Annotated in this window: 220 protein-coding genes and 3 tRNA genes (1 of these 223 only partly in view); 75 read left to right on the forward strand and 148 right to left on the reverse strand. The window is 70.5% G+C overall.

Annotated elements, in window-relative coordinates:
- Positions 1 to 392: 392 nt before the first annotated feature.
- Positions 393 to 1,694 carry a CoA transferase gene (locus tag RWS82_RS12545; protein WP_314650654.1) on the forward strand — a complete coding sequence of 434 codons (1,302 nt, stop codon included), beginning with the start codon at positions 393 to 395 and terminating at the stop codon, positions 1,692 to 1,694.
- On the opposite strand, the gene RWS82_RS12550 is transcribed toward RWS82_RS12545, so the two are convergent.
- Genes RWS82_RS12550 through RWS82_RS12565 form a run of 4 tightly spaced genes read right to left on the reverse strand, consistent with a single transcriptional unit; the run spans position 1,643 to position 5,296 of the window.
- Complete coding sequence (locus tag RWS82_RS12550) at positions 1,643 to 2,506, reverse strand: DUF4184 family protein (RefSeq protein ID WP_314650656.1); 864 nt, start codon at positions 2,504 to 2,506, stop codon at positions 1,643 to 1,645. The two genes, RWS82_RS12545 and RWS82_RS12550, sit on opposite strands and share 52 nt — an antisense overlap.
- A gap of 30 nt (positions 2,507 to 2,536) precedes the next feature.
- Positions 2,537 to 3,838, reverse strand: a complete 1,302-nt coding sequence (gene tyrS / locus RWS82_RS12555) for a tyrosine--tRNA ligase (RefSeq protein WP_314650657.1) — start codon at positions 3,836 to 3,838, stop codon at positions 2,537 to 2,539.
- 28 nt (positions 3,839 to 3,866) lie between these two features.
- Positions 3,867 to 4,652, reverse strand: a complete 786-nt coding sequence (locus tag RWS82_RS12560) for a hypothetical protein (protein ID WP_314650659.1) — start codon at positions 4,650 to 4,652, stop codon at positions 3,867 to 3,869.
- The gene (locus RWS82_RS12565) at positions 4,649 to 5,296 is read right to left on the reverse strand and encodes a SatD family protein (RefSeq protein WP_314650661.1); all 648 of its coding nucleotides are present in this window, start codon (positions 5,294 to 5,296) and stop codon (positions 4,649 to 4,651) included. The genes RWS82_RS12560 and RWS82_RS12565 overlap by 4 nt, the downstream gene beginning before the upstream one ends.
- A gap of 59 nt (positions 5,297 to 5,355) precedes the next feature.
- Between RWS82_RS12565 and RWS82_RS12570 the strand changes: the two genes are divergently transcribed.
- The gene (locus tag RWS82_RS12570) at positions 5,356 to 5,946 is read left to right on the forward strand and encodes a DUF1349 domain-containing protein (RefSeq protein ID WP_314650663.1); all 591 of its coding nucleotides are present in this window, start codon (positions 5,356 to 5,358) and stop codon (positions 5,944 to 5,946) included.
- An 18-nt stretch (positions 5,947 to 5,964) separates the two neighbouring features.
- On the opposite strand, the gene argH is transcribed toward RWS82_RS12570, so the two are convergent.
- The 7 genes from argH to RWS82_RS12605 form a co-directional block, all read right to left on the reverse strand.
- Positions 5,965 to 7,395, reverse strand: a complete 1,431-nt coding sequence (argH, locus tag RWS82_RS12575; RefSeq protein ID WP_314650665.1) for an argininosuccinate lyase — start codon at positions 7,393 to 7,395, stop codon at positions 5,965 to 5,967.
- A complete protein-coding gene (gene argF / locus RWS82_RS12580; RefSeq protein ID WP_314650667.1) occupies positions 7,392 to 8,348 on the reverse strand; it encodes an ornithine carbamoyltransferase in 957 nt (318 codons plus the stop codon). The genes argH and argF overlap by 4 nt, the downstream gene beginning before the upstream one ends.
- Positions 8,345 to 9,550 (reverse strand): acetylornithine transaminase, encoded by a 1,206-nt coding sequence (locus tag RWS82_RS12585; protein ID WP_314650669.1) that lies wholly within the window; start codon positions 9,548 to 9,550, stop codon positions 8,345 to 8,347. Before RWS82_RS12585 ends, argF begins: the two co-directional genes overlap by 4 nt.
- Entirely contained in the window at positions 9,547 to 10,446 is a 900-nt protein-coding gene (gene argB / locus RWS82_RS12590) for an acetylglutamate kinase (protein WP_314650671.1), read from the reverse strand. The genes RWS82_RS12585 and argB overlap by 4 nt, the downstream gene beginning before the upstream one ends.
- A complete protein-coding gene (gene argJ, locus RWS82_RS12595; RefSeq protein ID WP_314650673.1) occupies positions 10,443 to 11,600 on the reverse strand; it encodes a bifunctional glutamate N-acetyltransferase/amino-acid acetyltransferase ArgJ in 1,158 nt (385 codons plus the stop codon). The genes argB and argJ overlap by 4 nt, the downstream gene beginning before the upstream one ends.
- Complete coding sequence (argC, locus tag RWS82_RS12600; protein WP_314650675.1) at positions 11,597 to 12,646, reverse strand: N-acetyl-gamma-glutamyl-phosphate reductase; 1,050 nt, start codon at positions 12,644 to 12,646, stop codon at positions 11,597 to 11,599. Before argC ends, argJ begins: the two co-directional genes overlap by 4 nt.
- A gap of 228 nt (positions 12,647 to 12,874) precedes the next feature.
- Entirely contained in the window at positions 12,875 to 13,849 is a 975-nt protein-coding gene (locus tag RWS82_RS12605; protein ID WP_314650677.1) for an NAD-dependent epimerase/dehydratase family protein, read from the reverse strand.
- 85 nt (positions 13,850 to 13,934) lie between these two features.
- On the opposite strand from RWS82_RS12605, the gene RWS82_RS12610 reads away from it, so the two are divergent.
- The gene (locus RWS82_RS12610; protein WP_314650679.1) at positions 13,935 to 15,077 is read left to right on the forward strand and encodes an AAA family ATPase; all 1,143 of its coding nucleotides are present in this window, start codon (positions 13,935 to 13,937) and stop codon (positions 15,075 to 15,077) included.
- A gap of 9 nt (positions 15,078 to 15,086) precedes the next feature.
- Here RWS82_RS12610 and RWS82_RS12615 read toward each other — a convergent pair whose 3' ends face one another.
- The 20 genes from RWS82_RS12615 to infC all read right to left on the reverse strand — a co-directional run bounded on the left by RWS82_RS12615 (position 15,087) and on the right by infC (position 30,451).
- On the reverse strand, positions 15,087 to 15,437 hold the full coding sequence (locus tag RWS82_RS12615) for a hypothetical protein (protein WP_314650681.1): 351 nt from the start codon (positions 15,435 to 15,437) through the stop codon (positions 15,087 to 15,089).
- Entirely contained in the window at positions 15,434 to 15,880 is a 447-nt protein-coding gene (locus RWS82_RS12620) for a hypothetical protein (protein WP_314650682.1), read from the reverse strand. Before RWS82_RS12620 ends, RWS82_RS12615 begins: the two co-directional genes overlap by 4 nt.
- A gap of 119 nt (positions 15,881 to 15,999) precedes the next feature.
- Complete coding sequence (locus tag RWS82_RS12625; protein ID WP_314650684.1) at positions 16,000 to 16,350, reverse strand: hypothetical protein; 351 nt, start codon at positions 16,348 to 16,350, stop codon at positions 16,000 to 16,002.
- Complete coding sequence (locus tag RWS82_RS12630; protein ID WP_314650686.1) at positions 16,343 to 16,873, reverse strand: hypothetical protein; 531 nt, start codon at positions 16,871 to 16,873, stop codon at positions 16,343 to 16,345. The genes RWS82_RS12625 and RWS82_RS12630 overlap by 8 nt, the downstream gene beginning before the upstream one ends.
- A 16-nt stretch (positions 16,874 to 16,889) precedes the next feature.
- Positions 16,890 to 17,057: a hypothetical protein gene (locus tag RWS82_RS12635; RefSeq protein ID WP_314650688.1), complete on the reverse strand. Its 168-nt coding sequence runs from the start codon at positions 17,055 to 17,057 to the stop codon at positions 16,890 to 16,892.
- Positions 17,058 to 17,066: 9 nt separating this feature from the next.
- Positions 17,067 to 17,336 (reverse strand): hypothetical protein, encoded by a 270-nt coding sequence (locus RWS82_RS12640; RefSeq protein WP_314650690.1) that lies wholly within the window; start codon positions 17,334 to 17,336, stop codon positions 17,067 to 17,069.
- 87 nt (positions 17,337 to 17,423) lie between these two features.
- Entirely contained in the window at positions 17,424 to 17,717 is a 294-nt protein-coding gene (locus tag RWS82_RS12645) for a WXG100 family type VII secretion target (protein ID WP_314650692.1), read from the reverse strand.
- Between the two features lie 202 nt (positions 17,718 to 17,919).
- The gene (gene pheT / locus RWS82_RS12650) at positions 17,920 to 20,424 is read right to left on the reverse strand and encodes a phenylalanine--tRNA ligase subunit beta (protein ID WP_314650694.1); all 2,505 of its coding nucleotides are present in this window, start codon (positions 20,422 to 20,424) and stop codon (positions 17,920 to 17,922) included.
- Positions 20,424 to 21,464 carry a phenylalanine--tRNA ligase subunit alpha gene (gene pheS / locus RWS82_RS12655; protein WP_314650695.1) on the reverse strand — a complete coding sequence of 347 codons (1,041 nt, stop codon included), beginning with the start codon at positions 21,462 to 21,464 and terminating at the stop codon, positions 20,424 to 20,426. The genes pheT and pheS overlap by 1 nt, the downstream gene beginning before the upstream one ends.
- A gap of 51 nt (positions 21,465 to 21,515) precedes the next feature.
- Positions 21,516 to 22,439 (reverse strand): amino acid ABC transporter permease, encoded by a 924-nt coding sequence (locus RWS82_RS12660; RefSeq protein ID WP_314650697.1) that lies wholly within the window; start codon positions 22,437 to 22,439, stop codon positions 21,516 to 21,518.
- Positions 22,436 to 23,092: an amino acid ABC transporter permease gene (locus RWS82_RS12665; protein WP_314650698.1), complete on the reverse strand. Its 657-nt coding sequence runs from the start codon at positions 23,090 to 23,092 to the stop codon at positions 22,436 to 22,438. Before RWS82_RS12665 ends, RWS82_RS12660 begins: the two co-directional genes overlap by 4 nt.
- Before the next feature lie 69 nt (positions 23,093 to 23,161).
- A complete protein-coding gene (locus tag RWS82_RS12670) occupies positions 23,162 to 24,070 on the reverse strand; it encodes a glutamate ABC transporter substrate-binding protein (protein ID WP_314650700.1) in 909 nt (302 codons plus the stop codon).
- A gap of 43 nt (positions 24,071 to 24,113) precedes the next feature.
- The gene (locus tag RWS82_RS12675) at positions 24,114 to 24,857 is read right to left on the reverse strand and encodes an amino acid ABC transporter ATP-binding protein (protein WP_314650702.1); all 744 of its coding nucleotides are present in this window, start codon (positions 24,855 to 24,857) and stop codon (positions 24,114 to 24,116) included.
- A gap of 227 nt (positions 24,858 to 25,084) precedes the next feature.
- Entirely contained in the window at positions 25,085 to 26,035 is a 951-nt protein-coding gene (locus RWS82_RS12680; RefSeq protein ID WP_314650704.1) for a TAXI family TRAP transporter solute-binding subunit, read from the reverse strand.
- A 14-nt stretch (positions 26,036 to 26,049) separates the two neighbouring features.
- Complete coding sequence (locus RWS82_RS12685; RefSeq protein ID WP_314650706.1) at positions 26,050 to 27,426, reverse strand: HAMP domain-containing sensor histidine kinase; 1,377 nt, start codon at positions 27,424 to 27,426, stop codon at positions 26,050 to 26,052.
- A 3-nt stretch (positions 27,427 to 27,429) separates the two neighbouring features.
- Positions 27,430 to 28,101, reverse strand: a complete 672-nt coding sequence (locus RWS82_RS12690) for a response regulator transcription factor (protein ID WP_314650708.1) — start codon at positions 28,099 to 28,101, stop codon at positions 27,430 to 27,432.
- A 98-nt stretch (positions 28,102 to 28,199) separates the two neighbouring features.
- Entirely contained in the window at positions 28,200 to 29,012 is an 813-nt protein-coding gene (locus tag RWS82_RS12695) for an RNA methyltransferase (RefSeq protein ID WP_314650709.1), read from the reverse strand.
- 104 nt (positions 29,013 to 29,116) lie between these two features.
- The gene (gene rplT, locus RWS82_RS12700; protein ID WP_045252681.1) at positions 29,117 to 29,503 is read right to left on the reverse strand and encodes a 50S ribosomal protein L20; all 387 of its coding nucleotides are present in this window, start codon (positions 29,501 to 29,503) and stop codon (positions 29,117 to 29,119) included.
- A 31-nt stretch (positions 29,504 to 29,534) separates the two neighbouring features.
- Complete coding sequence (gene rpmI, locus RWS82_RS12705; protein WP_247625340.1) at positions 29,535 to 29,729, reverse strand: 50S ribosomal protein L35; 195 nt, start codon at positions 29,727 to 29,729, stop codon at positions 29,535 to 29,537.
- 71 nt (positions 29,730 to 29,800) lie between these two features.
- Positions 29,801 to 30,451 (reverse strand): translation initiation factor IF-3, encoded by a 651-nt coding sequence (infC, locus tag RWS82_RS12710; protein WP_314651528.1) that lies wholly within the window; start codon positions 30,449 to 30,451, stop codon positions 29,801 to 29,803.
- Positions 30,452 to 30,680: 229 nt separating this feature from the next.
- On the opposite strand from infC, the gene RWS82_RS12715 reads away from it, so the two are divergent.
- Positions 30,681 to 31,079 (forward strand): DUF1844 domain-containing protein, encoded by a 399-nt coding sequence (locus RWS82_RS12715; protein WP_314650713.1) that lies wholly within the window; start codon positions 30,681 to 30,683, stop codon positions 31,077 to 31,079.
- A 146-nt stretch (positions 31,080 to 31,225) separates the two neighbouring features.
- On the opposite strand, the gene RWS82_RS12720 is transcribed toward RWS82_RS12715, so the two are convergent.
- The 6 genes from RWS82_RS12720 to RWS82_RS12745 form a co-directional block, all read right to left on the reverse strand.
- Positions 31,226 to 32,053 carry an SseB family protein gene (locus tag RWS82_RS12720; RefSeq protein ID WP_314650715.1) on the reverse strand — a complete coding sequence of 276 codons (828 nt, stop codon included), beginning with the start codon at positions 32,051 to 32,053 and terminating at the stop codon, positions 31,226 to 31,228.
- Complete coding sequence (priA, locus tag RWS82_RS12725) at positions 32,037 to 32,783, reverse strand: bifunctional 1-(5-phosphoribosyl)-5-((5-phosphoribosylamino)methylideneamino)imidazole-4-carboxamide isomerase/phosphoribosylanthranilate isomerase PriA (protein WP_314650717.1); 747 nt, start codon at positions 32,781 to 32,783, stop codon at positions 32,037 to 32,039. Before priA ends, RWS82_RS12720 begins: the two co-directional genes overlap by 17 nt.
- Positions 32,784 to 32,882: 99 nt before the next feature.
- The gene (gene hisH, locus RWS82_RS12730) at positions 32,883 to 33,518 is read right to left on the reverse strand and encodes an imidazole glycerol phosphate synthase subunit HisH (protein WP_314650719.1); all 636 of its coding nucleotides are present in this window, start codon (positions 33,516 to 33,518) and stop codon (positions 32,883 to 32,885) included.
- Positions 33,515 to 34,132 (reverse strand): imidazoleglycerol-phosphate dehydratase HisB, encoded by a 618-nt coding sequence (gene hisB / locus RWS82_RS12735; RefSeq protein ID WP_314650721.1) that lies wholly within the window; start codon positions 34,130 to 34,132, stop codon positions 33,515 to 33,517. The genes hisH and hisB overlap by 4 nt, the downstream gene beginning before the upstream one ends.
- Positions 34,129 to 35,214, reverse strand: a complete 1,086-nt coding sequence (locus tag RWS82_RS12740; protein ID WP_314650723.1) for a histidinol-phosphate transaminase — start codon at positions 35,212 to 35,214, stop codon at positions 34,129 to 34,131. The genes hisB and RWS82_RS12740 overlap by 4 nt, the downstream gene beginning before the upstream one ends.
- A 30-nt stretch (positions 35,215 to 35,244) precedes the next feature.
- Complete coding sequence (locus RWS82_RS12745; protein ID WP_314650725.1) at positions 35,245 to 35,607, reverse strand: LysM peptidoglycan-binding domain-containing protein; 363 nt, start codon at positions 35,605 to 35,607, stop codon at positions 35,245 to 35,247.
- A 307-nt stretch (positions 35,608 to 35,914) separates the two neighbouring features.
- On the opposite strand from RWS82_RS12745, the gene lexA reads away from it, so the two are divergent.
- Entirely contained in the window at positions 35,915 to 36,601 is a 687-nt protein-coding gene (gene lexA, locus RWS82_RS12750; RefSeq protein ID WP_314650727.1) for a transcriptional repressor LexA, read from the forward strand.
- 93 nt (positions 36,602 to 36,694) lie between these two features.
- Here lexA and metE read toward each other — a convergent pair whose 3' ends face one another.
- Together metE and RWS82_RS12760 are read right to left on the reverse strand one after the other, a co-directional pair.
- Positions 36,695 to 39,007 (reverse strand): 5-methyltetrahydropteroyltriglutamate--homocysteine S-methyltransferase, encoded by a 2,313-nt coding sequence (gene metE / locus RWS82_RS12755; protein WP_314650728.1) that lies wholly within the window; start codon positions 39,005 to 39,007, stop codon positions 36,695 to 36,697.
- Positions 39,008 to 39,028: 21 nt separating this feature from the next.
- Entirely contained in the window at positions 39,029 to 39,976 is a 948-nt protein-coding gene (locus tag RWS82_RS12760; protein WP_314650730.1) for a methylenetetrahydrofolate reductase, read from the reverse strand.
- A 205-nt stretch (positions 39,977 to 40,181) separates the two neighbouring features.
- On the opposite strand from RWS82_RS12760, the gene RWS82_RS12765 reads away from it, so the two are divergent.
- Positions 40,182 to 42,053: a prolyl oligopeptidase family serine peptidase gene (locus RWS82_RS12765; protein WP_314650732.1), complete on the forward strand. Its 1,872-nt coding sequence runs from the start codon at positions 40,182 to 40,184 to the stop codon at positions 42,051 to 42,053.
- 12 nt (positions 42,054 to 42,065) lie between these two features.
- Here the strand turns inward: RWS82_RS12765 and smpB are convergent, their stop codons facing one another.
- The 3 genes from smpB to ftsE all read right to left on the reverse strand — a co-directional run bounded on the left by smpB (position 42,066) and on the right by ftsE (position 44,695).
- Entirely contained in the window at positions 42,066 to 42,542 is a 477-nt protein-coding gene (smpB, locus tag RWS82_RS12770) for an SsrA-binding protein SmpB (protein ID WP_050722832.1), read from the reverse strand.
- Between the two features lie 90 nt (positions 42,543 to 42,632).
- Entirely contained in the window at positions 42,633 to 43,547 is a 915-nt protein-coding gene (gene ftsX / locus RWS82_RS12775; protein WP_314650736.1) for a permease-like cell division protein FtsX, read from the reverse strand.
- Positions 43,544 to 44,695, reverse strand: coding sequence for a cell division ATP-binding protein FtsE (ftsE, locus tag RWS82_RS12780; RefSeq protein ID WP_314650738.1), 1,152 nt, complete (start codon positions 44,693 to 44,695; stop codon positions 43,544 to 43,546). Before ftsE ends, ftsX begins: the two co-directional genes overlap by 4 nt.
- Positions 44,696 to 44,867: 172 nt before the next feature.
- Between ftsE and RWS82_RS12785 the strand changes: the two genes are divergently transcribed.
- Positions 44,868 to 45,740: a DUF2510 domain-containing protein gene (locus tag RWS82_RS12785; RefSeq protein ID WP_314650740.1), complete on the forward strand. Its 873-nt coding sequence runs from the start codon at positions 44,868 to 44,870 to the stop codon at positions 45,738 to 45,740.
- Positions 45,741 to 45,821: 81 nt separating this feature from the next.
- On the opposite strand, the gene prfB is transcribed toward RWS82_RS12785, so the two are convergent.
- Entirely contained in the window at positions 45,822 to 46,931 is a 1,110-nt protein-coding gene (prfB, locus tag RWS82_RS12790; protein WP_314650742.1) for a peptide chain release factor 2, read from the reverse strand.
- 97 nt (positions 46,932 to 47,028) lie between these two features.
- Here prfB and RWS82_RS12795 point away from each other — a divergent pair, with 97 nt between their 5' ends.
- The gene (locus RWS82_RS12795; RefSeq protein ID WP_314651530.1) at positions 47,029 to 48,270 is read left to right on the forward strand and encodes an MFS transporter; all 1,242 of its coding nucleotides are present in this window, start codon (positions 47,029 to 47,031) and stop codon (positions 48,268 to 48,270) included.
- Positions 48,271 to 48,297: 27 nt separating this feature from the next.
- The gene (locus RWS82_RS12800) at positions 48,298 to 49,287 is read left to right on the forward strand and encodes an NAD(P)-dependent oxidoreductase (RefSeq protein WP_314650744.1); all 990 of its coding nucleotides are present in this window, start codon (positions 48,298 to 48,300) and stop codon (positions 49,285 to 49,287) included.
- A gap of 19 nt (positions 49,288 to 49,306) precedes the next feature.
- On the opposite strand, the gene RWS82_RS12805 is transcribed toward RWS82_RS12800, so the two are convergent.
- The 8 genes from RWS82_RS12805 to RWS82_RS12840 all read right to left on the reverse strand — a co-directional run bounded on the left by RWS82_RS12805 (position 49,307) and on the right by RWS82_RS12840 (position 59,325).
- Positions 49,307 to 50,557, reverse strand: a complete 1,251-nt coding sequence (locus RWS82_RS12805) for a ribulose-bisphosphate carboxylase large subunit family protein (protein WP_314650746.1) — start codon at positions 50,555 to 50,557, stop codon at positions 49,307 to 49,309.
- Positions 50,554 to 52,251 (reverse strand): hypothetical protein, encoded by a 1,698-nt coding sequence (locus RWS82_RS12810; protein ID WP_314650748.1) that lies wholly within the window; start codon positions 52,249 to 52,251, stop codon positions 50,554 to 50,556. Before RWS82_RS12810 ends, RWS82_RS12805 begins: the two co-directional genes overlap by 4 nt.
- Before the next feature lie 39 nt (positions 52,252 to 52,290).
- On the reverse strand, positions 52,291 to 53,121 hold the full coding sequence (locus tag RWS82_RS12815) for a phosphogluconate dehydrogenase C-terminal domain-containing protein (protein WP_314650750.1): 831 nt from the start codon (positions 53,119 to 53,121) through the stop codon (positions 52,291 to 52,293).
- A gap of 9 nt (positions 53,122 to 53,130) precedes the next feature.
- Positions 53,131 to 54,465 carry a four-carbon acid sugar kinase family protein gene (locus tag RWS82_RS12820; protein WP_314650752.1) on the reverse strand — a complete coding sequence of 445 codons (1,335 nt, stop codon included), beginning with the start codon at positions 54,463 to 54,465 and terminating at the stop codon, positions 53,131 to 53,133.
- On the reverse strand, positions 54,462 to 55,508 hold the full coding sequence (locus tag RWS82_RS12825; protein WP_314650754.1) for an ABC transporter permease: 1,047 nt from the start codon (positions 55,506 to 55,508) through the stop codon (positions 54,462 to 54,464). Before RWS82_RS12825 ends, RWS82_RS12820 begins: the two co-directional genes overlap by 4 nt.
- A gap of 1 nt (position 55,509) precedes the next feature.
- The gene (locus tag RWS82_RS12830) at positions 55,510 to 57,081 is read right to left on the reverse strand and encodes a sugar ABC transporter ATP-binding protein (RefSeq protein ID WP_314650756.1); all 1,572 of its coding nucleotides are present in this window, start codon (positions 57,079 to 57,081) and stop codon (positions 55,510 to 55,512) included.
- Positions 57,078 to 58,181: an ABC transporter permease gene (locus tag RWS82_RS12835; RefSeq protein WP_314650758.1), complete on the reverse strand. Its 1,104-nt coding sequence runs from the start codon at positions 58,179 to 58,181 to the stop codon at positions 57,078 to 57,080. The genes RWS82_RS12830 and RWS82_RS12835 overlap by 4 nt, the downstream gene beginning before the upstream one ends.
- A gap of 70 nt (positions 58,182 to 58,251) precedes the next feature.
- Positions 58,252 to 59,325, reverse strand: coding sequence for a sugar ABC transporter substrate-binding protein (locus tag RWS82_RS12840; protein WP_314650759.1), 1,074 nt, complete (start codon positions 59,323 to 59,325; stop codon positions 58,252 to 58,254).
- Positions 59,326 to 59,469: 144 nt separating this feature from the next.
- Between RWS82_RS12840 and RWS82_RS12845 the strand changes: the two genes are divergently transcribed.
- The 3 genes from RWS82_RS12845 to RWS82_RS12855 all read left to right on the forward strand — a co-directional run bounded on the left by RWS82_RS12845 (position 59,470) and on the right by RWS82_RS12855 (position 61,609).
- Positions 59,470 to 60,189 (forward strand): FadR/GntR family transcriptional regulator, encoded by a 720-nt coding sequence (locus RWS82_RS12845; RefSeq protein ID WP_314650762.1) that lies wholly within the window; start codon positions 59,470 to 59,472, stop codon positions 60,187 to 60,189.
- Positions 60,186 to 60,926, forward strand: a complete 741-nt coding sequence (locus RWS82_RS12850) for an SDR family NAD(P)-dependent oxidoreductase (protein WP_314650764.1) — start codon at positions 60,186 to 60,188, stop codon at positions 60,924 to 60,926. The genes RWS82_RS12845 and RWS82_RS12850 overlap by 4 nt, the downstream gene beginning before the upstream one ends.
- A 107-nt stretch (positions 60,927 to 61,033) precedes the next feature.
- Entirely contained in the window at positions 61,034 to 61,609 is a 576-nt protein-coding gene (locus RWS82_RS12855; RefSeq protein ID WP_314650766.1) for a hypothetical protein, read from the forward strand.
- A gap of 28 nt (positions 61,610 to 61,637) precedes the next feature.
- Here RWS82_RS12855 and RWS82_RS12860 read toward each other — a convergent pair whose 3' ends face one another.
- The 7 genes from RWS82_RS12860 to RWS82_RS12890 form a co-directional block, all read right to left on the reverse strand.
- The gene (locus RWS82_RS12860; protein ID WP_314650768.1) at positions 61,638 to 62,021 is read right to left on the reverse strand and encodes a hypothetical protein; all 384 of its coding nucleotides are present in this window, start codon (positions 62,019 to 62,021) and stop codon (positions 61,638 to 61,640) included.
- Positions 62,022 to 62,089: 68 nt separating this feature from the next.
- A complete protein-coding gene (locus tag RWS82_RS12865; RefSeq protein ID WP_314650770.1) occupies positions 62,090 to 62,542 on the reverse strand; it encodes a TadE family protein in 453 nt (150 codons plus the stop codon).
- Complete coding sequence (locus tag RWS82_RS12870) at positions 62,511 to 62,912, reverse strand: TadE/TadG family type IV pilus assembly protein (RefSeq protein WP_314650772.1); 402 nt, start codon at positions 62,910 to 62,912, stop codon at positions 62,511 to 62,513. Before RWS82_RS12870 ends, RWS82_RS12865 begins: the two co-directional genes overlap by 32 nt.
- Complete coding sequence (locus RWS82_RS12875) at positions 62,909 to 63,100, reverse strand: hypothetical protein (RefSeq protein ID WP_314651533.1); 192 nt, start codon at positions 63,098 to 63,100, stop codon at positions 62,909 to 62,911. The genes RWS82_RS12870 and RWS82_RS12875 overlap by 4 nt, the downstream gene beginning before the upstream one ends.
- Positions 63,101 to 63,129: 29 nt before the next feature.
- On the reverse strand, positions 63,130 to 64,044 hold the full coding sequence (locus tag RWS82_RS12880) for a type II secretion system F family protein (RefSeq protein ID WP_314650773.1): 915 nt from the start codon (positions 64,042 to 64,044) through the stop codon (positions 63,130 to 63,132).
- Between the two features lie 20 nt (positions 64,045 to 64,064).
- Entirely contained in the window at positions 64,065 to 64,922 is an 858-nt protein-coding gene (locus RWS82_RS12885) for a type II secretion system F family protein (RefSeq protein ID WP_314650775.1), read from the reverse strand.
- The gene (locus tag RWS82_RS12890; RefSeq protein WP_400190095.1) at positions 64,919 to 66,058 is read right to left on the reverse strand and encodes a CpaF family protein; all 1,140 of its coding nucleotides are present in this window, start codon (positions 66,056 to 66,058) and stop codon (positions 64,919 to 64,921) included. Before RWS82_RS12890 ends, RWS82_RS12885 begins: the two co-directional genes overlap by 4 nt.
- Positions 66,059 to 66,202: 144 nt before the next feature.
- Here RWS82_RS12890 and RWS82_RS12895 point away from each other — a divergent pair.
- Together RWS82_RS12895 and RWS82_RS12900 are read left to right on the forward strand one after the other, a co-directional pair.
- Positions 66,203 to 66,284 (forward strand) — tRNA-Leu (locus RWS82_RS12895).
- Positions 66,285 to 66,348: 64 nt separating this feature from the next.
- The gene (locus RWS82_RS12900) at positions 66,349 to 67,119 is read left to right on the forward strand and encodes a VTT domain-containing protein (RefSeq protein ID WP_314650779.1); all 771 of its coding nucleotides are present in this window, start codon (positions 66,349 to 66,351) and stop codon (positions 67,117 to 67,119) included.
- A 70-nt stretch (positions 67,120 to 67,189) separates the two neighbouring features.
- Here the strand turns inward: RWS82_RS12900 and RWS82_RS12905 are convergent, their stop codons facing one another.
- Positions 67,190 to 68,167, reverse strand: coding sequence for a Ku protein (locus tag RWS82_RS12905; RefSeq protein ID WP_314650780.1), 978 nt, complete (start codon positions 68,165 to 68,167; stop codon positions 67,190 to 67,192).
- 58 nt (positions 68,168 to 68,225) lie between these two features.
- On the opposite strand from RWS82_RS12905, the gene ligD reads away from it, so the two are divergent.
- Positions 68,226 to 70,274, forward strand: a complete 2,049-nt coding sequence (gene ligD, locus RWS82_RS12910; protein ID WP_314650783.1) for a non-homologous end-joining DNA ligase — start codon at positions 68,226 to 68,228, stop codon at positions 70,272 to 70,274.
- A gap of 27 nt (positions 70,275 to 70,301) precedes the next feature.
- Here ligD and RWS82_RS12915 read toward each other — a convergent pair whose 3' ends face one another.
- The 4 genes from RWS82_RS12915 to murI all read right to left on the reverse strand — a co-directional run bounded on the left by RWS82_RS12915 (position 70,302) and on the right by murI (position 73,488).
- Entirely contained in the window at positions 70,302 to 71,222 is a 921-nt protein-coding gene (locus RWS82_RS12915) for a cation diffusion facilitator family transporter (RefSeq protein WP_314650785.1), read from the reverse strand.
- A gap of 74 nt (positions 71,223 to 71,296) precedes the next feature.
- Positions 71,297 to 71,890: an RdgB/HAM1 family non-canonical purine NTP pyrophosphatase gene (gene rdgB, locus RWS82_RS12920; RefSeq protein ID WP_314650787.1), complete on the reverse strand. Its 594-nt coding sequence runs from the start codon at positions 71,888 to 71,890 to the stop codon at positions 71,297 to 71,299.
- Between the two features lie 2 nt (positions 71,891 to 71,892).
- A complete protein-coding gene (gene rph / locus RWS82_RS12925; RefSeq protein WP_314650789.1) occupies positions 71,893 to 72,630 on the reverse strand; it encodes a ribonuclease PH in 738 nt (245 codons plus the stop codon).
- 21 nt (positions 72,631 to 72,651) lie between these two features.
- Positions 72,652 to 73,488 (reverse strand): glutamate racemase, encoded by an 837-nt coding sequence (murI, locus tag RWS82_RS12930; RefSeq protein WP_314650791.1) that lies wholly within the window; start codon positions 73,486 to 73,488, stop codon positions 72,652 to 72,654.
- A 62-nt stretch (positions 73,489 to 73,550) separates the two neighbouring features.
- Here murI and RWS82_RS12935 point away from each other — a divergent pair, with 62 nt between their 5' ends.
- Complete coding sequence (locus tag RWS82_RS12935) at positions 73,551 to 74,876, forward strand: nicotinate phosphoribosyltransferase (protein ID WP_314650792.1); 1,326 nt, start codon at positions 73,551 to 73,553, stop codon at positions 74,874 to 74,876.
- A gap of 7 nt (positions 74,877 to 74,883) precedes the next feature.
- Here RWS82_RS12935 and RWS82_RS12940 read toward each other — a convergent pair whose 3' ends face one another.
- Genes RWS82_RS12940 through RWS82_RS12950 form a run of 3 tightly spaced genes read right to left on the reverse strand, consistent with a single transcriptional unit; the run spans position 74,884 to position 77,980 of the window.
- Positions 74,884 to 75,150, reverse strand: a complete 267-nt coding sequence (locus RWS82_RS12940) for a DUF3039 domain-containing protein (RefSeq protein WP_314650794.1) — start codon at positions 75,148 to 75,150, stop codon at positions 74,884 to 74,886.
- Between the two features lie 41 nt (positions 75,151 to 75,191).
- Positions 75,192 to 76,745: a hypothetical protein gene (locus RWS82_RS12945; RefSeq protein ID WP_314650796.1), complete on the reverse strand. Its 1,554-nt coding sequence runs from the start codon at positions 76,743 to 76,745 to the stop codon at positions 75,192 to 75,194.
- A complete protein-coding gene (locus tag RWS82_RS12950) occupies positions 76,721 to 77,980 on the reverse strand; it encodes an ATP-binding cassette domain-containing protein (RefSeq protein ID WP_314650798.1) in 1,260 nt (419 codons plus the stop codon). Before RWS82_RS12950 ends, RWS82_RS12945 begins: the two co-directional genes overlap by 25 nt.
- A gap of 31 nt (positions 77,981 to 78,011) precedes the next feature.
- Here RWS82_RS12950 and RWS82_RS12955 point away from each other — a divergent pair, with 31 nt between their 5' ends.
- From RWS82_RS12955 to RWS82_RS12975, 5 genes are all read left to right on the forward strand, one after another.
- A complete protein-coding gene (locus RWS82_RS12955) occupies positions 78,012 to 78,914 on the forward strand; it encodes a hypothetical protein (protein WP_314650800.1) in 903 nt (300 codons plus the stop codon).
- Between the two features lie 196 nt (positions 78,915 to 79,110).
- On the forward strand, positions 79,111 to 79,803 hold the full coding sequence (locus RWS82_RS12960) for an NTP transferase domain-containing protein (protein WP_314650802.1): 693 nt from the start codon (positions 79,111 to 79,113) through the stop codon (positions 79,801 to 79,803).
- A 78-nt stretch (positions 79,804 to 79,881) separates the two neighbouring features.
- Positions 79,882 to 80,871, forward strand: coding sequence for a hypothetical protein (locus RWS82_RS12965; RefSeq protein ID WP_314650804.1), 990 nt, complete (start codon positions 79,882 to 79,884; stop codon positions 80,869 to 80,871).
- 87 nt (positions 80,872 to 80,958) lie between these two features.
- On the forward strand, positions 80,959 to 82,548 hold the full coding sequence (locus RWS82_RS12970) for an acyl-CoA carboxylase subunit beta (RefSeq protein WP_400190096.1): 1,590 nt from the start codon (positions 80,959 to 80,961) through the stop codon (positions 82,546 to 82,548).
- Positions 82,545 to 82,766 carry an acyl-CoA carboxylase subunit epsilon gene (locus tag RWS82_RS12975; RefSeq protein WP_314650807.1) on the forward strand — a complete coding sequence of 74 codons (222 nt, stop codon included), beginning with the start codon at positions 82,545 to 82,547 and terminating at the stop codon, positions 82,764 to 82,766. Before RWS82_RS12970 ends, RWS82_RS12975 begins: the two co-directional genes overlap by 4 nt.
- Before the next feature lie 296 nt (positions 82,767 to 83,062).
- Here RWS82_RS12975 and RWS82_RS12980 read toward each other — a convergent pair whose 3' ends face one another.
- Genes RWS82_RS12980 through RWS82_RS12995 form a run of 4 tightly spaced genes read right to left on the reverse strand, consistent with a single transcriptional unit; the run spans position 83,063 to position 87,237 of the window.
- Entirely contained in the window at positions 83,063 to 84,070 is a 1,008-nt protein-coding gene (locus RWS82_RS12980) for a hypothetical protein (RefSeq protein WP_314650809.1), read from the reverse strand.
- Complete coding sequence (locus tag RWS82_RS12985; RefSeq protein ID WP_314650810.1) at positions 84,067 to 85,308, reverse strand: ATP-binding protein; 1,242 nt, start codon at positions 85,306 to 85,308, stop codon at positions 84,067 to 84,069. The genes RWS82_RS12980 and RWS82_RS12985 overlap by 4 nt, the downstream gene beginning before the upstream one ends.
- On the reverse strand, positions 85,298 to 85,957 hold the full coding sequence (locus tag RWS82_RS12990; RefSeq protein WP_314650811.1) for a response regulator transcription factor: 660 nt from the start codon (positions 85,955 to 85,957) through the stop codon (positions 85,298 to 85,300). The genes RWS82_RS12985 and RWS82_RS12990 overlap by 11 nt, the downstream gene beginning before the upstream one ends.
- Before the next feature lie 41 nt (positions 85,958 to 85,998).
- Positions 85,999 to 87,237: a TRAM domain-containing protein gene (locus RWS82_RS12995; protein WP_314650812.1), complete on the reverse strand. Its 1,239-nt coding sequence runs from the start codon at positions 87,235 to 87,237 to the stop codon at positions 85,999 to 86,001.
- A gap of 22 nt (positions 87,238 to 87,259) precedes the next feature.
- Between RWS82_RS12995 and RWS82_RS13000 the strand changes: the two genes are divergently transcribed.
- Together RWS82_RS13000 and RWS82_RS13005 are read left to right on the forward strand one after the other, a co-directional pair.
- Complete coding sequence (locus RWS82_RS13000; RefSeq protein ID WP_314650814.1) at positions 87,260 to 87,916, forward strand: nucleoside triphosphate pyrophosphatase; 657 nt, start codon at positions 87,260 to 87,262, stop codon at positions 87,914 to 87,916.
- Between the two features lie 78 nt (positions 87,917 to 87,994).
- Positions 87,995 to 89,761 (forward strand): biotin carboxylase N-terminal domain-containing protein, encoded by a 1,767-nt coding sequence (locus RWS82_RS13005; RefSeq protein ID WP_314650816.1) that lies wholly within the window; start codon positions 87,995 to 87,997, stop codon positions 89,759 to 89,761.
- An 84-nt stretch (positions 89,762 to 89,845) separates the two neighbouring features.
- On the opposite strand, the gene RWS82_RS13010 is transcribed toward RWS82_RS13005, so the two are convergent.
- Complete coding sequence (locus RWS82_RS13010) at positions 89,846 to 91,294, reverse strand: NAD(P)H-quinone dehydrogenase (RefSeq protein ID WP_314650818.1); 1,449 nt, start codon at positions 91,292 to 91,294, stop codon at positions 89,846 to 89,848.
- Positions 91,295 to 91,343: 49 nt separating this feature from the next.
- Between RWS82_RS13010 and RWS82_RS13015 the strand changes: the two genes are divergently transcribed.
- The 3 genes from RWS82_RS13015 (at position 91,344) to RWS82_RS13025 (ending at position 94,169) form a co-directional block, all read left to right on the forward strand.
- Entirely contained in the window at positions 91,344 to 92,177 is an 834-nt protein-coding gene (locus RWS82_RS13015; RefSeq protein ID WP_314650820.1) for a purine-nucleoside phosphorylase, read from the forward strand.
- Positions 92,174 to 93,844 carry a phospho-sugar mutase gene (locus RWS82_RS13020; protein WP_314650821.1) on the forward strand — a complete coding sequence of 557 codons (1,671 nt, stop codon included), beginning with the start codon at positions 92,174 to 92,176 and terminating at the stop codon, positions 93,842 to 93,844. The genes RWS82_RS13015 and RWS82_RS13020 overlap by 4 nt, the downstream gene beginning before the upstream one ends.
- A 61-nt stretch (positions 93,845 to 93,905) precedes the next feature.
- Positions 93,906 to 94,169, forward strand: coding sequence for an HPr family phosphocarrier protein (locus RWS82_RS13025; RefSeq protein WP_314650823.1), 264 nt, complete (start codon positions 93,906 to 93,908; stop codon positions 94,167 to 94,169).
- 26 nt (positions 94,170 to 94,195) lie between these two features.
- On the opposite strand, the gene RWS82_RS13030 is transcribed toward RWS82_RS13025, so the two are convergent.
- Positions 94,196 to 96,115, reverse strand: coding sequence for a PRD domain-containing protein (locus RWS82_RS13030; RefSeq protein WP_314650825.1), 1,920 nt, complete (start codon positions 96,113 to 96,115; stop codon positions 94,196 to 94,198).
- Between the two features lie 166 nt (positions 96,116 to 96,281).
- Between RWS82_RS13030 and RWS82_RS13035 the strand changes: the two genes are divergently transcribed.
- The 8 genes from RWS82_RS13035 to RWS82_RS13070 all read left to right on the forward strand — a co-directional run bounded on the left by RWS82_RS13035 (position 96,282) and on the right by RWS82_RS13070 (position 104,026).
- Positions 96,282 to 96,596: a hypothetical protein gene (locus RWS82_RS13035; RefSeq protein WP_314650827.1), complete on the forward strand. Its 315-nt coding sequence runs from the start codon at positions 96,282 to 96,284 to the stop codon at positions 96,594 to 96,596.
- Entirely contained in the window at positions 96,593 to 96,874 is a 282-nt protein-coding gene (locus tag RWS82_RS13040) for an HPr family phosphocarrier protein (RefSeq protein ID WP_314650829.1), read from the forward strand. Before RWS82_RS13035 ends, RWS82_RS13040 begins: the two co-directional genes overlap by 4 nt.
- Positions 96,871 to 98,556 (forward strand): phosphoenolpyruvate--protein phosphotransferase, encoded by a 1,686-nt coding sequence (gene ptsP / locus RWS82_RS13045; RefSeq protein WP_314650831.1) that lies wholly within the window; start codon positions 96,871 to 96,873, stop codon positions 98,554 to 98,556. Before RWS82_RS13040 ends, ptsP begins: the two co-directional genes overlap by 4 nt.
- Positions 98,553 to 100,169 (forward strand): PTS mannitol transporter subunit IICB, encoded by a 1,617-nt coding sequence (locus RWS82_RS13050; protein ID WP_314650833.1) that lies wholly within the window; start codon positions 98,553 to 98,555, stop codon positions 100,167 to 100,169. Before ptsP ends, RWS82_RS13050 begins: the two co-directional genes overlap by 4 nt.
- Positions 100,170 to 100,245: 76 nt before the next feature.
- Positions 100,246 to 100,680, forward strand: a complete 435-nt coding sequence (locus tag RWS82_RS13055) for a PTS sugar transporter subunit IIA (RefSeq protein ID WP_314650835.1) — start codon at positions 100,246 to 100,248, stop codon at positions 100,678 to 100,680.
- Entirely contained in the window at positions 100,677 to 101,834 is a 1,158-nt protein-coding gene (locus RWS82_RS13060) for a mannitol-1-phosphate 5-dehydrogenase (protein WP_314650837.1), read from the forward strand. Before RWS82_RS13055 ends, RWS82_RS13060 begins: the two co-directional genes overlap by 4 nt.
- A 103-nt stretch (positions 101,835 to 101,937) precedes the next feature.
- On the forward strand, positions 101,938 to 103,230 hold the full coding sequence (locus RWS82_RS13065) for an NAD(P)/FAD-dependent oxidoreductase (RefSeq protein ID WP_314650839.1): 1,293 nt from the start codon (positions 101,938 to 101,940) through the stop codon (positions 103,228 to 103,230).
- A 46-nt stretch (positions 103,231 to 103,276) separates the two neighbouring features.
- Positions 103,277 to 104,026 (forward strand): alpha/beta hydrolase, encoded by a 750-nt coding sequence (locus tag RWS82_RS13070; RefSeq protein ID WP_314650841.1) that lies wholly within the window; start codon positions 103,277 to 103,279, stop codon positions 104,024 to 104,026.
- A gap of 12 nt (positions 104,027 to 104,038) precedes the next feature.
- On the opposite strand, the gene RWS82_RS13075 is transcribed toward RWS82_RS13070, so the two are convergent.
- From RWS82_RS13075 to RWS82_RS13115, 9 genes are all read right to left on the reverse strand, one after another.
- Complete coding sequence (locus tag RWS82_RS13075) at positions 104,039 to 105,082, reverse strand: polysaccharide deacetylase family protein (protein WP_314650843.1); 1,044 nt, start codon at positions 105,080 to 105,082, stop codon at positions 104,039 to 104,041.
- A gap of 70 nt (positions 105,083 to 105,152) precedes the next feature.
- Complete coding sequence (locus RWS82_RS13080) at positions 105,153 to 106,268, reverse strand: adenosine deaminase (RefSeq protein WP_314650846.1); 1,116 nt, start codon at positions 106,266 to 106,268, stop codon at positions 105,153 to 105,155.
- A 66-nt stretch (positions 106,269 to 106,334) separates the two neighbouring features.
- Entirely contained in the window at positions 106,335 to 107,627 is a 1,293-nt protein-coding gene (locus RWS82_RS13085) for a thymidine phosphorylase (RefSeq protein WP_314650848.1), read from the reverse strand.
- Entirely contained in the window at positions 107,624 to 108,022 is a 399-nt protein-coding gene (locus RWS82_RS13090) for a cytidine deaminase (protein ID WP_314096271.1), read from the reverse strand. Before RWS82_RS13090 ends, RWS82_RS13085 begins: the two co-directional genes overlap by 4 nt.
- Before the next feature lie 19 nt (positions 108,023 to 108,041).
- Positions 108,042 to 109,325, reverse strand: coding sequence for an ABC transporter permease (locus RWS82_RS13095; RefSeq protein ID WP_400190099.1), 1,284 nt, complete (start codon positions 109,323 to 109,325; stop codon positions 108,042 to 108,044).
- Positions 109,325 to 110,635: an ABC transporter permease gene (locus RWS82_RS13100; protein WP_314650852.1), complete on the reverse strand. Its 1,311-nt coding sequence runs from the start codon at positions 110,633 to 110,635 to the stop codon at positions 109,325 to 109,327. The genes RWS82_RS13095 and RWS82_RS13100 overlap by 1 nt, the downstream gene beginning before the upstream one ends.
- Positions 110,632 to 112,146, reverse strand: coding sequence for an ABC transporter ATP-binding protein (locus RWS82_RS13105; protein ID WP_314650854.1), 1,515 nt, complete (start codon positions 112,144 to 112,146; stop codon positions 110,632 to 110,634). The genes RWS82_RS13100 and RWS82_RS13105 overlap by 4 nt, the downstream gene beginning before the upstream one ends.
- 141 nt (positions 112,147 to 112,287) lie before the next feature.
- Positions 112,288 to 113,409 (reverse strand): BMP family ABC transporter substrate-binding protein, encoded by a 1,122-nt coding sequence (locus RWS82_RS13110; RefSeq protein WP_314650856.1) that lies wholly within the window; start codon positions 113,407 to 113,409, stop codon positions 112,288 to 112,290.
- A 149-nt stretch (positions 113,410 to 113,558) separates the two neighbouring features.
- Positions 113,559 to 114,674: a mannose-1-phosphate guanylyltransferase gene (locus RWS82_RS13115; protein WP_314650858.1), complete on the reverse strand. Its 1,116-nt coding sequence runs from the start codon at positions 114,672 to 114,674 to the stop codon at positions 113,559 to 113,561.
- A 185-nt stretch (positions 114,675 to 114,859) separates the two neighbouring features.
- Between RWS82_RS13115 and sdhC the strand changes: the two genes are divergently transcribed.
- The 6 genes from sdhC (at position 114,860) to RWS82_RS13145 (ending at position 120,468) form a co-directional block, all read left to right on the forward strand.
- Positions 114,860 to 115,294, forward strand: coding sequence for a succinate dehydrogenase, cytochrome b556 subunit (gene sdhC, locus RWS82_RS13120; protein WP_314650860.1), 435 nt, complete (start codon positions 114,860 to 114,862; stop codon positions 115,292 to 115,294).
- Entirely contained in the window at positions 115,294 to 115,737 is a 444-nt protein-coding gene (locus tag RWS82_RS13125) for a succinate dehydrogenase hydrophobic membrane anchor subunit (protein ID WP_314650862.1), read from the forward strand. The genes sdhC and RWS82_RS13125 overlap by 1 nt, the downstream gene beginning before the upstream one ends.
- Before the next feature lie 20 nt (positions 115,738 to 115,757).
- Positions 115,758 to 117,584, forward strand: a complete 1,827-nt coding sequence (sdhA, locus tag RWS82_RS13130) for a succinate dehydrogenase flavoprotein subunit (protein ID WP_314650864.1) — start codon at positions 115,758 to 115,760, stop codon at positions 117,582 to 117,584.
- 2 nt (positions 117,585 to 117,586) lie between these two features.
- Positions 117,587 to 118,354, forward strand: coding sequence for a succinate dehydrogenase iron-sulfur subunit (locus RWS82_RS13135; protein ID WP_314650866.1), 768 nt, complete (start codon positions 117,587 to 117,589; stop codon positions 118,352 to 118,354).
- 112 nt (positions 118,355 to 118,466) lie between these two features.
- Positions 118,467 to 119,618, forward strand: a complete 1,152-nt coding sequence (locus tag RWS82_RS13140; protein ID WP_314650868.1) for a YihY/virulence factor BrkB family protein — start codon at positions 118,467 to 118,469, stop codon at positions 119,616 to 119,618.
- Between the two features lie 10 nt (positions 119,619 to 119,628).
- Positions 119,629 to 120,468 carry an exodeoxyribonuclease III gene (locus RWS82_RS13145; RefSeq protein WP_314650869.1) on the forward strand — a complete coding sequence of 280 codons (840 nt, stop codon included), beginning with the start codon at positions 119,629 to 119,631 and terminating at the stop codon, positions 120,466 to 120,468.
- On the opposite strand, the gene RWS82_RS13150 is transcribed toward RWS82_RS13145, so the two are convergent.
- The 3 genes from RWS82_RS13150 to RWS82_RS13160 are packed head-to-tail and all read right to left on the reverse strand — an operon-like array spanning position 120,456 to position 122,436.
- A complete protein-coding gene (locus RWS82_RS13150) occupies positions 120,456 to 121,118 on the reverse strand; it encodes a DUF4166 domain-containing protein (RefSeq protein WP_314650871.1) in 663 nt (220 codons plus the stop codon). The two genes, RWS82_RS13145 and RWS82_RS13150, sit on opposite strands and share 13 nt — an antisense overlap.
- Positions 121,115 to 121,795 (reverse strand): DUF4166 domain-containing protein, encoded by a 681-nt coding sequence (locus RWS82_RS13155; protein WP_314650873.1) that lies wholly within the window; start codon positions 121,793 to 121,795, stop codon positions 121,115 to 121,117. The genes RWS82_RS13150 and RWS82_RS13155 overlap by 4 nt, the downstream gene beginning before the upstream one ends.
- Positions 121,792 to 122,436 (reverse strand): SRPBCC family protein, encoded by a 645-nt coding sequence (locus RWS82_RS13160; protein WP_314650876.1) that lies wholly within the window; start codon positions 122,434 to 122,436, stop codon positions 121,792 to 121,794. Before RWS82_RS13160 ends, RWS82_RS13155 begins: the two co-directional genes overlap by 4 nt.
- Positions 122,437 to 122,495: 59 nt before the next feature.
- Here RWS82_RS13160 and trpS point away from each other — a divergent pair, with 59 nt between their 5' ends.
- The gene (gene trpS / locus RWS82_RS13165; protein ID WP_314650878.1) at positions 122,496 to 123,500 is read left to right on the forward strand and encodes a tryptophan--tRNA ligase; all 1,005 of its coding nucleotides are present in this window, start codon (positions 122,496 to 122,498) and stop codon (positions 123,498 to 123,500) included.
- A gap of 25 nt (positions 123,501 to 123,525) precedes the next feature.
- Entirely contained in the window at positions 123,526 to 124,209 is a 684-nt protein-coding gene (locus RWS82_RS13170) for a DUF4190 domain-containing protein (RefSeq protein ID WP_314650880.1), read from the forward strand.
- A gap of 54 nt (positions 124,210 to 124,263) precedes the next feature.
- Here the strand turns inward: RWS82_RS13170 and pth are convergent, their stop codons facing one another.
- Both pth and RWS82_RS13180 read right to left on the reverse strand, forming a co-directional pair.
- A complete protein-coding gene (pth, locus tag RWS82_RS13175; RefSeq protein WP_314650881.1) occupies positions 124,264 to 124,845 on the reverse strand; it encodes an aminoacyl-tRNA hydrolase in 582 nt (193 codons plus the stop codon).
- A gap of 102 nt (positions 124,846 to 124,947) precedes the next feature.
- Positions 124,948 to 125,556, reverse strand: coding sequence for a 50S ribosomal protein L25/general stress protein Ctc (locus RWS82_RS13180; protein ID WP_314650883.1), 609 nt, complete (start codon positions 125,554 to 125,556; stop codon positions 124,948 to 124,950).
- Positions 125,557 to 125,779: 223 nt separating this feature from the next.
- Here RWS82_RS13180 and RWS82_RS13185 point away from each other — a divergent pair, with 223 nt between their 5' ends.
- Entirely contained in the window at positions 125,780 to 125,905 is a 126-nt protein-coding gene (locus tag RWS82_RS13185) for a hypothetical protein (protein WP_314650885.1), read from the forward strand.
- On the opposite strand, the gene RWS82_RS13190 is transcribed toward RWS82_RS13185, so the two are convergent.
- Positions 125,890 to 126,408, reverse strand: a complete 519-nt coding sequence (locus tag RWS82_RS13190) for a gluconokinase (RefSeq protein WP_314650887.1) — start codon at positions 126,406 to 126,408, stop codon at positions 125,890 to 125,892. The genes RWS82_RS13185 and RWS82_RS13190 overlap by 16 nt on opposite strands.
- Before the next feature lie 8 nt (positions 126,409 to 126,416).
- On the reverse strand, positions 126,417 to 127,475 hold the full coding sequence (locus RWS82_RS13195) for a D-2-hydroxyacid dehydrogenase (protein WP_314650888.1): 1,059 nt from the start codon (positions 127,473 to 127,475) through the stop codon (positions 126,417 to 126,419).
- Between the two features lie 152 nt (positions 127,476 to 127,627).
- Between RWS82_RS13195 and gndA the strand changes: the two genes are divergently transcribed.
- Positions 127,628 to 129,082, forward strand: a complete 1,455-nt coding sequence (gndA, locus tag RWS82_RS13200) for an NADP-dependent phosphogluconate dehydrogenase (RefSeq protein WP_314650890.1) — start codon at positions 127,628 to 127,630, stop codon at positions 129,080 to 129,082.
- Between the two features lie 60 nt (positions 129,083 to 129,142).
- Here gndA and RWS82_RS13205 read toward each other — a convergent pair whose 3' ends face one another.
- On the reverse strand, positions 129,143 to 129,868 hold the full coding sequence (locus RWS82_RS13205) for an ABC transporter ATP-binding protein (RefSeq protein WP_314650892.1): 726 nt from the start codon (positions 129,866 to 129,868) through the stop codon (positions 129,143 to 129,145).
- 79 nt (positions 129,869 to 129,947) lie between these two features.
- Complete coding sequence (locus RWS82_RS13210; protein WP_314650893.1) at positions 129,948 to 131,420, reverse strand: ABC transporter permease; 1,473 nt, start codon at positions 131,418 to 131,420, stop codon at positions 129,948 to 129,950.
- Positions 131,421 to 131,617: 197 nt separating this feature from the next.
- Between RWS82_RS13210 and RWS82_RS13215 the strand changes: the two genes are divergently transcribed.
- Entirely contained in the window at positions 131,618 to 132,346 is a 729-nt protein-coding gene (locus RWS82_RS13215; protein WP_314650895.1) for a response regulator transcription factor, read from the forward strand.
- A 47-nt stretch (positions 132,347 to 132,393) separates the two neighbouring features.
- Entirely contained in the window at positions 132,394 to 133,881 is a 1,488-nt protein-coding gene (locus RWS82_RS13220; RefSeq protein ID WP_314650896.1) for an ATP-binding protein, read from the forward strand.
- Between the two features lie 136 nt (positions 133,882 to 134,017).
- Here RWS82_RS13220 and RWS82_RS13225 read toward each other — a convergent pair whose 3' ends face one another.
- From RWS82_RS13225 to RWS82_RS13255, 7 genes are all read right to left on the reverse strand, one after another.
- The gene (locus tag RWS82_RS13225) at positions 134,018 to 134,839 is read right to left on the reverse strand and encodes a DUF559 domain-containing protein (RefSeq protein WP_314650898.1); all 822 of its coding nucleotides are present in this window, start codon (positions 134,837 to 134,839) and stop codon (positions 134,018 to 134,020) included.
- A 259-nt stretch (positions 134,840 to 135,098) separates the two neighbouring features.
- The gene (locus RWS82_RS13230; protein WP_314650900.1) at positions 135,099 to 136,673 is read right to left on the reverse strand and encodes an FAD-dependent oxidoreductase; all 1,575 of its coding nucleotides are present in this window, start codon (positions 136,671 to 136,673) and stop codon (positions 135,099 to 135,101) included.
- Positions 136,674 to 136,680: 7 nt separating this feature from the next.
- Positions 136,681 to 137,544, reverse strand: a complete 864-nt coding sequence (locus RWS82_RS13235; protein WP_314650902.1) for an FAD:protein FMN transferase — start codon at positions 137,542 to 137,544, stop codon at positions 136,681 to 136,683.
- Positions 137,545 to 137,554: 10 nt separating this feature from the next.
- Positions 137,555 to 138,022 (reverse strand): FMN-binding protein, encoded by a 468-nt coding sequence (locus RWS82_RS13240; protein ID WP_314650904.1) that lies wholly within the window; start codon positions 138,020 to 138,022, stop codon positions 137,555 to 137,557.
- 94 nt (positions 138,023 to 138,116) lie between these two features.
- Positions 138,117 to 139,151, reverse strand: a complete 1,035-nt coding sequence (locus RWS82_RS13245; protein WP_314650907.1) for a ribose-phosphate diphosphokinase — start codon at positions 139,149 to 139,151, stop codon at positions 138,117 to 138,119.
- Between the two features lie 7 nt (positions 139,152 to 139,158).
- Positions 139,159 to 140,589, reverse strand: a complete 1,431-nt coding sequence (gene glmU / locus RWS82_RS13250) for a bifunctional UDP-N-acetylglucosamine diphosphorylase/glucosamine-1-phosphate N-acetyltransferase GlmU (protein WP_314650908.1) — start codon at positions 140,587 to 140,589, stop codon at positions 139,159 to 139,161.
- A 1-nt stretch (position 140,590) separates the two neighbouring features.
- Positions 140,591 to 140,662: transfer RNA gene (locus RWS82_RS13255), tRNA-Gln, on the reverse strand.
- 81 nt (positions 140,663 to 140,743) lie between these two features.
- On the opposite strand from RWS82_RS13255, the gene RWS82_RS13260 reads away from it, so the two are divergent.
- From RWS82_RS13260 to RWS82_RS13270, 3 genes are read left to right on the forward strand one after another with little or no spacing between them, the layout of a single operon-like run.
- Positions 140,744 to 141,256, forward strand: coding sequence for a GNAT family N-acetyltransferase (locus tag RWS82_RS13260; protein ID WP_314650910.1), 513 nt, complete (start codon positions 140,744 to 140,746; stop codon positions 141,254 to 141,256).
- Between the two features lie 7 nt (positions 141,257 to 141,263).
- Positions 141,264 to 141,758, forward strand: coding sequence for a MarR family transcriptional regulator (locus RWS82_RS13265; protein ID WP_314650912.1), 495 nt, complete (start codon positions 141,264 to 141,266; stop codon positions 141,756 to 141,758).
- Between the two features lie 19 nt (positions 141,759 to 141,777).
- On the forward strand, positions 141,778 to 142,719 hold the full coding sequence (locus RWS82_RS13270; protein ID WP_314650913.1) for a pseudouridine synthase: 942 nt from the start codon (positions 141,778 to 141,780) through the stop codon (positions 142,717 to 142,719).
- A 6-nt stretch (positions 142,720 to 142,725) separates the two neighbouring features.
- Here the strand turns inward: RWS82_RS13270 and RWS82_RS13275 are convergent, their stop codons facing one another.
- From RWS82_RS13275 to rsmA, 13 genes are all read right to left on the reverse strand, one after another.
- Entirely contained in the window at positions 142,726 to 143,385 is a 660-nt protein-coding gene (locus RWS82_RS13275; protein ID WP_314650915.1) for an ABC transporter permease subunit, read from the reverse strand.
- Positions 143,385 to 144,428 carry a methionine ABC transporter ATP-binding protein gene (locus RWS82_RS13280; protein ID WP_314650917.1) on the reverse strand — a complete coding sequence of 348 codons (1,044 nt, stop codon included), beginning with the start codon at positions 144,426 to 144,428 and terminating at the stop codon, positions 143,385 to 143,387. The genes RWS82_RS13275 and RWS82_RS13280 overlap by 1 nt, the downstream gene beginning before the upstream one ends.
- A 103-nt stretch (positions 144,429 to 144,531) precedes the next feature.
- On the reverse strand, positions 144,532 to 145,440 hold the full coding sequence (locus RWS82_RS13285) for a MetQ/NlpA family ABC transporter substrate-binding protein (RefSeq protein ID WP_314650920.1): 909 nt from the start codon (positions 145,438 to 145,440) through the stop codon (positions 144,532 to 144,534).
- 163 nt (positions 145,441 to 145,603) lie between these two features.
- Positions 145,604 to 147,358, reverse strand: a complete 1,755-nt coding sequence (locus RWS82_RS13290) for a Na+/H+ antiporter (RefSeq protein ID WP_314650922.1) — start codon at positions 147,356 to 147,358, stop codon at positions 145,604 to 145,606.
- A gap of 152 nt (positions 147,359 to 147,510) precedes the next feature.
- The gene (locus RWS82_RS13295) at positions 147,511 to 149,373 is read right to left on the reverse strand and encodes an ABC-F family ATP-binding cassette domain-containing protein (protein WP_314650923.1); all 1,863 of its coding nucleotides are present in this window, start codon (positions 149,371 to 149,373) and stop codon (positions 147,511 to 147,513) included.
- A 76-nt stretch (positions 149,374 to 149,449) separates the two neighbouring features.
- Complete coding sequence (locus RWS82_RS13300) at positions 149,450 to 150,238, reverse strand: alpha/beta hydrolase family protein (protein ID WP_314650925.1); 789 nt, start codon at positions 150,236 to 150,238, stop codon at positions 149,450 to 149,452.
- A 234-nt stretch (positions 150,239 to 150,472) separates the two neighbouring features.
- On the reverse strand, positions 150,473 to 151,594 hold the full coding sequence (locus tag RWS82_RS13305) for a sugar-binding protein (RefSeq protein ID WP_314650926.1): 1,122 nt from the start codon (positions 151,592 to 151,594) through the stop codon (positions 150,473 to 150,475).
- Between the two features lie 58 nt (positions 151,595 to 151,652).
- On the reverse strand, positions 151,653 to 153,008 hold the full coding sequence (gene mmsB, locus RWS82_RS13310; RefSeq protein WP_314650928.1) for a multiple monosaccharide ABC transporter permease: 1,356 nt from the start codon (positions 153,006 to 153,008) through the stop codon (positions 151,653 to 151,655).
- Entirely contained in the window at positions 153,005 to 154,525 is a 1,521-nt protein-coding gene (gene mmsA, locus RWS82_RS13315) for a multiple monosaccharide ABC transporter ATP-binding protein (RefSeq protein WP_314651536.1), read from the reverse strand. The genes mmsB and mmsA overlap by 4 nt, the downstream gene beginning before the upstream one ends.
- A 154-nt stretch (positions 154,526 to 154,679) precedes the next feature.
- Positions 154,680 to 155,711: a LacI family DNA-binding transcriptional regulator gene (locus RWS82_RS13320; protein ID WP_314650930.1), complete on the reverse strand. Its 1,032-nt coding sequence runs from the start codon at positions 155,709 to 155,711 to the stop codon at positions 154,680 to 154,682.
- 137 nt (positions 155,712 to 155,848) lie between these two features.
- On the reverse strand, positions 155,849 to 156,766 hold the full coding sequence (locus tag RWS82_RS13325; protein ID WP_314650932.1) for a 4-(cytidine 5'-diphospho)-2-C-methyl-D-erythritol kinase: 918 nt from the start codon (positions 156,764 to 156,766) through the stop codon (positions 155,849 to 155,851).
- 21 nt (positions 156,767 to 156,787) lie between these two features.
- A complete protein-coding gene (locus RWS82_RS13330; RefSeq protein WP_314650933.1) occupies positions 156,788 to 157,855 on the reverse strand; it encodes an aldo/keto reductase in 1,068 nt (355 codons plus the stop codon).
- Between the two features lie 9 nt (positions 157,856 to 157,864).
- Positions 157,865 to 158,734: a 16S rRNA (adenine(1518)-N(6)/adenine(1519)-N(6))-dimethyltransferase RsmA gene (gene rsmA / locus RWS82_RS13335; RefSeq protein ID WP_314650935.1), complete on the reverse strand. Its 870-nt coding sequence runs from the start codon at positions 158,732 to 158,734 to the stop codon at positions 157,865 to 157,867.
- 36 nt (positions 158,735 to 158,770) lie between these two features.
- On the opposite strand from rsmA, the gene RWS82_RS13340 reads away from it, so the two are divergent.
- Positions 158,771 to 160,138: an MFS transporter gene (locus tag RWS82_RS13340; protein WP_314650938.1), complete on the forward strand. Its 1,368-nt coding sequence runs from the start codon at positions 158,771 to 158,773 to the stop codon at positions 160,136 to 160,138.
- Here RWS82_RS13340 and RWS82_RS13345 read toward each other — a convergent pair.
- From RWS82_RS13345 to rsmI, 3 genes are read right to left on the reverse strand one after another with little or no spacing between them, the layout of a single operon-like run.
- The gene (locus RWS82_RS13345) at positions 160,117 to 160,989 is read right to left on the reverse strand and encodes a TatD family hydrolase (RefSeq protein WP_314650940.1); all 873 of its coding nucleotides are present in this window, start codon (positions 160,987 to 160,989) and stop codon (positions 160,117 to 160,119) included. The genes RWS82_RS13340 and RWS82_RS13345 overlap by 22 nt on opposite strands.
- A gap of 17 nt (positions 160,990 to 161,006) precedes the next feature.
- Positions 161,007 to 162,584, reverse strand: a complete 1,578-nt coding sequence (metG, locus tag RWS82_RS13350) for a methionine--tRNA ligase (protein ID WP_314650942.1) — start codon at positions 162,582 to 162,584, stop codon at positions 161,007 to 161,009.
- 31 nt (positions 162,585 to 162,615) lie between these two features.
- The gene (rsmI, locus tag RWS82_RS13355) at positions 162,616 to 163,437 is read right to left on the reverse strand and encodes a 16S rRNA (cytidine(1402)-2'-O)-methyltransferase (RefSeq protein WP_314650944.1); all 822 of its coding nucleotides are present in this window, start codon (positions 163,435 to 163,437) and stop codon (positions 162,616 to 162,618) included.
- A gap of 23 nt (positions 163,438 to 163,460) precedes the next feature.
- Here rsmI and RWS82_RS13360 point away from each other — a divergent pair, with 23 nt between their 5' ends.
- Complete coding sequence (locus RWS82_RS13360) at positions 163,461 to 165,047, forward strand: phospholipid carrier-dependent glycosyltransferase (RefSeq protein WP_314650946.1); 1,587 nt, start codon at positions 163,461 to 163,463, stop codon at positions 165,045 to 165,047.
- 62 nt (positions 165,048 to 165,109) lie between these two features.
- Here the strand turns inward: RWS82_RS13360 and RWS82_RS13365 are convergent, their stop codons facing one another.
- The 5 genes from RWS82_RS13365 to RWS82_RS13385 form a co-directional block, all read right to left on the reverse strand.
- Positions 165,110 to 166,495 carry an amino acid permease gene (locus RWS82_RS13365; RefSeq protein ID WP_314650948.1) on the reverse strand — a complete coding sequence of 462 codons (1,386 nt, stop codon included), beginning with the start codon at positions 166,493 to 166,495 and terminating at the stop codon, positions 165,110 to 165,112.
- Between the two features lie 10 nt (positions 166,496 to 166,505).
- On the reverse strand, positions 166,506 to 168,326 hold the full coding sequence (locus RWS82_RS13370; RefSeq protein ID WP_314650950.1) for a DUF255 domain-containing protein: 1,821 nt from the start codon (positions 168,324 to 168,326) through the stop codon (positions 166,506 to 166,508).
- Between the two features lie 44 nt (positions 168,327 to 168,370).
- Positions 168,371 to 168,940, reverse strand: a complete 570-nt coding sequence (gene msuE, locus RWS82_RS13375; protein ID WP_314650952.1) for an FMN reductase — start codon at positions 168,938 to 168,940, stop codon at positions 168,371 to 168,373.
- 78 nt (positions 168,941 to 169,018) lie between these two features.
- A complete protein-coding gene (locus RWS82_RS13380; protein ID WP_314651540.1) occupies positions 169,019 to 169,834 on the reverse strand; it encodes an aldo/keto reductase in 816 nt (271 codons plus the stop codon).
- A gap of 40 nt (positions 169,835 to 169,874) precedes the next feature.
- Positions 169,875 to 171,029 (reverse strand): heparan-alpha-glucosaminide N-acetyltransferase domain-containing protein, encoded by a 1,155-nt coding sequence (locus tag RWS82_RS13385; protein WP_314650955.1) that lies wholly within the window; start codon positions 171,027 to 171,029, stop codon positions 169,875 to 169,877.
- 44 nt (positions 171,030 to 171,073) lie between these two features.
- Between RWS82_RS13385 and hrpA the strand changes: the two genes are divergently transcribed.
- From hrpA to RWS82_RS13405, 4 genes are read left to right on the forward strand one after another with little or no spacing between them, the layout of a single operon-like run.
- The gene (hrpA, locus tag RWS82_RS13390; RefSeq protein WP_314650959.1) at positions 171,074 to 174,988 is read left to right on the forward strand and encodes an ATP-dependent RNA helicase HrpA; all 3,915 of its coding nucleotides are present in this window, start codon (positions 171,074 to 171,076) and stop codon (positions 174,986 to 174,988) included.
- Between the two features lie 47 nt (positions 174,989 to 175,035).
- Positions 175,036 to 175,977, forward strand: a complete 942-nt coding sequence (locus tag RWS82_RS13395; protein WP_314650963.1) for an NADP-dependent oxidoreductase — start codon at positions 175,036 to 175,038, stop codon at positions 175,975 to 175,977.
- A 44-nt stretch (positions 175,978 to 176,021) separates the two neighbouring features.
- Positions 176,022 to 177,056, forward strand: coding sequence for a Gfo/Idh/MocA family oxidoreductase (locus RWS82_RS13400; protein ID WP_314650965.1), 1,035 nt, complete (start codon positions 176,022 to 176,024; stop codon positions 177,054 to 177,056).
- A 2-nt stretch (positions 177,057 to 177,058) separates the two neighbouring features.
- Complete coding sequence (locus RWS82_RS13405; RefSeq protein WP_314650968.1) at positions 177,059 to 178,012, forward strand: NYN domain-containing protein; 954 nt, start codon at positions 177,059 to 177,061, stop codon at positions 178,010 to 178,012.
- Here the strand turns inward: RWS82_RS13405 and RWS82_RS13410 are convergent.
- From RWS82_RS13410 to RWS82_RS13450, 9 genes are read right to left on the reverse strand one after another with little or no spacing between them, the layout of a single operon-like run.
- Entirely contained in the window at positions 177,993 to 179,282 is a 1,290-nt protein-coding gene (locus tag RWS82_RS13410) for an MFS transporter (protein ID WP_314650970.1), read from the reverse strand. The two genes, RWS82_RS13405 and RWS82_RS13410, sit on opposite strands and share 20 nt — an antisense overlap.
- On the reverse strand, positions 179,279 to 180,286 hold the full coding sequence (locus tag RWS82_RS13415; RefSeq protein ID WP_314650972.1) for a sugar phosphate isomerase/epimerase family protein: 1,008 nt from the start codon (positions 180,284 to 180,286) through the stop codon (positions 179,279 to 179,281). The genes RWS82_RS13410 and RWS82_RS13415 overlap by 4 nt, the downstream gene beginning before the upstream one ends.
- Complete coding sequence (locus RWS82_RS13420; RefSeq protein ID WP_314650974.1) at positions 180,283 to 181,260, reverse strand: sugar phosphate isomerase/epimerase; 978 nt, start codon at positions 181,258 to 181,260, stop codon at positions 180,283 to 180,285. Before RWS82_RS13420 ends, RWS82_RS13415 begins: the two co-directional genes overlap by 4 nt.
- 34 nt (positions 181,261 to 181,294) lie before the next feature.
- Complete coding sequence (locus RWS82_RS13425) at positions 181,295 to 182,239, reverse strand: sugar phosphate isomerase/epimerase (protein WP_314650977.1); 945 nt, start codon at positions 182,237 to 182,239, stop codon at positions 181,295 to 181,297.
- 31 nt (positions 182,240 to 182,270) lie between these two features.
- Positions 182,271 to 183,089 (reverse strand): carbohydrate ABC transporter permease, encoded by an 819-nt coding sequence (locus RWS82_RS13430; protein WP_314650979.1) that lies wholly within the window; start codon positions 183,087 to 183,089, stop codon positions 182,271 to 182,273.
- A gap of 5 nt (positions 183,090 to 183,094) precedes the next feature.
- Positions 183,095 to 184,063: a sugar ABC transporter permease gene (locus tag RWS82_RS13435; RefSeq protein WP_314650982.1), complete on the reverse strand. Its 969-nt coding sequence runs from the start codon at positions 184,061 to 184,063 to the stop codon at positions 183,095 to 183,097.
- 8 nt (positions 184,064 to 184,071) lie between these two features.
- Complete coding sequence (locus RWS82_RS13440) at positions 184,072 to 185,394, reverse strand: extracellular solute-binding protein (protein ID WP_314650985.1); 1,323 nt, start codon at positions 185,392 to 185,394, stop codon at positions 184,072 to 184,074.
- Between the two features lie 27 nt (positions 185,395 to 185,421).
- Positions 185,422 to 186,915, reverse strand: coding sequence for a GMC oxidoreductase (locus RWS82_RS13445; protein ID WP_314650987.1), 1,494 nt, complete (start codon positions 186,913 to 186,915; stop codon positions 185,422 to 185,424).
- Between the two features lie 52 nt (positions 186,916 to 186,967).
- The gene (locus tag RWS82_RS13450; protein WP_314650989.1) at positions 186,968 to 188,071 is read right to left on the reverse strand and encodes a Gfo/Idh/MocA family oxidoreductase; all 1,104 of its coding nucleotides are present in this window, start codon (positions 188,069 to 188,071) and stop codon (positions 186,968 to 186,970) included.
- A gap of 116 nt (positions 188,072 to 188,187) precedes the next feature.
- Between RWS82_RS13450 and RWS82_RS13455 the strand changes: the two genes are divergently transcribed.
- From RWS82_RS13455 to RWS82_RS13465, 3 genes are read left to right on the forward strand one after another with little or no spacing between them, the layout of a single operon-like run.
- Positions 188,188 to 189,387: an ROK family protein gene (locus RWS82_RS13455; RefSeq protein ID WP_314650991.1), complete on the forward strand. Its 1,200-nt coding sequence runs from the start codon at positions 188,188 to 188,190 to the stop codon at positions 189,385 to 189,387.
- A 55-nt stretch (positions 189,388 to 189,442) separates the two neighbouring features.
- Positions 189,443 to 190,072, forward strand: a complete 630-nt coding sequence (locus tag RWS82_RS13460; protein WP_314650993.1) for a DUF4166 domain-containing protein — start codon at positions 189,443 to 189,445, stop codon at positions 190,070 to 190,072.
- Positions 190,069 to 191,055, forward strand: a complete 987-nt coding sequence (locus tag RWS82_RS13465; protein ID WP_314650994.1) for a DUF1731 domain-containing protein — start codon at positions 190,069 to 190,071, stop codon at positions 191,053 to 191,055. The genes RWS82_RS13460 and RWS82_RS13465 overlap by 4 nt, the downstream gene beginning before the upstream one ends.
- 63 nt (positions 191,056 to 191,118) lie before the next feature.
- On the opposite strand, the gene RWS82_RS13470 is transcribed toward RWS82_RS13465, so the two are convergent.
- From RWS82_RS13470 to RWS82_RS13485, 4 genes are all read right to left on the reverse strand, one after another.
- Positions 191,119 to 192,111, reverse strand: a complete 993-nt coding sequence (locus RWS82_RS13470) for a DUF1731 domain-containing protein (protein ID WP_314650997.1) — start codon at positions 192,109 to 192,111, stop codon at positions 191,119 to 191,121.
- Entirely contained in the window at positions 192,111 to 192,509 is a 399-nt protein-coding gene (locus tag RWS82_RS13475) for a PLD nuclease N-terminal domain-containing protein (RefSeq protein ID WP_314651000.1), read from the reverse strand. The genes RWS82_RS13470 and RWS82_RS13475 overlap by 1 nt, the downstream gene beginning before the upstream one ends.
- 42 nt (positions 192,510 to 192,551) lie before the next feature.
- Positions 192,552 to 193,481: an aldo/keto reductase gene (locus tag RWS82_RS13480; protein WP_314651003.1), complete on the reverse strand. Its 930-nt coding sequence runs from the start codon at positions 193,479 to 193,481 to the stop codon at positions 192,552 to 192,554.
- Positions 193,482 to 193,551: 70 nt separating this feature from the next.
- Complete coding sequence (locus RWS82_RS13485) at positions 193,552 to 193,779, reverse strand: helix-turn-helix transcriptional regulator (protein WP_314651006.1); 228 nt, start codon at positions 193,777 to 193,779, stop codon at positions 193,552 to 193,554.
- A gap of 114 nt (positions 193,780 to 193,893) precedes the next feature.
- On the opposite strand from RWS82_RS13485, the gene RWS82_RS13490 reads away from it, so the two are divergent.
- The 3 genes from RWS82_RS13490 to RWS82_RS13500 are packed head-to-tail and all read left to right on the forward strand — an operon-like array spanning position 193,894 to position 195,271.
- Complete coding sequence (locus RWS82_RS13490; RefSeq protein WP_314651009.1) at positions 193,894 to 194,271, forward strand: XRE family transcriptional regulator; 378 nt, start codon at positions 193,894 to 193,896, stop codon at positions 194,269 to 194,271.
- Positions 194,272 to 194,279: 8 nt separating this feature from the next.
- The gene (locus RWS82_RS13495) at positions 194,280 to 194,660 is read left to right on the forward strand and encodes an ImmA/IrrE family metallo-endopeptidase (RefSeq protein ID WP_314651012.1); all 381 of its coding nucleotides are present in this window, start codon (positions 194,280 to 194,282) and stop codon (positions 194,658 to 194,660) included.
- An 8-nt stretch (positions 194,661 to 194,668) separates the two neighbouring features.
- On the forward strand, positions 194,669 to 195,271 hold the full coding sequence (locus RWS82_RS13500) for a GNAT family protein (RefSeq protein WP_314651016.1): 603 nt from the start codon (positions 194,669 to 194,671) through the stop codon (positions 195,269 to 195,271).
- A gap of 69 nt (positions 195,272 to 195,340) precedes the next feature.
- Here RWS82_RS13500 and RWS82_RS13505 read toward each other — a convergent pair whose 3' ends face one another.
- Entirely contained in the window at positions 195,341 to 195,544 is a 204-nt protein-coding gene (locus RWS82_RS13505) for a hypothetical protein (protein ID WP_314651019.1), read from the reverse strand.
- A 117-nt stretch (positions 195,545 to 195,661) separates the two neighbouring features.
- On the opposite strand from RWS82_RS13505, the gene RWS82_RS13510 reads away from it, so the two are divergent.
- Positions 195,662 to 196,273 carry an NAD(P)H-dependent oxidoreductase gene (locus RWS82_RS13510; RefSeq protein ID WP_314651021.1) on the forward strand — a complete coding sequence of 204 codons (612 nt, stop codon included), beginning with the start codon at positions 195,662 to 195,664 and terminating at the stop codon, positions 196,271 to 196,273.
- 35 nt (positions 196,274 to 196,308) lie between these two features.
- Here the strand turns inward: RWS82_RS13510 and RWS82_RS13515 are convergent, their stop codons facing one another.
- Genes RWS82_RS13515 through RWS82_RS13540 form a run of 6 tightly spaced genes read right to left on the reverse strand, consistent with a single transcriptional unit; the run spans position 196,309 to position 200,551 of the window.
- The gene (locus RWS82_RS13515) at positions 196,309 to 196,944 is read right to left on the reverse strand and encodes an HAD-IA family hydrolase (protein WP_314651028.1); all 636 of its coding nucleotides are present in this window, start codon (positions 196,942 to 196,944) and stop codon (positions 196,309 to 196,311) included.
- A 22-nt stretch (positions 196,945 to 196,966) separates the two neighbouring features.
- Positions 196,967 to 198,037: an SIS domain-containing protein gene (locus RWS82_RS13520; RefSeq protein WP_314651030.1), complete on the reverse strand. Its 1,071-nt coding sequence runs from the start codon at positions 198,035 to 198,037 to the stop codon at positions 196,967 to 196,969.
- Between the two features lie 10 nt (positions 198,038 to 198,047).
- The gene (locus RWS82_RS13525; protein WP_314651034.1) at positions 198,048 to 198,908 is read right to left on the reverse strand and encodes a PTS system mannose/fructose/sorbose family transporter subunit IID; all 861 of its coding nucleotides are present in this window, start codon (positions 198,906 to 198,908) and stop codon (positions 198,048 to 198,050) included.
- On the reverse strand, positions 198,898 to 199,668 hold the full coding sequence (locus tag RWS82_RS13530) for a PTS sugar transporter subunit IIC (RefSeq protein ID WP_314651037.1): 771 nt from the start codon (positions 199,666 to 199,668) through the stop codon (positions 198,898 to 198,900). Before RWS82_RS13530 ends, RWS82_RS13525 begins: the two co-directional genes overlap by 11 nt.
- On the reverse strand, positions 199,665 to 200,135 hold the full coding sequence (locus tag RWS82_RS13535; RefSeq protein ID WP_314651039.1) for a PTS sugar transporter subunit IIB: 471 nt from the start codon (positions 200,133 to 200,135) through the stop codon (positions 199,665 to 199,667). The genes RWS82_RS13530 and RWS82_RS13535 overlap by 4 nt, the downstream gene beginning before the upstream one ends.
- Entirely contained in the window at positions 200,135 to 200,551 is a 417-nt protein-coding gene (locus RWS82_RS13540) for a hypothetical protein (RefSeq protein WP_314651042.1), read from the reverse strand. Before RWS82_RS13540 ends, RWS82_RS13535 begins: the two co-directional genes overlap by 1 nt.
- Positions 200,552 to 200,676: 125 nt before the next feature.
- Between RWS82_RS13540 and RWS82_RS13545 the strand changes: the two genes are divergently transcribed.
- Positions 200,677 to 201,477, forward strand: a complete 801-nt coding sequence (locus RWS82_RS13545) for a GntR family transcriptional regulator (protein ID WP_314651044.1) — start codon at positions 200,677 to 200,679, stop codon at positions 201,475 to 201,477.
- 108 nt (positions 201,478 to 201,585) lie between these two features.
- On the opposite strand, the gene nrdF is transcribed toward RWS82_RS13545, so the two are convergent.
- Genes nrdF through nrdH form a run of 4 tightly spaced genes read right to left on the reverse strand, consistent with a single transcriptional unit; the run spans position 201,586 to position 205,466 of the window.
- On the reverse strand, positions 201,586 to 202,563 hold the full coding sequence (nrdF, locus tag RWS82_RS13550) for a class 1b ribonucleoside-diphosphate reductase subunit beta (RefSeq protein WP_314651047.1): 978 nt from the start codon (positions 202,561 to 202,563) through the stop codon (positions 201,586 to 201,588).
- 49 nt (positions 202,564 to 202,612) lie between these two features.
- Entirely contained in the window at positions 202,613 to 204,760 is a 2,148-nt protein-coding gene (gene nrdE / locus RWS82_RS13555) for a class 1b ribonucleoside-diphosphate reductase subunit alpha (RefSeq protein WP_314651049.1), read from the reverse strand.
- Positions 204,757 to 205,206, reverse strand: a complete 450-nt coding sequence (nrdI, locus tag RWS82_RS13560) for a class Ib ribonucleoside-diphosphate reductase assembly flavoprotein NrdI (protein WP_314651052.1) — start codon at positions 205,204 to 205,206, stop codon at positions 204,757 to 204,759. Before nrdI ends, nrdE begins: the two co-directional genes overlap by 4 nt.
- 26 nt (positions 205,207 to 205,232) lie before the next feature.
- Positions 205,233 to 205,466 (reverse strand): glutaredoxin-like protein NrdH, encoded by a 234-nt coding sequence (gene nrdH / locus RWS82_RS13565; RefSeq protein ID WP_017202656.1) that lies wholly within the window; start codon positions 205,464 to 205,466, stop codon positions 205,233 to 205,235.
- 391 nt (positions 205,467 to 205,857) lie between these two features.
- Between nrdH and RWS82_RS13570 the strand changes: the two genes are divergently transcribed.
- From RWS82_RS13570 to RWS82_RS13590, 5 genes are read left to right on the forward strand one after another with little or no spacing between them, the layout of a single operon-like run.
- Positions 205,858 to 207,066, forward strand: a complete 1,209-nt coding sequence (locus RWS82_RS13570) for an MFS transporter (protein WP_314651058.1) — start codon at positions 205,858 to 205,860, stop codon at positions 207,064 to 207,066.
- Complete coding sequence (locus RWS82_RS13575) at positions 207,063 to 207,977, forward strand: sugar kinase (protein WP_314651061.1); 915 nt, start codon at positions 207,063 to 207,065, stop codon at positions 207,975 to 207,977. Before RWS82_RS13570 ends, RWS82_RS13575 begins: the two co-directional genes overlap by 4 nt.
- A 43-nt stretch (positions 207,978 to 208,020) precedes the next feature.
- The gene (locus tag RWS82_RS13580; RefSeq protein WP_314651062.1) at positions 208,021 to 208,779 is read left to right on the forward strand and encodes an alpha/beta hydrolase; all 759 of its coding nucleotides are present in this window, start codon (positions 208,021 to 208,023) and stop codon (positions 208,777 to 208,779) included.
- On the forward strand, positions 208,776 to 209,936 hold the full coding sequence (locus tag RWS82_RS13585) for an acyl-CoA dehydrogenase family protein (RefSeq protein ID WP_314651065.1): 1,161 nt from the start codon (positions 208,776 to 208,778) through the stop codon (positions 209,934 to 209,936). The genes RWS82_RS13580 and RWS82_RS13585 overlap by 4 nt, the downstream gene beginning before the upstream one ends.
- Positions 209,937 to 209,977: 41 nt before the next feature.
- A complete protein-coding gene (locus tag RWS82_RS13590) occupies positions 209,978 to 210,442 on the forward strand; it encodes an Lrp/AsnC family transcriptional regulator (protein ID WP_314651067.1) in 465 nt (154 codons plus the stop codon).
- Positions 210,443 to 210,470: 28 nt separating this feature from the next.
- Here RWS82_RS13590 and RWS82_RS13595 read toward each other — a convergent pair whose 3' ends face one another.
- Positions 210,471 to 210,746: a metal-sensitive transcriptional regulator gene (locus RWS82_RS13595; protein WP_314651070.1), complete on the reverse strand. Its 276-nt coding sequence runs from the start codon at positions 210,744 to 210,746 to the stop codon at positions 210,471 to 210,473.
- 51 nt (positions 210,747 to 210,797) lie between these two features.
- On the opposite strand from RWS82_RS13595, the gene RWS82_RS13600 reads away from it, so the two are divergent.
- Together RWS82_RS13600 and RWS82_RS13605 are read left to right on the forward strand one after the other, a co-directional pair.
- Positions 210,798 to 212,075, forward strand: a complete 1,278-nt coding sequence (locus RWS82_RS13600) for a DUF445 domain-containing protein (RefSeq protein ID WP_314651072.1) — start codon at positions 210,798 to 210,800, stop codon at positions 212,073 to 212,075.
- Position 212,076: 1 nt separating this feature from the next.
- Positions 212,077 to 212,991 (forward strand): arginase family protein, encoded by a 915-nt coding sequence (locus RWS82_RS13605; RefSeq protein ID WP_314651075.1) that lies wholly within the window; start codon positions 212,077 to 212,079, stop codon positions 212,989 to 212,991.
- A 146-nt stretch (positions 212,992 to 213,137) separates the two neighbouring features.
- Here the strand turns inward: RWS82_RS13605 and RWS82_RS13610 are convergent.
- From RWS82_RS13610 to galU, 4 genes are all read right to left on the reverse strand, one after another.
- Positions 213,138 to 213,213, reverse strand: a tRNA-Ala gene (locus tag RWS82_RS13610).
- Between the two features lie 51 nt (positions 213,214 to 213,264).
- Positions 213,265 to 214,146, reverse strand: coding sequence for a hypothetical protein (locus RWS82_RS13615; RefSeq protein WP_314651078.1), 882 nt, complete (start codon positions 214,144 to 214,146; stop codon positions 213,265 to 213,267).
- 85 nt (positions 214,147 to 214,231) lie between these two features.
- Entirely contained in the window at positions 214,232 to 214,843 is a 612-nt protein-coding gene (locus tag RWS82_RS13620) for a GNAT family protein (RefSeq protein WP_314651081.1), read from the reverse strand.
- A gap of 47 nt (positions 214,844 to 214,890) precedes the next feature.
- Complete coding sequence (gene galU / locus RWS82_RS13625; protein ID WP_314651084.1) at positions 214,891 to 215,778, reverse strand: UTP--glucose-1-phosphate uridylyltransferase GalU; 888 nt, start codon at positions 215,776 to 215,778, stop codon at positions 214,891 to 214,893.
- Positions 215,779 to 215,819: 41 nt separating this feature from the next.
- Between galU and RWS82_RS13630 the strand changes: the two genes are divergently transcribed.
- The 3 genes from RWS82_RS13630 to mscL are packed head-to-tail and all read left to right on the forward strand — an operon-like array spanning position 215,820 to position 217,165.
- Positions 215,820 to 216,416: a 5-formyltetrahydrofolate cyclo-ligase gene (locus RWS82_RS13630; protein ID WP_314651087.1), complete on the forward strand. Its 597-nt coding sequence runs from the start codon at positions 215,820 to 215,822 to the stop codon at positions 216,414 to 216,416.
- Between the two features lie 15 nt (positions 216,417 to 216,431).
- Positions 216,432 to 216,704 (forward strand): FmdB family zinc ribbon protein, encoded by a 273-nt coding sequence (locus RWS82_RS13635; RefSeq protein WP_314651090.1) that lies wholly within the window; start codon positions 216,432 to 216,434, stop codon positions 216,702 to 216,704.
- Between the two features lie 26 nt (positions 216,705 to 216,730).
- Entirely contained in the window at positions 216,731 to 217,165 is a 435-nt protein-coding gene (gene mscL / locus RWS82_RS13640; protein ID WP_314651093.1) for a large conductance mechanosensitive channel protein MscL, read from the forward strand.
- 281 nt (positions 217,166 to 217,446) lie between these two features.
- Here mscL and RWS82_RS13645 read toward each other — a convergent pair whose 3' ends face one another.
- The gene (locus tag RWS82_RS13645) at positions 217,447 to 221,157 is read right to left on the reverse strand and encodes an AAA family ATPase (protein ID WP_400190097.1); all 3,711 of its coding nucleotides are present in this window, start codon (positions 221,155 to 221,157) and stop codon (positions 217,447 to 217,449) included.
- Between the two features lie 177 nt (positions 221,158 to 221,334).
- Here RWS82_RS13645 and RWS82_RS13650 point away from each other — a divergent pair, with 177 nt between their 5' ends.
- Together RWS82_RS13650 and RWS82_RS13655 are read left to right on the forward strand one after the other, a co-directional pair.
- Positions 221,335 to 221,886 carry a methylated-DNA--[protein]-cysteine S-methyltransferase gene (locus RWS82_RS13650; RefSeq protein ID WP_314651096.1) on the forward strand — a complete coding sequence of 184 codons (552 nt, stop codon included), beginning with the start codon at positions 221,335 to 221,337 and terminating at the stop codon, positions 221,884 to 221,886.
- A gap of 92 nt (positions 221,887 to 221,978) precedes the next feature.
- Positions 221,979 to 222,573, forward strand: partial view of a LuxR C-terminal-related transcriptional regulator gene (locus RWS82_RS13655; protein ID WP_314651098.1) — the 5' portion only. It continues 263 nt past the right edge of the window; only the first 595 of its 858 coding nucleotides appear in the window; it begins with the start codon at positions 221,979 to 221,981; its stop codon lies beyond the right edge, outside the window.

Consider the following 222,573-nt stretch of genomic DNA (forward strand, 5'->3'; position numbering starts at 1 on the left):
GCTCCCCCGACCCAGTCATCACAACCAGGCCCGAAGGGCAACTTCTCTATCTTACCCATCTCTCCGAGCTTGTCAACTCGGCGTGTCGAGCAAATCAGTGATCCGCTGCACAGCCGAAGAGCTGTCGAGGAGGTGGATCTCCCATCCTAGACGCGAACGTCTGATCTCTCAAGTGAGAGAAGAAGGAGTGGGAGGTGGTTCTCCGCTTGAGGGGGGTGAAGCTCCGGGCTTCTCCGCTTCCCTGTGGGGCGAACAAGTAATAAGTTACGCGGATTCCGGGGGTCTGGCAAATCGGGGCGGTACCCCCGGGCGTGTCGCGTGCCCTGTCCGGACGCCTTTCCCCACGTCACCGACGGTTTTCGGAGTTTCGTGCGGGGGCTAGCCTCGTGCACATGACGCGCACCCTCCTCGTCCGCCTGCTCCGGGAGCTCGGCATCCCCTCGCCGGAACTCCCCCCGGTCCCCGACGTCCCGCTCCCCTCCCGCCTCTCCACCGGATCACTCGCGTGGACGGCGGTAGCTGTGGCGGCCTGCGCTGCGGGCGTCGATCTGCGGACGCTCGATCCTGACCGCATCGCCGCGGCCTACCGCAGCGACCGTCTCCTCCGCCTCGACGGGTCCGCGCCCGATGTGTGGTCGCCGCTGTCCGGCTTCTGGCGCACTACCGACGGGTGGGTGCGCACGCACGCGAACTACCCGCACCATGCGCAGCGGCTTCGAACGGCGCTCCAGCTGTCGCCATCCGCCACCGCCGACGACGTGAGCCGCGCCTTCGCCCGCTCTCGCCGAGACGAGGTGATCGAGCGCATCGCGAGCCTCGGCGGTCTCGCCGTGCCCGTCCTGTCGGAGGATCGAGCCGCGGATACCGCGTTGCGCGCCACTCCCCTGCTCGCCGTCCATCACGATGCGGGCACCGGCTCACGCACACCCTCGGCGGCAGCGCGGCGTCCACTCCACGGCGGGCGCCCTCTGGAGGGCCGGCGTGTGCTCGACCTCACCCGTGTGATCGCCGGCCCTGTCGCGACCCGCACCCTCGCCCTGTGGGGTGCGGATGTGCTGCGCATCGATCCGCCCGGACTCGCCGAGCCGGAGTGGCAACACTTCGACACCGGTCACGGCAAGCGGTCGGCAGTCCTCGACGCGCACGATCCTCGCTTCCACGAGCTCCTGTCGAACGCCGACGCCATCGTGCTCGGATACCGCCCGTCGTCTTTGGCACACCTCGGGCTCGATATCCCCTCCCTGTCCGAACGTCACCCGCACCTCGTGATCGCCCAGCTCAGCGCGTGGGGCCTCGACCATCCCGAACGCGCCGGATTCGACAGTCTCGTGCAGGCGGAGTCGGGCATCGCGATGGTCGAGTCGCCCGACGGCGACCGCCCGGGTGCGCTCCCGGCGCAGGCCCTCGACCACTCCGCCGGCTACCTCCTCGCCGCCGCCGTCTGCACGACGCTCGATCGGCGCGATGTACAGGGAGGGAGCTGGACGGTGCACACGTCCCTCCGGCGCATCGCCGCAGAACTGCTCGGTATGGAGCGGCGTACCGAGGCTGAGCCGTCCACGGCATCCGACCTCGCGGCGCACGCTGCGCACTTCGCGGTGAACGGGCGCGAAGTCGTCACCGCCGCGCCTGCGCTGCCGGCCTACGCCTTCGGCGCACCCCGCCCGTTCGCCGGAGACGCGCCGAGCTGGTGATCGCCCGCCCGGTCGTCGCCGGTCCGGCGATCGCGGTCACCCCGGAGCGCGAGAACGATGCAGAGCACGAAGGTGAGCGCGCCCCACAGCGCGCACGCCGGCGGGAGTACGCGATAGGCGAGATGCTGCACCGTGAACTCGTCGGTCAGCGGCCCGAACACGATCAGTCCCACAGCCCAGGCGGCGAGAAGGATCGCGGGGAGTGAGACCCACCACGCCACACGCACCGGCACGGGCACCGAGGAGCGGAACCCCGCTCGAACATCCGCCGAGCGCAGACGCCGGGCAGCCCACACCGCGATCACCAGCAACGCGACGATGGTCGACCCGTGCTGCAACCACTTGAATCCGGGGAGTGGGCCCCACATGCGGTCGAGGGCGGGGAGGAGTTCCACGCCCGCGCGACCCTCGTGGGTGAAGAGGTCCCACGCGATGTGCGAGAGGACGCCGAGGAGAAGCGAGACGGCGAGCAATACGGGGTACCCACGGCCCCGACCAGCGCCGAGCGCATCGGCCGCCGCCCGCACCCCGCGCATCGACCACTCCGCCGGCAGCCGGCGCGCCACGGCGGTGGGCATCAGTTCCGGCACCGCCGGGCGGAGCAGCACGCGCCAGATCACGAAGAGCGCAAGAGCGATCAGCGCCGTCCAGACGAGGTTCAGGGCGTCGTGCGTGAAGCCGTAGTTCAGCCCGACGCCCCGCACGAAGAGGGGCAGATCCGGCGTCATCGCTCCGATCGCGATCGCCGCCGGCACGAGCGGCGTGCGGATGAACGGCAGCGCGACGAGCGCATGACTCGGTGTGAACGGCATCCCCCGTGCGCTCCCGTCGGCGTCGGCCGGTCAGCCGACGAAGACCCCGGCCAGGGTCTTCTTGCCACGGCGCAGCACCGACACTCCCCCGGGGAGTGTGCCCTGCACGAGGGCGCTCTCGTCGTCGACGCGAGAGCCGTCGAGCGACACCCCGCCCTGGGCGATCGCCCGGCGCGCCTCCGACAGGCTCGACACGAGTCCGGTCTCGACCAGAACCTCGACCACCGGCGTGCCCGGCGAGACACTCGCGTGCGGCAGCTCTTCGAGCGCCGTCCGCAAGGTGTCGGCGTCGAGCGTCGTCAGATCACCCTGCCCGAAGAGCGCCTCGGATGCCGCGATCACGGCGGCGGTGGCCTCGACGCCGTGCACGGTCGCGCACACCTCGAGAGCCAGGCGCTTCTGCGCGGCGCGGCGGAACGGCTCGGTCTCGACGAGCGTGCCGTACTCCTCGATCTCGGCGCGGGTGAGGAAGGTGAAGACCTTGAGGCGCTCGACGACGTCGGCGTCGGAGGTGCTCAGCCAGAACTGGTAGAACGCGTACGGGCTGGTGAGGTCGGCGTCGATCCAGATCGCGTTGCCCTCGCTCTTGCCGAACTTGGTGCCGTCGCTGTTCGTGATCAGCGGCGTGCCGATCGCGTGGACCGAGGTGCCCTCGACCCGGTGGATCAGGTCGGTACCGCTCGTGAGGTTGCCCCACTGATCGGAGCCGCCGGTCTGCAGGCGGCAGTCGTACTGGCGGTACAGCTCGAGGAAGTCGATGCCCTGCAGGATCTGGTAGCTGAACTCGGTGTAGCTGATGCCGGCATCCGAATTGAGGCGCGCGGCGACCGCGTCCTTCTTGAGCATCGTGCCCACGCGGTAGTGCTTGCCGATCTCGCGCAGGAAGTCGATCGCCGACATCGGCGCGGTCCAGTCGAGGTTGTTGACCATGCGAGCGGCGTTGTCACCCTCGAAGCTGAGGTACCGCTCGACCTGCGAACGCAGCCGATCGACCCACTCCGCCACGGTCTCGCGGGTGTTCAGCGTGCGCTCGGCCGTGGGCCGCGGGTCGCCGATGAGGCCCGTCGATCCACCGACGAGCCCGAGCGGCTTGTGCCCCGCGAGCTGGAGACGCCGGAGGAGCAGCAACTGCACGAGGTGGCCGAGGTGCAGGCTCGGCGCGGTGGGGTCGAACCCGCAGTAGTACGTGATCGGGTCTCCGGCGAGAAGGGCGCGCAGCGCCTCCTGGTCGGTGGACACGTGGACGAGGCCGCGCCACACGATCTCGTCCCACACGTTCTCGAACGTGGGGTCGATCGCCGGCGTCGCAGTCGTCAGAGCGGGTTCAGACACGCGGTCCAGGCTATCAGCGCGACCGCTCTCAGCTGTGCGCCGCCCACTGCAGCAGGAATGCCGCGCCGAGACCCACGACCCAGCTCACCAGACTGCCCACGAGGAAGTACTCGGCACGCGCGCCGGTCTCGCCGTCGCGCGAGATCTCGGGGAACCGGACGATGCCCTTGGCGGCGAGCATCGCGGCGAGGACGGGGTATGCGGCCGCGAGCGTGAGGATCAGCACGAGAATCCGTTCGAGCGGGCCGATGAGGCGACCACCCTGGAAACCGACGCGACCGTCGGCCGGGATCGGCGGTGCGGATGCCGGGAGCGACTCCGTCACCTTTGCGGGGTCGAGCGCCGCCCCGGACTCGGCGGGGCGCAGGAGCTCGGCCGGGCGCCAGGTGTGCTCGCCGTCGAGTGCGGCCCGCACGACGAGGTTCGACGATTCGAGGAGGAAGAGCGCGGTGCCGAGCGCAAGGAGCGCGAGATCGAACGGCACCTCGCCGAACGGCGCGCGGAGGGTCCACACGGCGCCGATGATGCCGGCATCCGCCCGAGCACCGACCGAGACGACCCCCGCCACGCTCGCCAGTGCGAGGAGCACCGCCGGCCAGAACCCGAGCGGGGCGCGCCGCTCGATCGGCATGCACCAGACCCAGGCGGCGCCGCCGACGAGACCGATCAGCATCGGCAGCAGCGCGTCTCCGGCGCTCCCGAGGAGCAGGAGCAGCACGGCCACGACGACGTATCCGATCCAGGGGCGCGGTGCGAAGCGGCGCACGAGGTCGGCGGCGCCGACGGCGAGGAGGAGGAAGGCGGCGACGATCATGCGGGCATCCCCTCTCGGAGCGCGGTCAGCCCTTCGAGCACGGCGGCGCTGCCCGCGCCACGCAGGGCCTTCGAGACGCTGGGCTGCGAGATGCCCTCTTCGGCCGCGAGTTCCTGCTGGCCTCGACCGAGGAGGCGGCCGTAGGTGAGTCGCCGCTCGCGTTCGCTCATCGCGCCGACGATCTCATCGCGCGCGAGGAGGTAGGCGTTGGCGACGGCGATCGTGGACTCCATGACCTCATCCTGCCCCGGGGCACCGACGATCCAGGTGCGCGTACGGGGGACGGTGCGCTCCTCGCGTGCGTGCACGAGGTCGATCGCCGCGCGTGCGGCGTACCACCCCGGGCCGTCGGCGAGCTCTCCGTGGACGGACTCGACGGCGCTCACCGACCCGACACCGATGCCGAAGCGGAAGGCGAGACCGTCGGGCAACGCGAGCTGGACCATGAGGAGCGCGACCAGAGCGTCGTCGAGGCGGCGGTACACCCCCTGCTGCTCATCACCCACGGTGGGCGTCAGCGGCTGCGCCGCCGCGGGTCCGTCGATCTGCACCCTCGTGATGGTCTCGTCGAGGATGCGCTGCGCCGAACCGCGGTCGTCGAGGCGACGTGAACCCACGATGTCGGCGAGAACGGCGATGACCATGGGATAACCATATCATGCATAAGTCGGATTTATGCCCGTGAGGGTTATATAGTCGAGTTATGCCTGCCACCGTCATCCCCTGGTCCGCCGGAACCTGGACCCACGAGCCCGCCTCGACCGCCCACCCCGCCGACGGCGCCCACCTGGAAGCGACCGCCGTCGAGGGCAGCGACGCGTGGCGACGCACCGCGTACGGCTTCGTGCACGAGTCCGAGCACGCCCTTCTCGCTCCCCTCGAAGTGGGTGAAGCGATGGAGGTGTCTTTCCGCGCGCCGTGGAGCGGGCAATTCGATCAGGCGGGCCTGTTCGTCCGCGTCGACGACGAGCAGTGGGTGAAGGCGGGCGTCGAGTTCGCCGACGGCCACCTCGGCCTCGGGGCCGTGGTCACCGACGGGCGATCGGACTGGTCGATCGGCTTCGTCGACGAATGGCTCGGCGACGAGATCACCATTCGGGTGAGCCGCTGGGAGGATGCGCTGCTCGTGCGGGCCCGCACCGCCGACGAGGGCTGGCGTCTCGTACGGGTCGCGCCGCTCGACGGCGACCTCCCGGCATCCGCCGGCCCCCTGCTCGCCGCCCCGACACGCGCCGGACTCACCGTGACGTTCACGCGTTGGGTGCGTTCCTCCGCCGACGCCGCCCTGCACTGAGCGGCGTCGGGCGGAGACTCACAGCCCGAGAGCGTGCGCGGCCGACTGCGCCCGGGTGACCAGCTCGATGCGCTGCTCGGCCACCCGCTCGGGAGCGGTGCCGCCGACTCCCGACCGCGACGCGACGGAACCCTCGATCGAGAGCACCTCCCGCACCGCCGGAGACAGCTGCGGCGAGACCGATGCGAGCAGCTCGTCCGAGGCATCCTCGAGCCCGATCCCCTGCTCCTCGCAGGCCCGGACCAGCGCACCCGAGATCTCGTGCGCATCGCGGAACGGCACTCGCTGCTTCACCAGCCACTCCGCCACGTCGGTGGCGAGCGAGAAGCCCTGCGGAGCGAGCTCCGCCATGCGGGCCGTGTCGAACCGCAGCGTCGCGATCATGCCCGCGAACGCCGGCAGCACCACCTCGAGAGTGCGCACCGAGTCGAAGACCGGCTCCTTGTCCTCCTGCAGATCGCGGTTGTAGGCGAGCGGAAGACCCTTCAACGTCGCCATCAGACCCGACAGGTTGCCGATGAGGCGACCCGACTTGCCGCGAGCGAGCTCGGCGATGTCCGGGTTCTTCTTCTGCGGCATGATGCTCGAGCCGGTCGAGTAGCCGTCATCAAGCGTGACGAATCCGAACTCGCGCGTGTTCCAAAGGATGATCTCCTCCGACAGGCGCGAGAGATCGACGCCGATCATGGCGGTGATGAAGGCGAACTCGGCCACCACGTCGCGCGCGGCCGTGCCGTCGAGCGAGTTCTCGGCCGGACGGTCGAGCCCCAGCTCCGACGCGACGAGCGCCGGGTCGAGGCCGAGAGTCGATCCCGCCAACGCGCCGCCGCCGTATGGCGAGACGCCGGCACGCCGTCGCCAGTCGACGAGACGCTCGAGGTCGCGCACCAGCGGCCAGCCGTGCGCCTGCAGGTGGTGCGCGAGAAGCACCGGCTGCGCGTGCTGCAGATGGGTGCGCCCGGGGAGGATGGCCTCGGGGTGCGCTTCGGCCTGAGCGACCAGCGCGTCGATCACGCGCAGGATGTCGCGGGCGATGACGGCCGCATGATCGATCAGGTACAGCCGCACGAGCGTCGCGATCTGGTCGTTGCGGCTGCGACCCGCACGGAGCCGGCCGCCGAGTTCCGGTCCGAGCTCGGCGATCAGCGCCTGCTCGAGGGCTCCGTGCACGTCCTCGTCGGTGGGCGCGGCCTGCAGCGAGCCGTCCGCGATACGGCGTGCGACCGCATCCAGGCCCTCGTGCATCCGGGCCGCCTCGTCGGGCTCCAGGTAGCCCGCCGCCTCCAGCGCCGTCGCATGAGCGTGCGACCCCGCGATGTCGTACGGCGCGAGGATCCAGTCGAAGTGCGTCGATCGGCTCAGCTCCACGAGCTCGGGCGACGGGCCGGTCGCGAACCGGGCGCCCCAGAGCGCACCCTCGTTCGTACCGTCGTGCGTCGAGCCGGTCATGCGCCGGCCCCCTCGAGTGCCGCGGCGACCCCGTTCTTGCGGAGCAGCCAGACGAGCAGCGCCTTCTGCGCGTGCAGCCGGTTCTCCGCCTCGTCCCACACGACGCTCTGCGGCCCGTCGATGACCTCGGAGTCGACCTCGTACCCTCGGTCGGCGGGAAGGCAGTGGATGAAGACGGCGGACGGATCGGCGATCGCCATCGTCTCGGACGTCACCTTGTAGCCGCCGAGATCGCGGATGCGTGCGATCTTCTCCTCCTCCTTGCCCATCGAGACCCAGGTGTCGGTCACGACGACATCGGCGCCCGCCGCGGCCTCGACGGGGTCGGTGTAGAGGGTGATGGAACCGCCGGTCTCGGCCGCGCGGCGGTCGGCCGCCTCGACGATATCGGGGCGGGGCGCGTAGTCCTCGGGCGACGCGATGCGCACGTGCATGCCCGCCGTGACCCCCGCGAGTGCGTAGGAGTGCGCCATGTTGCTGCGGCCGTCGCCGAAGAACGTGAGCGTGAGGCCCGTCAGGTCGCCCTTGTGCTCGCGGATGGTGAGCAGGTCGGCGAGCAGCTGGCACGGGTGGAAATCGTCGGACAGCGCATTGATCACCGGCACCCGGGTGCCGGCCGACATCTCCTCCAGCCCCGCCTGGGCGTACGTGCGCCACACGATCGCGGCGACCTGGCGCTCGAGCACGCGCGCCGTGTCGGACGGGGTCTCCTTGCCGCCCAACTGGCTGCTCGCGGTCGAGATGATGAGCGGCGACCCGCCGAGGTCGGCGATGCCGACCGCGAACGACACCCGGGTGCGCGTCGACGACTTGTCGAAGATCACCGCGACGGTCTGCGGCCCGGCGAGGCTCTTGTCGGCCCAGCGGTCCTTCTTCAGTTCGATCGCGAGGTCGAGCACCTCGGCCTGCTCGGCGGGCGTCAGATCATCGTCACGCAGCAGGTGGCGGGTCATGCGGGAACCTTTCCGGAGTGGGTCTGTGCGACATCGGCGAGGGTCGCGGCGAAGAGCTCGCGGAACTCCGCGATCTCGGCGTCGCCGATCGTGAGAGCCGGCGCGATGCGCACCGTTTCGGGGTTGGCGGCGTTGACGATCAGCCCGCGCTCCTGGGCTGCGGCGACCACAGCGCCCGCGACGGGCTCGGTGAGAGCGACTCCGATGAGCAGCCCCTTTCCGCGGACCCCGGCCACCAACGGCGAGCCGATGTCGGCGATCGCCTCGCGCACCTCGACACCGCGTCGCGCGGCGTTCTCGACGAGACCGGCGTCTTCGATCTCGGCCAGCACCGCATCTGCGACGGCCGTCGCGAGAGGATTGCCGCCGAAGGTCGAGCCGTGAGAGCCGGGCGTGAACAGGGCGCTCGCGGCACCGTAGGTCACGAGCGCGCCGATGGGGAACCCGCCGCCGATGCCCTTGGCGAGGGTGATCGCGTCGGGGGTGATGCCTTCGTGGCTGAATCCGAACCAGGCCCCGGTGCGGCCGGCACCGGTCTGGATCTCGTCGACGATGAGCAGCGCGCCATGCGCGAGCGTGAGCGATCGGGCCGCGGCGAGGTACCCATCGGGCAGCTCGACCACACCCGCTTCGCCCTGGATCGGCTCGACGATGACCGCGGCGACGCGCTCGTCCAGTGCCGCCTCGAGCGCCTCGACCGTTGCCGGGATGTGCTCGACGCCGCCCGGCATCGGCTCGAAGGGCGCGCGCATGCTGGGCTTCGCGGTGAGCGCCAACGACCCCATCGTGCGACCGTGGAAGCCGTTCTCGAGTGCGAGGATGCGCGGCCGCTCGGTGCCGCCGTGCAGACGAGCCAGCTTGAACGCGGCCTCGTTCGCCTCGGCGCCCGAGTTGGAGAAGAACACGCGGCCGTCGATGCCCGCGCCGGCGAGCCGCTTGAGCCGGGCCGCGAGCGCGAGCTGCGGCGGGGTGGCGAAGTAGTTCGACACGTGGGCGAGGGTGGCGGCCTGGCGCGACACGGCATCCACGAAGACGGGATGCGCGTGCCCGAGGGAGGTGACGGCGATGCCGGCGAGGAAGTCGAGGTGGCGTCGCCCCTCGGAGTCCCAGAGGTACGAGCCCTCACCGCGGGTCAGCAGCGCCAGCCGCTCCCCCGCGTTGAGCACGAGATCACGCTCGGCGTCGTGCTTCCAGACGGTCATCCTGCCACCACTTCCGTTCCGATTCCTTTACTGGTGAAGAGCTCGACGAGCACCGAGTGCGGCACGCGTCCGTCGATGATCGCCGCGGCGTCGACCCCGCCCTCGACGGCGTCGAGGCAGGCGCGCATCTTCGGGATCATCCCCGACTCGAGGCTCGGCAGCATCTCGACGAGTGCGGACGAGGTCAAGTGCGAGACGAGCGAGTCGCGGTTGGGCCAATCGGCGTAGAGACCCGGCACGTCCGTGAGGATCACCAGCTTGCGCGCGCCGAGCGCGACGGCCAGTGCGGCGGCCGCGGCATCCGCGTTGACGTTGAGCGAGTGCCCTGGATTGTCGAGGTCGGGCGCGATGCTCGACACGACGGGGATGCGCCCGGCGGTGAGGTGGTCAATCACCGGCGTGGGGTCGACCTCCACGACGTCTCCCACCCGCCCCAGGTCGATCTCCTCGCCGTCGACCATGACGCCGCGTCGGCGGCCGCCGAAGAGCCCCGCGTCCTCACCGCTCAGCCCGGTCGCGATGGGCCCGTGGGAATTGATCTTCGAGACGAGTTGCGGGTTGACCTGGCCGGTCAGCACCATGCGCACCACCCCGATGGCCTCGGTGTTCGTGACCCGGTACCCGCCCTTGAACTCGCTCGGGATGTCGAGCCGTCCGAGCATGTCGGAGATCTGCGGGCCGCCGCCGTGCACGACCACCGGCTGCACGCCGACGTAGCGCAGATATGCGATGTCCTGCGCGAAGGCATCCTGCAGCTCCTCCGACACCATCGCGTTGCCGCCGTACTTGACGACGACGATCTGGTCGCGGAACTTCTTCAGCCACGGCAGCGACTCGATGAGCGTCGTCGCCTTCTGCGCGGCCTCCTCGGCCGGCGTGTCCTGGATGTCGGTCATGAGGCGTAGGCGCTGTTCTCGTGCACGTAGTCGTGGGTGAGGTCGTTGGTGAGGATGACGGCGGATGCCTCGCCCACACGCAGGTCGATCTCGACCTTCGTGGCGCGCGGCGTGAGATCGACCTCCTCCCGGGGGCGATCCGGTCCGCCCGCGGTGCAGACGCGCACGCCGTTCATCGAGACGTCGACGTCGTACGGGTCGAACTGCGCCGACGTCGTGCCGATGGCGGCGAGCACCCGACCCCAGTTCGGGTCGTTGCCGAAGATGGCCGCCTTGAAGAGGTTGTTGCGGGCGACCGACCGGCCGACCTCGACAGCGTCCGTCTCGGAGACCGCGCCGCGCACCTCGATGGTGATGTCGTGGCTGGCGCCCTCCGCGTCGCCCTGCAGCTGGACCGCGAGCTCCTGGCAGAGCGACACGAGGGCATCGCGGAATGCGCCGAGGTCGGGGCGCACGCCGCTCGCGCCGTTGGCGAGGAGGGTGACCTGGTCGTTGGTCGACATGCAGCCGTCGGAGTCCAGCCGGTCGAACGTCGTGCCGGTGGCGGCGCGCAGTGCCGCGTCGGCTTCGAGCGGGTCGAGGTCGGCGTCGGTCGTGAGCACGACCAGCATGGTCGCGAGCCCGGGCGCGAGCATCCCCGCGCCCTTCGCCATACCGCCGATGGTCCATCCATCGCCGTGCGCGACGGCCGTCTTCGCGACGGTGTCCGTGGTCATGATCGCGGCGGCCGCGTCGTCACCGCCGTCGGACGACAGCGCGGCGATGGCGTCGGCGGTGCCGGTCAGCACCTTCTGCCGGAACACCTCGTCGCCCGTGCCGATGAGTCCGGTCGAGCAGACGAGCACATCGCCCGCGCCGATACCGAGGAGCTCAGCGGCCCGCTCGGCGGTCTGATGCGTGGTCTGGAAGCCGAAGCTCCCGGTGAAGCAGTTCGCGCCGCCCGAGTTGAGCACCACGGCCTCGACGATGCGGTCGGCGATCACCTGCTGCGACCAGATGACGGGGTTGGCCTTGGCACGGTTGCTCGTGAAGACCGCGGCACCGACCTTGCGCGGACCGCGGTTGACGACCACGGCGACATCGGGCTTGCCGGTGGTCTTGAGTCCGGCGGCGACTCCGGCCGCTTCGAAGCCTGCGGGGGCGGTGACGCTCACGGGGCGACTCCGTTCACTGAGAGGGCGCGGTCCTCAGGGAGGCCGAGCGCGATGTTCATGGACTGGACGGCCGCGCCCGCGGTTCCCTTGACGAGGTTGTCGACCGCGGTGACGACGGTGACGCGGTTGGCGTCACGATCGATCGCGAGGCCGAGCAGGGCGGTGTTCGCTCCGACGACGTCGGCGGTGCGTGGGAAGGATCCGGCGGGGAGCAGCTGCACGAACGTCTCGTCACCGTACGCCTGCTGCCACGCGTCGCGGATCTGGGCATCCGTCGCCCCCGCGGTGATCGGGGCGGTCGACGTGGCGAGGATGCCGCGGGCCATCGGTACGAGCACGGGAGTGAACGAGATGCGGATGCTCTCGGCGGGAGCGCCCGCGGCGGCGAGCGCCTGGCGGATCTCGGGGATGTGCCGGTGCGTTCCGCCGACTGCATACGGGTTCGCGCTGCCGAGGATCTCGCTGGCGAGCAGGTTCGTCTTGAGGCTCTTGCCCGCGCCGGAGGGGCCGACGGCGAGGACCGAGACGATGTCGGACGGGTCGATGACCCCGGCGGCGACGCCAGGCGCGAGACTGAGGCTCACGGTCGAGGCGTTGCATCCGGGAGCGGCGATGCGCGACGCCCCGCGCAGGTGTTCGCGCTGCTTGCGCCCGTCGACGAGCAGTTCCGGGACGCCGTACGTCCACGGTTCGTGGAAATGGCCGCCGTAGAAGGCATCCCAGGAGTCCTGCGAGGTGAGGCGGTGGTCGGCTCCCGCGTCGATGACGAGGGGCGTCTCGCCGAGGGCGTCGGTGTACTGCCCCGACTGGCCGTGCGGGAGCGCGAGCACGACGATGTCGTGACCGGACAGCACCTCGGGAGTGGTGTCCTGCAGCGTGAGGTGTGCGAGCGAGCGGAGGTGCGGCTGGTGCTCGACGAGAGGCTGTCCGGCGTTCGAATGCGCGGTGACGGTGCGGATCTCGATGTCGGGGTGGGCCGCGAGGAGGCGGAGGATCTCGCCGCCCGCATAGCCGGATGCGCCGGAGACGGCGACGGAGTACGTCATGCTTCTACCTTAACGGTCGGGGCTGTCGGGGACCGGGGCGGCGACACCGGTGCTCGACCGCCGGAAGCCGTCATCGGCAGGCAGGAGCGCGGGGTCGCCTAACGTCGGCGGTCGCGACGGCGTCGGCGCACCGGAACGACGCTCGGAGCGAGCGTCGAGAAGGCGGATGCGGCCGAAGGCATGTCGCGACGATAGCGCGGGGCGCGGAGCATCCGCAAATCCCTCACGTCACATCCCTGCGGCGAGCGCCGCGAGGATCGCCTCCTCGTCGCGGCGGGAGAGACCGGCGCGACGCGGTCGGTCGAGGCCCCGGGCGCGCTCGTCGGCCAGGGTGCGGGCGATCGTCTCGACCAGCGGTCGGAGGGTTCCGCCCGTGGCGAGGTACCGCGCGTTCGAACGGCTCATGAAGCCGGGCATGTCGTCGGGCAGCCAGAGCGGGAGCGACCTCTCCCCCGCCCAGTACTCCACACCTGACGCGCGCAACGCGTCGTCCGAGGCTTCGACGAGGCGGCCCGAGTGGCCGGCGGCGCGACGTGCCTCGTCGAGCACGTCGGCGAGCGCGTGCGGGTGGCCGACAGCCGTGACGGGCCCGGTGGCCGAGGATCGCACGATGTACGCCGCGAGATCGTCGACGTCGATCACCTGCGCATCGCGACCGGTCAGGCTCGGCGTCAGCACGTCGCCGGTCGCGGCGCGGGCGAAGGCGGCGGGCCAGTAGCCGAAGCGGTCGCTCGGGTCACCGGGGCCGCCGATCAGCCCCGGCCGCACGATGAGGGCCTTGTCGCCGACCGTGGCGATCACAGAATCCTCGGCAGCCACCTTCTGGGCACCGTAGTCGTAGGCGTCGCCGGGGGCGGCGGCCGGATGCCGGGCAGCAGATTCGTCGGCACCGCGGGTCGCGTCATCGGCGTAGACGGAGGCCGACGACACATACGTCCATCGCGCCGCCCGGTCGCCCAGAGCCTCGACCGCCGCGGCGACCGGGGTGGCGTGAGAGGAGACGTCGACCACGTGGTCCCATGCACCCGTCAGGTCGGCGTAGGCGTCGGGATCGTCGCGATCCGCCTCGACCAGCACGGCGCCGTCGGGGGCGGGACGGGTACCTCGGGCGAGGCACGTGACCTCCCACCCGTCGGCGAGGGCGTGGTGGGCGACGCGGCGCGACAACCAGCCGGTGCCGCCGAGGATGAGCATGCGGGCCATCCGTCCATGACAGCAGCATCGGCCGTCAGCGGGAAGCGCGTTCGCTCAGGGCATCGTGTCGGATGCCTCTGGCACGATGGGCCGCATGCTCACCACCCTCGCCGTCGCCGGATACCGTTCCCTCGTCGACGTGGTGGTGCCGCTGCATCCGCTCACTGTGATCACGGGCGCGAACGGCACGGGCAAGTCGAACCTGTATCGGGCGCTGCGACTGCTCGCCGAGACCGGACATGGTCGCGCGGTGTCGGCGATCGCTCGGGAGGGCGGGCTCGACAGCGTGCTGTGGGCGGGCCCGGAGACGCCCCAGGGAGCGGGGGCTCAGGGCACGGTGCGGACGCGGCCGGTCTCGGTTCGGCTGGGCGTCGCCTCCGACGAGCTGGGGTACATCATCGATCTCGGTCTGCCGCAAACCGACCAGCGCAGCCTGTTCTCGCGCGACCCCGAGATCAAGCGCGAACAGGTCTTCACCGGTCCCTTCGCCCGCCCGGGCACCCTCATCATCGATCGTCAGCGCGGAGGGGTGCGCGTGCGCGGAGACGACGGGTGGGAATCGTCGACGCAGGCCATGGGTCCGGGGCAGAGCGTGCTGTTGGACCTCGCCGAAGGCTCAGCGCTGTGGGAGACGGTGTCGTTGCGCCACCGCATCGCGTCGTGGCGCTTCTACGACCACTTCCGCACGGATGCGGAGGCGCCGGCGCGTCTGCCGCAGATCGGTACGCGGACGCGCTGGCTCAGCGACGACGGCCATGACCTCGCGGCGGTCTGGGCCACGACGACGGAGGCCGGAAGGGGTGCACCGTTGGACGGGGCCGTCGATCGCGCGTTCCCCGGGTCGCGCGTGCACGTGTCGGCGGCGGACGGGTCGTTCCGAGTGCAGATGCAGCAGCCGGGGCTGCTTCGCCCGCTCGACGCCTCCGAGCTCTCCGACGGCACCCTGCGCTTCCTTCTGCTCACGGCGGCGCTGCTTCCCGCCGATCCGCCCCCGCTGCTCGTCCTGAACGAGCCGGAGGCCAGCCTGCATGAGAGCCTCATCGCGCCGCTCGGAGCACTGCTCGCCGAAGCGGCGACCCAGACCCAGGTGATCGTCGTCACGCACTCGGCGAGCCTGCGCGCCGCCCTCGCGCGCGCCGGTGGCGAGGTCGTGGAACTCGAGTCGGAGGGTTTCGGCACGCGCGTGCGCGACCAGCTGCCGTTGGAACGACCGAGCTGGCACTGGCCGTCGCGCTAGGACCGACGCTCACGCGGCGATCAGCGCGCCGCAGATGCCGTACAGAACGGGAATGGACGCCGCGCCCAGCAGGGGGACGGCGAAGGCCCCGCGGCGCCCGGCGAGGTAGCGCTGCACTCCCCCCACGATGGACCCCATCGCGATGAGGGTCGGGCCGTGGATAGCCGTCGCGAGGAGCGCGAAGAACACGGCATCGGGTTGCGACGTGGTGAGCCCTCCGTAGCTGAGGAAGCGGCCGAGCACCGTCATGTGCATGGCCACCACCACCGGTACCAGCGCGCAGGCTGCGAAGAACAGGAAACCGAGGATGTCGCGGGTGCGCTCCCCGCGGGAGCGAACGGACGTCGTCGGCTCACTCATCGAAGCTCCGTCCGGGGTCGGTCGTCGGCGTCACGATCGTGATGTCGATGGACTGCGCCCGCCGGGGGCGGCTCTGTATACACCTGCAACGTGAGTCCGTACTCTCCGCGAGAGTAGTAGCGCTCGAAGCTGTCCCCGTACGCCGGAAATTCCTGCCCCTCGTTGCGCTCCCACCCCTGCTTCTCGAGCCAAGGCTCAAGATCGTCCGCCACCTGCGTCGGTGTGCGTAGCCCATCGGGCCGAAGCACGACGGTACGAGCGAAGTAGTAGTAGCGCGGCCACTGCGCATACTCCTGGGCACCCCGGCTCCCGCCCGCATCTGACACCAGGTCGACCTCTTCGTCCGCCACCTGACTAGTGATCTGCTTACCCCAGGCATCCGCCTGCTCGATGAACGACGCCAGCTGCTCCTCCTGCACGGCGATGCGCTCATCCGCGCTCATTCCGCACCCGGACAGGACGGCCGTCCCGACGGTCAACGCCGAGAGAACGGAGAGTCGCCGCCTGGCATTGCCTGCGCGATGTCGTACGCGGCAATTGCGAGCGCGAGCATCCCGCTGGCTCATGACGCGAGGACCATGGCGCAGACGAAATACAGGACGGGCATCGCCAGCGCGCCGAGCAGCGGTATCGCGAAGGGCGCCGCGCGTTCGCTGATGAGCCGCTGGGCACCCCAGACGATCGACACGAGCGCGAGCACGCTCGGGCCACCCGAGGCGATCGAAAGGAACAGCACGAAGACGGCGTCCGACTGTGTCGTGACCAGACCCGCGTAGCCGAGGAATCGTCCGAGGATGGTCATCGGCACCGCGACCACCACCGGGACGATCGCGCAGACGACGAAGGCCACGACCCGTCCAATGCTCGGACCGTCCTCTCCTCGGCCGGATTCGATGTCCGTATGCTCACTCATCGAAGCTCCGTCCGGGATCGGTGGTCGGTGTCACGATCACGATCTGCAGCGACTGAGCCTGGGGCGGTTCGACGGTGTAGATCTCTAGGGCCAGGTGATAGCCATCTCGGAAGTAGTCCCTCTCGAAGCTCTCCTCGCCCGGCGGGAATTCGCCTTCGGTCGACCGCTCCCACCCCTGTTCCTCGAGCCACGGCTCCAGGTCATCGGCGACCTGCGTAGGCGAACGCGGACCGTTCGGATGCAGGACGACAATCTGGTCGAAGTAGTAGTAACGCGGCCACTGCTCGTATCCGTTCGCTCCCCGCGACCCTCCGGCCACATCCGACAGCAGTTCGATCTCGTCCTCTGGGATCTGCGCGACGATGTCCGCACCCCACGCATCCGCTCGATCGATGAACGACGCCAACTGCTCTTCCTGCACGGTGATCCTTTCTTCCGCGCTCAATGCACACCCCGACAAGCCCATCGAGGCCAGAACAGCCCACGTCGTGGCGAGGCTCGCCCGCTGACCACGGGAACTCATTCGACTTCCTCCAACGTCAGCGGCGGTCGATGCTGACCGCGTTACCGGACTGTTGACCGAAGCCGGCGATCGCCTCGTAGAGCTTGGCGCCGACGTCGGTGCCGAACATCCGCCCCCGAAGGTCCGACCCCACGTCTCGCACGTCGCCGGCGTCACCGGCCAGTGCGGCATCTCCTGCCGTCATGTCTCCCCCTCACCCCTCCGGGATCTGCGACGCGATCTGCGCGTCGAACAGTCGGAACAGCGCGATGAGTTCGGTGCACGCTTTGCTCTGCGCGACCATGAGGTCTCGCATCGCGGTCGCCGTCGTCCCGCGCTCGGTCACTCCCCCGCTGTGAGCGCCATCCGGCCCTGTTGCACCCGAGCCCAGATCCGTCGGCACGCTGCTCTCCGACGACACGACCGACGCCGCAGTGTTCAGTGCCGAGGCCGCTGTCTCCAGCGTTCCGTAATCGACCTTCATCGGTTCTCGCTCCCTCCGTGGCGGGCGGGTCCGGGGTGCAGGTTCGACCGCACCGCCGGGCCCGCTCGTGTCACGAGCCGAATCGGATCAGTTGATCTTCGAGGCGATCTGCGCGTCGAACTCGCGACCGGCGTTCGCCGTGCCCGAGATGAACGCCGAGATCTCCGTCAGCTGCGCGATCACCGAGTTCGCACTGGTCGTGTACCGCGAGTACGCGTCGTTGAACTTGCCCGACGCCTGATCCGTCACGAACCCCGACGCAACCAGCCCCTGGATCTTCACCTGCATGCTCTGCAGCTTCTGCGTGATCTCCTCACGCCCCGCATCCAGGTCCTTCGCGGAAGCATCCATCTCGTCGTAGCTGAGCTTCATGTTGGCCATCAGGACCACCCTCCGAACGTGGGTGCGAGCCATTCTCGCGCCCTCATTCGAAGACACTAATGCACTGCCTGTCGACGCAAAGAGGGCATGTGGATAACTTCGGAGCAGAAGCGCCAGGCGCGTACCGGAGCGGCAGCCGGGCAACGAGAAGGGGCGCCGCGCAGGACGCGCGACGCCCCTTCGAGCGATGTGGTGACCGACCTCAGTCGCGGAGCGCGGCTCCGAACCGCTCCGCGGCGACTGCAACGCCGGCGAGCTTCGCCTCGGTCGCCTCCGCAGCCGTGAGCGTGCGGTCGTCCGCACGGAAACGCAGCGCGAAGGTGAGGCTCTTCGCCCCCTCGGGCACGCCCTCTCCGCGGTAGTCGTCGACCAGCCGCACCGACTCCAGGAGCGCACCGGCGCCCTCGGCGAGGGCCGCCCGCACGTCGGCGGCGGGAACCTCCGCGTCGAGCGTCACAGACACGTCCTGCGTCGCGGCCGGGAAGGTCGACAGCGACGCCGCGACGATCCGGTCCCCCGCGAGCGCGAGGACGAGGTCGAGATCGAGTTCGAACACGATCGCGCGTCCCGGCAGGTCGGCGTCGGCCGACACCGACGGATGCAGTTCGCCGACGTACCCGACGACGGTGTCGCCGACACGCAGCTCTCCCGCACGGCCGGGGTGCAGCGCCGCGCGCCGGGTCTGCACGACGTCGATCTCGACGCCCGCGGCCACCCCGATCACGCGCACGGCGTCGAGCGCGGCCGACAGGTCGGCTGCCTCGGCCGCTCGCCCGGGCTGTCGCGGCGTAACGTTGCCGGTGAGCAGCGCCGCCACATGGCGGTTCTGCGGCGGGATCGACGCGTTCAACGCGGCCAGCGTCTCGTCGGAGGGGCGCTCGCCGAGCGGGGGCACGTCGTCGGTGCCATAGGTCTCGCCCTCGACGGGGAGGAACACCGATCCGGTCTCGAAGATCAAGAGGTCGGTGAGGCCGCGAGCGATGTTGCGGTGAGCGGTCTGCAGCAGCCCGGGGATCAGCGAGCGGCGAAGGAACGGCACCTGGCCGTCGAGCGGGTTCGCCAGACGGATGCTCGGCAGAGCCTCCCCCGACGGCGAGCCGTGCAGATCGTTCTGCGCCTGGGTCGTGAACGGGAACGCGGGCGTCTCGACGAATCCGGCGGCGGCGAGGGCATCGGCCACCCGGCGACGACCCTGCTGGTGCGCGGTGAGCCCGCGGCCGGAGGGGGGCGTGGGCAGAACGGACGGGATGCGGTCGAGCCCGTGGATGCGCGCGACCTCCTCGGCCAGCGTCCACTTGTCGGTGAGGTCGGGCCGCCAGGTGGGCGGGATGACGTTCCAGCCCGCGTCGGATTCCTCGACCTCGGCACCGATCGTCTCGAGCGCGCCGACGATCTCGTCGGTCGAGTAGTCGACTCCGATGAGTCCCTCGACGAACCCGGTCGGGAGCTCGATGTCGGCCACGAACACCTCGGCGAACAGCGCCCCGCCTTCGTCGGTGAGCGTGCCGCCGGCGAGGTCGACCATGAGGTCGGCCGCGCGCCGCGCGGCCACGAACGGCACGAGCGGGTCGACGCCGCGTTCGAAGCGCTTGGATGCCTCGCTGGGCAGCTTGTGGCGGCGCGCGGTGCGGGCGATCGTCGTCGGGTCGAACGTCGCGGCCTCGATGAGCACATTGCGGGTGGCCCCGCTCATCTCGGTGGTCCCGCCGCCCATGACCCCGGCGAGGCCGATGGGGCCCGACTCGTCGGTGATGAGCAGGTCTTCGCCGTCGAGCGTGCGCTCCTGCCCGTCGAGGGTCGTGAGCTTCTCGCCCGGCTCGGCTCGGCGCACGGTGATGCCGCCGGTCAACCGGTCGAGGTCGTAGCCGTGCAGCGGCTGACCGAGCTCGAGCATGACGTAGTTCGTGATGTCGATGAGCACGCCGAGCGAGCGCATGCCCGCGAGCGAGAGGCGCGCGACCATCCAGGGCGGGGTCGGCCGCGAGGGATCGACGTCGCGCACGACACGGGTCACGAACTCGCTCGCCCCGACGCGTCCGCGCACGGGTGCACGGTCGTCGACGATCGTCGTGCGACCGCTGCCGGGCTGGAGGTCGGCGAAGTCACGGTCGGCGGGGTCGCGGAACGCTGCCCCCGTGGCGTGCGAGTACTCGCGGGCGACACCGCGCACCGAGAACGCATAGCCGCGGTCGGGGGTGACGTTGATGTCGACCGCGACGTCATCGAGCCCGAGCAGCGCGATGGCGTCGGTGCCGACGGGAGCGTCGATGCCGAGGGCGCTCAGCACGAGGATGCCGTCGTGCTCGTCGCCGAGGCCGAGCTCGCGCGCCGAGGCGATCATGCCGTCGGAGACGTGACCGTAGGTCTTGCGGGCGGCGATCGGGAACGGCCCGGGCAGCACGGCTCCCGGCAGCGTCACGACGACCTTGTCGCCGGCGACGAAGTTGTGCGCGCCGCACACGATGCCGCGCACGCCGCCGTTCGCCTCACCGACGTCGACCTGGCACCAGTTGATGGTCTTGCCGTTCGACTGCGGCTCGGGCTCGAGCGACACGACCTGTCCGACGACCACCGGCCCGGTGATCTCGAAGCGGTGGACGTCCTCCTCCTCGAAGCCGACGGTCACCAGCGCCGCGAGGACATCCTCGGGCGTGGCATCCGCTGCCACATCGACGAACTCACGCAACCACGAAAGCGGGACGCGCATCACACCACCATCCCGTACTGCTCGCTGAAACGGACATCGCCCTCGGCCATGTCGCGCATGTCCTGCACATCGCTGCGGAACATCAGCCCGCGCTCGATCCCCATACCGAACGCGAACCCGCTGTAGACCTCGGGGTCGATCCCCGCGGCGCGCAGCACGTTGGGGTTGACCATGCCGCACCCACCCCACTCGATCCAGCGCGCGCCGCCCCTGAAGGTCGGGTGCCAGAGGTCGAGCTCGGCGGAGGGCTCGGTGAAGGGGAAGTAGTTCGTGCGGAACCGTGTCTTCGCCTCGGGCCCGAAGAGCTGCTTGGCGAAGTGGTCGAGGGTGCCCTTGAGGTGCGCCATCGTGATGCCCTTGTCGATGACGAGACCCTCGAACTGCGTGAAGACGGGCAGGTGCGTCGCGTCGAACTCGTCGGTGCGGTAGACGCGTCCGGGACACAGCACGTAGATCGGGAGCTCGCGGTCGAGCATCGAACGCACCTGCACGGGGCTCGTGTGCGTGCGCATCACCAGATGGCGGGAGGTGGGGTCGACGTAGAACGTGTCCTGCTCCTGGCGAGCGGGGTGGTCGACGTCGAAGTTGAGGGCGTCGAAGTTGAACCACTCGTGCTCGAGCTCGGGCCCCTCCGCGATCTCCCATCCCATGCCGACGAAGATGTCGCAGACCTGATCCTGCAGGAGCGAGAGCGGATGCCGGGCGCCCACCCGCGCGCGCGACGGCACGGCGGTGATGTCGACGCGCTCGGCCTCGAGACGGGCGGCGACCTCGGCGGCCTCGAGCTCGGCCTCCTTGGCGGCCAGCGCCTGAGTGACCCGCCCACGGCCCTGGCCGATGAGCTTGCCGAACGCGGCCTTGTCGGCCGGCGCGACCTGACGCATCGAGGCGTTGAGAACGGCGAGCGGCGAGCCGTCCGCGACGTGCGCGGCTCGGGCTGCCTTCAGCTCGGCCGTGTCGGCGGCTGCGGCGATCGCCGCGAGTGCGGCGGCGACGGCCTGCTCGACCGCTTCCGGGGTGATTTCTGGAGTCTCGGACACGAGAATCGAGTCTACCGGCGCGAGGTGGCGGGAGCGGACCCCCGCCCCCGCTCACCCGCCGGTGCTGGTGCCGTCGTACTTGCCCACCCCGCGCTGCAGGGCGATGAGCTCGGTGTTCGTGCCGTCCTCGTGCGTGCGCGGGTCGGGGCCCACGGCAGCATCGATGCCGCGCACCTTGGTCGAGCGACGCGTGCGCACCTCGACCCACTTCGCGATGCCCGCGAGGATGAGGCACAGCACGATGTAGATGCCGCCGATGACGAAGGCCGACTGCAGGATCGGGCGCCCCTGCTGCGACGTCAGCTGCTTGGCGTAGTATAGCAGCTCGGGGTACGTGATGATGAACCCGAGCGCCGTGTCTTTCATGGTGACCACCAGCTGAGCGACGACGACCGGCAGCATCGCGCGGATGGCCTGCGGCAGGAGGATGAGCCGCATGACTCCGCTCTTGCGCAGACCGATCGCGTAGCCGGCCTCCTTCTGGCCCTTGGGCAGGGACTCGACACCGGCGCGGATGACCTCGGCGAGCACGGAGCCGTTGTAGGCCATGAGGGCGATGACGACGGCCCAGTAGGGCTCCATCTTCACGCCGACGACGGGCAGGCCGTAGTACAGCAGCATCATGAACACCAGCACCGGGACGGCTCGGAAGAGCTCGGTGACGACCGTGACGGGCACCCGCACCCAGGCGTGATCGGACAGGCGGCCGATCGCCAGCACGAAACCGAGCACCAGGCTCAGCACGGCGGCGAGGGCGAACGCCGCGAGGGTGTTTCCGAGGGCCTTGACGATGCCCATCCACACGTTCGCGAAGGTGAAGACGTACCACTTCTCGGCCGAGAACTGCCCGGTCTCGACCATGCGGAAGACGATGAAGCCGATGGCGGCGAGCACCACGAGGATGGTGACGACGGCGAGGATGCGGTTGCGGGCGATCGCCCGGGGACCGGGGACGTCGTAGAGCACGGAAGTCATCGCGCGATCCTCCATCGGTTCTCGAGATGGCGCTGCACGGCGCTCATCAGCAGCACGAGGACGACGAAGACGACTGCCACCCAGAGCAGCACCTCCATCGGGTTGCCCGGCCGGTCGGCCGAGTCGTTGACCGTCGACCGCAGCGCGGCGAGTTCGGCGACCGAGAAGCCTGCGGCGACGGTGGTGTTCTTCAGCAGCGCGATGAACACGCTCATCATCGGCGGGACGACCGAGCGGAAGGCCTGCGGGAGGACCACGAGGGTCATGACCTGGCCGAACGGCAGCCCGATCGCGCGGGCCGCCTCGGCCTGCCCCACCGGCACCGTGTTGATGCCGGCGCGCAGCACCTCGGCGACGTAGGTCGCCGTGTAGATGCCGATGGCGAGGATGCCGAGGGTGAGGTTCGACAGCTCGGGGAGGCCGAGCTGCGGGTACCCGAACACGAAGAAGAAGAAGACGAGCGTGAGCGGGGTGTTGCGCACGATGTTGACGTATGCGGTGCCCACACCGCGCGCGATCGGGATGGGCGAGACGCGCATGGCGCCCACGATGATGCCCAGCACGAGGGCGATGATCCCGCCGATGGCGAAGACGAGCAGCGTGTTGCCGATCGCCTGTCCCCACAGGTCGAGATTGCCGAAGATGACGTCCACGCCACCCTCCCCTTCTTCCGGAGGTCATGGGCGGCCCCCTCGTCGGAGGCCGCCCATGACGGGATCAGATCAGTACGCGTCGACCTCGGGCTGCTCGACCTCGATGCCACTCGAACCGAGGTTCTTGTCGAAGATCGCCTGCCAGATGTCGGGGTTCTCGGTGAAGAGGTCGTTGATGTGCGCACGCAGTGCGTCATCGCCCTTCTCGAGGCCCACGCCGTAGCGCTCCTCGGTGAAGAGCCCGCCGGTGACCTTCACGTCCTCCGGGTACTGCGCCGCGTAGCCGATCAGAATGGCCTGGTCGGTGGTGACCGCGTCGACCTTGCCGTCGATCAGGTCCTGCACGCAGGCGGAGTACAGGTCGTACTCCTGGGTCTTGATGTCGGGGAAGTTCGCCTTGATGTTCTGGATCGGCGTCGAGCCGGTCGCCGAGCAGACGGTCTTGCCGTTGAAGTCCTCGAGCTTGTCGGCCTCGTCGGCGTCGGCCGCGACGAGCAGGCCCTGGCCGGTGATGAAGTACGGGCCGGCGAAGTCGATCTGCTCCTTGCGCTTGTCGTTGATCGAGTAGGTGCCGACGTAGTAGTCGATGTCGCCGTTCACGATCGCCTGCTCGCGGTTGGCGGAGGCGATCGGCTTGAACTCGATCTTGTCCTCGTCGTAGCCGAGCGACGCGGCGATCCAGCGCGCGATGTCGACGTCGAAGCCGGTGCGCTCGCCCGACGTGACGTCGAGGTAGCCGAGACCGGGCTGGTCCTCCTTGACACCGACGACGACCTTGTCGCGGTCGGTGATGCGCTCGAACGTGGGGCTGTCGTCGACGGTGACGTCGGAGGCGACCTCGAACCAGGTGCTGTCCTCGCCCTCGTCACCGCCGGCGTCGCCGCCGGGGTTCGACGGGGTGCCGCTGTTGCAGGCGGTCAGCGCGAGCAGCGCGGCCGCCGCGATCCCGATCCCTGCCAGTGTGCGTGTGCGTCGCATGTGCATCTCCTTGATGTGCTGTGTGGTGCGGGTCTGTGGATGATCAGTGGGTCAGGAGCTTCGAGAGGAAGTCCTTCGCACGATCGCTCTTGGGGTGGGTGAAGAACTCCTCGGGCGTGGCCTCCTCGACGATCCGCCCGTCGGCCATGAACACCACCCGGTCGGCCGCCTTGCGGGCGAAGCCCATCTCGTGCGTGACGACGATCATCGTCATGCCCTCCTGGGCGAGCTCCACCATCACGTCGAGGACCTCGTTGATCATCTCGGGGTCGAGGGCGCTGGTGGGCTCGTCGAAGAGCATCACCTTCGGGTGCATCGCGAGGGCCCGCGCGATGGCGACGCGCTGCTGCTGGCCGCCGGAGAGCTGCGCGGGGAGCTTCGACGCCTGCTTCGCCACGCCGACGCGCTCGAGCAGTTCCATCGCTTCGCGCTCGGCGTCGGCCTTCTTGAGACCGCGCACCTTGATCGGCCCGAGCGTCACGTTCTCGAGGATCGTGAGGTGGGCGAACAGGTTGAACGACTGGAAGACCATCCCGACGTCGGCGCGCAGCGTCGCGAGGCCGCGACCCTCGGCGGGCAGCTCCTTGCCGTCGATGCGGATGCTGCCGCTGGTGATCGTCTCGAGGCGGTTGATGGTGCGGCACAGAGTGGACTTGCCCGACCCGGACGGGCCGATCACCACCACGACCTCGCCGGCGTTGACCGCGAGGTCGATGTCGGTGAGGGCCTGGAAGTCTCCATAGTGCTTCTGCACGTTCTCGACCACGACAAGGGGCTGACCGGTCATGTTCTCTCCAAACTCGCCAGGTCGTCGGCAATGCTCGATCGGGGTTCGTCCCCGGTGGGTTCAGTATGCGCGCCACCCGTCCCCACGGGCATCATTGTTCGTCGTCGAATCGTGCGCGACGACCTCACGATCCCAGAGCGCCCCAGCGGTGTCAGACTTCTTGAGGATTTCTTGAGGGTCGTAACACGGGTGTTACCGGGGCGGTCGGATGCGCCGCCGCGCGGCCCTCAGCCGCGCTCGTCACGGTAGTACTCGACGGCGCCGGGATGCAGCTCGACCGGCTCGGTGAAGATGGCCTGCCGCCGACCGAGCAGCGCGGCGACCGGGAGCTCCGCCGCCATCCGGGTGCGCGCCTCGAACAGCACCTCCAGGACGTCGCGCACGACCGCATCCGGAGCATCCGCAGCGACGACGAGGTAGTTGGGCACCGCCATGGTGGGCACCGAGGAGTCGAGGCCGTAGACCCCCGCGGGGAAGTCCGACGAGCGGTACGCGTCGGAGTACTCCGCGTTCACCGCGTTGACCCACTCCTGCTCGATCGGCAGGAGGCGCAGCGGCACCTCGGTCGAGAGGTCCTCGATACCGGGGGTCGGCAGACCTCCGACCCAGAAGAACCCGTCGATCTCGCCGTGCTGCAGGGCATCGATCGATTCGCGCAGGTCGAGCTGCGGGTTGCCCACCGCGTCGGGGTCGACATCGGCCGCGGTAAGGATGCGGGTCGCGATCACGTTCACGCCCGAGCCGACCGCCCCCAGCGACACCACCCTCCCGGCGAGGTCGTCGATGCCCGCGATCTCGGCATCCTGCCGCACGACGACGTGCACGTATTCGTCGTACAGCCGCGCGGCGGCACGGATGTCCAGCGGCTCGGGGAACGCGCCGCGACCGGCCACCGCGTCGGCCGCGGCATCGCCCTGGGCGAAGCCGAGCAGCGCCTCGCCGTCGGCGACACGACGCAGGTTGTCGACCGAGCCCTCGGTCTCCTCCACAGACGCGTCGACATCGAGCGCATCCGACAGCTCATCGGCCAGACGGCTGCCGTAGTCGTAGTAGACCCCGGTGGCGCTGCCGCCCGCGATGACCGCGGGAACGTCGCCCCACTCCGACGCGCGGGGAGCGCATCCGCTCACGGCGACGACCATGAGCAGCGCCATGACCGCCGCGGTCAGCCCCCGCATCCGCCTCCGCACCGTCACTCGAACACCCCGTTCCGCACGCTGAGCGTGACACGGAGTCCGCCGTCCGCCGGACTCGACACCCGCAGCTCTCCCCCGACGGATTCCAGCAGGTCGGTCGCGATGGCGAGGCCCAGTCCGGAACCCGGCGTCTCGTCGGTCGCCGAACTGCGCCAGAACCTCTCGGTCGCGGAGGCCACCTCGTCGGGCGAGAGACCCGGGCCGTGGTCGCGCACGCCGAGGCGCCGCACCTCGCCGTCCTCCTCCACGGACAGCTCGATGACCCCGCCGGACGGGGAGAATTTCACCGCGTTGTCGATCACGGCGTCGAGGGCGCTCTCGACGATGGTGCGATCCGTCACGCACATCACCCCCGCCGGGCCGGAGCGATGGAACGAGATGCCGCGCGGGCCCGCCACCTCGCGCCAGGCATCCACCCGCCGTTCGACCAGGGTCGACAGGTCGACGGCGGCGAGCAGCGAGTCGGCGCGGCCACCGCGCGCCAACCCGAGCAGCGTCTCGAGGATGCGGGTCATGCGACGCCCCTCTTCACGCGTCTCCTCCACATCATCGCGCCAGTCGTCATCGAGCCCGGTCGCGAGATGCTCGACGCGCAGCAGGAGGGCGTTGAGCGGATTCCGCAGCTCGTGCGAGGCGTTGAGCGCGAACTCCTGCTGGCGGGCGAGCACGCGCTCGATCTCCCCGGCCATCCCGTTGAACACCCGCGTCACGCGGCGCAGCTCCGGCGGGCCGGTGTCATCGACCACCCGCGCGTCCATCTCGCCGCGCTCGATCGCGGCCATCGCCTCGTCGAGTCGCCGCACGGGAGCCAGCACCCACCCCGCGAGCCGCACGACGAGGAGCACGCCCAGGGCCACCGACACCACACCCACCGCCCCGAGGATCAGGAGCTGCTGCAGGATCGCGGTGCGCGGGGCATCCACCGGTGTCGAGATCATCACCGCGCCGATCACGTCGCCGTCGTCGAAGACCGGCTCGACCATGGTGGTCTCCGAGAACTCCCACGGGAACACGGCCTCCGGGGCCTCGGCGCGCCGCCCGGACAGAGCCAGTCGCAGCTGTTCGGCCTCGCCGTCGGTGAGCACGCGCTCGTCTCCCCCGCCGGACGCCCACACCGACCCCGCGAGGTCGAAGACCGCGACGTCGATGCCGTAGACATCGGAGAAGCGCCGCACCTCCCCCTCGACGACGGCCCGTGTGTCGGTGCGCAGGGCCTGCCTCGCGCTCGTCACGAAGTATCCGAGGTCACCGAGCTGCTGCGTGAACACCGCCTGCTGGATGCTGCGCGACGCGCTCCATCCGGCCGCACCGCCGAGGGAGAGCAGGATGGCGACGAGCGGCACGAGGAACACGACGACGAGACGCGTGCGCATGGCTCACGAACCCACGAGCCGGTAGCCGACTCCGCGGACCGTGTCGATGATGCGGTGGGTGCCGGTCTTCTTGCGGATGGCGCCCACGTGCACTTCCAGCGAGTGCGCGAACCCGCGCCAGTCGGTGTTCCACACCTCGCGGATGAGACGGTCTTTCGGCACGGCCACTCCCGGATACCGGGCCAGCACGGCGACGATGTCGAACTCCTTCGGCGTCAGCTCGACGACCGAACCCTCGATGCGCACCTGCCGGGTCACGAGGTCGATCTCGACGGCACCCGCCTGGATCGTCACGAGTCCGTCCGACTCGGGGCGCACCGGACGGTTCCGGCGCGTCACGGCCTCGATGCGCGCCAGCAGCTCGTGCACGTCGTACGGCTTCACGACGAAGTCGTCGGCTCCGGCGCGCAGCCCCTTGATGCGCTCCGCGACCTGGCTGCGCGCGGTCACGATCACGATCGGCACCTCGGAGCGCCCGCGGATGCGCCGGCAGAGGTCGATGCCGTCGACGTCGGGCAGGCCGAGGTCGAGCAGCACCACCTCGGTGTCGGCCCCGAGCATCTGCATCGCCTCGACGCCGTCGGAGGCGCGGACCGTCGCGTACCCGGACCGGGCGAGGAACGCATCGAGCGCCGCGGCGACGCGGTCGTCGTCCTCCACGATCAGGATGCGCATCCCGGTCCTCTCTCTCGGTCGCCGATGACCGGCAGGGTGCAAAACTACCAGCCGAGGAGCCGCGCCCCCGGCCGGGAGGCGTAGGTGGCTGCGCGTCGTCAGCCCTGGGCGGCGGCCCGCTGCGCGAATGCGCTCTCGTACAGGCAGACGCTCGCCGCGGTCGCGAGGTTGAGCGACTCGGCCCGGCCGAAGATGGGCAGACGCAGCACCCGATCGGCGAGCTCGAGGGCGTCGTCTTCGAGTCCGCGAGCCTCGTTGCCGAACAGCCAGGCCGTGGGCTCCGCCAGCACGCCGCCGGCCCGGGCGGCGAGCAGGTCGTCGCCCTTCACGTCTGCCGCGAGCACCCGCAGCCCGGCCTCCCCCGCGCGGGCCAGCACATCGGGCAGCTCACCGCCGACCGACACGGGCAGGTGGAACAGCGAGCCGGTCGTCGCGCGCACGACCTTCGGGTTGTACGGGTCGACCGTGTGGCCGGTGAGCACGACGGCATCCGCTCCCGACGCGTCGGCCGCGCGGATGATCGTGCCCAGGTTGCCCGGATCGCGAACCTCGTGGCAGATCGCGACGAGACGGGGCGAGCCGGCAAACACATCGCGCACCGAGCTCGGCGTCTGCTGCACGACGGCGACCAGCCCCTGGGGCGTCACCGTGTCGGCCATGGCGTTGAGCACGTACTCGGTGACGTGTTCGACGGCGATGTCGGCATCCGCCGCCTTCGCCCGGATGTCGGGATGCTTCTCCCACCCCGCCGGCGTCGCGAAGATCTCGGCGATGGCCTCGGGGCGGTACGTCAACGCCTCTCGCACGGCCTGAGGGCCCTCGAGGAGGAACAGCCCGGTCTCGGTGCGCGCGCTGCGCTTCGTCAGCTTGGCGACGGCACGGACTCGGGGGGAACGGGGGTTCTCCAGCACGTCTCTCAGTGTAGGAGGAGACGGCACGTTCCCGGCGACGACAGCGCCGGGAACGACGATGGGCGCCCTCCCGGAGGAGGACGCCCATCGTGGTGTGCAGCTGCTTACGCGGCCGACTTCGGCGCGTTGACGTCGGAAGGCAGAGCCTTCTTGGCCGTCTCGACGAGCGTCGTGAACGTCGCCGCGTCGTTGACCGCGAGGTCGGCGAGCATGCGACGGTCGACCGTCACGCCGGCCAGGCCGAGGCCCTGGATGAAGCGGTTGTACGTGATGCCGTTCTGACGGGCCGCAGCGTTGATGCGCTGGATCCACAGACGACGGAAGTCACCCTTGCGCTTGCGACGGTCCCGGTACGAGTAGACCAGGGAGTGGATGACCTGTTCCTTGGCCTTGCGGTAGAGGCGCGAACGCTGACCGCGGTAGCCGGAGGCGCGCTCGAGGATGACCCGACGCTTCTTGTGGGCGTTGACCGCCCGCTTGACTCTTGCCATTTTCCTGTGTTCCTATTCGTGCGTCGGCGCGTCAGCGACCGAGAAGCTTGTTCGCGACCTTGGCGTCTGCCTTCGACAGAACCTGGTCCTGGTTGAGGCGGCGGGTGCGGCGGCTCGACTTGTGCTCGAGGTTGTGGCGCATGCCGGCCTGCTGCTTCTTCAGCTTTCCGCTGCCGGTGATCTTGAAGCGCTTCTTCGCACCCGAGTGGGTCTTCTGCTTCGGCATCTTCTCTTCCTTCGTATGGCGCCTTCTCAGGCGACGGTGTCAACCCGCAGTGCGGGAGTCTGTGGGGCGGATCACTCCGCGGCGGCCGGGGCCGGAGCCTCGGTGTCGCCCTTGGCTTCGCGGGCGGCCTGCTTGTTCGCGGCGCGCTGCGCGTCGCGAGCGGCGTTCTGCTCCTGCTTGGCCTCGGACTTGCTCTTGAGCGGAGCGACGACCATCACCATGTTGCGGCCGTCGATGGTCGGGTTCGACTCGACCGTTCCGAGCTCGGCGACGTCCTCGGCGAACTTGCGCAGCAGACGCACACCCTGCTCCGGGCGCGACTGCTCGCGACCGCGGAAGAGGATCATCGCCTTGACCTTGTCGCCCGCCTTGAGGAAGCCCTCGGCGCGCTTGAGCTTGGTCGTGTAGTCGTGCGCCTCGATCTTCAGACGGAAGCGGACCTCCTTGAGGACGGTGTTCGCCTGGTTGCGGCGCGCTTCCTTGTCCTTCTGGGCAGCCTCGTACTTGAACTTGCCGTAGTCCATGATCTTGACCACGGGCGGCTTCGAGTTGGGGGCGACCTCGACGAGGTCGAGGTCGGCCTCCTGCGCAAGGCGCAGCGCCGCCTCGATGCGGACGACGCCGATCTGCTCACCCGCGGGGCCGACGAGGCGGACCTCGGGGACGCGGATGCGCTCATTGGTGCGGGGATCGCTGATGCGGAACTCCTTAGACGTGGGGATTCGGCCACCGGGATGCTGTCAGCATCCCGAGCGAATTCGGAGTCGTCCCACCCGCCGGCGTCCAGATGCCGGCTCCGCACCCTGACAACCGGTCCGTTTCTGGAACGGATCCGGTGGAGTGCAAGACCCGGTAGCCTGGAACGGCAAGCGCGGGTGGGAAGTGAATCCTCTTTCGTACCGGAGCATGACGCTCCGGAGCCCGACACAGTCTAACAGAAGGCAAGGCGAAGTGACGAACCAGGAATCCCACGCGGCGGACCACGAGCGCGAGGAGCGTTGGGCACGACAGGAGGAGGCCGCATCGTCGGCCGTCCGCGACATCGCCGATGTGCCGGCCGTCGAGGTCATCACCACCGCCGCGGTGCACCTCATGAGCGCCGCCGCCGTCAAACTCGGTCTCGCCGACGAGCCGGACGCCGCGGCGCAGCTCGACCTCGACGAGGCCCGCAAGCTCATCAACGCCCTCGCCGGTCTCATCACCGCGGGCGCCCCCGAGATCAGCGACATGCACGCGCGCTCGCTGCGCGACGGCCTGCGTTCGCTCCAGCTGGCCTTCCGCGAGGCCTCCGTCATCCCCGACCCGATCGGCAAGGGACCGGGCGAGAAGTGGACGGGGCCGGTCAACTAGCTCCTTCGCGCGAGCGTGGCGACGCCGCCTTCGTTCGCAGAGCGGGGACCCTCCCGCTTCGCGGGCCCCTCCCGATGCTCACTCGCGGCGGCATCGCCACGCTAGCCGGTCGACCGTTCGACCTCAAGAGAGTAGCTGCGGCAGTCTCAGGCGCTGCGGCGGAGCTTCACGGTGAGAGAGTCGGCGAGCACGGCGATGCGGTCGTCGGATGCCCAGCGCTGCGCGAGCCGCGCCAGCACGGCGTCGAGCACCTCGCGCTCGAGACCGTCGACCAGTTCGAGCACGACGACCAGTTCCGGTCCCCGCAGGCGGGCGTCGGGATCACCGGGGGCGACCGACACGTCGATCACCGCCAGCTCGTGCGCCACGCTCTCCTGCAGAGCCGCGAACACCTCCGGCGAGAGGAAGCTCGGCTCCCACGGCAGCCCCTGGGCGACCGCCCACACGGCCGGGCGGCGGATGACGAACTCGGTCTCGGCCGTCGGGTCGAGCACGATGAGGTCGGTGTCTTCGGCGGAGGCCGCGAGGGCGGCGCGCAGCGCCTCGACGGGGATGGGCCGCGCGAGCGGATCCCAGAGGCGCATGGTGTCGACCGACGAGAACACCGGTTGCACGCGTCGTCCGTCCGGCGCCGCGACCGTGACGATCGAGAGCTCCTGCGTCTTGTCCACCGCCAGCCCGCTCGGCGCGACGCCCTCCTCGCCCTTCTCCGCGATCAGCGGGATGAGCACTCGGGCGTGCCGGAAGGCGTCGACGACCTCGGCCTGCGAGCCCTCGCCGGCGCGGAAGCGCTGCAGGGCGGCGAGCAGGGCGGGGTCGGCCGTGCCGTCGTCGGCGGCGTGCGGGTTCGCCTCGAAGCTGCGGCCCGCCCAGGGCACGCCCGCGGAATCGCCCGATGCGGGAGACCCGTGGTCACCGGGGCCGTGCTCGTGACGGCCGCTCGCGGCGCCCGTGTCGTCAGTCGCCGGCGACATCCAGCGCCTCGGCCAGCGTGAACGCACCGGCGTACAGGGCCTTGCCCACGATCGCACCCTCGACGCCGAGCGGCACGAGCTCACGGAGCGCGGCGATGTCATCGAGGCTCGAGATCCCGCCGGAGGCGACCACCGGCTTGGGAGTGCGGGCGGTGACCTCGCGCAGCAGCTCGAGGTTCGGGCCGCGCAGCGTGCCGTCCTTCGTCACGTCGGTCACGACGTAACGGCTGCATCCGGCATCCTCCAGGCGATCGAGCACCTCCCAGAGGTCGCCGCCCTCCTTCGTCCAACCGCGGGCCGCGAGGGTCGTTCCCCGCACGTCGAGTCCGACGGCGATCGCCTCGCCGAAGCGGCTGATGACGTCGGCGGCCCACTCGGGGTTCTCGAGCGCGGCCGTGCCGAGGTTGATGCGCGTGGCCCCGCTCTCGAGAGCGGCCTCGAGCGTGGCATCGTCGCGGATGCCGCCGGAGAGCTCGATCGAGACGCCGCGGAACTGCTTGATCACCTTGCGCAGGATCGGGGCGTTCGTGCCACGGCCGAACGCCGCGTCGAGGTCGACGAGGTGGATCCACTGCGCGCCCTGCGACACCCACTCCCCTGCCGCGTCGACCGGGTCGCCGTAGCTGGTCTCGGTGCCGGCCTCGCCCTGCGTGAGGCGCACGGCCTTGCCGCCGGCGACATCGACCGCCGGGAGCAGGGTGAGGGAGGGGGACTGCGCGAAGTCGTTCATGGGGTCCTTGGGTGAGGGGGTTCCGCACCCGTTACGGGCACGAGAATCGAGGGTACTCTGCGGTGGCGCGCGCCCCAAAACGCGTGACGCGCCGGGACCTCAGAGGCTCCGGGTCCAGTTGCGGAGGAGCTGGATGCCCGCCTCGCCGGACTTCTCGGGGTGGAACTGCGTCGCCGAGAGCGGTCCGTTCTCGACGGCGGCGAGGAACGGGTCGCCGTAGGTCGTCCAGGTGAGGACGGGCTGCGGGAACGGCGGGATGACGTCGAGCTCCCACTTCTGCGCCGCGTAGGAGTGCACGAAGTAGAAGCGCTCGTCTTCGATGCCGTCGAAGAGGATGCTGTCGCCGCCGGGCGCGACGGTGTTCCACCCCATGTGCGGGAGCACGGGCGCGTTGAGCTCGGTGACGGCCCCCGGCCACTCCCCCAGCCCCGCGGCATCCTGCCCTCGCTCGACGCCGTGCTCGAAGAGCACCTGCATGCCCACGCAGATGCCGAGCACGGGGCGGCCTCCGGCGAGCCGTCGACCGATGATCTCGTCGCCGCCGTGCGCGCGCAGCGCGTCGCGGACCGCGGCGAATGCGCCCACACCGGGTACGACGAGTCCGTCGGCCTCCATGGCTTCGGCACGGTCGCGAGTGAGAACCGCGTCCGCCCCCGCGGCGACGAGCGCCTTCACGGCGGAGTGCACGTTGCCCGACTCGTAGTCGAACACCGCGACGCGGGGTGCGCGGCTCACAGCGCGCCCTTCGTCGACGGGATGCCCTGCACGAGCGGATCGAGGGCCTTGGCCTGACGGAAGGCACGGGCGAACGCCTTGTACTCGGCCTCGGCGATGTGGTGCGGGTCGCGCCCGCCCAGCACCCGGACGTGCACGGTGAGGGCGGCGTTGAATGCGATCGCCTCGAACGTGTGGCGCACGAGCGAACCCGTGAAGTGGCCGCCGATCAGGTGGTGCTCGAAGCCGGCAGGCTCACCCTCGTGCACGAGGTACGGGCGGCCCGAGATGTCGACGACCGCCTGCGCCAGCGCCTCATCGAGCGGCACGAGCGCGTCGCCGTACCGCGAGATGCCGGCCTTGTCGCCGAGCGCCTCTCGAATCGCCTGCCCCAGCACGATCGAAATGTCCTCGACGGTGTGGTGCGCGTCGATGGCGGTGTCGCCCGACGCCCGCACCGTGAGATCGGTGAGCGAGTGCTTGGCGAAGGCCGTGAGCATGTGGTCGAAGAACGGCACAGACGTGTCGATGCGGCTCTCTCCGGTGCCGTCGAGGTTCAGCTCGATCTCGACGGTGGACTCCGACGTGCTGCGCACGCGGCGCGCGGTGCGCGGGGTCGAGGCGGGGGTGCTCATGACTCCGATCCTATCGAGGCCAGGGCGTCGAGGAACGCGGTGGTCTCGGCCTCGGTGCCGGCCGTGACACGCAGATGACCGGGGATGCCGACGTCGCGGATCAGCACGCCACGGTCGTACAACTCCTGCCACGTGCGCTTCGGGTCAGCCACGCCTCCGAAGAGCACGAAGTTCGACCATGACTCGTGGGGGGTGTAGCCGAGCGCCTCGAGCGTCGCCGAGATGCGGTCGCGCTGCCCGACGATCTCGTCGACCATGCCGAGCATCACGTCGGCGTTGCGGAGGGCGGCCGAGGCGGCCGCCTGCGTGAGTGCGCTGAGGTGGTAGGGCAGGCGCACGAGACGGAGAGCATCGATGAACGCGGGGTCGGCGGCGAGGTAGCCGACACGCGCACCCGCGAAGGCGAACGCCTTGCTCATGGTGCGCGACACCGCGAGACGCGGACGTCCGTCGAGAAGCGTGAGCGCGGACGGAGCGTCGTGCGGCGCGAACTCCTGATACGCCTCGTCGACGACCACCACACCGCGGGTGGCCTCGTAGACCGCTTCGACGACGTCGAGGCCGAGGGGCGTGCCCGTCGGATTGTTGGGGGCGCAGAGCAGCACGACGTCGGGGTCGACCTGCTCGATCTGGGCGACGACCTCGTCGGGGGTGAGCGTGTAGTCGGGCTGACGCCGACCCGCCACCCACCGCGCACCGGTGCCCTGCGCGAGCAGCGGGTACATGGAGTACGTCGGGGCGAAGCTGAAGACCGTGCGTCCGGGACCGGCGAACGCCTGGAGGATGTGCTGCAGGACCTCGTTGGATCCGTTGCCCGCCCAGATCTGCGAGGCCTCGAGGCCGTGCCCCAGGTACTCCGCGAAGCCCTCGCGAAGCGCGGTGAACTCGCGATCGGGATAACGGTTGACGTCGCGCAGAGCCACGGCGATGTCATCGAGGATGTCGCTCGCCACCTGGTCGGGAACCGGATGCGTGTTCTCGTTGACGTTCAGGGCGATGGGGAGCGGCGCTTGCGGAGCCCCGTACGGGGTGAGGCCTCGGAGATCGTCGCGGAGCGGCAGGTCGTCGAGTGAAGAAGTCACCCCTCCATGCTAGGCCGACGCGAGGGAGCCTCAGCCCGCGTAGGCCGTGGGGATGGACAGTTCCTGGCCGATCTGCAGCACGCCGCCCTGCAGCATGTTGAGGCGGGTGATCTCGCCGATGACCTCGCGCGGGTCGGCGGTCGGCGCGATCTCGGCCGCGATCGACCAGAGCGTGTCGCCGGGCATGACGGTCACCGTCTCGAAGCTGACCGAGGCCGCGGGGGCCTCGTTCGAGGCGAGGGCGTTGCCGCCGCTGAGCGCAGCGAAGGCGATTCCGCCGGCGAGCGGGAGGGCGGCGAGGGCGAGCAGCACGCGGCGACCGCGCGTCGTGAGACGGAGCCGTGTGGCGCCGGTCGGGAGGACGGGTGCGGTGGGGAAGGTGATCGTGCTCATGTCTGTCTCCTCTGCCTCTCTCCGGTGACCGGAGTTCGTCATCACCCGCAGGCGATGACCACGTTGGCGTAGCGTTCGCATCCGCCACTCGGCCGGGAGGGGCGGGTGCGAAGCTACGTTCCGAAGGTATCTTCGAATTCGAACATCTGTCAAGCTTTCTTCGAACCGGTTCGCACGGATTCGTCGACACGCTCGAACAGATCTTCCAGATCCGTCGTCCTCTCGGATACGGTTTCGATAACGACAGACCATCACGGGCCACCGACATTGCGACGGGACGCCCGGATCCGCGCTTCGAAGGAGCACCATGAGCGACATCGCCGCCCCCGATTCCGAGGTCACGCGCACGCGCCGTCGCAAGAACCTCAGCGCGAAGCAGATGGCGATCCTCGAGGTCATCCAGGCGTCGATCGCGCAGCAGGGCTACCCGCCGAGCATGCGCGAGATCGGGGATGCGGTCGGGCTCAAGTCGCTCTCGAGCGTCACCCACCAGCTCGGGCAGCTCGAGCTCAGCGGCTACCTCCGCCGCGACCCGGGCAAGACCCGGGCGATGGAGGTTCTCATCGACCTTCCCGGCACGTCGACCGAGAACCCCGCCGACGTCGCCACCCCCGTGGGCGACGCGGCCCTCGTGCCCCTCGTCGGCCGGATCGCCGCCGGAGTGCCGATCACCGCCGATCAGCAGGTCGAGGAGATCTTCCCCCTCCCCCGTCAGCTCGTGGGCAAGGGCGACCTGTTCATGCTCAAGGTGTCGGGCGAGTCGATGATCGACGCCGCGATCTGCGACGGGGACTGGGTGGTCGTGCGCTCGCAGCACACGGCCGAGAACGGCGAGATCGTCGCCGCCATGCTCGACGGCGAGGCGACCGTGAAGACCTTCCGCCGCCGCGACGGCCACACCTGGCTGCTCCCCCGCAACTCGGCCTTCGAGCCGATCCTCGGCGACGAGGCCGTGGTGCTGGGCAAAGTCGTCGCGGTGCTGCGCGCCGTCTGACGGCATCCCACCTGACACGAGAAGAGAGCCGCCCTCCCGGATCGGGAGGGCGGCTCTGTCGTCGTGCGTGGGGGCGGGACCGTGCGCGTCGCGTCAGACCGCGATCGACACGTCCTCGCGGACGCGCCGCGTCGCTTCGACGATGTTGCGCAGCGACTGCGTCGTCTCGTCGTAACCGCGGGTCTTCAGTCCGCAGTCCGGGTTCACCCAGAGCTGGCGCGTCGGGATCGCCTCGACGGCGCGGCGCAGCAGCGCCTCGACCTCATCGACACCGGGCACCCGCGGCGAGTGGATGTCGTACACGCCCGGGCCGATGCCGTGGTCGAAGCCGACCTCGGCGATGTCGGCGACGACCTCCATGCGGCTCCGTGCGGCCTCGATCGACGTGACGTCGGCGTCGAGCGCACGGATCGCGTCGATCACCACACCGAACTCGGAGTAACACAGGTGCGTGTGGATCTGCGTGGCGGCGGCCGCACCGCCGGTGGCGAGACGGAACGACGCCACCGACCAGTCGAGGTAGGCCGGCTGGTCGGCCGCCTTGAGCGGAAGCAGCTCGCGCAGCGCGGGCTCGTCGACCTGGATGATCGCGATGCCCGCCGCCTCGAGGTCCGCGATCTCGTCGCGCAGCGCCAGCGCCACCTGGTTCGCGGTCTCGCCGAGCGGCTGGTCGTCGCGCACGAACGACCAGGCGAGGATCGTCACCGGTCCCGTGAGCATCCCCTTCATGTGCTTCGTCGTGAGCGACTGGGCGAACGACGACCAGTCCACGGTGATCGGTGCCGGACGCGAGACATCGCCCCAGAGGATCGAGGGGCGGGTCGCCCGCGAACCGTAGGACTGCACCCAGCCGTTCTCGGTCACGGCGAAGCCATCGAGGTTCTCGGCGAAGTACTGCACCATGTCGTTGCGCTCCGGCTCGCCGTGCACCAGCACGTCGAGCCCCAGGTCCTCCTGCAGGGAGACGACGCTCGCCACCTCGCGGCGCAGGAAGTCGTCGTAGTCCTCGGCGGGGATCTCGCCCCGGGTGAACCGCGCCCGCGCGCGACGGATGTCGGGGGTCTGCGGGAACGAACCGATCGTCGTCAGCGGGAGGGCGGGGAGCCCCAGCACCTCCTGCGCACTCTCGCGCTCGGCGTACGAGACGCGGGCGAAGTCGGCATCCGCGAGCGCCCGCTGACGCACCGCGCCGTCGCGCACGCCGGGAGCCGACAGCCGGTCGGCCAGGGCCGCGGATGCCTCGTCGAGGGCATCCGCGATCGCCTCGCGGCCCGCGGTGAGACCGCGGGCGAGGACGACGACCTGCTCGACCTTCTGGTCGGCGAACGCGAGCCACGGCACGAGCCGCGCATCGAGCGCCGACTCGTCGGCGACATCGTGCGGCACGTGGAGCAGCGAGGTCGAGGGGGATGCCGCGACGGCGGCGGCGCCCAGTCCGCGCAGCTCCTCCAGACGGTCGAAGGCGGCCGAGAGGTCGCCGCGCCAGATGTTGTGGCCGTCGACGACGCCGCCGACGAGGACCTTGTCGGCGAGCCCGGGCGCCGTGGTCGGCACGCCGCCACGCACGAGGTCGACCGCGATCGCCTCGACCGGAGCCGCGGCGATCACGGGGAAGACGGCGCCCAGGTCGGCGTAGGGTGCCGCGACGAGGATCGCCGGTCGGTGCGACGCCCCGCCGAGCACCGCGAGCGCCCGCTCCGCTGCGGCGGACAGCTGCTCGACGGTCGCGGGGAGGGACTCGCTGACGAGCGCCGGCTCGTCGAGCTGCACCCACGCCGCCCCCGCGTCGCGGAACCGGGCGAGCAGGTCGACGTACACCGGCAGCAGGTCGTCGAGGCGGGAGAGCGGATCGAAGCCCTCCGGAGCGTCGTCCGATGCCTTCGCCAGCGCGAGCAGCGTGACCGGCCCGACGACCGTGGGGCGCGTCACATAGCCCGCCGCGGCGGCCTCCGCCACCTGCCGCACCAGACGGTCGGACGCGAGCGAGAACTCCGTCTCGGGACCGATCTCGGGCACCAGGTAGTGGTAGTTGGAGTCGAACCACTTCGTCATCTCGAGCGGGGCGCGCTCGCCCTCGCCGCGCGCCACCGTGAAGTAGGCCGGCAGACCGATCGTGCCGTCGGCGTCCCGCAGATCGTCGAAGCGGGCGGGGATGGCGCCCACCGTGACGGCGGCGTCGAGCACCTGGTCGTAGTACGAGAACGACTCGGGGATGGAAGAGTCTTCGCGGCCGAGCCCGAGTGCGGCGAGGCGCTCGCGGGTCGCGCCGCGCAGGTCGGCCGCGGTGCGCTCCAGCTCCTGCTCGTCGATGCGACCGGCCCAGAACGCCTCGACGGCCTTCTTGAGCTCGCGGCGCCGGCCGATGCGGGGGTATCCCAGGATCGTGCCCTCGGGGAATGCGGTCATTGTTGTTCCTTTCGGCGGGGTCTATCGGCGCAGGGCCGGGAGGATGCCGGCCTCGGCGAGGACGGTGAGAACGGTTTCGTGCTGGTTGAAGGCGTAGAGGTGCACGCCGGGCGCGCCGCCCGCCACGACCTCGCGGGCAAGTCGTGCGGCCCAGTCGATGCCGATCTCGCGGCGCCCCTCGGGCGTCGGCTCGACCTCGAGGGCGATCGACAGCTCGCCCGGCAGGTCTTCGCCGGTGAGTTCGAGCACGCGGGCGAGTCGAGCGGGCGACGTGATCGGCATGATGCCGGGGAGGATGGGGATGACCACTCCGCCAGCACGCGCGCGCTCGACGAACGCCAGGTAGTCGTCGGCGTGGAAGAACAGCTGCGTGATCGCGAAGGTCGCCCCGGCGGCCTGCTTCGCCAACAGGGCCTCGACGTCCTGCGTGCGATGCGTGGCGCGCGGGTGCCCCTTCGGGAACGCGGCGACGGCGATGCTCGCCCGGCGGCGGGGGTCGACCCGCGCTGCACCGGGGAGGCCGGGCACCGGCGCCTCCTCGTAGGGGGCGCGTTCGGCCTGCACGCGGTCGATGAGCTGCACGAGTTGCGCGGCACTCTCGAGATCGCCGAGGTACCCCTCGGTCTGTCCGGCGGGCGGGTCGCCGCGGAGCGCGAGGAAGCTCAGGATGCCGGCGTCGAGGAATTCGCGGATCAGCTTCGCGGCCCCGGCATAGGTGTTCCCGACGCACGTGAGGTGCGCCAGCGGCTCGACGTCGGTGTGCTCGCGGATGAAGCGCAGCACCTCGAGGGAGCGTCCTCCGCTCGATCCGCCGGCACCGTAGGTCACCGAGAGGAAGTCGGGTCCGGCTGCGGCAAGGTGCCGCACGGTGTCGTGCAGCGCCTCCTCGCTCGACGCCGACCGGGGCGGGTAGAGCTCGAAGGAGAACGGCACGCGGGACGTGCCGGGGGGCGGAGTCACGAGGGACATCTCTTCTCCTGGGGACAGGGCGGGCCGGGGGCCGCGCACGACGCAGACGGGGCATCATTCGCGGGCGGGTGCCGGGCTCGGCTGTCGCTCCACGCCGCGGCGGGCCGGGCGTTTCCACGAAGGTAGAACACCGCGCCCCGCACGCGCACGCTCTGTGACGCCGTGTGTCGGCGGATGCTCCGAGCGAGACGCCTAGGCTCGGAACATGGCGTCTCCCTTCGGTTCCTGGCCCTCCCCCTTCACCGCGTCATCCGTCGCGGCGGCGTCTCCGCGCCTCGACGGCGCGCGCTTCGTGGGCGAGGAGATCTGGTGGGGCGAGTCGGTGCCGGGCGAGGGCGGACGCATGTCGGTGCGCTCCTCGCTCGGCGACGAGGTGCTCGCCTCGCCGTGGAGCGCGCGCTCGCGCGTGCACGAGTACGGCGGCGGCGCGTGGACCGCCGACGCCGACGGCGTGCTGTACTTCGTCCACGCCGCCGATCAGCGCGTCTACCGCGCACGGCGCGGTGCGGAGCCCGCGCCCCTGACGTCGTCCGGCCCCGCGCACGGCGGTCTGCGCCTGCACCGCGGGCGCCTGCTCGCGGTGCGCGAGGACCTGTCCGTCGAGCCGCACCGGCGGGCGATCGTCGAGATCCCCACAGATGGCACGGCCGCCGACGACGACGAAGCCGTCGCCCGCCTCGTCGAGGGGCCGGAGTTCTTCGCCCACCCCTCCCTCTCCCCGGACGGCACGGGCCTGGCGTGGGTGCAGTGGGACGGCCGACGGATGCCGTGGGACGCGGCGACCCTGCGCGTCCGCGACCTCGCCTCCGGCGAGACGACGGATGCTCCCACGCGCGCGGCCCTGCAACCGGAGTGGCTCGACGACACGGCACTGGTGTTCGCCGACGATCCCACCGGACGCTGGACGCTGCACCGCCTCGACCTCGACGGTGTGCGACCGCGTGGCGCGGCCCGCGCGCTCGACGCCCTCGACGCATCGGATGCCGACACCGGGTACGGACTGTGGGTGCTCGGAAACCGCTGGTACCGACCGCTCGCCGACGGACGGGTCGTCGCGGTGCGCACGAACGGACGCGACGAGGTCGTGGTCGCGGGTCCCGACGGCGTCGAACGGCTTCCCCTCCCCTGCGACGGACACGTCAGCATCGAGGATGCGACCGGATCGCTCGTGCTCGTCACCGGCAACGGCTCGGCCACGGCATCCGGTGTCTGGTGCGTCGATGTCGATACCCGGCAGGTCGTCACCGTGCGCGGCGGCGAGTCGGTCGATCCGGCTTGGATGCCTCCCGCTCGGCCCCTGACGGTCGACGGCGCGCACGGCACCGTGCACGCGTTCGCCTACGCCCCGGCCCATCCCGACGCGACCGCTCCGGCCGGCGAGCACCCGCCCTACGTCGTGCTCGTGCACGGGGGGCCGACCGCGCACGTGACCGGCGCGGCCTCGGCGGCGATCGCGTTTTACACGAGCCGGGGCATCGGCGTGCTCGACGTCAACTACGGCGGCTCCACCGGCTATGGCCGCGCGTACCGGGAGCGACTGCTCGGACAGTGGGGCGTGGTCGACGTCGACGACGTCATCGCCGCCGCCCGGGGCCTCGTCGACGCGGGACTCGCCGACCCCGCCCGCCTGGCGATCCGCGGCGGGTCCGCCGGCGGATGGACGGTGCTCTCGGCGCTGACGCGCGGCGGCACCTTCGCCGCCGGGATCTCGCGCTACGGGGTCACCGACCTGCGGATGCTGGTCACCGACTCCCCCGACTTCGAGCGGCACTACATCGACGGCCTCGTCGGTCCGCTGCCCGAGGCGGAGCAGCTGTATGTCGAGAGATCGCCCCTGCAGAACGCCGACCGCATCGACGTACCGGTGCTGCTGCTGCAGGGCGGCGAGGACCGGGTCGTGCCGCCTTCGCAGTCGGAGGCGATCCGCGACGCTCTCGCGCGTCGCGGCGTCGACCACGAGTATGTGCTCTACCCGGAGGAGGGCCACGGCTTCCGTCGCGGGGAGACCATCGTCGACTCCCTGCAGCGGGAGCTGGCCTTCCTCGGGCGCGTGTTCGGGTTCACGCCGCAGCTCTGAGAGCCCGCCCGGTTACTCCCCGACGCGGTTGCGCAGGCGCATGGCCCGTTCGGCCTCGCGCGTGTCCTGCCGCTCGCGAAGGGTCTGGCGCTTGTCGTACTCGCGCTTTCCCTTCGCCAAGGCGATCTCGACCTTGGCGCGCCCGTCGGAGAAGTACAGCTTCAGCGGGATCAGGGTGTACCCGCCGGCCGAGACCGCGTGCGCGAGCTTCGCGATCTCCTCGCGGTGCAGCAGCAGCTTGCGGATGCGCTTCGCCGAGTGATTCGTCCAGTGCCCCTGGGAGTACTCGGGGATGTGCACGGCGTCGAGGAATACCTCGTTGCCCTTGACGAACGCGTAGCCGTCGGACAGGTTCGCCCGCCCCTGGCGCAGCGACTTGACCTCGGTGCCGGTGAGCACCATCCCCGCCTCGTACGACTTCTCGATGTTGTAGTCGTGACGTGCGCGACGATTGGTCGCGATGACCTTCTCCCCGCGTTCCCTGGGCATGATGCTCTCCTGATCCGTGCCGTGCGGGCGCACAGCAGCCTTACAGCATACCGTCCGTCGAACAGGTCGGTCGACGCCGGACCCTCCCGATCAGGTGCGCAGCCACCGCCGGATCGCGAAACCGGCCGACAGTGCCGCGAGCACCACACCAATCCCGATCAGCACGGGTACGACCCACGCCGCGTCCTGCATGCCGATCCAGGTGGTGATGAACGGCACCCGCCCACGCAGGTATCCGTTCACCCCGAAGTGCACGCCGGCGACGATGGCGGCGCTCGCGAGCGCCGATCCCAGCAGCGCCGCGAACACGCCCTCGAGCACGAACGGCGTCTGGATGAAACGGTTCGACGCGCCGACGAGGCGCATGATGCCGATCTCCTTGCGCCGCGCGTAGGCCGACAGTCGGATGGTCGTGGCGATGAGCAGGGTCGCCGCGATGAGCATGAGCACCGCGATGCCGACGGCGATGTACGTGGCGACGGTGAGTGCGGAGAACAGCGGTTCGAGATACTGCAGCTGGTCCTTCACCTGCTCGACGCCGATCTGCCCGTTGAACGCCTCGTAGATGACGGTCGACTGCGAGGGGTCCTTCATCGTGACGAAGAACACCTCGAACGCCTGGTCGGGGGTGAGCACGCTCGCCTGATCCTCGCCGAGTTGATCGACGAGCTTGGCGTAGGTGTCTTCCCGCGAGTCGAAGGTCATCGAGCTGATCAGGGGGGCGAGCGCATCGCCCTCGAGCTGATCGCGCACGGACTGCACCTGTTCCTCGCTCGCGGCCCCGTCGACGCAGGTGTCCGCCACCGACACCGACGAGCACATGTACACCGCGACCTGCGCACGCTCGCTCCAGTACCCGCGCATCACGCCGATCTGGGACTGCATGAGGATGGCGGCGCCGACGAAGGTCAGCGACACGAAGGTGACGAGCACGACCGAGATGACCATCGACAGGTTGCGGCGCAGGCCGACGAGGGCCTCGGTGAGGATCAGACCGATTCTCATGAGGTCGGCCCCACTTCCTCGTCATCGGCATCCGAGAGTCCCAGGCGATCGGCGACCCCCAGCTCCGCGACGTCGACGGCGGGGAGGACGATCGGGCGGGTGCCCGGCGCGGCGGGGGCGTCGACCGACTCGTCGTCGCGGTTCGGCGTGGTGACGGACGGCTGCGCGGCGGCGTGGGGCTGCGCGGCGGTCTGGTCCTGTGCAGCGGGCGCCGGCAGCGCGGAAGCGGTCGGATGGGTGCGCGACGGCTCGGACGACGGCTCGGACGACGGAGCCGTCGAGGGCGCCGCATCTCGGGACGGGCCGGATGCCGCGGCGCGGCGCTGCGCGTCGAGTTCGCCGACGAGGGCGGCGCGCACGACCGAGAGGTCCGCGGTCTGCCGCTGCACCTCCTGCACCGCGGTGAGCGCGGCGGCCGCGGCCGCGCCACGCACCTCCTCCGGTGCCAGACGGGGGATGTTCGAGGTGTCGCCGTACCCGCCGTGGATCTCGTCGCGCACCATGACGCCGTCCTTCAGCTCGATCACGCGGCGCTGCATCTGGTCGACGAAGCCGGCCTCGTGCGTCGCCATCAGCACCGTGGTGCCACCGGCGTTGATGCGGGCCAGCAGCTGCATGATGCCGACGGAGGTCGCCGGGTCGAGGTTTCCGGTGGGCTCGTCGGCGAGCAGGATCTGCGGACGGTTGACGAGCGCGCGGGCGATCGCGACGCGCTGCTGCTCTCCACCCGACAGCTCGTGCGGCATGCGCTTCTGCTTGCCGTCGAGACCGACGAGGGCCAACGCCTCGGGCACCGCCTGCTGGATGAATCCCCGGGACGAACCCGTGACCTGCAAGGTGAAGGCGACGTTCTGGTACACCGTCTTCGACGGCAGCAGGCGGAAGTCCTGGAACACCGAGCCGATGTGGCGGCGGAAGTAGGGGACCTTCCGGTTGGCGAGGGCGCGCAGGTCGCGACCGAGCACGGCGACGCGTCCGCTCGACGGCACGTCCTCGCGGAGGATGAGCCGGAGGCAGGACGACTTGCCGGACCCGGAGGCGCCGACGAGGAAGACGAACTCGCCCCGCTGCACCTCGAAATCCACACCGGACAGGGCGGGCTTCGACGTCCCGCGGTAGCGCTTCGTGACGTTCTCGAACCGAATCATGGCGGTACGAGCCTACGTGCGCGCGGTCGCGCCGACCCGGCACGACACCCCGCCCGACGGCATCCGGATGGGCAATGCTGCCCATGTCGTCGCCGGATGCGCGTCGGAGGCCGCTGCTATACATGAGGGGACGCCCGCGCGGTCGGTGCGGGTCGCGATGCGAGGGGGACCCATGACGACACCTGCCGGCTGGTACGACGACGGTTCCGGACGCCAGCGATGGTGGGACGGCCAGCAATGGACCGACCACTACGCCCCGGATGCCGCGGCGTCGGCTCCCTCTTCCTCACCGGCTCCCTCCTCCTCGTCCGAGCCCTCCGCCTACGCGCCGCCCGCGGCGCCCGGGGCGCTCGCGGCGAGCGGATACGGCTCGGCCCCCTCCTCCGGCGGCGTGACGGGTTATGGCGCTTCCGGCAGCTACGGCGCTCCCGGCGGTTACGGTGCGGTGGCCGACGCGCCGAAGCCGATGTCGGTGCTCGGCCTCGTCGGCTTCGGACTCGCGGTGCTCGGCACCATCCTCGTGCTCTTCCCGATCACCATGATCTTCGGGTGGGTGCTGCTGTTCGCCGGATTCGTCGTGTCGGTCGTGTCCCTTTTCCTCCGCGGTAAGAAATGGCCGGGCATCACCGGCATCGGCGTCTCGATCCTCGGCACGATCGTCGGCGTGATCGCCTTCTTCGTGCTGCTCGCGATGGGCATCACCCAGACCGCCATCGACGTCGCCGAGTCGCTGCCGTCGTCATCGCCCTCGTACGGCACCGACACCTCCAGCCCGTCGCCCGAGCCCGAGGAGACCACGGGCGGGGCCGGCCGACCGACTGTCGAGGAGGTCGCGGTCGGTGTAAGGGCCGTGGTCGACCAGACCGCTGACGCCGGTTTCACCGACGAGCAGATCACCTGCATCGCGCAGGAGTTCGTCGACTCCGACATCCCCGACGACACCCTGCGGGAGATCGCCGAGAGCGACGGCACGTTCACCGACTCCGACGCCGCCTACGAGTTCAGCGAGAAGCTGACCTCGGCCGCGGGGGTGTGCCTGTTCTGACCGAACCACACCGCTCGGCGCATACGACGAAGCCCCCGGGAGCACTGCTCTCGGGGGCTTCATCGAAGATCGAAGGGACGCTCAGTCCTCTTCCGGGCGCTTGCGCCACCGGATGCCCGCGGAGATGAAGCCGTCGAGGTCGCCGTCGAACACCGCCGCGGGGTTTCCCGACTCGTGGCCGGTGCGCAGGTCTTTCACGAGCTGCTGACCGTAGAGGAAGTACGAGCGCATCTGGTCGCCCCAGCTCGCCGTGATGTTGCCGGCGAGCTCCTTCTTCTTCGCTGCCTCCTGCTCCTTCTGCAGCAGCAGAAGGCGGGTCTGCAGCACGCGCATGGCGGCGGCGCGGTTCTGGATCTGCGACTTCTCGTTCTGCATCGACACGACGATGCCGGTCGGGAGGTGCGTGAGGCGCACGGCGGAGTCTGTCGTGTTGACCGACTGACCGCCCGGGCCCGACGAGCGGAACACGTCGACGCGGATGTCGCCCTCGGGGATGTCGACCTCGGTCGCCTCCTCCATGAGCGGGATGACCTCGACGGCCGCGAACGACGTCTGCCGCTTGTCGGCCGAGCCGAACGGGCTGATGCGCGCGAGGCGGTGCGTGCCGGCCTCGACCGACAGCGTGCCGAACGCGTACGGGGCGTCGATCTCGAACGTGGCCGACTTGATGCCCGCACCCTCGGCGTACGACGTGTCCATGACCTTCACGGGGTACTTGTGCTGCTCGGCCCAGCGCAGGTACATGCGCATGAGCATCTCGGCGAAGTCGGTGGCATCGTCGCCGCCGGCGCCCGAACGGATCGTGATGATCGCCGCGCGGTCGTCGTACTCACCGTCGAGGAGCGTCTGCACCTCGAGCTGGTTGATGACCTCGGAGAGGGCGGTGAGCTCGTTGCGGGCCTCCTGGGCCGACTCCTCGTCACCCATCTCGTTCGCGAGGTCGACGAGCACCTCGAGGTCGTCGAGACGCTGGGCGATGCCGGTGATGCGCGCGAGCTCGGACTGGCGGTGGCTGAGGGCGCTGGTCACCTTCTGCGCACGCTCGGTGTCGTCCCAGAGGTCGGGGGCGCCGGCCTCTTCGCTGAGGCGCGCGATGTCGTCGCGCAGACGGGTGACGTCGACGACCTCGCTGATGTCGCCGAAGGTGTGCCTGAGCGCCTGGATGTCGGCGGAAAGATCGAGTTCGAGCATGGCACCCCAGCCTATCCTGTCGCCGCTCCCCGTGCGTGCGCGGGGGTAGCCTCGAACGGTGAGCGGTGCTTCGACGGTCCTTCGGCGTTTCGGACCGATGGTGTACCTGCCGACCGTGTTGTTCTCGCTCGGCGAGGGCGCCGTGATCCCGCTCATCCCGGTCATCGCGTCCGAGCTCGGCGCCGACGTCGCTTTCGCCGCCCTCGTCGCGTCGGCACTCGTGGTGGGGCAGCTGTGCGGCAACCTCCCCGCGGGGTGGGCCGTCGCGCGCATCGGCGAACGCCTCACGATGGTCATCGCGGGAGTCGTCGCGATGCTGGCGGGGGTCGGGATGCTCCTCTCCCCCTCGATCGGCCTGCTCGCGGCATCCGTCTTCCTGCTGGGGTTCTGCGCTGCGGCGTTCGGCCTGGCCCGGCACGCCTTCATGACGACGCGCGTGCCGATCGCGATGCGGGCTCGGGCCCTGTCGCTGCTGGGCGGCAGCTTCCGCCTCGGCATCTTCATCGGTCCGTTCGTGGCCGCCGGGCTGCTGGCCCTGTTCGGTACCGAGCTCGCCGCGATCTGGTTCTTCCTCGTGTGCCTCGTCGTCATGGTGGTCCTCGTGCTGTTCGGCCCGGACCCCGAGCAGGCCGTGCCCGTGGCCGTCACCCCGATCCGCACCGGTACGACGGACGACACCGCCGCAGCCGCCGCTGCCGTCACCGCGGCGCGCACCCCGCCGACCGGGGTGTTCCGCACCATGTGGCGCCAGCGCACCGTGCTGAGCCGTCTGGGCCTGGCCGCCGCCTCGCTCTCGGCCGTGCGGTCGGCGCGCCAGGTCGTGCTGCCGCTGTGGGGGCTGTCGCTCGGGCTCGACTCGCAGACCATCGCCCTCGTGGTCGGCATCTCGGGGGCCATCGACTTCGCGCTGTTCTACGCCAGCGGGCAGGTGATGGACCGCTTCGGGCGCATGTGGGCGGCGATGCCGGCGATGATCCTCATGGGCGCGGGCTTCCTCGCCCTCTCGCTCACGCACGACGTCGAGGCACCCGTGCTGTGGTTCGGCATGTTCGCCGCCGTGCTCGGCGTCGGGAACGGCCTGTCGAGCGGCATCCTGCTCACCCTCGGGGCCGATGTCGCACCGGCGCGGGAACCCGCGGCATTCCTCGGCTCGTGGCGCACGCTCACCGACGCGGGCGGGGCGACGGCTCCTCTGCTCGTGTCGGGCATCACGGCGATCGCGTCGCTGCCGATCGCGGCCGCGGCGATGGGCGTGATCGGTCTGCTCGGCGCGTTCGGCTTTGTGCGGTGGATCCCGCGGTTCGTGCCGCGCGCGGCTCCGCCCGCCGACCCGCGCTGACCCGGGCGTCCTCCTACACTCGTAGTCATGAGTGGAGTCCTCGTCACCGGCGCGACGGGGTTCATCGGCGGTCATATCGTGCGCGAGCTGCTGCGCGCGGGCCACGAGGTCGTCGGCGTCAGCCGCTACCCGCTCCGCCCCGAGACCCGGCACCTCCTCGGCGCCGATGTCGACCGCCTGCGCCTGGAGGTGCTCCCGGGCGACGATGTCGACGGCATCCGCCGCGTCTGCGAGCGGCATCGCCCCGATGCCGTGGTGCACGTCGATGCCGTCGTCGACGTGGCAGGGCTCCGCACCGCCCCGATGCGCGCGCTCGAGAGCAACGTGCTCCCGACGCTGCGTCTGCTCGAGGCGGCGCGCGACACGGGGGTGCGGTCGGTCGTCTACCTGTCGTCGATCGCCGTGCTGCCGGGCATCCGCTCCGAACCGATCCCCGTCCACCACCCCACCGTCACCGCGACCGAGGGCCCGGGTGGCGGGTTCTACGGGGCGTCGAAGGCCGCCGCCGAGGTGTTCGCGCTGGAGTACGTGGCGAGTTTCGGAATGGACGTGCGCATTGTGCGCCCCTCGGCCGTGTACGGCTTTGGGATGCAGTGGCCGATCGGCCTCAAGCCGCTCGTCGAGGGCGGCGTCGACGGGATCGAGGTCGACCTCGGCACGGAGCGCCTGCCGTCGCGCGACTTCACGCATGTCGCCGATGTCGCCGGGGTCGTGGCTCGGCTGCTCGAGCACCCGCCCACACCGCAGCGGGTCTTCTACGCCGCCACAGGGAAGGCTCTCGTCAGCGAGGAGCAGCTGATCGCGACCGTGCGCCGGCAGCTCCCCGACCTGCGGGTGCGGTTCGCCCCGGCCGCCGAGGCCGATTCGGCCGCCGCCGCGTCCGCCGAGAGCGCGTACCGCGGTGTACTCGATGTGTCGGCGCTACGCGACGAGCTCGGCTACACCCTGCGGTTCCCCGACCTGCACGACGGGATCGCGGAGTACATCGCGACGTACCGGGCCTTCCGCGGCGCCTGAGCGGCGCCGCGAAGTCGGTTCACCGGGCGAACATCTGCAGCGCGGCGGCGAGTTCGGGATGCGTCTGCGCGTACTCCCGTGCGGGGACCCCGTCGACGGCCGCCTGCCACGCCTGTCGGATGCTGGCCGCCCCCGCTGCTGGTCCGTCGGGGTGGGCCATGATGCCCCCGCCGCACACGTACATGAGGTCGACCGTTCCGAGTGCCGCATACGTGTCTGCGGCCTGATCGGCGGACTGCGCCGAAGAGAACACCGGCATGACCGCGGGATGCCCGTTCTGCGGCTGCAGGCAGGCGCGCGCGGAGCGGAGAACCGACTCGTCGGGCTCCCAGAACTTGTTGCGCAGCCCGTTCACGTGCAGCTGATCGGCGCCGGCCAATCGCCAGAGCTGCGACCACACCCCGTACGAGTACCCGAGCATCGGATCGCGGGTCATCGCACCCCAGCCGTTGCGGTGCGCGTGGATGGGCAGCGCGCTGCGTTCGCGGACCGCCCGCAGCGCCCCGATGCCGACCGCGTTCACGCTCACCATGACGCACGTGCCCCCGGCCTCGGCGACGGCGTCAACGTGCCGCAGCATGTCGTCGAGCTCGTCGGTGACGTTCACGGCGTACATCGCGAGCGCTCCGGTGTCGTCGGCGGCGTCGTGCAGGCTGCGCATGACGGCGTCCAGCCGGTCGTCGAACGGCGAGTGGGGCGAGTTCGCCATGAGCTCGTCGTCTTTGATGAAGTCGAGCCCGGCGCGCGCCAGGTCGCCCGCGAGGGAGGCGGTCTCGTCGGGCGTCAGCCCCACGCTGGGCTTGATGATGGTGCCGATGATCGGGCGGTCGTGCACGCCGGCCAGACGCCGAGTGCCCTCGATGCCGAACTGCGGGCCGGGGTGCGCCTCGCCGAACGCCGGCGGGAGGTCGAGGGCTTCGAGCCGGATGCCGCTGAGCTGGTGCAGCTCGAACAGGTTGCCGGCGACGGTGGCGAGCAGGTTCGGCAGCGCCGTGCCGACGTTCTCGAGGGGGAAGGAGAGCTCGACCTCGGCGCGACGGTAGCGCCCGTCGGCCGGCACCATGCCGCCGCTCAGCGACGGGGAATCGGCGTCGTCGAGCGGGGTGATGCGCTCGACGGTCGCTCCATGCCGCGCGTGCAGCTCGGGGGTCTCGCCCGGCAGAGCGACGAAGGTGCCGGTGGACTGCTCGCCGGCCATCGCGGCGGCGGCGCGTTCGAGGCTGTCGCCGGTCTCGATGACGTAGTGGGCGTGGATGCGGTCGGTGCTCATGCTGTCCCGTCTGTGTGGAGAAGGATGTCGAAGGGCGCGATCGTGCGCGGCGGCATCGACACGATGCCGTCGAGCGCGACGTCGCGGGGGCTGTCTGTCGTGTTCGCGAGGATGACGACCGTGCGGTCGTCGATGCGGAGCGCGATCCCCACGACGGAGGGATCGTCGCTGGTGATCCGAAGGGCGCCCCCGGCCGAGAACGCCGCAGCCAGCACGTCGGCGACGGGCGTGCGTCCGCCGTCGGAGCGGAGGATGCCCCGCGGGCCCGCATGCTCGAACAGCGTCGCGTCGGCGACCCCCGCGGCCGACAGCGCCGCGAGCACGGCGACGGTCCATGCCGCGGCGAAGGGGTCGTGCTGGCGGGCGTCGATCGTGGCCGGATCGACGCCGTCGCCGACGGGGCGCGGTGCGGCCGTCGCGTAGAGATTGCGCCGGGGGCGCAGCGTCACGGGAGAGACCGTGACGTGCTCGGTGTCGCCGCGGTGGCGGGCGGTCGCAATCATCGCCGGGTACGCCTCGGTCGTCTGCATCACCGCGAGGTCGGCGTCGTCGTGCACCTGGGCGTTGATCGACAGGGCGACCCCGTCGCCGACGGATGCCGGAGGGAAACGGTTGAGTTCAGCGAGGTTGCCGTCTGTCCCGCCGCGGACGGGCGTCGCCGCGGGCACGAGTGCGCGCACCGCGGCGAGCGCGGCGGCCGAGGTCGTCGGCGCCCCGGGACTGTAGACGAGCACGTGGTCGACGGCGGCGACGTCGAGAAGCGGGACGATCGCCGCGCTTGGTGCCCCGTCGGAGACCGTGAGTGCGAGTTCGACGGTCAGCCCGGCTGCTGCCGCCTCGGCGAGCGCCGTCGCCCGCGTCACGTCTCCGTCCGTGTCGACGGTGACGTCGACGCGGACCCACGCCGGTCGCAGTGCGGCGACGGCATCCGCGGCGCGGGAGTGCCCCGTCGCCCACCCGGTGCCGAGGCGCGGCCAGGAAGCGGGCTCGTCCTGGACGCGTACCGTGACACTCCGCGGTGCACGGTCGGCCGGCGGCGGGAGCGCGCCGGTGGCCCGCAGGGTCACGCTCTGCTGCACGGTCTCCCCCGCATCGAGCGGGTAGGGGAAGGGCAGGGAGAGCGGACGACTGTAGGTCTTGAACGAGGCATCCGACCAATTGCGCTGGTCCTCGGTCTCGAAGACGTCGCCCTCGAACAGGATCTCGATCTCGGCGCCGTCGTCGGTCCGCTGCCGGAAGCCGGCGACGTCGAGGAACGGCTGGTGCGGGGCGACGAGTTCGGGGAAGCGCGATGACTGCACCGACCCGTCGGTGTGGATGACGTCGACGGGGTGCCCGGCCCCGTCGAGGGCGTGCAGCGCGACGAGCCCGATGCGGTTGGTGCGCGTCGGGCCGGTCGCCCGCCCGTCGAACGTCATCCGCACCGTGCTATCGGGAAGACCGGTGAGAGTGCCGGTCCAGGCGAGATCGACGCCCGCGCCGCGGTGCACCGAGGTGAACGAGACCGAGAACCCGTTCTCCTCGATCTCGCACCGCTCGACCGTGACGACTCCCTCGACCGTGCCCCAATCGGCGTCGCGCACGACCCCGGCGAGGCCGCGCAGCACCTCCCGGTCGCCGAGCCGCACGTGCCTCAGCACGCCGCGGTCGTCGAGGTCGAGCGTCCAGGCGCCGGCCCGCAGCATCCGTGTCATCGTCGCTCCCGTCGTCGCATCCGATCCTGCCCGTTCCCGTTACTCCGCGACGATGTCGGCGACGGAGGCGCGGATGTTCTCCTCGTCGAAGACGCGCTTCCAGTCGGGACGGAACAGGATGTCGCGCGCCGACTCGATGGCCTTGATGGCCCCGTCGGAGAACGGCGAGCCGATCTGGTCGAACAGGATCGCGAGCTCCACGCGCAGGTGGCCGAGGATGAACGCGAACGCGGCGTCGGCGGGCACGCCGCGCGCGATCGCCTCGTCAGTGGCCTCGCGGATGATCGTGACGCAGGTGGCGGCGGTCGTCTCGGCGAGCACCGGCTCGAGCAGCACCATGTTGTCGACCGTGATGCGGTACGCGTCGCGCACGGGGGCGAACATCGCGCGCACGACGGGTTCGGCGCGGTCGTAGTCGGCGTCGGTGCCGCTGATCACCGCGATCACCACGTCCTGCTTGGCGGCGACGCCGCCGAAGTAGTCCTGCTGCGCGGCGATCTCGACCTCGTCGCTGAAGACCGGCGGGTGGCAGGGGTGGCAGGCGACCGCGCTGATGTCGTCGCGCAGGGCGATCTCACCGGCGTACGGGGCCGCGGCGTCGAGCACGACGAGGGTGGCCCCGGCCTTCATCTGGGGCACGATCTCCTTCGAGACGCGTCCGATGCGGTTGTCGGGCACCGTGAGGATGACGACGTCGGCACCCGGGACGGCGTCGGCGACCTCGGACGCCTCGATGCCGAGGGTCGCGAGGCGTTCGCGCCCCGCGTCGCCGGGCTCGACGTGGGCGACGTCGTAGTCGGTCTCCTGCAGGTTCGCGCTGGTGCGGAAGCCCATCTTGCCGCCGGCGCCGATGATCGCGATCGAGGTCATTGTCGTTCCTTACTGGTTGGGTGTGGGGGTGGGAGAAGCGGCGCCGTCGAGGGAGGCGACCGTGGTGAAGTAGTCGGGTCGACCGACCTGTCCGCCCTTGAGGGCGATCTCGAGTCCGTCGACCGCGGGGTCGTCGGCGGTGGCGCGGCACAGGGGCGCGCCGGGCGCCACCTCGGCGATCATCTGCAGCGCGCGGATGCCGAGGGCCCGGGCGACGAGTCCGGAGGTGTCGCCGCCGGCCACGACCACGCGACGCACGCCCTGCTCCGCGACGATGCGTCGGGTGGCGGCGCCGAGCGCGAGACCGAGTCGATGCGAGTCGACGGGGCGCTCGTCGCGCGGCGGGGTGTGCAGCAGCACGTCCTGCCCGGTGTCGAGCGCGCGGCGCGCGGCGGCGACGAGCACGTCGACCCCCTCGCCGCCCGCGGTGAGGGTGACCGGATCGACCGGCACGCCGAGGAACCCGCGCCCGAGGGCATCGGCGACCTGGGCGTCGCTGGCCGGGGCCCGGCTCCCGCTGACCGCGAGGGTCTGCACGCGGTCGCCGTGCCGAGGGCGGAACGCCGGGGCGGGGCCGCCGCGCCGCGCGGTCCAGAACGCGGCGAGCGCGTATTCGACACCGCTCGATCCGACGGCGACGACCGGGCGGTCCGCCGTCTGCACGAGCCCGTCGATCGCCCGGCCGATCTGCACGAGGTCACTGGCGTCGAGCACGTCGAACAGCACGGCGTCAGCGCCCTGCGCCGCGGCATCCGTCATCCGGGCGTCCACCGCGTCGGCGCCCGCGGCGAGTGCGAGGCGGTCGACGAGTGCGACCGACGCGTCGGTCTGGTGAGCGAGATGCGCGATGAGGTCGGCCTCGTGCATGGGGGTGATCGGATGCCGGGTCATCGTGGGGTGCCGGTCGAGGCGGTGGGTGACCCCGTCGACGGTCGCGAACAGGTTCCCGAACGCCTGGTAGCGGCGCAGCGCGGGTGCTCCGACGACCATCGGCACGAGGCCGGCGTCGAACGTACGGCGGGCGATGTCGAGCCCGCGGCCGATGCTGCCGATGGTCGGCGACGAGTCGAACGTCGAGCAGATCTTGTAGTGGAAGAGCGGCGCCCCGGTGGCGCGCAGCGATTCGAGGATCGGCGGCAGCTCGGCATCCATCTGCGCGGGCGTCATGGTGCGGGCGATCCCGGCGACCCCGACCGCCTGCACGCCGGGGAAGCGGGCGAGGTCGTCGGCGGTCGGCGGTTCGAGGAACAGCACGGTGTCGACGCCCGCGGTGGTGAGCGCCTCCATCACGTCGGTGGAGCCGGTGAAGTCGTCGCCGTAGAACGAGAGCAGAGGGGTCGTCATCGCACGGGCTCCCCCGCGCCGGGCGCTGGCGTGCGGGCGGGATCGGGGTCGGCATCCGCCTCCTGTCGCCCACTCGTGATGACCGTGCGGCGCAGCTTCTCGAGACGGCCGGTGCGGATGCTGTCGATGAGCACCGCGAGCAGGATGATGCCGGCCTGCACCATCTGCGTGAGGTACAGGTCGACCCGCACGAACCCGAGGCCGGTGTTCACCAGCTGGATGAGCAGCGTGCCGACCACCGTGCCCGGGAACACCGAGCCGCGTCCGCCGAACAGGCTCGTGCCACCGAGCACCGCGGCGGCGATGGCGTCGAACTCGATGCCCTTGCCGGCGGCGGGGGTGACGGTTCCGGAGAACTGCTGGATGACGGCGACGAAGCTCGCGAGCCCCACCAGCGCGCCGGAGATGACGTACACGGTGAACTGGATCCGCCCGACCTTCACGCCGGCACGCGCCGCAGCCTGCTTGTCCTCGCCCGTGGCCAGCAGCTGCCGACCGAACGGCGTGCGGGTGACCGTGACGTGCGCGAGCAGCACCACGAGCGCGAACACGACGATGGGAAGCGGGATGCCGAGCACCGATTGGGCACCGAGGGCGGTGATCGCGTCGGGGTAGTTGACCTCGCGCGAGTCGGAGACGCCGTAGCCCAGGCCGCGGAATGCGGTGAGCATGGCGAGGGTGACGATGAACGGGATGATCTTGAGCACCGAGACGGCGAACCCGTTGAACGCCCCGAACAGGGCGCCGATGAGCACGGCCAGCAGCGGCACCACGAAGATCGGCATGGCGATCGTGTGCACGATCTGACCGACGACCACGGCCGTGAGGTACAGCAGCGAGCCGACCGACAGGTCGATGCCCGCGGTCATCAGCACCAGCGTCATGCCGACCGCGAGGATGCCGACGTAGGCCGACTGCCGCAGGATGAGGGTGATGGTGTCGCCCGACAGGAAGCGCGGGTCCACGGCGGCGAACGCCAGGAACACGACGACCAGCAGGATGACCGGGACGTTCTGCAGTGCGAGGTCTTTGATGCGCGACATGTCAGACGCCTCCCTGGATCTGGATGGATGCCGCCTCGCCCGCGGCGACCTCGTCGGGTCGCTCGCCGAACGCGGCGCCGAGGATGATGCGGGCGTCGAACTGCGCCCGCCGGAATTCGGCGACGATGCGGCCGAGGCGCATCACGACGATGCGGTCGGCGATGCCGAGCAGCTCTGGAAGCTCCGACGAGATCACGAGGATGCCGGTGCCCGCGTCGGCGCGCTCCAGCGCTGTGCGGTACACCTCGTACTGGGCGCCGACGTCGACGCCGCGGGTCGGCTCGTCGAGGATGAGCAGATCGGGTTCCGTGAGCAGCCACTTCGCCAGCACGACCTTCTGCTGGTTCCCGCCTGAGAGCGCCTGCACGGGCGAGCGGGTGAGGTCGGCCGACTTGAGGCGCAGAGCATCCGTCACCGCCTGCACGCGTGTGCGGAGGGCGCGACGGCGCAGCGGCGCCAGCACTCCCCCGCTCCATCGGGCGAGCGACGGCAGGGCCGCGTTGGTGACGACGGGGAACTCCATCAGCAGCCCCTCGCCGCGGCGGTCCTCGGTGACGAAAGCCAGGCCGGCCGCGATGCGGGCACGGGGCGACAGCCGCGTCACGTCGGTGCCCGCCACCTCGATGCGGCCGGTGTCGGCGGTGTCGAGCCCGGCGATCACGCGCGCGAGCTCGGTGCGCCCTGCGCCCATCAGGCCGAACACACCGACGACCTCGCCGCGCTCGACGGTGAGCGATGCCTCGTCGACCAGGCCGGTCGCCGACACGTCGTCGAGCCGCAGCGCGGGCGGGGCGCCCGGGTCGACCGGGGTGTGACCCGCGCGCTCCGGGTACAGGCTGTCGAGCGGACGCCCGACCATGAGCGTGATGAGCTCGCGCACCGGCAGGTCGGCCTCGGCGCGCACGTCGATGAGCGCGCCGTCGCGCATCACGGCGATGCGGTCGGAGAGCCGCTTCACGTCGTCGAGGATGTGCGAGACGTAGATGAACGACGTGCCCTGGGCGGTGAGGCGCTCGATGAGCGCGAACAGCAGCTGCGTCTCGCGGCTGGTGAGCGACGTCGTCGGCTCGTCGAGGATGATGAGGCCCGGACCGCCGAGGGTGCCCTTGACGATCTCGAGCATCTGCCGGTGGCCCGGGCTCAGCTGCTCGACGATCGTCGACGGCGAGAACGGCAGCTCGAGCTGCGCGAGGGCGTCGGCCGTGGCACGGCGCGCCTTCCGTCGATCGGTGAAGACGCCCGCGCGCCGCGGGTAGGCGGTCAGGAAGACGTTGTCCATGACCGAGAGCTGCGAGAAGAGGTTCAGCTCCTGGTGCACGTGGGCGATGCCGCGGGCGCGCGCCTCGCCGGTCGACTTGGGTGCGTAGGGCTCGCCGTCGACGAGCATCCGCCCCTCGTCGGGCACGAGCACGCCGCCGACGATGTTCATGAGCGTCGACTTGCCGGCGCCGTTCTCACCGACGAGTCCGAGCACCTCGCCGGGCTCGACGCGCAGAGAGATGTCGCGGTTCACGGGCATGCCGAAGAAGCTGTGCGAGATGCCGTGCAGTTCCAGGCGGGGAGACGAAGTCATCGTCGGCCTCCGATCAGGCGGTTGCGCCCCACGTCGAGCAGGGCCGCGGCCACGATGACGAGGCCCTTCACGACCCAGACCACGTGGAACGGCAGGTTCATGAGGTTGAGGCTGTTGCTGAGGATCACGAAGAACAGCGCCCCGAGGAAGGCGCCGAGCACGCTCCCCTTGCCGCCGAACAGCGAGATGCCGCCGATGATCGCGGCGCCGATGACGTCGAGCAGCATGTCGTCGCCGAGCGTCGGGCGGCCGGCGCCGAGGCGCGACGAGTAGAGCACGCTGCCGAGCGCCGCCAGGCCCGCGCTGATGACGTACGCCGACATGACCATGCGGGTGTGCGGAACGCCGGAGACGATCGCGGTGCGGCGGTTCGTGCCCGCGGCGTACAACCAGGCGCCGTACGTGGTGCGCGAGAGAACGTAGTGCGCGACGATCGCGACGACGACGGCGATCACCATCGACAGGGTCAGGAACGACGACAGGCCCCCGCCCTGCGTGCTGCCGATCGCCACGTACTCCTCGGGGAGCCCCGTGACGTTCTCGCTACGCGTCATCCAGATCGCCACCGCGCCGAACAGCAGCATCGTGCCGAGGGTCACCATGAAGGGCGGCATCTTCAGCACGGCGACCGCCCAGCCGTTCAGCAGACCGATCAGGCATCCGGCGGCGACGGTCAGGGCGATGGCGAGCACGACACCGCCGAGACCGGCATCCGACAGCACTCCCCCGTCCTCGTCGATCACGCTGCCCCAGAACACGGTGTCGGAGAACAGCGTCGGCGTGAAGGCCTGGGCGATGAACAGGGCGCCGAAGGTGTTCGCGACGCTGATGACGGCGGTCTGCGAGAGGTCGATGCCGCCGAGGATGAGCACGAACGACTGGCCGATGACGATGATCGCGAGCGGCCACAGGTTCGAGAGCACGTTCACGGCGTTGCGCTCGCTGAGCAGGCCGTTGGCGAACGGCGAGACGGCGACGACATAGACGACGATCAGGGCGAGGACGAAGCCCTCGCCGGCGAGGAAGCGGCGCAGCCCGTCGCCACGGCGGGCGCCTTCGGGTGCCGCGACGGGTGGGGCGGTCTTCTGAGTGGTGGACACGTGGTTCCTCCGACGGGTGACGGGCAGGGGCGGGGTGCGGCGCGCCGGAGACGCGCCGCACCGGGGATGATCAGGAGTTCGGGGGCGTGATGACGCAGCCCCAGGTGTCCTTCTCCTTCTCGCCGACGTTGTCCTGAGTGAGCGCGAAGCCGGGGTCGAGCAGCAGCTCGTCGGCGTCGGTCTCGCCCTCGTCGATCGCCCCGGCGAGAGCGGTCAGCAGCTGCTCGGCCTCGGTGAAGAGGTCCTGCACGCCGGTCGCGTCGACGAAGCCGTCCTTGAGCAGCGTGCACGCGCGGTTGTCGCCGTCGATGCCGCCCATGATCACGTGGCCCTCCTCACCGGAGGCCTTCCACAGGCCCATCGGCTCGAGCACGGAACGGATCTGCGGGTAGAGGAAGTCCGACGAGGTGAAGAGCAGGTCGATCTCGGGGTTCGCCTGCATGGCCGCCTCGAGGTTGGCCTGGCCGGTCGCGGCATCCCAGTTGGTCTGCACCTCGATCGGCTCCTCGAACAGGTCGGGGTGCGCGTCGACGACGTCGTAGAAGCCGTTGCGGCGCTCGAGCGCGTTCTGGTCGCTGAGGTTGCCGACCATGATGACCGAGCGGATCTTGCGGTCGAGGCCGAGCGCCTCGGCCTGGGTGACCATGTGCTCCATGGTGGCGGACGAGACGCCGCGGTTGTCGGCGACGGCCACGATGGCCGCACCGTCTTCGGATGCCGGCGGGCGGTTGAACACGCCGATCGGGATGTCGGCCTTGTTCGCCTCCGCGATGATCGTGTCGGCGCTCGACCCGTCCTCGGGGATGATGATGATGCCGTCGACGCCCTGGGTGATGCAGTCGTTCATCTGCTCGAGCTGCTTATTGGGGTCTTCGTTCGAGTTGTGCTCGATCACGCGAGCATCCGCCGCCTCGAGCGAGTCGGAGATCGCGGCGATGCCGGCCGCCCAGAACTCGGTCTCGCTTCCAGAGAAGCCGAAGCAGATCGTCTTGCCCTCCAGCGAGACGCCCACGTCGATCGCGGCGTTCTCGGACGATGCGGCATCTCCGCCTCCGCCGCCACCGGTGGTGGCGCAGCCGGACAGTGCCAGTGCGGTGAACGCTGCGACGGCGATGCCCGCAGCGAGGGTGCGTGTGCGCGACACGAGGCCTCCTTGACTCGTCAGAGACGCGCTTGGTCTCTGGTATGCCACACTATAGCCATGCCGCATGCCGACACACAATACGGTCGGCGAGACCCGCCACCTGCGATGATGGAGGCGCGCATCCGCGGATACACAGGAGGACCGATGGAGTTCACTCAGTTGCAGCGCGAGCCGTCGCTGGCGTCTCGGGTGACCGAGAGCATGCTCGCGACGATCGCCTCCGGGCGCTTCTCCCCCGGTGACTGGCTGCCGTCGGAGCGCGAGTTGTCCGACCAGTTCGGCGTCTCCCGCACGGTGATCCGCGAGGCCGTGCGGGGCCTGGAGGCCAAGGGCGTGGTCGAGGTGCGGTCGGGGCGCGGAGCCCGCGTCGCGCATGTCAGCTCCTCGCGCGTGTCGGAGAGTCTGCAGCTGTACCTGAGCGGCGCGCAGTCGCAGCAGCTGCTCGGACCGGCCGAGATCAGCGAGGTGCGTGGCACGCTCGAGCTGCGGCTCGTCGAGCTCGCGTGCGAGAAGGCGAGCGACGCCGACCTCGACGAGATCCAGGCGAGCCTCGACGCGATGGCCGATGCCGCGACCCCGGTCCAGGCCGCCGCCGACGATGCCGAGTTCCACCGTCGCATCGCGCTGGCCACCCACAACGCCCTGTACGTCGCGCTGCTCGAATCGCTGAACGCGGTGATGATGCCCATCCGTGAGCACAGCCTCGAACTCGACGGACGCCGCGAGCGCACCCTTGCGCAGCACGGTGCCGTGCTCGATGCGCTCCGCGCCCGCGACCCGCGTCGGGCCCGCGAGGCGATGGGAGGCCACCTCGACGACTCGCGTCAGTATTACGAGCCCGTCGACGGAACGGATGCCTCATGACCGCACTGCAGGGGCGCACCGCGCTCGTGACCGGCGCCGCCTCCGGCATCGGCCGCGCCACGGCCCAGCGCTTCGTGCGCGAGGGCGCGACGGTGTTCTTCGCCGACCGCGACCTCGCCGGTGCGCGTGAAGCCGCCGCGGAGGTCGACGGCGCGGCGCAGGCGCTCGGCGTCGACATCGCCGACGAGGCGTCTGTCGCCGCCGCGTTCGCCGAAGCCGGGCCGCTCGACGTGGTGGTCGCCAACGCCGGCGTGCAGCTGATCGGATCGGATGCCCGGGTCGGCGACCTCGGCCTCGACGTGTGGCGCCGCACGCAGGACGTGAACATGACCGGCACGTTCCTGACGTTGAAGTACGCCGTGCGCGCCATGACGCCCGCCGGCGGGTCGATCATCGTGACCGGCAGCCCCACCGCGCTCAACGGCGAAGGCGCAGGGTTCGCCGCCTACAGCGCCTCGAAGGCTGGGGTGCACGGCCTCGCGCGCACCGCCGCGGCCGACTATGCCGATGCGGGCATACGTGTGAACGTGGTCGTCCCCGGCCACATCCTCACGCCGCTCGTGTCGGGCATCGTCGAAGACGAGGCGGCCCGCACAGCCATCCTTTCCCGCATCCCGATGCGTCGCGCCGGATCGGTCGCCGATGTCGAGGGCATCATGGTCTACCTCGCCGGCGACGAGTCGCGCTACGCGACGGGTTCGGTGTTCGTCGTCGACGGCGGCATGACGACACTCTGATCACACGGGGTCCCCGCGGTGCAGCCACCCGATGCGGTGGCGAAGCAGTCGATTGCCGGAGCCTGAAGATGTGCAAGGGCCGCTGCCCGGTGCACTACTGTCACACCATGAGCACCGCTCGTCGTGTGCGCCGCAGCATGGTGGCGGCCGCCACTGCCGCCGTTGCAGTCCTCACGCTCACCTCGTGCGGGCCCAGCATCACAGACCTCGTAGAGCGGTCGACCGCGTCGAGTGTCGAGGACATGCAAGACGACCTCTGGGAGTACCGCGATGACATCGTCGCCGACCCGGAAACAACGGTCGTCGCGCTCGGCCGTTTCATCGACTTCCGTCAAGGGGTCCCCCCGGGCTACACCCGCGGTGGAACGCTGCTTCTGGACGTGAGCGACGCGAGCGACGGCCCCGCTCTCACCCTGCTCACGTCAGGTGGAGCGTCGACCGGCGGCGGATGGACTTACGACCAGCAGACCGCCGCCGTCTGCTTCACACTGACGTTCCCGACGACTCGGGATCGGATCGTCACGACCCCCGCGATGTGCCCGGACCTCCCGCAACTCGAGAATTTCGATCGCATCTATTCGCTCGAGGAGCTCGATGTGCGTCGCGAGGTCACCATCGCCGACTACCCGGCCCCCATCTGCCAGTGTCACAGCGGCAGTGAGTGCGACTGCCCCGGCGGCTGAACTGCGTGACGTCGAGGCCGGCTCGCCCTCACTGCAACGCGGTGCGCCCGGTGCCGACGGCGCGCAGTTCGACGCCGTCGGGCACGAACGGCGCGATGAGAGGCGGATGCCACGTCGCCGACAGCGTCACGCGGGCGGAGACCCCGTCGGGCGCTTCCGCGGAGACGAGCTGCGCGTCCCCGGGGAGCGCGGCCAGGATCAGTACGGCCTGCTCCCGCACGCCGGCATCCGTCACCACCGCCCGCACCCCGTCGGCCGTCGATTCGAGGGTGTACCCGTCGGCGCCCGCGGCAGCGGCGGAGGCGGCGAGCGCATCCAGACGCTTCTGGGCAAGGTGCAGGTCGGTCGCGCAGACGCAGACGAGCACCACGGCGAGCGCGAGCAGCACGTACCCGAGCGTCAGCACGAGCACGCTACCCTCGTCGCGCGGCCGGACCCCGCGGGCGCAGCCCCGCGGGTGGTCTCGCGGCGCGCGACCGCTCATCCCGCTCCCTCCGCGCCGATCCTCTCCACCGACGATGCCTCGACGGGAATGGCCGTCGCCCGGTCGAGTCCGAGCACGGGCGGCACGAAGGGCAGTCGAGCGGTGGCGTGCACCGTCACGGTGACGATCGCCCCGGGTGCCGGGCAGTCACCCACCGCGGGCGCGCAGTCGATCGAGACGGCGAGCGATTCGGGATCGAGCCCGTACTCGGCCACCACGTTCGCCAACACCGGCCCGGCAATGTCCCGAGCGGTCTCCGGACCTTCCGCGAGCGCGATCGCCCGCGCGGTGTGCCGGGCGGCGGCCTCCACCCCAAAGGACTGCGTCTGCAGCGCCCCCAGCACGATCACGAGGTAGGCCAGCGGCACGAGCAGGATGACCCCGACCGTGATGAACTCCAGCGCCGCCGACCCCGTGTCATCCCTCGCCCAGGCTCTCACTCGGCGCATGCGCGGTCACCTCCAGCACACCCGCGACCCCGATGAGCCCGACGACCGGGAGGGAAGTGCGCACCCGCACGTCGACTCGCTCCGCGTCGCCGACATCGGTCACTCCGATGGCGATGTCTTCTGCGTAGGCTGCACCGATCGCCCGGGTGATGACCTCCCGCGTGCGGTCGACGCCCGCATCGAGGTCGGTGTCGGCGAGAGCCGCGTGATAGGCCCCCTCCACCGCCGCGTCGTGCACGACGTTCCGCACGTACACGGCGAGCGCGAGCTGCAGCACCGCGAGGGTCAAGAGCGTGAGGAGCGACCCGACGAGCACGAACTCGACCGGGCTCGACCCACCCTCGCCGAGCACGCGCGACCGCCCGGTCACAGCCCCGAGACCCGCTGGATCGCCTGCTCGAACAGCGAGGTCAGGGCGGGGCCGGCGACGGCCCAGATGATCACCACCAGTCCCGCGGTCATGAGTGTCACGAGCACCCAGCCGGGTACGTCGCCCCGCTCGTCGGTGCGGAGGTCACGAGCCCAGGCCCGTGTGGCGGACCAGGATCGTCGAATCATCGTCATGGGTTTCCTTCTCTCTGGGGAGCTCAGCCGATGCCGAGTCTCAGGATGAACAGACCGGGGAAGATCGCGAAGAGCACGGACAGCGGCAGGATGAGGAACACGAGCGGCAGCAGCATGAGGATCTCCTTGCGGCCCGCCTGCTCGATGAGCAGTCGCTTCGCCTCCTCTCGTGCATCGCCGGCCTGCGCCTGAAGCACGGCGGCCAGGGGCGCCCCGCGTTCCAAGGCCGCCACGATCTGATCGACGGCCCGCGACAGCGCGGGCAACTGCAGCCGTGAGGCCATCTCGGTCAATGCCTCGACGAGCGGCGACCCCGTCCCTACGGCGACGACCACGCGGCGCAGTTCGGCGGTGAGCTCTCCCGATCCGATGGCGGCGACGCGTCTAAGCGCATCGGGGAAGCCCTCGCCCGCCGAGAGGCAGAGCGCGAGGAACTCCAGCGTCGTGGGCAGTTCGTCGGCGAGGCGCGAACGACGCGAGCGGACCCGAGCCGTGAGTCGCATATCGCACGCCACAGCGGCACCGAGCGCCGTCAGCGCAGGGAGCACCACGACAGGCGGCGACATGCGCCCGACCAGCGCGAGCATGATGATCGCGCACGCCCCCACGATCAGTCCGCCGACGAGCCACCCCAGCTGCCGGGAACGGAAGGCCGTCGCCGTCGTCGTGTCGAGCCCGGCCTGAGCGAGCCTGCGGCTGAGCACCGCGCTCCCGCCCAGCATGCGATCGGTGAGCACGATCATCTGCTCCCGCAGCGGCCGCCCGCCAGGAAGGAGTCCGAGAACGGGCCGGACCCCCGCGGGGAGCGCCGCATCCGGCACGACGTCGCGCACGTACGGCGCGATGCGTATGGCGAGTGGCGCCGTGCGCCACGCGGGGAGCAGGGAGAGGAGGCACAGGATGCCGGCGGCGAAGGCACCCCCGGCGAGCAGGGCCATCACAAGTGCCGCGCCGCCGCTCATCCGAACCACCGCCGGGGCTCGGGTAGGCGGCCGATGCGCGTCATGATGCGGAAGGCGGTGACGGACACGGCCGCCCCGATCACGATCACGAGCACGCCCTCCGGGGTCCCGTAGGCATCCGCCCCTTCCGGCCGCAGCACGAGCAGGCCCAGGATGACCCACGGAGCGACCGCGCCCAGGACAGCGGCACCGCGGATCCACGACTGCCGCGCCTCGACCTCGCCGCGGACGGCGGCATCGGCGCGGACCGAGGTGCCGAGCGCGCGCAGCACGGCCGTCAGTTCTGTCCCCCCGACCTGCCGGGCCATCCGCAACGTCTCGACGATGCGGTCGGCGATCGGATCGGCCAGCGACTCCTTGAGCCGGTCGAGCGCCTCATCGAACCGACCCGTCGCGACCAGGTCGCGCGAGAACACCGCGAACGCCGGGCGGAGCACGACCGGTGCGGACTGCTCCAGCGCCGCCACGGCATCCGGGAGCGAGAGCCCCACACGCAGCGACGCGATCACCAGGTCGCACACGTCCGGCCAGAGCTGCCGGCGCACCCGGCGCAGCCGCAGACGGCGCCCCCGGAGCACGGCGATCGGCGCTGCCGCCGCAGCCGCCCCCGCCAGCACCGCGAGCACCGCCAGCCCCGAGAACAGCCAGGCCAGCGCTCCGGCGGTCACACCGGCGGCGGCCATCACCGTGAGCAGCGCCCGAGGTGTCACTGCTGCCGCTCCGGCTTCACGCAACAGTCGAGCGACCCGCCCGCCGGAGGCCTCGGAGTCGACCTTCTCGCGTCGGGGCCACAACCACGGCGACACGCACAGCAGCAGTCCGGCGCCGAGGAGGGCGCCCAGCAGCAGCCTCATGCGCGGCTCCTGGCGTACAGCGTCTCGGTGTCGACGCGGCCATCGCGGATATCTCCGGTCGGAGCGATGACCTCGGCCACCCGTCGTGCGCCGTTCGGCTCCCGCACGCAGTGCACGACGAGGTCGACAGCGGTGGCCAGCACGGGAAGCAGGAACGACCGATCGATGTTGCGTCCGGCGAGGAGCGGGAGCAGGCCGAGCTTCTCGAGAGCGTCGGCCGCCGAGTTCGCGTGCACCGTCCCTGCACCCGGCACCCCGGTGTTCAGAGCGAGAACCAGGTCGAGCGCCTCCGCATCGCGCACCTCGCCGATGACCAGCCGCTCCGGTCGCATGCGCAGCGCCTCCTTGACGAGTCGCCGCAGGGTGATCTCACCCGTGCCCTCCAGCCCCGCCTGGCGCACCTGCAGCGCGACGAGATCGGGACCATCGACCGCCAGTTCGAACGTCTCCTCCACCGTCACGATGCGCTGCACATCCGCACACGCGGCCAGCAGCGCACCGAGCATCGTCGTCTTGCCCGCATGCGTCGCACCCGACACGATCACGGTGCGCCCGTCTCGCATCGCGGCCCGCAGCATCCCCGCCACGTCGGCGGGGAGCGCGCCCTGCGTCACGAGCTCGTCGAGCGTGCGATGGCCGGGGAGGAACTTGCGGATGTTCACCGCCCACCCGCCACGCACCACGTCGGCGATCGCGACGTGCAGCCGGGAGCCGTCGGGCAGCGATGCGTCGACGAACGGCTGACCGATGTCGACCCGACGCCCCGTGGCCTGCAGCATCCGCTCGACCAGATCGCGGATCGCCGGGCCTTCGAGCCGCAGGTCGGTGCGCTCCCCCACCCCGCCTCGGGCGACGTGCACCCGGCCGTCGCCGTTGACCCAGATCTCCTCGATGCCCCGGTCGTCGAGGAGGGGCTGCAGCACCCCGTAGCCGTGGACGACCGAGAGCACCTCGCGCACCGACCGCGCCTCGTCGTCGATCAGCGCGCCCCCGCGGGCGAGCGCGAGATCGTTGTGCCGCCGCACCTCCTCCTCCGCTGCCCGCTGCGCCGCGTCGGGGTCAGTGTGCGGATCGGTGCCGTCACGGCGCAGACGCATCCGAACGCGGTCGGCCACGGTGAAGGAGGGGGAATGCACGCGGAGCATCCTCGCAAGAATCGCGCTCCGGCCTCGGGAGTTATCCACAGCGCATGCGGATCGCCCTCGAAACGGCTCCGCCTGCGCTGATCACGCGGCGGATTCCCGGTGAGAAGCGACGCCGGCTCGGTAGACTGGGCGCGCGCGGGAGTGGTGGAATTGGCAGACACGCAGGATTTAGGTTCCTGTGCCCCAGGGCGTGTGGGTTCAAGTCCCACCTTCCGCACCGATCGGCCGCTGTCCGCGGTCGTCTGCACGACCGCCGCACCGGAACACTCGACGGGACACCCATGCACCACGCCGCACTCCTCCCCTGGCTCGACCCCGCCACGATCATCGGCACGGCGGGCCCGTGGGCGCTGCTGGTGGTCTGCTTCATCGTGTTCGCCGAGACCGGCCTGCTTGTGGGCTTCCTGCTGCCGGGCGACACCCTGCTCGTCATCGCGGGTCTGCTGTCGCACCCGATCGCCGGGTCCGAGCACGGCGTGTTCGGCATCAACGTTTGGCTCGTCGCGCTGCTGATCGGCCTGTCGGCGTTCGTCGGCGGCGAGGTCGGCTACGTGATCGGGCACAAGGGCGGACCCGCCGTGTTCGAGCGCAAGGAATCCGGCCTGTTCAGCCGCAAGAACGTCGAGCGCACGAACGCGTTCTTCGAGCGCTTCGGCGGCATCACGGTGATCCTCGCCCGTTTCGTGCCGATCGTGCGCACGTTCGCCCCGGTGGCCGCGGGCGTCGGTCACATGCCGTGGCGCAAGTACTCGCTCTACAACCTCATCGGCGCCGTGCTGTGGGGCTTCGGCCTCACGATGTTCGGCTACGCGATCGGCTTCATCCCGCCCGTGGCCGAGTTCGTCGAGAACTACATCGACCTCATCCTGCTCGCCGCCGTCGGCGGCACGGCCATCGTCACGCTGTGGCACTACCTCCGCGAGCGGTACAAGGCCAAGAAGGAGGCCGCACTCGGCGACGGCGAGACCGATGCCGACGAGGCGCGCGAGCTCACGCTCGACCGCGAGGTCTTCGACCGCGCCCCCGACATCGACGGCGACGGAAAGCACTGACGCTCCCCGACCGGAGCACGACAGACGGGCGGATGCCGGGGCTGAGGCCCACGGCATCCGCCCGTCGACGTCAGCTGGCCTTCTTCTTCGGCGCAGACTTCTTCGCCGGGGCCTTCGAACTCGACGACGAACCGGAACCGGACTTCGAACCCGACTTCGCATCCGACTCGGAGCCGGACTTCGCAGCCCCGGACTTCGACGAAGACCCGGACTTCGATGCGGAGCCCGCCCCCTCGCCGCCCCCGCTCTTCGCCGCGGCCCGCTGCTCCTTGGTCTTCGCGACGCTCGCGCGCAGCGCCTCCATGAGGTCGATGACCTCGCCGCTCTTCTCGCCCTCGGCGTCGTCGAACGTGTCGGAGACGTCGAATCCCTCGCCCGCTTCGATCTTCGCGTCGATGAGCGTGCGCAGCTCTTTCTGGTACTCGTCGACGAACTCGTCGGGGTCGAAGTCGCTCGAGTAGCTCTCGACGAGCGCCTCCGACAGCTCCAGTTCCTTCTTCGAGATGCGCACGTCTTCGTGCAGCGCCGGGAAGTCGACCTCGCGCACCTCGTCGGCCCACAGCAGCGTCTGCAGCACGAGCACATCGCCGCGCACGCGCAGAGCGGCGAGACGTGTCTTCTGCCGCAGCGTGAACCGCACGATCGCCGTGCGGTCGCTCTGCTCCAGCGTTTTGCGCAGCAGCACGTAGGCCTTGGGCGACTTCGAGTCGGGCTCCAGGTAGTACGGCTTGTCGAGCGTGAGCAGATCGACCTGCTCGGTCGGCACGAACTCGACCACGTCGATCTCGCGGCTCTTCTCCGACGGCAGGGCGGCGAGGTCGTCTTTGGTGAGCACCACCGTGTGCCCGTCGTCGACGTAGGCGCGGTCGATGTCGGAGTACGCGACGGTCTCGCCGCAGATCTCGCACGTGCGCTGGTAGCGGATGCGCCCGCCGTCCTTGTCGTGCACCTGGTGCAGCGGCACGTCGTGATCCTCCGTGGCGGAGTACACCTTCACGGGAACGTTCACGAGGCCGAAGGTCAGCGCGCCCTTCCAGATGGTTCTCATGACCTCAGTGAACACCAGCCGCCCGAGCCGCGGCCAGTCCCTTGACTACGCTGGCCGTATGGTCGCAGACGGTCAGATCGTGCAGGTGGAGGGCCGCCGGCTGCGCGTGACCAACCTCGACAAGGTCGTGTACCCCGAGACGGGCACCACGAAGGGCGAGATCATCGCCTACTACTCGGCGATCGCCCCGCAGCTGCTGCCCCAGCTCGCCGGACGTCCGGTGACCCGCAAACGCTGGGTCGACGGCGTCGGCACGGCGGCTGCTCCCGCCGAGGCGTTCTTCACGAAGCAGCTTGAGCCCGGCGCCCCCGAGTGGATCCCGCGGCAGGCGATCGAGCACTCCGACGGACCCAAGCAGTACCCGCTGGTCGACGACGTGCCGACGCTCGTGTGGCTGGCGCAGGTCGCGGCGATCGAGCTGCACGTGCCGCAGTGGCGCTTCACGACCGACGGTCTGCCGGGCAATCCCGACCGTCTCGTTCTCGACCTCGACCCGGGCCCCGGCGTCGAATTGGAGCAGTGCGCGACGATCGCCCGGCTCGCGCGCGGCATCCTCACCGGCATGGGACTCGACCCCATGCCCGTCACCAGCGGCAGCAAAGGCATCCACCTCTACGCCGCGCTCCCCGGGGCGCAGACGAGCGCGGAGATCTCGGCCGTGGTGAAGGAGATCGCGCGCATGATCGAGAACGAGCATCCCGATCTCGCGACCGCCACCATGTCGAAAGCCGTGCGGGGCGGCCGGGTGTTCCTCGACTGGAGCCAGAACAACGGCAAGAAGACCACCATCTCGCCGTATTCGCTGCGCGGGCGCGCGCATCCCTGGGTGGCCGCGCCCCGCACGTGGGACGAGCTCGACGACCCAGGTCTGCGGCAGCTGGGCTTCGAGGAAGTGCTGGCGCGCGCCGCCTCGGGGATCGACCCGATGGCGTCGGTGACGCCCGCACGGGATGAGGCATCGGTGTCGGAGCAGACGCCCCCGCCCGCCGATGAGCCGACCGCCGAGGACCCGCGCACCGCTGCGGCACTCGCACCCTCGACCCCGGCGGAGGATACCCCCGCCGCCACCCCCCGCTCCCGCACCCGCGATCGCATCCGCGCCGCCGCCTCCGCCCGCCCCGACCCGCAGGCCACGCTTCCGAGCATCGAGCCGATGCTCGCCGAGAACGGCACGCCCGCGCTGGCGCGCCGGCTCGGCACCCCGCCGTGGGTCGAGGTGAAGTGGGACGGCATCCGCGCCCTCGGAACCTGGGCCGACGGACGGATGCGCCTGCATGCCCGCCGCGGCACCGACATCACCGGCCGCTACCCCGAGCTCACCGCCGACGGCGCGCCCTTCCTGCCCGCCGCGGATGCCGTGGTCGACGGCGAGATCGTCGCGTTCGACCGTCAGGGGCGCCCGAGCTTCGCGCTGCTGCAGAACCGCATGCACCTGACCCGGCCGCGCGAGATCGAACGCGAGGTCGTGCGCACCCCCATCGTGTACCTCATCTTCGATCTGCTGCGCCTCGACGGCCACGACCTCACCGGCCTCCCCTTGCGCGACCGCCGCGCTCTGCTCGACGAGCTCGTGCACGACCTCGACGCGCCCGTGCAGGTGCCGCCGGTGTTCGACGACCTCGACGCCGCCCTCGCGGCGAGCGCGCAGTTCGGTCTCGAGGGCGTCATGGTGAAGGACGCGTCGTCGCGCTACCGCCCCGGGGTGCGCTCACCCGCCTGGCTGAAGCTCAAGCACACCCGCACGCAAGAGGCGGTGATCGTCGGCATCCGTCCGGGCAAGGGCGACCGTGAGCGCACGCTCGGATCGCTCCTGCTCGCGGTGCGCGACGAACCCGGCGGTGACCTGCAGTACATCGGTCGCGTCGGGTCGGGCTTCACCGACCGCATCCTCAGCGACCTGCTCGCCCGCCTCGACCCCCTGCGCGTCGACCGCGCTCCCCTCGCGGGCGTGCCGGGCCCCGACGCCTCCGACGCCCTCTGGGTGTCTCCCGACCTCGTCGGCGAGGTCGAGTTCGCGAACTGGACGCCTGACGGCGTGCTCCGCCACGCGCGCTGGCGCGGTCTGCGACCCGACAAGTCCCCCGCCGACGTCGTGCGGGAGAGCTGACACGCGCGACGCGAGGAGAGCGGATGCTCAGACGTGCCGCGGGTCGCAGTGCGCCTGCTCCGCCGGCTCGAGCTGGAAGGTCGAGTGATCGACGTCGAAATGGTCGACGAGGCATCCGCGCAGATCGGCCAGCAGCGCCGCACTCCCGCCGCCCGCCAGCAGCGCCGGGTCGACCGTCACGTGTGCGCTGAACACGGGCGCTCCCCGCGTGAGCTGCCACACGTGCACGTCGTGCACCCCCACCACACCGGGGAGGCCGAGCAGGTGCGCGCGGATGTCGGCGACCGCGGTGCCCTGCGGCGCCGACTCCGACAGCACCGAGAACACCTCCCGCAGCAGCGCGATGGCCCGCGGCACGATCATCACGGCGATGAACAGCGAGGCGAGGGCATCCGCCGGCATCCACCCCGTGGTCACGATCACGACGGCGGCGACGATGACGGCGGCCGACCCGATGAGGTCGCCCATCACCTCGAGATAGGCGCCGCGCACGTTGATGCTCGTGCGCTGAGCACGGCTGAGCAACCACATCGAGACCGCGTTCGCGAGCAGACCGACCCCCGCGACGACGAGCATGAGACCGCCGGCGACCTCGACCTCCTGCGGGTCGACCAGGCGACCGACGGCCTCGATCCCCACCCAGCCGGCGAGCAGCAGCAGGATGATCGCGTTGATCAGCGCCCCGAACACCTCGGCGCGCTGGTACCCGAAGGTGCGGCGATCATCGGCCGGGCGTGCCGCCACTGCCGCCGCGATGAGCGCGATCACGAGCGCGGAGGTGTCGGTGAACATGTGCGCCGCGTCGGCGAGCAGCGCCAGCGACCCCGTCAGCACGGCTCCGACCACCTGCACGAGCATGATCGTCGCCGTGAGGCACAGCGAGATCGTCAGCAGGCGGCGATGACCTGCCGAACGGATGCCGCCGGCGGCGGGCGCGTGATCGTGCATGCTTCCAGGCTAGGACGCCCGCACCCGGTCGGAGCGCGATTGCGGCTAGTCGGGAAGGGTAACGAGAACCAGTCTCAGAGGTCGGCGAGGAGGGGCGCGAGGTTCTCGAAGGCGCGGGCGCGATGCGACTGCGTCTGCTTCTCCTCGTCGGTGAATTCGCCGACGGTGCGCTCGGCTCCCGCCGGCTGCCCGTCGGGCACGAAGATCGGGTCGTAGCCGAAGCCCCCGCCACCGGATGCCCGGTGCGCGAGGCGGCCCGGCCAGATGCCCGTCACGACCTGTTCGTCGCCCCCGGGCGTGACGAGAGCGATCGTCGAGGTGAAGTGGGCCGTGCGGTGCGGGTCGGCGATGTCGCGCAGTTGATCGAGCAGCAGGTCGAGGTTGGCGGCGGCATCCTTCTTCTGACCCGCCCAGTAGGCCGAGAAGACGCCCGGCGACCCGCCGAGCACGTCGACGCAGATGCCCGAGTCGTCGGCCAGCGCGGGCAGTCCGGTGTGCGCCGAGGCGGCCCGTGCCTTGATGAGCGCGTTGTCGGCGAAGGTCACGCCGTCTTCGACCGGCTCGGGGCCGTCGTACGCGACCACCTCGAGATCGGGCCGCACGCGCGCCACGATCTGCTGGAACTCCGCCACCTTGTGCGGGTTGTGCGTGGCGAGCACGACCCGCATGGTCACTCCCCCGCCAGAGCGGTGCGCTGGTGCTGCGTCAGCGTCGCGCATCCGTCGACGCCGAGGCCCAGGAGCGCGTCGAGCTCGCTCTTGTCGAAGGGCGCTCCCTCGGCGGTGCCCTGCACCTCGACGAACAGCCCCCGACCCGTGACGACGACGTTCATGTCGGTCTCGGCGCGCACGTCTTCGACGTAGGCGAGGTCGAGCATGGGCTCCCCGTCGATGATGCCGACCGACACCGCGGCGACCGAATCGATCAGCGGGGTCGAGTTGCGACCGATGAACTTCTTCTCGCGTCCCCACTCGATCGCATCGGCCAGCGCCACGTACGCGCCGGTGATCGCCGCCGTGCGGGTGCCGCCGTCGGCCTGCAGCACATCGCAGTCGATGACGATGGTGTTCTCGCCCAGCGCCTTCGTGTCGACCACGGCACGCAGGGCGCGGCCGATGAGACGGGAGATCTCGTGCGTGCGACCGCCGATGCGGCCCTTCACGCTCTCGCGGTCGTTCCGGCTGTTCGTGGCGCGCGGAAGCATCGAGTACTCCGCGGTCACCCACCCCTTGCCCTTGCCGGTGAGCCATCGGGGAACACCGTTCGTGAACGAGGCCGTGCACAGCACCTTGGTGCCGCCGAAGCTGATGAGCGCCGAGCCTTCGGCGTGCGCGCTCCACCCCCGCTCGATCGTGATCTCGCGGAGCTGGTCGGTGGCGCGGCCGTCGGCGCGGACGATGTCGGACATGGTGTTCCTTCGGTCGAGGGACTACTGCGGATCGGTGAGAGAGGCGGGGAGGGTGATGACGCCGGTCTGCACGAGCTGCACATCGCGCACCTCGCGCCCCATGAGACGGTTCGCGAGCGCGGTGAAGTCGGCCGCCGAGTCGCCGGTCGCCTCGTAGACGTAGCTCGCGTTGGCGTCGGGCGGCGCGAGCAGGTCGCCGCGGACGAGGTGGCGGTAGACGTCACCGGCGGTCTCGTCGTCGCTCGACACGAGCGTGACGCCCTCGCCCATCACGTAGCTGATCGCCCCGCGCAGGAACGGATAGTGCGTGCAGCCGAGCACGAGGGTGTCGACCCCGGCGTCGCGCAGCGGGGCCAGGTACTCCTCGGCCACGGCGAGCACCTCGGGGGTTCCGGTGACGCCCGCCTCGACGAACTCGACGAACCGGGGGCACGCCGCAGTGAACACCTGCAGCTGCTCGTTCACCTCGAGCATGTCCTGGTAGGCGCGCGACCCGATCGTGCCGACCGTGCCGATCACCCCGATGCGTCCGTTGCGGGTGGTCGACACGGCGCGGCGCACGGCCGGGCCGATGACCTCGACGACCGGCACGTCGTAGCGTTCGCGTGCGTCGCGGAGCATGGCTGCGGATGCCGTGTTGCAGGCGATCACGAGCATCTTCACGCCCTGGTCGACGAGGGTGTCGAGCACCTCGAGCGAGTAGCGGCGCACGTCGGCGATGGCCTTCGGCCCGTACGGCGAATGCGCCGTGTCGCCGATGTAGACGAACGACTCGCGGGGCAGCTGGGCGCGAATGGCCCGCGCCACCGTGAGCCCGCCGACACCGGAGTCGAAGATACCGATGGGCGCGTCGTTCATGACTCCCCAGCCTACTCGGGCCGAGACGACCCCGGGGGTTCCGGCTTACTAAGCTGAGGCGCATGACCTCGTCGACGGCGCTGCTCACCGACCGCTACGAACTCACGATGCTCGCCGCCTCGTTGCGCGACGGCACGGCCGCACGCCCGAGCGTGTTCGAGCTGTTCTCCCGCCGCCTGTCGGGCGGTCGGCGGTTCGGCGTGGTGGCGGGCACGGGGCGTCTGCTCAGCCTCATCCGCGACTTCCGCTTCGGCGATGACGAGCTGCGCTTCCTGCGCGACAACGACGTGGTCGACGCCGATTCGCTGCGTTACCTCGAGGACTACCGCTTCACCGGAACGATCCGCGGCTACCGCGAGGGCGAACTGTACTTCCCCGGGTCGCCGATCCTCACGGTCGAGGGCAGCTTCGCCGACGCCGTGGTGCTCGAGACCCTGGCCCTCAGCGTGCTCAACCACGACTCGGCCGTGGCGACCGCCGCCTCTCGCATGAGCATCGCCGCGGGTGAGCGCCCGCTCGCCGAGATGGGCTCCCGCCGGGCGGCCGACCGCTCGGCCGTCGCCGCCGCCCGCGCCGCCTACATCGCCGGGTTCCGCTCGACGAGCAACCTCGAGGCCGGCCGCACCTGGGGCATCCCCACCATGGGCACCGCCGCCCACTCCTGGACCCTCCTGCACGACAGCGAGGAGGAGGCGTTCCGCTCGCAGGTCGACAGCCTCGGCACCGGCACGACGCTGCTCGTCGACACCTACGACATCCGCACGGGGGTCGAGACCGCCATCCGGGTCGCGGGCACCGAGCTGGGCGGCGTGCGCATCGACTCGGGCGACCTGCCCATCGTCGCCGCGGAGGTGCGCGAGCAGCTGGATGCTCTCGGCGCTACCTCGACCCGCATCACCGTGACCAGCGACCTCGACGAGTACGCCATCGCCGCTCTCGCCGCCTCCCCCGTCGACGCGTACGGCGTGGGCACCTCGGTCGTCACCGGTTCCGGCTACCCCACCGCCAGCATGGTCTACAAGCTCGTGGCTCGACAGGATGCGGCGGGCGCCTGGATCGGCGTCGCGAAGGCCTCGGCCGACAAGGCCTCGCACGGCGGACGCAAGGCCGCCTTCCGCACCATCGACGACGGTGTCGCCCGCAGCGAGCGGATCCTCGTCGCCGACGGCTTCGAGCGGCTCGATGCTCCCGAGTCGGATGCCGAGGGCCGCGCCCTGCAGGTCACCCTAATCGACAACGGCGACATCGACACCGCGCACGAGGGGCCCGAGGGCACCGCAGCCGCGCGGGCGCACCATGCGCGGGTCCGCGAGGAGCTGCCGGTGCGCGCACTCGCGCTCAGCAAGTCCGACCCGGCGATCCCCACCGTCTACGTCGAGGTGGCGTGATCCGCGCTCAGCGGGTCATCGACTCGTAGATCTCCTTGCACGTGGGGCAGATGGGGAACTTCTCGGGGTCGCGCCCCGGAGTCCACTTCTTGCCGCACAGCGCACGCACCGGCTTGCCGGTGATCGCCGACTCGAGGATCTTGTCCTTCTTGACGTAGTGCGAGAAACGCTCGTGGTCGCCCGGTTCGATGTTCTCTTCTTTGAGAAGCTCTTCGAGTTCGCGATCAAGCGTTGCCACGCCGCCCTGATCGGGGCTGTCCAGGGGAGTGCTCATCCCGAGAGTCTAATCGTGCGAGACGACGCCGGGGGTCGGGCTCACGCCGTCTCGACGAACTCCATGAGGCGCGTGCCGCTGCGTTCGAACACGAGGCCGCCGATGACCGCACCGAGCGCGAGAGCCACGACGCCGGTGGCCATGCCGGTCCAGAACGTGGTCATGGCGAACGCGGATCCCTCGGAGAGCGTCGACGCGAAGAGCCAGAGCGTCGGGGTGCTCACGGCGATCGCCGCGATGAACGCGAGCGCAGGACCGTAGGCGCTGCGCGCACTGGCGCGCTGAGGCTGCTGGAACGGGCTGTCGCCGGGGCGCGACACCGGGTAGGGCGCCACGACCGACATCACGCTCGACACTCCCAGGGCGCTGAACAGCAGGCTGGCGGCGACCCCGGTGAATGGCAGGAGCAGGTACCAGTCGCCCGTGATGAGCAGCGTCACCGGCACGGCGATGGCGAGCACGGGCACCGATACGAGCAGCACGGGCAGCAGACGGCCGAGACGGTCGGGCAGTCCGCGCACGCCGCTCGCCACATGGGTCCACAGCGCCGTCGAGTCGTAGGCGACGTCGTTGTGCGGCAGCCAGCCGAAGAACAGCGCCATGACGGGCACGGGCACCAGGGCGGCGATCTCGAGGGGCACGCCGGCGACGAGGAGCGGCAGCACCGTGAGCACCCCTGCGACGGGGACGACGATGATGTTGACGATGTACCGGCGGTCGCGCAGCCAGTAGACGAGGCTGCGGGCGGCGATCGCGCCGAACGCCGACGACGGCAGGAGCGAGAACCACCCGAGCCCCGTGCGTTCGCGCGACGTCACCGGACGCGCCGTCGTGGTGAGCAGTCGACGCACGAGCCAGGCCCAGACCGCGAGCAGCACGACGAGGGTGAGCACCGCGACGACCGCGCTGAGCCACGCCGCGCCCGGGTCGTCGAGCAGGGCACCGGGGGCGGCGCCGAGGGGGCTCGATGCGACCGCACCGGTGAGCGAGATGAGGCCCTGCGGCACACGCCCGTCCCACCGGAACGAGGCGAGGAAGACCGCGACGGGAAAAGCGACCACGAGCAGGGCGAGGACGAACAGGGCCGTGAGTTCGCGCGGTCGCCGCTCCGGCAGCAGGACGGCGTTCAGCGCCATGCCGATCCGGGCGACGAGCACGGTCGTCAGCAGACCGACGAGGGCCATCGAGATCGCGAACAGCGGCGGCGTTCCGAGGCGGATCGCAATGACACACGCGGCGACGTGCACCGCGAGGAGGGCGAGGCTGGGCACGCTCACCAGCGCGGCGACGGCGAGCACCCACGGCATCCGCCGTTCGTCGACCCCGAACACCGCGAAGCGGCGCGGGTCGAGCTGATCGGTCGCACCGACCAGGATCGGCCCCACGAGGAACCCCAGCGTGATCGCCGCCCCACCGAGCACCGTGACGGTGCGTGCGACGGCCAGCGGCGCCTCGGCGAGCGAGAGCAGCGAGGCGCAGACCACGGCCGTCAGGGCGACGACGAACACGAAGCCCGCGATCGAGCGCACCCGGCGTTCGCCGCGCAGCGATCCGAGGACCAGCGCGAGCCTCAGTCGGAGAACGTGTGCAACCACTCGAGACCCTCCACCTCGCCGATGCCGCCGGACAGCTCGACGAATCGCGCCTCCAGCGTCTGACCGGCCCGCACTTCGTCGACGGTGCCCTCGGCGAGCACCTCTCCCCCGACGATGATCGCGACCCGCGAGCAGACCCGCTCGACGAGATCCATCCCATGGCTGGAGAGGATCACGGTGCCGCCGTGCGCCACGTAGGCGCGGAGGATGTCGAGGATCACGGCCGACGACACGGGGTCGACCGATTCGAACGGCTCGTCGAGCACGAGCACGCGCGGCGAGTGGATCATCGCACCGGCGAGCATGACCTTCTTCGTCATGCCGGCCGAATAGTCGGAGACGACCCGGCCCAGCGCATCACCGAGGTCGAAGGCGCGCGCGAGGTCGGCGACGCGCTTCTCGATGACGTCGGAGGCGAGTCCGCGCAGCAGACCGTAGTAGTGGAGCAGCTGGCGGCCGGTGAGACGGTCGAACGTGCGCAGTCTGTCGGGCAGCACGCCCATCACACGCTTGGCCGCGAGCGGGTCGGCGGCCTGGTCGATGCCGCAGATCGTGACCGACCCGGCGTCTGCGCGCAGAAGCCCGGCGACGATCGAGAGGGTGGTCGTCTTGCCGGCGCCGTTGGGGCCGACGACGCCGTAGAAGGTTCCGGCCGGCACCGAAAGGCTGATGCCGTCGACGGCGTGGTTGTCGCCGAAGTGCTTGACGAGCCCGCGGATGCTGATCGCCTCGCCGCTCCCGTCGGCCGACGGTTCGGAGGCGGCGGGCGCCTCCGGCTCATCGGGCTCGGCCTGTGCCGCGGCGACCGCGACCGTCGAGGCGTCATCGTCGCCCTTCTCCGGGGTGGTCGCTTCCGCGACGGGGGTATCTGCGGCCTCGGTCGCGGAGGGTGCCGCCTCCGCGGGAGTGGCACTCGCCGTCGGATCGACGGGCGCCGCCTCGGCGACGGGGGCGTCCACCTTCTCGTCGATCGCGGATGCTTCCGTCTCGTCATCGGCGGGCTGCGATGCGGCGGGCGCGTCGCCCACGGGCTCTTCTGCGGGGGCCCGACCGCCGTCGGCATCGACGACCGGGTCCGCGGCGACGGGCGCATTTGCAGCGGGAACGTCCACAGCGGAAGCCTCTGTCTCCGGGGCCTCCGTCGCCGGAGCATCCGCGACGGGAGCATCCGCAACGGGGGCGTCAGCGAGAGGGGTCTCGACCACGGGAGCGTCCGCGAGAGGAGCCTCGACCACGGGAGCCTCTTCGGAAGACTCTGCTGCTGCCTTGGCCGCCGCCTTCGCGGCCGCGGTCTTCGCCGCCGCGGTGCGCGCGGCCGCGGTCTTCGCAGAAGTGGCCCGGGACGCCGCCGTGCGCGCAGCCGTCTTCGAGGCGGATGCTTTCGCTGCGGCAGCCTTCGCGGCGGCCGTGCGTGCCGCACCCTTCGCATCCGTCGACGTCGTCGAGCGCGCCGCGATCGTCTTCGCCGCGGTGGTCTTCGCTGCCGCCGTCTTCGCTGCGGTGGTCTTCGAGGCCGGCGCCTTCGCGGTGGTCTTCGCCGCCGCCTTGGCCGCAGTCGTCTTGGCCGCCGCGGTCTTGGCCGCAGTCGTCTTCGCCGCCGCTGTCTTGGCCGCGGTCGTCTTCGCCGCGGTCGTCTGGGCCGCCGCGGTTCCGGACGGCGCGCCCGTGGTCGGGGAGCCCGAGGCCGCAGCCGGCTTCTTCGTCGACGCGACGGGTGCCGGGGCGTCGACGGTGGTCGTGTCTGCGCCGTTCGCGCTCGGGGCGCGCAGGGGCTCGATAACGACGTCGGCGACGACGGCCGCCTTGTCGGCCGCCGTCTTGATGGGGGTGCGCGCAGCGGCGGGACGTGCCGCCTTCTTCGTCGCTGCGGACGTGCGCGTCGTGGACTTCGGCGCCGCCCTCTTCGTCGCTGTCTTCTTCGTCGCGGCGCTGCTCTTCGGCGAGGCGCTCTGGCGCCCCGCGGCCGAGGCGGTGGACTTCTTCGCCGCCCCCGTCTTCGGCGCGAGCGCGTCGGCCGTCGCGGAGGACGAGCCGGTCACCTCGCCCGTCGGCCGCGTCGATGCGTCGGCCCTGGATCGGGCCCGGGAGGCGTCGGCTTCTTCGGTGCGGTCGTCAGAGGAAGCAGTCACCGTCCTACGGTATCAAGGTGCACCGAAAGGCCTGGCATGAGTCCGGCAATCTGTGGAGAATCGAACTATCGCAGCGCCCGCGGCGAGCCTGAGCGTTCCATGGCAAACGGATCACGAAATGGCAACGTCGTCAACCCCCGCCCTGTCTTCCCAGGGTCTCTCGCTAGCATGAACGCGGCACGAAGAAGTGTCCGGCCGGTGAACCGGCCCTGAACACACCTTTTTAAGGAGCACTCGTGACTCTTCAGACCGTCATCCTCGCCGCGGGCATGGGCTCGCGCCTGGGTCGCGCCCTGCCCAAGCCGCTGACCGAGCTCAGCGACGGCCGCACGATCATGCGCCAGCAGCACGACAACATCCGCGCTGCGTTCGGCACCGACGCCCGCATCACCACCGTCGTCGGGTACCGCGCCGAGACCATCATCGAGGCGTTCCCCTCGGCCAACTACGTGCACAACGAGCGCTACGACGAGACCAACACCTCGAAGAGCCTCCTCCGCGCCCTCGGCGCGACCGGCCGCAGCGGTGTGCTCTGGATGAACGGCGACGTCGTCTTCGACCCGATGATCCTCGGCCGAGCGGCGGCGTACATCGAGCGCGACCAGTCGTTCGTCACGGTGAACACCTCCAAGGTCAGCGACGAAGAGGTCAAGTACACCGTGACCTCCGAGGGCTTCATCCACGAGCTGTCGAAGACCGTCCAGGGCGGCCTGGGCGAAGCCGTCGGCATCAACTACATCTCGGCGGCCGACAAGCGGGCGTTCATGCGTCAGCTGCAGCGCGTCGAGGACCAGGACTACTTCGAGCGCGGTCTCGAGCTGGCGATCGCCGAAGACGGTCTCCTGCTCGAGCCGATGGACGTCTCCGATCTCTACGCGGTCGAGGTCGACTTCGCCGAAGACCTCGAGCGGGCGAACCTCTTCGTCTGACCCGCTCCTGAGAGCCGCAGCCTTCGCCGAGGCTGCGGCTCTCTGCTTTCTCGCGGCGATACTTCCTAGGATCGGACCATGGCTCGCAAGGTGCACAAGATCCACTCGCTCCCGGACGACGCCCCCTGGGACACGGGCCTCCCCCCGACGGGCTCGACCGAGCATCCGTTCATGGTGCGTGGGCTCGACCGGGTGCTGTCGATCCAGCGACCGCTGGTGCTCGCGCACATCCGCAGCGTCCGCCTTCGCAATCCGCGAGCGACGCCCGACGAGATCGTGCAGATCCTCGAACGCCGCTACCTCGCCGCCGTCACCGCCGGCGGGGCCGCGGTCGGGGCCACCGCGGTCGTCCCGGGCATCGGCACCGGCATCACGCTGGCTCTCTCGGGCGTCGAAACCGTCGGGTTCGTCGAGTCGACCGCGCTCTTCGCGCAGTCCGTCGCCGAGGTGCACGGGATCGCCGTGGCCGACCCCGACCGTGCGCGCGCACTCGTCATGACGCTCATGCTCGGCAAGGAGGGCGTCGACCTCGTCCGCCAGCTCGCCGGCCAGGTCGTCGGCAAGGGCGGCAACCGCTCCTCCTACTGGGGCGAACTCGTCACGAAGTCGCTGCCGCGCGCCGCCCTGGGCCCGCTCGTCGACCGGCTGAAGAGCACGTTCGTGCGGCAGTTCGCGGCCCGCGGCGGCGCCTCGTTCATCGGCAAGGCCCTCCCGTTCGGCGTGGGCGCTGCGATCGGCGGCGCAGGAAACCACATCCTCGGTCGGCGAGTGCTCACCACATCGCGACGGGCGTTCGGGCACGCTCCCCTCGAGTTCCCCGTCGAGCTCGAACCCGTCGCCGGTGCGCAGAAGACCGAGCTGCGGATGCTGCACGGCGTCCGGGCCGCGGGCTCCGCGGTGGCCGGGGCGGCCGGTACCGTCGTGCGCGGCGTCGGACGTGCAGGGCACCGCGTCGGCGAACTCGGTCCGCGCCGCTCCCGCCGCGGGTCCGACTCCGACGCCGAGGCCCTCGACGAGGCGCCCGGCGATCACCGCCTCCCGGACGCGGCGGGCGCGCCCGCCTCCTGACGACAGGAGCACGCCGCCAAAGGATCGCGCGAGCCGTTGTGGCGAGCATCCAACGGTCGGCGCCGACCCGACGCTAGGGTGGAATCCGTGACGGAACAGCCCGACCTCTTTACCACTGCCGGCAAGATCGCGGACCTGCGGGCCCGCTACAGCGAAGCCGTCGTCGACGCGGAAGCCAAGGCGAAGGAGAAGCAGCACGCCAAGGGCAAGATGACCGCCCGCGAACGCATCGAGCTGCTCGTCGATCCGGGCAGCTTCGTCGAGTTCGACGAGTACGTCCGCCACCGCACCACCGCGTTCGGCATGGACCGCTCGCGTCCGTACGGCGATTCCGTGGTGACGGGGGTCGGTACGATCCACGGCCGCACCGTCGCCGTCTACTCGCAGGACTTCTCGACCTTCGGCGGCTCTCTCGGCGAGGTCGCCGGCGAGAAGATCATCAAGGTCATGGAATTCGCGCTCGCCGGGGGCATGCCCTGCATCGGCATCCTCGACTCGGGCGGAGCCCGCATCCAGGAGGGCGTCGTCGCGCTCGGCAAGTACGGCGAGATCTTCCGCCTCAACACCCGCGCCTCGGGAGTGATCCCGCAGATCTCGATCATCATGGGCCCGGCGGCCGGTGGCGCGGTGTACTCCCCCGCGCTCACCGACTTCGTGATCATGGTCGACAAGACCAGTCAGATGTTCGTGACCGGTCCCGACGTGATCAAGACCGTCACCGGTGAGGACGTCGGAATGGAGGAGCTCGGCGGCGCGTACACGCACAACACCCGCTCCGGCGTGGCGCACTACCTCGCCGAGGACGAGGACGACGCGATCGACTACGCCCGCACGCTGCTGGGCTTCCTGCCCGACAACAACATGGCGGAGCTGCCGTCGTACGAGGGCGTCTTCGAATTCGAGACCACGGATGCCGATCGCGAGCTGAACACGATCATCCCCGACTCGCCCAACCAGCCGTACGACATCCACACCGTCATCGAGCACGTCGTCGACGACGGCGACTTCCTCGAGGTGCAGCCGCTCTTCGCCCCGAACATCGTGATCGGCTTCGGACGCATCGAGGGCCGGTCGGTCGGCATCATCGCCAACCAGCCCTCTCAGATGGCGGGAACCCTCAACATCGAGGCCGGCGAGAAGGCCAGTCGCTTCGTGCGGTTCTGCGACGCCTTCTCGATCCCGATCGTGACCCTCGTCGACGTGCCCGGCTACCTGCCCGGCACCGACCAGGAGTGGACGGGCGTCATCCGCCGCGGCGCCAAGCTGCTCTACGCCTACGCCGAGGCGACGGTGCCGCTGGTGACCGTCATCCTGCGCAAGGCCTACGGCGGCGCGTACATCGTGATGGGGTCGAAGCAGCTCGGCGCCGACGTCAACCTCGCATGGCCGACGGCCGAGATCGCGGTCATGGGCGGCCAGGGCGCCGTGAACATCCTGTACCGCGGCGAGATCAAGAAGGCCGAGGAGGCCGGCGAGGACGTCGCCGCTGTGCGCACCCGCCTGGCCAACGAGTACACCTACAACGTGGCCTCGCCGTTCCTCGCCGCCGAGCGCGGAGAGCTCGACGGGATCATCGAGCCCGCGAACACACGCGTGTCGATCGCCAAGTCGCTGCGCGCCCTGCGCGGCAAGCGCGCCGAACTGCCGCCCAAGAAGCACGGGAACATCCCGCTGTGAGCGGCGGGAGCGACGAGCGGCCCGACCTCGAGATCACTCGCGGCACCGCAACGGAGGAAGAACTCGCCGCCCTCATCGCGGTCGTCAGCGACGCGTACGTGCAGGAGGCCTCGGCGGCGGTCGCCGAGGAACCCCGTGTCTCGGCCTGGATGCGCACGCAGCGGCCGCTCCGGCGTCCGTTGCGACGCGACATCCCCTGGGGGCGCTTCTCGGGCTGATCCGCCTGCGGGGACACCGGCGAAACCTCCCCCACATGTCCCCCAAAATACCTACAGACACCGCCGGGGCGAACGGCGATAGTTAGAGAGACGCTTCGCGTTCGACCGGCTCTCTGTCCCAGGGTAGACAGACGATGACCGGTCACCCGCGGCCGGTTTTCGGGTAACTGGGCCGCATGGCGAGGGGCGGGCGGCTTCGCCGCCCCTCGCCCATTCTCTTCCTTCGGCTCCGGTCCCCTCCCCCGATCGGAGCCGTCGGTATGCGGGCCTCCGAAGACCGGGGCGACGGGTCCCTCTCAGACGGTCTGCGCCTCGCGCGGGATCTCGTGCCACACGTCGACCGCATCGTCGTCGCGAGACGAACCGGAGCCGACCCGTCCCACGACCGTCACCGCGGTGCGATCGTCGCGCGCTGAACGGATGATGAGCCGCCCCGCGTGAGCGCCCGCGACCACCCCGGCCAGCTCGTCGCGGATCTCCGCGCGACGTGCCTCGTCGATGCCGTCGAGTCCGCCCTCATCGAACACGGTGACGCTCGCTCCCCGACGTCGTGCCGCTTCGATGGCATCGCGGACGGCATCGTTGAGCAGGTCCGCGCCCCGCAACTCGTCGCGCAGGCGTCCCTCGGCGAGACGCGCCTCGAGACGCTCCTCGTCGGTCAGCACGCCGTGGGACGCGACCGTGCGGCTCAGCACCGGGCCCGCGACCGCCAGGGCGAACTGCGTGCGCAGTCGTCGCTCCCGCTGTCGCACGAGCTGCGTCGCATGCCACGCCGAGACGGCCTGCTGGATCTCGGCGAGCCGCTCGGTGTCGCTGACCGCGCGATCCCAGAACAGCACGAGTAGCTGCGCCACGAGAACCCACATCGTCGACCCGACGAGCCCGGAATCGAGGGCCTTCGCGAATCCGAGGAACGCCTGCGACACCCCCGCGAGAGCGACGAGCAGCAGCCACGCGAGGACGAACCGCCGACGCACGATCAACACAATGCCGAGCAGTCCGACCCCACCGATGTACCAGGTCACCACGGTCGCCGTGCGCGCGGCCTCGGGGAACGAGAGGTTGACCATGACGGGGACAACCACGGCGGCGAGGAGAGCGAGCAGCGCCGTCCACAGCGGCATGCGCACGGCGGCGGGCGCACCGAGGATCGCCGTGCTGAGCACGGCGAGATACGCGGCGACGGCGATCACCGCGAGCACCGGCGCGTCGGGTCGGGGGTTCCACACCATCGCCGTCGCCGCGAAGTACATGCCGAAACCGATCGCGAGCGACGTCGCGACCCCGCGCACCGTGCGATTCATTCGGCGTCCCATCCCAGCTCGACGGTCGTGCCGGCCGCATCCGACGAGATGTCGGCCGTCCCGGCCACGCCCGCCATGCGAGCGAGGATCGACGCCCGGATGCCGAGGCGGTCTTCGCCGATCGACGCGAGGTCGAAGCCCGGGCCGGTGTCGCTGACCACGACGCGGATGCCGCCGCCGGGAACCGAGGCGACGAGCACGTGCAGTCCGCGCCCCCCGGCGTGCGCAACGGCGTTCCCGATCGCCTGCCGCGCGGCGAGCACGATCGCCCGCGCCACCCTCCCGGGGATGGCCGGTCCTGCTCCCGACTCCTCGACCACGGCGTCGACGCCGAGCTCGGACAGCGCTCGGCGCAGCTCGACCACCACCTGTGCGGGCGTGACCGGCTCGTCGCTGCCCTCCTGAGCGACGGCGGCCTCGGTGTTCGCAAGCCGTGTGAGCGCCTCGCGCGCCATCGCGACCGCGAGCTCTCGTGCCCGCTCGCCGTCTGCGCGCTCCGCGGCGATGAGCGCCGCGAGCACGCTGTCGTGCATGAGCGCCGACATCGCCATCCGCTCCTCTTCCGCCGCGGCGGCGGCCGCCGCGCCCGCGTAGGCGGCGACGGCACGCCCCCGGGCGTCGTCGACACCCGCGGCGACGGATCGCAGCATCCACCCCAACGAGATGATGATGAGCCCGAGGATCACCGTGAACGACACGTCGAAGCCGACCCGCAGCCAGAACTCGACGGCGAACCCGCCCTCGACCAGGCTGACGTATCCGTAGACGATGGGCACGGCGACCGCCCAGGCGTACTGCACGCGCAGCGGGAAGGCGAGCATCGCGGCGGCGACGGCGACGTTCACCAGGAAGAAGATCCACGGTCGTACATCGGGGGTGCTCACGGCCGCTCCGGCATCGACGATGTTCGGCCAGGCGGCGAGCGCGAGGACGTAGACGAGAGCGAACGCCCCCGACGACACCCGCACGCCGCGACCGATGAGGCAGCACAGCAGCATGGCGGCCAGCGGCACGAACACCACGAGCACGACGACGAGGTGCGGGACGTCTCCGGCCGGCAGGGTCTTCAACGCGCTGGCGAGGCCCTGCACGCCGAGGAACCCGGAGCCGATCGCGACGACGATCGCGAGGATGCGCTCCATGCGCTTGCCGGTGAAGCGCTCGAACTCGCCGCCCGCGGCTCCGGGCGACGGGATCTGGCTCCAGGCCTCCCGGATGCTCAGCGACTCAGCGGCCACCCGCGGTCCCGTCCGCGCCGACGATGCCGTCCTCCATCGCGCGGCGCAGAAGGTCGACCTTGGTCGGCGCCGGTCGACCGACCTCGACGTACTTCACCCGGATGCGGGTGATGTTCTCCTTCGCCGTGGAGTAGGCGACCCCGAGCCGGTCGGCGACCGCCTTGAGCGGTAGACCGGTCGCGTAGAGACGAAGCACCTCGCGCTCGCGCGTGGAGAGCTGCGCGTCGGCGAACTCGCGGTCGCCATCGACCGCGCTCGCCCATTCGACGTTGTTGAGCGCCTCGCCGTTCGCGACCGTGCGGATGGCGTCGAGCACGTCGTCGAGGGCCGAAGACTTGCTGACGACGCCCGCCGCGCCGGCCGCCAAGGCCTCGCGCACCGCGGCCGGGCGGTCGGCGACGCTGTGGATCACGACGCTCGCGCCGTCGGCCACGAGCGAGGAGACGTTCTCAGTGACCGTGGTGCCGTCGCCGAGCGTGAGGTCGAGGACGACGACGTCGGCGGGGGTGGTTCCGGTCGACGCGCGCCAGTCGAGATACGACGCCACGGTGCTGCCCGAGAATACGACCGTCTGCCCGTCGCGACCGCAGGCCGCCTCGAGACCCAGACGGACCGACTCGTGATCATCGATGAGGGCGACCGTGCTCATGCCCACAGCCTACTGAGTCACGACACGATCGCCGGGCGACGTCACCGGGTGAGCAGGGCGACGACCTCGAAGTGGTGCGAGTGCGGGAACAGGTCGAATCCGCGCATCCGGTCGACGTTCCACCCGAGGTCGCGGAATGTGCCGAGGTCGCGGGCCAGCGCGACCGGGTCGCACGCGACGTAGGCGACGGCGTCCGGCCGCAGGGCGTCGATGGCCTCGACGACCCGGCGTCCCGCGCCGGCGCGCGGCGGATCGAGCACGACCGCTCCCGTACGCCCGGCATCCGGTCGGCCCGCCAGGAAGCGGTCGACGCGCGCCGTGACGGCGGTCGCCCCGAGGGGGCCGACGTTCGCCTGCGCGTGCTCGGTGGCGCGGCGGCTCGACTCGACCGTCGAGATGCGGGTGCCGCCGAGGTCGGCCAGCGTCGCCGCGAACAGGCCGACACCTCCGTACAGGTCGAGGTGCGAGGACTCCTCGTCGACGTGCCCGTCGAGCAGGCCGTAGACGGCGGCGTCGAGCACCGCGGCCGCCCGCGGATGCACCTGCCAGAAGCCGCCGGCATCGACCTGGAACCGTCGGTCGCCGACGCGCTCGTGCACCACCTCGGGCGCGGGGCGCCGCGCGCCGCGGGCCGGTCGACGCGTCTCGTCGGGGCGCCGCAGCACGCGCACCCGGCCGTCGGCGGGCTCGACGAGTTCGACCCGGCCGGGGGCCTCGCCGTGCAGCGCGAGGGCGGCCTCAGCGATCGCCGGGCGGGCGAGCGGATGCGTTCCGACGGGGATGACCCGGTGGCTGCGTGCGGCGAACGGACCCACGCGGCCCTCGTCGTCGACGTGCAGTGTGAGGCGTGTGCGCCAGGCGGCCCCGTCGCCGGACTCGACGGCCTCGATCTCGGGGGCGTCGAGCCCGCCGCCCCCGAAGCGGTCGAGCGCCTCCGACAGCACCTGGCGCTTCAGCACGCGCTGGTGCTCGAGGGCGATGTGGCCGAAGTCGGCCCCACCGGGGCGCGCGGCGGGGTCGTTCTCGACATCGGCCTCCGCCCAGAGGTGCGCACGGCGGTGCGGTGAGGCGTCGAGCACCTCGACGGTGTCGGCGCGCCAGAAGCTGCGCGTCTCGGCATCGGCGCCACCCTCGGGCACGACGACCCTGGCGCGCACCCGCTCGCCGGGGATCGCGTCGGAGACGAAGACGACGCGCCCCTCATGGCGGGCGACGGCGGTGCCGCCGTGCGCGATCCCGGTGATGTCGAGGTCGAGCAGGTCAGGGGCGGAAGAGGTCATCCTTCGAGGATACGGTGGGCACATGCGTGTCTGCCTCGCCTCGACCTCTCCCGCTCGCCTCATGCTGCTGCGCCAGGCCGGCATCGAGCCCCTCACGTTCGCACCCGACGTCGACGAGGACGCCGTCGCCGCGGCGGCCGCGGCGGAGCGAGGCGGGGATCTCGCGCCGGAGGAGCTCGTGCTGCTGCTGGGGCGGGCGAAGGCCGCCGACGTCGCGCGCCGTATCGCCGTCGAGGATCCGGCCTTCGACGGCATCGTGATCGGCGGCGACTCGATGTTCGCGCTCGGCGGGCGCGTCTACGGCAAGCCGTACACCGCGGAGGAGGCCACCCGGCGATGGACGGAGATGCGGGGCGCGACGGGCATCCTGCACTCCGGCCACTCGGTCTTCCGCGTGACGCCGGGGCGCGAGCCCGTCGAGGCCACCGCAACGGCGGCAGCATCCGTCACGTTCGCCGACGACGTGACCGACGCCGAGATCGCGGCCTACGTCGCCTCCGGTGAACCGCTGCTCGTCGCGGGCGCGTTCACGGTCGACAGCCTGGGCGGCGCCTTCATCACCCGGGTCGACGGCGACCCCTCCACGGTCGTCGGCATGTCACTGTCGACCGTTCGCCGCCTGGCCGCCGAGCTGGGCGTCGTATGGACCGACCTCTGGAACGCCGCCGCCCGGTCGTAGACTTCCCGCCACGTTCGTCGGGCTTTCTTGTGGAGAGTCGTCAAATGCCCGACGGCTCTACTCGCTAGGCTGGCATTCATGCCTGCTATCGCCAAGGTGCTCATCGCCAACCGCGGCGAGATCGCCGTCCGCATCATCCGCGCCGCCCGTGACTCCGGGATCTCCTCGGTCGCCGTCTACGCCGACCAGGATCGCGACGCGCTGCACACGCGACTCGCCGACGAGGCCTACGCCCTCGGGGGAGCCACCAGCGCCGAGACCTACCTGCAGATCGAGAAGATCCTCTCGATCGCCCGACGCGCCGGCGCCGACGCCGTGCACCCCGGCTACGGCTTCCTCGCCGAGAACGCCGCCTTCGCGCGCGCCGTGATCGACGCGGGCCTGACGTGGATCGGCCCGTCACCCGAAGCCATCGAGGCGCTCGGAGACAAGGTCACCGCCCGTCACGTCGCCGAGAAGGTGGGCGCACCGCTCGCCCCCGGCACGCCGGGTCCGGTCGCGAACGCCGACGAGGTCGTCGCCTTCGCCGAGGAGTTCGGTCTGCCTATCGCCATCAAGGCGGCCTACGGCGGCGGCGGCCGCGGCCTCAAGGTCGCCCGCGAGCTCGACGAGGTCGCCGAGCTGTTCGAGTCGGCCACGCGCGAGGCCGTCGCAGCCTTCGGGCGCGGCGAGTGCTTCGTCGAGAAGTACCTCGACAAGCCGCGCCACGTCGAGACCCAGTGCCTGGCGGATGCCGAGGGCAACGTCGTCATCGTCTCCACGCGCGACTGCTCGCTGCAGCGCCGCCACCAGAAGCTCGTCGAGGAGGCGCCGGCGCCGTTCCTCACCGACGAGCAGAACGCCCAGCTCTACGCAGCGTCGAAGGCCATCCTCCGCGAGGTCGGCTACGTCGGTGCCGGCACCTGCGAGTTCCTCATCGGCGCCGACGGCACCGTCTCGTTCCTCGAGGTCAACACGCGCCTGCAGGTCGAGCATCCGGTCTCCGAGGAGGTCACCGGCATCGACCTCGTGCGCGAGCAGTTCCGCATCGCCGCCGGAGGCACCCTCGACTACTCCGACCCGGTGCCGCAGGGCCACTCGATCGAGTTCCGCATCAACGGCGAGGACCCGGGTCGCGGCTTCCTGCCCCAGCCCGGTCCCGTGCACGTGTTCAAGACCTTCGGCGGCCCCGGCATCCGCCTCGACTCGGGCGTGACCGCCGGCGACGAGGTCTCCGGCGCGTTCGACTCGCTGCTTGCCAAGATCATCGTCACCGGCAAGGACCGCGCGGAGGCGCTCGAGCGCTCGCGCCGTGCGCTCGACGAGTTCGAGGTCGCCGGTCTGCCCACCGTGCTGCCGTTCCACCGCAAGGTCGTGCGCGACCCCGCCTTCACGGCCGAAGACGGCCGGTTCGGCGTGTTCACCCGCTGGATCGAGACCGAGTTCGACAACGACATCCCCGCCTGGGACGGCGAGCTCGACGCCCCGGCACCCGGGACCGGACGCCACACCGTGGTCGTCGAGGTCGGCGGCAAGCGCCTCGAGGTGAGCCTGCCCGATCGCGTCGCCGCGGCACCGACCGCCACGGGCCGCCCGGCCGCCGTACCGCCGTCGCGCCGCAGCCACGCCACCACCGCGAACGCCGGTGCATCGGGCGACGCGGTGAAGTCGCCCATGCAGGCGACCGTCGTCAAGGTCGCGGTCGAAGAGGGCCAGCAGGTCGTCAAGGGCGACCTGGTCGTAGTGCTCGAGGCGATGAAGATGGAGCAGCCGCTGCAGGCGCACAAGGACGGCGTCGTCGGCAACATCGCCGCGGATGCCGGAGCCACCGTCTCGGCCGGCCACCAGCTGCTCACCATCAGCTGACCCCCGCTCGAACGACGAAGGGCGCCCCACCACGGTGGGGCGCCCTTCGTGTCGGCGGACCGGGCACCGGCCCCGCCGGAGCCGTCAGGAGATGTTGAAGAGGTGCATCGCCCGGCTGGCGTCGGTGATGCTGCTCGACAGCGAGGGGTATGCCGCGAACACCCGCGAGACCTGGTCGACCGTGAGCCGCCGCTCGACGGCGATCGCGATCGGGTAGACGAGCTCCGAGGCCTTCGGCGCGACGATCACTCCCCCGATCACGGTGCCCGACCCCTTGCGGGCGATGAGCTTCACGAAGCCGTCTTTGATGCCCATCATCTTCGCCCGCGGGTTCGCGGCGAGCGGCAGCTTGTAGACCATGCCGTCGGCCTTGCCGTCTTCGACGTCCTTCACGCCGTAGCCGACCGTCGCGATCTCGGGCGCAGTGAAGATGTTCGAGGTGATCTTGATGAGCTCCAGCGGGATGACGATGTCGCCCAGCGCGTGGAACACCGCGGTGCGGCCCTGCATCGACGCGACGGAGGCGAGCGGGAAGAAGTTCGTGCAGTCGCCGACCGCGTAGATGTTCGGCACCGAGGTGCGAGCGACGCGGTTGACGCGGATGTGCCCCTGCTCGGTGAGCTCGACCCCTGCCTCGGCCAGACCGATGTCGGCGGTGTTGGGGATGGAGCCGACCGCCATCAGGCAGTGGGAACCATCGACCGTGCGACCGTCGGCCAGGGTGACGGTGACGCCGTCCTTCGTGGCCTCGACCTTCTCGGCGCGGGCCTTGGAGAGCACGGTCATGCCCCCGCGGGTGAAGACCTGCTCGAGCACGCGGGCGGCGTCCTGATCCTCGCCCGGAAGCACCTGGTCGCGGCTGGAGACGAGCGTGACCTTCGCGCCGAGGTTCATGTACGCCGAGGCGAACTCGGCACCGGTGACGCCCGAGCCCACCACGATGAGGTGCTCGGGCAGCGCCTTCATGTCGTAGAGCTGCGTCCACGTGAGGATGCGTCGACCGTCGGGCTTCGCGGAGTCGAGCTCGCGCGGCGAGGCGCCAACGGCGACGATGATCGTGTCGGCCTCGACGCGGTCGAAGTCGGTGCCGCCCTGGCCGGTCGAGACGACGATCGCGTCGCGCCCCTCGAGGCGGCCGTGGCCGGAGAGGATGCGCACACCCGCCTCGAGCAGAGTCGTGCGCATGTCTTCGGACTGCTGACCCGCCAGGGCCATGAGCCGCTTGTTCACCGCGGCGAGGTTGATGGCGATCTCGGGTTTGAGCGGCTTGCCCTTCTCACCCTTCGCGTAGAACTGCACACCGAGGTCGCTCGCCTCGGAGATCGCGACCGCGGCATCCGCCGTGGCGATGAGGCTCTTCGAGGGCACCACGTCGGTCAGCACCGCGGCACCGCCCACGCCGACGCGCTCGACGAGGGTCACCTCCGCTCCGAGCTGCGCGGCCGCGAGAGCCGCCTCGTATCCGCCGGGACCGCCGCCGAGGACGGCGACGCGCTGAGTGCGCTCGAAAGGGGTGGAAGCCATGCTCCCCATTCTTCCGCAATCTTGGCAGCCGAGCCGTCACCTTCCTAGAGTGGAGCCTATGCCCGAGACTCACAGCAACCCCCTGGACGACCCGAACGCCAACCCGTTCGAGGTCGCCGCCACCGCCGCCGCCGACATCGCCCGGCTGACCGGCGTCGAGAAGCACGACATCGCGCTCACCCTCGGGAGCGGTTGGGGCAAAGCCGCCGACATCATCGGCGAGACGGTGGCCACCATCCCCGCCACCGAGGTGACCGGCTTCTCGAAGCCCGCACTGGAAGGGCACGTCGGCACCCTGCGCAGCATCCGCACGCCCGACGGCAAGAACGTGCTCGTCATCGGCGCGCGCACCCACTACTACGAAGACCACGGCGTGCGCCGGGTCGTGCACAGCGTGCGGACCGCCGCCGCGACGGGCGCGAACATCATGGTGCTCACCAACGGCGCCGGCGGCATCCGCGAGACGTGGAAGCCCGGCCAGCCGGTGCTCATCAGCGACCACATCAACCTGACCGCCGACTCCCCGCTCGAGGGCGCGACGTTCATCGACCTCACCGACCTCTACGCGCAGCGTCTGCGCGACATCGCACGCACGGTCGACTCCACCCTCGACGAGGGCGTCTACACGCAGTTCCGCGGGCCGCACTACGAGACCCCCGCCGAGGTGCAGATGGCGAAGGCCATCGGCGGCCACATCGTCGGCATGTCGACCGCGCTCGAGGCGATCGCCGCCCGCGAGGCCGGCATGGAGGTGCTCGGCTTCTCGCTGATCACGAACCTCGCCGCCGGCATCCAGAAGACGCCGCTCAGCCACGCCGAGGTCATCGAGGCGGGCCGCGAGGCCGAGCCGGTCATCTCGAAGCTGCTGGCGCGGGTGGTCGAGGCCCTGTGAGCGAGGAGCGGCTCGCTCAGGCGCGCGCCTGGCTGCGACAGGATCCCGACCACGAGACCCGCGACGAGCTCGCCGGCGTCGTCACCCGCGCGGCGTCGGGCGACGCCGCCGCTCTCGCCGACCTCGACGACCGCTTCGGCAGCCGCCTGGCGTTCGGCACCGCCGGATTGCGCGGCGCGCTGGGCGCGGGCAGCAACCGCATGAACCGCGTGCTCGTGACGCAGGCGGCGGCCGGCTTCGCCGCGTACCTCCGCGGCCGCGCCGACGGGGCAACGCCGACCGTGGTCATCGGCTACGACGGGCGCCGCAACTCGCGCGTGTTCGCGATCGACTCGGCCGAGATCTTCGCCGGGGCGGGGCTGCGGGCCATCCTGCTCCCCCGTCTGCTCCCGACGCCCGTGCTCGCGTTCGCGGTCCGCCACCTCGGCGCCGATGCGGGCGTGATGGTGACCGCGAGCCACAACCCGCCGAACGACAACGGCTACAAGGTGTACCTCGGCGGCGCCGACGAGGGTTCGCAGATCGTCGCCCCTGCTGACGCCGAGATCGCCGCCGCGATCCGGCAGGTCGCCGAGGCCGGCACGATCGCCGCACTCCCCCGCTCCTCCGACTACGAGGTCGCCGGCGAAGAGGTCGTCGAGGCGTACGTCGCCGCGACCGCCGCCGTCGCCCCCGCCTCGACGGTCGCGCAGGGCATGCGCTGGGTGTACACCGCCATGCACGGCGTCGGGTGGGAGACGTTCGCCCGGATCGTGGACGCGGCCGGGTATCCCCGACCGACCGTGGTGGGCGAGCAGCTGCACCCGGATGCCACGTTCCGCACGGTCGCGTTCCCGAACCCCGAGGAGCCGGGCGCGATGGACCTCGCGTTCGCGCGCGCACGCCGCGCGAACGCCGACTTCATCCTCGCCAACGACCCGGATGCCGACCGCCTCGCCGTCGCCATCCCCGACGCGGACGCCGCCGACGGCTGGCGCCGACTCTCGGGCAACGAGGTCGGTCTGCTCCTGGGCGCCCGCGCGGCGCGCGCGGCCGAGGGCACCCCCGGCGCGTCGCTGGCGTGCTCGCTGGTGTCGTCGCCCGGGCTCGGCGCCGTCGCGGCCCACCACGGCCTCGACTTCCACGAGACGCTCACGGGCTTCAAGTGGATCTCGCGCGCCCCGGGGATCGTCTTCGGCTTCGAGGAGGCGCTCGGCTACCTCGTGAACCCGGGCACCGTCCGTGACAAGGACGGAATCTCGGCGGCCGTCGCCGTGCTCGGTCTCGCCGCCGAGGCTCGAGAGCGCGGCGCCACCCTGGCAGACCTGCTGCGCGAGCTGGGCGACACCTACGGGCACTTCTCGAGCGGTCAGGTCTCGGTCCGCGTCGACGACCTCTCGCTCATCGGCACCGTGATGGCGTCGTTGCGCGCGACCCCGCCGTCGCACATCGGCGAGCGCGCCGTCTCGACGGCCGACGACCTGCTGCAGGCGGCGCCGGGTCAGCCGTCGGGCGACGTGCTGCGTTACCGGCTCTCCGACGGCTCGCGCGTGATCGTGCGGCCGAGCGGCACCGAGCCCAAGCTGAAGGTGTACATCGACGCCCGCGCCGAAGCGGCGGATGCCGCGCGCGACGCCGTCGCCGAGATCGAGGCGGGCGTGCGCGCCCTGCTCGCCGAGCGATCCTGATCGGGTGTCCGGCGCGCCCCGCCCGGCGCGCCGGACACCTCCGACCGTTACCATCGGACCCATGCCGACCCGTCACGTCATCATCCGCGCGCACAACGGCGTGCACGCGCGCCCGGTCGCCGAGATCGTGCGTCTCGTGCAGGCGCACGGTGCTCCCGTGACCCTGCGGGCATCCGATGGCACCACCGTCGATCTGCGCAGCGTCCTCGCGGTCATGGACCTCGCCCTCGGCACCGGAGACGCGGTCGAGCTGCGCACTCCGGACTCCCCCGGCGCCGACGCTCTGCTCGACGAGCTGTCGGCCGTGCTCGCGCCCGAGTCCTGACGCGGCTCCCCGCCCCGCCCGAGCGATCAGCCGTCGATCACGGCGACGAGCTCATCGAGGAACGCCTCGAACGTCGTCCCCCGGCGCACGATGCGCTGCACGCTCTCCCGTTCGCTGAACACCTCGACGAGCTGCTCGAACACCGTCTGGAACGCGGCCCGGTCGTTCTCGCTGAACGCGGCGAGCGCCACGACCTGCACGCGTCCGTCCGCCCATGCGGCCGAACCGTCGGCGACGCCGATCGCGATGGCCGTGCGCGCGGCCGTCATCTGCAAGGCGTGGGGCACCGCGAGAGCATCCGTGAACGCGGTCGACGACATGCGCTCCCGCAGGATCGTGTTCTCGACGTACTCCTGGTCGATGACGCCGGTACCGACGAGCAGACCCCCGAGCCGGCGGATGATCGCCTCCTCCCCCTCGTCGGGAAGGGGGTGCACGAAGGCGTCGGGAGCGAAGTACTGCGACAGCTCGTCGCGCAGGCGGGCGAGACGGCGCACCCGGCGCACCCGACCGGCGGCCTGCTGTACGCGCTCCACATCGGAGTCGGTGAAGAACGGGTGGATGCGCACGAAGCGCTCACCCGTGACACCGGGCTCGATGGTGCTGAGCACCAGGTCGGTGCCGAACGACGCCCAGTCGGGATCGACGGCCGTCACCACGCTGGTCACCTCGATCGCGGAGCCGAGCGACCGGTCGACGCTGGCGCGCAGCAGTTCGCGCAGCTCGTGGTATCCGGGGCAGACGATCGTCGCGGTGAGGATCGATGCGGCCTTGCGGCTGCGTTCGAGACGGCCGCCGACGTGCATGGCGATGTACGCAATCTCGTCATCGTGGATCGGGGTGCCGAGGCGGTCGTGGAGGCCGCTGGCGATCGACACGGCGACCTCGAAGATCATCGGGTACGACGTCTTGAGCGAGCGGGTGAGCGGGTTGCGGGCGAGCGCCTGCCCCTCGGCGCGGCGCAGCAGGTTCTGCACGTGCAGGGCGAGGCGCAGAACGAACGAGTCCTCGACGAGGTCGACGTCGTACTCGGCGGATGCCCGGGCGAGCTCTGCACGCACCGCCTGTTCGACGCGCTCCTCCACTCCGCTGCGCGCCACCTCTCGCGTGGTCTCCTCACCCGGGGCGACGACACGCGTGAGCACGAGCGACGCGAGGTGGCGGCGGTCGCCGACGCCCAACTCCACTGCGAAGGCCTCCTGCGCGAGACGTGCGACGACCTCTCCCACGCGAGCGATCTCGTCACGGGGGCCCGCCGTCTCCCCGGGGATCGCGTAGCCCGCGGCGACACGATCGGCCGCGATCGTGATGTGCAGCAGCACGTCGGCGATCGCCAGCTCGTTCACGAAGTAGCCCAGCGCACCGAGCTCGCGCACCAGCGCCGATTTGAACGGCCCGACGGCCTCGGCCGACACCCCGGTCGCTCCGAGGGCACGGCGGAAGGTCTCGGGGTGGAACGACGCGGCATCCATCTCGTCGTGGGCGAGGCGCGAGATGAGACGGCGCTGGTCCTCCTCGCTGCCGCGCAGGCGCACCCTCTCCCGCTCGCGCTCCAACACGAGGTCGGTGCCCTCGAGCAGTCCGCGCACGCGCACGAGGTCGGCTTCCAGGGTCGCCTCGCTGACGTGCAGCCCCTCGGCGGTCGCGTACACATCGAGGCCGTCGGCCCGGTCGAGGAGCATCCGCACGAGGGCGTGCAGGCGATCGCGGGGCGTCGACTCGCCGCCCGAGCGCGCCCGGAGCGCATCGCGAGCGGATGCCCCTGCGCGGTAGCCCGCGGGACCCGACTCGACCGCGTCCCCGCCCACGCGGGCATTGAGGGCCGAGACGTAGGAGCGGATGCTGCGCGGCGTCACCCCCACCAGGTCGGCGAGACTCGCGGCGGTCATCCAGCTGTCCCGTCGCAGCAGAGCGGTGAGGATCTGGTCCTGGCGCTGACGCGACATGGTCCTCCCTCTGCTCCTGGTGCGACCTCGCTGTACGCCGCCCTTCCCATGATGTCAGGCCCGCGGGAGGGCAGGGGGCGGAAGCGGAGTTCCGCAGGGGCGGAAATCTTCCTGTTGGAAAGACCCCCGCATCCTTTCCCAGACTGTTCTCAGGAAGGTGGAATCGATGAGGATCCTCGTGGTGTGCGGCGCCGGTGCGTCGAGCACGTTCGTCGCGCAGCGCCTGCGCCGCGCCGCAGCCGACGCCGGTCTCCCGTGGGACGCGGCCGCCGGCACCGAGGCGTCCCTCGTTCCCGGCGCCCAGGACCTCGTCCTGGTCGGACCGCACCTCGCGGACCGGCTCGACGACCTGTCCGCACGCGCCGGCACGCCGGTCTCGCTCCTCCCCGCCGACATCTTCGCCGACCGCGACGGAGAACGGACGCTCGCCCTGGTGCGCGCCCTCCTCCCCGCGGAGACCACCCCGAAAGGAACCCCATGACCGCCTCCCGCACCGTTCGGATCGGCTCCTCCCACGGGCTGCACGCGCGCCCCGCGAAGCTCTTCGCGCAGGCGGCGAAGGAGTCCGGCATCCCCGTGACGATCGCGAAGGACTCGGGCAAGCCCGTGAACGCCGCGAGCATCCTCGGGGTCATCGCCCTCGCGGTCGAGCACGGCGACTACGTCACCCTCACCGCCGACGGCGACGGGGCGGAGCAGGTGCTCGACTCGCTCACCGAGCTGCTCACCACCGACCACGACCAGGAAGCCGCCGGATGAGCGAGCTGCGAGGAGTCGGGATCGGGTCCGGCATCGCCCACGGCCCGGTCGTGCGCATGACCGAGGCGCTGCCGGCGCCCGCGCAGACCCCGAGTGCGGCGGGCGCCGAGGCCGAGCGCGCCCGCGTGCGCGAGGCGATCTCGCACGTCGCGCAGGAGCTGACCGCGCGCGGTGAGGCCGCCGGCGGGTCGGCACAGGAGGTGCTCGAGGCGCAGGCGATGATCGCCGAGGACCCGACCCTGCTCGACGAGGTCGATGAGCGCATCGACGCCGGCTCGACCGCCGAGTGGGCCGTGCACGACGCGTTCGCGGGCTTCAAGGCCACGCTGGAGGCCGTCGGCGGGTACCTCGGCGAGCGCGCTGCGGACCTCGACGACATCGCCCAGCGGGTGCTCGCCCGTCTGCAGGGACTCGACGCGCCGGGTGTGCCGGACCCCGGGCATCCGTTCGTGCTGGTCGCCCGCGACCTCGCCCCTGCCGACACGGCTCTGTTGAACCTCGACCAGGTGCTCGCGCTCGTCACGAGCGACGGAGGTCCGACCTCGCACACCGCGATCCTCGCCCGCGAGAAGGGCATCGTCGCGATCGTCGGCGCCGTCGAGGCCGCCGGTCTCGCCACCGGCACGACGGTGATCGTCGACGCCGCCGCGGGACTCGTGACCGTCGACCCGACGTCGGACGAGCAGGACCGCGCCGCCCAGCGCGCCGCCGACCGCGCCTCGGCCGAGGCCGCACCCCTCACCCCCGGAGCCCTCGCCGACGGCACGGCGATCCCGCTGCTGGCGAACCTGGGCAAGCCGGCCGATGCGGCGGATGCCGTGGCCCGCGGTGCCGAGGGTGTGGGCCTGTTCCGCACCGAGTTCCTGTTCCTGTCGTCGTCGCAGGCGCCGACCGTCGCGCAGCAGCGCGAGTCGTACCGCGAGCTGCTGGCGGCGTTCCCCGGGCAGAAGGTCGTCGTGCGCATGCTCGACGCCGGCGCCGACAAGCCGCTGGCCTTCCTCAACGACGCGCACGAGGAGAACCCGGCGCTCGGTCTGCGTGGTCTGCGAGCGCTGCGCGCCAGCGAGGACATCCTGCGTGAGCAGCTGACGGCGCTCGCCGAGGCGGATGCCGCGACCGAGGCCGACCTGTGGGTCATGGCGCCGATGGTGGCGACCGTCGAGGAGACCGCGTACTTCACCTCGCTCGCTCGCGAGTACGGGCTGAAGACGGCGGGCGTGATGGTGGAGGTGCCCTCGAGCGCCCTGCTCGCCGACCGGGTGCTCGCACACGCGGACTTCGCGTCGATCGGCACGAACGACCTCACGCAGTACACGATGGCCGCCGACCGCCTCCTCGGGTCCGTCTCGGCATTCCAGGATGCGTGGCATCCGGCCGTCCTCCGGCTCGTGCGCGAGGTCGGCGCCGCCGGTGCCCGTCTCGGCAAGCCCGTCGGCATCTGCGGCGAGGCCGCCGCCGACCCGCTCCTCGCCGTCGTGCTCGTGGGCCTCGGCGCCACGAGCCTCTCGATGGCCCCCGCAGCGCTGGCGGACGTCCGCCACGCGCTCTCCGAACGCACGCTCGACGAGGCCCGACACCTCGCAGAGCAGGCACTCGCGGCCGATGACGCCGCAGGTGCGCGCACCGCCGCGGCCGAAGCCGCCGCGGCACTCCCTCCTCACCAGAAAGAGACGACATCATGACGACGACGTCACCAGCCGCCGCGAAAACGGGCGGGCTCCGAACGGGCGTGCAGCGATTCGGCACGTTCCTCTCCGGCATGATCATGCCCAACATCGCGGCGTTCATCGCGTGGGGCTTCATCACCATGCTGTTCATCCCCGCCGGGTTCTTCGGCGCCGACAGCCCGTTCGGCTGGCACTGGGCGCCCGTCGCCGAGATCATCGGCGGCGGCGGCGACTCCGCGGTAATCAGCTGGCAGGGCGCCATGACCGCGGTCGCCGAAGGCGCCGACGGCAACATCCTCGCGTACGTCGGCCTGGTCGGCCCGATGGTCACGTACCTGCTGCCGCTGCTCATCGCGAACACCGCAGGCCGGATGGTCTACGGCGAGCGCGGTGGCGTCGTGGCGACCATCGCAACCATGGGTGTCATCGTCGGAACCAACATCCCGATGTTCCTCGGCGCGATGATCATGGGCCCGATCGCGGCGTGGATCACGAAGCAGATGGACAAGCTCTGGGACGGCAAGATCCGCCCCGGCTTCGAGATGCTCGTGAACAACTTCTCCGCTGGCATCCTCGGCATGATCCTCGCGATCGTCGGGTTCTTCGCCTTCGGCCCGGTCATGCTCGGCGTCAGCGCCGTGCTCGGTGCGGCTGTCGACTGGCTCGTCTCGCTCAACCTCCTGCCCCTGGTCTCGATCATCGTCGAGCCGGCGAAGGTGCTGTTCCTGAACAATGCCATCAACCACGGCGTCTTCACCCCGCTCGGCATCGAGCAGGCCGCCGAGACCGGTAAGTCGATCCTGTTCCTCATCGAGGCCAACCCCGGCCCCGGCCTCGGTCTGCTGCTCGCCTTCACGTTCTTCGGCGTCGGCGCGGCGAAGGCCTCGGCCCCCGGCGCGGCCGTCATCCAGTTCTTCGGCGGCATCCACGAGATCTACTTCCCGTACGCCCTCAGCAAGCCGACCACCATCCTCGCCCTCATCGCGGGTGGTGCGGCCGGGGTCACGACCAACATGATCCTCGGCGGCGGTCTGGGCTTCCCGGCCGCACCGGGCAGCATCATCGCCGTGACCGCCGCCGCGATCGGTTCGGGTGTCGGCAACCTCGTCGTCGTCTACCTGTCCGTGCTCATCGCCGCAGCCGTGACCTTCCTCATCACCGCTGTCATCCTGCGGGCCTCCCGCAAACGCGACCTCGAGGCCGAAGACAACTTCGGCGCCGCGATCGCACAGACCGAGGCTAACAAGGGCAAGTCGTCGGCTGCGATGGACGCCCTGCGCACCTCCTCGGGCGCTCCGGCAGGTACGACCACCGCAGTCGCCACCGACCGCCGCATCGAGAACGTCGTGTTCGCCTGCGACGCCGGCATGGGCTCGTCGGCGATGGGCGCCAGCGTCCTCCGCAACAAGTTCAAGAAGGCGGGCATCGAGGGGATCACGGTCACCAACCAGGCGATCGCCAACCTCGACGGCTCGGCCGACCTCGTGATCACGCAGCAGCAGCTGACCGATCGCGCGAAGGCGCAGTCGCCGGCCTCGGTGCACGTCTCGGTGGACAACTTCATGAACTCCCCGAAGTATGAAGAGGTCGTCGAGATGGTGCGCGCCCAGCGCGGCACCAGCGCCTGACACAGACCCCGGTGGGCGGATGCTCCGGCATCCGCCCACCGGACCATTTCCAGAGGAACACCGCGAAAGGAAGATCATGAGCGTTCTCACCCCCGGCCAGGTCCGCATCCACGCAGGTTCGGCGACCCAGGAGGCCGCGCTGCAGGAGGCGACCGACATCCTCGTCGAGGTCGGAGCCGTGACCCCGGCGTACGTCGACGCCATGCGCCAGCGGGAGGAGACCGTCTCGACCTACATGGGCAACGGCCTCGCCATTCCCCACGGCACGAACGAGACGAAGGACGCGATCCTCGACTCGGCCCTCTCGGTCGTGCGCTACGACGGCGGGGTCGACTGGGCGGGCGAGCCCGCGACCTTCGTGGTCGGCATCGCCGGCAAGGGCGACGAGCACCTCGAGATCCTCTCGCAGATCGCCATCCTGTTCTCCGACGAGGACGACGTCGCGAAGCTCAACGCGGCGCAGACTCCCGAAGAGCTCTACGCACTGCTCTCGGCGGTGAACGAGGCATGAAGGCCGTCCAGTTCGGCGCCGGCAACATCGGGCGCGGCTTCGTCGGTCTGCTGCTCGCGGAGGGCGGCTACGAGATCGTGTTCTCCGACGTCGCCGAGGCGCTCGTCGACGCGATCAACGGCGTCTCGGAGTACACGGTGCACGAGGTCGGCCCCGGCGGAGTGGACCGGGTCGTCACCGGCTTCCGCGCGGTGAACAGCAAGGCCGACCCGGATGCCGCCGCCGACGAGGTCGCGACCGCCGATGTCGTGACCTGCGCGGTCGGGCCGACCGTGCTGCGGTTCATCGCCCCGACCATCGTCGAGGGCCTCGCCCGCCGCTCCCCCGACGCCGCACCGGTGAAGATCATGGCGTGCGAGAACGCGATCGGTGCCACCGACCTGCTCCGCGCGGAGATCGAGCGCGTCGCGGGTGTCGACGCCCCCGACCTGCTCGCCCGCGCCGTCTTCGCCAACACCGCCGTCGACCGCATCGTCCCGGCGCAGCCGGAGGGCGCGGGCGTCGACGTCACGGTCGAGCCGTACTTCGAGTGGACGATCGAGGCCGGGCCGTTCGGCGGCGACCTGCCGAGCATCCCGGGCGCGCACTTCGTCGACGACCTCGCGCCGTACATCGAGCGCAAACTGTTCACGGTGAACACCGGGCACGCGGCGACCGCGTACCTCGGCGCGCGGGCCGGCGTCGAGCGCATCTCCGACGCTCTCGCCGATGCCGAGATCTCCGCGGCGGTCACCGCCGCCCTCGAGGAGACCTCGGCCGTGCTCGCCACCGTGCACGGCCTCGACCCGGCCGATCTCGCCGAGTACCGCGCGACGATCCTCGACCGGTTCCGCAACCCTGCGCTCGTCGACACCGTGCAGCGCGTGGGGCGGCAGCCCCTGCGCAAGATCTCCCGCCATGAGCGCTTCATCGGACCGGCCGCTGTGGCCGCGGAGCACGGCCTGTCGACCGGGGCGCTCGTCGCAGCCGTCGGTGCCGCGCTCGACTTCGATGACGCCGACGACCCGCAGTCCGTCGAGCTGCAGCAGCTGCTGCGCTCCGACGACGCGCGCACCTTCACCACCCGCACCACGGGGCTCGAGCCGCAGCATCCGCTCTTCCCCGCCGTGGAGGCCGTCGTGCAGGCGCGCCAGGACGCGCTCCGCGCCGGCTGACGCCCCGCGCTGCAGGGCTGACGCCCCATCGGCCGCAAATGCCCCCGCCCCGCTACCATCGGGTCGGGGGCGTTTTCGACACATCGACGTGCAGGGGCAGAGAGTGGACGCATACGCGGTGATCGGCGCCGGGCCGTCGGGACTGGCCGCGGCGCGCGCCCTGCAGCGGCGCGGCATCCCGGTCGAGGGATACGAGGCCTCGCACGGCGTGGGCGGCCTCTGGGACATCACGAACCCCCGCAGCACGATGTACGAGTCGGCCCACCTCATCTCGTCGCGCACGACGACCGAGTTCCGCGAGTTCCCGATGCGATCCCGAGCCGACTACCCGGGGCACCGCGAGGTGCTCGCGTACCTGCGGGCGTACGCCGACGAATTCGCACTCACGGGGCTCTACCGCTTCGACACCCGGGTCACCCGGCTGGAGCCGCGAGACGGCGGGTGGGACCTCACGGCTGAGGGCCCCGACGGCGCGTCGACCCGCCGGTACCGGGGAGTCGTGCTGGCGAACGGCACGCTCGCCGAGCCGAACGTGCCCGTCTTCCCCGGGACGTTCGACGGCGAGATCCGTCATACGAGCGCCTACTCCTCGGCCGACGCGCTGCGCGGCAAGCGGGTGCTGATCGTGGGGTCGGGCAATTCGGGCTGCGACATCGCGGTGGATGCCGTGCACTCCGCCGCAGCCGTCGACATGAGCGTGCGCCGCGGCTCGTACTTCGTGCCGCGGTATCTGTTCGGCCGCCCGAGCGACACGATCTCACGGGGTCGCCCCCTCCCCCCACACCTCAAACAGGCGGTGGACACCCGCGTGCTGCGGCTCTTCACCGGCGATCCGAGCCGGTTCGGGTTCCCCCGGCCCGACCACCGCCTCTACGAATCGCACCCCATCGTGAACACGCGGGTGCTGGATCATCTCGGCCAGGGCGATCTGCGCATCCGGCCGGAGGTGGCGGCGTTCGACGGAGAGCGCGTGCGTTTCCGCGACGGCACCGCCGACGCGTACGACCTCGTGCTGCTGGCCACCGGATATCGGCTCGACTACCCCTTCGTCGATCGCGTGCACCTCGGCGGGGAGGGCGAGACGCCGCGGCTCTTCCTGCACGTGTTCCCCGCCTCGTTCGACGGGCTCTTCGTGATCGGGATGGTCGAGGCCTCCGGCCTGGGTTGGCAGGGCCGCGCCGAGCAGGCCGAGCTGCTCGCCGCCTACCTCGCCGCCGTCGACCGGCATCCCGCGCGGGCTGCGCGGTTCCGGGCGCGCGTGGCGACCCGGCCGTGGCCCGACCTCACCGGCGGGTACCGTTTCGTGGACCTGCCCCGCATGGCGCACTACGTCGACAAGCACGCGTATCGACGTGCCGTGCGGCGCGAGCGGGAGGCACTGGAGCGGCACGCCTGACCGCGCTCCGGGTCGATTCCCTGCCTCCCGCGCGTACCGTGGAGAGGTGCAGAAGAAGCGTGGCCGTCGCGTCCTCCGGTGGACGCTCTGGAGCATCCCGATCGTCCTCGTCGTCGCGGCCGGCGGCATCGTCGCCTGGAGTCAGATCGGTGTCATGCCCGCCGAGAGGGAGCCGCTCGCCGACGTGCGCGGGAACGCCGCGATCACGGTCGACGACACCCCGGAGGGCATCGTGCTCGCGCCGGCGACGGGCGGATCCGACGTCGGACTGGTGTTCGTGCCGGGCGCGAAGGTCGACCCCTGGGCGTACGCCGCGGTGCTGCAGGGCGTCGCCGAAGACGGGGTCACGGTCGTGATCACCCGCCCCTGGCTGAACCTCGCCTTCTTCGACCTCCGCCCTCTCGACGCGTTCACCGCGGCCGCCCCGGACATCGACGTCTGGGCCGTCGGTGGCCACTCCCTCGGCGGCGTCCGGGCGTGCCAGCTCGCGACGGATGCCGACGCCCTCGTACTGTTCGGCTCGTACTGCGCGAACGACCTCTCCGGCGACGACCTCGCCGTGCTCAGCCTGGCCGGCAGCGAGGACGGACTCTCGACCCCCGCCAAGGTCGCCGACGCCCGTGGCAATCTTCCCGACGACGCCGACCTCGTGGAGATCGAGGGAGCGGCGCACGCCTCCTTCGGCGACTACGGACCGCAGGACGGCGACGGCACCCCGGAGATCTCCGACGACGAGATGCACCGCGTCGTCACCGAGCGGCTCGGTCCGTTCCTCGAGGCGATCGCGCCCCGATGACGTCGCGCCCGCTCAGCCGATGCGGGCGATGAGCGCGTCGAGGCCCATGCCGTAGTCGATGCGGACCACGGGCAGCGCGAGCTTGTCGGTGCCGATCTCGACGGTGCCCGGCTCGATCGTGCGCCCCATCTCGAATCCCGCCTGCGCGACGCCCTGCTTCGTGGTGTCGTTGTAGTGCCCGAACGGATACGCCACGACCTCCGCGACGCCGAGCACCTGCGCCGACGCGGTGAGGTCGGCCGCGATCTCGTCGGGCGTCGCGTTCACGAGCATCCCGTCGCCGTTCGCCCCCGGACGATGCATGTCGTTCGTGTGCGACCGCCGCTGCACGTACGGCGAGGGCGCCGCGTCCTGCCGGTATGCGGTGATCATGAAGGACGTCGACAGCACATGAAGACGGTCGACGACCGGCACCGCCAGGTCGAACCACGACTGGTCGGCATCGTCGTCGGTGACGATCACGCTGCGCTCGGGGAGGGCGAGACGACCGTCGATGAAGGCGCTGAGCTCGTCCCACGTGGGCAGGTAGAAGCCGGTGGACGCGATGTGCTCCATGTGCGCCTCGAAGTCGCCGATGTACGCGTAGTTGCCGCGCAGCCACCCCGACTCGCCCTCCGGCTTGGCCGTGAACTGGTGGTACATCAGGATCGGCACCTGCACGTCGGCGGCGGCGTTCGCCTCCGGAGTGGTCCAGGCGCCGAAGAGCCGCAGTTCGTCATCGACGCAGGTCACGGCGTCGGCACCGTTCACCCGTGCCGACGCATCCATGGCCGCCGCCGCCTCCGCCGTCGGGTACCAGCCCGCGAAGACCCGCCCGTCCTGAGCGGGGATGGGGAGGGATCGGAACAGGGCGCCCTGCGACTGCACCTGCATGTCGAGCGCGATCCCCTCTCCCTCGAACGACACGGCGCACCCGTTCGGGTCGCCGGAATCCGCGACGAGCTGCTGAGCGGGCGTGAGCGGATGCACGAGGGCGTCGTCCGCGGCCCGCGGCGTCGGCTCCGTCGGCGTCGATGTCGCAGCCCACGCCACGGCGCCCGCCCCGAGCACCGTCACCGCCGCCAGCGTCGTCGCAATCCACAGGCCGCGACGGCGTCCCCCCGGACGCTTCCCCCGAGCACCCATGTCAGGCGTCGAAGCCCTCGCCGATCATCTCGACGAGTTCCTCCCGTTCCTCGACCGGCAGGAAGGCGGCCGAAGCCGCGTTGAACTGGAAGGTCTCGAGATCGTCGAGGTCGTACTCGAACGCCTCGACGAGGAGCGCGAGCTCGCGCGTGAGAGAGGTGCCGCTCATGGTGCGGTTGTCGACGTTGACCGTCACGGCGAAGCCGAGCTGGTAGAGCAGGTCGAACGGGTGGTCGGCGAGCTCGGTGCCCCATGCGGCGATCGCGCCCGTCTGCAGGTTCGACGACGGCGAGAGCTCGAGCGGGATCTCCCGGTCGCGCACCCAGCGGGCCAGGTCGCCGAACTGCACCTGCACCTCGTCGCCCTCGCGGGTGACGACGTCGAGGTCCTCCGCGATCCGCACACCGTGCCCGAGACGCAGGGCGCGGCCGTCGATGAGAGCCGAGCGGATGGAGTCGAGCCCCGCCGCCTCGCCGGCGTGCACCGTCACGGGGAAGAAGTTCTCGGCGAGGAAGTCGAACGCCGCTCGATCCTTCGACGCGGGGAAGCCCGCCTCGGGGCCGGCCGTGTCGAAGCCGACGACGCCACGACCGCGGAAGTCGACGGCGAGTTCGGCGATCTCCCGGGCGCGGTCGTGCTGGCGCATCGCCGAGAGCAGCTGCCCCACGCGGATGCTGCGTCCCTTCGCGTCGGCGGCGTCCTCGCCCTCCTCGATGCCCTGCTGCACGGCCTCCACGGCCTGCTCCAGGGTGAGGCCTCCGGCGAGGTGCTGCTCGGGAGCCCAACGGACCTCGCCGTAGATCACACCGTCGTGGGCGAGATCGAGCACGAACTCCCGTGCGACGCGGGTCAGCGCCTCCCGGGTCTGCATGACGCCGATGGTGACGTCGAACGTCTGGAGGTACTCGACCAGCGACCCCGAATCACTCTGCTTCGCGATCCATCGGGTGAGGGAGCGCGCGTCCGCCTGCGGGAGAGCGATGCCCGCAGCATCCGCCAGCTCGACGATCGTCGCCGGGCGCACCGCACCGTCGAGGTGGTCGTGCAGCGACACCTTCGGCAGGCTCCGCAGCGAGACACCGTCGACCTTGATGTCGCCGTTCGCATCGATCGCCATGGGATCCTCCAGTCGTGAAGAGTCGGGGGCGGGAATCGCCCCCGACCAGGGTAGTGCCAGAGGGTGTCAGGCCGTGATGCGCTCGCGCACGATCAATCCGCGCGCCGGCGCCTCGTCGCCGATCTCCCAGGCGCCGTCGAGTGCGTCCAGCGCCCGGGCGAACCGGGCGTCGTCGGCGGCGGACAGGGTGAACAGCGGCTGCCCCTTCGCGACCCGGTCGCCGGGCTTGGCGTGCAGATCGATGCCGGCCTCGAACACCACGGGGTCTTCGGCGCGGGCGCGACCGGCGCCGAGGCGCCACGCCGCAATGCCGAACGGCAGCGCCTCCAGACGCGAGACGACGCCGTCGGCCGGGGCGGTGACGACGTGCGTCTCCCGTGCCGTCGGCAGCTCGGCGTCCGGGTCGCCGTCCTGCGCGCGGATCATCGCTTTCCACTGGTCCATCGCGCGACCGTCGTCCAGCGCGGCCTCGACATCGGCATCCGGCTGGCCGGCCAGGGCCAGCATCTCCCGGGCGAGCGCCACCGTGAGCTCCCGCACGTCGGCGGGGCCGCCGCCGGCGAGGATCTCGACCGACTCCCTGACCTCGTTGGCGTTGCCGATGGCGCGGCCGAGCGGCACGTTCATGTCGGTGAGCAGCGCCGTCGTGGCGACCCCGGAGTCGGTACCCAGCGCCACCATGGTGCGGGCCAGCTCCCGGGCGCGGTCGATGTCCTGCATGAACGCGCCAGACCCGAACTTCACGTCGAGCACGAGAGCGTCGGTGCCCTCGGCGATCTTCTTCGACATGATGCTCGAGGCGATCAGCGGGATCGCCTCGACCGTGCCGGTGACGTCGCGCAGCGCGTACAGCTTCTTGTCGGCGGGCGCGAGACCCGAGCCCGCCGCGCAGATCACCGCGCCGACGTCGCTCTGCATCTGCGCGAACATCTCGTCGTTGCTCAGCGCAGCGCGCCACCCGGGGATCGACTCGAGCTTGTCGAGCGTGCCTCCGGTGTGTCCGAGGCCGCGGCCGCTGAGCTGCGGCACGGCGACGCCGAAGACGGCGACCAGCGGCGCGAGCGGCAGGGTGATCTTGTCGCCGACGCCCCCGGTGGAGTGCTTGTCGACCGTCTTCTTACCGAGGGCGGCGAAGCTCATCCGCTCCCCGGACGCGATCATCGCGTCGGTGAGCACGCGGATCTCGTCGCGCTCCATGCCGCGCTGGAACACGGCCATCGCGAACGAGGCCATCTGCGCGTCGGAGACGTACCCGCGGGTGTAGGCGTCGACCATCCAGCGCAGCGCCGGCTCGGGGACGACTCCCCCGTCGCGCTTGGCGCGGATGACGTCGACCGCGTCGTAGGGTTCGATGCTCATCGGGCGTCCTCCAGGTCGCGCGGCCCGAACGCGTCGGGCAGCACCTCGTCGATCGTGCGGATGCCGGAGACCGTCTCCAGCAGCATGCCGGGCATCGCGTGCTCGAACAGCAGCTGGCGGCAGCGACCGCACGGCATGATCGTCTGCCCGTCGTTGTTCACGCACACGAAGGCGACGAGCTGTCCGCCGCCCGACATGTGCAGGTCGCCCACGAGGGCGCACTCGGCGCAGAGCGTCACCCCGTAAGAGGCGTTCTCGACGTTGCATCCGGCGACGATGCGTCCGTCGCCGACGAGCGCCGCCGCCCCCACGCGATAGCGCGAGTACGGCGCGTACGCGCGCTCCATGGCGGAGGTGGCGACCTGGCGCAGCTCGTCCCAGTCGATGTCGGTCATGTGATTCGGACTCCTCGGGTCAGGACTTGACGTAGGGCTTGCCGCTGGCCGCCGGGCCGCGGATCTGACCGGCGAACCCGGCCACCGCGAGCAGCGTCACGATGTACGGCAGCATCAGCATGAACTCGCCGGGGATGGGCGTCTTCAGGATCGACAGCAGGTTCTGCAGGTTCGTCGCGAATCCGAAGAGCAGGGCGGCAAGCGTCGCGCGGATCGGGTCCCAGCGGCCGAAGATCACGGCGGCGAGGGCGATGAAGCCGAGACCCGCCGTCATGTCCTTGCCGAACTGCGGCACCGAGACGAGCGTGAAGTACGCACCGCCGATGCCCGCGATCGCACCCGCGAGCAGCACGTTCCAGAACCGGGTCGCGTTGACCTTGATGCCCACGGTGTCCGCCGCCTGCGGATGCTCGCCGACGGCGCGCAGACGCAGACCCCACTTCGTGCGGTACAGGCCCCAGGCGACCACCGCGACGGTGACGAACATGAGGTAGACGATGAACGTCTGGTTGAACAGCACGGGGCCGAGGATCGGGATGTCGCTGAGCAGCGGGATCTCGATCCGCGAGAAGCGCTCGGGGGTGTTGAGCTGCGCCTCGTTCGGTGCGAGGAGCGCGCCGTAGAGGAAGCCGGTCAGACCGCTGACGAGCACGTTGAGCACGACACCGACGATGACCTGCTCGACGAGGTACTTGATGGCGAACGCGGCGAGCACGCTCGACACCAGCACGCCGCCGATCACCGCGCCGATGAGGCCGATGAACGGGTTGCCCGTGATGCTCGACAGCACCGCGGCCGAGAAGGCGCCGAGCAGCAGCTGCCCTTCGATCGCCACGTTGACGACGCCCGCGCGCTCGCCGATCACGCCGCCGAGGGCGCCGAAGACGAGCGGGACCGACAGCGACACCGCTCCGAACAGCAGGCTGGTGACCGGAACGAGGCCGCCGGCGCCCGCCCAGACGAGGAACGCGAAGACCGCGAGACCGCCGAACCCGCCGATGAGCCACAGCGACGACGAGCGGTACGTCCACGCACGGAAGAACGCGATCGCGACGAGCACCACCAGGATGCCGATGGTCACCCAGATCGTGGCCGCCGTGGGCAGAGCGATGTCGGGGAGCTCGAACGACTGCGACGAGTCGCCGAGGCGGAAGGTGCTGGTGCCCGATCGCGGGACGAGCAGCACGAGCAGGGCCAGCAGCACGGTGGCCGCGGCCAGCACGATCGGTGCCTTGAGGTGCCGCTCGCGCACGGTGGCGAGCTGCACCGTGCCGTCGGCTGCTTCGGTCTGGACGAGCGACATCATGCGGCCACCGCCTTCTTCGCGGCCTTGGCTCTCGCCTTGGCGGCCTTCTCGGCCTCGGACTTGGGGAGGAAGAACACGGCGCGCAGCAGCGGCGGGGCCGCGATGAACAGCACGACGAGCGACTGCACGACGAGCACGATGTCGACGGGGATGTCCTGCGCCTGCATCGAGAACGAGCCGGCCTTGAGCGCGCCGAACAGGATGCCGGCGGCGAAGGTGCCCCATGCCCGGCTGCGGCCGAGCAGCGCGACGGTGATCGCGTCGAAGCCGATGCCGGCGTCGATCGTCTCGGTGATGCCGGTGGTCACGGCGCCCTGCAGCTGGTTCATGCCCGCGAGGCCGGCGAGGCCGCCCGCGAAAAGCATGGCGTAGACGTAGACCCGCGGCACGCTGATGCCCGCGGCACGGGCGGCGTGGGGGTTCTCCCCCACCGCGCGCATGCGCAGACCGAGCGACGAGCGCTCGATCAGCCACCACACGAAGAGCGTCGCGACGATCACGATCACGAAGCCGAGGTCGAGCAGCGGGAACTTCGGACCGAGCAGTTCGGGGAACTGCGCCGTCTCGGGGGTCGCGGAGCCGAGGGCCTGGTTCGTCCCGGGCTTCTGCAGCAGGCCGGGCGTGCGGATCATCCACAGCAGCAGGTAGTACGCGACGTAGTTGAGCATGATCGTGAGGATCACCTCGTGCGCGCCGGTGCGGGCCTTGATGAGACCGGCGATGGCTCCCCAGAGCGCTCCACCCGCGATGCCCGCGATGAGGGTCACCGGGATGTGGAGCCACATCGGCAGGTCCAGACCGAAGGTCAGCAGGCCGGCGATGCCGACGCCGAAGAGCATCTGGCCGCGGGCGCCGATGTTGAACAGACCGACGCGGAACGCCAGCGCGACACCGAGTCCGGCGGCGATCAGCGGGGCGGCGAAGCCCAGCGTGTTCGTGAGCGGACGGATCTGCGCCGCGAAGTCCGCGCCGCGGGCGTTGAAGATGGCGCCGCGGAAGAGCGCCTCGTACCCGTTGTAGACGGCGTTCCAGGCGGCGACGAGGGTGTCGCCGGGGCGGGCGAAGAAGTAGCCGGAGGCCTTCTGCACAGCTTCGTTCGTCGAGGCGATGAGGATGCCACCGACGACGAGGGCGAGGAGGATCGCGAGCACCGTCGACACCGCGCTCCCCCGCAGGATCTCCTTGAGGATGACGTTCCCGCGCGGCGGCGGCGGCACGTCGGTCGTCAGGGGGCCCGTCGCACGGGGAAGCTGCTCCGCCGGCAGGCCCGTCGTCGCGTCTTCCGCTCCCGGTGTCGTCCCGCTCATGCGGCCACCTCTCCCTCGGCGGCGCCCGCCATCATGAGCCCGAGCGTCTCGCGCGGGGTGTCGCCGGGCACGATGCCGACGATGGTTCCTCGGTACATGACCGCGATGCGGTCGGCCAGAGCTGCGACCTCGTCGAGCTCGGTGGAGACGACGACGACGGGGATGCCCGCATCGCGCGTCTCGATGATGCGCTTGTGGATGAACTCGATCGAGCCCACGTCAACGCCGCGCGTGGGCTGGGCGGCGACGAGGAGGCGCAGCTCGCGGCTCATCTCGCGTGCGATAACGACCTTCTGCTGGTTTCCGCCCGACAGCGTGCCGGCCGGCGTGTGCGGGCCCTGCGTGCGGATGTCGTACTCGGCGATCCGCTCCTTCGCGAACTCCTCGAGAGCGGCGCGCCGCAGGGTGCCCCCGCGGCTGAACGCCTCGTCGGTCGACCGGTCGAGGATGAGGTTCTCGGCGACGGAGAACCCGCCGACCAGACCGTCCTCGTTGCGGTCCTCCGGGACGAAGCCCACGCCGGCGTCGAGGATCGCTCGCACGCTCCGACCCACGAGCTCCGTGCCGTCGAGGCGGATGGACCCCTCGACCCGCGCCGCCAGTCCGACGATGGCCTCGACGAGCTCGGTCTGGCCGTTGCCCTGCACGCCGGCGATGGCGAGCACCTCGCCCGGCCGCACGGTGAAGTCGACGCCGTCGACCACGATCGCCCCCGATGGGGTGAGCACGCGCAGTCCGGCGACCTCGAGTCCGCCGTCGCCGAGGCGCGGAGCATCCTTCTGCACCGTCAACTCGACCGCGCGGCCGACCATGAGCGACGCGAGCTCGGAGTTGCTCGCCGTGGGCGACGCCTCGCCGACGATGCGGCCGAGGCGCACGATCGTGATCGTGTCGGCGACCTCGCGCACCTCGCGCAGCTTGTGCGTGATGAAGACGATCGCCGTGCCCTCTTCGCGCAGCTGGCGCATGATGCCCATGAGCTCGTCGGTCTCCTGCGGCGTGAGCACGGCGGTCGGCTCGTCGAAGACGAGAACCTTCGCGTCGCGCGAGAGCGCCTTGATGATCTCGACGCGCTGCTGCACACCGACCGGCAGGTCGCCGACGATGGCGTCGGGGTCGATGTCGAAGCCGAAGCGGGCGGCGACGGCGCGCACATGCTCGCGGGCCTTCGCGATGTCGAGGGTGCCTGCGCCCTTGGTCTGCTCGTGACCGAGCATGACGTTCTCGGCGACCGTGAACACGGGCACGAGCATGAAGTGCTGATGCACCATGCCGATGCCGGCGGCCATAGCGTCGCCCGGTCCGCGGAAGCGCTGGACGACGTCGTCCAGCAGGATCTCGCCCTCGTCGGCCTGATACAGGCCGTAGAGCACGTTCATGAGCGTCGACTTGCCGGCGCCGTTCTCGCCGAGCAGCGCGTGGATCTGCCCGGGCTCGACGACGAGGTCGATGTGGTCGTTCGCGACGAGGGTGCCGAATCGCTTGGTGATGCCGCGGAGTTCGAGCTTCATATCTGAACCCTATCCAGAGGTATTCGAGGGTGGTCGTGCGCGGCGCACGTCATCGTGCCCGCGACGGAAGTCGCTGGTGCCCGTCCATGCGACGGGGCGAGTGGCGGTCGTGCTGCCACTCGCCCCGTGCGTGGAACGGAGTTACTGCTGTGCGCTCGGCGAGTTCGGGGACTCGACCGTGATGTCGCCCGCGATGATCTGCTCCTGCAGAGCCATGATCTCGTCCATCAGGCCCTCGGGCAGGTCGCCCTCGAAGCTGCCGAAACCGGAGAGCTTGACGCCCTCGTTGTCGAGCGTGCCGACGTACGGGGCCGGGTCGAACTCGCCCTCGGAGGCGGCCATCGTCGCGTCCTCGACGGCGACGTCGATCGCCTTCATGATCGAGAAGAGCGTGACGTCGGCGACCGACTCGTCGGCGACGGCGAGGTCGCTGTCGACGCCGACCATCAGCGTGTCCTTGCCGCTGTCCGAGATCGCCGCAGCGGCGCTCTGGTAGATCGGACCGCCGACGGGGAGGATCACGTCGACACCCTGGTCGAGCACGCCCTGGGCGGTCTGCTTGGCGGTGTCGTTCGCGTCGAAGCCGCCCGTGAACGAGCCCTTCTGCGAGGCGACGTCCCAGCCGAACAGCTCGACCGCGGCCGACTTGTCCTCGTTGTACTTGTCTACGCCGAGGGCGAAGCCGTCCATGAACACGGCGACCGACGGGATCTGCATGCCGCCGAAGGTGCCGACCTTGTTCACACCGCTCTGCGCCGACCAGCCGGCCGCGGCGTATCCGCCGAGGTAGGCGGCCTGGGCCGTGTCGAAGACGAGGGGCTTGATGTTGGGCGCGTCGACCTCGCCGTCGAAGTCGTTGTCGGCCCAGTCGTCGATGATCGCGTAGTCGATCTCGGGGTTCGCGAGAGCCGACTCGACGGTCGCGGCCGAGAGCTTGAAGCCGACCGAGACGATGAGCGAGCAGCCCTCCGAGACCGCGGTCTCGAGGTTCGGCGCGTAGTCGTTGTCGTTGGCCGACTCGAACTCGAGCGGCTTCACACCGAGGCTGTCCGCGGCGCGGTCCATGCCCTCCTTGGCCGACTGGTTGAACGACTTGTCGTTCCAGCCGCCTGCGTCGGAGATGAGGCAGGGCAGGAAGTCGGATGCTGCCTCGCCGCCGTCGCCGCCCGATTCGGCGGGTGCCTGGCCGCAGCCGGCCAGAGCGAAGACGACGCCCGCGGCGACGGTCGCGCCGAGAAGCTTCTTGGTGGTGGAGATGGTCAACTCAGTGCCTCCCTGAACGGAACCGCGTCCCTCGCGGGTCGATCAAAGTTACCTACTGTTTCAGCGATTCCGTATACCGGCGACCCTGCCGCAGGCGAATCTTTACAAAGCTGAAACCTGGACAGCGGATGAGCAGCGGGTGCTGCGCATCAGAGCACATCGCCCCGTCCCGTGAGTTTGAGCGACTCCACGACGCCCTTCACCCGTTGCGCATTCTCGACCGTCGTCACGAGGAGCGCATCGGGGGTGTCGACGACCACGATGTCCTGCACGCCAACGAGACTGATGACCCGCGAGGTCTGACTGACGAGAATTCCGCTCGCGGCATCCGACAGCACCCGCGCCCGCGGACCGAGCACGGCCAGGTCGTTCTTGCGGCCGTTGGTGATGAGCTTCGTGAGGGAGGCGAAGTCGCCCACGTCGTCCCAGTCGAAGTGCCCGGGCACGACCGCGAGACGCCCCCGCCGGGCGGCGGGCTCGGCGACGGCGTAGTCGATGGCGATCTTCTTGAGGCGGGGCCAGATGCGGTCGACGGCCGGTCCGCGGCGCTCGCGGTCGTCCCACGCCTCGGCCAGCTCCAGCAGGCCCGCATGCAGCTCGGGTTCGTTGGCCGCGAGCTCGTCGAGGAGCACGCTCGCCTTCGCGATGAACATGCCCGCGTTCCAGAGGTAGGCACGATCGGCGATGTACTGCTTCGCCGTCTCGAGGTCGGGCTTCTCGACGAAGCTCTCGACCAGCGCGGCCTCGCGAGCCCCCTCGACCACCAGCTCCGGGCCCATCTTGATGTAGCCGAAGCCGACCGCCGGCTCGGTCGGCGAGATGCCGATCGTGCAGATGTACCCCTCGCGGGCGACCTCCACGGCGTCGCGCACCGCGAACTCGAACACGCGCGTGCCGCGGATGACGTGGTCGGCGCTGAACGAGCCGATGATCACGTCGGGGTCGCGTCGGTGCAGGATCGCCGCCGCCAGTCCGATCGCCGCGGCCGACTCGCGCGGCTCCGACTCGAGGAAGACGTTGAGGTCGGCGATGCCCGGCAGCTGCTCCTCGACCGCGGCGCGGTGCGCGCGGCCCGTCACCACCGCGATGCGGTCGGCGCCCGCGAGCGGCAGCAGGCGATCCCACGTGTCACGCAGCAGCGAGTGGCCGGACCCGGTGAGGTCGTGGAGGAACTTCGGCGCATCGGCCCGGGAGAGCGGCCAGAGCCGGCTGCCGATGCCGCCCGCGGGGATCACGGCGTAGAAGTCGTCGATCGGTTCCGTCATCCCGCCAGCGTAGTCGCGACCCCCTCCCCGACGCGGTCGCTCAAGAACCGCTCAAGGCGCGTCGTGGCGCGCGACGGTTAGGGTCCCCTTCGTCGCCTCCCCCTCTCGGACGGGAATAGGATGGAGGTCGATCGGGCGTGCCTGGCGGCATGCGACCGACGCACATCGATCCAGGGAGGACGACCGTGTCCACGAGCGCTCGCTTGACACCGTCGATTTCGGAAACCACGTCCAAGACCCCCCGCGGCACCCTCTACCGGGGACGCGAAGGCATGTGGTCGTGGGTGCTTCACCGCATCACCGGAGTCGCCATCTTCTTCTTCCTGTTGGTGCACGTGCTCGACACGGCACTGATCAGGGTCTCCCCCGAGGCGTACGACGCCGTCATCGGCACGTACAAGAACCCCGTCATGGCGATCGGCGAGGTCGTCCTCGTCGCGGGCATCGTCTTCCACGCCATGAACGGCCTGCGCATCATCGCGGTCGACTTCTGGTCGAAGGGCGCTCGCTACCAGCGCCAGCTCTTCTGGGGCGTGCTCGCCGTCTGGGTCGTCATCATGGCCGGCTTCGTGCCGCGCCACCTGATGCTGGCCTTCGCCGGCTTCGGAGGAGGACACTGATGACCGCTCAGACCATCGCCGCCCCGGACCGCCGCCGCCGCGGCGTCAACCTCGAGAAGTGGGGCTGGGTCTTCATGCGCGTGTCGGGCGTCGTGCTCGTCGTGCTGATCTTCGGCCACCTCTTCATCAACCTGATGGTCGGCGAGGGCATCCACGCCTTGGACTTCGCCTTCATCGCCGGGAAGTTCGCCACCCCGTTCTGGCAGTGGTGGGACGTCATCATGCTGTGGCTCGCGCTGATCCACGGCTCCAACGGCATGCGCACGATCGTGAACGACTACGTCACGAACGCCACCGCGCGCAAGGCGCTCGTCTGGGCGCTCGGCCTCGCGGCCGGCCTCCTCATCCTCCTCGGCACGCTGGTCGTCTTCACGTTCGACCCGTGCCTCGGAGTGACGGAGTCGAGCACGCTCTGGGAGCAGTGCCAGTCGCTGGGCAACTGAGAGAAGAAGGCATACGAGAAGTGACTACCGATACGCAGGATTCCGTCGTCCGTGACGGCGTGCACTACCACCAGTTCGACATCGTGATCGTGGGCGCCGGCGGCGCCGGCATGCGGGCCGCCATCGAGGCGGGCCCCGGCGCGCGCACCGCGGTGATCTCGAAGCTGTACCCCACCCGCTCCCACACCGGAGCGGCCCAGGGCGGCATGGCGGCGGCGCTCGCGAACGTCGAAGAGGACTCCTGGGAGTGGCACACCTTCGACACCGTCAAGGGCGGCGACTACCTCGTCGACCAGGACGCGGCGGAGATCCTCGCCAAGGAGGCCATCGACGCGGTCATCGACCTCGAGAACATGGGCCTGCCGTTCAACCGCACCCCCGAGGGCAAGATCGACCAGCGCCGCTTCGGCGGGCACACGGCCGAGCACGGCAAGTCGCCGGTCCGTCGGGCCTGCTACGCGGCCGACCGCACGGGCCACATGATCCTGCAGACGCTGTTCCAGAACTGCGTCAAGCTCGGCATCAACTTCTTCAACGAGTTCTACGTGCTCGACCTCATCACGGTGAAGGACGACGCGGGCAAGACCCAAGTCGCCGGCGTCGTCGCGTACGACCTGGCCACGGGCGAGCTGCACGTCTTCCAGTCGAAGGCCGTCATCTTCGCGACCGGCGGCTTCGGCAAGATCTTCAAGACCACCTCGAACGCGCACACCCTCACGGGCGACGGCGTGGGCATCGTGTGGCGCAAGGGACTCCCCCTCGAGGACCTCGAGTTCTTCCAGTTCCACCCGACCGGCCTCGCCGGCCTCGGCATCCTCCTCACCGAAGGTGCCCGCGGCGAGGGCGCGATCCTGCGCAACGCGTCGGGCGAGCGCTTCATGGAGCGCTACGCCCCCACCATCAAGGACCTCGCTCCCCGCGACATCGTCGCGCGCTGCATGGTGCAGGAGGTGGCAGAGGGCCGCGGCGCGGGTCCCCACAAGGACTACGTGCTGCTCGACTGCACCCACCTGGGCGCCGAGGTGCTCGAGACCAAGCTGCCCGACATCACCGAGTTCGCCCGCACCTACCTCGGTGTCGACCCGGTCGTCGAGCCGGTGCCGGTCATGCCCACGGCCCACTACGCCATGGGCGGCATCCCCACCAACAACGACGGCGAGGTGCTCGCCGACAACGACACCGTCGTGCCGGGCCTGTACGCCGCCGGCGAGTGCGCGTGCGTGTCGGTGCACGGCGCCAACCGCCTGGGCACCAACTCGCTGCTCGACATCAACGTCTTCGGCAAGCGCAGCGGCCGCAACGCGGTGAAGTACGTGCAGACGGCCGACTTCGTACCCCTGCCCGAGAACCCCGCCGCCTTCGTGTCGGACATGCTCGAGGGCCTGCGCAACAACCAGGGCACCGAGCGTATCGCCGTGCTGCGCAAGACGCTGCAAGACGAGATGGACAAGGGCGCGCAGGTGTTCCGCACGCACGACTCCCTGCAGCACGTGCTGGGCGTCATCGCCGAGCTGCGCGAGCGGTACAAGAACATCCACGTCGACGACAAGGGCCAGCGGTTCAACACCGACCTGCTCGAGGCCGTCGAGCTGGGCTTCCTGCTCGACATCGCCGAGGTCGTCGTCTACGCCGCGCAGAACCGCGAGGAGAGCCGCGGCGGCCACATGCGCGACGACTTCCCGAAGCGCGACGACGAGAACTACATGAAGCACACCATGGCGTATCTCACGGGCGACCCGCACTCCTCCGACCCGAGCGACCACATCGAGCTCGGCTGGAAGCCCGTCGTCTTCACCAAGAACGAGAAGGGCGAGTACAACTACCCGCCCATGGAGAGGAAGTACTGAGCATGTCGAACGCAGTTGCCGAGGCCCCCGCAGCGGCCGCGGAGGACACCGGCATCCAATCCTTCATCGTCACCTTCAACATCCGCCGGTTCGACCCCGAGGTCGACGCCGAGCCGCACTGGGTCGACTACGACGTGGAGCTCTACTCCACCGATCGCGTGCTCGATGCGCTGCACAAGATCAAGTGGGAGGTCGACGGCTCGCTCAGCTTCCGCCGGTCGTGCGCCCACGGCATCTGCGGATCGGACGCGATGCGGATCAACGGCCGCAACCGACTCGCCTGCAAGACGCTGATCAAGGACCTCGACATCTCGAAGCCGATCTACGTCGAGGCGATCAAGGGTCTGCCGCTCGAGAAGGACCTCATCGTCGACATGGAGCCGTTCTTCGCGTCGTACCGCGAGGTGCAGCCGTTCCTCGTCGCCAACTCGGTGCCCGAGAAGGGCAAGGAGCGCACACAGTCGATCGCCGACCGCGAGATCTTCGACGACACCACGAAGTGCATCCTGTGCGCTGCGTGCACCTCGTCGTGCCCCGTGTTCTGGACCGACGGGCAGTACTTCGGCCCCGCAGCGATCGTCAACGCGCACCGCTTCATCTTCGACTCGCGCGACGACAACGCCGCCGTGCGCCTCGACATCCTCAACGACAAGGAGGGTGTGTGGCGCTGCCGCACCACCTTCAACTGCTCCGAGGCGTGCCCCCGCGGCATCGAGGTCACCAAGGCCATCGCCGAGGTCAAGCAGGCCGTGCTGCGCGGACGCCCCTGACCGGCATCCGGCATCGTCACGCGAACAGGCGGCTCTCCTCGGAGGCCGCCTGTTCGCGTTTCCGGGCGACCCGCTTTCCGTCGGTCGGATGCCGGCGGATAGTGTGAGAGGCGTGTCCGGCTCCCGTCCCCTCCGTGAGCGCCTCGAGGCGCCGATCGAGCGCGTGACGGAACTGAAGGACCGCACCCTCGCCGCGTTCCCGGTGCGCGTCTGGCGCAACTTCGCGTTCAGCAACGGGTTCCTGCTGTCGGCGGGCATGAGCTACTACGTGCTGTTCGCCCTGTTCGCGCTGCTGTACGTGGGGTTCGCGAGCGCCGGCCTGTGGCTCGGGGGCAGCGACACGGCGGTCGAGGCGCTCGTGCGACTCGCCAACACCTACATCCCCGGCCTGATCGGGCCGGATGGACTGTTCACCGTCGGAGACGTCACGCAGATCGCCCAGAACGCGACCGGCGTGCTGGGCGTGACCGGTGCGATCGCGGTCGGCATCGCGCTGTGGACCGCGGTGAGCGCGGTGACCTTCACGCGGCGCGCGGTGCGCGACCTCTTCGGGCTGCCGTTCGATGCGCGCGCCTATTGGCTGCTGAAGGCGAGGGATGCCTTCGCGGCGGTGGTCTTCGGCGGCGCGATGCTCGTGGGCGCCGTGCTCATCTCGCTCAGCGCCTGGGCGCTGGAGCAGGTGTTCGCGCTGTTCGCATGGAGCACCGACTCGTGGGTCTTCTCGTTCGGGGCGCAGATCGCGTCGGTGGCCGTCGCGTTCGCGCTCGACGCGGCGGCTTTGGCGATGCTCGTGCGGTTCCTCACCGGCACGCAGCTGCGGTGGAGGTTCATCGTGCCGGGCGCCCTGCTCGGCGGGGGCGCCATGACGGTGCTGCAGCTGGGGGCCGGCCTGCTGCTCTCGCACGTGCCGAGCAACCCCCTGCTCGCTTCGTTCACGGTGATCATCGGGCTGCTGCTCTGGTGCCGCTGGCTCGCGATCGTGATGCTGATGGCCGCCTCGTGGATCGCCGTGGCGGCGGAGGACCACGATCAGCCTCTCGAGAACGTCGACGCCGAGACCGCGCGCCGCGCCGAGCAGCAGGCGCTCCTGGTCGCTGCACGGGTGCGGCTGCGGGAAGCGCACGAGGCCGCGGATCACGCGCCCTGGTATCGGCGCCTCGGAGCGGAGCGCGAGCTGCGGTCCGCGCAGGCCGCGCTGGCCGAGGCCAGGGCGGATGCCGAGGACGACGGCGTCACGGCGGGGAATGTCCGACCCCGACCGTAGGCTGGAGGACATGCCCCACCTGCGTGTCGCCTCCGTCAATGTCAACGGCATCCGTGCCGCCGCCCGCAACGGCATGAGCGGCTGGCTCGACGATGCCGGCGTCGACATCCTCACCCTGCAGGAGGTCCGCGGTCAGGACGAGCACCTCGAGGCCGCGCTTCCCGGCTGGTCGATCGTGCACGACGAGGCCACGGCGAAGGGGCGCGCGGGCGTCGCCATCGCGAGCCGCGTGCCGGCGCTGGCCGCGCGCACCGCGTTCGGCCCCGACGACTTCGACGCCAAGGGTCGGTGGATCGAGGCCGACTTCCTGCTCGGCGACCGTCCGCTCACGGTGGTGAGCGCCTACGTGCACTCCGGTGAGGCCGACACCCCCAAGCAAGACGAGAAGTACCGCTTCCTCGACGCGTTCGGGCCCCGGCTCGGCGAACTCGCGGCCGACGGTGCCTTCGCCCTCGTCACGGGCGACCTGAACGTCGGGCACCGCGAGCTCGACATCAAGAACTGGCGCGGCAATCGCAAGAAGGCGGGCTTCCTCCCCCGCGAGCGCGCCTACTTCGACCGGTTCCTCGGCGAGGCGGGCACGGAGGTCACCGGGGTCGACGGCTCGGTGGGCACCGGGCTCGGCTGGGTCGACGTCGGACGTCGCTTCCACGGCGAGGTCGAGGGGCCGTACACCTGGTGGTCGATGCGCGGCCAGGCGTTCGACAACGACTCCGGGTGGCGCATCGACTACCACCTCGCGAGCCCCGCGCTCGCCGACCGCGTGGTCGATTACCACGTCGCCCGTGCGGCCGCCTACGACCAGCGGTGGAGCGACCACGCCCCGGTGGTCGTCGACTACTCCTTCTGAGAGTCCGGCTCCCCCGCCGTCGTGTCGGACTCGGCCGAGACGTGACGGTACCAACCGCGGTACTCCAGCACGGTGCCGACCAGCGGGTTCACGGCGCGCATGTCGATCGTGCGACGAGCGTTCTCGGTGTCCCACCCGTCCACGAGATCGACGTGGATGCCGAGGATGCCGCGCAGGGCGATCCGTCGCCCGCCGATGCGCAACGCGATCCTCCGCGTGCGCATGCGCAGGAACCCCTCGTCGGTGACGCTGCACTCCTCGATCAGCTCGACGCGACCGCGGGCGCCGAGCAGATTCCGCACGAGGCCGGCGTGCACGCTCACCGTGAGCCGGTCCGAGATGAACTGCGTGCCCGAGGGGAAGCGGAACGCCCGCTCGCTGTCGAGCGTCGCGCGGCCGAGTGCATCGGTCGCCGATCGCGTGGTCAGGGTGAACGGCACGTCCCGTCCGTGACGGGTCACGAGCATGCGCCGCCCGACGAACGGGCGGGCGAGCGCGGTGAGGCGACCGAAACGGCTGCCCGCGACCGCGAACACCCCCTCCGCCCGAGCCTCCGCGCCCTCGGCGCGCATCTGCGCCCGCAGCTCGGGGTGCAGCGCGTCGACCCGGTCACCCAGGGCTCGGAGGAACACCTCTCCCTGTCCGATCATTCGCGCACCTCCTCCCGATAGGGCTTGACGGTCTCGGGGACCGCGTCCGTCGGCACGTACGCGCAGCGGAACTCGCCCCGGTAGCCGAACAGGAAGCCCAGCAGGTCGTTGTGCACCTCGAGGTCGATCACGAAGCAGTCCTTCTCGTCGTCGAAGTGCTCGACGAGGTGGGCGCGGCCACTGAAGATCATCGGGAATCGGAACGCGACCGGCCCCTCGTAGAACCTCTGCTCGCCGGAGGTGAGGCGCAGGCCGCCGTTCTCGGTGACGGCGAGGTCGAGATCGACGGCGAGATGCTGGTGGGTACCGAGGTAGTCGACGACGCGTCCGCGCGCCTCGCTGTAGATCATGGTCGCGTCGAACCGGCGCCTCCGGCCCGGGCGCGTGGTCATGGTGCGCACGAAGGTCACCGTCTCGCGGCCGAAGCCGTCGAGATACACGTGATTGTCGATCTGGAACGGGATGCCGCGTCCGTGCTCCGACAGGAGGATGTTGCGCATCGCCCCGAGGAGGAGGAACGGGCGCGTCCACCACGGTCCCCGTCGCACCTCGGTCATCACGCCGCGCCCGACGCATCCGTAGCCCGCCGTGAGCCCGACGCCGAACCGGCGCTGCATCTGCGGGTGCAACCGCTCGAAGTCGGTGCCGAGGGCACGCACGAACACTCCGTCGCTCATCGATCGATCCTCTCCAGCGATGCGGGGGCGTCTTCCATGATCCGTCGCGGGCCGCGCTGCGGAGGACGCGAGAGGCATCGGCGCGCCCGTGCCCGCGGGCGTCCGGGCAGCAGGCTGCGCCACCACGTCGTGCGTTCCGGCTCGATGCCGCTCTCGGCCCACATCCGCAGACGGTCGAAGCTCCATGCCGTCATCCACCAGACCACGCGCCGGGTGATCCAGCGATCGAGCACGCGGCCGATCGGACCCCACCCCGGCGCGTAGTCGTAACCGGTGAGGAAGCGCACGCCATCAGGGGTGGGCACGTACCTCCAGTAGCCACGGCCCTTCCCGAGCGGCGACAGTCGGTCGGACGTGTCGAAGAGCAGCGCCGAGGTGCGCTCCCCGCCGGCGGACCGCCGTTCCCCGAGCGAAACGCCCGTGCCGCGGATGGTGTGCACCCCGAGGTCGAGCTCGTAGACGAACTCCTGCGCGCCGTCGTCACGGATGCGGGTCGGGCGGATCGCGGTGAACCGCGCATCCCATCGCACGTGCTCCTGCGGCGTCTGCGTCAGCTCCCATACGCGGTCGAGGGGCGCGTCGATCAGGATCTCGACGTACAGCGCCCTGTCGCGTCGAGATGCGCCTGCCTTCTCCCCCATCCCGCCAGCGTAGGGACGAGCGGGCGGGAGCGGGGGCGCACGCGGCATAGGATTGCAGGGTGACCAAGCCTCGCCTCTACTCCGGAATGCAGCCCTCCGCCGACTCCCTCCAGATCGGCAACTACATCGGGGCGCTCCTCCAGTGGCGAGACCTGCAGTCGTCGTACGACGCGTTCTTCTCGGTCGTCGACCTGCACGCGATCACGGTGGCGCAGGACCCGGAGGTGCTGCGCGAGAAGACGCGCCGCACGGCCGCCCAGTACATCGCCGCCGGCATCGAACCGTCGCAGTCGACTCTCTACGTGCAGTCGCACGTGCGGGCGCACGCCGAGCTCGCCTGGATCCTGAGCACGATCACCGGTTTCGGCGAGGCCAGCCGCATGACCCAGTTCAAGGACAAGTCGGCGCGCCAGGGCCAGGACGCCACGAGCGTCGGGCTCTTCACCTACCCCGTACTCATGGCCGCCGACATCCTGCTCTACCAGACCGACGTGGTGCCGGTCGGCGACGACCAGAAGCAGCACGTCGAGCTCACGCGCGACCTCGCCGAGCGGTTCAATTCCCGCTTCGGCGAGACGTTCACGGTCCCGATGCCGGTGATCCAGAAGGACACCGCCCGCATCTACGACCTGCAGAACCCGACGTCGAAGATGTCGAAGTCGGCCGAGAGCGACGCCGGTGTGCTGTGGATGCTCGACGACCCCGCGAAGTCGGCGAAGAAGATCATGCGCGCCGTGACCGACAACGAGGGCGCCGTGCGCTTCGACCGTGAGAACAAGCCCGGCGTCTCGAACCTGCTCACGATCTACGCGGCGCTCACCGGCCGCCAGGTCGCCTCGATCGAAGACGAGTACGCCGGCCGCGGGTACGGCGACTTCAAGAAGGGTCTCGCCGAGGTCGTGGTGTCGGAGTTCCAGCCCGTGCGCGACCGCGCTCTCGAGCTGCTCGACGACCCGGCCGAGCTCGACCGCATCCTCGCCGAGAACGCCGGACGCGCGGATGCCGTCGCCGACGAGACCCTGAGCCGCGTCTACGACCGCGTGGGTCTGCTCCGCCGCGTCTGACGACGCCCGCCCCTAGGATGGCCTCGTGACCGATCCTCAGTTCCCGGCGCCGCACGGCGTCGTGCCCCCGGCCCCGCCCGCTCCTCCGGCCGTGCCGCCGGTGCCGCTGGCACCCGGCTTCGTCGCGCCGCCGCAGCCGCCGGCATCCTCCCCGTCCGCTCCGCAGGCCCCGGGGTACGCGCCCGCGCCGCAGGCTCCGAGCTACGCGCCGGCGCCGCAGCAGCAGTACGCCACCCCGCCCGGTGCGTATCAGGTGCCGGTGGGCGGCTACGCCGCGCCGACCGGCGACTACCGCACGCCCGACGCCTCCGGTCGCCCGTCGAAGCTCTTCGGCCTGCTATCGCTCGTCCTGGGCCTCGTCGCGACCGTCGTTACTCCGATCGTCGCCGCCATCATGGGCTACGAGATCGGGCGGCGCGTGCCCGAGGCAATCATGGAGCTGAGCGGCGAGAGCTCCGTCAGCTCGCTCGCCTTCCTCTCCCCGGCCCGCGACCAGGTGCTGTGGGCCGAGATCGGCTTCTGGACCGGCACGATCCTGGGCGTGACGGCGATCGTGCTCGGCATCCTCGCGATCGTGCGCAAGCGCGGGCGTGGTCAGGGCATCGCCGGACTCGTCATCGCGGTGATCGGCCCGGTGCTGTTCTTCCTGCTGCTGGGCATCGGCCTCGGCGTCGGCGCGGGTGCCGGAGCAGCCTCGTACTACGGCTGACACCCACCCGTCCCCGGGCGGCCGTGAGGCACGCTCGTCGACCGGTTCCGCGCGTCAGCGCGGGGCGTGGTGCTTCTGCTGTGCGGCGAGCAGGCCCTCGCCGATCACCTGCTCGACGGCGTCCGCGGCATCCGACACGAGGATCGGCAGATTCGCGCGCTCGTCCTTTCCGAACGGCGCGAGCACCCAATCGGCCGGATCCTGGCGACCGACCGGTCGGCCGATGCCCACCCGCACCCGCGGGAAGTCGGGCGTCGTGAGGGCGCGCGCGACGTCGCGCACCCCGTTGTGGCCGCCGTGCCCTCCCCCGGTCTTGAGCTTGAGCGAGTCGAACGGGATGTCGAGCTCGTCGTGCACGACGATGATGCGCTCCGGCGGCACCGAGTAGAACCGCGCCAGCGCGGCCACCGGAGTACCCGAGACGTTCATGAACGTGTTCGGCTTCGCCAGCACGACCTTGTCGGCACCGGGCCGCAACCAGGTCTCGACGACGCGGGCGCCGCCCTTGTGCTCGCGGAACGACTCGCCGCGCCGCGCCGCCAGCTCGTCGACGACCATCTGACCGATGTTGTGGCGGGTCGCCTCGTACCGCGGACCGGGGTTGCCGAGTCCGACCACGAGCCAGGTGGAAGTCATGCCGTCGTCCTCTCGTTCCGCCTCGCGGGCGGTGTGCGGGTCAGGGTACGACAGAGGGGACGCGATCCGATCGCGTCCCCTCTGTCGTACGGCGGGCGGAGATCACTCCGCGGCGGTCTCCTCGGCGGCGGGCTCGTCGCCCTCTGCTGCCTCGGCGTCGTCCTCGACCTCGAGGGCCGGGATCGAGATCGCGACGACGAGCACGTCGCCCTCGGTCAGCAGCGAGGCGCCCTTCGGGAGGGTGACGTCGGCGGCGGTGACGTGCGCGCCGTCCTCAAGTCCCTCGACCGAGACCTCGACGTTCTCGGGGATGTGGGTCGCCTCGACCTCGAGCGACAGCGTGGTCGCGTCGAGGTTCGCGATGGTGCCGGCGGCCGACTCACCGGTGACGACGACGGGAACGTCGATCGTGACCTTCTCGCCCTTCTTCACGACGAGCAGGTCGATGTGCTCGATGATCTGGTGCACCGGGTCCTTCTGCACGTCCTTGACGAGCGCGAGCTGCTCGGTGCCCTCGATGTCGAGCTCGAGCAGCGCGTTGGCACGACGGATGATCAGCGAGACCTGGTGGCCCGGCAGAGCGACGTGCACGGGCTCGGTGCCGTGGCCGTAGATGACGGCGGGGATCTTGCCGGCGGCGCGCAGACGGCGGGCGAAGCCCTTGCCGAAGCTGTCGCGCAGCTCGGCGTGGACCTTGGTGTCTTCAGACATGAGGTTCTCCTTCGGGGCACGCAGCGAAGCGCCGCGCGGTGGTCTGTGGTTCGTGTTCTCGAGAGGGACACGGGAAAAGAGCCACCGGGACTCGCTTCGCCGCGTCGATAACGGATGCCCGCGCACGCGCGAAAGCGTCCCTCGCCGAGGTACTCGGTCAATGGTACCGGATGACCCGGTAGGCTGAGGACACCGTTCCCTCTCGCAGATCTCGGAGACCTCCATGCTCGACGGCGCCCTCTTCTCGCACATCATCCTCTGGGTCATCGGCGCGATGACCGTGTGCGCCGGCGTCGCGAGCTTCGCGGCCCTGTTCTCGCTCGGGCGCTCGGGCTACCGCAAGGACTGATCGCTCCCGCGCACCCCGGCGCCGACGGCATCCTCGATCGCCGTCACCTGCGCGACCACATCGCCGGGAGCCACACGCGCTCCCCATTCGTCGGGCTCCACCGGTTCGAGCGTCTCGAGCTGTGAATCGAGCAGTGCCGCCGGCATGAAGTGGCCGGGCCGCCGGCGCATCCGCCGCTCCAGCTCGTCGCGGTCGACGCGCAGCTCGGCGAAGAACGTGTCCGGCGCCTCGGCCCGGATCGCGTCGCGATAGGCCTTCCGCAGCGCGGAGCACGCCACGACGATGCGGCCATGAGCGGCGAGAGTCGTGCCGACGACACCGAGCCAGGGCATCCGATCCGCGTCGTCGAGCGGGATTCCGGCGGCCATCTTCTCGACGTTGGTGAGCGGATGCAGGTCGTCGGCGTCGACGAAGGTCGCTCCGATTCGCTCGGCCAGAGCGCGGCCGACCGTCGACTTGCCGCAGCCGCTCGGCCCCATCACGACGATGCGCACGGTGTGCATGCAGGGCCTCAGTAGAACTCGACGGTGTCGACGACCGCCTGCAGCGGACGTCCGTCGATCAGGCGGCCGGCGTTCTCGGCGAAGCGGCGCGCGATGCGCTCCTCCTCGCGGGCGTCGATGGCGGCGGTGTGCGGGCTGACGAGCACGCGCGGGTGCGTCCACAGCGGGGAGTCGTCGGCGAGCGGCTCCTGTTCGAACACGTCGAGACCGGCGAACGAGACGCGGCCGTCATCGAGCGCGTCGAGGAGCGCGGCCTCGTCGATGACGGATCCGCGCCCGACGTTGGTGACGATGACGCCGGGCCGCACCGCGGTGAGCACCTCGGCGCCGATCAGATGCTCGGTCTGCGCCGTGCCGGGAAGCGTGACGACGATGGCATCGACCTCGGCCACGACGTTGGCGAGGTCGTCGATCGGCACGAGGCGGTCGACGCCGTCGACCGGGTCGCCGGAGCGCGTGGTGCCCCACACGGTCGCGCCCAGCGCATGGAACCGACGAGCGCACTCCGTTCCGATCCCGCCGAGTCCCACGACCAGCACGGTCAGCTCGTCGAGCTGCCGCATCCGCCACCGGTCGGGCCAGGTGCGGGTGCGCTGGTCGTCGAGCAGACGGGGAAGGCCCTTCGCGCCCGCCAGCACGGCGAACACCGCGAACTCGGCGAGCGGTCCGCCGTGCACGCCGGCGCTCGTGGTGAAGGCGACGCGGTCGAGCTCGCCGCGATCGAGGCCGGCGGCCTTCACCGTCGATCCTCCGCCGGCCGCGGTCGTCATGACCCACCGCAGCCGCGGGTTGGCGCGCACGGTGCGGGCGAGCGCGTCGGCATCCACATCGGGGATGCCGAACAGCACGTCGGCGGAATCGACCATCCGCTCGTACGCCGACTGTTCTGCCGGGGTGCGGGTGTGCGACGGGTCGCCCGACCAGTCGGCCGGCCATCGCGCCGGATGCTCCAGCGTGTGATCGCGGACGACCTCGACCCGGGGCTCGATCTCCTCGATGAGCCGGCACAGCTCCTCGGGAAGGGGAACCGCCACGACCGCCCTGAGCCTGCTGCCGCTGTCCGCCACGCTGTTCCTCCTCGAGTCGCCGTCCTCCCAGCGTAGAGGCCCCTGCCGCGGCATCCCTCCCTGCACCGACACGGGACATGACACACGCGCGCGACCGTCCCGCGACAGCGATACCCTGAGGGCAACCCTTCTTCACGATCGAGGAGCCTTCTGTGCCCGCAGCATCAGCGAATATCGGAGTCGTCGGACTCGCCGTCATGGGGTCGAACCTCGCCCGCAACCTCGCCAGCCGCGAGGGCAACACGGTGGCGATCTTCAACCGCAGCTACGAGAAGACCCAGACGCTGCTCGACGAGCATCCGGAAGCCGGTTTCGTCGCGGCGTCGACGTACCAGGAGTTCGCCGACAGCCTGCAGAAGCCGCGCACCGCGATCATCATGGTGAAGGCCGGCCGTCCCACCGACGCCGTCATCGACTCGCTGCTCGAGGTGTTCGAGCCGGGCGACATCATCGTCGACGGCGGCAACGCCTACTTCCCCGACACGATCCGCCGCGAGAAGGCTGTGCGCGAGACGGGCGTGAACTTCGTCGGCGCGGGCATCTCCGGTGGGGAGGAGGGCGCCCTCACCGGCCCCTCGATCATGCCCGGCGGCTCGGACGAGTCGTGGGTGACCCTCGGCCCGATCCTCAAGTCGATCGCCGCGGTCGCCGAGGGCGAGCCGTGCGTGACGCACGTCGGCCACGACGGCGCCGGTCACTTCGTGAAGATGGTGCACAACGGCATCGAGTACGCCGACATGCAGCTCATCGCCGAGGCCTACGACCTCATCCGCCGCGGGACCGGCAAGTCGCCCGCCGAGATCGCCGACATCTTCGCCGAGTGGAACCGCGGTGAACTCGAGTCGTACCTCATCGAGATCACCGCCGAGGTGCTGCGTCAGGTCGACGCCGCGACGGGTCAGCCGCTGGTCGACGTGATCGTCGATCAGGCCGGCGCCAAGGGCACCGGCGCGTGGACCGTGCAGACCGCTCTCTCGCTGGGCGTGCCCGTCTCGGGCATCGCCGAGGCGACCTTCGCCCGTTCGCTGTCGAGCCACCCCGAGCAGCGCGCCGTCGCCGGATCGCTCCCCGGCCCCGACGAGGAGTTCACGGTCGCCGACGGCGACGTCGAGGCGTTCATCGAAGACGTGCGGCTCGCCCTGTACGCCTCGAAGATCGTCGCGTACAGCCAGGGCTTCGACGAGATCCGCGCGGGTGCGGCCGAGTACGGCTGGAACATCGACCTCGGCGCGATCTCGAAGATCTGGCGCGGCGGATGCATCATCCGCGCCCAGTTCCTCAACCGCATCGCCGACGCATACGCCGAGACCCCCGACCTGCCGGTGCTCATGACGGCCCCGTACTTCGCCGAGGCCCTCACGCGCGGGCAGTCCGCGTGGCGCCGCGTCGTCATCGCAGCCGCCACCGCCGGCATCCCCGCCCCCGCCTTCTCGTCGTCGCTGTCGTACTACGACGGCATCCGCGCCGACCGCCTCCCGGCGGCTCTCGTGCAGGGGCAGCGCGACTTCTTCGGAGCGCACACCTACAAGCGCATCGACAAGGAGGGGACGTTCCACACCCTCTGGTCGGGCGACCGCACCGAGATCGAGGCCGAAGACACGCACTGACCTCGGTGTGAGCATCACGGAGGGCCCCGGCGCACGCCGGGGCCCTCCGTGCATCCGCTCCTAATGCGTGATGTCCTGCACGACCCCCTGCGTGAGACGGAGCCGCCGCGTCGCACGACGCGCGACGGCGGAGTCGTGCGTCACGACGATCATCGTGAGGCCCTCCGCGCACAGGGACTGGAGCAGGTCGAGCACCTCGTCGCGCATGCTCTCGTCGAGGTTCCCGGTCGGCTCGTCGGCGAGCAGCACGCGTGGCCGCTTCACGAGAGCACGGGCGATCGCCACGCGCTGCTGCTGACCACCCGAGAGCTCGGACGGCAGGTGCTCGCCGCGGTCGCTCAAGCCGACGTGCGCGAGAGCCTCGGCCACGCGAGCGCGGCGCTCCGCCCGGGCGGGCGACGAGGGCTCCAGCGCCATATCGACGTTCTCGGCGGCCGTGAGGGTGGGGATGAGGTTGAACGCCTGGAAGACGAAGCCGATCTCCTCGGCCCGGAGACGCTCGAGCTCGCGCGCGGATGCCGAGGCGAGTTCCGTGCCTCCGATCGTGAGCGATCCCGCGGTGGGGCGATCGAGGGCGCCGAGGAGTTGCAGCAGGGTCGACTTCCCCCCGCCCGTCGGGCCCTGGATCGTGACGAACTCGCCGGCCCCGATCTCGAGGTCGACGCCGCGCAGCGCCGTCACCTCCCGCCCCTTCCGGCGGTAGGTGCGGGTGACGCCGGTGGCGCGGTACAACGGCGTCGGGGCATCCGTCGAACCGTCGATCGTCGAGGTGTGGGTCATGCTCATGAGGTGGGCTCCTGGTCTGCGAGGGTCGTTGGGGTCATGGGGGTCATGGGGGTCATGGGGTCGTGCGCGGCGTCGGGGCTCATGCCACGGCCCGCAGCGCCTCGGCCGGACTCAGGCGGGCGGCGCGCCAGCCCCCGAACGCGGCGGCGACGAGGCCACCGAGAAGGGCGAGACCGACGGCGGCGACGAGCACCCAGGGCGTGAACGGCGCCTGCAGCACGACATCGGCCGTGGCGGTGGTCTGGAACATCCCGCCGCCGGCAGGACCGACGCCCGATCCCGCCGGGCCGCTCTGCGCGCTCCCGGCGCTCGAGGCGACCGTCGGGCGCACGAGATTCACAACGGCGATGCCCGCGAGACCGAGCACCAGCCCCGCGGCCCCGCCGAGAAGACCCTGGACCATCGATTCGCCGGCCACCTGCCGCATGACCCGACCGTTGGACCACCCCAGAGCCTTGAGGGTTCCGAACTCGCGGGTGCGTCGCCCGACGCCCGACAGCGTCAGCAGCACCGACAGGAGCAACGCGACCGCGAGCACGATGATCGACAACCACGTGCCGAGGTTCGACACGAGCGTCGTCGCGCCGGACAGCGAGCCCGAGACGCTCGCCGCGAGCTCGGCCTGCGATGTCACCGTCGCGTCCGGCAGCTCATCCGCCAGAGACGACTGCACGGCCTCGATGGATGACGCGGAATCGGCCTGCACGTAGACGGTCGAGATGACGTCGCCCACCCCGGCGAGGTCCTGCGCGGTGTCGAGGGGCAGATAGACGTTCGCGGCGGTGTCGGCGGCATCCGAGGTCGACGAGAGGATGCCCACCACCTCGACGTCGGACCCGGCCACGTCGATCACGTCGCCGACGGCGATCGACGCGGTCGAGGCGTAGGTGCTGTCGACGAGCGCCACGAGCGAACCCGAGTCGGACGCGTCGAGCATCCGACCGTCGGTCACCGCCGCGGAGGCCAGGGGGCCGACCGTCGTGGCCGCCGGATCGACGCCGAGCACCGAGAACGAGTCGACGTCGAACGCGCCGCCGCCCGCCCCGTCGGCCCCGCCCTGCGGAGGAGCCTGTCCCTCTGCGGGCATCCCGCTCTGTTCGTCGGCGGCACCACCCTCGGTGCCGAAGCCGCCGCTCGGCAGCTCGCCCGAGAAGGTCGAATTCGTCAGGCTCAGCGCGCCCGTGGCATCCGCCACGCCGTCGACCCCGCTGACCTGATCGAGGACGCCGGCGTCGAGGGTGCCGCGCATCAGATCGGCGCGCAGGGTCGACTGCGCGAGCGTGGTCGTGCCGCCGTCGGTCTGGCCGTCCCCGGCGTCGAACTCGAAGCGAGGGCCGCCCCCCTCCCCCGGCTCGGCAGCCGCACCGGTCACCGTGAGGTCGGTGCCGACCCCGTAGACGGCCTCGAGCGCCTGCGCCTGCGCGTCCCGCACACCCGTGGTGAGCGCGTTGACGACGATGACCAGTCCGATGGCGATCGCGAGCCCGATGGCCGCGATCGCGGTCTGCTTCTTCCGGCCCGCGAGTTCGCGCCGTAGATACGTTCCGTACATGTCTCTCCTTCTTCCGCGTGGATCGCGGTGCCGGGAACGACGGTAGGAAGCGGGTCTATGCGGGTCCGAAGGCCCGGCGATGAGCACGCTATGGATGCCGAGCGCCGCCGACGGCTCGACCGAGAAGGCGCCGGGTTCACAGACAACGCATAGTGCGCTCCATAGAAAACCCATAGGAGACTCCGCAGAATGGGAGCATGACCAGCGACCTGCCCGATCTCCGCCGTGCCGACGGCAGCCCCCTGCGCATCCTCGCCGTGGACGACGAGCAGATGCTCACCGACCTGCTCGCGATGGCGCTGCGCATGGAGGGCTGGGAGGTGCGCACGGCATCGTCCGGACTCGAGGCGCTGCAGGTCGCTCGGGAGTTCGAGCCCGATGCCCTCGTGCTCGACATCATGATGCCCGACCTCGACGGCATGGCCGTGCTCAAGCGCCTGCGCGAATCCGGGAGCCTCGTGCCGGTGCTGTTCCTCACCGCGAAAGACGCCGTCGGCGACCGCGTCGCCGGGCTCACCGCAGGCGGGGACGACTACGTCACCAAGCCGTTCAGCCTCGAAGAGGTCATCGCCCGGCTGCGTGCCATCATCCGTCGCACCGGCCACGCGATGGCCGACGACGGGCAGTCGATCCTGCGCGTCGCCGACCTCACCCTCAACGAGGACAGCCACGAGGTCGTGCGCGACGGCACCGAGATCGAACTCACAGCCACCGAGTTCGAACTGCTCCGGTATCTCATGCGCAACGAGCGTCGAGTGCTCTCGAAGGCGCAGATCCTCGACCGGGTGTGGAGCTACGACTTCGGCGGCAAGTCGTCGGTCGTCGAGCTCTACATCTCGTATCTGCGCAAGAAGATCGACGCCGGCCGCACGCCGCTGCTGCACACCGTTCGGGGCGTCGGCTACATGATCAAGGCCCCGCAGTGAGCGGAACGAGGATGCCGCGGCGCCCGCTGAGCCTGCAGGCGCGCCTGATGACGGCGGTCATCGGGTTCGTGTCGCTCATCCTCGTCATCGTCGCCGTGATCACCAGCGCGTCGCTCGGCCGCACGCTCGAGGACCAGCTCGACCAGCGCGTGAAGAGCTACGCCCTGCAGGTGACCGAGCGGTGGGTCGACCCGCTGCCGGCGAGCACGGCGACGATCGACAACATCCTCGCCCGGGCCGGCAACGCCCCACCCGGGCTGCTGCTGGCCGTGTCGAGCCCCCTCACCGGCACGAGCGGCGCCGTCTTCACCAGCTCGGCCGAAGAGCTCGATGCGAGCTCCGTGACCCTCTCGGCGGCGCAACTGAGCCAGATCAACGACGGCCTCGACGGGCCGCGACTCGCGACCGTGTCGATCACCGACGTCGGTTCGTACCGCGTCGCCGTCACGACCTCGCACAGCGGGGTGATCGTCGTCACCGGACTCCCCCGCGCCGACATCCAGGCGCAGCTCACGACCCTCCTCACGGTGATCGCGCTCGCCACGATCGGCGGCCTCATCCTCCTCGCGCTCACCACCGCCATCACGATCCGGGTGGGTCTGCGGCCGCTGCGCGCCGTCGCCGCCACCGCGACCCGCGTCGCCGACCTGCCACTCGACCGCGGCGAGGTCTCGATCACCGAGCGGGTGCCGGCATCCGAAGCGGACCCGCGCACCGAGACGGGCCTCGTCGGCGCGTCGCTCAACAAGCTGCTCGACCACGTCGACGCGTCGCTCGCCGCCCGGCAGAAGAACGAGGAGCGGATGCGCCGGTTCGTCGCCGACGCCAGCCATGAGCTGCGGACGCCGCTGGCGTCCATCCGCGGGTACTCGGAGCTGTCGCTGCGAGCGCTCGGGCAGAACCACGGCGCCGAAGCGATCGAGGGCACCACCACGTCTCTCGAACGCATCCAGGCGCAGTCCTTGCGCATGACGCGACTCGTCGAGGACCTGCTGCTGCTCGCCCGACTCGACGAGGGTCGCGAACTCGTCTACGGCAGCGTCGACCTCGGCCAGCTCGCCCTGGAGAGTCTGTCGGATGCCCGACCGACCGCGGTCGACCACCACTGGAGCATCGAGGTGCCCGACGAACCCGTGGTGATCATCGGCGACGCCGGGCGCCTGCACCAGGTGGTCGCGAACCTGCTCGCGAACGCCCGCACCCACACCCCGCCCGGCACGGCGATCACGGTGAGCGTGCAGACGGACGGCGACGAGGCGGTCGTGCGGGTGCACGACGACGGCCCCGGCATTGATCCGGGAGTGCGCGACGAGTTGTTCGCCCGTTTCGCGCGTGGCGACAGTTCGCGCGCGCGTCAGACCGGCGGCACGGGTCTCGGCCTGGCGATCGCGAAGGCCATCGTCGAGGGGCACGGCGGCTACATCGCCGTCGCGAGCGAGCCCGGCGACACCACGTTCACGGTGCGCCTGCCGTTGTCGCCCCCGGATGCCCGGACCCCCGAACTCCCGTCCGACGACTCCCCGACCCCCGCCTGAGGGGCGCTTCGCGCCACTTGCACGGGCTTGGCACGCCTGCACGGAAGTTCGGGAAGATCGTCCGTGCAGGCGTGATCTTTTCGTGCAGCGTGCGAGTTGGTGTCGCCGGCATCTGACGCGCGCACGCGGGGCGGAGTCAGCGGGCGGCACGAACGAGCGCCGCAATGACGGCCGCTTGCACGACGGGCCAGTGGTGCATCACCATCGCGTAGTCGAAACGGAGGGTCTCGTAGCCGAGGCGGGACGCCGCGGCGTCTCGCTGCAGATCTCGATGACGCGAGGTTCGGCCGGCGTGGTACTCGGCACCGTCGACCTCCAGGATGATTCGGCCGTCGACCACGAAATCCACGCGCCCGACTCCGGAGAGGGACACCTGGCATTCGAGGTGAAGACCGAGCAGATGCAGACGCAACCGGAGAAGGGACTCCAGACCGCTGCCGGCGTCGTCTCGGGCGAGGTCGACCAGCCACCGTGCCGACGCAGGGATGCTCCTCCCCAGCCTGGTGGTGGATCGGACCTTCCGCTGCTGCAGAGCCGATTCGAGAGCCGCGAAGAAGGCCTCCTCCCCCTGACAGCGGAGGACGTGGACGAGGACGTCTTCCACGGGAGCCAACCCGAGGGTCGTCGCCCCGCCGTACCAGTGGCTGACGCACGGGCAACCGTCGTGATGCACTCGCCCGTTCGCACCCATCCACACATGAAGGGTGGATGCCCCATCGAGAGCCCAGATCCCGTGCAGACGCAGGGCCGACATGCACGTGACGGATCCCCCGTGTTCGGCGGCGATGACGATGTCGTTCGGAGTGTGCGGGAGCGCGAACACCCCGGCGCGCACGCGGATGATGGAGCCGCCGCGCACTGCGCGCGCTAATCCATGTCGGTCGATACCGAAGGCTCCGAGTTGCGCCCCTCGCGCCACTCCTCCGATGTGTTCGATCACGTGCGCGGGTGCAAGCATCCGATCATCCTCGCGCGCCCCTGGCGCGCGCGTGCGAAACGAGCGGGACTGTGCACATCGACCGTCGTTTCGGCGACTGTGCAGGAGGACTTCCCGCACGCAGCCGCACGAGACTTTCACGTTTGCACGGAGGATTCCGCGGTTCGGCCGTGCACGTGTGAAGAGTCCGTGCAGATGGCGTGCCGTACCGGCCACAATTCCGCCTGCAGATGACGCGCACCGCCGGCCCGGCCCACCGCACGCCCCGCAGACGGACGGGTCAGTAGCCGGCGAAGGCGTCGGTGGTGAGGCCGCGAGTGCGACGCAGCGCGGGGGTGAGCTCGGCGATCAGCCGCGGCGGGCCCGACACGAACGCGTGACGGGTGGCGAGGTCGGGCACGACCCGCGCGAGACCGTCGGCGTCGAGACGGATGCCCCCGGCCCACGTCCAGTGCTCCGGCAGGTCGTGCGGCTCGTCGCGGGTGAACACCACGGTGCGCACGCCCGTCGCCGCCAGTTCGTCGCGGAACGCGAGCTCGGCGGCCTCGGCGGCGACGTAGAGCAGCACGATGTCGCGCCCCACTCCCTCCGCCTGCAGCTGACGCAGCTGCGACACGAACGGCGTCACACCGATGCCCGCCGCCACGAGCAACAGGGGCACGTCGGCCTTCGGCAGCACGAAATCGCCCCACGTACCGGTGACGGCGAGCGTGGCGCCGGGCTCGACCCCGGCGAGCGCCCGCTTGTACGACGACGGATGCTGCGCGTCGCCGTTCCGGTAGGCGACCCGCAGCTCCGGCAGGTCGGCGGGAGCCGAGACGATGCTGAACTCGCGTCGGGTGCCCCGGGCGTCGGCGCGGCGATGCGGCACGTCGAGCTCGAGGTACTGACCGGCCTCGAACGCGAAGCGCCCCGACACGCGGAAGGTCAGCTCCTGCGCGGTGGGCGTCACCGCGCGACGCCGTTCGAGCACCAGCCGCACCGCGCCGCGCAGCGCGAAGGCGAACGCGACGAGATTGCCGATGAGGAGCGCGCGGTCCTGACCGAGCGTGAACAGGCCGCCGATCGAGATCGGCCACCCGGCGAGCACTCCGACGACCGCGGCGACGATGTACTGCTGACGACGCCTCGGCGGCAGCGTCAGGGGCTCCGAGAGCATGAATGCACCGAGGAACAGGAACGGCGACTGCAGCACGGCGAACGAGAGCGCCGTGCCGAGTTCGGCGGCCAGCCCGACCTCCTGCGCCTGCACGAACTGTCGCACGACCGACGTCGCCACGGCGAGCACGAGGAACAGGGCGACCACCCGCACCTTCTCGGTGCGCCACAGCACGACGAGACCGAGCAGCAGCACCGGGAGAGCGAGGGACGGCGTGCCCACCCACCACGACGCCGAGGTGCCGAGCCAGGAGAAGGCGCCGAACGAGCCGACGATCGAGACGACCGCGGCGCCGAACGCGGCGGGGTTCAGGATGTGCCGCCCGCGCCACACCACCAGGTATTTCGACACGCTCGCGAGCGCACCGGCGAGGGCGAGGCCCAGCAGCGTTGCGGGCTCGACACCGGGTCGCAGCACGAAGAGCAGGATGAGCGCGGTGATCAGCGACGACTCCACGCGCCACGGCAGTCGCAGCAGGCGCTGCGCGAGCACGTCGACCCCCGAGATGACGACCGCGAGCACGACGAACGTCACGACGATCTCGAGCGGCGCCGGGGAGACGATGACGCCGAGCGTCGACAGGACCAGCGCGATGACGGCGAGCGTGGCCAGCGCGAGCAGCACGAGACGGTACATCGAGAGGGCGCCGAGGCGCGCGAGCACCCGCTGCCGAAGGGCGGTGGTGGAACGGAACATGGGCTTCCTAGCGCTGCGGGGCGGGGGTGAAGAGCTCGACGGGGCAGGCGGACGACCGCTGCGCGCGGCCGTCGGTGCTCATGCGCACCCACTCCACGCCCCAGCGCGCGGCGAGCGCCGGTCCTCCGTCGAAGAAGAGGGCGGTGGCGAGGGCATCCGCGGTCATCGCGTCGGACGCGATCGCCCAGGTGGCGGCCCAGGTCGCCACCGGCCGGCCGGTGCGGGCGTCGAGAACGTGGTGGAGACCGTCGCCCCAGGCCCGTCGATTCGTCGCCGACGCGCAGAGCGCCTGGTCGCGGATCGTCGCGACGCCGATGGCGCGCGTGGTGTCGAACGGATGCTCCAGCCCCACCCGCACAGGTCGCCCCCGCACGGCGAGATCGCCCCCGGCGTCGACCACGACGCCACCCGGGATGTCGCCGAGTGCGGCGAGCACAAGGTCGACCAGGCGTCCCTTGCCGAGCGCCCCCACGTCGATCGTCGCCGGTGCCTGCAGCGTCGCGCCGTCGCGGGTCCACCGCAGCGCCTGCTCCCAGTCGACGGGTGCCGGTACCGCCTCCCCCGCCACGAGCGAGTAGCGGGCGTCGTACCCGAGGGCGGCCAGGCTGTCACCGATGAGCGGGTTGACCGCTCCGCCGGTGACAGCCGCGAGTTCCCGGTAGGCATCGAGCATCGGCCCCGCGTCGGCCGACGCCAGCCGACCGCCGTCACGAGCGAGGCGGGCGACGGCCGAGTCGTCTCGGAACCGCGACCAGGTGCGATCGAAATCATCGATCAGCGCCGCGACGGCGGTGCGCGTGGGCGCGGGCAGGTCGGTGTCGGTCTCGACCTCCCACCGCGTGCCGATCGCCTCGAAACGCCAGATCACCATGATGCGCGGGTCAGGCGGCGGCTTGCTTCTTGATGTCGTCGACGGCGGCGTTGAAGCCGCCGCTGGTCAGCGACGATCCGGCGACGCGCGTGACGTTCAGCTCATCGATGGACTTGCCCTCGACCTCTTCCGAGATGCCGTCGATGAAGGCGCCCTGATACTGCTCGGTCTCGCGGGCCTTCGGATCGCCCGTCACCTCGACGTCGGTCACGACGCCGTCGGCGAGGGTGAGCGTCACCGAGATCGTCTCGACCGACTCGGGCGTCTGGTACGAGCCGTCGGCGGTGTACGTGCCGTCCTCGTAGGTGCCGCCCGCGTCGCCCGCCGACGAGGTGCCGCTGTCGGAATCGGTCGAGCCGGAGTCGGCGGTGTCGTCGGCGGTCGTGGTGCCGGAGCATCCGGCCAGGACGAGGATCCCGGCGATGCCGAGCAGGGCGGAGCCCGTACGGACAGGGGTCGGAACGGTCGTGCGGATCATGATGGTCCTCCGGCTCGATGTCGTCGACGCGGTGTCGATGCTCCGAGAGTAGGAAGGCCGCCTATGGACCTGCTGTGCCGCGACGAGGCGCGGGCTATGCGTCTCCGCCGAACATGCTCGTCACCGATCCGTCTTCGAAGACCTCGTGGATGGCGCGCGCCAGCAGCGGGGCGATCGGGAGGATCGTGAGCTTCTCCCAGCGGCGCGACTCGGTGAGGGGGATCGTGTCGGTGATGACGACCTCGTCGATCGCGGCGTCCTGCAGGCGCTCGGACGCCGGGTCGCTGAAGATGGCGTGCGTCGCGGCGACGATCACGCGGTGCGCGCCGTTGGCCTTGAGCGCCTGCGCCGCCTTCACGATCGTGCCGCCGGTGTCGATCATGTCGTCGACGAGAAGGCAGGTGCGCCCCTCGACGGCGCCGACGATCTCGTGCACCGACACCTGATTCGCGACCTTCGGGTCGCGGCGCTTGTGAATGATCGCCAGCGGCGCGCCGAGGCTGTCGGACCACGTGTCGGCGACGCGAACGCGGCCCATGTCGGGCGAGACCACCGTGAGGATCTCACGGTCGGCGGGCGAGAGCGTGCGCTGGAAGTGGTCGAGCAGCACGGGCTTGGCGAACAGGTGGTCGACGGGGCCGTCGAAGAATCCCTGGATCTGGGCCGCGTGCAGGTCGACGCTCATCACGCGGTCGGCGCCGGCGGTCTTGAGCAGGTCGGCGACGAGGCGGGCGCTGATCGGCTCGCGGCCGCGGCCCTTCTTGTCCTGCCGGGAGTACGGATAGTACGGCGCGACCACGGTGATGCGCTTGGCCGACGCGCGCTTGGCGGCGTCGATCATGATGAGCGTCTCCATGAGCCACTCGTTGACCGGCTCGCCGAAGGTCTGGATGAGGAACAGATCGACGCCGCGGATCGAGACCTCGAAGCGCGCGTAGATCTCGCCCGACGCGAAGGTGCGGTGCTCGACGGGCGCGATCTCGGTGCCGAGCGCGGCGGCGACGGCCGCGGTCAGCTCGGGGTGTGATCGCCCACCCGCGACGACGAGGCGCTTCTTCGTCTTCGCGACGAGGCCGGGGGCCACGCCGTTGTCGCGATCCAGATCGACCGTCTTCTTCTTGCGCGCCATTCCGTGCCTACTCCGCCGCTCGTTCTCGGGACGCGGCGTCCGCCGCACCCGTGCCTGCTCTGTTCTTCTCGACCCAGCCCTCGATGTTGCGCTGAGGGGCGACGGTCATGGCCAGGGCCCCGGCCGGGACGTCCTTGCGGACCACCGCGCCGGCGCCGGTCTTCGCGCCCGCACCCAGCCTAACCGGCGCGACGAGCACCGTGTGCGACCCGGTGTGCACCTCGTCGCCGATCTCGGTGCGGTGCTTGTTCACGTCGTCGTAGTTGGCGGTGATCGTGCTGGCGCCCAGGTTCACGCCGCGGCCGATCGTCGCGTCTCCGACGTACGACAGGTGCGGCACCTTGCTGCCATCGCCGATCTCGGCGTTCTTCGTCTCGACATAGGCGCCGATCTTGCCCTTCGCGCCGAGCACCGTCCCGGCGCGCAGGTACGAGAAGGGGCCGACGGTCGCGCCGGCGCCGATCACGGCCAACGTCGCGTCGGTGCGGCGCACCACGGCATCCTCGCCGATCTCGCAGTCGACCAGGGAGGTGTCGGGGCCGACGGTCGCGCCCTCGGCGATGACGGTCGCCCCGAGGATCTGCGTGTTCGGGAGGATCGTCACGTCGGGCGCGAGCACGGCGTCGTCGTCGATCCAGGTGGTCGTCGGGTCGACGATCGTGACGCCCGCCAGTTGCCAGCGCCGCACGATGCGCGCGTTGAGCAGGCGGCCGACCTCGGCGAGCTGGGCGCGGTCGTTGACGCCGAAGGTGACGGAGACGTCGGAGACGACGGATGCCGCGACCCGGTCGCCGTCGCGGCGCACGAGTCCGGGCACGTCGGTGAGGTACATCTCGCCCTGGGCGTTCTCGACGCCGATCTCGGGGAGGTAGGTACGAAGCGTCGTCGCGCGGAAGACGTACATGCCGGCGTTGATCTCGCGCACGGCGGCCTCGTCGTCGCTCGCATCCTTCTGCTCGACGATGCGGTCGACGCCGCCGTCGGCGTCGCGGATGACGCGCCCGTAGCCGGTCGGGTCGTCGACGACGGCCGTCATGAGCGTGGCCGGGGCGCCAGACGCGCGATGCTCGTCGAGGAACGAGGAGAGCGTGTCGGCATCGGCGAGCGGGCAGTCGCCCGAGAGCACGAGAACGTCGCCGTCGAAGTCGGCCGGCAGGGCGTCGACGGCCACCTGCACGGCGCGTCCGGTGCCGGGGATGTCGTCCTGATCGACGAAGACCGCGTCGGGGTAGTCGTCGCGCAGAGCCTTCACGACCTGGTCGCGCTCGTGCCGCACCACGACCTCGACGTGCTGAGCCCCCAGCGCACGCGCGGTCGTGAGCACGTGGCCGACCAGCGGGCGTCCGCCGATACGGTGCAGCACCTTCGGCAGGCGGGACTTCATGCGCGTGCCCTGCCCTGCGGCGAGGACGATGATCGCGAGGTTCTCTTCTGTCATGCTCCGCCGCCAGGACTCGAACCTAGACCTCACAGCTCCAAAGGCTGTCGTGCTGCCATTACACCACGGCGGACCGCGGCCACCCCGGGGGCGCCGCTCGACAATTCTGCCACGCCGTCATCCGACCGAAACACGGTCGTGCGATGCTCGCCCCATGAGCATCCGGATCGACCGCATCGACGGCCCCGCCCCCGGCCTCGCCGCCTTCCTCCTCGCGCACCACGCAGACATGGCCGGCACCGCCCCACCCGAGAGCCAGCACGCCCTGCCCATGGACCGGCTGCTCGACCCGGGGGTGCGACTGTTCGCGGCGCGCGACGGCGACGAGCTCGTCGCCACCGGCGCCCTGGCGCCCGTCGCGGGAGACGACGGGCACGAGGAGCTGAAGTCGATGCGCACCGACCCGGAACGCCGCGGCCAGGGACTGGGCCGCGCGATGCTCGACGCCCTGCTCGACGACGCCCGGCGGCGCGGCGTGCGCCGGGTGTCGCTCGAGACCGGGAGCGACGAGTTCTTCGCCCCCGCACGACGTCTCTACGAGCGTGCCGGGTTCGTCGAATGCCCGCCGTTCGCGACGTACGTGCCCGATCCGCACAGCACGTTCCTGCACATCGACCTCGCCGGCGCGGGCATCGACTTCGCGGACGCCGACGCGCGCACGCGATAATGGACGGATGAGCGCAACCGACGAAGTCGACCGCATCGTCGGCGCCTGGAACACCCAGCGCCCCGACCTCGACTTCTCGCCGCTCGAAGTGCTGTCGCGCATGGACCGCCTCTCGCGGCATCTCGACCGCGCCCGCCGCGACGTGTTCCGACGCAGCGACATCGAGCCGTGGGAGTGGGACGTGCTGTCGGCCCTGCGCCGCGCCGGCGCGCCCTTCCAGCTCTCCCCCAAGCAGCTGCTGCAGCAGACCCTCGTGTCGAGCGGCACCATGACCAACCGCATCGACCGCCTCGTCGGGCGGCGCTTCGTGCGGCGCGAGGCCGATCCGGGCGACGGGCGGAGCATCCTGGTGACGCTCACCGACGACGGACGCGTACGGGTGGATGCCGCCATCACCCGCCTCGTCGACGTCGAGGCCGAGCTGCTGCGCGCGCTTTCGCGATCCGACCGCGAACGGCTCGCTGCGCTGCTGCGCAAGCTCAGCCTGAGCTTCGACGCGTGAGCGGCGGCCGCTGATGGGTATGGCCTCTCCCCTGCCGGTGCGTGACGGTGTGGGAGCGACGCGGTTGCACGTGCCCCTGAGCGGGTCGTGGCCGACGATCGCCGACTACATGATCGAGCGCTTCTTCCATCTCGACCCCGAGCGTCTGCGCGTGCGCTTCGACCGCGGGGAGATCGTCGCGCGCGACGGCAGCCCGCTCGCCCGCGACACCCCGCTCGGCGCCGCGGAGTTCGTCTGGTACTACCGAGAGCCCCCGGTCGAGGCCGAGATCCCCTTCGACATCGACGTGCTCCACCACGACGACGACCTCGTCGTGGCCGACAAGCCCCACTTCCTCCCGACGACGCCGGGCGGTAAGTACCTGCAGAACTCGGCCCTCGTGCGTCTGCGCAATCGACTCGGCATCCCCGAGCTCACCCCCATCCATCGGCTGGACAGGGCGACGGCGGGGCTGCTGATGTTCTCGGTCCGGCCGCAGACGAGAGGCGCCTACCAGCTGCTCTTCGAGAACCGCGAGGTGCGCAAGGTCTACGAGGCGGTGTCGCGTCGACCGGACGACTGGGACGACTCCGCACCCGCCCTGGCGAGGCATCCGCTCCCCCTCGTGTACCGCAACCACATCGTCAAGCACCGCGGCCAGGTGTGCGTGCAGGTCGACGCCGAGCGCGAGCCGAACTCCGAGACGCGCATCGAGCTGCTCGGCAGCGACGAGCGCGTGATCCACACCCTGCTGCGCCCGCACAGCGGCAAGATGCACCAGCTGCGCGTGCATCTCGCCGCGCTGGGCGCGGGCATCCTCAACGACGGCTTCTACCCCGTGCTGCTGCCCGAGGCGCCCGACGATTTCTCCCGTCCGCTGCAGCTGCTCGCTCGCGAGCTGCGGTTCACCGACCCCCTCTCCGGCGAGGAGCGCGCGTTCATCACCGGCCGGCGTCTGCAGGAGGCGCCGACCGGCCGGTGACGGTCGTCAGCGGCGCATGATGCGACGCGCCAGGCGCGCACCCAGCAGCTGCACGAGGTGCACGAAGACCACGATCAGGATGATCGCCGCCCACATCACGACGGGCTCGAACTGGCGGAAGCCGTAGATCTGGGCGAAGGCGCCGAGGCCGCCGCCACCGATCAGACCGGCCATCGCCGTCATGTCGATGAGCGCGACCACGATGAACGTGTAGCCGAGGATGAGCGGTCCGAGCGACTCGGGGATCGCCACCGTGAACAGGATGCGCAGGGGCCCTGCCCCCATCGCCCGAGCGGCCTCGATCACCCCGGGAGAGACGGACACGAGGTGCTGCTCGACGATGCGGCCGATGGCGAACGCGGCCGCGAGTCCGATCAGGAACGCGCCGGCGGTGGTGCCGATGCCCGTGCCGACCACCGCACGGGCGAACGGCTGCGCCACCGCGACGAACAGCACGAACGGGATCGGGCGAAAGAAGTTGACGGCGAGGTTGGCGATCACCGAGACGGCGGCGTTCTGCATGAGACCGCCGGGGCGCGAGACGTAGAGCACGATGCCGACGACGAGTCCGAGCACGCCGCCGAGCAGCAGTGCGAAGGAGGTCATGTACAGGGTCTCGAGCGCGGCGCTCCAGAACTCCGGTCCGAGTTCGATCAGACGATCCATCAGCGGGCCTCCTCTCCGGCGATCTCGGTCACTTCGACGCGTGCGGCGATGGCGGCCAGTGCCCGGTCGATGGCGGCGCCCTCGCCGCGGATCGCCAGCGTCAGGTGTCCGAACGCACGCCCGCGGATGTCGTTGATGCCGCCGTACACGAGCTCGAAGTCGAGACCGGCGGCGGCGAGGTCGAGGAAGACCTGCGCCTGCGACGAGTCGCCGTCGCGGAACGAGAACGTGACGATGCGCCCGCGGTGCCGCTCGCGCAGCACGGCGAGCTCGGCGGGCGACGGGATGCCCTTCACCACCGTGCCGACGAAGCGCTGCGACGCGGGGTTCTGCGGGGCGGAGAACACGTCGAACACGTCGCCCTGCTCGATGACCCGGCCGCGCTCCATCACCGCGACCTTGGTGGCGATCGTCTGGATGACGTCCATCTCGTGGGTGATGACGATGATGGTCACCCCCTGCTCCTCGTTGACCCGCTTGAGCAGGTCGAGCACCTCATGGGTGGTCTGCGGGTCGAGGGCGCTGGTGGCCTCGTCGGCGAGCAGGATGGCGGGCTTCGTCGCGAGGGCGCGGGCGATGCCGACGCGCTGCTTCTGCCCGCCCGAGAGCTGCTCGGGGTACGCCTTCGCCTTGTCGGCCAGGCCGACGAACGACAGCAGCTCGGCGACGCGCTCCTCGATGTCGGCCTTCGACCAGCCGGCCAGCTTGAGCGGGTACGCGACGTTGGCCTTGACCGTGCGCGACGAGAAGAGGTTGAACTGCTGGAAGATCATTCCGATCCCGCCGCGCACGGTGCGCAGCGCCCGCTCGGGGAGGGCGGTGATGTCGACGCCGTCGACGTGGATGGAACCCGAGGTGGCGGGCTCGAGGGCGTTGATGAGGCGGACGAGCGTCGACTTGCCGGCACCGGAATACCCGATGATGCCGAAGACGTCGCCCTTCTCGATCGACAGCGAGACGTCGTCGACGGCGAGGATCTCGGCGTCGCCCGCCACGCGGGACGGGTAGGCCTTGGACACGTCGGTCAGGCGCACGATCGGCATGGGATGCTCCGGGGTGGGGTGTCGGGAACGACGAATCGGGTGACGCACGAGGCGCCACCCGATTCTCTCGCATCAGGCGGGAGGGGTCTCCACCCGCGCTGACTCACTTGTTCTCTTCGGTGTCCTTCTGGACCTTCTCGAGCGAGGCGACGAGGTCCTCGACCGGCGTCTGCAACGCCACGGCCGTGTTGCCGGACGACTCGCTCAGACCCTTCTGGACGGCCTCGTTGGTGTGGAAGATCTCGACCAGCTTGAGGTAGGTCTCGTTGTCGGCGTCTTCGGCGCGAGCCGCGAAGATGTTGACGTACGGGAGGGCGTTCGGGTCCTCCGGGTCGTCCTGCGCGATGGCGTCGTCGAACGTCAGACCCGCGTCCTCGACGAAGTCGTTGTTGATGATCGCGGCCGCGACATCGGGCAGCGACGTGGGGATGAGGGCGGCCTCCAGAGCCGTGACCTTCACCTTGGACTTCGCGGTGTCGACGTCGGCGATGTCGGAGAAGATCGTGCCGCCGCTCTTCAGCTCGATGAGGCCGGCCGACTGCAGCACGAGCAGCGCGCGCGCCTGGTTCGACGCGTCGTCGGGGACCGCGACGGTCTCGCCCTCGGGGATGCTGTCGACGTCGTCGTACTTCTTCGAGTAGAGGCCGAGGGGGTAGATCGCGGTCGAACCGATCGGCTCGAGGTCGGAGCCCGAGTTCACGTTGTAGTCGGCGAGGTACACGATGTGCTGGAACTGGTTGAGGTCGATCTCGCCCTCGCTCAGCGCCGGGTTCGGCTGCTCGTACGAGCCGAAGTCGACGAGCTCGACCGTGATGCCTTCTTCGGCGGCCGCGTCGACGAACGCGGGCCACTGGGGGTCGCCCTTGCCGACGACGCCGATCTTGACGGTCTCACCGTCGGACGAACCGGAGTCGCCGGATCCGGCGTCGGACGACGTGGCGCAGCCGGCGAGCGCGATGACGAGCGGGACCGCGGCGAGCGCGGCGAGGAGGGAGGTGGTACGACGAGACATGATGTGTGCGGGTTCCTTCTGTCAGGGACTCGAATACGTTAGGCAGGGCGGCGGCTGTGCGCGGAATCGCGCCGTCACACAGCGTCACGCGACGGCAGTGCCCGCGCGTATCGCCGCGGCATCCGTCCGCCCGCCCGTCGCTGCGCCGCCGCCGCGCGCGCGGTCAGTCGAACTCCTCGATGCCCTGCAACCGAACCTGCTCGAGATCGAGGCGGGCGGCGATGCGCCGCACGACCACGTCGTCGATCGTCCCGGAACGTCGGAGGCCGAGCAGCACCTCGCGCTTGCGTTCGAGCAGCGCGAGCTTCAGCCGGGTGTGCTCCTCATGGCGCACCAGCGGCGATCGCTGCATCACGTCGACGTCGGTCGACGTGGCGATCATCTGCAGGGTCGTGCCGTCGAGGGCATCCGTCACCCCACCCATGCCCGCGGGCGCATCGGGGTCGACGGCGGGAGCAGCGGGCACGTCGTTCGTCGTGTCGGGCTGCGCGAGGAGTGCATCCAGCTCGCGGGCTTCGGCGTCGACGAGCTCCTGCTCGCGGGCGAGCGCCTTGGCGTTGGCGAGTTCGAGCATCTGGTATCCCTCGGTGCGCACGCGGTCGCGCACCTCCTGGCCCACGCCGTGCTCCACCGCGAGATCGTCGAGCGCTGCGAGAGCCGCGCCCGAGATCGTGCGCTCGGCGAGCTCGTACTCCTCCTGCTCGGCGTGGTCGACGGGCATCCGCGCCCACCGCACGACGGCGGGCAGCAGCGGCCCCTGCACGAGGAGGCTGAGCAGGATGACACCCGCGGTGACGAACACGACCTCATCCCGGCCCGACGACCCCTCGGCGAGCGTCGAGGGCACCGACAGGGCGATCGCGAGCGAGACGGCGCCGCGCATGCCGGCGACGGTCGAGACCACCCGCGAGCGCGCACGCAGACCCCGCGGGGGCCGCTGCCCGCTTTGCCGCTGGAACGGCGCGGTGAGCAGCTGGAACACGTAACGGACGACGACGAGCGTCACCCACACCGCGATCGACGTGAGCGCGAGCCACCCGATCATCGCGCCGGAGATCTCGTGCACGACGTACTGCACCTCGAGGCCGATCAGGATGAAGAGGGCGCCGTTGAGCAGGAACACCCCGAACGGCCACACCGCGTCGGTCTGACGACGCGACGACGCCGTCGTCACCCGCGGCGACACGAACGAGACGATGAGCCCGGCGACGACCACCGCGAGCACCCCGGAGGCGTGGATGATCTCGGCGAGGAGGAACGCCGTGAAGGGGATGAGCAGCAGCGTCACGTTCAGCACGGATGTGCGGTTCGTGCCGCGAAGCAGCAGAGCGCCGAGGAACGCGACGACGACGCCCGCGGCGATACCGCCGACGTACGACACCAGCACCGTCCACGTCACCGACAGCGGCGTGATCTGCCCGCCGACGGCGAGCGACACGGCGATCGCGTAGAGCACGAGGGCGGTGCCGTCGTTGGTGAGGCTCTCGGCCTTCAGCTTCATGAACATGCGCCGCGGCAGGAGGCGGCCGAGGGCCGCGACCGCCGTGGCGTCCGGCGGTGCGACGGCGGCGCCGAGGATGAGCGCGATCTCCCACGGCATCCCGAACAGCACCCCGACCCCGGCGACCGCGAACGCCGAGGCGACGACGAGCAGCGTGCTCATGGGCAGGATGTAGCGGAAGTCACGGCGGATCGACCGCAGCGACGTCGTGAGGCTCTCCCAGAAGAGCATGACCGGCAGGAAGAGCAGCAGCACGGTCTCCGGCGGCAGCTGCACCTCGCGCAGCGCCGGGATGAAGCCCAGCAGCAGACCCATCACCACGAGCACCAGCGGCAATGCCAGCCGGATGCGCGGGGCGAGCAGAGTGCCGACGAGGATCGTGAGTCCGAGCAGGACCGTGACCTCGAGTCCTTCCATGGGCGTACCTCCCGAAATGCCGCAGAATCATGCCGTGCGACACCGGATGGCGTCGGATCCCACCCAGAGCACAGCGCGTCTGAGGGCAAAGGTATTCCCTCGCGCGCGTCGCGCACCAGGGAGCGCCGCTCCCCCGGTGGGAGAAGGGGGACTCAGCCGATCTGCTCGGTGAGCTCGAACCACTTCTCTTCGAGCTCGGCGATCTCCGACTCCTGCGCACTGATCGCAGCCATCTTGTCACCGAGACCCGCGTAGTCGCTCTGGTCGTGATCGGCGAGGGCGCGCTTCGCCGCGTCGACCTGCTGCGTCAGCTTCTGCATGCGCCGCTCCAGGGCCGACACCTCTTTCTGCGCGGTCCGCAGGGCGGCTCCGTCGAGACCTCCGGCGGGTGCGGCGGGGGCGGATGCCGCCGCGCCCGTGGAGGCCGCCGACCCGGTGCCGGCGGGCGCTGCCGCTCCCCTGCCGGCATCCTGCAGCTGTCGCAGACGCAGGTACTCGTCGACGCCGCCGGGCAGGTGACGAAGACGCCCCACGCCGTCGGGACCCGGGAGGATCGCGTACTGCTGGTCGGTCACGCGCTCCAGGAAGTACCGGTCGTGGCTGACCACCAGCAGCGTGCCCGACCAGGAATCGAGGAGGTCCTCGATCGCGGCGAGCATGTCGGTGTCCATGTCGTTGGTGGGCTCATCGAGGATCAGCACGTTGGGCTGGTCGAGCAGCACGAGCAGCAGCTGCAGCCGGCGCTGCTGGCCACCCGAGAGATCCTTGACCGGTGTCGAGAGCTGCGCCGACGAGAAGCCGAGGCGTTCGAGCAGCTGCCCGGGCGTGAGGTCCTGCGCCTTCGATCCCGCGCCGAGCGTGTACGAGGTGCGCAGTCCCGAGATGACCACCCGCACCGGCTCGTTCCAGTGCGGTTCGAGTTCGGCGATGCGCTGCGTGAGCGTGCGCACCTGCACGGTCTTGCCGCGCTTGACCCGACCCTCGGTCGGCTCGACCGTGCCCGAGATGAGACCGAGCAGGGTCGACTTGCCCGCACCGTTCACGCCCAGGATGCCGGTGCGCTCGCCCGGCGCGATGCGCCACTCGACGTCGCGCAGCACGGTCTTCGTGCCGCCGTCCTCCGTCGAGTAGGTCACCGCGACGTCGAGCAGGTCGACGACGTCCTTGCCCAGACGCGAGACGGCGAGCGACTGCAGCGAGACGGTGTCGCGGATCTCGGGCACGTCGGCGATGAGCTCGTTCGCCGCGTCGATGCGGAACTTCGGCTTGCTCGTGCGCGCGGGGGCACCGCGGCGAAGCCAGGCGAGCTCCTTGCGGGCGAGGTTCTGACGCTTCGCCTCGGTCGCCGCCGCCATGCGGTCGCGCTCGACGCGCTGCAGGATGTACGCGGCGTACCCGCCCTCGAACGGCTCGACGATGCGGTCGTGCACCTCCCACGTCTCGGTGCAGATCTCGTCGAGGAACCACCGGTCGTGGGTGACGACCAGCAGGGCGCCGGAGCTCGGCGCCCACCGCTTCTTCAGGTGCCCGGCGAGCCACGTGATGGCCTCGACGTCGAGGTGGTTGGTGGGCTCGTCGAGGGCGAGCACATCCCAGTCCCCGGCGAGCAGGCGGGCCAGCGAGACGCGCCGGCGCTGCCCGCCGCTGAGCGATCCGAGACGGGCATCCCACGGCAGTTCGCCGAGGAGTCCCTCGATGACGTCGCGGGTGCGGGCGTCCCCCGCCCACTCGTACTCGGGGGTGTCGCCGACGACGGCCTCGCCGATCGTGAGGTCCTCGTCGAGCGTGTCGGCCTGGGAGAGCACGCCGATGCGGGTGCCGCCGCGCACGGTGACGCGGCCGGCATCCGGTTCCTTGGTGCCCGCGAGCATCCCGAGCAGGCTCGATTTGCCGTCGCCGTTGCGGCCGACGATGCCGATGCGGTCCCCCTCCTCGATGCCGAGGGTGACGGAGTCGAAGACGACGCGCGTCGGGTATTCGAGGTGCAGGGACTCGGCCCCCAGGAGATGTGCCATATCCCTCCCAGACTAATCGCCCCGGCTCCGGCCTCCCCCGCCGCCCGTCGCGTTCCGGTCGCACGAAGGGTCGTTCTCAGCGCCGGGAGCGACCGTTCGTGCGACCGGAGCCGGCGAAGCGACCGTTGGCGCGACCGGAAGGCGAGACGGGGCGGGGCGCGAACAGCTCGGGGAGAGCGGCGACGAACGCGTCGGGGTGGCTGTACCAGAGCGTGTGGGCCGCGTGGGGGATGCTGCGGACGTCGACGCCGCGCTCCGACCACGCCGCGGCGAGGGCGTCGGGCACGAACCGGCTCGGCGACGCCCGCACGACGATCGACCCGGGGGACGGGGTCCAGGCCAAGGCATCGCCGCAGGAGATCGATGCCGACGTCGCCGCATCGAACCGCGCGGCCGCCCGCGCCTCCCGCACGGCACGCCCCTGCGTGTACTCGGACCGGGCCTGCAGCGACGCGGCGCTCCGCTCCCCCGCCACGAGCACGTACTGCGCGGTCAACGATCGACGGTCAGCGCCGCCCTCGATCGCGAGTCCGGCGTCGACGTACACGGCGGTCCCGGCGCCGAGCGCGTCTGCGGCTTCCGCGAGCACGCTGCCGCCGTACGAGTGCCCCACGGCGAACATCGGCGCGCCCCCGCCGAGCGCGCGGACCGTCTCGACGACGGATGCCGCAGCCGACGCGACGGTGAGCGCCGGGTCACGCGGCGACAAGCCGTGCCCCGGAAGGTCGAGCGCAACGACCCGAAACTCCTGGGAGCCGAGCAGCGGTACGAGTTCGTGCCAGCTCTCCGCCGACCCCATCAGCCCGTGAAGCAGGACGACGCTCGGCCCGCTGGCGTCTCCGCCCACCTCCGCATGCAACAGCATCCGCCCACTCAACCACGCCCCGCCCGACTCCCGCCCCCCTTCCGGTCGCACGAAGGGTCGTTCTCAGCGCCGGAAGCGACCATTCGTGCGACCGGAGCCGGCGAAGCGACCGCCGGAGACGCGGAGAACCGCCCGGGCGGAGGGCCCGGGCGGTTCTCTACTGCGGAGCGGATGCCGCGGTACTGCTCAGGAGGACGACGGGTGAGTCTTACGACTCGTTCGTCGTCCGACTGGTTACTTGTACGACTCGACGATCTCGAGCAGGCTCGGGACGTTCTTGTACGCCTCGGCAGCGTTGTCCTTCGTGACGATCAGCGGCTCGAGCAGGTACGAGTCGACGACCTTCACACCGTTGTCGTACGACTCGGTGTCGTTCACGTCGACCTCGTCGCCCTTCTGGAGCTGGCCGACCATCTTGATGGCCTGCTCGACGAGCAGCGAGGTGTCCTTGTTGATTGTGGAGTACTGCACGCCCTCCATGATCGACTTCACCGACTCGACCTCGGAGTCCTGACCGGTGACGACCGGAACCGGCTTGCCGGCCTGCTGCACCGAGGTGATGATGGCGCGGGCGAGGGTGTCGTTCGGCGAGAGCACGCCGTCGAGCACCGTGTCACCGCTGTACGAGCCGGTGAGCAGGGTGTCCATGCGGTTCTGCGCGTTCTCGGCGAGCCAGCCCTCGGTGGCCGTCTGGGCGATCTCGGTCTGACCCGAGACGACGTTCAGCGTGCCGTCGTCGATCTTCGGCTGCAGCACGTCCATCGCGCCGTCGAAGAACACGGCAGAGTTGGCGTCGTCCGGCGAACCCGAGAAGAGCTCGATGTTGTACGGCGCCTCGTGGCCCGCGCGCTCCTCGAGGCCGTCGAGCAGAGCCTGACCCTGCAGCTGGCCGACCTTGAAGTTGTCGAACGCGACGTAGTAGTCGACGGCCTCGGTGTTCTCGATGAGGCGGTCGTACGCGATCACGTAGGCGCCGGCATCCTTGGCCGCCTGCACCTGCGTGGCCAGCTGCTTGCCGTCCTTCGCGCCGATGATGATGACCTTGGCGCCGTTCTGGACCATGGCCTGGATCTGGTTCTGCTGCTCGGCGACGGTGTTGCTCGCCGGGGCGTACTGGACGTCGGCCTTGTAGCCGGCCTCCTCCAGTCCGTCGGTGAACAGCTTGCCCGCGAGCACCCAGTTCTCCGACGTCTTGTCGGGGAGGGCGACGCCGATGGTGGAACCCGCCTCGAAGCCCTTGGCGGCCTCGTCACCGCTGCCGGATCCGGTGTCACCGCCGCGCTCCGACGAGCAGCCGGTGAGGGCGAAGGCGCCCGCGACGACAAGCGCTGTCGTCGTAAGGAGGATCTTCTTCATGTGATCTCTTTCTCTGGTGTGTGAAGGTCTCGTCGCGCGTGGGCCACGCGGCGGACCCCTACTTTCCGCTCGTCTTGTCGACGGGTGGGGCTTGGTAGGTCTTGTTGGGCTCGAAGGTCTCGGTCGCGGGGTCGACCTGGCGGCCGAGGCGTCGCGTCATGAAGCCGATGAGCGAGGGGCGGCCCTGCTGCTTGTTCCAGACGTCGATGCCGACCGCGAGCAGGAGCACGAGGCCCTTGATCATCGAGACGACGTCGGCGCCCTGGCCGAGCAGTGCGAGGCCGTTATTGAGGAACGCCATCACGAGACCACCGATGATCGACCCGATCACGGTGCCGATGCCGCCGGCGACGGCCGCACCACCGATGAAGACGGAGGCGATGGCGTCGAGCTCCCAGCCGGTGCCGTCGTTCGGGCCGGAGGCCTGCGAACGGGCGACGAAGATCATGCCGGCGAGCGCGGCGAGGACCGACATGTTCATCATGACGAAGAAGTCGACCCAGCGGTCCTTCACACCCGACAGGCGTGCGGCCTGACGGTTGCCGCCGACCGCGTAGATGTGGCGGCCGAAGACGGTCTTGCTCGTGACGAAGGTGTAGAGGATGACGAGCGCGAGCAGGATGAGGCCGGGCACCGGGAAGCTCGTGCCGGGGCGTCCGGTGGCGAACATCCACGCCGCGGCGAGCACGACGACCGAGAGGAGCACGACCTTGGTGACGCTCACCCAGAGCGGCGCCATGTCGGAGCCCATCTTGCGCTGGACGCGACGGGTGCGGATCTCCCAGAACACGAGCCAGGCGACCGCGACGAGCGCGAGCAGCATGGTCGGGATGTTGAAGGGCAGCGGCAGGCCGATCTCGGGCAGGTATCCGGTACCGATCACCTGGAAGCCCTTGGGCACCGGGATGGTCTGGGCGTCGCCGATGAACTGCTGCGCACCACGGAAGAACAGCATGCCCGCGAGGGTCACGATGAACGCCGGTACACCGACGTAGGCGACCCAGAAGCCCTGCCATGCGCCCACCAGCGCCCCGACGCCGAGGCCGAGCAGGATCGCGAGCGGCCAGGGGAGGTTGCCCTCGGTCATCGCCTTCGCGACGATGATGCCCGTGAACGCCGCCACCGATCCGACCGACAGGTCGATGTGACCCATGATGATGACCATCACCATGCCGATCGCGAGGATCAGGATGAACGAGTACTGGTTGATGACGTTGATCAGGTTGCCCGAGGTCAGCGTCGCGCCGTTCGGGCCGTTGCGCAGCAGGGTGAGGATCTCGAAGAGCACGATGATGACGATGAGGCTGCCGAGGATGCCGAACTGGCGCAGCGTCGACGTGCCGCCGCCTCCGAACATCTTCGTGATGTCCTTGAGGTGGAATCCGCTCTTCGCGGGGGTGGATTCGGTGGTCATGCGGATGCTTTCTGGGTCGCGGAGGTCATGCTGCGCATGAGGGCCTCGGGGGTGGCCTGGTCGGCCGGGATGCAGTCGGTGACCCGACCTTCGAAGACGGTGTAGATGCGGTCGGAGATGCCCAGGAGCTCGGGCAGCTCGCTGGAGATCACGATGACGCCCTTGCCCTGGGCGGCGAGCTCGTTGATGATCGCGTAGATCTCGTACTTCGCGCCGACGTCGATGCCGCGGGTGGGCTCGTCGAGGATGAGCAGGTCGGGGTCGGTGAACATCCACCGGGCGAGCACGACCTTCTGCTGGTTGCCGCCCGAGAGCTTGCCGACGCCCTCTTCGACCGACGGGGTCTTGATGCGCAGCGCCTTGCGGTAGCGCTCGGCGACCGAGTACTCCTCGCGGTCGTCGACGACGCCGCGCTTGGCGATCTTCGACAGCTTCGCCGCGACGACCGACCGCTTGATGGTGTCGAGCAGGTTCAGGCCGAGCACCTTGCGGTCCTCGCTGACGTACGCGAGGCCGTGCTTGATGGCGGCGGCGACGTCGGGGAGGGCGATCTCCTGGCCGTCCTTGATCATCGTTCCCGAGAGGAACGTGCCGTAGGAGCGGCCGAACATGCTCATCGCGAACTCGGTGCGCCCGGCGCCCATGAGTCCGGCAATGCCGACGACCTCGCCGCGGCGCACGTTGAGGCTGGACCCCTTGACGACCATGCGCTCGGAGACGGTCGGATGCTGCACCCACCAGTCCTTGACCTCGAAGAACACCTCGCCGATCTCGGGGGTGCGGTCGGGGTAGCGGCTCTCGAGCGAGCGGCCGACCATGCCGCGGATGATGCGGTCCTCGTTGATCTCGCCGCGCGAGATGTCGAGCGTCTCGACCGTGCGACCGTCTCGGATGATGGTGATCTCGTCGGCGATCTGCTCGATCTCGTTGAGCTTGTGGCTGATCATGATCGACGCGATGCCCTTGGCCTTGAGGCCGAGGATGAGGTCGAGCAGGTGCTGCGAGTCGTTCTCGTTGAGGGCCGCGGTGGGCTCGTCGAGGATGAGCAGCTTGACGTCCTTATTGAGGGCCTTCGCGATCTCGATGAGCTGCTGCTTGCCCACGCCGAGCGTCTTGACGGCCACGTCGGGGTCTTCGTTGAGGCCCACGCGGGCGAGCAGCTCGACGGTGCGGCTGGTCTGCGCCTGCCAGTCGATCGCGCCGAAGCGGCTGATCTCGTTGCCGAGGAAGATGTTCTCGGTGATCGAGAGCTCGGGGATGAGCGCCAGCTCCTGGTGGATGATGACGATGCCGGCGGCCTCGCTCGCCGCGATGTCGCGGTAGCGCTGCTCCTCGCCGTAGAGCAGGATCTCTCCGTCGTAGGTGCCGTACGGGTACACCCCCGACAGCACCTTCATGAGCGTCGACTTCCCGGCACCGTTCTCGCCGCAGATCGCATGGATCTCGCCGGCGCGGACGGTGATCGAGACGTCGGCGAGAGCCTTGACCCCCGGGAACTCCTTGGTGATGTTGCGCATCTCCAGGATGGGGCCAGACACGGTAGGCAACGTTGCTGTGGTGCTCACGGATCTTCCTCGCGACGTGCGGTCACCTTCGATGTGACCGTTCACATTGGTACATGTAACTCCCGAGGGGCGAGCAGTGTCAAGTCCGCCCGGGCATTTCGTGTCGTTACCGTGACACGCGGGGTGTGTGCGGTCCGGCCGACTCGCGATCGCGCACCGCCGTCTGCAGCGGACCGAACTCCGGGGTCTCCTCGCCGCGGATCTGCGACAGCAGCATCCGCACCGCCCGGCGGCCGAGCTCGCGGAACTCCTGGTGCACGGTCGTCAGGGTCGGGGCGACGTGTGCCGCCACCGGGATGTCGTCGAACCCCACCACGCTGATGTCGTCCGGCACGCGCACCCCCGCATCGCGGAACCCGTGCATGAGCCCGATCGCCATGAGGTCGTTCGCCGCGAACACGGCCGAGAAGTCGCGCCGTCGCGACAGCTCCTGCCCCGCGAAGTACCCGAAGTCGGCGGTCCAGTCGCCGCGGATCGGCGGGAACGTGGGCAGGTCGGCCTCGCGCAGCGCGTCGAGGTAACCGCGCATGCGCGACTCAGCCTCGATCCAGTCCTGCGGCCCCGCGAGATGCAGGATGTCGCTGTGCCCGAGCCCGATGAGGTGTTCGGTCGCGGCGCGCGCCCCCGCGACCTGATCGGCCGACAGGCTCACCCCGTCCGACCCCGAGGCGGTCTGCAGCGTGACGAACGGGAAGTCGACCGCCATGCCGCGCAGGACATGGAACACGCGCACCTGCGGGGCGAGCACGACGATGCCGTCGACCTGCTCCCGCGCGAGCTGCCGCACGGCACTGCCGATGGCCTCGGGCGTGGTGGCCGCGAGGTTGAGGGTCGTGACCGAGTAGCCCTCTTCACGAGCGGCCTCCTCGATACTGGCGATCGACGACGTCGGCCCGAACTCCCCGATGGTGGCCGACAGCACCCCGAGCATGTTCGATCGACTCGTGACGAGCGCCCGCGCGGCGAGGTTGGGGCGGTAGTCGAGCACCGAGATGGCGTCGAGCACCTTGGCCTTCGTCTCGGGGCGGATGCTCGGGTGGTCGTTGAGCACGCGGGAGACCGTCTGATGCGAGACACCGGCGAGGCGTGCGACGTCGCGGATGCTCGGCATCCGGGCGCGCTCGGAAGCAGTGGACATCACGGCCTCCTTGCATGTGCACACGCCATGTGCACGGTCACATCGTTCGTCTCATTATGACCCCGGGCACGCCCATGCGCCTACACGCGATGTCACGGTGCCCGCCGGATCGGTCGCGCGCGGGGGCTGGGCTGCGGTCAGACCAGGATGCGGGCGCCCGGTACGGGGCCGTACACCTGCAGGGCCTCGCGACCGTCCTCCTGCAGCGTGTTGCGCACGGAGCGGGCGGTGTCGGAATCGGCGCAGAGCAGCGCGACCGTGGGTCCCGATCCCGAGACGATCCCGTGCAGCGCGCCCGCGCGCACCCCCTGGCGGATGGTCTCCTCGAGGTCCGGGCGCAGGTGCACCGCCGCCGCCTGCAGATCGTTCTGCAGGCTCGCAGCCAGCTGCACGGCGTCGCCCGAGCGCAGCGCCTGCAGCACCGGGATCGGCACGTCGAGCGACTCCGCGGGATCGTCGGCGAGCGCTCCCTCGGCGTCGCGCAGACGATCGAGCTCCTCGTACACGACCGGGGTCGAGAGCCCCTCGTGGCTCGTGACCAGCACCCAGTCGAAACGCCCGCGGGCGAGGGCCGGATTGAGCTGATCACCGCGACCGGTCCCGACCGCCGAGCCGCCGTGCAACGAGAAGGGCACGTCGGCTCCGAGCCGCGCAGCGAGCTCGTGCAGGCGGGTCTGCGAGAACCCGGTGCCCCACAGCGCGTCGCAGGCGACCAGGGCGGCCGCGGCATCCGCCGATCCTCCGCCCATGCCGCCCGCCACCGGCACGTGCTTGCGGATCTCGAGCGCGACGCCCCCGTGGTAGTCGGCGGCGGCCGCGAGCAGCTTGGCCGCGCGCATCGCCAGGTTGCGGTCGTCGAGGGGAACGGCATCCGCCTCGGCACCGTGCACCGTGATCGAGAAGTCGTCGGCGGGGCGGGCGATCACGTCTTCGAACAGCGACACGGCCTGGAACACCGTCGCCAGGGCGTGGTACCCGTCGTCATGCCGGCCGCCGACCCCCAGGTAGACGTTGATCTTCCCGGGGGCGCGGACGTGCACGGAGTCGGAGGGCATGGCGTTTCCTGGTGGTGCCGATCAGAGGTCCGAGGACTTCGCCCAGATGTTCACGTCGATCGCGCCGGCCAGCTCGTCGATGCGCGACAGCTCGTCGTCGGTGAGCGCGGGGCCGTCGAGCGCGGCGATGTTCTCGTCGAGCTGCGAGGTGCGCGATGCGCCGATCAGCGCGGACGCGACGACGGGGTTGCGCAGCGTCCACTGCAGGGCGAGCTGCGCGAGCGACTGACCCCGCTCCTTCGCGATCTCGTTCAGGCTGCGCAACGTCTGCACCGCGTCGTCGGGCAGCTTGCCCTCGGGCAGCGAGCCGCGCTTCTGCGCCCGGTCGGCGGTGCCGTCGCCGAGGTACTTGTCGGTGAGGAGTCCCTGAGCGAGCGGGGTGAAGGCGATCGCTCCGAGGCCGTGCTGCTGCAGGGTGTCGGTGAGGCCGTCTTCGATCCAGCGGTTCAGGATCGAGTAGGCGGGCTGGTGGATCACGAGCGGGGTGCCGAGCTCGGTGGCGACCGCGACGGCCTCCTCGGTGCGCTCGGCGCTGTAGGAGGAGATGCCGACGTACAGCGCCTTGCCCTGCCGCACGAGGGTGTCGAGCGCGGCGACCGTCTCGGAGATCGGGGTCACCGGGTCGACGCGGTGGGAGTAGAAGATGTCGACGTAGTCGAGCCCCATGCGGGTGAGCGACTGCTCGGCGCTGGCGAGGATGTACTTGCGGCTCGCGAAGTCGCCGTACGGCCCGGGCCACATGTCCCAGCCGGCCTTCGACGAGATGATCAGCTCGTCGCGGTAGGGGCGCAGATCTTCGGCGAAGATACGGCCGAAGTTCTTCTCGGCCGAACCGTAGGGCGGGCCGTAGTTGTTGGCGAGGTCGAAGTGCGTGATGCCGCGGTCGAACGCGTGACGCAGCAGCTCGCGCTGGTTGTCGAGGGGGATGTTGTCGCCGAAGTTCCACCACAGGCCGAGCGAGATCGGCGGCAGGTACAACCCGGTCGATCCGACCTGGCGGTAGGGGAACGTGCCGTAGCGGCCCTCGTCGGCGGCGTACGGTCGGTGGAGCTCGGGAACGTTCGGGCTGAAGCGGGGCGAGTCGGTCACGGTGTCAGATTACCCGGCGACCGCGTCATCTGCGGGAGACGGGACATGCTGCGCAATGCGCTGGTAGTCGTCGACCGTCAGGTCCTCGCCGCGGGCCGTCGGGGCGACACCGGCGGTCACCAGGGCCTCGGATGCCGCCGACGAACTGCCGAAGATGCCCGAGAGCGCCTGACGCAGCATCTTGCGACGCTGGTTGAACGCCGCGTCGACCACGGCGAAGGTGCGCCGACGCTCGTTCTCGTCGCCCCGCTCCCCCGCGGCACGGTCGAACCCGACCAGCAGACTGTCGACGTTGGGAACGGGCCAGAACACCTGACGCGACACCGTGCCGGTGAGCTTCCACTCCCCGTACCAGGCCGCCTTCACGCTCGGCGATCCGTAGATCTTCGAACCCGGCTTCGCGGCGAGGCGTTCGGCGACCTCGGCCTGCACCATCACGACGCCGCGCTGCAGGTAGGGGAAGGTCTCGAGGAAGTGCAGCAGCACCGGCACCGAGACGTTGTACGGCAGGTTCGCGACGAGCACGGCCGGCTCCCCCGGCAGTTCGGTGATGCGCAGAGCGTCGGCGTCGACGACCGTGAGCATCCCGTCGGGCACCCCGCGCTCGGCGGCGGTCTGCGGCAGGCGCGCGGCGAGCCGGTGGTCGATCTCGACCGCCGTGACCGACGCCCCCGCCTCGAGGATCGCGAGGGTCAGCGACCCGAGACCCGGCCCGACCTCCACCACGCGCTCCCCCGGCTGCACGCGGGCGGCCTGCACGATCTTGCGCACCGTGTTGGCGTCGACGACGAAGTTCTGGCCGAGCTTCTTCGTCGGGGTGACGTCGAGCTCGGCGGCGAGTCGGCGGATCTCGGTGGCGCCGAGCAGGGAGACGGTCATCCCCCCATTGTCCCCCACCGCCGATAGCCTCCTGTCATGCCCTCCCTGCCGGAACTCATCGCGCCGCGCAGCCTGGGTCGTGATTTCCGCTGGCTGCTCGCCTCGTCCTGGACGAGCAACGTCGGCGACGGGATCGCGCTCGCGGCCGCTCCCCTGCTGATCGCGTCGCTCACCTCGTCTCCGTTGCTCGTCGCGTCCGGCGCGATCCTGCAGTTCCTGCCGTGGTTGCTGTTCGGACTGCACGCGGGTGCGATGGCCGACCGCGTCGACCGTCGCCGACTGGTGATGGCCGCCAACGCGGCGCGCGCGCTCGTGCTGACGGCCCTGTGCGTCTTCCTCGTGACGGGCACTGCGAGCATCTGGATCGTGCTCGCCGCGGCCTTCCTCTACGGCACCGCCGAGGTCTTCGTCGACACGGCGGGCAGCACCCTGCTGCCGATGCTGGTGCGCCCCGCCGACCTCGGTGTCGGGAACGCGCGCATGCAGGCCGGCTACCTCGTCGCCAACCAGTTCGCCGGCCCGCCTCTCGGCGCGTTCCTCTTCGCCGCCGGCTCGGCCTGGCCGTTCCTCGTCGAGATCGTGTGCGTGCTGGCCGCGGTCGTGCTCGTCTCGCGCATGGCTCGCACACCCGTGCCGCCGCGCGAGGGCCTCGCCGCGCATCCGCCGGTTCACACCGACATCGCCGAGGGTCTGCGCTGGCTGCGGCGCAACCCGCCGGTGCGGATGCTGGTGCTCATCATCCTGCTCTTCAACGTCACGTGGGCCGCGCCCTGGGGGGTGCTCGTGCTGTACGCGACCGAGCACCTGCAGATGGGCGCGGTGGGCTACGGCGCGCTCACCACCGCGTCCGCCCTCGGCGGCATCGTGGCGACGGCGAGCTTCGGCTGGCTCGAGCGCCACGTCTCGTTCGCCGCCCTCATGCGCATCGTGCTGAGCCTCGAGGTGGTGATGCATCTGGCGTTCGCCCTGACGAGCGTCGGGTGGGTCGCCCTCGTCATCATGTTCTTCTTCGGCGCCTACGCCTTCGTGTGGGCGACGATCTCGACGACCGTCCGTCAGCGTCTCGTGCCGCCGCAGCTGCAAGGACGCGTGGCCTCGGTGAACATGGTCGGCGTCTTCGGCGGGATGGTCGTGGGGCAGGCGCTCGGTGGAGTGATCGCCCAGCTCTGGGGTCTGACAGCGCCGTGGTGGTTCGCGTTCGCCGGCGCCGCGCTCACGCTGCTCTTCGTCTGGCGGCCGATCTCGGCGATCGTCAACGCGCCACCGGTCGCGCAGGATTCCGACGACGCCCCCGCCGCTGCCGCTGCCGACGATGCGAGCGCAGGCGCCCAGCCCGAGCCGGATCGAGCGGCCGACGCCGATGTCACGGCGCCGCGCGCCGGTCAGTCGTCGAACGAGCCGTAGACGCGCAGCGTGTTCGCGGCGAGCCGGGCGCACAGCTCGTCGAGCTCCACCCCGAGCTCGGCCGCCATGAACCGCACCGTGATGGGCACGAGGTAGGGCGCGTTGGGGCGCCCTCGCAGCGGAACGGGCGTGAGGAACGGGGCATCCGTCTCGACCAGGATGCGGTCGAGCGGGGTCACGGCGAGCGCGTCGCGCAGGTTCTGCGCGTTCTTGAACGTCAGGTTGCCGGCGAACGACAGGTAGTACCCGGCATCCGCGCACACCCGCGCCATCGCGTCGTCACCCGAAAAGCAGTGGAACACGGTGGTGTCGGGGGCGCCGACGCGCGTCAGGGTCTCGAGCACCGCCTCGTGGGCGTCGCGGTCGTGGATCTGCATCGCGACGCCGTGCTTCTTCGCGATGTCGATGTGCGCCTCGAACGAGGCGAACTGCGGTGCCCGGCGCTCGGGCTCGGTGCGGAAGAAGTCGAGGCCCGTCTCGCCCACCGCACGCGTGCGGGGGTGGGCGGCGAGCTCGTCGACGACGGCGATCGCCTCGTCGAGACGCCCCTGCTCGGCGTACGTCGGCGCGTCGTTGGGGTGGATCGCCACCGCGGCGAGCACCCGGGGGTCGGATGCCGCGGCCTCGACCGCCCACCGCGACGACTCGATGTCGCCCGAGGACTGCACGACCCCGGCGATCCCCACCGCCTGCGCACGGTCGAGCTGCTCGACGAGCGTGAGGGGCTCGTCGCCGTCGACGATGTCGAGGTGCGCGTGGTTGTCGTACACCGGCACCGCGAGCGGTTCCGGGGCGGCCGGGTACCGGAGGTCTTTGCGGCCGTCGCCGGAGCGCTGCTGCACGTAGGTCACGATCGGGTGCTCCTCGGTCAGGCCGTCGACTCCACCCGCGGGAAGAGCGGCGCGAGACCGTTCACGCTCGTCCCGGGAGCGAGCACGCCCCAGGCACCCGCCTCGCGGATCGGCTGGTCCTGCAGGCGTCCGATCGTCTCGGCGGCGCCGAGCGCGACCCACAGCCTCTCGGTGGCCTGCGGCATCACGGGCGAGAGCAGCACCGCGAGGGCGCGCAGACCCTCGGCGCACGTGTAGAGCACGGTGCCCAGGCGGTCGCGCTGCTCCTCGTCACGGGCCAGAGCCCACGGTTCGTTCTCGGTGATGTACCCGTTGAGCGCGTCGACGATCGTCCAGATCGACGAGATGGCCTCGTCGATGCGGAACTGCTCGATCGCGGCATCCGCGTTCGTCGCCGCGTCGGAGACGATCCGCTGGATCGCGAGATCCTTCTCGGTGTACGCGCCCGCGGGCGGGACGACGCCCTCGAAGTACTTCTCGATCATCGCCGTCGTGCGCGAGGCGAGGTTTCCGAAGCCGTTCGCGAGCTCGGCCTGGTAGCGCGCCGCGAGGTCCTCCCACGAGAACGAGCCGTCCTGGCCGAACGCGATGGCCGAGAGGAAGTAGAAGCGGTACGCGTCGGAGCCGAAGACGTCGGTGATCTCGGTGGGCGCGATGCCGGTGAGCTTCGACTTCGACATCTTCTCGCCGCCGACGAGAAGCCAACCGTGCGCGAACACGCCCTTCGGCACATCGACGCCCGCGGCCATGAGCATGGCCGGCCAGATCACGGCGTGGAAGCGGAGGATGTCCTTCCCGACCACGTGGTACGCCGGCCAGCGGCGGTCGAACGTCGCCTCGTCGTCGCCGTACCCGACAGCGGTGGCGTAGTTCAGCAGCGCGTCGACCCACACGTAGATGACGTGCGACGGATCCCACGGAACCTCGATGCCCCAGTCGAACGCCGAGCGCGAGATCGACAGGTCTTTGAGGCCCTGCCGCACGAACGACACGACCTCGTTGCGCGCCGACTCGGGGCGGATGAAGTCGGGCTGCGTCTTGTAGAGCTCGAGCAGGCGGTCCTGGAACTCGCTGAGCTTGAAGAAGTAGTTCTTCTCCTGCAGCAGTTCGAGCGGCTTCGAGTGGATCGCACAGACCTTCAGTCCCTCGAAGGGGCCGGTGCCGTCGAGGATCTCGGACTCGGGCTTGAACTCCTCACAGCCCACACAGTAGAGCGCCTCGTACTCGCCGGCGTAGATGTAGCCGCGGTCGTAGATCGCCTGCACGAACTTCTTCACGCGCTCCTCGTGACGCTCCTGCGTCGTGCGGATGAAGTCGTCGTTGGCGACGTCGAGTGTCTGGAGCAGCGGGAACCAGGCCTCGGTGACGAGCTTGTCGACCCATTCCTGGGGCGTGACGTTGTTCGCCGCCGCCGCACGCAGCATCTTCTGGCCGTGCTCGTCGGTGCCCGTGAGCATCCAGGTGTCGTCACCCGCCTGGCGGTGCCAGCGCGCGAGCGTGTCGACCGCCACCGACGTGTACCCATGACCGATGTGGGGCACATCGGAGGGGTAGTAGATGGGCGTGGTGATGTAGAAGGAGTCGCCAGCGGGCATGGATCGATTCTAGGCGTCCGCCCGCCGGTGATTACGCCCCGCGGGCGGCGAGCGCGGCCTGGTAGAGGTCGCGCGACGACAGGCCGGTCAGGCCGGCGACCTCGGAGGCGGCCTCCTTCAGACGGATGCCGTCGGCGACGAGCGCCTGCACCTGGGCGAGCGCGTCGTCGGGCGAGGCCTCGCTGCGCGGGGCTCCCTCGACGACGACCACGATCTCGCCCTTCACACCGTTCTCGGCCCAGGCGACGAGTTCGGCGGCGGTGCCACGGCGCACCTCCTCGTAGAACTTGGTGAGTTCGCGGCACACCGCGATGCGGCGGTCGGCGCCGAAGGCGTCGCCCATGTCGGCCAGCGTGGACGCCAGTCGTGCCGGGGACTCGAAGAACACCAGGGTGCGCGCCTCGTGCGCGACCGCGCGCAGCGCGGACCGCCGCTCGGCGGGCTTGCGGGGCAGGAAACCCTCGAAGGCGAAGCGGTCGGTCGGCAGGCCCGAGATCGCGAGCGCCATGAGCACGGCGCTCGGTCCGGGGATCGCCGTGATCGTGACGCCCTGCTCGACGGCCGCGGCGACGAGACCGTAACCGGGGTCGCTGACGGTCGGCATGCCCGCGTCGCTCATGACGACGACGTCGGTCTCGGCGGCGAGCGCGGCGAGCTCTCCCGCCTTCTGCTTCTCGTTGTGGTCGTGGAGCGCGATCAGGCGCGGGCGGTTCGCGACGCCGAGCGCCTGCAGCAGGCGCTGCGTCGTGCGCGTGTCTTCCGCGACGACGACCTCGGCGTTCTCGAGCACCTCGACGAGACGGCGCGACGCGTCGCCGAGGTTTCCGATCGGGGTCGCGGCGAGGATGATCACCCGCCCAGCCTAGGCTGTACCCCGTGACCGCGCCCGAGCCCCTGCCGCCCGCGCCCGCCGCCGCGCAGGGTGTGGCGCTCGCCGCCCACGTGCGGCGGACGACCCGCTGGGAGCGGCTGCGCGACCGCATGCTCCTCGACGCGGAGTGGTCGGCCATCGTGCGCTGGGCGGCGCCGTTCACGGTCACGATCGTCGCCGCGTTCCTGCGCCTGGTGAATCTCGGGCATCCGCACCAGCTGGCCTTCGACGAGACGTACTACGTCAAGGACGCCTGGTCGCTGTGGACGCTGGGCTACGAGGGCACGTGGGGCGAGGGCGCCAACGAGGCGTTCACGACCCTGCAGGAGCTGCCCCTCTCCGAGCAGGGCGCGTTCATCGTGCATCCGCCGCTGGGCAAATGGCTCATCGCCCTCGGCATGGCCATCGGCGGCCCCGACGACAGCATGGGGTGGCGTCTCGCGACCGGCATCCTGGGCACCGCCTCGGTGCTCCTCGTGTACCTGATCGCCCGCCTGCTCTCCGGATCCGTGGTCGTCGCGACGGTCGCCGGGGGCCTGCTCGCCATCGACGGGCTGAGCATCGTGCTGAGCCGCATCGCGCTGCTCGACGGCATCCTCACCTTCTTCGTCCTGCTGGGCGTGCTGTTCGTCCTCCTCGACCGACGGCGCACCCTCCCGCTCCTCGAACGGGGCGACCCCGACCATCCCGCCCCGCTGTGGGGACGGGTGCTGTGGCGGCGCCCCTGGGTCCTCGCGGCCGGTGTCGCGCTGGGCGCGGCGTGCGCGGTCAAGTGGTCGGGTCTGTACGCGCTCGCCGGCTTCGGTCTGTATCTGGTGGTCACGGATGCCCTCGCGCGCCGTCGCGCGGGCGTGGTGCTGTGGCCGACCGACGCGGTGCTGCGTCAGGGGCCGGTGTCGTTCCTGCTGCTGGTCGGGCCCGCCGCGGCCGTCTATCTCGCGAGCTGGACCGGGTGGTTGGTCACGGCGGGCGGCTACGACCGGCAGAGCGACCCGAACCCGCTGATCGCACTGTGGAACTACCACCAGTCGATGTACGGCTTCCACGTCGGATTGACGAAGGGGCATCCGTACGCCAGCGCGGCGTGGGAGTGGCCGTTCCTGCTGCGCCCGACGGCGGTGTGGGTGGCGTCCAACCCTTCAGGGTGCGGCACCGACCACTGCATCGGGGTGATCTCGGCGATCCCCAACCCGCTCATCTGGTGGGCGGGGGTCGCGGCATCCGTGTTCCTCATCGTGCTGCTCGTGCGCGGATGGGTGCGTCGCTCGCCGGTCGGGCCCGCGGTGAGCGTGCCCCTCGTCGGTCTCGCCGTGACCTATGTGCCGTGGCTGCTGTTCCCCGACCGCACGATCTTCCAGTTCTACACGGTGGTCATGATGCCGTTCCTGGTGCTGGCGCTCGTCGAGGCCCTGCGCCGCATCGCCGGGCGGGCAGACGACACCCTCGACCGCCGCCTGGCCGGGCAACGCACGGTGGCGGTGTTCCTGGTGGGTGCCGTGCTGGTGTCGGCGTTCTTCCTACCGCTGTGGGTCGGCATGAGCGTGCCGTACCCGTTCTGGCTCGTGCACAACTGGCTGCCCGGCTGGGTCTGACGGCCCGGTTCGACGGGCGCCGACGGAGACGGCGGCGGTTGGCGCACCGGTGATCGCTGGGCTCAGCGGCGAACCGCACGACCCCCGCGCCGACCCGCGAGGAGCGCCCCGAGGTACAGCACAGCCGTCAGCGCGGCGGTCAGCAGCAGTTGCAGGCGCGCCCCCTCGTCGGATGCCGCGAGCACGACGACGCCCGCGATGAGGGCCAGGCACAGCCACGACAGCCAGGGGAAGCCGGGCATCCGAACGGGCAGCGGGGTGCCGTCGCGCTCGGCTCGGCGGCGCAGCACGATCTGCGAGACCGCGACCGCCGTCCAGGTGACGATGAGCGTCGAGCCGACGACGTTGAGCAGGGCCGGGAGCACGACGTCCGGGAACACGTAGTTGAGCACCACGGCGACGAAGCCGAACGCCACCGACGACAGCACGGCCACCAGCGGCACTCCCCCGCGCGTGGTGCGCGTGACGGCCCGCGGAGCGAGTCCGCGCTCCCCCAGCGAGAAGAACATGCGGGATGCGCCGTAGATGTTCGCGTTCATCGCCGACAGCAGCGCCACCACGACGAGCAGCGACATCACCAGGTCGACCCCCGGCACGCGGAGCGTGGCGAGCACGGCGGAGAACGGTCCGTCGAGCACCGTCGGGTCGTTCCACGGCAGCACCGCGACGATCACGACGATCGATCCGACGTAGAAGACGAGGATGCGCACGAGGACCTGGCGCACGATGCGGCGGATGTTGCGCACGGGGTCGTCGGACTCGGCGGCCGCGATGGCCACCAGCTCGGTGCCGCCGAACGCGAACAGCACGATGAGCAGGGCCGCCGCGATACCCGGGATGCCGTTCGGTGCGAAGCCCCCCTGGGCGACGAGGTTGCCCAGTCCGGTCGCCGGCACGCCGGGGATCAGTCCGACGATCGCGCAGACGCCGATCACGAGGAAGGCGACGATCGCGCCGACCTTGATCGCGGCGAACCAGAACTCGAAACGACCGTAGTCGCGCACGCCGAGCAGGTTGACGGTGGTGAAGCCGGCGACGAACACCAGCACCCATGCCCACACCGGCACCCCGGGCACCCAGCCGGCGAGGATGCCGGCGGCTCCCGTCGCCTCGGCGGCGATCACGACGACCAGCTGGATCCAATACAGCCACCCGACCGCGCTGCCGGCGCCGCGGCCGAGAGCATCCTGCGCGTACTCGCTGAACGCGCCGGGGCTGGGCCGCGCCGCCACCATCTCGGCGAGCATCGACATGACGAGCACGACGATGCCGCCCGCGACGAGGTACGACACCAGCACCGCCGGGCCGGCGAGCCCGATGGCCTGGCCCGATCCGACGAAGAGGCCGGCGCCGATGGCGCTGCCGAGGCCCATCATCGAGATCTGGCGGCGGGTGAGCCCTCGGTGGAGACCGGCGGACGGGGCGGGGGCGGAGGCGGGCGGGCGCACCCGCGTCACCTTAGACCGCGTCGCGCGCGTGCGGCAATTCGGCGGCGTCGCTCACCGGCAGGCGGCACACGAAGCCCCGGCAGTCGAACGCCCGCTCCCGCGCTCCGGCGTCGCCGACCGACCGGCCGTCGAAGAGCTCGAACCCCACAACCGCGAAGGCGTCGGCCTGCGCCGGGGTGACCACCGCGACGACATCGGCGTCCGCGCGCCGGGCAGCGTGGGAGAGGGCGCTCGACGGATCATCGGTGACGACCACGATCTGCCGGGGCGCGTCGACGAGGGCGGCGGCGACCCGCAGCAGGCTCCCGTGCGCGAACGGTTGACTCAGAGCGGACGCGGTGTGCTCGCGCACCAGGGCCGCCGCCGCATCGCGGTAGCGGTCGCCCGCCCCCAGCACCCAGGCGCGGTACGCCGCCTCGGCGAGCGCGGCCGCGTCGGACGGCAGGTCACCGTCGGTCTGGTCGGGCGAGGGGGCGATGCCCTGCGCGCGCAGCATCGGTTCGCCGGCCACCCCGCCGAGCGCCTCGTCGAGGATCGCGCGACCCTGCACGGCCCACGTCGCGTCGCCCGTCGCGACGGCGAGCGCGAGCATCCCGTCGGCGAACAGCGCGAGATCGGCGGGCGTCGCGACGGCCGCCGACGGCGTGCCGTCGAGGGATGCCCGGACGAGCGCACCGTCGGCGGTGCGGTTCACGTGCTGCACCGCTTCGACCGCCGTGCGGGCCGCGTCGATCCAAAGGTGCTCGTCGAGCGCGGCGCCGGCGCGCGCCAGGGCGCCGATCGCCAGACCGTTCCAACCGGTGATGACCTTGCCGTCGACCGCCGGCGGCTGCAGCTCGGCCCGGGCGGGGAGGGGGCGCTGGTAGTACCCGCCCTCGCTGCGTTCACCGTCGATCCACGACTCCGAATCCTGCGCGGCGCCGAATCCTCCGCCGTCGCGGCGCAGCGCACCGAGCAGGAAGTCCGCGATGCCCCGTGCGGTCGCCTCGTCGCCGGCGTCGACAGCGACGTCGAGCAGCTGGGCGTTGTCGGTAAGCATCCGCTCGTAGTGCGGCACCGTCCAGTCGGCGCGCGTCGCGTAGCGGAAGAAGCCGCCGTCGTCGTCGCGCAGGTCGGATGCCGCCATCGCCGCGAGCGCCCGGTCGGCGGATGCCGCGGCGTCCGGAGCCTGTCGACGCACCAGCGGCGACTGGAGGAAGCGCAGCGTCGTCGCGACCGGGAACTTCGGTGCGCCACCGAAACCGCCGTGCGCGGCGTCCTCCCGCGCGGCGATCGCGCCTGCCGCCGCGGCGATCGCTGCCGCGTCCGGGAGGTCGGAGGGCTGCCGCTCCGCCGCGCGGGCCAGTGCGTCGGTCACCGCATCCGCCGACTCCTCCGCCTGCGCACGTCGATCGGTCCACGCCTCGCGCACCGCGGCGAGCACGTCGCGGAACGACGGCATCGGCGGGCGGGCGTCCGGCGGCCAGTAGGTTCCGGCGAAGAAGGTGCGGCCTCGGGGCGTCGCGAACACGGTCAGCGGCCAGCCCAGGTTCTGGGTGAAGGCCGAGGCGGCCGCCATGTACGCTCCGTCGACCTCCGGATGCTCCTCGCGGTCGACCTTGACGGCGACGAAGTCGCGATTGATCAGCGCGGCCGTGTCGGCGTCGGCGAACGACTCCCGCGCCATCACATGGCACCAGTGACAGGTGGAGTAGCCGATCGAGATGAGCAGCGGCACGTCGCGGCGCTGCGCCTCGGCGAACGCCTCCTCGCCCCAGGGGTACCAGTCGACGGGGTTGTCGGCGTGGGCGCGGAGGTACGGGCTGAGCGTGTCGGCGAGCCGGTTCGTCATGCCCTCACGCTACGCGCCCGGGCTGCGCCCAGGGGCCGGGATGCTCAGATCGCGAGGGCCTCGAGCGGTTGCGATGCGGCGTAGCTCACGAGGGGCAGCGCTCGGTCGGCCGCGAGGGCGATGCGCGCCCGCAGCACGTCGGACGCGATCTCGTAGCCGTCGAAGTCGGTCGTGCTGGCGTAGACGCCCACCGGGAGGGTGAGCGCCTGGAAGAACGCGAAGAGCGGCCGCAGCTGGTGCTCGATGATGAGCGCGTGGCGCTCGCCGCCGCCGGTCGCCGCCAACAGCACGGGTGTGCCGACCAGCTCGTACTGCCCCACGAAGTCGAACAGGTGCTTGAACAGGCCGGTGAACGATGCGCGGTACACGGGGCTGCCGACGATGAGGAGGTCGGCCTGCTCGATCGCGACGAGCTTCTCCTCGACGGAGGCGGGCAGCTGGTCGCGCCGCAGCGCTCCGGCCAGGTCGGGGCCGATGTCCGTCAGCTCGATCAGCTGCACCTCGACGTCGGCGCGCTCGGCGACCGCCGCGGCGATCGCGCGGATCAACGCGGTCGTCTTGCTCGGCTCGTGCAGCGATCCGGAGACGGCGACGACGCGGTAGTGGGCTGCCATGCCTCGACGCTACTCACGAAGACGCCCCGTGTCGCGGAGAGGCGACACGGGGCGTCATGTGCGACGGCGGGGCGTCGATCAGTTGAACTCGTTGGGGTGCGTGCCCACACGGCCCGAGCCGTCGAGCGGGTCGAGGGCGTCGATCGCCGCGATCTCGGCATCCGTCAGCTCGAAGCCGAACACGTCGATGTTCTCGCGCAGGCGCTCGGCGCGCACCGACTTCGGGAAGACGATGATGCCCTTCTGCAGGTGCCAGCGCAGCACCGCCTGCGCGGGCGTGACGCCGTGCGCGGCCGCGGCCTCGGCGACGGCGGGAGTGCCGAACAGGTCGTACTTGCCCTGTCCGAGCGGACCCCAGGCCTCGGTCTTGATGCCGTGCTCGGTCGCCCGGGCGACGACGTCGCGCTGCTGGTACGCGGGGTGCAGCTCGATCTGGTTCACGGCCGGGGCGACGCCCGTCTCGGAGACCACGCGGTCGAGGTGCTCGACGAGGAAGTTCGACACGCCGATGCTGCGGGTCAGGCCGGCCTCGCGCAGCTCGATGAGCTTCGAGAAGGCGTGCACGTAGTTGTCCTTCGCCGGGGTGGGCCAGTGCACCAGGTACAGGTCGACCTGCTCCAGGCCCAGCTTCTCGAGGCTCTCGCCGATCGCGGCGCGCGGCTCGTCGCCGTCGTGCCGGTCGTTCCACAGCTTCGTGGTGATGTAGAGCTCGTCACGGGCGATGCCGGAGGCCGCGATCGCCGCGCCGACGCCCTCTTCGTTGCCGTAGATGGCGGCGGTGTCGATGTGGCGGTAGCCGATCTCGAGTGCCTCGCTCACGGCGCGCTCGGTCTCGGCCGGCGGAACCTGGAAGACGCCGTAACCCAGCTGGGGGATGGTCGTGCCGTCGTTCAGTTCGAGTGCAGGAATGGTCGTTCCTCCAGCCTAGGGCGCGTCAGTCGGCCGGGGCCCGGCTGGCCGCCATCCGTCGCGCGGCAGCGCCGACCAGGCGCTCGAGCGGGCCGCGACCGACCAGGATCGACCAGAGGGTGGCGGCCACCAGCATTCCGACGGCGAGCACCGCCCAGAGGGTGTTGCTCGTGTAGTACCCGCCCGGGCCGACGAGGAGCGCGATCGCGAGGATGTGCCCGCTGTATGCCGAGAGCGGCATGCTGCCCAAGGCCGCCAGCGGCAGGAACGGCCAACGGAGCGGGCGGGCCAGCAGCAGGCACAGCCCGATCACGGCCAGCGCGAACCCGCCCGACCCGACGACCTCGGCCACGCCGCCGGAGTGCGGTTCGACAGCGAACACCGCCCGCAGCATCGCGCCGATCGGGTCGGCGGCGGCGAGCGCGTCGGGGTACTCGTCCCATCCGCCGCCCGAACCGCCCATCAGCGGCTCTCCGCCGTCGATGCGGCGCACGACATCCTCCCCCATCGCTCCGAGGCCGTAACCGGCGACGGCGAGCGCGACGCCCGCACCGAGGGTGATCCACGCGGTGCGGAGTGTGGCGACGTGCAGCCGGCCGAGCGCGAGACCGGCGAGCACGAGCGCCATCCACACGACGATCGAGTAGCTCCCGTCGAGCACGAACGCGATCCCCGCACCGTACGGTTCGAGGGTCACAGCGGAGAGCAGGGCGACGGCGGGCGGGCCGGCGATGGCGAGCACGGCCGCTCCCGTGAGCAGCTGCCACGGCCTCCACCGGAGGAACGGGATGACCGCGACGTAGAGCAGACCGTAGAGCGTGAGAATGACGGCGATCGGCGTGTGGAGGAACTCGAGCGCGAGGCCGATGACGAAGATCACGGCGCCCCGTCCGACGAGCTGCAGGCGGATGCTCGGCAGCAGCGCCGGGTCTGGACGGCTGCTGCGGCCGGTCATGAGCGCGATCGAGACACCCGCGAGCACGGCGAACAGGATCGACGAGCGGCCGTGCACGAGGTCGCCCCAGGTCGAGGGGTCGAGCACGTCGAGGGTCGGCGTCTCTCCGACGTGCGCCCCGGCCATGCCGAGGATTGCGAGGGCGCGCGCGACGTCGAGGCCGAGGATGCGGGGCGGGCGTCCGAAGTCGCGGAACCAGCGCTCCACGCGCGGGGAGGTCGTCACTCGATGAATCGTACGCACCCGATCCCGGCTTACGATGGAGGGCTATGTCCTCCCCCGTGATCGTGTATCCCCCCGAGCTGCCCGTCAGTGCGGCACGGGGCGAGATCGCCGACGCGATGCGCGACCACCAGGTCGTGATCGTCGCGGGCGCCACGGGGTCGGGCAAGACCACCCAGTTGCCCAAGATCGCGCTCGAACTGGGCCGCGAGCGCATCGCGCACACCCAGCCGCGGCGTCTCGCCGCGCGCACCATCGCCGAGCGCGTGGCCGAGGAGCTGCAAGTCGAGCTCGGCACCCTCGTCGGCTACAAGGTGCGCTTCACCGACAAGGTGTCGGAGTCGACCCGCATCGCGCTGATGACCGACGGCATCCTGCTCAACGAGATCCACCGCGACCGCCTGCTCACCCGCTACGACACGATCATCATCGACGAGGCGCACGAGCGGTCGCTCAACGTCGACTTCCTGCTCGGCTACCTCGCGCGCATCCTGCCGGAGCGCCCCGACCTCAAGGTCGTCATCACCTCGGCGACGATCGACCCCGAGAGCTTCGCGCGGCACTTCGCCGCGGCCGACGGCACGCCGGCGCCGATCGTCGAGGTCTCGGGGCGCACCTATCCCGTCGAGATCCGGTACCGGCCGCTGGTGGCGGACGACGACAACGCGGATGCCTCGCCCACGGGCGACCCCGACGACGAGGTCTCGGCGATCGTCGCCGCCCTGCGCGAACTCGACCGCGAGGCGCCGGGCGACGTTCTCGTGTTCCTCCCCGGCGAGGCCGAGATCCGCGACGCCGCCGACGCCGTGCGCGGCGCGTACGCCAAGGACCGCTCCCCCACCGAGGTGCTCCCGCTGTTCGGGCGGCTGTCCGCCGCCGAGCAGCACCGCGTGTTCGAGCGCAGCCGCGTGGCGGGTGTGCGTCGGCGCGTGGTGCTGGCGACGAACGTCGCCGAGACGAGCCTCACCGTGCCGGGCATCCGCTACGTCGTCGACACCGGCACCGCGCGCATCTCGCGCTACAGCAACCGGTCGAAGGTGCAGCGCCTCCCGATCGAGGCGATCTCGCAGGCGTCGGCGAATCAGCGCTCCGGGCGCGCGGGCCGCACGAGCGACGGCATCGCCATCCGTCTCTATTCCGAAGAGGACTTCACCCGCCGGCCGGAGTTCACCGAACCCGAGATCCTGCGCACGTCGCTCGCGTCGGTGATCCTGCAGATGCTGTCGCTGGGGTTCGGCGACATCCAGGACTTCCCCTTCCTCACCCCTCCTGATTCGCGGGGCGTGAAGGCTGCGTTCGACCTGCTCACCGAGCTGGGGGCGGTCGAGCCGTCGAGGCGCGACGGCTCCCCGTACCTCACCCGCATCGGTCGCGACATCTCGCGCATGCCCATCGATCCGCGGTTCGCCCGCATGCTCGTCGAGGCCGGCCGACATGGCGTGGTCGACGACGTGCTGCCGATCGTGTCGGGCATGACCATCCAGGACGTGCGCGAGCGACCCGAGGAGCGCCGCGAGGAGGCCGATCGCCTGCATGCGCGGTTCGTCGACCCCACGAGCGACTTCCTCACGCTGCTCAACCTGTGGAACCACCTGCGCGAGCAGCAGCGCGAACTGGGGTCGAGCGCGTTCCGCCGCCTCTGCCGCGCCGAGCATCTGAACTACGTGCGCGTGCGCGAATGGTTCGATGTGCACCGGCAGCTGCGCACACTGGTCAAGACGACCGACGGGGGTCGCGGCGACGGGGCCGCCGATCCGGATGCCGTGCACCGGTCGATGCTCGCGGGACTCCTGTCGCAGATCGGACTGCTCGACGAGCGCACCGCCCCGGCGGGGAAGGGCGGCACCCCGGCGAAGGATGCCAAGCGCCGCATCGCCGAGTACCGCGGTGCCCGCGGCATCCGCTTCTCGATCTTCCCAGGGTCGGGACTGCGCAAGAAGAGCCCGCGCGCGGTCATCGCGGCCGAGATCGTCGAGACGTCGCGCACGTTCGCGCGCACGGTCGCCGCGATCGATCCGGCGTGGGCCGAGCCGTTGGCCGGCGACCTCGCCAAGCGGCAGGTGTCGGAGCCGCACTGGTCGAAGGACGCCGGGGCCGCCGTCGCCTACGAGAAGGTGACGCTGTTCGGGCTGGAGATCGTGCCACGGCGACGGGTGCAGTTCGCCCGCATCGACCGCGCCGCCTCGCGCGAGCTGTTCGTGCGGCACGCGCTCGTCGAGGGCGAGTGGGATCCGAGCCGCCTCGACAAGCGGGTCGGCGCGTTCTGGCGCAGCAACGCCGAGCTGCGTCGGCGGCTGGAGAAGCTCGAGGAGCGCGAGCGCCGTCGCGACATCCTCGCCGGCGACGAGGCCGTGTTCCGGTTCTACGACGAGCGCATCCCCGCCGACGTGTTCGACGTGCGGTCGTTCGAGAAGTGGTGGCGCGACACCCTCGCGCAGACCCCGAAGCTGCTCGTGATGCGCGAGTCCGACCTGATCGACGACGAGGGCCGCGCGGCGCAGGACGAGTTCCCGACGCGGTGGACGCAGGGCGACCAGGTGCTCGGGCTCGCGTACCGCTTCGAACCCGGCGCGCCGGACGACGGCGTGAGCGTGGTCATCCCCCTCGCGCTGCTCGCGCAGATCGAGGACCGCGGGTTCGACTGGCAGGTGCCTGGGCTGCGCGCCGAACTCGTCACCGGTCTGCTGCGCGCCTTACCGAAGGCCATCCGTCGCCACGTCGTGCCCGCCGCGGACTGGGCCGACAAGTTCGGTGCCGAGATCGCCGCCGAAGGACCGGAGCACCACGACGGTCGACCGGCGCGGTCGCTGAAGGAGGCGCTTGCGCGTCTCATCCAACCGCTGGCGAACCAGCCCGTCTCGGCGGCCGACTTCGACGACGAGCGCGTGCCCCCGCATCTGCGAATGAACTTCCGCGCGGTCGACGAGCGCGGCCGTGTCGTCGGCTCCGGCCGCGACCTCCCGACCCTTCAGCGCGACCTCGCCGACCGGGCCCGCAGCAGTGTCGCCCGGTCGATTGCACGCCCCGCGCCCGACCGCTCGTCGCCCCGCGGCGCGAACGACGTCGCCGCGGCATCCGTCTCGGCGGGAGCGATCGAGCGCACCGGCCTGACGGCGTGGACGTTCGGCGAGCTGCCCGAGGTGCTCGACACCCGGGTCGCCGGCGGGGTCGTGCGGGGGTACCCGGCGATCGTCGACGAGGGCAAGACGGTCGCGGTGCGCGTCGAGGCGTCGGCGGATGCCGCGGCGGCCGCCACCCGCGCCGGCGTGCTGCGCCTCGTGCTTCTGGCGGTGCCCTCGCCGTCGTCGTACGTGCAGCAGCACCTCACCAGCCAGGAGAAGCTCGCGCTCGCGGCCTCCCCCTACCCCTCGGCCGCCGCTCTCATCGAGGACTGCCGGGCCGCCGTCGCCCGGCGCGTGATCGACGCCACCGTCCCCGGCGGCATTGTGCGCACCGAGGCGGACTTCGCGCGCGTGCGGGATGCCGTGTCGGCCGTGCTCGTCGACGAGCTGTTCGCCTGCGTCTCGCTCGTCGCCCGCATCCTCACCCTGTCGCGCGAGGTCGAGCGGGGCATCAAGTCGCAGAACGCGCTCGCCCTGCTCGGCCCGCTGAACGACATCCGCACGCAGGTGAGCGGGCTGCTGCATCCGGGGTTCGTGTCCGCCGCGGGCGTCGACCGCCTCGCGCACTTCCCTCGATACTTGAACGGGATGGTCGAGCGCCTGAAGACGCTCGGCAGCGAGCCCGGCAAGGACCGCAGCCGCATGACGGAGTACGAGCGCATGGCGACGCAGTTCGCGGATGCCGGCGGCACCATCCCCCTGGCGCGCGACGCCGCCCCGAACCTCGTCGAGACCCGCTGGTTGCTCGAGGAGTACCGGGTCAGCGTGTTCGCCCAGCGCCTCGGCACCGCCCAACCCGTCTCGCCGCAGCGCATCACCAAGGCCCTCGCGGGGAAGTAGCGCTGTCGTACGGCGCCGGGCCGCGGCATCCGGACTAGCCTGGCTGCATGGCTCGCGCGATCGTCTACACCGAAATCGGCTCCCCCGACGTCCTGCACCTCACCGAGATCCCCGACCCGCTGCCCGCGGCCGGTGAGGTCGTGGTGCGCATCGAGGCGGCGGGCGTGAACCCGATCGACGCGAAGCTGCGGGGCGGGAAGCGCCCGTCTCCCCCGATCACCGAGCCGCGCCCCGTCGGCTTCGACGGCGCGGGCGTGATCGAGGCGGTGGGCGACGGCGTCGAGGGCTTCGTCGTCGGCGACCGCGTCGCCATCCGCGACACGGTCGGCACGTACTCCTCCGCCCTCGCCGTCCCGGCGGCGCACCTGGCACTGCTGCCCGACGCCGTGACCGCGGCCGAGGGCGCCGGCATCGGCATCCCGGCCGGCACCGCGTACCAGGCCCTGAAGTCGTTGGGCGTGACCGCCGACGACGTGCTGCTCGTGCACGCGGGTTCGGGCGCCGTCGGTCAGGCGGCCGTGCAGTTCGCCGTCGCATGGGGCGCCACCGTCGTCGCGACCGCCAGCCCCGCGCGGCACGATCAGCTGCGCGACCTGGGAGCGATCCCCGTGGCTTACGGCGACGGGCTGCTCGACCGCGTCCGCGATGCCGCACCGTCCGACGTGACCGTGGTGCTCGACGGCGCCGGCACCGACGAGGCCATCGAGACCTCGCTCGCCCTGGTCGCCGACCGCGACCGCATCGCCACGATCGTCCGGGGGCCGGATGCCGCATCGTTCGGCATCCGCGCGTTCTCGGGCGGCGCCCCGCAGCCTCTCACCGAGCAGGAGCTGGCGTGGCGGGCCGAGGCGCTCCCGAAGACGATCGAACTGCTCGCGAGCGGCGACTTCACGATCGAGCTCGGGCCTGAGCTGCCACTCGCCGAGGCCGCCCGTGCGCACGAGCTCGTCGAGGAGCACGTCGCCGGGAAGATCGTTCTCGTCCCCTGACATCCCGCGTGCTGCCGTCCAGGCGGAACCCCTACGCTGGGGGGATGACTGGTCTTCGATGGGGAATCCTCGCGACCGGCGGCATCGCCGGCGCCTTCGCTTCCGACCTGCGCGCCGCCGGGCTCGACCTGGTGGCCGTGGGCTCGCGCTCGCAGGAGTCGGCGGATGCCTTCGCCGCGCGCTTCGACATCCCGAACGCGCACCCCTCGTACGAGGCGCTGGTGGCCGACCCCGAGGTCGACATCATCTACGTGTCGACGCCCCACCCGATGCACCACGCCAACGCGCGTCTCGCCCTCGAGGCGGGCAAGCACGTGCTCGTCGAGAAGGCGTTCACCCTGAACCACGCCGAGGCCGCCGACCTGCAGCGCCTCGCCGAGGAGCGCGGACTGCTCGCGACCGAGGCGATGTGGACCCGGTACCTGCCGCACATGGTGCGCGCCCGCGAGATCATCGCCTCCGGGGTGCTCGGTGAGATCCGCTCGGTGAGCGCCGACCACACCCAGCTCCTCCCCTCCGACCCGACGCACCGGCTCAACGCGCTCGAACTCGGCGGCGGCGCCCTGCTCGACCTCGCGATCTACCCGATCTCCTTCGTGTGGGACGTGCTGGGGGCGCCGACGAGCATCCGTGCCGTCGCCCAGCTCGTCGAGACGGGGGCCGACGCCGAGGTCGCCACGGTCATGACCCACGCGAGCGGTGCCGTGTCGACCACCCTCTCGTCGTCGCGCACGGCCGGTCCGAACCGTGCCGTCGTGCTCGGCACGAAGGCGCGCATCGAGATCGACCGCTTCTTCTGGTCGCCCTCCGTGCTGCGTGTGATCGACCCCGAGGGCACCGTGATCGAGGAGTTCGACGGTCGCCTCGACCCCGACGCCGGCGGCCGCGGCATGCAGTTCGAGGCTCTCGCTGCCGAACGTCTCGTGCGCGAGGGGAACCTCGCGGGCGACATCCTGCCCCTCGCCGACTCGGTGGCCATCATGGGCGCCCTCGACGAGATCCGCCGGCAGATCGGCGTGCGCTACCCCGGCGAGCCCGGCGAGAGCGGCGAGACCGCCCCGCAGGACGGCGAGAATTGAGCATGGCCGAGACCACGGATGCCCGCGTCGCGGTCTACCTCGACTTCGACAACATCGTCATCTCCTGGTACGACCGGGTGCATGGCCGTAATGCGTACGGCAAGGACCGCCAGCGCATCAGCGACAACCCGAACGACCCCGAGGTCGCCGAGCGCCTGAAGCAGGCCATGATCGAGGTCGGCGCGATCATCGACTACGCCGCCTCGTTCGGCACCCTCGTGCTCACTCGGGCGTACGCCGACTGGTCGTCGCCGGTGAACGCCGAGTACCGCTCGCAGCTCGTCGCCCGCGCGGTCGACCTCGTGCAGCTCTTCCCCGCTGCGGCCTACGCGAAGAACGGCGCCGACATCCGCCTGGCCGTCGACGCGGTCGAAGACATGTTCCGGCTGCCCGACCTGACCCACGTGGTCATCGTCGCGGGAGACAGCGACTACGTGCCGCTCGCGCAGCGCTGCAAGCGCCTCGGTCGTTACGTGATCGGTGTGGGCGTCGCCGGGTCGACGGCCAAGTCGCTCGCGGCGGCGTGCGACCAGTTCGAGGCCTATGACTCGCTCTCGGGGGTCACGCGCCCGGTAAAGCAGACCGCGGCGGATGCCGTCGTCGCCCCGCCTGCGGAGCCCGCGGCCGAGCAGCCGACCGAGACCGGCAAGAAGACCACCACGCGGTCGCGGCGCGCGAAGTCCGCCACGGCCACCCCCGTGGAGCCGGTCGTCGACCCGCAGCAGGAGGCCACGGCGCTCTTGGAGCGCGCCCTGCGCCTCGGGCAGGACAAGGCGGATGCCGACGAATGGCTGCACAGCTCCGCAGTCAAGACGCACATGCGGCGCATGGACCCCTCGTTCAGCGAGAAGGGTCTCGGCTACCGCTCGTTCTCGGACTTCCTCAAGTCGCGCGACGACATCGCCGAACTCGAGGAGACCGGGCACGAACGGCTGATCAGGCTGCGCGAGCGCTGAGCGGCCGGTCGCCGAGCGCCCGCCACGACAGCCCGGCGAGCACCACCGTGACCGCCCCGACGACGGCGTAGGCCACTCGGGGGTCTGCGGCCTCGGCGAGCGCCCCGACGGCCAGCCCGGTGAGCACCGTCGACCCCGGAAGGCACATGGCCCAGATGCCCATGACCCGTCCGCGGATGGGCGGGGGCGTCGACAGCATGACCAGGGCGTTGGCACGGGCGATGAACCACATCACGACCGCGCCGACCACCGCGAGCCCGACGAACAGCACGGGCAGCACGGGGGCCGCCGCCGAGAGCAGCACGGCGATCCCCATGACGAGCGCGAGCACGCGCACCTCTCCCCCGCGGGGCGTCGTCGGTCCGGTGGCCGAGAAGAACGCGCCGGGCAGCGCGCCCAGGCCGAACGCGACGGCGAGCAGGCCGTAGGTGCCGCCCTCGGCGTCGAACACGTTCGCGACGATGAGCGGCACGACGACGGCGATGTTGTAGCCGGCCGCCGCGCAGATCGCGAGCACCAGGGTCGCCCGCACCGGGGGTGTGCGCGTGACGAAGCGCCAGGCGCCGGGTGAGGGAGGGGCGGGGGGCGCGGCCGGGTCTGCGGCGATCGACGGTTCGTCGGCGGATGTCCGGAGAGGGGTCGCGCGGTCGGTCTCCGGACGCAGCCGAAGCCCGATCAGCACGATGATCGACGGCACGAAGACCAGCGCGTTCACGACGAAGCACCAGGCCGCGTCGGCGAAGACGAGCAGCAGTCCCGCGACCGCCGGCCCCAGCACGCGGGCCCCGTTGATGATGACCTCGTTCATGCTCACGGCGCTCGTCACCCGGTCGCGGCCGACGAGATCGAGCACCAGCAGCTGGCGGGCGGGGTTGTCGGCGGCGAAGGCGAGTCCATGAGCGAGGGAGAGCACCGCGAGCATCCAGATCTGCAACGCTCCCGAGAACGCGAGCCCGGCGAGCACGCCGGCGATCGCCATCTGGGCCACCGCCGTGACGATCAACACGCTCCGGCGCGAGAACCGATCGACGATCGCTCCGATGAACGGACCCAGGGCGAGCGTGGGCACCATCGTGCTCGCGGTCACCACGCCGAGGGCCAGACCGTCGCCACCGAGCTCGACCACCAGCCAGGCGATCGCCACCTGCGAGGCCGCGCCTCCGGCCGCCGACAGCAGCTGCGCGATGCTCCACCGGCGGTAGTCGCGGATGCGGAGCGCGGCGAACGACCGCGTCAGCGCCTCGCGGGTGAAGCGATCGCGCCAGCTCACTGGTGGCGGAAGGCGGCGTCGAACGACGCGGTGGGCTTCGGCCAGAGCAGGGACCGCACGTACTGCACGGCCTGCGCCGCGCCGTGCAGGCGGTCCATCCCCGCGTCCTCCCACTCGATCGAGATGGGCCCGGTGTATCCGATCGCGTCGAGCGCCCGGAACGAGTCCTCCCAGGGCACGTCGCCGTGTCCCGTCGAGACGAAGTCCCAGCCACGGCGGGGGTCGCCCCAGGGCAGGTGCGAGCCGAGCACTCCGGCGCGGCCGTTCTGCGGGCGCATCCGCGTGTCCTTGCAGTCGACGTGGTAGATCCGGTCCTGGAAGTCCCAGATGAATCCGACGGGGTCGATGTTCTGCCACATCATGTGCGAGGGGTCCCAGTTGAACCCGAACGCCTCGCGGTGCTCGATGGCCTCGAGCGCGCGCACCGACGACCAGTAGTCGTACGCGATCTCGCTGGGATGCACCTCGTGGGCGAAGCGCACGCCCTCGCCGTCGAACACGTCGAGGATGGGGTTCCAGCGCTGCGCGAAGTCCTCGAAACCGCCGGCGATGACCTCCTCCGGCACGGGCGGGAACATCGCCACGTAGGGCCAGATCGACGACCCGGTGAAGCCGACGACCGTGTCGACGCCGAGCTTGCGCGCCACGCGGGCCGCGCGCTTCATGTCGTCGGCGGCCCGCCGCCGCACGCCCTCGGCCTCGCCGTCACCCCACACGTAGTCGCGCAGGATCGCCTGGTGGCGGAAGTCGATGGGAGCGTCGCACACCGCCTGTCCCGCGAGGTGGTTCGAGATCGCGAACACCTGCAGGCCGTGGCGGTCGAGGATCTCCTTCCGCGACGCGACGTAGGCGTCGTCCTCGTCGGCACGCCGCAGGTCGAGATGGTCGCCGGATGCTGCGATCTCGAGGCCGTCGTAGCCCCATTCGGCGGCGAGGCGCGCCACCTCCTCGAACGGCAGGTCGGCCCACTGACCGGTGAACAGGGTGACGGGATGCGTGCTCATGCGGCCTCCTCCGTGCCAGCGGCGGACGGGTAGTTCTCCGCGATCCACGCCCAGCTCGCCCGGGCGCTCGCGAAGGGCTCCATGCTCGGCTTGTCGACCTCGACGAGGATGGAGCCGTCGAACCCGTCGGGAAGGGCGGCGAGCGCGGCTTCGAGCGGCACGTCGCCCAGGCCCGGCTCGAGGAAGAAGCGCTGCGCCATGACGTCGAAGTAGGGGGTGCCCTTCTCGCGCGCCTCGGCGGCGAGGGCGAGATCCATGTCCTTGATGTGCAGGTCCGAGATGCGGTCGGCGTGGCGGGCGACCCACGCGACGACGTCGACGCCCGTCCAGGCGAGGTGCCCGAGGTCCGGGCCCGCGGCGAGGATCGTCGACGGCACGGCATCCAGCACGTGGTCGTACTCGGCCACGGTCTCGATCCATGTGCCGACGTGGTTGTGCAGCGCCGCCGTCACCCCCTCCGCCTTCAGCACCTCGGCGGCCTCGCCGATGATGTCGGTGACGCGGTCGAGCCGAGCGGCGTCGAACGCGTGGCCACGCGCCGCGGCCTCGTCGATGCGCGGGCGCCCCGGCGCCATGTCGGCGGCGAGGAACACCCGGTCGAGTCCCATGTACTGCGATTCCTCGGCGCGACGACGGATGCCGTCGAACCACCGGAACCGCGCCTCGTCGTCGCCCGCGTGGTCGCGGCCGAACTCTTCGGGCAGACCGATGTGCACGTACCCGGGGGTGACACGCAGACCCGAGTCGGCGACGACCCGGGCGTAGGCCTGGAGGGTCTGGGTGGGCAGCACCTCGAGCATCACTGCCGAGAAGCCGGCGTCGCGCACCTGGCGGAGCACCTCCGGCTGCCGGGCGAGGAAGCTGGGCCGGTCGAACTCCCAGCCGACGCTGCCGGGCTCACCGGTCGACTCGCCGAGCGAGACGGTGATCCACTGCAGGGTGTTGAGCGAGAAATGGTCCTGGGTGAGCGTCATCGCGTCTGGTCCCTTCGAGTCGTCCTGGTGCGGTTCACGCCGTGAGATCGGCGACCCAGCGTGCGGTCACGTGCGCGCTCTCGACCGGGTCCATACTCGCGCGGTCCACCTCGATGATGACCCATCCGTCCCATCCGTCGGGCAGCGCCTCGAGCGTGCCCCGCAGGTCGACGGCGCCCAGGCCGGGCTCAAGGTACAGACCGAGGTCGGTGGCGCGCTCGTAGCTGAGGCCCTCTTCGCGGCTTCGGCGGGCGAGGTCGAGGTCGAGGTCCTTCAGATGCAGGTCCTGCACGCGGTCGGCCCAGGTCGAGATCGCCTCCCGCGCGTCGATGCCGGCCCATTCGAGGTGGCCGATGTCGAACGCGGCGCCGAGCCGCGACGCGTCGATGGCGTTCAGCACGTGCTCGTACTCGTGCTGCGTCTCGATCCAGGTGCCGACGTGGTTGTGCAGGCCGGGCTTCACGCCTTCGGCGTTCAGCACGTCGACGGCCTCGTCGATCAGGTCGGTGAGTTCGTCGAGGCGGTCCTGCGAGAAGTCGGCGCCCACGGCGGGCTTCTGCCAGCGGATCGCCGTCTGGTCGACCTCCGCCGCAAGGAAGATGGTCGGGATGCCGAAGTAGTTCGACTCCTCGGCCTTGCGACGCACGCCGTCGAACCAGTGGATGCGCTCGAACGTGCCGCGCTCGAGCCGGCCGCCGTGGTCGCTCGCGAGCGGAACCTGCACGTATCCGGGGGCCAGGGCGAGCCCCGACTCCTCGACCATCGCCGCGTAGTTCTGCAGCGTCTGGGTGTCGAGCACCTCCATCATGGTCGCGCGGAAGCCGGCTTCGCGGATCGCGCGGAGCACCCCGGGGTACTCGGCGACGAACGCCGGGTCGGCGAACCGCCACAGGCTCGCGCTGTCGAGATCGGCGGGGTCCTCCTTGACATTGATCCACTGGATCGCGTTGAGGGCGAACTTGAGGTCCTTCACGGCCATGCGACGGTGTCCTTTCAGAGGGCTGCGGCGGTCACTTCAGTCCGGTGGCGGCGACGCCCTGGATGAAGTACTTCTGCAGGAAGAGGAAGAGGATGAGGATCGGCAGCAGCACCACCATCGCTCCGGCGAGCAGCAGACCGAACGAGATGGTGTTGGATGCCTGCGAGGCCACCGAGAGTCCGACGGGCGCGGTGTAGGTGTCCTGCGACTGGGCCACGACGAGCGGCCAGAGGAAGTTGTTCCACGAGGTGAGGAACGACAGGATCGCGACGGTCGCGAGCCCCGGACCGGTGAGCGGCAGGAAGACACGGAAGAAGATGCGGCCCTCCCCCGCCCCGTCGAGACGCGCGGCCTCCATGAGCTCGTACGGCACGCCGTGCGCGAACTGGCGCATGATGAACACGCACAGCGGCAGCACGAGCACCGGCAGGATGATCGCGATGAGCGAGTTGACCAGGCCGAGCTGCACGACGATCACGAACTGCGGCACGAACAGTGCCACGTACGGCACGATCATCGAGGCGATCACGAGCGGGAAGACGAGGCCGCGTCCGCGGAACCGCAGCTTGGCCAGGGCGTAGCCGGCCATCGCGCTGAACAGCACGTTGCCGACGATCGCGACACCCGAGACGATCACGCTGTTGAGCATGTACGAGCCGAAGCCGCGCTCGGCGAACAGCTGGATGTAGTTCTGGATCTGGAACGACTCGGGGAACCAGGCACCCGGGTTTCCGAGGAACTCCGACTGGGTCTTGAACGACCCGAAGAACACCCAGACGAAGGGCAGGAGCATGAAGACGGTGATGACGGCGAGAGCGGTGTAGTTGAACGCCTGGCGCGTCGGAGACAAGGTTTTCAATGTTTCGGCCTCAGGATTCGGAACTGGACGATCGCGACGATGCCGACGAGCAGCAGGAGCAGCACCGATCCGGCCATCGAGGCCGAGACGTTGCCGAAGCCGAACTGCTCGTACACCCAGACGGCGACCGACTTGGTGGAACCGAGCGGCCCGCCCTTGGTGAGCAGGTACGGCTCTTCGAAGATGTTGAGGAACGACACCGTCTGCAGCACCGTCACGAGCAGGGTCGTCGGGCGCAGCAGCGGAAGGGTGATCGACCACAGGCGTCGCCAGGCGCCCGCACCGTCGGTCGCGGCGGCCTCGTAGATCTCCTCCGGCACGGCCTGCAGGCCGGCGAGGAAGAGGATCATGCAGGTGCCGGTGGTACGCCACACGCCCATCATCACGACGGTCGTCACGGCCCACCCGGGGTCACCGAGCCAGTTCGGCGCGCCGAGTCCGAGATCGGTGAGGGTCGTGTTGACGGGGCCGTTGATCGAGAAGGCGTACTGCCAGATCACGGCGGCGGCGACGATGTTGGTGATGACGGGCACGTAGGCCGCCGCACGGAACACGTTGCGCAGACGTCGGATGCCGTTGTTGAGCATGAGCGCGAGGGCCAGGCCGAGGGCCATGCTGATCGGCACGCACAGCACCACGAAGAGCACGGTGTTGAGGAATGCGCTCTGGAACCCCGGGTTGCCGATGATCTCGGCGAAACCGTCGAGGCCGGTGAAGTTGACGTTCAGCGGATCGCGGATGTCGCGGGCCGACATGTCGGTCATGCTCGCGCCGATGGCGAGGAGGGCGGGGATGCCCGTGAAGACGAGGAAGATCAGGAGGAACGGGGCGAGGAACAGCCACGCGGTGGTCGCTTCGGCCCGCGATCCCTCGTGCACCTTCCTCATCCGGCGGGGACCGGTCCCCCGGAGGCGCCGGGCCGGCGCCTCCGGGGTGACCATGGTGCGGGTCGCTGTGGTGGTCATGATGGGTGTCAGTCGCCCATCCCGATCGACTCCGCCTGGGCCTGGGCCGCGTCGAGCGCGTCCTGGGCCGAGACGCCGCCGCGGACGACCTTCTCCATCTGCTCGCCGATGACGGTTCCCACCTGGCTCCAGGTCGAGACCTTCGGCAGGGTCACACCGGTCTCCAGACCCGCCTCGACGGTCTGCAGCAGCGGGTCGTCGGCGAGCGTGGGGTCCTCCCACGCGGCCTTGACGGCGGGCATGTTCTTGAAGATCTCGAACCACTTCACCTGGCTCTCCGGCTCCGACATGAAGCGCGCGAACTTCCACGCGGCATCCTTGTTCTCGGAGTCCGACGGAACGAACCAGCTGCCGCCGCCGACCGTGGTCGCGGCGTCGCCGTCGGGGCCGACCGGCATGGTGGTCAGAGCCAGGTGCTCGTCGGCCCAGCCCTCGCCGTTCGCGTCGTCGAACCAGCCGACGAACCACGGACCGCCGTCGATGATCGCCGCGTTCTTGCCGGTGCTCGACCACGAGACCGTGTCGAGGAAGGCCGGACCGTCGGGCGAGGCGAGGCCGTCGGCCATCAGGCCCGCCCAGTATTCGAGCGCCTCGACGTTCTCGGGCGAGTTGATGGTCCACTCGGTGAGGTCGTCGTTGATGAAGCCTCCGCCGTTCTGCTTCGCGAAGGTCAGCAGCTGCCGCGCGGTGTAGGCGTCGTAGGCGGCGTAGAGGGCGAGCGGCCACTCCACTCCGGATGCCTTCAGGTCCTCACCGAAGGTCCGCAGGCTGTCCCAGTCGGTCGGCGCCTCGGCACCGGCGGCTTCGGCGAGGTCGGTGCGGTAGATCACCATGTCGGCGTAGGCGTACCACGGCACCCCGTACGCGACGTCGTCGTAGACCGAGTTGTCCCAGATGACGTCGAAGAAGTCGTCGGGGTCGACGAGCCCTTCCGGCACCGAGTCGAAGCCGCCGGTCGCGATGAGCGACGACTGCGTCTCGGTGAACGCGTAGATCAGGTCGGGCACGGTGCCCGCGGTGATCGCCGCCGTCATCTTCGACGCGAACTCCGCCTCGGGGATCTGCGTCATGTTGATCTCGACGTCGGGGTTGTCCTTCTGGAACTCCTCGAACATCTGCGGCAGCTCGGCGCCGTCGGCGCCCTGCGTCCAGATCTCGAGGGTGCCGGTGGCCGGCTTGTCGTCGACCGTGGTGTCGCTGCCGGCGGCGGGTCCGTCGGCGTCGTCACCGCGGCCGCAGCCGGTCAGGACCAGGGCGCTGGATGCGACCAGCGCGATTCCGAGCATCGTCGCCCGGCGTCGCGAAGAAGGGTGGAAGTGCATCGCGATCATCTCCTTGATGGTGTGGGTAGTGCAGGGTCAGAGGGAAGCGGCGACCGCGCGCGCGATGCGCACCGAGAGGGTGGCTCCGGTGAGCGTCGCGTTGCAGGTCAGCGCGGTCGGGATGACGCCGTTGCCGGCGAGGTAGAGGTTCTCGAAGCCCCAGACGCGGCCGTCGGTGTCGACCACGCTCGTGCCGTCGTCGGCGGTGCCCATACGGACGGTGCCGGTGTAGTGGAGGGATGCTCCGGGCGGCTGTACGGCGCGGTCGTCGGTCGGGAAGTCGCCGATGACGTTCGCGGCGGCCCGCTGCACCTCCTGGGTGCGGCGGATCTCCTCGAGGTCGGCGTCGGAGTACGAGAAGTGCACGGTCATGTGCGGCATGCCGAGCGAGTCCTGCAGCTCGTCGGAGAACTCGATGCGGTTCTCGGCACGGATCTCGGTGGCGCAGTACCAGCCGACGCTGAGCTTGTGGCGTCCCTCGTACACGCGCTCCATGAGCTGGCCGTGCGCGGGGCGGGCGGCGCCGATCGACGGGCTCCAGAACGAGCCGATGAACGGCTCGCCCTTCGGCGGTTCGATGATGTCGGCATCCGTGAGCCCGAACCGCGCCGCGTCGATGTCGACCTCGCCGTCGATCGTGGCGTGCTCGTTGAGGTACGCACCGAGCGCGGCGGGACGGATGCCCGAGGCCCACAGCAGCTGCGGCGTGCGCAGGGCGTCTCCGGCGATCAGCACCTGCGTGCCGCGCACGGTCGTCTCCTCGCCGGTGACGAGGTCGCGCAGGGCGAGACCGGTCACGCGTCCGCCCTCGTGCTCCACGCGGTGCACGAGCACGCCGCTGCGCAGCTCGACCGCGGGGTCGCTGCCGTCGAAGACGAAGGGGGCGATGTCGCGGGGGCCGGTGCGGGCGAACGGCTCGCCGACGCGCGGTGCTCCACCCATCGGCATGAATCCGGCCTCCCGCTCGGGGTCGGGGCTGGGCACGGCCTCGCGGAGTGCGGCGAAGAGCGGCTCCTCGAAGGGGTTGTGCACGCCGGCGACGAGCGGACCGACGTAGGTGCGCAGCAGCCCGCGCGCGGTCTCGAGGTCGGCGTCCCACTCCTCGGAGGGGAGGAAGGCGGGGATCTCCTCGGCGTAGGGCCAGGGGGTGGCGGCGGTCCAGTGCACGCCCATGCCGCCGATGTTCCACGAGATCGACGCGCCGGGGAAGGCGGCGAAGTTGTGGCCGAAGAATGCGGCGGGGAACACGCCGGACGACTCCGGGTCCCAGCCGTCGCCGTCGATGGCGCTCATCGATACGGCATCCTTGACGTACTCGATCTGCCGTGCCCGGCGCATGAGGTCGTCGTACGACGCGTTCATGGCCGACTCGTCGGCCTCGACGAGGTGTTCGCCCGGCACGTCGGTGATGCGGCGGCCCGCCTCCACCACGAGGATGCGCGCGTCGGGCTTCGTCTGCCGCACCTGGTTCGCGATGATCGCGCCGTTGGGACCGGTGCCCACGATCACGAGGTCGAATGTGTCCGTCATGGAGGTGTTCCTTCTGTCTTCGTCGAATCAGGAAGTCGGGTGCGGTCTGCGGTCAGTACGGGGTGTCGATCCACTGCTGGGCGGCGGATGCCTCGAGCACGGCCTCCGTGAGCTGCGCGGCCCGCACGCCGTCGGCGAAGGTCGGCAGTCCGTCGGGATGCTCGCCGCGAACGGCGGCGTAGACGTCGGCGACGAACCCGTTGAAGGCGTCCTGGTAGCCCTGGGCGTGCCCGGCCGGCACACGCGAGAAGCGGGCGATGCCCGGGTGCGCGGTGAGCGGGTCGCGGAAGAGGTGCCTGCTGCCGTCGCGCTGCCCCACCCACAGCTCCTCCGGCCGCTCCTGGTCGAAGCGGAGGCTGGCCTGCGCGCCGTGCAGTTCGAGCGTGAGGGCGTTCTTGCGCCCGGCCGACATCTGCGAGACGAGCAGGGTGCCGATCGCGCCGGAGGCCATCTCGACGAGGATCGCGACCGCGTCTTCGTTCGTGACCGCCCGGCCGCCGCGCTCGTCGTAGACGCGGCGGGTGCGGGCCGTGAGGCGCACGATGCGCTCCCCCGCGACGAACTCGAGGAGGTCGCAGAGGTGCGATCCGATGTCGGCGAAGGCGCGCGAGGGGCCGCCGTCCGCCGAGGTCACCCGCCAGTCGTCGTCATCGGGCAGCAGCATCCAGTCCTGCAGGTAGCCGCAGTCGACGGTCAGCAGGTCGCCGATCTCGCCGGCCGCCACGCGCGCCCGTGCTTCGCGCACCATCGGGTGGTAGCGGTAGACGAACGGGACGGCGGCGACGACGCCGCGCTGGTCTGCGGCGTGAGCCAGAGCGCGTGCGTCGTCGGCGGTCGTCGCGAGGGGCTTCTCGCAGATCACGTGGATGCCGGCGTCGATCACCGCCATGGCGAGTGCGGCGTGCGTGGCGTTCGGGGTGCAGACGTGCACGATGTCGATGTCGCCGGCGAGGAGTTCGTCGATGTCGGCGGCTGCGCGCTCGATTCCGAGATCCTGTGCGGCGGCCTGCGCTCGAGCGGCGGAGGAACTGGCGAGGAGGGCCGTGGTGGCACCCGCGGCGCGAGCGGCGCGGCTGTGCACGTGGGCCATGAAGCCCCCGCCGAGGAATCCGGATCGGATCGTCCCGACGCCGGTTGTGGTGACGTCCGTTGTCATGACGATGATTCTGACACGACTCGACAACCTTTTGCTAGTACTTCGTCATAAGTTTTTCTTTCGACATTCATTAGCGGTAGCTCGGGCATCCGAAGTCCTGTGGTTTACTGACGCTCATGAGTGACGCCGCTCGCGCCTCCGCGCCCGCCTCGACCGGCACGGGCGACATCTTCCACCTGCTGCTCGACGGCCAGGCCCGTACCAAGGCCGACCTCGTGCACCTCACCGGGCTCGCACGTTCCACCGTCTCGGCCCGCGTCGATGCCCTGCTCACCGCCGGTCTGCTCGTCGCCGCCGGGGAGGCGGCATCCACCGGTGGCCGTCCGCCGTCGCGGGTCGCGTTCAACCCGCGCGCCGGCCTGGTGCTGGCCGTCGACCTCGGCGCCTCGCACGCCACCGTCGCGATCGCCGACCTCGGCGCGCGCATCCTCGCCTCGACGACGCATCCGCTCGACATCGCCAGCGGCCCCGACACCGTGCTCGATCGCACGCTGGCCGACGCCGAGGCGCTGCTGCGCGACCTCGACGTCGCGCCGAGCACTCTCGTGGGCGTCGGCATCGGCGTCCCCGGCCCCGTCGAGCACTCGACCGGTCGGCCCTACAACCCGCCGATCATGCCCGGGTGGGACCGCTTCGACATCCCCGCCTATGTGCAGCGCACCTTCGACGTCCCCGTGCTCGTCGACAACGATGTCAACATCCTCGCGCTGGGCGAGCAGGCCACGAGCTTCCCCGACACCACCGACCTGGTCTTCGTGAAGGTCGCGACCGGCATCGGCGCGGGCATCATCGCGGGCGGACAGCTGCAGCGCGGCGCGCAGGGCTCGGCCGGCGACATGGGGCACGTGCGCGTACCGCACTCCGCCGAGTCGACCCACACCGCCGACGAGGAGCGCGACCTCGAAGACCTCGCGAGCGGCAGCGCCATCGCCGCCACCCTGCGCGCGCAGGGCATCGACGCCGAGACCAGCGGTGACGTCACCGAGCTCGTGCGCAGCGGCAACACCGCCGCGATCGAGGCGCTGCGCCAGGCCGGGCGCGACGTCGGCGAGGTGCTCGCCACGGTCGTCAACCTGCTCAACCCCTCGATCGTCGTGCTGGGCGGCAGTATCGCCCGCGCCGGCGAGCATCTGCTTGCGGGGGTGCGGGAGGTCGTGTACCGGCGCTCGATCCCGCTCGCCACGCAGCACCTCGCGATCGTGCAGTCCCCCACGGGCGAGCGAGCCGCCGTGCTCGGCGCGGCGATCATGGTCACCCGCGAGGTGCTCTCGCCCGCGAACGTCGAGGCGCGGGTCGCCGCCGCCGTCCGGGGCTGACGTCGCCCGGGGTGCGCCGACCGTCGTGAGCGGACCGGTCCAGTAGGGTGAGCGGGTGACCGCACCGGACGCCGCCTCCGACTCGCCCTACCAGCGTGCACTCGGCGAACGCCTCACACAATTGCATCCGAAGACCGCCTGGTACTTCCGCACCATCCCGCCCGGCCAGGTCGGCCGGGGAACCGGGGTGTTCACCCGCGCCGGCTCGCCGCACCGGTGGCTCCGACCCGTCTTCCTCATCGCCGAACGGCTGGGTGTGGCCTTCGCCGGGCGCGAGCACGACGTGCCGTTCCGCATCGAGAACCGCACGCAGAACGGCAGGACCGTGTCGGTGCGGTACTTCGAACTCCCCGGACGCACGTGGACGATGACCGACTCGGTCGCGCTCCTTCCCGGTCGCGTACTCCGCACCGAGATCGGACCGGGGCGCACCGTGGTGTGCACCTTCGACATCGATGCACGCGACGGCGCCGTCGTCCTGACGGTGCGCCGCGTCGGCCTGCGATTCGGCCGGCTGCGCGTGGCGGTGCCCTCCGTGCTGGGTGTGCGCCTCGGCCTCGTCGAACGGTGGGATGTCGAGCGCGAGCGCCACCACGTGAACATGACGATCGACGCCCCGTTGCTCGGACGCGTCTACGAGTACACCGGCTTCTTCGAATACGCGATCGAGAGCGAGACCCCGTGACCGACTCCACACCGCTTCCCGCCGGGCCCGTCGTCATCGGCGGGTCGACCGGCTTCATGGGCCAGTACCTGATCCCCCGGCTGCGGGCCGCCGGCCGCGACGTGATCACGATCTCGCGCTCCGGCGCCGACATCGCGTGGGGCGATCAGGGTGCGATCGACCGCGCGGTCGACGGCGCCTCGCTCGTGATCGGACTCGCGGGCAAGAGCGTCAACTGCCGGTACACGCCCGAGAACCGCGCGGCGATCTTCCGATCCCGGCTCGACACCACGGCCGCGCTGAGCACGGCGATCGCGCGCGCCACGACCCCTCCACCGCTGTGGGTGAACTCGTCGACGGCGACCATCTACCGCCACGCCGAGGACCGGCCGATGACCGAGTCGGGCGGCGAGCTGGGGACGGGCTTCTCCGTCGAGGTGGCGAAGGCCTGGGAGGGCGCTCTCTTCGCCGACGACCTGCCCGCCACCCGTCGGGTCGCGCTGCGCTCCGCGATCGTGCTCGGCCACGGCGGCGTGCTCGGTCCGTTGAAGAACCTCGCCCGGCTCGGACTCGGCGGCGCACATCACGACGGCCCCTGGCCGGTCAGCCGCGCGCGTCGGGCGGCGGGCACCGCGCACCTCCCCGGTGCCCGGCGCGGCACGCAGCGCTTCAGCTGGGTGCACATCGAGGACGTCGCCCGCATCATCGACTTCCTCGAGGTCACCCCGGCGCTCGACGGTGCCGTCAACGCCGCGTCCCCTCAACCCGTCGACGATGCGACCTTCATGGCGACCGTGCGCCGCGTTCTCGGCGTCGGGTTCGGGCCGCCGATGCCTCGGTGGATGCTCGAACTCGGCGCCATCGGCATCCGCACCGAGACCGAACTGGTGCTGAAGAGCCGGTGGGTGCTGCCGGAACGGCTCACCGCCGCCGGGTTCACGTTCGCCTACCCCGACCTCGAAGACGCGATCCGCGAGTCGTTCGACGCGGAGCGCGCTGCCTGACCCGCGCGCCGACGCCGGTCAACCCGCGGAACGACGCCGGTCAGCCTGCGCGCCGACCGCGGCTCACCCCGCGCGCCGACGGCGGCTCGCCGCCCGCACGTCGCGCAGAGCCGGCTCGAGATCCGGCTGCACCCATGCGTAGCCGGCATCGTCGAGCACGCCGGGCGCAATCCATCGGCTGTTGAGTACGAGATCGGGCTCGGCGCGGATGACCCACATCGCCGGCTCCAGCATGAAGCGCCACGACGGCAACCCGATCGGCATGCCGACCACGCGCCGCAGCGCGGCCATGAGGCCGCGGTTGTCGATCACACCGGGCGCCGAGAGGTTGACCGGACCCGAGATGCCCTCGTCGTCGCGGACCAGCCGCATGGCACCGACGACATCGTCGATGTGGATCCAGCTGAACTTCTGGTGCCCTCGCGACCGCCGACCGAGGGGCCTGCGGGGCTCGGTCGGGTGCGGACCGATGCCGCGGTACCGCCGGTGGGGGAACCACCAGCCGTCGAACTGCGGCCCACCGGCGCCGAGACGCGCGATGCGGAAGAGCATGTTCGTCGCCGGCCCGTCACCGAGCACGAGGGTGATGCGCAGGGCGACCCGTCGTGTGCCGGGCAGGTCGCCACGGAACAGCTCGGCCTCCCAGGCGCGCGACACATCCGGGAGGAAGCCGGTGTCCTCCTCGGTGTCGGCCTCGGTCTGGGCACGGTCGAGGGCGTAGCGGTAGACGGCGGCGCTCGACGCGTTCATCCAGACGCGGGGCGGATGCTCCGCCTGCGAGACCGCGTCGCGCAGGGCGCGCGTGGTCGAGAGCCGGGATTCGAGGATCTCCTCGCGGTTGGCGTCGGTGAACCGGGCGTTGATGCTCTTGCCCGCGAGCCCGATGAGCACGTCTGCGCCGTCGACGACCCGGCGGATCGATGCGGGGTCGTCCCAGCGGGCATCCGGTCCGGAGCGACCGATCACCGCGACCTCGTAGCCGTCGGCCTCCAGCGCGTCCTTCAGCGCGGTGCCGAGGAAACCCGTGCCTCCGCCCAGTACCGCTCGCTTCGCCATCAGGCCTCGCCCTTCGCATCGTGGTCGCCGTCGGTCTCGCGCTGCGCCCGCCGCTTCTCAACCTCTTCGCGCAGTCGCCACTCCTCGATCTCGCGATCGAGGTCGGCGATCTGCTGCTCGGTGGTGCGTGTGTCCCGCGGCGGCGCGGGGGGCGCCGCCGGCCCGGCCGAGGGTGCGGTGCGCGGTGCCCGCCGCAGGTTCGGCAGCGGGATGCCCGCATCCCCGTAGTCGCGGCCGAGCCCGAACCACAGCAGGCTCCCGATCAACGGCAGCAGGATCACCACGATGACCCACGCGAGCTTCGGAAGGAACCGCACCTGGGAGTCGTCGCGCCGGATGATGTCGACCAGCGCGGTGATCATCAGCAGGATCACCAGGAACGAGAACAGGAACGGCATGAGTTCAGGGTAGGGCAGCGAGGTCGGCCGGGGGCAGCTGGATCAGGGAACCAGGTGGCCTGCGGCGCGGAACAGCTCGTACCACTCGGGGCGGGTGAGTTCGACGGCCGCGCCGGCGGCGGCATCCGTCACGCGCTGCGGAGTGGTGGTGCCGAGCACGACCTGCATCTGCGCCGGGTGCCGGGTGATCCACGCCGTCGCGATCGCAAGCGCGGCCACGTCGTAGGAGGTCGCCAGGCGGTCGATCACCGCGTTGAGTTCGGCGTACTCGGGGTTGTCGAGGAAGACGCCGCTGAACAGGCCCGCCTGGAAGGGCGACCACGCCTGCACGGTGATGCCGTTGATGCGGCAGTACTCGACGATGCCCCCACCGTCGCGCACGATGCTCTGGTCCTCGCGCAGCATGTTCGCGGCGACGGGCTGCGCGATGATCGGCGCGTGCGTGATCGACAGCTGCAGCTGGTTGGCGACGAGCGGCTGGCGCACGGCGGTGCGGAGCAGGTCGATCTGGCGCGGGGTGTGGTTCGAGACGCCGAAGGCGCGCACCTTGCCGGATGCCTCGAGCTCGTCGAACGCCCGGGCGACCTCGTCCGGCTCGACGAGGGCGTCGGGGCGGTGCAGCAGCAGCACGTCGATACGGTCGGTGCGGAGGGCCCGCAGCGACCCCTCGACCTGGCGCAGGATGTGCTCGTACGAGAAGTCGAACATCTGGTGCTCCGGCACGATGCCGCACTTGGTCTGCAGCACGATCTCGTCGCGCTCGGCGGGGGTCAGGGCGAGGGCCTCGGCGAAGCGCTCCTCGCAGCGGTGCATGCGTCCGCCGTAGATGTCGGCGTGATCGAAGAAGTCGATCCCCGCGGCGCGGGCCGTGGAGTAGAGCTCGCGGATCTGCGCATCGTCTTTGTCGGCGATGCGCATCATCCCGGCGACGACGGCGGGGGCGGTGGACTGTCCGAAGGGCACGGTCTTCATGCCGCAACGCTACCGTGCGCCGCGCCCTCGGGGGTGCGGACGGCGGAGAGTTCGGGCCGGAGCGCTCGGGTCAGCGCTCCGGCCCTGCCACCTCCCCGGTGGAGTCGATGCGCGGCAGGAGCGCAGCCGGCGACACGTCGAGTGCGGCCGCGATGCGCGCGAGGTCGGTGACGCTGAGGTCGACGTCACCGTGGAGCTTGCGCCGTAGGGTGGAGTACGCGATGCCGGTGGTGTCGGAGAGCCAGCGCCGCGAACGTCGGGCGTCGCGCAAGGCGGACACGATGGTTCGTGCCACCACTCGTCGAGCATCTGCCGTCACATGACGACAGTAACTGCCCGCCTGATGACACACAAGCCCGCTCGCGCTGATATGACGGCATACTGTGTGCGGTCCGGTGCTATCGTGACTCGGGTGAAGACATCAGCCGAGCAGTTCAACGCTGCCGTCGGACGCCAGCTGCGTGCCGAGATCGCCGCCGCCGGAAGCAGCATCGCCGCGATGGCGCGCGAGGCCGGCATCGCCCGCAGCGCGCTCGACAACTACGTCACCGGCAAACGGTCGATCCCCGTACCCGTCGTGTACACCGTGTGCGCGATCGTCAACGTGGCTCCCCACCTCGTCTTCGCACGCGCCGAGGAACGCCTCAGCGCCGACACCTCCGGCCTGTCGGCGGTGGTCTCCCCGCTACGCTCCCGCTCCGATGTCCGCCCCTCCGTGCACAATGTCCCCGAAGCCGCGTTCACCTCGAACGTCCCGCACGAACGCGACACCGACGACCTCTACCACTAGGGAGAATCATGGATGCGCTGCTCCTCCGGCTCGCCGAGGAACAGGGCATCCGCGTCATCGAGGCCCCCGGCGCGTTCCGGGGCGGCTTCGACCCCGAGCGCCGCACCATCCGCCTCTCTCCCGGAATGAGCCGGCGCACCACCCGCAGCGTCTTCGCGCACGAGCTCGGCCATGCCGCCCTCGGCCACGCTCCGGCGCAGCACCCCCTCATCGACCGCCGCCAGGAGCGTCAGGCCGACGCCTGGGCCGCGCGCCTGCTGATCTCTCCTCAGGACTACGCGGCAGCAGAGGCCCGTCGGGGCGCCCACCTCGCGAGCCTCGCCTTCGACCTCGATGTGACGGTCGAGCTGGTCGCGGCGTACCGCCGGCTCCTCCACCTCGATGATTGAATGGCGGGATGCCCTTCCTCGTCTCCCCCGCCCCCGTCACCCTGCGCGGACGCCTCGTCACGCTGCGTCCCCTGCAGACGAGCGACCACGACGCACTCGTGGAGGCGGTGCAGGAGGGTGATCTGCACGAGACCGCGTGGTACACGTCGGTGCCGTCGCCCGACGGCGTGGCCGCCGAGATCGACCGGCGCCTCGGGCTGTGCGCGAAGGGCGAGATGATCCCCTTCGTGACGGAGGACGCGACCGGCCGCGTGCTCGGCATGACCTCGTACTACGAGCTCGCGGAAGACGTGCCCCGCCTGCACATCGGATTCACGTGGAACCGTCCGTCGGCGCACGGCACAGGAACCAACGCCGAGTCGAAGCTGCTGCTGCTGCAGCATGCCTTCGAGACTCTCGGCGTGTTCCGGGTGGGCCTGACCACGCAGTGGGTGAACTTCCAGTCGCGGGCGGCCATCGAGCGCCTCGGCGCGAAGCAGGACGGCGTGATGCGGGCGGTGGCGCGTTACCGCAACGGAGCGCTGCGCGACAGCGTGGAGTACTCCATCATCGAGCCCGAGTGGCCGGCGGTGCGTGCGAACCTCGAGGCACGTCTGGCGCGTCGCGGCTGAGCGAACCGGGAGGCCGTCGGAGGCGACGAGTGCCGGTCGGGGTGGCGGATGCCTCCGGCCGGGCTCACGTCAGTCGGTCGACGGACCCGACCAGTTGTCGGTGCGACGGGTGGCCGTGCCGCGCTCGCGCATCACGAAGGCGAGCGACAGCATCGTCACGAGCAGGCCGGCGATGAAGATGAGCGCCTGGAAGTCTTCGGCGGACTGCGCGAACGCCATGATCCAGATGCCTCCGAGGAAGAGGATCAGAAAGAAGATGAAGCTGAGGATCACGGCGGTCTCCTGTCGTAGCGGCCGTACTCCAGACTACCCGTCACCGCGGACTAGCGCAGACCGCACGGCGACGAAAGGGGCTGTGCGGGGCGGTATGCGCGTGGTGTCATCGGCCGCATGGACACCGCACTCACCGCACTCGCGATCACCTGCACCCTGAAGCCCTCCCCCGCCGAGTCGAGTTCCGACCTCATGGCGACGCAGATCCTCGATGCGCTCCAGGAGCACGGCGTGACCGGCGACCTCGTGCGCGCGGTCGACCTCGCCATCGCCCCCGGCGTCGAGACCGACATGGGCGACGGCGATGAGTGGCCCACGCTCCGCGAGAAGGTGCTGGCCGCCGACATCCTCGTCTTCGTCACGCCCACATGGATGGGCCAGCACTCCAGCGTCGCGCAGCGCGTTCTCGAGCGTCTCGACGCCGAACTGTCGGAGACCGACGACCAGGGCCGCCCCATCCTCTTCGACAAGGTCGCCATCGCCGGCATCGTCGGCAACGAGGACGGCGCCCACCACATCGCGGCGATCCTGTTCCAGGCTCTGAACGACGTCGGCTACACGGTCGCCGCGCAGTCCTCCGTCTACTGGAACGGCGAGGCGATGGCCGGCGGCGACTACAAGGACCTCGACGAGACGCCCGAGCCCGTGCAGAAGACGATCGACACCTCGGCGCGCAATGCCGCGCATCTGGCGCGGGCGCTGAAGATCAGCGCCTTCCCGGCCGCCTGAAGGCGGCCGGGAAGGGCGGGACGTGATCGAACGCCTCAGGCGACCAACGTCGGAATGTCGCTCAGGCGTTCCACCGGCACGCCTCCGAGGGCGATGATGTCGGCCGCCGGGAGGTACGGGCCGACCAGTCCGAACACCGTCATCCCGGCGGCTCGCGCCGCCCGCATCCCCGTCGACGAATCCTCGACGGCCGCACAGCGCGGGGCGTCGATCCCCAGATGCGCGGCGGCCCCGAGGTACACGTCGGGTTCGGGCTTCCCCGCCCCGACGTCGTCCCACGCACAGATGCGGTCGTCGAAATGTTCCTGGAGCGACAGGCGCCGAAGCGTCGCGGTGATCCACTCGTGGCGATTGTTCGAGGCGATGGCCTTGGGCTGCGCGATGCGACGAAGCACGTCGTCGATGCCCGCCATCGCGCTCACCTCCGCATAGCGCCGTCGGAACTCGGCGTCGTAACGCCGCTGATCATCTCGGGTGATGCGTCCTCCCGCCAGTCGTTGCAGCTCGTCGTCGTGCGCGTCTTCCGCCACGCCGACGAACATCGCCGCGAGCTGCTCTGCGGTCACGTCGACACCGTGAGCCGCGAGGAGCCGACGGTCCAGATCGACGGCGATGTGCTCGCTGTCGACGAGCACCCCGTCGAAATCGAAGACCACACCTTCGACGATCATGCGTTCCCTCCCCCGCCGCCGGTCACGACACTTTGGTCTTCATCGCCTCGTCGAAGTCGTCGAACTCCTGCACGGTGAGGTCGATGCCCCGGTGCTGCGACAGACGCCACGAGTACATCTGGAACGGGATCACCAGTGCCAGCGGTGACAGCAGATCCGACACTTCGAGGTCGAGGCCGATGACGCCGTCGGCAGAGGTCCCGGTGGAGACGGTCGCGACATGGTCGCAGTGACGCGCGGCGAACCGGGCGAACTGACGCGTGCGGTCGAACGCCGGTGACCCCGGAACATCCATCAGGAGCACGGTGTGCTCGCGCTGCATCTCGAAGATGGGCCCGTGCATGAACGCCTCGAGCTCTTCGCCCTGCACCGGGACGCGGCACGTCTCGGCGATCTTCGTCTCCGCCTCCCGAGCGGTCGCGACGTTGGGTCCCGATCCGATGACCGAGATCCGGCGAGCGGTCTCCACGAGGTCGCGATCATCGGCGAGGGCTAGGCCTCGCTCCAGCACGACCGGGTACTGGTCGACGACCCGACGAAGCGCGTCGACGCTCAGCTCGGCGTCGACCGGACGACGGGCCGCGGCGGCGATCTCGGAGGCCAGGACGGCGAACGTCGCCATGGTGGCCGTGACGCCGATGGTCGAGTACAGCACGACCTCGTCGCCGATCCCCATGTCGAGCACGGCGTCGGCCCGTGCCGCCAGCGGCGACGAGGGCACGGCTGTGATCACGACGAGGGGGATGCCCATGTCGCGGATTCGGTCGGCAGCCTCCAGAGTCGACGAGCTGGTTCCACGCTGCGACACCGCCACCACCAGATCGACGTCGGCGTGGGCCGTGCCGTATTGGGTGAACAGCGTCGGCTCGATGACGGTGACCGGCACTCCCGTGACCCGTTCGGCATGCAGCCGCATCGCCGACACGGCGTTCGAGGAGGAACCGGTGGCGAGAACCATCACGTGTCGGGGCGAGCCGATCCGCGCGAGCAGAGCGCGCACGGCAGCGAAACGCTCGTCCACCCGCGCGGATTCGAGCGAGGCACCCACACGAGCCGGCTGGTCCTGGATGCAATCCCACATTGTCGTCGTCATAGTCGTGTCCTTACTCGCTCACACCGAGGATGCCGGTGAATGCGCCGATGAATCCGAGGGCCAGGGAGAGCAGCAGCAGGTGCCACGGCTTCCACCCCTTGCCCAGCAGCCAGTAGAAGAGCCAGAAGGTCGCGAGCGGTAGCAAGCCCGGGAGGATGCCGTCGAGGACGTCCGTCTGGATGTTGCTCTCGCCGTCGCCGACCGGGAAGGCCAGGGGCGTCGAGATGGAGATGAGAGAGGCGGTGAGGCCTCCGATCACCAGAAGACCGACCATGGTCGCCGCCGACGTGATGCGTTCCATCAGCTCCGCCGAGATGCTGCTGAGGAATCTCGTTCCGAGCGAGAAGCTGCCGCGCAGGTAGAAGTACGACAGCAGCAGCACCGGCACGTTGAAGCCGACGACGAAGAGGAGCGGGCCCACGAAGTTCCCTCCGAGCGCGAGGGCGACGGCGATCCCCGTGATGATCAGGCGCAGCGTGCCCCAGTAGAGCGAGTCTCCGATGCCCGCGAGCGGACCCATCAGAGCCACCTTGACGCTCTCGACCGAGGTGTCGGTGATCGACGGGTTGTTCCGCCGCTCGGCCTCCATCGCTGCGGTCGCACCGACGACGGCCTGGTTCACGTACGGGGTGATATTGAAGAACGCGAGGTGTCGTTGCAGGGCGGCGGCGCGCTCTTCCCGTGTGCGGTACAACCGACGGATCGCGGGGCTCATGATGAACGCGAATCCGAGGCCCTGCTGACGTTCGTAGTTGAACGATGCCTCGAGGGTCAGCGACCGCAGGAACATCCGGTTCAGCACCGCCGTCGTGATGCGGTTCTCGTCGCCGGCCGGGGTGTCGACCTGGGTCGATACGGGGTCAGAAGTCATCGTCGTCCTCCAGAGTGTTTCCGGCTGCTACGGGTGAGGGGATGCTGCGGCGCTGGATGAGCAGCCAGGCCGCCATCGCGCCGAATGCGGCGACGGCCACGATCGGCAGCTGCAGGTACGCGACGACGAGGAACCCGATGAAGAAGAACGGCACGACGCGTTTCGTGATCAGCATCCGCCCGAGAAGAGCGAACCCGAGGGCGGGCAGGATGCCGGTGGCGATCTGCAGGGCGACCGAGACTTGGGGCGGCACGACGGCCACGATGTCGGCGACCGTGCCCGAGCCGAGCGCGAAGGCGACCCCCACCAGGGTCGACACCAGTGTCGCCTCGATCAGACCGGCCGACACGTGCATTGCGCCGACCCCGCGGATGCTCCCGCGGGCCGCATACGTGTCGGCGCGGTGCAGGAGCATGGGGTTGATGACCGCGTAGCTCGTGTTCTCGACGAGGAGCCCGAGTGCGGCCGCCGGGAAGGCGAGCACGAGCGCGGTCTCCGGTCCGCCGTCGGCGGCGAGCGCCAGGGCGGTGCCGAGCACCCCGCCGACGGGCACGCTGGGAGGGATCGCCGCGCCGATCGAGAACAGGCCGATGAACGCCAGTTCGAGGGTGGCTCCGATGATCATGCCGTTGAGGGGATCCCCCATCACCAGGCCCACGAGCGTGCCGGTGACGATGGGGCGCTCGAGAAGGCTGCGACCGCCGAAGATGCTGGCGAGTTCGACGGCGAAGGTGATGAGAGCGAGAGCGAGCGCGATCATCGTGTCCCCTCGATCACGATGGGTCGGTCGGACGGCACGGCCCGCGCTTCGACGCGAAGACCCCGGTCGGCGAGCGCGTTCAGGCGAGTCCGCTCGTCGGAGGTGACCGAGACCGTCGCCGTGAGGCGCTCGGCATCCGTCGCGGGTCGCGTCCCTCCCAGGTTGATGTGCGCGATCTGCGGGCACGCTTCTGCGATGCGGCACGCGTCGGCGACGCTCTCGGTGAGGATGAACAGCCGATAGCTGTCGGTCCGACCGCCGGTGATGGCAGCGATCGCATCATCCACGGTCTTGATGACGAGCTTGGTCGAAGCAGGCTTCGCCAGCTTCAACGTCTGCTTGCGGAAGTCGTCGGCCGGCACGCTGTCGCTGGCGATGAGGATCGCGTCGCTGTCGTACTGGGTGAGCCAGGAGAGCACCACCTGGCCATGGATGAGGCGGTGGTCGACTCGCATCATCGTGATCATCAGAAGTCCTCCTCGGCGGACGCGTCATCGGATCGGGAGAGGTGGTGGGTGCGCAGGCCGGCTCTTGCCTCGTCGATCGCGTCATCGAAGGACGAGTCCGCATCGAGGTCGGCGAGGTCGAGCGCGATCGCGATCACGAGCGGCAGGTTGGCTCCGGAGATCACGCGCACCCGGGGGTCGGCGGTGAGCGGGAGCAAGGCGTTGTGGGGGCTCCCGCCCTCGAGGTCGGTGAGGACGACGAGGATTCCGTCGACGCCATCGAGGACCGTGCGAGCCTCGGCGAGCAGCGTATCGATGTCGCCGGAGTACGGGGTGGTGGCGAAGATGTCATCCCGCTCCCCCATGATCAGGAGCGCCGCATCGCGGAGCCCGCGGGCGAGCTCTCCGTGGCTCGCCAGGAGTAGTCGATTCGTCATGGAACCTCATCGTCGGTGTGTGTCGGCGGCATCGCCGGCAGGTGATCGCTGGTCGGGTAGGTCAGGTCGTGGTCGATACTAGGAAGGGCTGGAGGAGCAAGCCGGACGAAGGGACCAATTCCGCGATGGTGGGCACGGATGTGTCGAAGCGCACGGTCAGCGAGCTCGTCGCGTCGGTCGCCGAGCGCATCTCCGACTCGTATCTGCAGGCGGCGTTGTCGTGGGCCGAACGGCTTCCGTCCGAACGCGAGATGGCGGCCGGGCTCGGCGTGAGCCGCGGAACCGTCCGGCACGCGCTGCAGTTTCTCGCCGATGAGGGCGCCGTGGTGAATGTGCCTCAGTCGGGCTGGTATTCCAGCGCGACGACCTACCCCGCGCCTCGCGGGCCGCTGCTGAGCCTCACCGCATCGGCGGCTCTCCGCGGAAGTACGGTGGAGAACCGCCTCATCCGGCTGACCGCACGTCTACCCCGCGAGCAGGAGTCGCTCGGGCTCCGCGTGCCCGTCGACGAACGCGTGCTCGCGATGAGCCGCGCGCGAGTACTGGCCGGTCAGACCATGTGCGTCGAGCATCACGTCATCGCCCTCGCCCGCACACCGGGCCTCGAGCGGACGCTCGAAGCGGGCGCCTCGCTCTACGACGCCCTGGAGCGCCACGGGGCGAAGCCGGTGCGAAGCGATCTCACGGCTCGCGCCGCCCTCGCCGGAGAGGACGCGGCGCATCTCGGCGTCGATCCGGGATCTCCGGTGCTCGTCGAGGACGAGGTCGTCACGGGCGAGTACCGTCAGCCCCTCATGCTCGCGAGGGCCGTATGGCGCGCCGACCTGTATCGGTTCCGTGCCACGTTCACCTCGCTCTCGACGTCGGGTGTCACGGATCCATCTTCCGACTTCACCGCCTCATCCGAGATCGGCGCCTGGGACTGAGCGAACGCGCGCCCGATGCCCGCACGTGCGAAGGCCGCGGGACCGGCTGGCCCCGCGGCCTTCGTCACGCGGTCGCGCTCCGCGGAGGAGCGGCGACCGCCGATGCTGTCAGAAGTCCCAGTCGTCGTCTTCGGTGGCCTCGGCCTTGCCGATGACGTACGACGAGCCCGACCCCGAGAAGAAGTCGTGGTTCTCGTCGGCGTTCGGCGACAGGGCCGACAGGATCGCCGGGTTCACGTTCGTGACCGTCGCGGGGAACATGGCCTCGTAGCCAAGGTTCATGAGCGCCTTGTTGGCGTTGTAATGCAGGAACTTCTTGACGTCCTCGGTGAGACCGACGCCGTCGTAGAGGTCCTGCGTGTACTGCACCTCGTTGTCGTAGAGCTCGAACAGCAGGTTGAACGTGTAGTCCTTGAGCTCCTGGCGGCGCTCGTCGGACTCGTTCTCGAGACCCTTCTGGAACTTGTAGCCGATGTAGTACCCGTGCACGGCCTCGTCACGGATGATGAGGCGGATCAGGTCGGCGGTGTTCGTCAGCTTCGCCTTCGACGACCAGTAGATCGGCAGGTAGAAGCCCGAGTAGAACAGGAACGACTCGAGCAGCGTCGAGGCGATCTTGCGCTTGAGCGGGTCGTCGCCCTGGTAGTAGTCCATGATGATCTGCGCCTTCTTCTGAAGGTTCGGATTCTCGGTGGACCAGCGGAACGCCTCGTCGATCTCCTTGGTCGACGCGAGCGTCGAGAAGATCGAGGAGTAGCTCTTCGCGTGCACCGACTCCATGAACGCGATGTTCGTGTAGACGGCCTCCTCGTGCGGCGTGATCGCATCGGGGATGAGCGACACGGCACCCACGGTGCCCTGGATCGTGTCGAGCAGCGTGAGGCCGGTGAACACGCGCATGGTGAGCAGCTGCTCTTCCGGCGTGAGCGTGTTCCACGACTGCACGTCGTTCGACAGCGGCACCTTCTCGGGCAGCCAGAAGTTGTTCACCAGACGGTTCCAGACCTCGAGGTCCTTGTCGTCCTGGATGCGGTTCCAGTTGATCGCCTGCACGCTGTCGACCAGCTTGAGTCGTTCGGGGGTCATGTTCCTTGGTTCCTTGTTTCCTGAATCGCTGAGCCTGATGACCGGTCGGTCAGAGCATGCAGGAGACGCACTCGGTCATGTCGGTGCCCTCGAGCGCCAGCTGACGCAGGCGGATGTAGTAGATCGTCTTGATGCCCTTGCGCCATGCGTAGATCTGCGCCTTGTTGATGTCGCGAGTCGTGGCCGTGTCCTTGAAGAACAGCGTCAGCGAGAGACCCTGGTCGACGTGCTGCGTCGCCGCGGCGTACGTGTCGATGACCTTCTCGTAGCCGATCTCGTACGCGTCCTGGTAGTACTCCAGGTTGTCGTTCGTCATGAACGCCGCCGGGTAGTACACGCGACCGAGCTTGCCTTCCTTGCGGATCTCGATCTTCGACGCGATCGGGTGGATCGACGACGTCGAGTTGTTGATGTACGAGATCGAGCCCGTCGGCGGCACGGCCTGCAGGTTCTGGTTGTAGATGCCGTGCTCCTGGATGGAGGCCTTCAGCGCGACCCAGTCGTCCTGCGTGGGGATGTGCTTGCCGGCGAAGAGCTCCTTGACCTTCTCGGTCTCGGGCACCCAGGCGCGGTCGATGTACTTGTCGAAGAACTCGCCAGACGCGTAGGTCGAGTCGGCGAAGCCCTCGAAGGACTGCTTCCGCTCGATCGCCAGCTTGTTCGACGCTCGCAGCGCGTGGAACAGCACCGTGTAGAAGTAGATGTTCGTGAAGTCGACACCCTCTTCCGAGCCGTAGTAGACGTGCTCGCGGGCGAGGTAGCCGTGCAGGTTCATCTGGCCGAGGCCGATCGCGTGGGAGCGGTCGTTGCCGTCCTCGATCGAGCGCACCGAACCGATGTGGCTCTGGTCGCTCACTGCGGTGAGCGCGCGGATGGCGGTCTCGACGGTCTGACCGAGGTCGTCGGCATCCATCGACAGGGCGATGTTCATCGAGCCGAGGTTGCAGGAGATGTCCTTGCCGATCTCCTTGTACGACAGGTCGTCGTTGTAGGTGGTCGGGGTGTTCACCTGCAGGATCTCGCTGCACAGGTTCGACATGTTGATGCGCCCCTTGATGGGGTTGGCCTTATTGACCGTGTCTTCGAACATGACGTACGGATAGCCCGACTCGAACTGGATCTCGGCGACCGTCTGGAAGAACTCGCGGGCGTTGATCTTCGTCTTCTTGATGCGGGGGTCGTCGACCATCTCGCGGTACTTCTCGGTCACCGAGATGTCGCCGAAGGGCACGCCGTAGACGCGCTCGACGTCGTACGGCGAGAAGAGGTACATGTCCTCGTCGTTCTTCGCGAGCTCGAACGTGATGTCGGGCACGACGACGCCGAGCGACAGCGTCTTGATGCGGATCTTCTCGTCGGCGTTCTCGCGCTTGGTGTCGAGGAACCGCATGATGTCGGGGTGGTGCGCGTTGAGGTACACCGCACCCGCGCCCTGGCGCGCGCCGAGCTGGTTGGCGTAGCTGAAGCTGTCTTCGAGGAGCTTCATCACGGGGATGATGCCCGACGACTGGTTCTCGATCTGCTTGATCGGCGCGCCCGACTCGCGGATGTTCGAGAGCAGGAGTGCCACGCCGCCTCCGCGCTTCGAGAGCTGCAGGGCGGAGTTGATGCCGCGGGCGATCGACTCCATGTTGTCTTCGATGCGCAGCAGGAAGCAGCTGACGAGCTCGCCGCGCTGCGCCTTGCCGGCGTTGAGGAACGTCGGGGTGGCGGGCTGGAAACGGCCCGAGATGATCTCGTCGACGAGCGAGACGGCGAGGTTCTCGTCGCCGTCGGCGAGTGCGAGGGCCGTCATGACGACGCGGTCCTCGAAGCGCTCGAGGTAGCGCTTCCCGTCGAAGGTCTTGAGCGTGTAGCTCGTGTAGTACTTGAACGCGCCGAGGAACGTCTCGAAGCGGAACTTCGCGGCGTAGGCCCGGTCGTTGAGCTTCTGGATGAAGTCGAACGAGTACTGCTCGAGCACGGCGCCCTCGTAGTACTCCTTCTCGACGAGGTAGTCGAGTCGCTCCTTGAGCGAGTGGAAGAACACGGTGTTCTGGTTCACGTGCTGCAGGAAGTACTCCCGCGCGGCGCGCTTGTCGGCGTCGAACTGGATCTTCCCGTTCGCGTCGTAGAGGTTCAGCATCGCGTTGAGGGCGTGGTAATCCAGCCCCTCGTATGCCGGGTTGATCTTGAAGGCCGCCGCCTGCTGGGTCATCGCCTGCTCGTCAACTGCGCTGTCCACCGTCGTTCCAATCCGTCGCTCACGCGATCCACATCGTCCTGTGTGCCGAATATCTCGAGCCGATACAAGTGGGGCACGTCGCACTTGCGGCTGATGATGTCTCCGGCGAGGCAGAACGCCTCGCCGAAGTTGGTGTTGCCTGCGGAGATGACCCCGCGGATGTGACGACGGTTGCGCTCGTCGTTGAGGAACCGGATCACCTGCTTGGGCACCGCTCCACGCTCGACGCCGCGACCTTCTCCCCCGCCGTAGGTCGGGGTGACCAGCACGAAGGGCTCGTCGACGACGAGATCATCTTCGTTCCGGTGGATCGGGATGCGTCGGGCCGGGAGGCCCAGTTTCTCGATGAAGCGCGCGGTGTTGCCCGACACGCTCGAGAAGTACACGAGGAGCGGCGCTGCGGTCGCGACGGCGTTCATGCTCGACCTCGCTTCCGGCCGCGGGCTCAGGCCAGGCGCGACGCGAGCTCGTCGATCTTGTCGGGACGGAAGCCCGACCAGTGGTCCTCGTCGGTGACGACGACCGGCGCCTGCATGTAGCCGAGCGCCTTGACCTGCTCCAGGGCCGTCGGGTCCTCCGACAGGTCGTGGATCTCGTACTCGATGCCCTTGGCATCCAGGGCGCGATACGTCGCGTTGCACTGGACGCAGGAAGGCTTGGTGTAGACCGTGATCGACATCTCGGATCCCCTCAGAATCTGTTCGTGGCCGGCTGTGGTCCGCCGGGAGTTCAATACTACATATAGGGACGGACACTCGGTGTGACCACAAGGGGTAGTAGTTACATTCGTGTAGTTTTTCCACCGCTCTCCCCATGTACAACACAGGTTGTCCACCGTTTCTTCCACAGGCGCGGCCCCTGCGGAGGGTGTTTCGAACCGCGGGAATCCGCGGGTCGGATCACCCGGGGAGAGATCCATCCACAGGAGGGACCGTACGCGGGGCCTCCGACATCCGGATTCCTGTGGACAACGCTCGTCGGCGTGTCGTCGGCGTGTCGAGGCGGACGCCCCACCCACGCTCCACGACATCGCGTGCGGCGGCGTCGGTGACGCCCGGTACCGTTGTCTCGTGGCGGGATATCGGGACCTTCTTCGCACGCCCGGCGTGGCGCGCATGATCGCGGCGCAGCTGACGGCGCGCTTCCCCAACGGGATGGCATCGCTCGCGATCCTCCTGCACGTCGAGCAGCAGACCGGCTCCTACGGGGCGGCGGGCCTCGTGCTCGCCGCGACGAGCATCGGGCAGGCCGTCGCGGGCCCGGTCACCAGCCGGTGGATGGGCGTGTGGGGCATGCGACGCGTGCTGACCCTCACGTCGATCGTGTGCGTGGCGGCGGTGCTCTGCCTCGCACTGCTCCCGCTGAGCCTTCCGGGGTACATGGTGCTCGGCATGATCGCCGGCCTGTCGACGCCGCCGGTGCAGGCGGCCGTGCGGACGATCTACCCCAAGCTCGTCAACGCCCGCCAGCTCACTCCCCTCTTCTCCCTCGACGCGTCGCTGCAGGAGATCATCTGGATTCTCGCGCCGGTGGTCATCACCCTCGTCAGCACGCAGATCGGCACGACGGAGGGCCTCCTCCTCGTCGCCGTCTTCCTCGTCGGCGGCGGCTCGTGGTTCATCCTCTCCCCCGAGGTCGGTCGCGTCCGCATCCCGCGCAGCCGCAACGCGCTCGGCAAGGTCGTGCTCAAGCCGCCGGTGCTCATGGCGACCGTGATCGGCTTCCTCCTCATCGGCGCCTGCTCGGCCGTCGAGGTCGGTGTGGTCGCGACGTTCGAGCACGGCAGCCTGGCCGCCGGTCTCGTACTCGCCGTGTTCTCGGTCGGCAGCCTTGTCGGCGGCCTCTCGTTCGGCCACATTCCGATCGGCCCCTGGGCCATGGCGCGCCGGCTGGCGATCGTCACGGTGGGTCTCGCCCTGACGATGGTGTCGCTGAACGTGTTCTGGCTCGGCGGCACCCTCGTGCTCGCGGGCATCGGCATCGCGCCCGCCCTGGCGGTGCTCTTCGCGGTCACTACCGCCAGCGTCAAGTTCAGCGAGACCGCCGAGGCGTTCGGGTGGGCGGGAACCGGCCAGCTCATCGGCGCCGCCGCCGGGTCCGCCGTCGCGGGCTTCCTCGTCGACCTCACGGATGCCCGCGGCGCCTACCTCGCGGCCACCCTGTTCGCGGCCGCCGGCCTCGTGGTGTCCATCGTCTTCGTCCGCGCCCTCCCCGACCTGCGTCATCGTGACGCGAGCCCCCATCCCGACACCGAGCCCTTGGCGGTCACCCCCTCATGAGCATCCCTTCGTCCGCATCCCCCACCTCCGCAGAGATCGTCTGCGTCGGCGAGTCCATGGGACTCGTCACCGCCCTCGGCGCCCCCCTCGCCGAGACCGAGACGGCGGCCCTCGGCCTGGCCGGCGCCGAGGCGAACGTCGCCGCGGGCATGGTCGCGGCGGGCCACCGCGCCGTTTGGGCGTCGCGTCTCGGCGACGACCCGATCGCGCAGCGCATCACCACCGAGATGCGGCGACGCGGAGTGGAGCTGTGGGTCGAGACCGACGCGGATGCCCCCACCGGCGTCATGTTCAAGGACCCCGGCATCGAGTCGTCGCGCGTCTACTACTACCGTCGCGGTTCGGCCGCCTCGCGGATGGCCCCCGGGTTCCTCCCGCCGGAACGCCTGCAGGGCGTGCGCATCGTGCACACCACGGGCATCACCCCCGCGCTCTCGGAGTCGTGCCGGGCGATGGTCGACGGTCTCTACGACGACGCCCAGGCCGCGGGCGCGATCGTCTCGTTCGACGTGAACGACCGGCGTGCGCTGTGGTCGCTCGACGACGCCCGTGCGACTCTGGCCCGCCTGGCGGATGCCGCGGACATCGCGTTCGTGGGCCGTGATGAGGCCGAGCGCCTGTGGGGCACGGTCACCGCCGCCGACGTGCGCGCGTACCTGCCGTCGTGCGCTCTTCTCGTGGTGAAGGACGGAGACGTCGGAGCGACGGCGTTCTCGGGCGACGACGAGCCCGTGTTCGTGCCGGCGCCGCGCGTCGACGTCGTCGAGCCTGTGGGCGCCGGTGACGCCTTCGCCTCCGGCTTCCTCGCCGCCACGCTCGACGGCGCCGACCTCGCCGCGCGCCTCTCGGCGGGGCACGCCGCAGCCGCGCGCGTGCTCACGACCCACGGAGACATGCCGCCGCTCGACTGAGCACGGCCGCGCCCGTGTCGGCGCACCGTCCTAGGCTGAGGGCATGCCCGCCCCGCTCCTGCTGCCCAGAATCGCCTGGGGGCATCCGTCCTCCGCCCGCCGCGCCCTCCTCGTGCACGGGCTTGGGTCGTCGGCGGCGTTGATGTGGCGTGTGGGCGTGGCCCTCGCCGACGCGGGGTGGCACGCGACGGCCGTCGACCTGCGCGGGCACGGCGACGCCCCGCGCGCGCTCGACTACTCGGTCGCCGCGTTCGGCGCCGACCTCGCCGCCACGCATCCCGACGACGGGGGCCCGTGGGATGCCGTCGTCGGCCATTCCCTCGGCGGTGCCGCGAGCACGGTCGCAGCCGCCTCGGCGCCCGCATGGACGCGGCGTCTCATCCTGCTCGACCCGGCGATCCACGTCGACGGGCACGACGCCGCACTCGTGCGCCGCAGCCAGGAGCGCGCCTTCGCCGACCCCCGCATCGAGACGGTGCGGGCCGAGCATCCGCACTGGCATCCCCACGATCATGAACTCAAGGTCGACGCGGTGCGGCGCGCCAGTGCGTGGGCCGTCGAGCAGACGAGCGTGCAGAACACGCCCTGGGACGTGCGGAGCGACGCGGCACGGCTCGGCATCCCCACCTACGTGATCGGCGCCGACCCCGAGGTCTACAGCATCTTCACCGGCGAGACCGCGGCCGCCGTGCTCGCCGCCAACCCCTCGATCTCGATGTCGGTCGTACCGGGCGCCGGGCACTCCCTGCACCGCGACCGACCCGACGAGTCCATCCGCCAGATCCTGGAGGCCCTCGCGTGAGCACGTTCGACCCTGCCGCCCACCTCCCCGACGCCCTGCTCGACCGCCTCCGCGAGCGGGCCCCGATCCACGACCGCGAGAACACGTTCCCGCATGACGATCTCGCCGACCTGCGCGAGGCCGGCTACCTGTCGATCCTCGTGCCGCGAGAGCGCGGCGGCGCCGGACTCTCCCTCACCGAGGCGGCGCTGCTGCAACAGCGTCTCGCGACGGCCGCTCCGGCCACGGCCCTCGCCATCAACATGCACCTCGTGTGGACGGGCGTCGCCAAGGTGTTCTCCGACCGCGGCGTCGAGGGCCTCGAGTTCGTGCAGGACAGCGCGGTCGCCGGCGAGGTGTTCGCCTTCGGCATCAGCGAGCGCGGCAACGATCTCGTGCTCTTCGGCAGCGACACGGATGCCGTTCCGCAGGCCGACGGCGGCTACGCCTTCACCGGCACCAAGATCTTCACCTCGCTCGCACCGGCGTGGACGCGGTTGGGACTCCACGGTCTCGACACCACCAGCCCCGATGCCCCGAAGCTCGTCTTCGCCTTCGTCGAGCGCACCGACGCCGTCGACACGGCCGACGACTGGGACACGCTCGGCATGCGGGCGACCCAGAGCCGCACCACCCGCCTCTCGGGGGCCGTCGCCGATCGCTCCCATGTCGTGCGCCGGATCGAGCCCGGACCGACGCCCGACCCGATCGTGTTCGGCATCTTCAGCGTCTTCGAGATCCTGCTCGCCTCGGTCTACACCGGCATCGCGCATCGCGCGCTCGAGCTCGCCGTCGAGACCGCGCACGCGCGCCGGTCGAAGCGCACGGGTGCGGCGTACAGCCAGGACCCCGACATCCGCTGGCGCATCGCCGACATGGCGATCACGTACGACGCCCTCCCCCCGCAGATCGCCGCCCTCGCCCGTGATGTCGACGAACGCGTCGATCACGGCCCGCGCTGGTTCCCGCTGCTGTCGGGGCTGAAGCACCGCGCCGTGACCATGGCGAAGCGGGTCGTCGACGAGGCGATGCTCGTCGGCGGCGGAGGCGCCTACTCGGCCGGAGGAGAGCTCTCCCGCCTCTACCGCGACGTCCTGGCGGGGGCGTTCCATCCGTCCGACCCCGAGTCGGCGCACGCGACGGCGGCGAGCGGATGGCTCGGTCCGCGCGAGGACTGACCGAGTTGCCGGCGGCCGCCGCCGAATCCTACGATCTGCTCATGCCCCCGACGAAGCTCCCCGCGATCGACGCGACATCGAAGGCGATCATCGAACTGCTGCAGGAAGACGGCCGCCGATCGTACTCCGACCTCGGACGCGTGGTCGGCCTGAGCGAGGCCGCGGTGCGGCAGCGCGTGCAGCGGCTCACCGAGTCCGGAGTGATGCAGATCGTCGCGGTGACCGACCCGATGCAGCTCGGCTTCCAGAGGCAGGCGATGATCGGCATCCGCGTCTCGGGCGACGCCAGGGTCGTGGCCGAAGCCGTCGCCGCGATCGACGCGATTGACTACGTCGTGGTCACCCTCGGGGGCTTTGATGTGATCGCCGAGGTCGTCTGCGAAGACGACGACGAGCTCATGGCGATCATCAACGACGGCATCCGACCGATCGACGGCGTGCTGTCGACCGAGACGTTCGTGTACGCCAAGCTGCAGAAGCAGCTCTACAACTGGGGAACACGCTGACGCTCGGTGCCGGGCGCCACCGCCTCGATCAACTCCTCGCGTCGAAGTCGAACGCCTTCAGCAGCTCACCCACGGCCTGCTCCCGCTCGTCTCCGCCGTTCTCGAACATGTCGGTCACGTGCGTACGCAGGTGGTTCTCGAGAAGCAGTCGATTCAGCGATTCGAGCGATCGTTGGATGGCGCGGGACTGCGTGATGATGTCCATGCAGTAGTCCTCGTTCTCGATCATCCGCGCCACGCCGCGCAGCTGTCCCTCGAGGATCGCCGTGCGGTGGAGAGCGCGCTTCTTGATGTCTTCGATCACCCATCGAGGCTACTCCGCCTGGGCGGGCGAGGACCGTGAAAGGATGCCTTCATGCCGCGCACTCCGATGGCGATGCTCTCGCCCGCCGATCAGGTCCGACTGCGCGCGCTCCGGCGCATGAAGGCCGTGGCGCTGGGCGCCCTCGTCTTCATGGCCGTGGTCTTCGTGGTCGCGTTCGCCTTCCAGGGCCGGGTGGGGTGGCTGGGCTATGTGCGCGCGGCGGCCGAGGGCGGCATGGTGGGAGCGCTCGCGGACTGGTTCGCGGTGACGGCGCTGTTCCGCCGACCTCTCGGCCTTCCCATCCCGCACACGGCGATCATCCCGAACCGCAAAGACGAGATCGGCCGCACCCTCGGCGAGTTCATCGAGACGAATTTCCTCGCCGCCGACGTCGTGCGCACGAAGCTCGCATCGACGGCGATCGCCCGTCGGGCGGGCGAATGGCTGCGCGAGGAAACGCACGCCGAACGTGTCGCATCGGAGGGCGCGACGATCGCCACCGCCGTGCTGAACGCGCTGAGCGACGACGACGTGCGCGACCTGATCTCCGATCTCGCGCGCGAACATCTGCTCACTCCCGAGTGGGGTCCGCCCGCCGGCGCCTGGCTCGGAAAGATCGTCGAAGCCGACGCGCACCGCGGCGCCGTCGATCTCGCCGTCGAAACCATCGGACACTGGCTCGATGCGAACGAGGAGTCGTTCCGCGGCCTCATCTCTCGACGTCTGCCGTCGTGGCTCCCCCGGCTCGCGCATCGATTCGTCGACGACACGGTGTACAGCGAGGCCGTGAAGTTCGTGCGTGCGGTGCAGGCCGACCCCGCGCATCCGGCCCGGGTCGCGATCGACGGCTACCTCGAACGCCTGGCCGACAACCTGCAGCACGACCCCGCAACCCGCGAGAAGCTCGAGTCAGCGAAGGCCTCGCTGTTCGACAGCCCGCGTGTGGGTGCCCTCGCCGCCGAAGCCTGGAACACGGCCAAGAACGGCCTGCTGGCTGCCCTGGCCGATCCGCAGAGCGGCCTGCGCCGCCGCGCCGCGCGGGCCCTGCAGGAGGTCGGCGAGCGTCTCACCACCGACGAGGCCCTGCAGCGCCGCGTCGACACGTGGGTGTCGGATGCGGCGGTCTTCCTGGTCGACCGCTACCGCCATGACATCGCCTCGATCATCACCGACACGGTCGAGCGCTGGGACCCGGCCGAGACCACCGAGAAGATCGAGCTCATGGTGGGGCGCGACCTGCAGTACATCCGTTTGAACGGCACCGTGGTCGGCGCCCTGGCCGGCCTCGCCATCTTCACGATCGCGCACGCCCTGATCCCTGGAGTCTGACATGGCCCTCTCGCACGACCCGCTCTGGCCGCGCGCCGGATCTTGGCCCGCGGTCGATCCGCAGGCCGTCGCCGACGCCGTCTTGCTCGGGGTGCCGACGTGGCGCACCTCGCTCTCGCCCACCGGGGCCGGCGCCACCCCGGCCGCGATCCGCGAGGCCCTCCTGCGCTACAGCACGACGCTGATGGGCCCGCCCGCCGTCGACCTGAACGATGTGCTGCGCATCGCCGACGCGGGCGACGTGCACGATCCGGACGGCGACGAGGGCGAGGCATCCGTCATCGCGCGCGTGCGCGATCTGGACCCGGCGTTCGTGATCGCCCTCGGCGGCGACAACTCCCTGACCTACCCCGTGGCCCTCGGCGCCCGGGCGACCGGTCTCATCACGTTCGACGCGCACTTCGATCTGCGCGACGGGGTCTCGAACGGCACTCCGGTGCGTCGGCTCGTCGAAGACGCCCCCGTGCTCTCGAACCTCGACACCGCGCGCATCGACCCGACCCGCATCGTGCAGATCGGGATCGCCGACTTCGCGAACTCGGTCGCGTACGCGCGCCGCGCGGCCGATTGGGGCATCCGAGTGATCACCCTCGACGAGCTGCGCCGACGCGGGGTGGACGACGTGGTGAGCGAGGCCCTCGAGGTCGCGGGTGCGGGGTCGGATGCCCGCATCCACCTCGACATCGACGTGGACGTCTGCGATCGTTCGGTCGCGCCGGGGTGCCCGGCGAGCGTGCCCGGCGGCCTGCAGGCGTGGGAGGTGCGCGCCCTCACCCGCGGCGTCGCGGCCGACCCCCGCGTCGTCAGCGCCGACCTCGCCGAGGTCGATGCGAGCGCGGATGCTGCGGACGGTCGTACCGTGCGGCTCGCCGCGCTGTGCGTGTTGGAACTGCTCGCCGGACTCGCCGCCCGCTGACGGCAGCAGGCGCCGGCTGTGAGACACCACTCTCGTCGTGAGACTCCGCGAGAGGTGTGGTGTCTCACGAGGGGAATGGTGTTTCGCTGGGGAGGGCGTCTCCCGAGGAAAGCAGAAGGCCCCGGGAGAACCGGGGCCTTCTGTGGTGGTGGACCTAAGGGGATTCGAACCCCTGACCTCCTCGATGCGAACGAGGCGCGCTACCAACTGCGCCATAGGCCCGTAACCGAGATCCACATTATCACGATGCGGGACGGCCTCAGGACGCGCGGGTCAGCCGGCGGCCCGACGCGCCAGCAGGTCGCGCACGTGCGCTTCGATCTCGGCGTCGTCGACGAGCCCCATGCGTGCGTACGGCGATGCCTCCGCTGCGGGCGCCGTGCGCGGCGTCGGCAGCGGCACCGGAGCGTCCGCCGCCGCGATCTCCTCGGCGCGCTTGCGCAGCTCGGCCAGGCGTGCGGCCTTGCGGCGAGCCTCCTGCGCGTCGATCTCGGCACGCGCGGCCTGCGCGCGGGAGCCGGCCGTCGACACCAGGGGCGCCGGAAGCGGCCGCGGCGTCCAGGTGGTCGGGGCGGCGGGCCCCTGGTCGTGGATCTCGGGGGCAGCCCGACGCTCGACGACGGGTGCGGCGGCGCGGGCGGCGGCACGGGCGGTACGAGCGGCGACGGCGGCCATGCGCTGCAACGCGATGCCGCCGACGAGCACGAGCGCACCGCCCACCCCCAGCAGTACGGCCGAGCCGGCGGCCAGCAGCTGCCAGACGCCGAAGCCCGCGACGACCACACCGACGAGCACGGTGACCGTCGCGGTCGCGCGCACGCGACGGCGGGCACGAGCCCGGGCGATCACCGGATCGGCGCGCGTCGCGGCGAGTTCTTCCCGCAGGCGCTCGAGTTCCGCCGCCTCACGTTCCGACTGCACGCGCTTCGCGAGCTTCTGCTGCGCGAGGGCCGTTCGCGCCGTGAGCTCGACGCGCACCTCGTCAGGCGTCTCACTCGTCTCGGCGAGGATGCGCAGGGCCTGATTGAGCCGCACGGCGTTGCGCTCGGCGGCGTTGTACTGGAAGCGTCCACGCCACGAGGGCAGCAGGTACAGCATCCACAGGAGGACAGCGACGAGCACGATCACTCCCCCGCTCAGCACCGGCCCGTCCATAGGGTCAACGGTAAGGGAACAGGAGCCGCCGCGCCCAGAGCCGGGGGCGCGTGTCGCGGGCGATCGCGCCCGGCGGATGCCCCGGTCAGAGCGTGAGTCGGTCGGCTGGCGGCACGTCGGCGGCGCCGGGCGGCACCTGACCGCTCAGCCACCGCGCGAGCACTCCCTGCGGCACGTCCTCACGGGTGAGCGCGAAGGCATAGTGGTCGCGCCAGTCCCCGTCGATGTGGATGTACCGGCGACGCAGCCCCTCGTACCGGAACCCGAGCTTCTGCACGACGCGCAGACTGGCCGCGTTCTCGGGGCGGATGCAGATCTCCATGCGATGAAGACCGAACTCGACGAACGACGCGTCGGTGGCCAAGGCCACGGCGGTCGGCGTGATGCCGCGTCCGGCGAAGCGCTCGCTCACCCAGTACCCGATCGTCGCCGAGCACAGGGATCCTCGCGAGACTCCCCAGACATTGAGCTGGCCGGCGACCTCGCCGTCGTACTCCATCACGAACGGGTAGCCCCCGCCGTCGCGGTACTGCTGGAGCAGTCGACGGATGCTCACCCGCATGTCGAACGACACCGCCCCGTTCGGCACGGTGGCCTCCCACCGTTGCAGCCACGATCGGTTCTCGAGCAGCTCGGTCTGCAGCGGTCGCGCGTCTCGCGAGCGGATCAGGCGCAGCGACACCTTGTCGTGACGCATGCCCACCCCTGTCAGATCCATTGTGCGCCCCGACCTCCGCCGGCCCCTCAGAGGCGCTCGGCGAACTCCTTGAGCCACGGGCGCAGCTCGGGGCCGAGGTCGTCGCGGTCCGACGCCAGCTGCACGATGGCCTTGATGTAGTCGACGCGGTCACCCGTGTCGTAACGACGGCCGCGGAACACCACGCCCGAGACTCCGGGGCCGTCGGCATCCGCCGCCATCTCCTGCAGCGCGTCGGTGAGCTGGATCTCGCCGCCCTTGCCGGGCTCGGTGCGCTCGAGGATCTCGAAGATCGACGCCGGCAGCACGTAGCGGCCGATGATGGCGAGGTTCGACGGGGCGTCCTCCTTGGCCGGCTTCTCGACCAGACCGGTGACGCGCACAGCGTCCGATCCCTCGAGCTCCTCGACCGCGGCGGCACCGTACATGTGGATGCTGTCGGGGTCGACCTCCATCAGAGCGATCACGGCGGCGCCGGTGCGCTCGTGCTCGGCGATCATCTCGGTGAGCAGCGGGTCGCGCTCGTCCATGAGGTCGTCGCCGAGCAGCACCGCGAAGGAGCTGTCGCCGACGTGGGTGTGGGCGCGCAGCACCGCGTGCCCGAGGCCCTTCGGCTCGCCCTGGCGGACGAAGTGGATGTCGGCGAGGTCACTCGAGCGCATGACCCGCTCGAGCCGGCCCGTGTCGCCCTTCTCCATGAGCTTCACCTCGAGCTCGGGGACCGAGTCGAAGTGGTTGGAGATGGCGTTCTTGTTGCGACCGATGATGACGAGGATGTCGTCGATGCCGGCGTTGGCGGCCTCTTCGACCACGTACTGGATCGCCGGCTTGTCGACGACGGGGAGCATCTCCTTCGGCATCGCCTTCGTTGCCGGGAGGAACCGCGTGCCGAGACCTGCGGCGGGGATGACGGCCTTCATCTTCTGACTACCCATTCCCTCAGCCTAGCGGTGGGCACCCCCGTAGACTCGGAGCCATGTCGAACGACATCGAGCACGAGAAGCGCGCACTGCGCGCCGAACTCCGCGAGCGGCGCGGACTTCTCTCCGACGCGCAGCGCGCCAGCGCGGCGACCGCGATCGGCGAACGCCTCGACGCGTTGATCGACGAGCTCGGCGCCCGGTCGATCTCCTGCTTCCTCTCCACCACGGCCGAGCCGGGCACGCGCGAGTTCGTCACGCGTGCGGTGCGCCGGGGCATCCGCGTGCTGCTGCCCGTGACCCGGGCCGACGGCCTGCTCGACTGGGCGGTCGCGACCGACGACGGCGAGGTGACCGAGGGGCTGTACGGACTCCCCGAACCGACCGGTGAGGTGCTGGGGCCGATCGCCGTCAACGACGTCGACCTCATGATCGTCCCCGCGGCCGCGGTCGACCGCCAGGGCATGCGCATGGGCTGGGGACGCGGATACTTCGACAAGACCATCGGGTCGATGGAGAAATGCCCGCCCGTCTACGCGGTCATCTATGATTCCGAGATACTCGACTCCCTGCCCCGGGAGGTGCACGACCAACCGGTGAACGGCGTCGTCACCCCGACGCAGACCCTCACCCTGTCGCGCACGCGACACTGAACCCCCAGGATCACCATGCCCACCTACGCCTATGCCTGCACGTCGTGCGGGCACCAGTTCGACGCCGTGCAGAGCTTCTCGGACGACGCGCTCACGACCTGCCCCGAGTGCGGCGGCGCGCTGCGCAAGCAGTACGGGTCGATCGGTGTGACCTTCAACGGCTCGGGCTTCTATCGCACGGACTCGCGCGCCAAATCCTCGGGCGGGTCGGATGCTCCGTCATCATCGAAGAAGGAATCGACGACCAGCAGCGCCCCGGCGTCGACGTCGAGCACTCCCGCTTCCTGACCGTCCCCCACTTCGGAGGTTTCGCCATGCTCAAGGGTTTCAAGGACTTCATCCTCCGCGGCAACGTGCTCGACCTCGCGGTCGGCGTCGTGATCGGCACGGCGTTCACCGCGATCGTCAACGCCGTGGTCGCCAGCATCATCAACCCGCTCGTGGCCCTGTTCTTCGAGGCCAGCGCGACCGGCGAGTTCGGGCCGAAGGTGACGAACATCTACGGCAACGAGGTCGTGTTCCCGCTCGGCGACCTCATCTCGGCAGTCATCAGCTTCCTCGCGGTCGCCGTCGTCGTCTACTTCGTCTTCGTGCTGCCGATGAACACGTTCAAGGCGCGGGTCGAGGCCCGCAAGGGCACCCCCGCCGAGGAGCCCCAGGAGGAGCCGGCCGCCGCGACTGAAGCCGAGCTGCTGGTCGAGATCCGCGACCTGCTGGCGCGCAACAGCGCGCCGCGCCCGCCCGCCTGAGTCGGCGCTCGCGCAGAGCATCCGTCCCGTCCCGCTCTAGTAGTGGGGCGGGACGTCTTGCATCAGGCGGTCGTCGTTCGGCCCTTTAGGTCCGCGAGGGGTCGCCGACCGCGTCTCATCGCGCGCCCCGCCGCCGGTCTCCGGCGAGGGATCGGTACCATCGACCGGCGTGAGTCGCGCGCGGCGCGATCCCTGCACGCGTTCGACGTGCTGCCGTTCGACGGGCGGATGCTCGCCCCCGCGGGGGCCGTCGCCGTCGCGGGCGCTGTCGCCGTCGCCGTTCACGCGCCGTCGAGGTCGAGGGGCTCGGTGTCGTTCTCGGCCCGCGCGGCGGAGGGCGAGATGCCGAGCACCTCGGCGATGCGCGTGGCTACCGTCGCCGGGTCGCTGTACAGGTCGAACGCGTGCACGCGCACGTAGTGCCACCCCAGACGCCGCAGCACATGGGGGCGCAGCCGCAGCGTCTCGCGCAGCGACTCCCCGCGAGATTCAGGGTCGGACTCGATGACCACGGCCTTGCCGTTGTGCTGGGCGACCAGCGGCAGCAGGCCCCGGTAGTCGACGTCGACGGATGCTCCGCGACGACGCAGCTCACGGGCCAGGGCGAGAGTGAGGGGGTCGGCGAGATCCTCCAGACGTGCGTCGCGCGCGCGTCCGGCCAGACCGCCGAGGATCGACATCAGAGTCGCGGCGCCGTGCTCGAGGCGGCCGTCGTCGAACGACGAGGGACGGATCGACGACACGATGACCATCGAGCGGCGGGCGCGCGTCATACCGACCGTGAGCAGGCGTTCGCCGTCGGGGGTCGAGAGGTCGCCGAAGTCGCTCAGCACGCGGCCGTGCCGGGTGACGCCGAAGCCCAGCGAGAAGATCACGCGGTCGCGGCTCTCGGCGACCGATTCCTCGAGGGTCAGCACGGCGAAGGGCTCGGCGGTGTCGCGCGCCACGAAGTCCGCGACGTCGGAGCGCCCGGCGAAGGCGGCGGTGACCGCGGCCCGCACGCGTTCGGCGTGCCGCCGGCTCGCGGTGACCACCATGAGCGACTCGTTCGGCCGGTGCACGGCATGCTCCACGACCAGGGTGACGACGCGCGCCACCTCGGCTTCGGGGCTCTCGACGGCACCCGAGATGGGGTCGGGGGTACCCGTGCCACCCTCGACGTAGTCGACCGTCAGGCTGCCGCGACCGAGGTACGAGCCGGCCCACGGCAGCGACACGATCTCGCCGCCGTAGAAGGCGTCGTTGATGAGCTCGGCGAGGTCCTCGCCCCCCGCGCGGTAGCTGCGGGTCAGCGTCATCACGGGCAGCAGCTCGGACAGGCGCTCGAAGACCGAGACCTCGTCGAACGGCACCTCCGCCTCCCACGGGTCGTCGGCGGCGACGGCCGTCTCGAACGCGCTCGGACGCTGGGTCACCGGGTCGCCGAACGCGACCACCTGGCGGGCACGACGGATGGCCGGCACGGCCTCGGCGAGGTTGATCGCCGCGGCATCCACGAGCAGCACCGTGTCGAACTCGACGGAATCGGGGATCTCGGGAACCAGGTAGGGCGACGAGATCCACACCGGGGCCAGCGTCTCGATGAGCGTGGGCGCCGCGCTCACCAGCTCCGCCGTGGTGGTCGACGCCTGCTTCAGCGCACGCCGCAGGTGAGCCGACTCCTCGGGCTCGTCGACGATGGCGATGCGCCACTGGTTGGCGAGCTGCCAGGCGAGGAGCGGCCCCGCCATGGCGGCATGAGCCTCGTCGACCAGGCGGAAATCGCGCTCGAGACGGTCGACCACGGCGGTGTTCGCCCCGAGCAGGGCCCGGTTCTCCTGCAACGCGCGCTCGAGCAGCGACTGCCACCACGCGAACTCCAGCTCGTCGCCGACCCGCGACTCCGACACATGCCGCACCGAGAGGTCGGTGAGCAGTGGCTCGAGGCCCAGCAGGGCGAGCTCGTCGCGCAGCTGAGCGCGCTCCACGAGATTCTCGAACACGTCGGACTCGGCTGCCAGGCCCGCGAGAGTACGCACGAGACGGGCGACCGGAAGGGTGACGAGGGGTTCGCGCCGGCCGAGCGCGACGTCGAGTTCGGCGAGCTGCGCGTCGACGCGCTGCCACGCCGCAGCGACTTCGCCGAGGCCGAGCGGGATCTCGGGGGCGACACCCGCGTCGACGCAGCGCTGCCATTGCGTGCGCTGAGTCTGGATGCGCAGCAGCGCTTCGTGCATCTCGGTGACGTGCACCCCCGGGCGCACGTACTCCTTGGCCAGGCGGCGCAGGCGACGACGATTGGCCGACGACATGCCGGGGGCGTCGCGGCGCGAGCCGTGCGCCTGGATCAGGTCGCCGAGCGGACGCTCGAAGACCGTCGGGCTGAAGCGGTCGAGCGAGTCGCGGATGCCCTCGAGGAGACGGAGGTACTCCCCCAACTCCTGGATGGTCGAGAACGGGCGCATCCGCGTCTGGGCGATCAGCTCGTAGCCGCGCTCCAGCAGAGCGGGCACGCTGTCGCCGTGCAGGCGGCCGGCGAGGGTGTGGGCGGCACGGGCATCCTCGGTCGAGGTGAAGCTCACTCCGTACCACGGCGAGTCGTCCGGACCGAAGCGGAACTCCCCCAGGCGCGCGGCCTGCGCGAGCGCGGCGGCGGCATCCTTGCGGTCGTCGGCGAGGCGGCGCAGCGCATCCGCACCGAGTCTGGCCGTGGTCGACGGAGGCACGGGCAACGACGCGAGCCGCGTGAGCTCGCGCGTCGCGTCGAGCACCGACGATCGCGTGCCGTGGATCGGCGCGGTCAGGGCCTCGCGGTAGTCGCGCAGCACCGTGCGCAGTCGTACCAGCGCGTCGTCGACCTCTCCCGCCTTCGGCGCCGTGGCCTTCTCGTTGCGGACGATGGCCCGCACGAGGTCGCGACGCACCGAGGCCGGTGAGATGGCGAGACTGTCGAGTCCGATGCCGGCGAGGCGATGACGCACCCCGTCGAGGGTCGACCGACGGGCCGACACGACGAGCACACGCTTGCCGGCGCGGACGAGTTCGCCCACGGCATTGATCACGGTCTGCGTTCCGCCGGTCCCGGGGAGCGTCGCGACGGTCAGCGAGTGACCGGCGGTGATGCGCGACAGAACCGCCTCCTGCTCGGCGTCCGCATCGAGCAGGAGCGTGTCGGAGGCGGGCGCACGGTCATCGGGACCCGTGTGATGCGGCACGGCGCGGGGCGCCATGACCTGCTCGCGGTCGCCGACATGACCGGCGAGGGCGTTGAGCATGCGGTGGTCGAGGTGGTGCCCGTCGCGCGCCATCGCGCCGCCCACGTCGGCGAACGTCGAGACCACGAGTCGCGGTTCGACCGAGAAGGTGTCGATCGTGCGGGTGATCGCGCGCAGGCTGTCGATCACCGGCTGCGGCTTGAAGATGCCGCCGTCGTAGGCGAGAGCGGCGAGCGCAGGCCCGTCGATCGTGATGCCGAAGTGCTCGCGGGCGATGCGCACGAGCTCTGGGTTGACGGTGAACGCTCCCTGCAGCTTCAGCTCGAAATCGGAGTGGTGCCGTCGGATGGCCAGCGGTCGGAGCAGGACGGGCGCCGCGAAGGATGCTCCGCCGATGCGCCAGCGCGCGACGCCGACGGCGAGGTGCACGGCCTCGATGCCGCGGACGGTGCGCAGCTCGGTGTTCTTGGCGGTGATGCGTTCGGCCGCGAGGCGCGCGGTGCGCAGACCGACCTCGTCGCGGAAGAGGTTGGAGAGGAGCGTGGACCGACCGGTGATGAACTGCGGCAGGCTGCCCGGATGCGCCTTGGAGATGTCGATGCCCGATTCGGGGGCGTCGCGGAAACCCGTGAGAGGCGAGGGCCCGCCCAGCTCCGCCGCCTCGGCGCGGAGGCGCGCGCGTTCGGCGTCCGCGGCATGCGGCACCGTCACGCCGGTGCTCGACGGCTGCAGGTCGCCGAGCGTCACAGCGGCCGCCGCTGCCGCGTCACCCGCAGACTTGTCTTCTCGTCGCCACACACTGCCACCCTAGGCGCGACCGGCGCGCCGACCGGTATCCCGGGCGGGTTTCGGGCGAATTCCGCGCCCTCTCGCACTCGTCCTGCACCGCCACCTCGCCGCGGCTCTTCTTCCGATTCTCGGAGGAGCACGACCCGGCAGGGCACCGCGCGGCGACCCCACCGACAGGATGGAGGCATGACCTTCCGCTACGACTTCGCCCCGACCCCGTTCGGCGATGCGCTGGCCGTGTTCTCCGACCGGGGCATCGTGCGTTTCGACCTCTCCGAGGCCGACGACCCGACGGTCCCGTGGCTGCTCGAGGGCGTGGCCCGCAGCCTGGGCGCCGTGCCCGAACCCGACCCCGGTGCCGCCGACGACCTCTCCGCTCTGCTCTCGCGCTATTTCGACGGCGAGCCCGTGCGGTTCGATGCGCACATCGCCCTCGACTGGCGCCTCATCGACGGCTTCCACCGCCGCGCGCTCGAGACGGTCTGCGAGATCGGCTGGGCCGAGACGATGAGCTACGGCGAGGTCGCAGTGCTCGCCGGTCACCCCGGTGCGGCCCGTGCGGTGGGCACCGCCTGTCGAATGACCCCGTTCTCGATCATCGTGCCGGTGCATCGTGTGGTCCGCTCCGACGGCACGATCGGCCCCTACGGCGCCCACCCCGAGCGCAAGAGGTTCCTCGTCGACCTCGAGCGACGAGCGGCCGCCCCGGTCTCCCCCCTCTCGGGTCCCGACGAGTAGGCCGTCGGGACCCGAGCGGCCGGTGGTACTCTCGCGTCGACACGGCCGCCGCCCGCTCCCCCGCCTACGGCACGGCCTCGGAGGACCACGGCATGAGCACACCCCCCGCGCCCGACTCGGACGCCGAACTCGTCGCCCGCGCGGTGCGCGAGCTGGCGCGCCGCACACGGTTCCCCGTGGCGTTCGGAGGGCTGCTCGACGACGGGGTCGTGCACGTGACGACCATCGTCGGCAATCGCACCCGGAGCCTCGACGGCCTGCGCGTCCGCCCCGAACGCGGTCTCGGCGGGCGGGCCATGATGGAACTCCGCCCGCGCATGACCAGCGACTACGGCTCGTCGCAGCAGATCACCCACGACTACGACGTCTTCGTGCTCGGCGAAGGCCTGCGTACACTTCTCGCCCTCCCGATCGTCGTCGAGGGGCGCTCGCGGGGCGTCCTCTACGCGGGGGCCTGGAACACGGAGCCCGTCGCCGGGATCACGACCGCTCCCGCCATGCAGGTCGCCCAGGCCCTCGCCGACGAGCTGCGTATCCGTGACGAGGTCGAGCGTCGGCTGCGCGCGGCGGGGGCGCTCGCCTCCCCCACGGCGCCGCATCAGGAGCAGCTGCGCGAGACCTTCGCCGAGCTTCGCGGCATCAGCGCATCGGTCGACGACGAGGGACTGCGGGCTCGCCTGGCGGCGG

Origin of the sequence: uncultured Microbacterium sp. (genome assembly GCF_963528945.1) — a bacterium.
Taxonomy (GTDB): domain Bacteria; phylum Actinomycetota; class Actinomycetes; order Actinomycetales; family Microbacteriaceae; genus Microbacterium.

Excerpts from the sequence above, each read along its gene's own strand:
- RWS82_RS12545 (WP_314650654.1), top strand. The coding sequence starts at position 393 with ATGACGCGCACCCTCCTCGTCCGCCTGCTCCGGGAGCTCGGCATCCCC.
- RWS82_RS12550 (WP_314650656.1), bottom strand. The coding sequence starts at position 2,506 with ATGCCGTTCACACCGAGTCATGCGCTCGTCGCGCTGCCGTTCATCCGC.
- RWS82_RS12560 (WP_314650659.1), bottom strand. The coding sequence starts at position 4,652 with ATGATCGTCGCCGCCTTCCTCCTCCTCGCCGTCGGCGCCGCCGACCTC.
- RWS82_RS12565 (WP_314650661.1), bottom strand. The coding sequence starts at position 5,296 with ATGGTCATCGCCGTTCTCGCCGACATCGTGGGTTCACGTCGCCTCGAC.
- RWS82_RS12570 (WP_314650663.1), top strand. The coding sequence starts at position 5,356 with ATGCCTGCCACCGTCATCCCCTGGTCCGCCGGAACCTGGACCCACGAG.
- argH (WP_314650665.1), bottom strand. The coding sequence starts at position 7,395 with ATGACCGGCTCGACGCACGACGGTACGAACGAGGGTGCGCTCTGGGGC.
- argF (WP_314650667.1), bottom strand. The coding sequence starts at position 8,348 with ATGACCCGCCACCTGCTGCGTGACGATGATCTGACGCCCGCCGAGCAG.
- RWS82_RS12585 (WP_314650669.1), bottom strand. The coding sequence starts at position 9,550 with ATGACCGTCTGGAAGCACGACGCCGAGCGTGATCTCGTGCTCAACGCG.
- argB (WP_314650671.1), bottom strand. The coding sequence starts at position 10,446 with ATGACCGACATCCAGGACACGCCGGCCGAGGAGGCCGCGCAGAAGGCG.
- argC (WP_314650675.1), bottom strand. The coding sequence starts at position 12,646 with ATGACGTACTCCGTCGCCGTCTCCGGCGCATCCGGCTATGCGGGCGGC.
- RWS82_RS12605 (WP_314650677.1), bottom strand. The coding sequence starts at position 13,849 with ATGGCCCGCATGCTCATCCTCGGCGGCACCGGCTGGTTGTCGCGCCGC.
- RWS82_RS12610 (WP_314650679.1), top strand. The coding sequence starts at position 13,935 with ATGCTCACCACCCTCGCCGTCGCCGGATACCGTTCCCTCGTCGACGTG.
- RWS82_RS12615 (WP_314650681.1), bottom strand. The coding sequence starts at position 15,437 with ATGAGTGAGCCGACGACGTCCGTTCGCTCCCGCGGGGAGCGCACCCGC.
- RWS82_RS12620 (WP_314650682.1), bottom strand. The coding sequence starts at position 15,880 with ATGAGCGCGGATGAGCGCATCGCCGTGCAGGAGGAGCAGCTGGCGTCG.
- RWS82_RS12625 (WP_314650684.1), bottom strand. The coding sequence starts at position 16,350 with ATGAGTGAGCATACGGACATCGAATCCGGCCGAGGAGAGGACGGTCCG.
- RWS82_RS12630 (WP_314650686.1), bottom strand. The coding sequence starts at position 16,873 with ATGAGTTCCCGTGGTCAGCGGGCGAGCCTCGCCACGACGTGGGCTGTT.
- RWS82_RS12635 (WP_314650688.1), bottom strand. The coding sequence starts at position 17,057 with ATGACGGCAGGAGATGCCGCACTGGCCGGTGACGCCGGCGACGTGCGA.
- RWS82_RS12640 (WP_314650690.1), bottom strand. The coding sequence starts at position 17,336 with ATGAAGGTCGATTACGGAACGCTGGAGACAGCGGCCTCGGCACTGAAC.
- RWS82_RS12645 (WP_314650692.1), bottom strand. The coding sequence starts at position 17,717 with ATGGCCAACATGAAGCTCAGCTACGACGAGATGGATGCTTCCGCGAAG.
- pheT (WP_314650694.1), bottom strand. The coding sequence starts at position 20,424 with ATGCGCGTCCCGCTTTCGTGGTTGCGTGAGTTCGTCGATGTGGCAGCG.
- RWS82_RS12660 (WP_314650697.1), bottom strand. The coding sequence starts at position 22,439 with ATGACTTCCGTGCTCTACGACGTCCCCGGTCCCCGGGCGATCGCCCGC.
- RWS82_RS12670 (WP_314650700.1), bottom strand. The coding sequence starts at position 24,070 with ATGCGACGCACACGCACACTGGCAGGGATCGGGATCGCGGCGGCCGCG.
- RWS82_RS12675 (WP_314650702.1), bottom strand. The coding sequence starts at position 24,857 with ATGACCGGTCAGCCCCTTGTCGTGGTCGAGAACGTGCAGAAGCACTAT.
- RWS82_RS12680 (WP_314650704.1), bottom strand. The coding sequence starts at position 26,035 with ATGCGGGGGCTGACCGCGGCGGTCATGGCGCTGCTCATGGTCGTCGCC.
- RWS82_RS12685 (WP_314650706.1), bottom strand. The coding sequence starts at position 27,426 with ATGCGCACGCGTCTCGTCGTCGTGTTCCTCGTGCCGCTCGTCGCCATC.
- RWS82_RS12690 (WP_314650708.1), bottom strand. The coding sequence starts at position 28,101 with ATGCGCATCCTGATCGTGGAGGACGACGACCGCGTCGCCGCGGCGCTC.
- rplT (WP_045252681.1), bottom strand. The coding sequence starts at position 29,503 with ATGGCAAGAGTCAAGCGGGCGGTCAACGCCCACAAGAAGCGTCGGGTC.
- rpmI (WP_247625340.1), bottom strand. The coding sequence starts at position 29,729 with ATGCCGAAGCAGAAGACCCACTCGGGTGCGAAGAAGCGCTTCAAGATC.
- RWS82_RS12720 (WP_314650715.1), bottom strand. The coding sequence starts at position 32,053 with ATGTCGCCGGCGACTGACGACACGGGCGCCGCGAGCGGCCGTCACGAG.
- priA (WP_314650717.1), bottom strand. The coding sequence starts at position 32,783 with ATGAACGACTTCGCGCAGTCCCCCTCCCTCACCCTGCTCCCGGCGGTC.
- hisB (WP_314650721.1), bottom strand. The coding sequence starts at position 34,132 with ATGAGCACCCCCGCCTCGACCCCGCGCACCGCGCGCCGCGTGCGCAGC.
- RWS82_RS12745 (WP_314650725.1), bottom strand. The coding sequence starts at position 35,607 with ATGAGCACGATCACCTTCCCCACCGCACCCGTCCTCCCGACCGGCGCC.
- lexA (WP_314650727.1), top strand. The coding sequence starts at position 35,915 with ATGAGCGACATCGCCGCCCCCGATTCCGAGGTCACGCGCACGCGCCGT.
- metE (WP_314650728.1), bottom strand. The coding sequence starts at position 39,007 with ATGACCGCATTCCCCGAGGGCACGATCCTGGGATACCCCCGCATCGGC.
- RWS82_RS12760 (WP_314650730.1), bottom strand. The coding sequence starts at position 39,976 with ATGTCCCTCGTGACTCCGCCCCCCGGCACGTCCCGCGTGCCGTTCTCC.
- RWS82_RS12765 (WP_314650732.1), top strand. The coding sequence starts at position 40,182 with ATGGCGTCTCCCTTCGGTTCCTGGCCCTCCCCCTTCACCGCGTCATCC.
- smpB (WP_050722832.1), bottom strand. The coding sequence starts at position 42,542 with ATGCCCAGGGAACGCGGGGAGAAGGTCATCGCGACCAATCGTCGCGCA.
- ftsX (WP_314650736.1), bottom strand. The coding sequence starts at position 43,547 with ATGAGAATCGGTCTGATCCTCACCGAGGCCCTCGTCGGCCTGCGCCGC.
- ftsE (WP_314650738.1), bottom strand. The coding sequence starts at position 44,695 with ATGATTCGGTTCGAGAACGTCACGAAGCGCTACCGCGGGACGTCGAAG.
- RWS82_RS12785 (WP_314650740.1), top strand. The coding sequence starts at position 44,868 with ATGACGACACCTGCCGGCTGGTACGACGACGGTTCCGGACGCCAGCGA.
- prfB (WP_314650742.1), bottom strand. The coding sequence starts at position 46,931 with ATGCTCGAACTCGATCTTTCCGCCGACATCCAGGCGCTCAGGCACACC.
- RWS82_RS12795 (WP_314651530.1), top strand. The coding sequence starts at position 47,029 with ATGGTGTACCTGCCGACCGTGTTGTTCTCGCTCGGCGAGGGCGCCGTG.
- RWS82_RS12800 (WP_314650744.1), top strand. The coding sequence starts at position 48,298 with ATGAGTGGAGTCCTCGTCACCGGCGCGACGGGGTTCATCGGCGGTCAT.
- RWS82_RS12805 (WP_314650746.1), bottom strand. The coding sequence starts at position 50,557 with ATGAGCACCGACCGCATCCACGCCCACTACGTCATCGAGACCGGCGAC.
- RWS82_RS12810 (WP_314650748.1), bottom strand. The coding sequence starts at position 52,251 with ATGACACGGATGCTGCGGGCCGGCGCCTGGACGCTCGACCTCGACGAC.
- RWS82_RS12815 (WP_314650750.1), bottom strand. The coding sequence starts at position 53,121 with ATGACCTCGATCGCGATCATCGGCGCCGGCGGCAAGATGGGCTTCCGC.
- RWS82_RS12820 (WP_314650752.1), bottom strand. The coding sequence starts at position 54,465 with ATGACGACCCCTCTGCTCTCGTTCTACGGCGACGACTTCACCGGCTCC.
- RWS82_RS12825 (WP_314650754.1), bottom strand. The coding sequence starts at position 55,508 with ATGTCGCGCATCAAAGACCTCGCACTGCAGAACGTCCCGGTCATCCTG.
- RWS82_RS12830 (WP_314650756.1), bottom strand. The coding sequence starts at position 57,081 with ATGACTTCGTCTCCCCGCCTGGAACTGCACGGCATCTCGCACAGCTTC.
- RWS82_RS12845 (WP_314650762.1), top strand. The coding sequence starts at position 59,470 with ATGGAGTTCACTCAGTTGCAGCGCGAGCCGTCGCTGGCGTCTCGGGTG.
- RWS82_RS12850 (WP_314650764.1), top strand. The coding sequence starts at position 60,186 with ATGACCGCACTGCAGGGGCGCACCGCGCTCGTGACCGGCGCCGCCTCC.
- RWS82_RS12855 (WP_314650766.1), top strand. The coding sequence starts at position 61,034 with ATGAGCACCGCTCGTCGTGTGCGCCGCAGCATGGTGGCGGCCGCCACT.
- RWS82_RS12865 (WP_314650770.1), bottom strand. The coding sequence starts at position 62,542 with ATGCGCCGAGTGAGAGCCTGGGCGAGGGATGACACGGGGTCGGCGGCG.
- RWS82_RS12875 (WP_314651533.1), bottom strand. The coding sequence starts at position 63,100 with ATGATTCGACGATCCTGGTCCGCCACACGGGCCTGGGCTCGTGACCTC.
- RWS82_RS12880 (WP_314650773.1), bottom strand. The coding sequence starts at position 64,044 with ATGGCCCTGCTCGCCGGGGGTGCCTTCGCCGCCGGCATCCTGTGCCTC.
- RWS82_RS12885 (WP_314650775.1), bottom strand. The coding sequence starts at position 64,922 with ATGAGGCTGCTGCTGGGCGCCCTCCTCGGCGCCGGACTGCTGCTGTGC.
- RWS82_RS12900 (WP_314650779.1), top strand. The coding sequence starts at position 66,349 with ATGCACCACGCCGCACTCCTCCCCTGGCTCGACCCCGCCACGATCATC.
- RWS82_RS12905 (WP_314650780.1), bottom strand. The coding sequence starts at position 68,167 with ATGAGAACCATCTGGAAGGGCGCGCTGACCTTCGGCCTCGTGAACGTT.
- ligD (WP_314650783.1), top strand. The coding sequence starts at position 68,226 with ATGGTCGCAGACGGTCAGATCGTGCAGGTGGAGGGCCGCCGGCTGCGC.
- RWS82_RS12915 (WP_314650785.1), bottom strand. The coding sequence starts at position 71,222 with ATGCACGATCACGCGCCCGCCGCCGGCGGCATCCGTTCGGCAGGTCAT.
- rdgB (WP_314650787.1), bottom strand. The coding sequence starts at position 71,890 with ATGCGGGTCGTGCTCGCCACGCACAACCCGCACAAGGTGGCGGAGTTC.
- rph (WP_314650789.1), bottom strand. The coding sequence starts at position 72,630 with ATGTCCGACATCGTCCGCGCCGACGGCCGCGCCACCGACCAGCTCCGC.
- murI (WP_314650791.1), bottom strand. The coding sequence starts at position 73,488 with ATGAACGACGCGCCCATCGGTATCTTCGACTCCGGTGTCGGCGGGCTC.
- RWS82_RS12935 (WP_314650792.1), top strand. The coding sequence starts at position 73,551 with ATGACCTCGTCGACGGCGCTGCTCACCGACCGCTACGAACTCACGATG.
- RWS82_RS12940 (WP_314650794.1), bottom strand. The coding sequence starts at position 75,150 with ATGAGCACTCCCCTGGACAGCCCCGATCAGGGCGGCGTGGCAACGCTT.
- RWS82_RS12965 (WP_314650804.1), top strand. The coding sequence starts at position 79,882 with ATGGCTCGCAAGGTGCACAAGATCCACTCGCTCCCGGACGACGCCCCC.
- RWS82_RS12980 (WP_314650809.1), bottom strand. The coding sequence starts at position 84,070 with ATGAATCGCACGGTGCGCGGGGTCGCGACGTCGCTCGCGATCGGTTTC.
- RWS82_RS12990 (WP_314650811.1), bottom strand. The coding sequence starts at position 85,957 with ATGAGCACGGTCGCCCTCATCGATGATCACGAGTCGGTCCGTCTGGGT.
- RWS82_RS12995 (WP_314650812.1), bottom strand. The coding sequence starts at position 87,237 with ATGACCTCTTCCGCCCCTGACCTGCTCGACCTCGACATCACCGGGATC.
- RWS82_RS13000 (WP_314650814.1), top strand. The coding sequence starts at position 87,260 with ATGCGTGTCTGCCTCGCCTCGACCTCTCCCGCTCGCCTCATGCTGCTG.
- RWS82_RS13005 (WP_314650816.1), top strand. The coding sequence starts at position 87,995 with ATGCCTGCTATCGCCAAGGTGCTCATCGCCAACCGCGGCGAGATCGCC.
- RWS82_RS13010 (WP_314650818.1), bottom strand. The coding sequence starts at position 91,294 with ATGGGGAGCATGGCTTCCACCCCTTTCGAGCGCACTCAGCGCGTCGCC.
- RWS82_RS13015 (WP_314650820.1), top strand. The coding sequence starts at position 91,344 with ATGCCCGAGACTCACAGCAACCCCCTGGACGACCCGAACGCCAACCCG.
- RWS82_RS13025 (WP_314650823.1), top strand. The coding sequence starts at position 93,906 with ATGCCGACCCGTCACGTCATCATCCGCGCGCACAACGGCGTGCACGCG.
- RWS82_RS13030 (WP_314650825.1), bottom strand. The coding sequence starts at position 96,115 with ATGTCGCGTCAGCGCCAGGACCAGATCCTCACCGCTCTGCTGCGACGG.
- RWS82_RS13035 (WP_314650827.1), top strand. The coding sequence starts at position 96,282 with ATGAGGATCCTCGTGGTGTGCGGCGCCGGTGCGTCGAGCACGTTCGTC.
- RWS82_RS13040 (WP_314650829.1), top strand. The coding sequence starts at position 96,593 with ATGACCGCCTCCCGCACCGTTCGGATCGGCTCCTCCCACGGGCTGCAC.
- ptsP (WP_314650831.1), top strand. The coding sequence starts at position 96,871 with ATGAGCGAGCTGCGAGGAGTCGGGATCGGGTCCGGCATCGCCCACGGC.
- RWS82_RS13050 (WP_314650833.1), top strand. The coding sequence starts at position 98,553 with ATGACGACGACGTCACCAGCCGCCGCGAAAACGGGCGGGCTCCGAACG.
- RWS82_RS13055 (WP_314650835.1), top strand. The coding sequence starts at position 100,246 with ATGAGCGTTCTCACCCCCGGCCAGGTCCGCATCCACGCAGGTTCGGCG.
- RWS82_RS13060 (WP_314650837.1), top strand. The coding sequence starts at position 100,677 with ATGAAGGCCGTCCAGTTCGGCGCCGGCAACATCGGGCGCGGCTTCGTC.
- RWS82_RS13080 (WP_314650846.1), bottom strand. The coding sequence starts at position 106,268 with ATGGCGATCGATGCGAACGGCGACATCAAGGTCGACGGTGTCTCGCTG.
- RWS82_RS13085 (WP_314650848.1), bottom strand. The coding sequence starts at position 107,627 with ATGAGCATCGAACCCTACGACGCGGTCGACGTCATCCGCGCCAAGCGC.
- RWS82_RS13090 (WP_314096271.1), bottom strand. The coding sequence starts at position 108,022 with ATGACCGACATCGACTGGGACGAGCTGCGCCAGGTCGCCACCTCCGCC.
- RWS82_RS13095 (WP_400190099.1), bottom strand. The coding sequence starts at position 109,325 with ATGTCGCTCGTCCAGACCGAAGCAGCCGACGGCACGGTGCAGCTCGCC.
- RWS82_RS13100 (WP_314650852.1), bottom strand. The coding sequence starts at position 110,635 with ATGAGCGGGACGACACCGGGAGCGGAAGACGCGACGACGGGCCTGCCG.
- RWS82_RS13105 (WP_314650854.1), bottom strand. The coding sequence starts at position 112,146 with ATGAAGCTCGAACTCCGCGGCATCACCAAGCGATTCGGCACCCTCGTC.
- RWS82_RS13115 (WP_314650858.1), bottom strand. The coding sequence starts at position 114,674 with ATGACGGAACCGATCGACGACTTCTACGCCGTGATCCCCGCGGGCGGC.
- RWS82_RS13125 (WP_314650862.1), top strand. The coding sequence starts at position 115,294 with ATGACCGCTCAGACCATCGCCGCCCCGGACCGCCGCCGCCGCGGCGTC.
- RWS82_RS13135 (WP_314650866.1), top strand. The coding sequence starts at position 117,587 with ATGTCGAACGCAGTTGCCGAGGCCCCCGCAGCGGCCGCGGAGGACACC.
- RWS82_RS13145 (WP_314650869.1), top strand. The coding sequence starts at position 119,629 with ATGCCCCACCTGCGTGTCGCCTCCGTCAATGTCAACGGCATCCGTGCC.
- RWS82_RS13150 (WP_314650871.1), bottom strand. The coding sequence starts at position 121,118 with ATGATCGGACAGGGAGAGGTGTTCCTCCGAGCCCTGGGTGACCGGGTC.
- RWS82_RS13155 (WP_314650873.1), bottom strand. The coding sequence starts at position 121,795 with ATGAGCGACGGAGTGTTCGTGCGTGCCCTCGGCACCGACTTCGAGCGG.
- RWS82_RS13160 (WP_314650876.1), bottom strand. The coding sequence starts at position 122,436 with ATGGGGGAGAAGGCAGGCGCATCTCGACGCGACAGGGCGCTGTACGTC.
- pth (WP_314650881.1), bottom strand. The coding sequence starts at position 124,845 with ATGACTTCCACCTGGCTCGTGGTCGGACTCGGCAACCCCGGTCCGCGG.
- RWS82_RS13180 (WP_314650883.1), bottom strand. The coding sequence starts at position 125,556 with ATGTCTGAAGACACCAAGGTCCACGCCGAGCTGCGCGACAGCTTCGGC.
- RWS82_RS13185 (WP_314650885.1), top strand. The coding sequence starts at position 125,780 with ATGCTCGACGGCGCCCTCTTCTCGCACATCATCCTCTGGGTCATCGGC.
- RWS82_RS13190 (WP_314650887.1), bottom strand. The coding sequence starts at position 126,408 with ATGCACACCGTGCGCATCGTCGTGATGGGGCCGAGCGGCTGCGGCAAG.
- RWS82_RS13205 (WP_314650892.1), bottom strand. The coding sequence starts at position 129,868 with ATGAGCATGACCCACACCTCGACGATCGACGGTTCGACGGATGCCCCG.
- RWS82_RS13210 (WP_314650893.1), bottom strand. The coding sequence starts at position 131,420 with ATGTACGGAACGTATCTACGGCGCGAACTCGCGGGCCGGAAGAAGCAG.
- RWS82_RS13215 (WP_314650895.1), top strand. The coding sequence starts at position 131,618 with ATGACCAGCGACCTGCCCGATCTCCGCCGTGCCGACGGCAGCCCCCTG.
- RWS82_RS13220 (WP_314650896.1), top strand. The coding sequence starts at position 132,394 with ATGACGGCGGTCATCGGGTTCGTGTCGCTCATCCTCGTCATCGTCGCC.
- RWS82_RS13225 (WP_314650898.1), bottom strand. The coding sequence starts at position 134,839 with ATGCTTGCACCCGCGCACGTGATCGAACACATCGGAGGAGTGGCGCGA.
- RWS82_RS13230 (WP_314650900.1), bottom strand. The coding sequence starts at position 136,673 with ATGTTCCGTTCCACCACCGCCCTTCGGCAGCGGGTGCTCGCGCGCCTC.
- RWS82_RS13235 (WP_314650902.1), bottom strand. The coding sequence starts at position 137,544 with ATGGTGATCTGGCGTTTCGAGGCGATCGGCACGCGGTGGGAGGTCGAG.
- RWS82_RS13240 (WP_314650904.1), bottom strand. The coding sequence starts at position 138,022 with ATGATCCGCACGACCGTTCCGACCCCTGTCCGTACGGGCTCCGCCCTG.
- RWS82_RS13245 (WP_314650907.1), bottom strand. The coding sequence starts at position 139,151 with ATGGCGCGCAAGAAGAAGACGGTCGATCTGGATCGCGACAACGGCGTG.
- glmU (WP_314650908.1), bottom strand. The coding sequence starts at position 140,589 with ATGACAGAAGAGAACCTCGCGATCATCGTCCTCGCCGCAGGGCAGGGC.
- RWS82_RS13260 (WP_314650910.1), top strand. The coding sequence starts at position 140,744 with ATGAGCATCCGGATCGACCGCATCGACGGCCCCGCCCCCGGCCTCGCC.
- RWS82_RS13265 (WP_314650912.1), top strand. The coding sequence starts at position 141,264 with ATGAGCGCAACCGACGAAGTCGACCGCATCGTCGGCGCCTGGAACACC.
- RWS82_RS13270 (WP_314650913.1), top strand. The coding sequence starts at position 141,778 with ATGGCCTCTCCCCTGCCGGTGCGTGACGGTGTGGGAGCGACGCGGTTG.
- RWS82_RS13275 (WP_314650915.1), bottom strand. The coding sequence starts at position 143,385 with ATGGATCGTCTGATCGAACTCGGACCGGAGTTCTGGAGCGCCGCGCTC.
- RWS82_RS13280 (WP_314650917.1), bottom strand. The coding sequence starts at position 144,428 with ATGCCGATCGTGCGCCTGACCGACGTGTCCAAGGCCTACCCGTCCCGC.
- RWS82_RS13285 (WP_314650920.1), bottom strand. The coding sequence starts at position 145,440 with ATGTCTCGTCGTACCACCTCCCTCCTCGCCGCGCTCGCCGCGGTCCCG.
- RWS82_RS13290 (WP_314650922.1), bottom strand. The coding sequence starts at position 147,358 with ATGGAAGGACTCGAGGTCACGGTCCTGCTCGGACTCACGATCCTCGTC.
- RWS82_RS13295 (WP_314650923.1), bottom strand. The coding sequence starts at position 149,373 with ATGGCACATCTCCTGGGGGCCGAGTCCCTGCACCTCGAATACCCGACG.
- RWS82_RS13300 (WP_314650925.1), bottom strand. The coding sequence starts at position 150,238 with ATGCTGTTGCATGCGGAGGTGGGCGGAGACGCCAGCGGGCCGAGCGTC.
- RWS82_RS13305 (WP_314650926.1), bottom strand. The coding sequence starts at position 151,594 with ATGAAGAAGATCCTCCTTACGACGACAGCGCTTGTCGTCGCGGGCGCC.
- mmsB (WP_314650928.1), bottom strand. The coding sequence starts at position 153,008 with ATGACCACCGAATCCACCCCCGCGAAGAGCGGATTCCACCTCAAGGAC.
- mmsA (WP_314651536.1), bottom strand. The coding sequence starts at position 154,525 with ATGCGCAACATCACCAAGGAGTTCCCGGGGGTCAAGGCTCTCGCCGAC.
- RWS82_RS13320 (WP_314650930.1), bottom strand. The coding sequence starts at position 155,711 with ATGTCCACTGCTTCCGAGCGCGCCCGGATGCCGAGCATCCGCGACGTC.
- RWS82_RS13325 (WP_314650932.1), bottom strand. The coding sequence starts at position 156,766 with ATGCCCTCCGACTCCGTGCACGTCCGCGCCCCCGGGAAGATCAACGTC.
- rsmA (WP_314650935.1), bottom strand. The coding sequence starts at position 158,734 with ATGACCGTCTCCCTGCTCGGCGCCACCGAGATCCGCCGACTCGCCGCC.
- RWS82_RS13340 (WP_314650938.1), top strand. The coding sequence starts at position 158,771 with ATGCCCTCCCTGCCGGAACTCATCGCGCCGCGCAGCCTGGGTCGTGAT.
- metG (WP_314650942.1), bottom strand. The coding sequence starts at position 162,584 with ATGCCCGCTGGCGACTCCTTCTACATCACCACGCCCATCTACTACCCC.
- RWS82_RS13370 (WP_314650950.1), bottom strand. The coding sequence starts at position 168,326 with ATGACGAACCGGCTCGCCGACACGCTCAGCCCGTACCTCCGCGCCCAC.
- msuE (WP_314650952.1), bottom strand. The coding sequence starts at position 168,940 with ATGGCAGCCCACTACCGCGTCGTCGCCGTCTCCGGATCGCTGCACGAG.
- hrpA (WP_314650959.1), top strand. The coding sequence starts at position 171,074 with ATGTCCTCCCCCGTGATCGTGTATCCCCCCGAGCTGCCCGTCAGTGCG.
- RWS82_RS13395 (WP_314650963.1), top strand. The coding sequence starts at position 175,036 with ATGGCTCGCGCGATCGTCTACACCGAAATCGGCTCCCCCGACGTCCTG.
- RWS82_RS13400 (WP_314650965.1), top strand. The coding sequence starts at position 176,022 with ATGACTGGTCTTCGATGGGGAATCCTCGCGACCGGCGGCATCGCCGGC.
- RWS82_RS13405 (WP_314650968.1), top strand. The coding sequence starts at position 177,059 with ATGGCCGAGACCACGGATGCCCGCGTCGCGGTCTACCTCGACTTCGAC.
- RWS82_RS13415 (WP_314650972.1), bottom strand. The coding sequence starts at position 180,286 with ATGAGCACGCATCCCGTCACCCTGTTCACCGGTCAGTGGGCCGACCTG.
- RWS82_RS13420 (WP_314650974.1), bottom strand. The coding sequence starts at position 181,260 with ATGACGCTCACCCAGGACCATTTCTCGCTCAACACCCTGCAGTGGATC.
- RWS82_RS13425 (WP_314650977.1), bottom strand. The coding sequence starts at position 182,239 with ATGGCCGTGAAGGACCTCAAGTTCGCCCTCAACGCGATCCAGTGGATC.
- RWS82_RS13435 (WP_314650982.1), bottom strand. The coding sequence starts at position 184,063 with ATGACCACCACAGCGACCCGCACCATGGTCACCCCGGAGGCGCCGGCC.
- RWS82_RS13440 (WP_314650985.1), bottom strand. The coding sequence starts at position 185,394 with ATGATCGCGATGCACTTCCACCCTTCTTCGCGACGCCGGGCGACGATG.
- RWS82_RS13445 (WP_314650987.1), bottom strand. The coding sequence starts at position 186,915 with ATGACGGACACATTCGACCTCGTGATCGTGGGCACCGGTCCCAACGGC.
- RWS82_RS13450 (WP_314650989.1), bottom strand. The coding sequence starts at position 188,071 with ATGACAACGGACGTCACCACAACCGGCGTCGGGACGATCCGATCCGGA.
- RWS82_RS13455 (WP_314650991.1), top strand. The coding sequence starts at position 188,188 with ATGAGTGACGCCGCTCGCGCCTCCGCGCCCGCCTCGACCGGCACGGGC.
- RWS82_RS13470 (WP_314650997.1), bottom strand. The coding sequence starts at position 192,111 with ATGGCGAAGCGAGCGGTACTGGGCGGAGGCACGGGTTTCCTCGGCACC.
- RWS82_RS13475 (WP_314651000.1), bottom strand. The coding sequence starts at position 192,509 with ATGCCGTTCCTGTTCTCGTTCCTGGTGATCCTGCTGATGATCACCGCG.
- RWS82_RS13480 (WP_314651003.1), bottom strand. The coding sequence starts at position 193,481 with ATGAAGACCGTGCCCTTCGGACAGTCCACCGCCCCCGCCGTCGTCGCC.
- RWS82_RS13495 (WP_314651012.1), top strand. The coding sequence starts at position 194,280 with ATGGATGCGCTGCTCCTCCGGCTCGCCGAGGAACAGGGCATCCGCGTC.
- RWS82_RS13500 (WP_314651016.1), top strand. The coding sequence starts at position 194,669 with ATGCCCTTCCTCGTCTCCCCCGCCCCCGTCACCCTGCGCGGACGCCTC.
- RWS82_RS13510 (WP_314651021.1), top strand. The coding sequence starts at position 195,662 with ATGGACACCGCACTCACCGCACTCGCGATCACCTGCACCCTGAAGCCC.
- RWS82_RS13515 (WP_314651028.1), bottom strand. The coding sequence starts at position 196,944 with ATGATCGTCGAAGGTGTGGTCTTCGATTTCGACGGGGTGCTCGTCGAC.
- RWS82_RS13520 (WP_314651030.1), bottom strand. The coding sequence starts at position 198,037 with ATGACGACGACAATGTGGGATTGCATCCAGGACCAGCCGGCTCGTGTG.
- RWS82_RS13525 (WP_314651034.1), bottom strand. The coding sequence starts at position 198,908 with ATGACTTCTGACCCCGTATCGACCCAGGTCGACACCCCGGCCGGCGAC.
- RWS82_RS13530 (WP_314651037.1), bottom strand. The coding sequence starts at position 199,668 with ATGATCGCGCTCGCTCTCGCTCTCATCACCTTCGCCGTCGAACTCGCC.
- RWS82_RS13535 (WP_314651039.1), bottom strand. The coding sequence starts at position 200,135 with ATGATCACGATGATGCGAGTCGACCACCGCCTCATCCATGGCCAGGTG.
- RWS82_RS13540 (WP_314651042.1), bottom strand. The coding sequence starts at position 200,551 with ATGACGAATCGACTACTCCTGGCGAGCCACGGAGAGCTCGCCCGCGGG.
- RWS82_RS13545 (WP_314651044.1), top strand. The coding sequence starts at position 200,677 with ATGGTGGGCACGGATGTGTCGAAGCGCACGGTCAGCGAGCTCGTCGCG.
- nrdF (WP_314651047.1), bottom strand. The coding sequence starts at position 202,563 with ATGACCCCCGAACGACTCAAGCTGGTCGACAGCGTGCAGGCGATCAAC.
- nrdE (WP_314651049.1), bottom strand. The coding sequence starts at position 204,760 with ATGACCCAGCAGGCGGCGGCCTTCAAGATCAACCCGGCATACGAGGGG.
- nrdI (WP_314651052.1), bottom strand. The coding sequence starts at position 205,206 with ATGAACGCCGTCGCGACCGCAGCGCCGCTCCTCGTGTACTTCTCGAGC.
- nrdH (WP_017202656.1), bottom strand. The coding sequence starts at position 205,466 with ATGTCGATCACGGTCTACACCAAGCCTTCCTGCGTCCAGTGCAACGCG.
- RWS82_RS13575 (WP_314651061.1), top strand. The coding sequence starts at position 207,063 with ATGAGCATCCCTTCGTCCGCATCCCCCACCTCCGCAGAGATCGTCTGC.
- RWS82_RS13580 (WP_314651062.1), top strand. The coding sequence starts at position 208,021 with ATGCCCGCCCCGCTCCTGCTGCCCAGAATCGCCTGGGGGCATCCGTCC.
- RWS82_RS13590 (WP_314651067.1), top strand. The coding sequence starts at position 209,978 with ATGCCCCCGACGAAGCTCCCCGCGATCGACGCGACATCGAAGGCGATC.
- RWS82_RS13600 (WP_314651072.1), top strand. The coding sequence starts at position 210,798 with ATGCCGCGCACTCCGATGGCGATGCTCTCGCCCGCCGATCAGGTCCGA.
- RWS82_RS13605 (WP_314651075.1), top strand. The coding sequence starts at position 212,077 with ATGGCCCTCTCGCACGACCCGCTCTGGCCGCGCGCCGGATCTTGGCCC.
- RWS82_RS13615 (WP_314651078.1), bottom strand. The coding sequence starts at position 214,146 with ATGGACGGGCCGGTGCTGAGCGGGGGAGTGATCGTGCTCGTCGCTGTC.
- RWS82_RS13620 (WP_314651081.1), bottom strand. The coding sequence starts at position 214,843 with ATGCGTCACGACAAGGTGTCGCTGCGCCTGATCCGCTCGCGAGACGCG.
- galU (WP_314651084.1), bottom strand. The coding sequence starts at position 215,778 with ATGGGTAGTCAGAAGATGAAGGCCGTCATCCCCGCCGCAGGTCTCGGC.
- RWS82_RS13630 (WP_314651087.1), top strand. The coding sequence starts at position 215,820 with ATGTCGAACGACATCGAGCACGAGAAGCGCGCACTGCGCGCCGAACTC.
- RWS82_RS13635 (WP_314651090.1), top strand. The coding sequence starts at position 216,432 with ATGCCCACCTACGCCTATGCCTGCACGTCGTGCGGGCACCAGTTCGAC.
- mscL (WP_314651093.1), top strand. The coding sequence starts at position 216,731 with ATGCTCAAGGGTTTCAAGGACTTCATCCTCCGCGGCAACGTGCTCGAC.
- RWS82_RS13650 (WP_314651096.1), top strand. The coding sequence starts at position 221,335 with ATGACCTTCCGCTACGACTTCGCCCCGACCCCGTTCGGCGATGCGCTG.